Source organism: Phyllobacterium sp. T2-21 (assembly GCF_055378485.1).
The window spans coordinates 3,255,979-3,482,339 of record NZ_AP027912.1 but is presented as its reverse complement, the minus strand read 5'-3'; the positions used below and the strand labels follow the sequence as shown (position 1 = coordinate 3,482,339).

207 protein-coding genes, 2 tRNA genes, 1 pseudogene and 1 riboswitch are annotated in these 226,361 nt (G+C 59.2%); of the genes and pseudogenes, 110 read left to right on the top strand and 100 right to left on the bottom strand.

The genetic code is table 11. From position 1 onward, the window contains the following. The first annotated feature begins 115 nt into the window (after window positions 1-115). Genes ACZ5FP_RS17290 through ACZ5FP_RS17275 form a run of 4 tightly spaced genes read left to right on the top strand, consistent with a single transcriptional unit; the run spans window position 116 to window position 2,066 of the window. On the top strand, window positions 116-670 hold the full coding sequence (locus ACZ5FP_RS17290; protein ID WP_346307689.1) for a hypothetical protein: 555 nt from the start codon (window positions 116-118) through the stop codon (window positions 668-670). 10 nt (window positions 671-680) lie between these two features. Next, window positions 681-1,277, top strand: a complete 597-nt coding sequence (locus ACZ5FP_RS17285; RefSeq protein ID WP_426137181.1) for a hypothetical protein — start codon at window positions 681-683, stop codon at window positions 1,275-1,277. Beyond that, the gene (locus ACZ5FP_RS17280) at window positions 1,274-1,513 is read left to right on the top strand and encodes a hypothetical protein (protein WP_426137180.1); all 240 of its coding nucleotides are present in this window, start codon (window positions 1,274-1,276) and stop codon (window positions 1,511-1,513) included. Before ACZ5FP_RS17285 ends, ACZ5FP_RS17280 begins: the two co-directional genes overlap by 4 nt. A 28-nt stretch (window positions 1,514-1,541) precedes the next feature. Then, complete coding sequence (locus tag ACZ5FP_RS17275) at window positions 1,542-2,066, top strand: HK97 family phage prohead protease (protein ID WP_426137179.1); 525 nt, start codon at window positions 1,542-1,544, stop codon at window positions 2,064-2,066. Between the two features lie 131 nt (window positions 2,067-2,197). On the opposite strand, the gene ACZ5FP_RS17270 is transcribed toward ACZ5FP_RS17275, so the two are convergent. After that, entirely contained in the window at window positions 2,198-3,001 is an 804-nt protein-coding gene (locus ACZ5FP_RS17270; RefSeq protein WP_464661389.1) for a hypothetical protein, read from the bottom strand. 117 nt (window positions 3,002-3,118) lie between these two features. Here ACZ5FP_RS17270 and ACZ5FP_RS17265 point away from each other — a divergent pair, with 117 nt between their 5' ends. From ACZ5FP_RS17265 to ACZ5FP_RS17250, 4 genes are all read left to right on the top strand, one after another. Continuing rightward, complete coding sequence (locus ACZ5FP_RS17265) at window positions 3,119-5,695, top strand: hypothetical protein (protein ID WP_464661388.1); 2,577 nt, start codon at window positions 3,119-3,121, stop codon at window positions 5,693-5,695. A 201-nt stretch (window positions 5,696-5,896) separates the two neighbouring features. Then, window positions 5,897-7,777, top strand: a complete 1,881-nt coding sequence (locus ACZ5FP_RS17260) for an AAA family ATPase (RefSeq protein WP_229489975.1) — start codon at window positions 5,897-5,899, stop codon at window positions 7,775-7,777. A gap of 320 nt (window positions 7,778-8,097) precedes the next feature. Continuing rightward, window positions 8,098-8,388, top strand: a complete 291-nt coding sequence (locus ACZ5FP_RS17255; RefSeq protein ID WP_229489976.1) for a pyocin activator PrtN family protein — start codon at window positions 8,098-8,100, stop codon at window positions 8,386-8,388. 9 nt (window positions 8,389-8,397) lie between these two features. After that, window positions 8,398-10,695, top strand: coding sequence for a hypothetical protein (locus tag ACZ5FP_RS17250; RefSeq protein WP_464661387.1), 2,298 nt, complete (start codon window positions 8,398-8,400; stop codon window positions 10,693-10,695). 335 nt (window positions 10,696-11,030) lie between these two features. Here ACZ5FP_RS17250 and ACZ5FP_RS17245 read toward each other — a convergent pair whose 3' ends face one another. Continuing rightward, a complete protein-coding gene (locus ACZ5FP_RS17245; protein WP_426137177.1) occupies window positions 11,031-11,258 on the bottom strand; it encodes a helix-turn-helix domain-containing protein in 228 nt (75 codons plus the stop codon). 115 nt (window positions 11,259-11,373) lie between these two features. Here ACZ5FP_RS17245 and ACZ5FP_RS17240 point away from each other — a divergent pair, with 115 nt between their 5' ends. Further along, window positions 11,374-11,817 carry a hypothetical protein gene (locus ACZ5FP_RS17240; protein WP_229489978.1) on the top strand — a complete coding sequence of 148 codons (444 nt, stop codon included), beginning with the start codon at window positions 11,374-11,376 and terminating at the stop codon, window positions 11,815-11,817. 163 nt (window positions 11,818-11,980) lie between these two features. Here the strand turns inward: ACZ5FP_RS17240 and ACZ5FP_RS17235 are convergent, their stop codons facing one another. Further along, window positions 11,981-12,244 (bottom strand): hypothetical protein, encoded by a 264-nt coding sequence (locus ACZ5FP_RS17235; protein ID WP_464661386.1) that lies wholly within the window; start codon window positions 12,242-12,244, stop codon window positions 11,981-11,983. 32 nt (window positions 12,245-12,276) lie between these two features. Here ACZ5FP_RS17235 and ACZ5FP_RS17230 point away from each other — a divergent pair, with 32 nt between their 5' ends. Next, window positions 12,277-12,834 carry a hypothetical protein gene (locus ACZ5FP_RS17230; protein ID WP_229489979.1) on the top strand — a complete coding sequence of 186 codons (558 nt, stop codon included), beginning with the start codon at window positions 12,277-12,279 and terminating at the stop codon, window positions 12,832-12,834. After that, window positions 12,831-14,432 carry a recombinase family protein gene (locus ACZ5FP_RS17225; RefSeq protein ID WP_464663336.1) on the top strand — a complete coding sequence of 534 codons (1,602 nt, stop codon included), beginning with the start codon at window positions 12,831-12,833 and terminating at the stop codon, window positions 14,430-14,432. The genes ACZ5FP_RS17230 and ACZ5FP_RS17225 overlap by 4 nt, the downstream gene beginning before the upstream one ends. Here ACZ5FP_RS17225 and ACZ5FP_RS17220 read toward each other — a convergent pair. Next, a tRNA-Met gene (locus ACZ5FP_RS17220) sits at window positions 14,389-14,465 on the bottom strand. The two genes, ACZ5FP_RS17225 and ACZ5FP_RS17220, sit on opposite strands and share 44 nt — an antisense overlap. Window positions 14,466-14,652: 187 nt before the next feature. Here ACZ5FP_RS17220 and ACZ5FP_RS17215 point away from each other — a divergent pair. Continuing rightward, a complete protein-coding gene (locus ACZ5FP_RS17215; protein WP_223613445.1) occupies window positions 14,653-15,615 on the top strand; it encodes a Gfo/Idh/MocA family protein in 963 nt (320 codons plus the stop codon). Window positions 15,616-15,787: 172 nt separating this feature from the next. Then, the gene (locus tag ACZ5FP_RS17210; RefSeq protein ID WP_403183988.1) at window positions 15,788-16,915 is read left to right on the top strand and encodes a DegT/DnrJ/EryC1/StrS family aminotransferase; all 1,128 of its coding nucleotides are present in this window, start codon (window positions 15,788-15,790) and stop codon (window positions 16,913-16,915) included. A 39-nt stretch (window positions 16,916-16,954) separates the two neighbouring features. Here ACZ5FP_RS17210 and mnmA read toward each other — a convergent pair whose 3' ends face one another. After that, window positions 16,955-18,145 (bottom strand): tRNA 2-thiouridine(34) synthase MnmA, encoded by a 1,191-nt coding sequence (gene mnmA / locus ACZ5FP_RS17205; protein WP_464661385.1) that lies wholly within the window; start codon window positions 18,143-18,145, stop codon window positions 16,955-16,957. 304 nt (window positions 18,146-18,449) lie between these two features. Here mnmA and sciP point away from each other — a divergent pair, with 304 nt between their 5' ends. Together sciP and ACZ5FP_RS17195 are read left to right on the top strand one after the other, a co-directional pair. Beyond that, window positions 18,450-18,725 carry a CtrA inhibitor SciP gene (gene sciP / locus ACZ5FP_RS17200; protein WP_091878079.1) on the top strand — a complete coding sequence of 92 codons (276 nt, stop codon included), beginning with the start codon at window positions 18,450-18,452 and terminating at the stop codon, window positions 18,723-18,725. Between the two features lie 150 nt (window positions 18,726-18,875). After that, a complete protein-coding gene (locus tag ACZ5FP_RS17195) occupies window positions 18,876-19,172 on the top strand; it encodes an N-acetyltransferase (RefSeq protein WP_229489984.1) in 297 nt (98 codons plus the stop codon). A gap of 24 nt (window positions 19,173-19,196) precedes the next feature. Here ACZ5FP_RS17195 and ACZ5FP_RS17190 read toward each other — a convergent pair whose 3' ends face one another. After that, entirely contained in the window at window positions 19,197-19,583 is a 387-nt protein-coding gene (locus tag ACZ5FP_RS17190) for a flagellar export protein FliJ (RefSeq protein ID WP_105731965.1), read from the bottom strand. Window positions 19,584-20,037: 454 nt separating this feature from the next. On the opposite strand from ACZ5FP_RS17190, the gene ctrA reads away from it, so the two are divergent. Then, entirely contained in the window at window positions 20,038-20,739 is a 702-nt protein-coding gene (ctrA, locus tag ACZ5FP_RS17185; protein ID WP_223612517.1) for a response regulator transcription factor CtrA, read from the top strand. Window positions 20,740-20,815: 76 nt separating this feature from the next. Here ctrA and ACZ5FP_RS17180 read toward each other — a convergent pair whose 3' ends face one another. The 3 genes from ACZ5FP_RS17180 to ACZ5FP_RS17170 form a co-directional block, all read right to left on the bottom strand. Further along, a complete protein-coding gene (locus ACZ5FP_RS17180; protein ID WP_464661384.1) occupies window positions 20,816-21,394 on the bottom strand; it encodes a tyrosine phosphatase family protein in 579 nt (192 codons plus the stop codon). Between the two features lie 121 nt (window positions 21,395-21,515). Next, window positions 21,516-21,878 (bottom strand): VOC family protein, encoded by a 363-nt coding sequence (locus ACZ5FP_RS17175; protein WP_464661383.1) that lies wholly within the window; start codon window positions 21,876-21,878, stop codon window positions 21,516-21,518. A 75-nt stretch (window positions 21,879-21,953) separates the two neighbouring features. Then, complete coding sequence (locus tag ACZ5FP_RS17170; protein ID WP_464661382.1) at window positions 21,954-22,919, bottom strand: quinone oxidoreductase family protein; 966 nt, start codon at window positions 22,917-22,919, stop codon at window positions 21,954-21,956. A 91-nt stretch (window positions 22,920-23,010) separates the two neighbouring features. Between ACZ5FP_RS17170 and ACZ5FP_RS17165 the strand changes: the two genes are divergently transcribed. Further along, a complete protein-coding gene (locus ACZ5FP_RS17165) occupies window positions 23,011-23,877 on the top strand; it encodes a LysR family transcriptional regulator (RefSeq protein WP_464661381.1) in 867 nt (288 codons plus the stop codon). A gap of 10 nt (window positions 23,878-23,887) precedes the next feature. Here ACZ5FP_RS17165 and ACZ5FP_RS17160 read toward each other — a convergent pair whose 3' ends face one another. Continuing rightward, window positions 23,888-24,241: a response regulator gene (locus ACZ5FP_RS17160; RefSeq protein WP_226904627.1), complete on the bottom strand. Its 354-nt coding sequence runs from the start codon at window positions 24,239-24,241 to the stop codon at window positions 23,888-23,890. Window positions 24,242-24,358: 117 nt separating this feature from the next. Beyond that, window positions 24,359-24,988, bottom strand: a complete 630-nt coding sequence (chpT, locus tag ACZ5FP_RS17155; protein WP_223612525.1) for a histidine phosphotransferase ChpT — start codon at window positions 24,986-24,988, stop codon at window positions 24,359-24,361. A 345-nt stretch (window positions 24,989-25,333) separates the two neighbouring features. Between chpT and ACZ5FP_RS17150 the strand changes: the two genes are divergently transcribed. Together ACZ5FP_RS17150 and ACZ5FP_RS17145 are read left to right on the top strand one after the other, a co-directional pair. After that, window positions 25,334-25,894: a DUF1134 domain-containing protein gene (locus tag ACZ5FP_RS17150; protein ID WP_223613446.1), complete on the top strand. Its 561-nt coding sequence runs from the start codon at window positions 25,334-25,336 to the stop codon at window positions 25,892-25,894. A gap of 144 nt (window positions 25,895-26,038) precedes the next feature. Further along, complete coding sequence (locus tag ACZ5FP_RS17145; protein WP_464661380.1) at window positions 26,039-27,100, top strand: hypothetical protein; 1,062 nt, start codon at window positions 26,039-26,041, stop codon at window positions 27,098-27,100. On the opposite strand, the gene ACZ5FP_RS17140 is transcribed toward ACZ5FP_RS17145, so the two are convergent. The 3 genes from ACZ5FP_RS17140 to ACZ5FP_RS17130 all read right to left on the bottom strand — a co-directional run bounded on the left by ACZ5FP_RS17140 (window position 27,071) and on the right by ACZ5FP_RS17130 (window position 28,973). Next, window positions 27,071-27,907, bottom strand: a complete 837-nt coding sequence (locus ACZ5FP_RS17140) for a TrmH family RNA methyltransferase (protein WP_464661379.1) — start codon at window positions 27,905-27,907, stop codon at window positions 27,071-27,073. The two genes, ACZ5FP_RS17145 and ACZ5FP_RS17140, sit on opposite strands and share 30 nt — an antisense overlap. A 4-nt stretch (window positions 27,908-27,911) precedes the next feature. Next, window positions 27,912-28,691 carry a HugZ family pyridoxamine 5'-phosphate oxidase gene (locus tag ACZ5FP_RS17135; protein ID WP_464661378.1) on the bottom strand — a complete coding sequence of 260 codons (780 nt, stop codon included), beginning with the start codon at window positions 28,689-28,691 and terminating at the stop codon, window positions 27,912-27,914. 90 nt (window positions 28,692-28,781) lie between these two features. Beyond that, window positions 28,782-28,973, bottom strand: a complete 192-nt coding sequence (locus tag ACZ5FP_RS17130) for a hypothetical protein (RefSeq protein ID WP_223612529.1) — start codon at window positions 28,971-28,973, stop codon at window positions 28,782-28,784. Between the two features lie 239 nt (window positions 28,974-29,212). Between ACZ5FP_RS17130 and ACZ5FP_RS17125 the strand changes: the two genes are divergently transcribed. Beyond that, on the top strand, window positions 29,213-30,163 hold the full coding sequence (locus tag ACZ5FP_RS17125; RefSeq protein ID WP_464661377.1) for a cell wall hydrolase: 951 nt from the start codon (window positions 29,213-29,215) through the stop codon (window positions 30,161-30,163). A 54-nt stretch (window positions 30,164-30,217) separates the two neighbouring features. Here the strand turns inward: ACZ5FP_RS17125 and ACZ5FP_RS17120 are convergent, their stop codons facing one another. From ACZ5FP_RS17120 to ACZ5FP_RS17100, 5 genes are all read right to left on the bottom strand, one after another. Continuing rightward, window positions 30,218-30,607, bottom strand: a complete 390-nt coding sequence (locus ACZ5FP_RS17120; protein WP_464661376.1) for a DUF930 domain-containing protein — start codon at window positions 30,605-30,607, stop codon at window positions 30,218-30,220. A 108-nt stretch (window positions 30,608-30,715) separates the two neighbouring features. Next, window positions 30,716-31,399 (bottom strand): hypothetical protein, encoded by a 684-nt coding sequence (locus ACZ5FP_RS17115; protein ID WP_464661375.1) that lies wholly within the window; start codon window positions 31,397-31,399, stop codon window positions 30,716-30,718. Between the two features lie 54 nt (window positions 31,400-31,453). Beyond that, complete coding sequence (locus tag ACZ5FP_RS17110) at window positions 31,454-32,044, bottom strand: protein-S-isoprenylcysteine O-methyltransferase (RefSeq protein WP_464661374.1); 591 nt, start codon at window positions 32,042-32,044, stop codon at window positions 31,454-31,456. Continuing rightward, window positions 32,041-33,234: a hypothetical protein gene (locus ACZ5FP_RS17105; protein WP_464661373.1), complete on the bottom strand. Its 1,194-nt coding sequence runs from the start codon at window positions 33,232-33,234 to the stop codon at window positions 32,041-32,043. The genes ACZ5FP_RS17110 and ACZ5FP_RS17105 overlap by 4 nt, the downstream gene beginning before the upstream one ends. A gap of 178 nt (window positions 33,235-33,412) precedes the next feature. Beyond that, window positions 33,413-34,174 carry a 3-hydroxyacyl-CoA dehydrogenase gene (locus ACZ5FP_RS17100; RefSeq protein ID WP_464661372.1) on the bottom strand — a complete coding sequence of 254 codons (762 nt, stop codon included), beginning with the start codon at window positions 34,172-34,174 and terminating at the stop codon, window positions 33,413-33,415. A 333-nt stretch (window positions 34,175-34,507) separates the two neighbouring features. Between ACZ5FP_RS17100 and ACZ5FP_RS17095 the strand changes: the two genes are divergently transcribed. The 6 genes from ACZ5FP_RS17095 to ACZ5FP_RS17070 all read left to right on the top strand — a co-directional run bounded on the left by ACZ5FP_RS17095 (window position 34,508) and on the right by ACZ5FP_RS17070 (window position 40,135). Further along, window positions 34,508-36,112, top strand: a complete 1,605-nt coding sequence (locus tag ACZ5FP_RS17095) for an ABC transporter substrate-binding protein (RefSeq protein ID WP_346307486.1) — start codon at window positions 34,508-34,510, stop codon at window positions 36,110-36,112. Window positions 36,113-36,164: 52 nt separating this feature from the next. Then, window positions 36,165-37,172, top strand: coding sequence for an ABC transporter permease subunit (locus ACZ5FP_RS17090; protein WP_403183956.1), 1,008 nt, complete (start codon window positions 36,165-36,167; stop codon window positions 37,170-37,172). 63 nt (window positions 37,173-37,235) lie between these two features. Continuing rightward, a complete protein-coding gene (locus ACZ5FP_RS17085) occupies window positions 37,236-38,096 on the top strand; it encodes an ABC transporter permease subunit (RefSeq protein ID WP_346307484.1) in 861 nt (286 codons plus the stop codon). A 4-nt stretch (window positions 38,097-38,100) separates the two neighbouring features. Further along, a complete protein-coding gene (locus ACZ5FP_RS17080; RefSeq protein ID WP_288192664.1) occupies window positions 38,101-38,955 on the top strand; it encodes an ABC transporter ATP-binding protein in 855 nt (284 codons plus the stop codon). Further along, complete coding sequence (locus tag ACZ5FP_RS17075; protein ID WP_223612539.1) at window positions 38,952-39,785, top strand: ABC transporter ATP-binding protein; 834 nt, start codon at window positions 38,952-38,954, stop codon at window positions 39,783-39,785. The genes ACZ5FP_RS17080 and ACZ5FP_RS17075 overlap by 4 nt, the downstream gene beginning before the upstream one ends. Before the next feature lie 83 nt (window positions 39,786-39,868). Next, window positions 39,869-40,135: a hypothetical protein gene (locus tag ACZ5FP_RS17070; RefSeq protein ID WP_288192665.1), complete on the top strand. Its 267-nt coding sequence runs from the start codon at window positions 39,869-39,871 to the stop codon at window positions 40,133-40,135. Between the two features lie 13 nt (window positions 40,136-40,148). Here the strand turns inward: ACZ5FP_RS17070 and ACZ5FP_RS17065 are convergent, their stop codons facing one another. From ACZ5FP_RS17065 to ACZ5FP_RS17045, 5 genes are all read right to left on the bottom strand, one after another. Then, window positions 40,149-40,499 (bottom strand): HVO_A0114 family putative DNA-binding protein, encoded by a 351-nt coding sequence (locus tag ACZ5FP_RS17065; RefSeq protein ID WP_464661371.1) that lies wholly within the window; start codon window positions 40,497-40,499, stop codon window positions 40,149-40,151. After that, a complete protein-coding gene (locus ACZ5FP_RS17060; protein ID WP_464661370.1) occupies window positions 40,480-40,779 on the bottom strand; it encodes a toxin-antitoxin system TumE family protein in 300 nt (99 codons plus the stop codon). The genes ACZ5FP_RS17065 and ACZ5FP_RS17060 overlap by 20 nt, the downstream gene beginning before the upstream one ends. 79 nt (window positions 40,780-40,858) lie before the next feature. Beyond that, window positions 40,859-41,902, bottom strand: a complete 1,044-nt coding sequence (gene choV / locus ACZ5FP_RS17055; RefSeq protein ID WP_346307482.1) for a choline ABC transporter ATP-binding protein — start codon at window positions 41,900-41,902, stop codon at window positions 40,859-40,861. Next, window positions 41,899-42,741 (bottom strand): choline ABC transporter permease subunit, encoded by an 843-nt coding sequence (choW, locus tag ACZ5FP_RS17050; protein WP_105731991.1) that lies wholly within the window; start codon window positions 42,739-42,741, stop codon window positions 41,899-41,901. The genes choV and choW overlap by 4 nt, the downstream gene beginning before the upstream one ends. Before the next feature lie 79 nt (window positions 42,742-42,820). Beyond that, the gene (locus ACZ5FP_RS17045; RefSeq protein ID WP_464661369.1) at window positions 42,821-43,762 is read right to left on the bottom strand and encodes a choline ABC transporter substrate-binding protein; all 942 of its coding nucleotides are present in this window, start codon (window positions 43,760-43,762) and stop codon (window positions 42,821-42,823) included. 190 nt (window positions 43,763-43,952) lie between these two features. On the opposite strand from ACZ5FP_RS17045, the gene ACZ5FP_RS17040 reads away from it, so the two are divergent. The 5 genes from ACZ5FP_RS17040 (at window position 43,953) to ACZ5FP_RS17020 (ending at window position 50,112) form a co-directional block, all read left to right on the top strand. Beyond that, window positions 43,953-44,543, top strand: coding sequence for a thymidine kinase (locus ACZ5FP_RS17040; protein ID WP_223612543.1), 591 nt, complete (start codon window positions 43,953-43,955; stop codon window positions 44,541-44,543). A gap of 123 nt (window positions 44,544-44,666) precedes the next feature. After that, complete coding sequence (locus tag ACZ5FP_RS17035) at window positions 44,667-45,755, top strand: hypothetical protein (protein ID WP_223612544.1); 1,089 nt, start codon at window positions 44,667-44,669, stop codon at window positions 45,753-45,755. After that, the gene (locus ACZ5FP_RS17030; protein ID WP_464661368.1) at window positions 45,755-46,906 is read left to right on the top strand and encodes a hypothetical protein; all 1,152 of its coding nucleotides are present in this window, start codon (window positions 45,755-45,757) and stop codon (window positions 46,904-46,906) included. Before ACZ5FP_RS17035 ends, ACZ5FP_RS17030 begins: the two co-directional genes overlap by 1 nt. 12 nt (window positions 46,907-46,918) lie before the next feature. Next, window positions 46,919-48,829, top strand: a complete 1,911-nt coding sequence (locus tag ACZ5FP_RS17025) for an AAA family ATPase (RefSeq protein ID WP_464661367.1) — start codon at window positions 46,919-46,921, stop codon at window positions 48,827-48,829. Continuing rightward, window positions 48,829-50,112: a DUF6638 family protein gene (locus ACZ5FP_RS17020; RefSeq protein ID WP_464661366.1), complete on the top strand. Its 1,284-nt coding sequence runs from the start codon at window positions 48,829-48,831 to the stop codon at window positions 50,110-50,112. Before ACZ5FP_RS17025 ends, ACZ5FP_RS17020 begins: the two co-directional genes overlap by 1 nt. Window positions 50,113-50,173: 61 nt before the next feature. Here the strand turns inward: ACZ5FP_RS17020 and ACZ5FP_RS17015 are convergent, their stop codons facing one another. After that, window positions 50,174-50,668, bottom strand: a complete 495-nt coding sequence (locus ACZ5FP_RS17015; RefSeq protein ID WP_464661365.1) for a hypothetical protein — start codon at window positions 50,666-50,668, stop codon at window positions 50,174-50,176. Window positions 50,669-51,044: 376 nt separating this feature from the next. Continuing rightward, window positions 51,045-51,794: a M12 family metallopeptidase gene (locus ACZ5FP_RS17010; protein ID WP_464661364.1), complete on the bottom strand. Its 750-nt coding sequence runs from the start codon at window positions 51,792-51,794 to the stop codon at window positions 51,045-51,047. 253 nt (window positions 51,795-52,047) lie between these two features. On the opposite strand from ACZ5FP_RS17010, the gene ACZ5FP_RS17005 reads away from it, so the two are divergent. Both ACZ5FP_RS17005 and ACZ5FP_RS17000 read left to right on the top strand, forming a co-directional pair. Next, window positions 52,048-53,172 carry a DUF2333 family protein gene (locus ACZ5FP_RS17005; RefSeq protein ID WP_426137175.1) on the top strand — a complete coding sequence of 375 codons (1,125 nt, stop codon included), beginning with the start codon at window positions 52,048-52,050 and terminating at the stop codon, window positions 53,170-53,172. 398 nt (window positions 53,173-53,570) lie between these two features. Next, window positions 53,571-53,657, top strand: a pseudogene (locus ACZ5FP_RS17000) (DUF2333 family protein); the annotation flags it as partial. Window positions 53,658-53,997: 340 nt separating this feature from the next. Here ACZ5FP_RS17000 and ACZ5FP_RS16995 read toward each other — a convergent pair. Next, window positions 53,998-54,459, bottom strand: coding sequence for an Lrp/AsnC ligand binding domain-containing protein (locus ACZ5FP_RS16995; protein ID WP_105731999.1), 462 nt, complete (start codon window positions 54,457-54,459; stop codon window positions 53,998-54,000). Window positions 54,460-54,569: 110 nt separating this feature from the next. Between ACZ5FP_RS16995 and putA the strand changes: the two genes are divergently transcribed. The 9 genes from putA (at window position 54,570) to ACZ5FP_RS16950 (ending at window position 69,011) form a co-directional block, all read left to right on the top strand. Further along, window positions 54,570-57,662, top strand: coding sequence for a bifunctional proline dehydrogenase/L-glutamate gamma-semialdehyde dehydrogenase PutA (putA, locus tag ACZ5FP_RS16990; protein WP_464661363.1), 3,093 nt, complete (start codon window positions 54,570-54,572; stop codon window positions 57,660-57,662). A 143-nt stretch (window positions 57,663-57,805) separates the two neighbouring features. After that, window positions 57,806-59,485 (top strand): formate--tetrahydrofolate ligase, encoded by a 1,680-nt coding sequence (locus ACZ5FP_RS16985; RefSeq protein WP_346307475.1) that lies wholly within the window; start codon window positions 57,806-57,808, stop codon window positions 59,483-59,485. Between the two features lie 236 nt (window positions 59,486-59,721). Then, a complete protein-coding gene (locus tag ACZ5FP_RS16980) occupies window positions 59,722-61,905 on the top strand; it encodes an anthranilate synthase (RefSeq protein ID WP_464663332.1) in 2,184 nt (727 codons plus the stop codon). Then, complete coding sequence (locus ACZ5FP_RS16975; protein WP_464661362.1) at window positions 61,905-62,813, top strand: cation diffusion facilitator family transporter; 909 nt, start codon at window positions 61,905-61,907, stop codon at window positions 62,811-62,813. The genes ACZ5FP_RS16980 and ACZ5FP_RS16975 overlap by 1 nt, the downstream gene beginning before the upstream one ends. Window positions 62,814-62,995: 182 nt before the next feature. Continuing rightward, window positions 62,996-64,228: an ATP-binding protein gene (locus tag ACZ5FP_RS16970; RefSeq protein ID WP_464661361.1), complete on the top strand. Its 1,233-nt coding sequence runs from the start codon at window positions 62,996-62,998 to the stop codon at window positions 64,226-64,228. 304 nt (window positions 64,229-64,532) lie between these two features. Next, window positions 64,533-65,477: an alpha/beta hydrolase gene (locus ACZ5FP_RS16965; RefSeq protein WP_464661360.1), complete on the top strand. Its 945-nt coding sequence runs from the start codon at window positions 64,533-64,535 to the stop codon at window positions 65,475-65,477. A gap of 304 nt (window positions 65,478-65,781) precedes the next feature. Continuing rightward, the gene (gene leuA / locus ACZ5FP_RS16960) at window positions 65,782-67,482 is read left to right on the top strand and encodes a 2-isopropylmalate synthase (RefSeq protein WP_464661359.1); all 1,701 of its coding nucleotides are present in this window, start codon (window positions 65,782-65,784) and stop codon (window positions 67,480-67,482) included. A 56-nt stretch (window positions 67,483-67,538) separates the two neighbouring features. Beyond that, window positions 67,539-68,303 (top strand): alpha/beta fold hydrolase, encoded by a 765-nt coding sequence (locus ACZ5FP_RS16955; RefSeq protein ID WP_464661358.1) that lies wholly within the window; start codon window positions 67,539-67,541, stop codon window positions 68,301-68,303. 75 nt (window positions 68,304-68,378) lie between these two features. Continuing rightward, on the top strand, window positions 68,379-69,011 hold the full coding sequence (locus tag ACZ5FP_RS16950) for a hypothetical protein (protein WP_464661357.1): 633 nt from the start codon (window positions 68,379-68,381) through the stop codon (window positions 69,009-69,011). A gap of 3 nt (window positions 69,012-69,014) precedes the next feature. Here the strand turns inward: ACZ5FP_RS16950 and ACZ5FP_RS16945 are convergent, their stop codons facing one another. Next, window positions 69,015-69,938 (bottom strand): metallophosphoesterase family protein, encoded by a 924-nt coding sequence (locus ACZ5FP_RS16945; protein ID WP_464661356.1) that lies wholly within the window; start codon window positions 69,936-69,938, stop codon window positions 69,015-69,017. 357 nt (window positions 69,939-70,295) lie between these two features. Here ACZ5FP_RS16945 and ACZ5FP_RS16940 point away from each other — a divergent pair, with 357 nt between their 5' ends. Beyond that, window positions 70,296-70,766, top strand: coding sequence for an NUDIX domain-containing protein (locus tag ACZ5FP_RS16940; RefSeq protein ID WP_464661355.1), 471 nt, complete (start codon window positions 70,296-70,298; stop codon window positions 70,764-70,766). Window positions 70,767-70,768: 2 nt separating this feature from the next. Here the strand turns inward: ACZ5FP_RS16940 and ACZ5FP_RS16935 are convergent, their stop codons facing one another. Continuing rightward, window positions 70,769-71,746 (bottom strand): glutathione S-transferase family protein, encoded by a 978-nt coding sequence (locus ACZ5FP_RS16935; RefSeq protein WP_464661354.1) that lies wholly within the window; start codon window positions 71,744-71,746, stop codon window positions 70,769-70,771. Window positions 71,747-72,320: 574 nt separating this feature from the next. Between ACZ5FP_RS16935 and ACZ5FP_RS16930 the strand changes: the two genes are divergently transcribed. Then, window positions 72,321-72,833 (top strand): GNAT family N-acetyltransferase, encoded by a 513-nt coding sequence (locus tag ACZ5FP_RS16930; protein WP_223612559.1) that lies wholly within the window; start codon window positions 72,321-72,323, stop codon window positions 72,831-72,833. Between the two features lie 8 nt (window positions 72,834-72,841). Here the strand turns inward: ACZ5FP_RS16930 and ACZ5FP_RS16925 are convergent, their stop codons facing one another. From ACZ5FP_RS16925 to ACZ5FP_RS16910, 4 genes are read right to left on the bottom strand one after another with little or no spacing between them, the layout of a single operon-like run. After that, complete coding sequence (locus tag ACZ5FP_RS16925) at window positions 72,842-74,923, bottom strand: hypothetical protein (RefSeq protein WP_464661353.1); 2,082 nt, start codon at window positions 74,921-74,923, stop codon at window positions 72,842-72,844. 1 nt (window position 74,924) lies between these two features. After that, the gene (locus tag ACZ5FP_RS16920; protein WP_464663331.1) at window positions 74,925-77,756 is read right to left on the bottom strand and encodes a DUF4159 domain-containing protein; all 2,832 of its coding nucleotides are present in this window, start codon (window positions 77,754-77,756) and stop codon (window positions 74,925-74,927) included. Next, window positions 77,756-78,670: a DUF58 domain-containing protein gene (locus ACZ5FP_RS16915; RefSeq protein ID WP_464661352.1), complete on the bottom strand. Its 915-nt coding sequence runs from the start codon at window positions 78,668-78,670 to the stop codon at window positions 77,756-77,758. Before ACZ5FP_RS16915 ends, ACZ5FP_RS16920 begins: the two co-directional genes overlap by 1 nt. Further along, entirely contained in the window at window positions 78,670-79,677 is a 1,008-nt protein-coding gene (locus ACZ5FP_RS16910; protein ID WP_464661351.1) for an AAA family ATPase, read from the bottom strand. The genes ACZ5FP_RS16915 and ACZ5FP_RS16910 overlap by 1 nt, the downstream gene beginning before the upstream one ends. Before the next feature lie 134 nt (window positions 79,678-79,811). Here ACZ5FP_RS16910 and ACZ5FP_RS16905 point away from each other — a divergent pair, with 134 nt between their 5' ends. Genes ACZ5FP_RS16905 through ACZ5FP_RS16895 form a run of 3 tightly spaced genes read left to right on the top strand, consistent with a single transcriptional unit; the run spans window position 79,812 to window position 82,329 of the window. Further along, a complete protein-coding gene (locus ACZ5FP_RS16905) occupies window positions 79,812-80,420 on the top strand; it encodes a DUF1285 domain-containing protein (protein ID WP_464661350.1) in 609 nt (202 codons plus the stop codon). Further along, window positions 80,417-81,058, top strand: coding sequence for a CoA pyrophosphatase (locus ACZ5FP_RS16900; protein WP_403183904.1), 642 nt, complete (start codon window positions 80,417-80,419; stop codon window positions 81,056-81,058). The genes ACZ5FP_RS16905 and ACZ5FP_RS16900 overlap by 4 nt, the downstream gene beginning before the upstream one ends. 2 nt (window positions 81,059-81,060) lie before the next feature. Then, window positions 81,061-82,329, top strand: coding sequence for a CCA tRNA nucleotidyltransferase (locus ACZ5FP_RS16895; RefSeq protein WP_464663329.1), 1,269 nt, complete (start codon window positions 81,061-81,063; stop codon window positions 82,327-82,329). Here ACZ5FP_RS16895 and ACZ5FP_RS16890 read toward each other — a convergent pair. Both ACZ5FP_RS16890 and hemF read right to left on the bottom strand, forming a co-directional pair. After that, window positions 82,326-82,508 carry a DUF1059 domain-containing protein gene (locus ACZ5FP_RS16890; RefSeq protein WP_105732019.1) on the bottom strand — a complete coding sequence of 61 codons (183 nt, stop codon included), beginning with the start codon at window positions 82,506-82,508 and terminating at the stop codon, window positions 82,326-82,328. The genes ACZ5FP_RS16895 and ACZ5FP_RS16890 overlap by 4 nt on opposite strands. 124 nt (window positions 82,509-82,632) lie before the next feature. Next, the gene (hemF, locus tag ACZ5FP_RS16885) at window positions 82,633-83,547 is read right to left on the bottom strand and encodes an oxygen-dependent coproporphyrinogen oxidase (protein WP_223612566.1); all 915 of its coding nucleotides are present in this window, start codon (window positions 83,545-83,547) and stop codon (window positions 82,633-82,635) included. 147 nt (window positions 83,548-83,694) lie between these two features. On the opposite strand from hemF, the gene ACZ5FP_RS16880 reads away from it, so the two are divergent. Both ACZ5FP_RS16880 and ACZ5FP_RS16875 read left to right on the top strand, forming a co-directional pair. After that, window positions 83,695-83,967 carry a hypothetical protein gene (locus tag ACZ5FP_RS16880; RefSeq protein ID WP_223612567.1) on the top strand — a complete coding sequence of 91 codons (273 nt, stop codon included), beginning with the start codon at window positions 83,695-83,697 and terminating at the stop codon, window positions 83,965-83,967. Between the two features lie 238 nt (window positions 83,968-84,205). Further along, window positions 84,206-85,309 carry an ABC transporter substrate-binding protein gene (locus ACZ5FP_RS16875; RefSeq protein ID WP_288192683.1) on the top strand — a complete coding sequence of 368 codons (1,104 nt, stop codon included), beginning with the start codon at window positions 84,206-84,208 and terminating at the stop codon, window positions 85,307-85,309. A 49-nt stretch (window positions 85,310-85,358) separates the two neighbouring features. Here ACZ5FP_RS16875 and ACZ5FP_RS16870 read toward each other — a convergent pair whose 3' ends face one another. Further along, window positions 85,359-85,832, bottom strand: a complete 474-nt coding sequence (locus ACZ5FP_RS16870) for a tRNA (cytidine(34)-2'-O)-methyltransferase (RefSeq protein ID WP_346306284.1) — start codon at window positions 85,830-85,832, stop codon at window positions 85,359-85,361. A gap of 410 nt (window positions 85,833-86,242) precedes the next feature. Between ACZ5FP_RS16870 and ACZ5FP_RS16865 the strand changes: the two genes are divergently transcribed. From ACZ5FP_RS16865 to ACZ5FP_RS16840, 6 genes are all read left to right on the top strand, one after another. Continuing rightward, a complete protein-coding gene (locus tag ACZ5FP_RS16865; protein ID WP_464661349.1) occupies window positions 86,243-88,093 on the top strand; it encodes an ABC transporter ATP-binding protein in 1,851 nt (616 codons plus the stop codon). A 179-nt stretch (window positions 88,094-88,272) separates the two neighbouring features. Beyond that, a complete protein-coding gene (locus ACZ5FP_RS16860) occupies window positions 88,273-90,123 on the top strand; it encodes an ABC transporter ATP-binding protein (protein ID WP_464661348.1) in 1,851 nt (616 codons plus the stop codon). 235 nt (window positions 90,124-90,358) lie between these two features. After that, the gene (gene petA / locus ACZ5FP_RS16855) at window positions 90,359-90,922 is read left to right on the top strand and encodes a ubiquinol-cytochrome c reductase iron-sulfur subunit (protein ID WP_105732026.1); all 564 of its coding nucleotides are present in this window, start codon (window positions 90,359-90,361) and stop codon (window positions 90,920-90,922) included. A 21-nt stretch (window positions 90,923-90,943) separates the two neighbouring features. Then, entirely contained in the window at window positions 90,944-92,242 is a 1,299-nt protein-coding gene (locus ACZ5FP_RS16850) for a cytochrome b (protein ID WP_346306282.1), read from the top strand. 20 nt (window positions 92,243-92,262) lie between these two features. Further along, on the top strand, window positions 92,263-93,132 hold the full coding sequence (locus ACZ5FP_RS16845; protein ID WP_105732028.1) for a cytochrome c1: 870 nt from the start codon (window positions 92,263-92,265) through the stop codon (window positions 93,130-93,132). A gap of 112 nt (window positions 93,133-93,244) precedes the next feature. After that, entirely contained in the window at window positions 93,245-93,790 is a 546-nt protein-coding gene (locus ACZ5FP_RS16840; RefSeq protein ID WP_464661347.1) for an adenine phosphoribosyltransferase, read from the top strand. 20 nt (window positions 93,791-93,810) lie between these two features. Here the strand turns inward: ACZ5FP_RS16840 and ACZ5FP_RS16835 are convergent, their stop codons facing one another. From ACZ5FP_RS16835 to ACZ5FP_RS16815, 5 genes are all read right to left on the bottom strand, one after another. Beyond that, entirely contained in the window at window positions 93,811-94,281 is a 471-nt protein-coding gene (locus ACZ5FP_RS16835) for a MaoC family dehydratase (protein WP_464661346.1), read from the bottom strand. Further along, complete coding sequence (locus ACZ5FP_RS16830; RefSeq protein ID WP_464661345.1) at window positions 94,278-94,748, bottom strand: MaoC family dehydratase; 471 nt, start codon at window positions 94,746-94,748, stop codon at window positions 94,278-94,280. Before ACZ5FP_RS16830 ends, ACZ5FP_RS16835 begins: the two co-directional genes overlap by 4 nt. Before the next feature lie 210 nt (window positions 94,749-94,958). Next, window positions 94,959-96,062, bottom strand: coding sequence for a redox-regulated ATPase YchF (ychF, locus tag ACZ5FP_RS16825; protein ID WP_288192688.1), 1,104 nt, complete (start codon window positions 96,060-96,062; stop codon window positions 94,959-94,961). 12 nt (window positions 96,063-96,074) lie between these two features. Next, the gene (gene pth, locus ACZ5FP_RS16820) at window positions 96,075-96,788 is read right to left on the bottom strand and encodes an aminoacyl-tRNA hydrolase (protein ID WP_464661344.1); all 714 of its coding nucleotides are present in this window, start codon (window positions 96,786-96,788) and stop codon (window positions 96,075-96,077) included. Between the two features lie 26 nt (window positions 96,789-96,814). Beyond that, on the bottom strand, window positions 96,815-97,453 hold the full coding sequence (locus ACZ5FP_RS16815) for a 50S ribosomal protein L25/general stress protein Ctc (protein WP_223612577.1): 639 nt from the start codon (window positions 97,451-97,453) through the stop codon (window positions 96,815-96,817). Between the two features lie 272 nt (window positions 97,454-97,725). On the opposite strand from ACZ5FP_RS16815, the gene chrA reads away from it, so the two are divergent. Continuing rightward, window positions 97,726-99,033: a chromate efflux transporter gene (gene chrA, locus ACZ5FP_RS16810; protein WP_464661343.1), complete on the top strand. Its 1,308-nt coding sequence runs from the start codon at window positions 97,726-97,728 to the stop codon at window positions 99,031-99,033. On the opposite strand, the gene ACZ5FP_RS16805 is transcribed toward chrA, so the two are convergent. From ACZ5FP_RS16805 to lgt, 6 genes are all read right to left on the bottom strand, one after another. After that, the gene (locus tag ACZ5FP_RS16805) at window positions 99,030-99,962 is read right to left on the bottom strand and encodes a ribose-phosphate pyrophosphokinase (RefSeq protein WP_223612579.1); all 933 of its coding nucleotides are present in this window, start codon (window positions 99,960-99,962) and stop codon (window positions 99,030-99,032) included. The genes chrA and ACZ5FP_RS16805 overlap by 4 nt on opposite strands. Before the next feature lie 133 nt (window positions 99,963-100,095). After that, the gene (locus tag ACZ5FP_RS16800) at window positions 100,096-100,755 is read right to left on the bottom strand and encodes a hypothetical protein (protein WP_464661342.1); all 660 of its coding nucleotides are present in this window, start codon (window positions 100,753-100,755) and stop codon (window positions 100,096-100,098) included. A 66-nt stretch (window positions 100,756-100,821) separates the two neighbouring features. Continuing rightward, window positions 100,822-101,973, bottom strand: coding sequence for a M24 family metallopeptidase (locus ACZ5FP_RS16795; protein ID WP_464663327.1), 1,152 nt, complete (start codon window positions 101,971-101,973; stop codon window positions 100,822-100,824). Next, entirely contained in the window at window positions 101,973-102,770 is a 798-nt protein-coding gene (pgeF, locus tag ACZ5FP_RS16790; protein WP_464661341.1) for a peptidoglycan editing factor PgeF, read from the bottom strand. The genes ACZ5FP_RS16795 and pgeF overlap by 1 nt, the downstream gene beginning before the upstream one ends. 66 nt (window positions 102,771-102,836) lie before the next feature. Then, window positions 102,837-103,919, bottom strand: a complete 1,083-nt coding sequence (locus tag ACZ5FP_RS16785) for a class I SAM-dependent methyltransferase (protein ID WP_464661340.1) — start codon at window positions 103,917-103,919, stop codon at window positions 102,837-102,839. Continuing rightward, window positions 103,916-104,767, bottom strand: a complete 852-nt coding sequence (lgt, locus tag ACZ5FP_RS16780) for a prolipoprotein diacylglyceryl transferase (RefSeq protein ID WP_464661339.1) — start codon at window positions 104,765-104,767, stop codon at window positions 103,916-103,918. The genes ACZ5FP_RS16785 and lgt overlap by 4 nt, the downstream gene beginning before the upstream one ends. 162 nt (window positions 104,768-104,929) lie before the next feature. Between lgt and ACZ5FP_RS16775 the strand changes: the two genes are divergently transcribed. The 3 genes from ACZ5FP_RS16775 to ACZ5FP_RS16765 all read left to right on the top strand — a co-directional run bounded on the left by ACZ5FP_RS16775 (window position 104,930) and on the right by ACZ5FP_RS16765 (window position 106,611). Further along, entirely contained in the window at window positions 104,930-105,253 is a 324-nt protein-coding gene (locus ACZ5FP_RS16775) for an accessory factor UbiK family protein (protein ID WP_346304959.1), read from the top strand. Between the two features lie 487 nt (window positions 105,254-105,740). Further along, entirely contained in the window at window positions 105,741-106,241 is a 501-nt protein-coding gene (locus ACZ5FP_RS16770; RefSeq protein ID WP_091877999.1) for a type III secretion system chaperone family protein, read from the top strand. 34 nt (window positions 106,242-106,275) lie between these two features. Further along, window positions 106,276-106,611 (top strand): tRNA-binding protein, encoded by a 336-nt coding sequence (locus ACZ5FP_RS16765; RefSeq protein WP_223612586.1) that lies wholly within the window; start codon window positions 106,276-106,278, stop codon window positions 106,609-106,611. 72 nt (window positions 106,612-106,683) lie between these two features. Here the strand turns inward: ACZ5FP_RS16765 and ACZ5FP_RS16760 are convergent, their stop codons facing one another. The 3 genes from ACZ5FP_RS16760 to ACZ5FP_RS16750 form a co-directional block, all read right to left on the bottom strand. Beyond that, entirely contained in the window at window positions 106,684-108,255 is a 1,572-nt protein-coding gene (locus tag ACZ5FP_RS16760) for a GMC family oxidoreductase (protein ID WP_464661338.1), read from the bottom strand. Window positions 108,256-108,303: 48 nt separating this feature from the next. Further along, on the bottom strand, window positions 108,304-108,879 hold the full coding sequence (locus ACZ5FP_RS16755) for a gluconate 2-dehydrogenase subunit 3 family protein (RefSeq protein ID WP_223612588.1): 576 nt from the start codon (window positions 108,877-108,879) through the stop codon (window positions 108,304-108,306). A gap of 87 nt (window positions 108,880-108,966) precedes the next feature. Further along, window positions 108,967-109,362: a VOC family protein gene (locus tag ACZ5FP_RS16750; RefSeq protein ID WP_464661337.1), complete on the bottom strand. Its 396-nt coding sequence runs from the start codon at window positions 109,360-109,362 to the stop codon at window positions 108,967-108,969. Between the two features lie 230 nt (window positions 109,363-109,592). Between ACZ5FP_RS16750 and ACZ5FP_RS16745 the strand changes: the two genes are divergently transcribed. Next, window positions 109,593-109,904, top strand: a complete 312-nt coding sequence (locus tag ACZ5FP_RS16745) for a ribbon-helix-helix domain-containing protein (protein ID WP_223612590.1) — start codon at window positions 109,593-109,595, stop codon at window positions 109,902-109,904. A gap of 3 nt (window positions 109,905-109,907) precedes the next feature. Here the strand turns inward: ACZ5FP_RS16745 and ACZ5FP_RS16740 are convergent, their stop codons facing one another. From ACZ5FP_RS16740 to ACZ5FP_RS16730, 3 genes are all read right to left on the bottom strand, one after another. Continuing rightward, window positions 109,908-111,203, bottom strand: coding sequence for a sensor histidine kinase (locus ACZ5FP_RS16740; protein WP_374042724.1), 1,296 nt, complete (start codon window positions 111,201-111,203; stop codon window positions 109,908-109,910). Between the two features lie 175 nt (window positions 111,204-111,378). After that, the gene (locus ACZ5FP_RS16735; RefSeq protein ID WP_223612591.1) at window positions 111,379-112,089 is read right to left on the bottom strand and encodes a response regulator; all 711 of its coding nucleotides are present in this window, start codon (window positions 112,087-112,089) and stop codon (window positions 111,379-111,381) included. A gap of 62 nt (window positions 112,090-112,151) precedes the next feature. Next, the gene (locus ACZ5FP_RS16730) at window positions 112,152-112,655 is read right to left on the bottom strand and encodes a MarR family winged helix-turn-helix transcriptional regulator (protein WP_403183865.1); all 504 of its coding nucleotides are present in this window, start codon (window positions 112,653-112,655) and stop codon (window positions 112,152-112,154) included. A gap of 362 nt (window positions 112,656-113,017) precedes the next feature. Between ACZ5FP_RS16730 and ACZ5FP_RS16725 the strand changes: the two genes are divergently transcribed. The 3 genes from ACZ5FP_RS16725 to ACZ5FP_RS16715 all read left to right on the top strand — a co-directional run bounded on the left by ACZ5FP_RS16725 (window position 113,018) and on the right by ACZ5FP_RS16715 (window position 115,150). After that, a complete protein-coding gene (locus ACZ5FP_RS16725) occupies window positions 113,018-113,908 on the top strand; it encodes a branched-chain amino acid aminotransferase (protein WP_464661336.1) in 891 nt (296 codons plus the stop codon). 178 nt (window positions 113,909-114,086) lie between these two features. Then, the gene (locus tag ACZ5FP_RS16720; RefSeq protein WP_346304952.1) at window positions 114,087-114,398 is read left to right on the top strand and encodes a hypothetical protein; all 312 of its coding nucleotides are present in this window, start codon (window positions 114,087-114,089) and stop codon (window positions 114,396-114,398) included. 107 nt (window positions 114,399-114,505) lie between these two features. After that, window positions 114,506-115,150: an MBL fold metallo-hydrolase gene (locus ACZ5FP_RS16715; protein ID WP_403183863.1), complete on the top strand. Its 645-nt coding sequence runs from the start codon at window positions 114,506-114,508 to the stop codon at window positions 115,148-115,150. A 55-nt stretch (window positions 115,151-115,205) separates the two neighbouring features. On the opposite strand, the gene ACZ5FP_RS16710 is transcribed toward ACZ5FP_RS16715, so the two are convergent. The 4 genes from ACZ5FP_RS16710 to ACZ5FP_RS16695 form a co-directional block, all read right to left on the bottom strand. After that, window positions 115,206-115,622 (bottom strand): BA14K family protein, encoded by a 417-nt coding sequence (locus ACZ5FP_RS16710; RefSeq protein WP_464661335.1) that lies wholly within the window; start codon window positions 115,620-115,622, stop codon window positions 115,206-115,208. Between the two features lie 365 nt (window positions 115,623-115,987). Next, the gene (locus ACZ5FP_RS16705) at window positions 115,988-116,203 is read right to left on the bottom strand and encodes a cold-shock protein (protein ID WP_105732051.1); all 216 of its coding nucleotides are present in this window, start codon (window positions 116,201-116,203) and stop codon (window positions 115,988-115,990) included. Between the two features lie 428 nt (window positions 116,204-116,631). Then, a complete protein-coding gene (locus ACZ5FP_RS16700) occupies window positions 116,632-117,459 on the bottom strand; it encodes a transglycosylase SLT domain-containing protein (protein ID WP_464663324.1) in 828 nt (275 codons plus the stop codon). Between the two features lie 124 nt (window positions 117,460-117,583). After that, window positions 117,584-118,483 (bottom strand): lipid kinase, encoded by a 900-nt coding sequence (locus ACZ5FP_RS16695; RefSeq protein WP_464661334.1) that lies wholly within the window; start codon window positions 118,481-118,483, stop codon window positions 117,584-117,586. Window positions 118,484-118,632: 149 nt separating this feature from the next. On the opposite strand from ACZ5FP_RS16695, the gene ACZ5FP_RS16690 reads away from it, so the two are divergent. Further along, entirely contained in the window at window positions 118,633-119,331 is a 699-nt protein-coding gene (locus ACZ5FP_RS16690) for an HAD family hydrolase (protein WP_464661333.1), read from the top strand. Here ACZ5FP_RS16690 and ACZ5FP_RS16685 read toward each other — a convergent pair whose 3' ends face one another. Together ACZ5FP_RS16685 and ACZ5FP_RS16680 are read right to left on the bottom strand one after the other, a co-directional pair. Continuing rightward, entirely contained in the window at window positions 119,332-120,849 is a 1,518-nt protein-coding gene (locus ACZ5FP_RS16685; RefSeq protein ID WP_464661332.1) for a helicase HerA domain-containing protein, read from the bottom strand. Window positions 120,850-120,921: 72 nt separating this feature from the next. Next, a complete protein-coding gene (locus tag ACZ5FP_RS16680) occupies window positions 120,922-121,986 on the bottom strand; it encodes a Rossmann-fold NAD(P)-binding domain-containing protein (protein WP_464661331.1) in 1,065 nt (354 codons plus the stop codon). A gap of 107 nt (window positions 121,987-122,093) precedes the next feature. Between ACZ5FP_RS16680 and ACZ5FP_RS16675 the strand changes: the two genes are divergently transcribed. Further along, window positions 122,094-122,681: a TetR/AcrR family transcriptional regulator gene (locus ACZ5FP_RS16675; RefSeq protein ID WP_464661330.1), complete on the top strand. Its 588-nt coding sequence runs from the start codon at window positions 122,094-122,096 to the stop codon at window positions 122,679-122,681. Between the two features lie 175 nt (window positions 122,682-122,856). Here ACZ5FP_RS16675 and ACZ5FP_RS16670 read toward each other — a convergent pair whose 3' ends face one another. Further along, entirely contained in the window at window positions 122,857-123,747 is an 891-nt protein-coding gene (locus ACZ5FP_RS16670) for an alpha/beta fold hydrolase (RefSeq protein ID WP_464661329.1), read from the bottom strand. 121 nt (window positions 123,748-123,868) lie between these two features. Here ACZ5FP_RS16670 and ACZ5FP_RS16665 point away from each other — a divergent pair, with 121 nt between their 5' ends. Beyond that, window positions 123,869-124,423: a CGNR zinc finger domain-containing protein gene (locus ACZ5FP_RS16665; protein ID WP_464661328.1), complete on the top strand. Its 555-nt coding sequence runs from the start codon at window positions 123,869-123,871 to the stop codon at window positions 124,421-124,423. 3 nt (window positions 124,424-124,426) lie between these two features. On the opposite strand, the gene metE is transcribed toward ACZ5FP_RS16665, so the two are convergent. Both metE and ACZ5FP_RS16655 read right to left on the bottom strand, forming a co-directional pair. After that, a complete protein-coding gene (gene metE / locus ACZ5FP_RS16660; RefSeq protein WP_464661327.1) occupies window positions 124,427-126,736 on the bottom strand; it encodes a 5-methyltetrahydropteroyltriglutamate--homocysteine S-methyltransferase in 2,310 nt (769 codons plus the stop codon). Window positions 126,737-126,841: 105 nt separating this feature from the next. After that, window positions 126,842-127,058: riboswitch (cobalamin riboswitch) on the bottom strand. A gap of 62 nt (window positions 127,059-127,120) precedes the next feature. Continuing rightward, window positions 127,121-128,425, bottom strand: a complete 1,305-nt coding sequence (locus ACZ5FP_RS16655; protein WP_464661326.1) for an MFS transporter — start codon at window positions 128,423-128,425, stop codon at window positions 127,121-127,123. 109 nt (window positions 128,426-128,534) lie between these two features. Between ACZ5FP_RS16655 and ACZ5FP_RS16650 the strand changes: the two genes are divergently transcribed. Further along, on the top strand, window positions 128,535-129,113 hold the full coding sequence (locus tag ACZ5FP_RS16650) for a TetR/AcrR family transcriptional regulator (protein ID WP_464661325.1): 579 nt from the start codon (window positions 128,535-128,537) through the stop codon (window positions 129,111-129,113). A gap of 192 nt (window positions 129,114-129,305) precedes the next feature. On the opposite strand, the gene uvrB is transcribed toward ACZ5FP_RS16650, so the two are convergent. The 4 genes from uvrB to ACZ5FP_RS16630 all read right to left on the bottom strand — a co-directional run bounded on the left by uvrB (window position 129,306) and on the right by ACZ5FP_RS16630 (window position 135,157). Then, window positions 129,306-132,128 (bottom strand): excinuclease ABC subunit UvrB, encoded by a 2,823-nt coding sequence (gene uvrB / locus ACZ5FP_RS16645; RefSeq protein WP_464661324.1) that lies wholly within the window; start codon window positions 132,126-132,128, stop codon window positions 129,306-129,308. Between the two features lie 124 nt (window positions 132,129-132,252). Further along, on the bottom strand, window positions 132,253-132,510 hold the full coding sequence (locus tag ACZ5FP_RS16640; RefSeq protein ID WP_223612606.1) for a SemiSWEET family sugar transporter: 258 nt from the start codon (window positions 132,508-132,510) through the stop codon (window positions 132,253-132,255). Between the two features lie 139 nt (window positions 132,511-132,649). Continuing rightward, the gene (locus tag ACZ5FP_RS16635; RefSeq protein ID WP_464661323.1) at window positions 132,650-133,819 is read right to left on the bottom strand and encodes an alpha/beta hydrolase; all 1,170 of its coding nucleotides are present in this window, start codon (window positions 133,817-133,819) and stop codon (window positions 132,650-132,652) included. Window positions 133,820-133,960: 141 nt separating this feature from the next. Beyond that, window positions 133,961-135,157 (bottom strand): mandelate racemase/muconate lactonizing enzyme family protein, encoded by a 1,197-nt coding sequence (locus ACZ5FP_RS16630; RefSeq protein ID WP_464661322.1) that lies wholly within the window; start codon window positions 135,155-135,157, stop codon window positions 133,961-133,963. A gap of 226 nt (window positions 135,158-135,383) precedes the next feature. On the opposite strand from ACZ5FP_RS16630, the gene ACZ5FP_RS16625 reads away from it, so the two are divergent. After that, complete coding sequence (locus ACZ5FP_RS16625; RefSeq protein ID WP_105733051.1) at window positions 135,384-135,728, top strand: acyl-CoA thioesterase; 345 nt, start codon at window positions 135,384-135,386, stop codon at window positions 135,726-135,728. 10 nt (window positions 135,729-135,738) lie between these two features. Here the strand turns inward: ACZ5FP_RS16625 and ACZ5FP_RS16620 are convergent, their stop codons facing one another. Next, the gene (locus ACZ5FP_RS16620) at window positions 135,739-136,155 is read right to left on the bottom strand and encodes a VOC family protein (RefSeq protein WP_464661321.1); all 417 of its coding nucleotides are present in this window, start codon (window positions 136,153-136,155) and stop codon (window positions 135,739-135,741) included. A 198-nt stretch (window positions 136,156-136,353) separates the two neighbouring features. Here ACZ5FP_RS16620 and ACZ5FP_RS16615 point away from each other — a divergent pair, with 198 nt between their 5' ends. Continuing rightward, window positions 136,354-137,538, top strand: coding sequence for a low temperature requirement protein A (locus ACZ5FP_RS16615; RefSeq protein ID WP_464661320.1), 1,185 nt, complete (start codon window positions 136,354-136,356; stop codon window positions 137,536-137,538). A gap of 6 nt (window positions 137,539-137,544) precedes the next feature. On the opposite strand, the gene ACZ5FP_RS16610 is transcribed toward ACZ5FP_RS16615, so the two are convergent. Next, a complete protein-coding gene (locus ACZ5FP_RS16610) occupies window positions 137,545-138,522 on the bottom strand; it encodes an extensin-like domain-containing protein (protein WP_464661319.1) in 978 nt (325 codons plus the stop codon). Window positions 138,523-138,642: 120 nt separating this feature from the next. Next, window positions 138,643-139,530, bottom strand: coding sequence for a DMT family transporter (locus tag ACZ5FP_RS16605; protein WP_464661318.1), 888 nt, complete (start codon window positions 139,528-139,530; stop codon window positions 138,643-138,645). Between the two features lie 288 nt (window positions 139,531-139,818). On the opposite strand from ACZ5FP_RS16605, the gene greA reads away from it, so the two are divergent. The 3 genes from greA to ACZ5FP_RS16590 are packed head-to-tail and all read left to right on the top strand — an operon-like array spanning window position 139,819 to window position 142,089. Beyond that, on the top strand, window positions 139,819-140,292 hold the full coding sequence (greA, locus tag ACZ5FP_RS16600) for a transcription elongation factor GreA (protein ID WP_112526015.1): 474 nt from the start codon (window positions 139,819-139,821) through the stop codon (window positions 140,290-140,292). Further along, window positions 140,264-141,364, top strand: a complete 1,101-nt coding sequence (locus ACZ5FP_RS16595) for a glycosyltransferase family 4 protein (RefSeq protein WP_464661317.1) — start codon at window positions 140,264-140,266, stop codon at window positions 141,362-141,364. The genes greA and ACZ5FP_RS16595 overlap by 29 nt, the downstream gene beginning before the upstream one ends. Further along, the gene (locus tag ACZ5FP_RS16590) at window positions 141,361-142,089 is read left to right on the top strand and encodes a glycosyltransferase family 25 protein (RefSeq protein WP_464661316.1); all 729 of its coding nucleotides are present in this window, start codon (window positions 141,361-141,363) and stop codon (window positions 142,087-142,089) included. Before ACZ5FP_RS16595 ends, ACZ5FP_RS16590 begins: the two co-directional genes overlap by 4 nt. Here ACZ5FP_RS16590 and ACZ5FP_RS16585 read toward each other — a convergent pair. Beyond that, window positions 142,086-142,556, bottom strand: coding sequence for an Lrp/AsnC family transcriptional regulator (locus tag ACZ5FP_RS16585; protein WP_223612615.1), 471 nt, complete (start codon window positions 142,554-142,556; stop codon window positions 142,086-142,088). The genes ACZ5FP_RS16590 and ACZ5FP_RS16585 overlap by 4 nt on opposite strands. Before the next feature lie 113 nt (window positions 142,557-142,669). Further along, entirely contained in the window at window positions 142,670-144,070 is a 1,401-nt protein-coding gene (locus ACZ5FP_RS16580; RefSeq protein WP_464661315.1) for a TrkH family potassium uptake protein, read from the bottom strand. Window positions 144,071-144,347: 277 nt separating this feature from the next. Between ACZ5FP_RS16580 and trxB the strand changes: the two genes are divergently transcribed. Continuing rightward, window positions 144,348-145,322: a thioredoxin-disulfide reductase gene (gene trxB / locus ACZ5FP_RS16575; protein ID WP_464661314.1), complete on the top strand. Its 975-nt coding sequence runs from the start codon at window positions 144,348-144,350 to the stop codon at window positions 145,320-145,322. Between the two features lie 60 nt (window positions 145,323-145,382). Then, the gene (locus ACZ5FP_RS16570) at window positions 145,383-146,279 is read left to right on the top strand and encodes a LysR family transcriptional regulator (protein WP_105732078.1); all 897 of its coding nucleotides are present in this window, start codon (window positions 145,383-145,385) and stop codon (window positions 146,277-146,279) included. A 338-nt stretch (window positions 146,280-146,617) separates the two neighbouring features. On the opposite strand, the gene msrP is transcribed toward ACZ5FP_RS16570, so the two are convergent. Together msrP and ACZ5FP_RS16560 are read right to left on the bottom strand one after the other, a co-directional pair. After that, window positions 146,618-147,598, bottom strand: a complete 981-nt coding sequence (msrP, locus tag ACZ5FP_RS16565; RefSeq protein ID WP_464661313.1) for a protein-methionine-sulfoxide reductase catalytic subunit MsrP — start codon at window positions 147,596-147,598, stop codon at window positions 146,618-146,620. 140 nt (window positions 147,599-147,738) lie between these two features. Continuing rightward, a complete protein-coding gene (locus ACZ5FP_RS16560; protein WP_288193566.1) occupies window positions 147,739-148,941 on the bottom strand; it encodes a pyridoxal phosphate-dependent aminotransferase in 1,203 nt (400 codons plus the stop codon). A 237-nt stretch (window positions 148,942-149,178) separates the two neighbouring features. Here ACZ5FP_RS16560 and ACZ5FP_RS16555 point away from each other — a divergent pair, with 237 nt between their 5' ends. Next, the gene (locus ACZ5FP_RS16555) at window positions 149,179-149,805 is read left to right on the top strand and encodes a glutathione S-transferase family protein (protein ID WP_288193565.1); all 627 of its coding nucleotides are present in this window, start codon (window positions 149,179-149,181) and stop codon (window positions 149,803-149,805) included. Here the strand turns inward: ACZ5FP_RS16555 and ACZ5FP_RS16550 are convergent. After that, window positions 149,794-150,720: a LysR family transcriptional regulator gene (locus ACZ5FP_RS16550; protein ID WP_464661312.1), complete on the bottom strand. Its 927-nt coding sequence runs from the start codon at window positions 150,718-150,720 to the stop codon at window positions 149,794-149,796. The two genes, ACZ5FP_RS16555 and ACZ5FP_RS16550, sit on opposite strands and share 12 nt — an antisense overlap. A gap of 123 nt (window positions 150,721-150,843) precedes the next feature. Here ACZ5FP_RS16550 and ACZ5FP_RS16545 point away from each other — a divergent pair, with 123 nt between their 5' ends. Then, complete coding sequence (locus tag ACZ5FP_RS16545) at window positions 150,844-151,875, top strand: zinc-dependent alcohol dehydrogenase family protein (RefSeq protein WP_464663322.1); 1,032 nt, start codon at window positions 150,844-150,846, stop codon at window positions 151,873-151,875. Window positions 151,876-152,088: 213 nt separating this feature from the next. Further along, window positions 152,089-153,510 carry an amidohydrolase gene (locus ACZ5FP_RS16540; protein WP_464661311.1) on the top strand — a complete coding sequence of 474 codons (1,422 nt, stop codon included), beginning with the start codon at window positions 152,089-152,091 and terminating at the stop codon, window positions 153,508-153,510. 89 nt (window positions 153,511-153,599) lie between these two features. On the opposite strand, the gene ACZ5FP_RS16535 is transcribed toward ACZ5FP_RS16540, so the two are convergent. Next, the gene (locus tag ACZ5FP_RS16535) at window positions 153,600-153,812 is read right to left on the bottom strand and encodes a cold-shock protein (protein ID WP_027233379.1); all 213 of its coding nucleotides are present in this window, start codon (window positions 153,810-153,812) and stop codon (window positions 153,600-153,602) included. 333 nt (window positions 153,813-154,145) lie between these two features. Here ACZ5FP_RS16535 and ACZ5FP_RS16530 point away from each other — a divergent pair, with 333 nt between their 5' ends. Beyond that, window positions 154,146-155,930: an ABC transporter ATP-binding protein/permease gene (locus ACZ5FP_RS16530; RefSeq protein WP_464661310.1), complete on the top strand. Its 1,785-nt coding sequence runs from the start codon at window positions 154,146-154,148 to the stop codon at window positions 155,928-155,930. A 188-nt stretch (window positions 155,931-156,118) separates the two neighbouring features. Here the strand turns inward: ACZ5FP_RS16530 and ACZ5FP_RS16525 are convergent, their stop codons facing one another. After that, window positions 156,119-156,994, bottom strand: a complete 876-nt coding sequence (locus ACZ5FP_RS16525; protein WP_464661309.1) for an NAD(P)H-binding protein — start codon at window positions 156,992-156,994, stop codon at window positions 156,119-156,121. Window positions 156,995-157,212: 218 nt separating this feature from the next. On the opposite strand from ACZ5FP_RS16525, the gene ACZ5FP_RS16520 reads away from it, so the two are divergent. Next, on the top strand, window positions 157,213-157,560 hold the full coding sequence (locus ACZ5FP_RS16520; protein ID WP_223612626.1) for an ArsR/SmtB family transcription factor: 348 nt from the start codon (window positions 157,213-157,215) through the stop codon (window positions 157,558-157,560). A gap of 45 nt (window positions 157,561-157,605) precedes the next feature. On the opposite strand, the gene carB is transcribed toward ACZ5FP_RS16520, so the two are convergent. Continuing rightward, complete coding sequence (gene carB, locus ACZ5FP_RS16515; RefSeq protein WP_464661308.1) at window positions 157,606-161,088, bottom strand: carbamoyl-phosphate synthase large subunit; 3,483 nt, start codon at window positions 161,086-161,088, stop codon at window positions 157,606-157,608. Window positions 161,089-161,457: 369 nt separating this feature from the next. Between carB and ypfJ the strand changes: the two genes are divergently transcribed. Further along, a complete protein-coding gene (ypfJ, locus tag ACZ5FP_RS16510; protein ID WP_403183775.1) occupies window positions 161,458-162,402 on the top strand; it encodes a KPN_02809 family neutral zinc metallopeptidase in 945 nt (314 codons plus the stop codon). Between the two features lie 182 nt (window positions 162,403-162,584). Here the strand turns inward: ypfJ and ACZ5FP_RS16505 are convergent, their stop codons facing one another. Continuing rightward, window positions 162,585-163,307, bottom strand: a complete 723-nt coding sequence (locus ACZ5FP_RS16505) for an aspartate/glutamate racemase family protein (protein WP_464661307.1) — start codon at window positions 163,305-163,307, stop codon at window positions 162,585-162,587. Between the two features lie 146 nt (window positions 163,308-163,453). Here ACZ5FP_RS16505 and ACZ5FP_RS16500 point away from each other — a divergent pair, with 146 nt between their 5' ends. Next, the gene (locus tag ACZ5FP_RS16500; protein WP_464661306.1) at window positions 163,454-163,918 is read left to right on the top strand and encodes an Lrp/AsnC family transcriptional regulator; all 465 of its coding nucleotides are present in this window, start codon (window positions 163,454-163,456) and stop codon (window positions 163,916-163,918) included. Between the two features lie 160 nt (window positions 163,919-164,078). Further along, window positions 164,079-165,350: a TCR/Tet family MFS transporter gene (locus tag ACZ5FP_RS16495; protein ID WP_464661305.1), complete on the top strand. Its 1,272-nt coding sequence runs from the start codon at window positions 164,079-164,081 to the stop codon at window positions 165,348-165,350. Here ACZ5FP_RS16495 and ACZ5FP_RS16490 read toward each other — a convergent pair. Together ACZ5FP_RS16490 and ACZ5FP_RS16485 are read right to left on the bottom strand one after the other, a co-directional pair. Beyond that, window positions 165,345-165,899 (bottom strand): TetR/AcrR family transcriptional regulator, encoded by a 555-nt coding sequence (locus tag ACZ5FP_RS16490; RefSeq protein ID WP_464661304.1) that lies wholly within the window; start codon window positions 165,897-165,899, stop codon window positions 165,345-165,347. The two genes, ACZ5FP_RS16495 and ACZ5FP_RS16490, sit on opposite strands and share 6 nt — an antisense overlap. 2 nt (window positions 165,900-165,901) lie before the next feature. Beyond that, a complete protein-coding gene (locus ACZ5FP_RS16485) occupies window positions 165,902-166,375 on the bottom strand; it encodes a nuclear transport factor 2 family protein (protein WP_464661303.1) in 474 nt (157 codons plus the stop codon). Window positions 166,376-166,533: 158 nt separating this feature from the next. On the opposite strand from ACZ5FP_RS16485, the gene ACZ5FP_RS16480 reads away from it, so the two are divergent. Then, window positions 166,534-167,454 carry an aldo/keto reductase gene (locus ACZ5FP_RS16480; protein WP_464661302.1) on the top strand — a complete coding sequence of 307 codons (921 nt, stop codon included), beginning with the start codon at window positions 166,534-166,536 and terminating at the stop codon, window positions 167,452-167,454. Window positions 167,455-167,620: 166 nt separating this feature from the next. Here the strand turns inward: ACZ5FP_RS16480 and carA are convergent, their stop codons facing one another. Beyond that, window positions 167,621-168,859 carry a glutamine-hydrolyzing carbamoyl-phosphate synthase small subunit gene (gene carA, locus ACZ5FP_RS16475; RefSeq protein WP_464661301.1) on the bottom strand — a complete coding sequence of 413 codons (1,239 nt, stop codon included), beginning with the start codon at window positions 168,857-168,859 and terminating at the stop codon, window positions 167,621-167,623. A 283-nt stretch (window positions 168,860-169,142) separates the two neighbouring features. On the opposite strand from carA, the gene ACZ5FP_RS16470 reads away from it, so the two are divergent. After that, window positions 169,143-169,592, top strand: a complete 450-nt coding sequence (locus tag ACZ5FP_RS16470; RefSeq protein ID WP_223612634.1) for a GatB/YqeY domain-containing protein — start codon at window positions 169,143-169,145, stop codon at window positions 169,590-169,592. A 581-nt stretch (window positions 169,593-170,173) separates the two neighbouring features. Here the strand turns inward: ACZ5FP_RS16470 and ACZ5FP_RS16465 are convergent. Continuing rightward, on the bottom strand, window positions 170,174-171,844 hold the full coding sequence (locus tag ACZ5FP_RS16465; RefSeq protein ID WP_288193545.1) for a Na/Pi cotransporter family protein: 1,671 nt from the start codon (window positions 171,842-171,844) through the stop codon (window positions 170,174-170,176). 383 nt (window positions 171,845-172,227) lie between these two features. Here ACZ5FP_RS16465 and dnaG point away from each other — a divergent pair, with 383 nt between their 5' ends. Both dnaG and rpoD read left to right on the top strand, forming a co-directional pair. Further along, window positions 172,228-174,198, top strand: a complete 1,971-nt coding sequence (gene dnaG / locus ACZ5FP_RS16460) for a DNA primase (protein ID WP_464661300.1) — start codon at window positions 172,228-172,230, stop codon at window positions 174,196-174,198. Window positions 174,199-174,503: 305 nt separating this feature from the next. Beyond that, window positions 174,504-176,528, top strand: coding sequence for an RNA polymerase sigma factor RpoD (rpoD, locus tag ACZ5FP_RS16455; protein WP_105732097.1), 2,025 nt, complete (start codon window positions 174,504-174,506; stop codon window positions 176,526-176,528). A 459-nt stretch (window positions 176,529-176,987) separates the two neighbouring features. On the opposite strand, the gene ACZ5FP_RS16450 is transcribed toward rpoD, so the two are convergent. Both ACZ5FP_RS16450 and ACZ5FP_RS16445 read right to left on the bottom strand, forming a co-directional pair. Continuing rightward, a complete protein-coding gene (locus ACZ5FP_RS16450) occupies window positions 176,988-177,512 on the bottom strand; it encodes a TIGR00645 family protein (RefSeq protein WP_403177294.1) in 525 nt (174 codons plus the stop codon). 130 nt (window positions 177,513-177,642) lie between these two features. Further along, window positions 177,643-179,967, bottom strand: a complete 2,325-nt coding sequence (locus tag ACZ5FP_RS16445) for an OmpA family protein (RefSeq protein WP_464661299.1) — start codon at window positions 179,965-179,967, stop codon at window positions 177,643-177,645. Between the two features lie 263 nt (window positions 179,968-180,230). Between ACZ5FP_RS16445 and ACZ5FP_RS16440 the strand changes: the two genes are divergently transcribed. From ACZ5FP_RS16440 to ACZ5FP_RS16430, 3 genes are all read left to right on the top strand, one after another. Then, window positions 180,231-180,695, top strand: a complete 465-nt coding sequence (locus ACZ5FP_RS16440) for a YcgN family cysteine cluster protein (protein ID WP_464661298.1) — start codon at window positions 180,231-180,233, stop codon at window positions 180,693-180,695. Window positions 180,696-180,812: 117 nt separating this feature from the next. Next, window positions 180,813-181,166 carry an antifreeze protein gene (locus ACZ5FP_RS16435; RefSeq protein WP_464661297.1) on the top strand — a complete coding sequence of 118 codons (354 nt, stop codon included), beginning with the start codon at window positions 180,813-180,815 and terminating at the stop codon, window positions 181,164-181,166. A 111-nt stretch (window positions 181,167-181,277) separates the two neighbouring features. After that, window positions 181,278-182,009 carry an SIMPL domain-containing protein gene (locus ACZ5FP_RS16430; protein WP_404928101.1) on the top strand — a complete coding sequence of 244 codons (732 nt, stop codon included), beginning with the start codon at window positions 181,278-181,280 and terminating at the stop codon, window positions 182,007-182,009. 70 nt (window positions 182,010-182,079) lie between these two features. Here ACZ5FP_RS16430 and ACZ5FP_RS16425 read toward each other — a convergent pair whose 3' ends face one another. Beyond that, window positions 182,080-182,751: an HAD family hydrolase gene (locus tag ACZ5FP_RS16425; protein ID WP_464661296.1), complete on the bottom strand. Its 672-nt coding sequence runs from the start codon at window positions 182,749-182,751 to the stop codon at window positions 182,080-182,082. A gap of 176 nt (window positions 182,752-182,927) precedes the next feature. On the opposite strand from ACZ5FP_RS16425, the gene ACZ5FP_RS16420 reads away from it, so the two are divergent. From ACZ5FP_RS16420 to ACZ5FP_RS16405, 4 genes are read left to right on the top strand one after another with little or no spacing between them, the layout of a single operon-like run. Next, window positions 182,928-184,247, top strand: coding sequence for an NAD(P)H-dependent oxidoreductase (locus ACZ5FP_RS16420; RefSeq protein ID WP_464661295.1), 1,320 nt, complete (start codon window positions 182,928-182,930; stop codon window positions 184,245-184,247). Between the two features lie 46 nt (window positions 184,248-184,293). Next, entirely contained in the window at window positions 184,294-185,319 is a 1,026-nt protein-coding gene (gene pdhA, locus ACZ5FP_RS16415; protein WP_223612645.1) for a pyruvate dehydrogenase (acetyl-transferring) E1 component subunit alpha, read from the top strand. Between the two features lie 12 nt (window positions 185,320-185,331). Beyond that, a complete protein-coding gene (locus ACZ5FP_RS16410; protein WP_463012060.1) occupies window positions 185,332-186,330 on the top strand; it encodes an alpha-ketoacid dehydrogenase subunit beta in 999 nt (332 codons plus the stop codon). 3 nt (window positions 186,331-186,333) lie between these two features. Next, on the top strand, window positions 186,334-187,668 hold the full coding sequence (locus ACZ5FP_RS16405; RefSeq protein WP_464661294.1) for an acetoin dehydrogenase dihydrolipoyllysine-residue acetyltransferase subunit: 1,335 nt from the start codon (window positions 186,334-186,336) through the stop codon (window positions 187,666-187,668). Here the strand turns inward: ACZ5FP_RS16405 and ACZ5FP_RS16400 are convergent. Then, window positions 187,649-188,299 carry a hypothetical protein gene (locus ACZ5FP_RS16400; RefSeq protein WP_288194650.1) on the bottom strand — a complete coding sequence of 217 codons (651 nt, stop codon included), beginning with the start codon at window positions 188,297-188,299 and terminating at the stop codon, window positions 187,649-187,651. The two genes, ACZ5FP_RS16405 and ACZ5FP_RS16400, sit on opposite strands and share 20 nt — an antisense overlap. 171 nt (window positions 188,300-188,470) lie before the next feature. Between ACZ5FP_RS16400 and ACZ5FP_RS16395 the strand changes: the two genes are divergently transcribed. From ACZ5FP_RS16395 to ptsP, 5 genes are read left to right on the top strand one after another with little or no spacing between them, the layout of a single operon-like run. Next, on the top strand, window positions 188,471-188,905 hold the full coding sequence (locus ACZ5FP_RS16395; protein WP_223612649.1) for a transcriptional regulator GutM: 435 nt from the start codon (window positions 188,471-188,473) through the stop codon (window positions 188,903-188,905). Between the two features lie 55 nt (window positions 188,906-188,960). Beyond that, window positions 188,961-189,719, top strand: a complete 759-nt coding sequence (gene srlA, locus ACZ5FP_RS16390; RefSeq protein WP_223612650.1) for a PTS glucitol/sorbitol transporter subunit IIC — start codon at window positions 188,961-188,963, stop codon at window positions 189,717-189,719. A gap of 22 nt (window positions 189,720-189,741) precedes the next feature. Then, window positions 189,742-190,758 (top strand): PTS glucitol/sorbitol transporter subunit IIB, encoded by a 1,017-nt coding sequence (srlE, locus tag ACZ5FP_RS16385; RefSeq protein ID WP_223612651.1) that lies wholly within the window; start codon window positions 189,742-189,744, stop codon window positions 190,756-190,758. Window positions 190,759-190,787: 29 nt separating this feature from the next. Further along, window positions 190,788-191,165: a PTS glucitol/sorbitol transporter subunit IIA gene (locus ACZ5FP_RS16380; protein WP_464661293.1), complete on the top strand. Its 378-nt coding sequence runs from the start codon at window positions 190,788-190,790 to the stop codon at window positions 191,163-191,165. Between the two features lie 51 nt (window positions 191,166-191,216). After that, window positions 191,217-193,187 (top strand): phosphoenolpyruvate--protein phosphotransferase, encoded by a 1,971-nt coding sequence (ptsP, locus tag ACZ5FP_RS16375; RefSeq protein WP_464661292.1) that lies wholly within the window; start codon window positions 191,217-191,219, stop codon window positions 193,185-193,187. Here the strand turns inward: ptsP and ACZ5FP_RS16370 are convergent. Continuing rightward, window positions 193,184-193,945: a hypothetical protein gene (locus tag ACZ5FP_RS16370; protein ID WP_464661291.1), complete on the bottom strand. Its 762-nt coding sequence runs from the start codon at window positions 193,943-193,945 to the stop codon at window positions 193,184-193,186. The genes ptsP and ACZ5FP_RS16370 overlap by 4 nt on opposite strands. 158 nt (window positions 193,946-194,103) lie before the next feature. Here ACZ5FP_RS16370 and ACZ5FP_RS16365 point away from each other — a divergent pair, with 158 nt between their 5' ends. From ACZ5FP_RS16365 to ACZ5FP_RS16350, 4 genes are all read left to right on the top strand, one after another. Continuing rightward, on the top strand, window positions 194,104-195,132 hold the full coding sequence (locus tag ACZ5FP_RS16365; RefSeq protein WP_464661290.1) for a sugar-binding transcriptional regulator: 1,029 nt from the start codon (window positions 194,104-194,106) through the stop codon (window positions 195,130-195,132). 182 nt (window positions 195,133-195,314) lie between these two features. Then, window positions 195,315-195,391: transfer RNA gene (locus ACZ5FP_RS16360), tRNA-Ile, on the top strand. A gap of 65 nt (window positions 195,392-195,456) precedes the next feature. Next, entirely contained in the window at window positions 195,457-197,094 is a 1,638-nt protein-coding gene (locus ACZ5FP_RS16355) for a tyrosine-type recombinase/integrase (RefSeq protein WP_464661289.1), read from the top strand. A 268-nt stretch (window positions 197,095-197,362) separates the two neighbouring features. Further along, entirely contained in the window at window positions 197,363-198,154 is a 792-nt protein-coding gene (locus ACZ5FP_RS16350; RefSeq protein ID WP_464661288.1) for a hypothetical protein, read from the top strand. Between the two features lie 1,372 nt (window positions 198,155-199,526). Here the strand turns inward: ACZ5FP_RS16350 and ACZ5FP_RS16345 are convergent. Next, a complete protein-coding gene (locus tag ACZ5FP_RS16345; protein WP_464661287.1) occupies window positions 199,527-200,105 on the bottom strand; it encodes a recombinase family protein in 579 nt (192 codons plus the stop codon). A 343-nt stretch (window positions 200,106-200,448) separates the two neighbouring features. After that, window positions 200,449-202,761 (bottom strand): hypothetical protein, encoded by a 2,313-nt coding sequence (locus ACZ5FP_RS16340; RefSeq protein ID WP_464661286.1) that lies wholly within the window; start codon window positions 202,759-202,761, stop codon window positions 200,449-200,451. A 1,480-nt stretch (window positions 202,762-204,241) separates the two neighbouring features. On the opposite strand from ACZ5FP_RS16340, the gene ACZ5FP_RS16335 reads away from it, so the two are divergent. Then, entirely contained in the window at window positions 204,242-208,078 is a 3,837-nt protein-coding gene (locus ACZ5FP_RS16335) for a hypothetical protein (RefSeq protein WP_464661285.1), read from the top strand. A 415-nt stretch (window positions 208,079-208,493) separates the two neighbouring features. After that, complete coding sequence (locus tag ACZ5FP_RS16330; RefSeq protein WP_464661284.1) at window positions 208,494-208,631, top strand: hypothetical protein; 138 nt, start codon at window positions 208,494-208,496, stop codon at window positions 208,629-208,631. Between the two features lie 83 nt (window positions 208,632-208,714). On the opposite strand, the gene ACZ5FP_RS16325 is transcribed toward ACZ5FP_RS16330, so the two are convergent. Then, window positions 208,715-208,957 carry a DUF4287 domain-containing protein gene (locus tag ACZ5FP_RS16325; protein ID WP_464661283.1) on the bottom strand — a complete coding sequence of 81 codons (243 nt, stop codon included), beginning with the start codon at window positions 208,955-208,957 and terminating at the stop codon, window positions 208,715-208,717. A gap of 232 nt (window positions 208,958-209,189) precedes the next feature. Between ACZ5FP_RS16325 and ACZ5FP_RS16320 the strand changes: the two genes are divergently transcribed. After that, the gene (locus ACZ5FP_RS16320) at window positions 209,190-209,831 is read left to right on the top strand and encodes a class I SAM-dependent methyltransferase (RefSeq protein WP_464661282.1); all 642 of its coding nucleotides are present in this window, start codon (window positions 209,190-209,192) and stop codon (window positions 209,829-209,831) included. Window positions 209,832-210,030: 199 nt separating this feature from the next. Here the strand turns inward: ACZ5FP_RS16320 and ACZ5FP_RS16315 are convergent, their stop codons facing one another. Together ACZ5FP_RS16315 and ACZ5FP_RS16310 are read right to left on the bottom strand one after the other, a co-directional pair. Next, entirely contained in the window at window positions 210,031-211,164 is a 1,134-nt protein-coding gene (locus ACZ5FP_RS16315) for a porin (protein ID WP_464661281.1), read from the bottom strand. Window positions 211,165-211,565: 401 nt separating this feature from the next. Beyond that, window positions 211,566-211,778 carry a hypothetical protein gene (locus ACZ5FP_RS16310; protein WP_464661280.1) on the bottom strand — a complete coding sequence of 71 codons (213 nt, stop codon included), beginning with the start codon at window positions 211,776-211,778 and terminating at the stop codon, window positions 211,566-211,568. A gap of 92 nt (window positions 211,779-211,870) precedes the next feature. Here ACZ5FP_RS16310 and ACZ5FP_RS16305 point away from each other — a divergent pair, with 92 nt between their 5' ends. Continuing rightward, a complete protein-coding gene (locus tag ACZ5FP_RS16305; RefSeq protein WP_464661279.1) occupies window positions 211,871-212,434 on the top strand; it encodes a TetR/AcrR family transcriptional regulator in 564 nt (187 codons plus the stop codon). A 16-nt stretch (window positions 212,435-212,450) separates the two neighbouring features. Here the strand turns inward: ACZ5FP_RS16305 and ACZ5FP_RS16300 are convergent, their stop codons facing one another. After that, window positions 212,451-213,206, bottom strand: a complete 756-nt coding sequence (locus ACZ5FP_RS16300; protein WP_464661278.1) for a DeoR/GlpR family DNA-binding transcription regulator — start codon at window positions 213,204-213,206, stop codon at window positions 212,451-212,453. 88 nt (window positions 213,207-213,294) lie between these two features. Here ACZ5FP_RS16300 and ACZ5FP_RS16295 point away from each other — a divergent pair, with 88 nt between their 5' ends. Together ACZ5FP_RS16295 and ACZ5FP_RS16290 are read left to right on the top strand one after the other, a co-directional pair. Then, a complete protein-coding gene (locus tag ACZ5FP_RS16295; protein WP_464661277.1) occupies window positions 213,295-213,879 on the top strand; it encodes an NUDIX domain-containing protein in 585 nt (194 codons plus the stop codon). Window positions 213,880-213,905: 26 nt separating this feature from the next. After that, window positions 213,906-214,280: a DUF4406 domain-containing protein gene (locus ACZ5FP_RS16290; protein ID WP_223612663.1), complete on the top strand. Its 375-nt coding sequence runs from the start codon at window positions 213,906-213,908 to the stop codon at window positions 214,278-214,280. 3 nt (window positions 214,281-214,283) lie between these two features. Here the strand turns inward: ACZ5FP_RS16290 and ACZ5FP_RS16285 are convergent, their stop codons facing one another. The 6 genes from ACZ5FP_RS16285 to ACZ5FP_RS16260 all read right to left on the bottom strand — a co-directional run bounded on the left by ACZ5FP_RS16285 (window position 214,284) and on the right by ACZ5FP_RS16260 (window position 223,090). Further along, window positions 214,284-215,504, bottom strand: a complete 1,221-nt coding sequence (locus tag ACZ5FP_RS16285; protein WP_464661276.1) for an MFS transporter — start codon at window positions 215,502-215,504, stop codon at window positions 214,284-214,286. Between the two features lie 45 nt (window positions 215,505-215,549). Continuing rightward, window positions 215,550-216,167, bottom strand: coding sequence for a TetR/AcrR family transcriptional regulator (locus tag ACZ5FP_RS16280; RefSeq protein ID WP_464661275.1), 618 nt, complete (start codon window positions 216,165-216,167; stop codon window positions 215,550-215,552). A 64-nt stretch (window positions 216,168-216,231) separates the two neighbouring features. Beyond that, window positions 216,232-217,536 carry a c-type cytochrome gene (locus ACZ5FP_RS16275; protein WP_464661274.1) on the bottom strand — a complete coding sequence of 435 codons (1,305 nt, stop codon included), beginning with the start codon at window positions 217,534-217,536 and terminating at the stop codon, window positions 216,232-216,234. 11 nt (window positions 217,537-217,547) lie between these two features. Beyond that, window positions 217,548-219,845 carry a xanthine dehydrogenase family protein molybdopterin-binding subunit gene (locus ACZ5FP_RS16270; protein WP_464661273.1) on the bottom strand — a complete coding sequence of 766 codons (2,298 nt, stop codon included), beginning with the start codon at window positions 219,843-219,845 and terminating at the stop codon, window positions 217,548-217,550. A 19-nt stretch (window positions 219,846-219,864) separates the two neighbouring features. Next, a complete protein-coding gene (locus ACZ5FP_RS16265) occupies window positions 219,865-220,317 on the bottom strand; it encodes a (2Fe-2S)-binding protein (protein WP_223612668.1) in 453 nt (150 codons plus the stop codon). A gap of 595 nt (window positions 220,318-220,912) precedes the next feature. Continuing rightward, on the bottom strand, window positions 220,913-223,090 hold the full coding sequence (locus tag ACZ5FP_RS16260; RefSeq protein ID WP_464661272.1) for a sensor histidine kinase: 2,178 nt from the start codon (window positions 223,088-223,090) through the stop codon (window positions 220,913-220,915). A gap of 170 nt (window positions 223,091-223,260) precedes the next feature. On the opposite strand from ACZ5FP_RS16260, the gene ACZ5FP_RS16255 reads away from it, so the two are divergent. Both ACZ5FP_RS16255 and ACZ5FP_RS16250 read left to right on the top strand, forming a co-directional pair. After that, a complete protein-coding gene (locus ACZ5FP_RS16255; RefSeq protein ID WP_464661271.1) occupies window positions 223,261-223,767 on the top strand; it encodes a peptide deformylase in 507 nt (168 codons plus the stop codon). Between the two features lie 210 nt (window positions 223,768-223,977). Beyond that, a complete protein-coding gene (locus tag ACZ5FP_RS16250) occupies window positions 223,978-225,312 on the top strand; it encodes a sensor domain-containing diguanylate cyclase (protein WP_464661270.1) in 1,335 nt (444 codons plus the stop codon). A gap of 7 nt (window positions 225,313-225,319) precedes the next feature. Here the strand turns inward: ACZ5FP_RS16250 and ACZ5FP_RS16245 are convergent, their stop codons facing one another. Next, entirely contained in the window at window positions 225,320-226,333 is a 1,014-nt protein-coding gene (locus tag ACZ5FP_RS16245) for a LacI family DNA-binding transcriptional regulator (protein ID WP_464661269.1), read from the bottom strand. Window positions 226,334-226,361: the final 28 nt, after the last annotated feature.

Genomic DNA, 226,361 nt, shown 5'->3' with positions numbered 1-226,361 from the left:
CGTAATTCATTCGGGCTGCGGCGCCTCGAAAGCATCAGCATCCACGCTGCCAATAGGGTGCTGATGCGCCTTTTTTCACACTGAAACATTACCGATAAACGAAAGGAGCCACGCAATGGCAACTGCACGTCAAGCTACTGAGTACATCGCCGATGCGCTGCGCATTCCCATCGGCATCGTCACGGATTGCCAAGAGGTCGTTCGCGCCGCTGGTCTGATTCCAGCAACACCCGGCATCCCGGCACAGATCGAAACCAAGCATATCGCAACAATCCTGCTTTCCGCATTGCTCGGCAACCAGTGGGCAGACGGCCACGCCGAACGTGTTGCCGATTATTGCTCCATGCGCCCGATCGCGGGCAGCGCCACATTTGGCCAGACATTGGCCGCGTATATCGACAATCCGCACGATCTCTTCGAAATCAGGATCGACGCGCACGTCCCTGGCGCGACGATGACATATCGCCAGACAAACGGCGGAATGGCCGTTACCTCGTTCGTCATCGACACCCCGCAGCCAAGACCAGCCTTTGGTCGGGAGGTCATCATCGGACCTGAGCCGCTTATTAGTCTGGCCGCAGCAATCGAAACCGCACCGGCAGTCAAGGCTGGCCGCCCGCGCGAGCGGGACCGCTATCGCCGCACAGAACGTGCCGTCCTCTATAATTGAAAGGAACACAATGTCTCTACTAAGCAAAAACAAACCCACACCATCCACGCCCCGCGTCCGCAGTCTCGCTGAGGCTGATCAGACCTACGCCGCAGCGTTGGCGTTGGTGCACACTCTGCAGGACAAAATGGCAGTCCTATACAGTGAAGAAACCGATCTTCTATATCGCATTGGCAACGAGAAGCAGGACGGACAGAAGGCGCAATCGGCCAAGGTCGCAGCCCTGCTTGGCGAGGAGCCGGACGATCTGCCCGTATCTGGACCGCGTGCGCGTTTGACGGAAATCATGGTTGAGCGCCGCGATCTAACAACTGCTATCGATATCGCGCAATCCCGCGTCCAAAAGGCACGACACGCAGCCTCAGTAATCATTTGCGAGGAAGTCCGCAGCGAATACACAGCCCGCGTCCAAGCTATGGCTGAAGCCATTAAGGCCTTCATAGGTGCGCACGCCGGATTGGCAGCGCTGACCAACGATCTCGAATCTCACGACGTGGCATGGGTAGGCCATCTCCGCCCGCTCGGCGCGGACCGCATCGTTAGCCGTGCTGAAGGGTGGCTTGCCGAGGCAAGGGAGTATGGATTCATCGAAAAGGATAAAAAATGACCATCCGCACGGTACCAACCGCAGCCCGCGGCATCGAGCATGCTACGAAAGGCGCCAAGCCCGAAGGCCTGCGCCGCGTCACCGTTAAAACCGCAACCGGCAGTCGCAGTGAGTTGTTGCCATCCGATCCGCAAGAGGTTGCTCGCATCCTCACCGCGCGTAGGGCAAAGAAAACACCTGCGCAACGAGCTATCGATGACATGGTTGCCAACATGAGGCGGCGCGGCATTGTCTGACGAAGGGCTTTCCGTAACAGGAAGGCGGATGGTGGGCTATGCTCTGAAATGGGGCCAGCCTGCCTGGGTGACGGTTGATGGCAAGGTCGTTGAGGAACGGTTCGCAAAGGGAGCGTTTCTATCGTCTATTGCAGGCGGCAAAGTCCGGCTATGCGTTGATCACTGTTGGGATGACATCGTTGCCCGGCAAGACGACGGTTCCCTTCACTTGGTTGAAGACAGCGTCGGTCTGCGCATCACCGCCACTGCCAATCACACTGATGCTGGCGATGTTGCAATGGAAGCAGTGCGCACGCGGTATCGTGCTGGGTTATCCGTGTCGTTTAATCGCCCGTTGGTTGAATGGCAGAATGGTGAAGATGGCAGGGTTCGAATGATCACCTCAGCGCGCTTGTTAGAGGTGTCTGTGTGCCGCAATCCGGCATATCGGTCCAGCGAAATTCATGCAGGCAAGATGCGGATTGAACGGTTCACGGCAAGCCTGCCTGATCCACGGCTTGAGAGGTTGGAAGCTGCCGAGGCTGCAATGGCAAAGTACAGGTCGGCACCCTGACATCATTGTCACCAACCGCCCTGGCAGACGGGTGGCCGACCTAGGGAGGGGTACCCAAAAGGTTGGCGCGACCGATTCCCTAGGACCTGTGCCCCCGCTTTTCACGCGCATCCACAATTCAGAATATGACCCTAGTCAACGAGTTTTGAGGAGTCTCCTTGAGATCGTCGATTGATTAACTGCCTCAAACCCTGGAATTGTTCGCCAAGTAACAACATCCCAACCATTGCGCTCTCAACGTCTTGCCAACTAATGTCAATTGGAATGGACGATGTTTCGCGACGAGCATAATCAAATATTGATTCAGCGCGTTTATGTATGACCATCGCATTGAGCATGTACTCTTCCACGTTCGCACGAAGTTCGCTTCGCCGACTATGGGGGGATCCTTCAATGCTGGAGAACATGGATCGTACCCGAGCCTCACAGACTTGAATATTTGATAACAAGCGGGCAAAGATTTCGACCTCTACTGACGTTGAGAATTCTATTGTTTCCTTAAGTGAAGATATCACATCGTATGGGAAGTCGGGTAGAGAGGGCACTATCGCGTCAGGCTTAAGTCGCTGCCCGTTGTACTGCTGATGGAGCATTCTCAACGAACCAATTAGTTCTCTTTCGTAGCCTGTAATGGATGATAACGTTAGTGGTAGAACGGCTCTCGCTGCTTCTTTCTTGCTTGATATACGTCGCCTCTCCAGATCTTCGGTTTGGTGGATTTGCTTCCGTATTGCGGAAACACCCCACCACGCTCCAGCAAGTGCCAGTAGAGCGCCTATTAGAGTCTGAAAGTCATAGATAAAGCTCCCAATGGCTTTGATAATATACGGGTACTTAGTACTCCAAGCCCCAAGCATGATCAAAAAAACACAACCAATAAGTACGAGAGGCACAACTCGATGCCTCATATCTAATTCCGTTGCCATAGGTGCCACTGCCCTCTCCATCTCGCCCGCCATCTCGTAGCAGGCCTTGAGACAAGTCGCCAAGCCCTCACACCTCACCTTTTCGCCCGCCTTTGAGCGGGTTTTTTCATATCAACGGAGGCCAAAATGGCCAACAACAACAACGATGATCTAATTATCGGTGTAAGCACCGACACTTCCACAATTAGTCGCGCACTCAACAAACTCGTAAGCGATGTCGGTGTGTCGGCGGCTCAAATCCAGAGCCGATTTGAAAGTGTAGGTAAGGGCGTCGACAAGTCGATGACCACGGCCCTGCAGAACCAAATCAACGGTATCGTTGGTGTCGGCGTCAAGGCCACCAAAGAGTGGTCTGGCGCCTTGGCTGATCAAGGCAAGCAATTCGATGACTTGCGCGCCAAGATCAATCCTGTCTTTTCTACCATCAGCAATTACAAGGCTGCCATCGCTGAGATTAAGACAGCCAACGCCCTCGGCGCAGTTTCTGCCGATGAAATGGCGGCTGCGATGAGTCGTGAACGTCAGGCCGCGTTGGCCAGCATTGCGGCGATCAAGGGGCGCAATTCCGCTGGTGGACACGGCTCCAGCCAACTGGGTCCAACGCAGATGATGGCCCTGCAGCACTCCGTGCGCAGTATCACGGAACAGTTAGCGCTCGGTATTTCGCCGGTACAGGCGCTTACAGGACAGTTGAGCCATTTGTCATATGTTGCTAGCGGGCCTGGCGGGGCGATGGGCGCCGTTCGGGCTGTTGGCGATATGGCCATGGGTATCGTCACAAAGTTTCCGTTGGCAACTGCTGCCGTAGCGGCTGGTGGCGCTGCATTTCTGGCCTATAAGCTGATGGCCGCGAAGGAGCTTCCAACCGTCGATGAGGTGCTCAAAAGGCATGGCGAGTATATCAAAGAACTAAAAGACTACTATGACGGCGCTAAATCCAGCGCCGAAAAATATGGCGCCACGGCATCCATCGTTTTAGACGCAATCACACGCAGGCAGGCAGAAGAGGCCAAAAAGGTCGCGGAGCAGAGTAACCGTGAATTCTTCGGAAAAGTCGCATTGTCGGGCTTCATCACCGGCTCTGACGATTTCGTTGTCGACAAGAAATTCAAAGCGGCTGAGCCGGCGATTCTGAAATTCAGGGAGCAGTTGGCGAAAGGTAAGGGCGACTTTGACGCTTTCAACGAAGCAATACAGAGTTCAGCGCTTAGTCAAAAGCTTAAGGGTGAGCTTCTAGAGGGTGCGCAGGGACTCCGCGAACTGAATGCCGCAGCCAATATTCAACCACCGAATGATTATCAAAAGGCTCTGGCCGATTTAAGCTCGACTGCCAACGGACTGAAGAATAGTGAGGCAAAGACTGCTCTTCAGGATATGATTGAAAAGTTCAAGAATGGCGAAGTATCGGCAAAAGACTTGATCCATGAGATTGACCTTTTGTCCGGGAAGTCTCTCGACCTGTCGAGCATGACCAGTGAGCTTGATAAGCTCATCAAAAAAGCGGAAGACGCCAAATTCTCTATTGGCACAATTTACGGCATGCCGTCGTCTTCCGTCGCCGATATTGCTGCAGGCCTTCGGGGGCCAAATGTTGCCGGTCTTACGGGCGATCGCGTTGGCAAGCCAAGTACAAAAGATGCGCTCGACCAAGCTCAGGCATTGTTTAAGACGCGCTTCAACTTTGAGCAAAGGTTTGGTGGTCCAGAGCTTCAGAAACTCGAGTCTTCCAACAAATCGCTCAATCACGTCGACAAGCCGAAGGTCGACAAGGACGCCAACGCCGAGCGCGACAATCTAAAGCGCGGGCAAGATCGTATCGACCGCATGAACGAAGAGATCAAGACAATTGGTCTCAACGGTACTGCACAGGATACGCTGCGATTTAAGTTGGATCTTCTGCAAAAGGCGACTGACAAGGGCCGCAAGCTCACGCCTGAATATCGCGCTGAAATCGATAAGCTGACAGAGTCGTACGGAAAGGCCGCGGAGAAGGTAGCTGGACTAAAACTGCAGCAGGATTTGACGTTTGAACGCGAACAGATGTTCAGGTCGCCCACAGAGCAGCGCGTCTATTCTCAGCTTAAGAGTGCCGGGCTGGACCCGAATTCCCCACAGGGTGAGCTGAATGCGAGCCTCATTCGTATGAACGAGTCGCTCGCCCAAAGCAGAGACCTGGCTTTGGATTTCGCAAGCGGATTCGTTTCTGATCTTCGCAACGGCGTGAAGGCCACCGAGGCACTTGGCAATGCACTGGGCCGGCTTGGCGACAAGCTCATCGATATGGCTCTGAATCAGGCAATCAACAGCTTGTTCAGCAATATCGCAGGCGCCACTGGCGGCGGCTCGTCAGGTGGTAGCATTCTAGGCGGCATCGGTAAGATTTTAGGCTTTGCTGATGGCACGGACAATGCGCCTGGTGGTCTTTCATGGGTCGGTGAGCGTGGCCCGGAATTGATGAACGTCCCGAAAGGCGCACAAATCATTCCCAACCACAAGCTACGTGGCCCGAGCATGCCCAGTCTTTCTTATGGCGGTGGTGGAAGTTCGCCCGTTTCAGTGACTTACGCACCGACCATTGATGCCCGCGGCGCCGACGTTGGCGCGGTTGCACGGATTGAACAAGCCATGGCGCGTGACCGTGCCGAATTGCCTGCGCACATCGTGACCACCGTGAGGAAAGCGCAGAAGTCGCGGGTGTTGTAGCTATGTTAAAATCCTGCCCACCTTTTATATTTGAGTATGAGGTGGGCAGAGTTTTCTCTAATTTGGGATTGCGATGCGATATTGTCACGAGTTAAGTGGCACAATTATGCGGCAATGCCATTACCTAAGGAGATAAATACTTGCACGCTCGTTGCCTTAAAGAATAACGTGGGAGAATAATATTTACGGGCGGAGAGAAAAGTGCCGAGAATTAAAAAGTTTGCGATCAAGAATTTTAAAGGCATTGAATCTGCTGAGTTTGATTTTCACAACCGTATAGAAAACAAGATTCTTACATTCATCGGGTTAAATGAAAGTGGGAAAACAACGGTGCTAGAAGCACTCTCACACTTCATCACATCCGATCGTACCAACAATCAACTTTTTGATGGACCGTATGCGCAACAGCACATTGCAAGTTTAATTCCCATCCACGAGAGCGCAGCATTCAACGGAAAAGTATCTATCTCATCAACTGTTGAATTAACAGAAAAAGATAAGGACGATATTGTTTCTATTTTTTCCGACGAAAAGCTTTCTCTTGATCGGAAAAGCATTCCCGACATGATGACAGCGGAACGTGCTTACTTGTTCAAAGATAGCACGTACAAAGAGTTTATGAATTACTGGAACGGTTTTGAACCAATAATTCTTCACGGGAAAAGCAAAAAACCTAAAAATTATGTACGACCGGATAAGGGTTCGTCCGAAAAAGATCTATGGATTGCCTCTGTAAATTCGATCAAGAATAAGCTTCCGAACATGGCATATTTTCCGACATTCTTGGTGGATTTGCCTCAAAAGATATACCTGTCCGAACATGAAAATGAAAAGCCGGTAAACCGATATTACCGATCAGTGTTGCAGGACGTTCTTGATTCTATCGATGGCGGCCTCAATCTCGAAACCCATGTTGTTAAGAGAATTTCTGATTTCAAAGCGCGAGACGCTACGCCTTCTTGGTTTCCCAAGTTTTTCGAAGACACTGACAAGCGCAGCGTTGAAGCAGTTTTTCATAAACTGTCTGCCGCCATTACAAAAGAAGTACTCGGCAACTGGCAACGGGTGTTCAATCGCCCAGTTTCCGCAAAACAGATTAAGGTTGATTGGAATATCGATCCTGGTTTCAATGACCTGCCGTATGCGACATTTAGCGTATCGGACGGAGAGTCTTTGTATCAAATTAATCAGCGATCATTGGGCTTTCGCTGGTTCTTTTCGTTCTTGCTTTTTACTAGATTCAAGTCAAGCGGAGGTAAAGTAACGTTATTTCTTTTTGACGAACCTGCTGCCAATTTGCATGCGAGGGCTCAGGCACAACTTTTGGAAAGTTTTGAAAGGATAGCCAAAGACGGAAATATAGTCTTCTACTCGACACACAGTCACCATATGATTGAGCCCAAATGGCTCTCAGGTGCATATATAGTGGAGAATGAGTCAGTCGACTATGATTCTGACGATTTTGCTACATCGTTTTCTTCGACACCAACGAATATTAAGGTGACGTCTTACCGCGATTTTGTAAGCCAACAACCGGACCGTGTATCCTATTTTCAACCAGTTTTGGAAAGACTTCAGTACCAAGAGCCAGCTCTTGTTGGTTCTGGGCCTCAAGTCTTCGTTGAAGGGATAAGCGATTTCAACGCATTCGAGTATGTATTGAGGCAGATGAAGAGACCAGGGGGTATGCGAATAGTCCCAGGCTTCGGTGCCGGATCATTGGGACCCGCAATTTCTCGCGCTCTGTCAGAGGGTCGCCAATTTCGCATACTTTTAGACGATGATGTTGCCGGGAAGAGGGCAAGAGAAAAGTACATAGCAGACTGGATATTATCCGACGGTATAGCATTAACACTTGCGGATATGGACAGCAGTCTCGCTGGTAAAAAATTAGAAGACCTCATTGCAGAGGAGACGAAGGAAAAAGTTCGCCAACGGTTTGATGGTAAATCTGGTAAAAAACAGCTGAATTTTTATCTGGCAGAAATTCTCGCGACGTCGGAGATAGACGGCATCGACCCTAAAACCGTGGCCAATATCTCCAACCTATTGTTGAAATTGAAAGATGGGATGGCAAAGTAGCTATTCCTCATTTGCTTCCAGTAGGAACCATCACACCCTCACACTTCAGTTGATCGCTGTCGGCCAGATATCGCTTGCGATTGCCGTGGCGCATGTCCTTATGCCGAGGGCAGGCGCCATTTGTCTTATGGGATTTACAAAGACCACATGCCGCAATCCGCGGGCGCTTCCGTTTGAAGTTCACGACCATCTCCGCAATCAAGCGGTGCGCCCTCATGGCGCCCGCACGTGTGGAGGTGATTTGAAATGGTGTTCATGGATGGACTTTACAGTTGGTGTCCCAGTTTGGGAAGGTGGTTGCCAATACACTAGGAGCTTTGATGAAACACCCCAACGCCGACAACGCAAAGCTAAATACTAGCTTCCTCTTGCTTGCTCAATACGGCCCAATGACAATCATTCCAGTGGAAATCTTATGTCGAGACTTCTTCACCCATTTAACCGTTGAGAAGTTCCTGAGAAAGGTCAGCCTTGGCGAAATTGTCCTGCCTCTTCTGCGGCTAGAATCCAGCCAACGAAGTGCGAGAGGTGTTCACTTACAAGATTTCGCAGATTACCTGGATGCTCGGCGTGCAGAGGCGTTGAGGGAGTACAAGCAACTGCACGGATAGGTGTCTTATATGCGTCGTATCATAGTTCGCAAAATTTCAGATTTTTGCAAAATCCGAGTTTCGGCATATTTCCCACCAAATGACGTTCAATCGCTTCAACAGTTTCTTAGCGAGAGCTATCTGGAAGCGCGATATCCGCCAAGGTTGGGGCACGGTTTCAACTGGTATCTCATTGGTAAGGCGTGCGACATCGATCCAGAAGGATTGATTCAAGCGTCAAAGGATATCAGCGCAATCTTTGAACTAGTTGTTCGTGAGATCAAGAAGCTACCGACGAAGCCTACCACGTCTAATAAAAGGCAGACGCTGGATGGCTCGGCAGCCGTGCCGATCGTCGTCAGCACAAAAAGAATTCGAATAAAGCCTCAGCATATTGTTCAGGAGGATCCTCTCGATCAGCTTTTCCCCGCCCGAATCAAACCGGGTACAAAGCCCAAATCAGTGGTCGAATTTCCGGAAGCTCTATGGGCTACGTGGGAAGATCCTGAAACATTTCATGGCGCCCTAAGGCTCCATATGGACAGACATGGCGACACGACTTGGTCATTGACCAGAGCCATAATTAAACCAAGTGAAAAATTTGACCGAAAAACTTTTTGGAGCTGGATGGCTGCTACCCGAGCGCCCAGAAATATAGAAAGCTTTGAGGTCCTTGAGCGTATCGAGCGTCGATATCAATTGCCTGCAGGCTATTTCAAAGCGAAGCTACCGCATAAATCACGTGCTGCTTATGGATTTAAGCCCGTAGAGATAGCAGATTCCGAACGTCGCCGTTTGGCATGGCATTTGCCCGATGATTTTGAATCGCGTCCTATAAATGAACAGGAAAAAATACTGGCTTGGGTTAGGGGGGTCATCGTAAGTGGCGCCACTGACTACAGGCGTTTTCAAGCTATCGCTATGAAGCAGCGATACGCAATTAGCTTTCGAAATCCCATAGATAGAGAGCGTCTTATTCTGGGCAAGGATGCAGACCCAGAGCTCGATGGAGCAAGCGTTGAAGCGCCTATCCATCTTAGGAATCAGATGAATGATCTGTTGCGATTCAAGACAGCCACATTAGTTGCGTATGGATACCAGCGAAATGGTATTTGGGGTGAGGAGACGGCATCTCAAAAAGTTGAACATCTTGGATTATTGTTTGGAGCGCTGGTCGCAAGCGAGAGTGGCCCCGTCCGTGGTCTAGGCGTTGCACATGCCAAATTAACTTTTGGCTTGCTTGCATTTCCCTCAGTCTGGGACTGGTATCTCCGATGGAGAGAGCAGCGAAGAGGATTCTACACGTCTTGGGAAATCGACATGTTACGGTTGGCGATTGCTCTGACACGCCCCGAAACAGGGTGGCTCCGTCAAACACCGTCTTTGGCGAAAACTCTTTCGGCTATTGATGGCCTGATAAGTGCAACTGACATAGAGAGTGCATCTAGCAATTGGCACTCAGTTTGCGATGCTTGCCACAAACACTGTTTAACCAGGGCAAAAGAAATACAGAAGGTAGCGCGCGTACATCGTGATGCATTTGAACCAATTTTACCAATCCTAGAGTCTGACAGTCCCGTCGCCGAATATCGAAAGATTACAGATGAGATAGTTAGATTGATGCCAGACGAGAAGCGGTATCCCAAATCTGCCGCCGAGTCTGTTCGCTCAATATTGATGTTACGGCTTGGCCTCCATCTGGGCCTCCGTCAAAAAAACCTGAGGCAACTGTTGTTGTGTCGGCGGCACGAATTACCTCGCAGCGAACGCCAGCTTGTCGAATTAAAGCGGGGAGAATTGCGCTGGAACAATAAGGAAATGGGCTGGGAGGTCTTCATTCCCGCAATTGCATTCAAGAATGCTGACTCGTCATATTTCGCGAACAAACCGTTTAGGCTCATATTGCCAAATCTTGCTGGGCTTTATGAATGCCTAGAACAATACATTGAACGCCATCGCGCATGTCTCTTATCCGAAGCGGCGGATCCAGGTACACTGTTCATCAAGACGGTCAAGTCTAGTTCTGAAGATGCTTCCTACGATAGAACCACTTTCTACGAAGCATGGCGTCTCATCATCCAGCGGTACGGCATTTACAACCCATTCACGAAACGTGGCGCCATCAAGGGTCTGTTGCCACACGGCCCCCACAATGTGCGCGATGTGCTCGCGACGCACATTCTTAAAAAGACCGGATCATACGAACAGGCCAGCTATGCTATCCAGGACACCCCAGACACCGTAGCCAAACATTATGGGCGATTCTTGCCTTTCGACAAGGCGGCGCTTGCCGCCAAAGTACTGAACGAAGTTTGGGAAGCGGGGTGACTAACGTCCCACCGATCCATTCGAGGCGACGCGATCCAGGACTGGCCAAAGCCGAGTAATGAGCGTGGTATAATGCGTCGCGCATTTTTTCTCGTCCCATGTTGACCGATAATTCCAGTGTTGTCCGTATGTATACAGGCTCCCGCATGCTAATCTCACTGGATGCTCTTCTGGCAATTTTTCCACAAGTTCAATCATAAAGACGAGCCAACTGTCGTATTGCTCTCCTCCCATCTGCAACTCGTTGGGCACCTGCAAAGTGCTATTGTGAATCACTTCCAACACTTGATCGATGGAAATATCTCCCGTCCGGTACGCTACACCAAATCGTCTCATCATCGATCCCTCAGCCTCACACCAGGACCATTGCCGTTCGGATCGATAAACAACACGCCTGCATCGACGAGGGCGCGTTCGATTGCCGCGAGATTATTCGCAATAGGTATCCGTCGAGAAGCTTCAAAATCTCGAATCGTTGACGCAGAGACGCCGGCCTCCTTCGCTAATTCAGGTTGCGTCCATTCCAACATTGCTCGTGCAGCTCGACATTGAGCAGGGTTCATCGCGCTATCCTCAATAAAAAACACCAACATCAATAAATAATGTTGACTTTGCACCAAGGTTGGTGTTTTTTACTGATATAGAAGTTTATTGCTGAACGCAACGAGGAGCCGCACTATGTATCTTGAAGAGTTTGCAGACAGACCCCGGATTTCATCTCGCATGCCAATTGCCGGCGTTGACTATGCGCACGGCACGCCTCTCGATTCTTTCATCCTTCCAGACACGCAGATCTCCTGGCAGGATTTCCACGAACTTGCTCGCGACACCATCAAGAATGCGAAGAGCCAGCAAGAACTCAAACTGGCTATCATGCTCAGTAATGCGATTGCCAACCGGATGGGCAATCCATGGGCTGGCGATACGAGCAGAATCCGCCGGCAAGCACAGGCTCGCATGGCGCTGCTGGAGCGCACCAAGAGCAAACATCGGGATGTGATTGTGGCGATGCTGCGCGCCGGATACGAGATCAACGTTATCGCTGATGTGACCGGCCTTCACGCGTCTTCTATACGCCGCTGGCGCCGGCAGGTGGCAGCGTACAACAGCAGGTTCCACTAATCACGACCATCAACGCAGTCACCACCTGCGCGAGGAGAACCACAACCGCCGCAACCTCCCCAGTGCGGCGAACCCGAGGAGCCCGGAATGAGACCATCGAAAAGAAGATAAGACGCGGGTGGCCACCCATCGACGCGGGTAAGTTTCAGCTTGCCCGCGTTTTTTATTGAAAACGGTCCGAAAAACTTTTGTTGGGGCCGTTTGCACAATTTTGCGTTTGGATCGAGATAATTCCGACCAGCAACCATAACCAGAAGGAAGGTGAGTCAAAGATGATATTGATTAAAGCCAAACCGCCTTTGCTAGCATCAGAGCCGCTCTTGAGCATGATCCGCACGATGGCCCGCCGACAGGCCCGCATCGACGCGCGCGCACCGGAGGCCGCAAACGATAATAGGCGAATGGCACCATGACTATGTGTTTCCATGCGACGTACGACATTCTCTTGGAAACACTTATATGAGCCGCGGACCCGGAAAAATCGAAAGGGCGGTTGAGAAAGTGTTTCTGGAGAATCCAGACAGCTCATTCACTGTGGAGGATTTAGCTGACCGCGTATTCTTCGGCGCAAATCGGATAGAGAAAAAGCACCGAGTGTCGCTGATCCGAGCCACGCGGAAGGTCTGCGCTCGATTGGATTGGGACTACTTTTTGGCGGGAAGCAGGGGCGGCACGATCGTCTATTTCAACCCATACGATGTAATCTCTTATGGATCGGCTCAAATTAAGAGCGGCGATTGCTTCAATCATTACCGCTCAAAGGATAATCGCATACCTGACCATTGGCGCACAACGGATGATGATGTTCGTAAGATGCTACAGCCGGGAGGCCGCAAACACGACTATGTAGCCGAGGGAGGGACATGGTGGAAGTTTGTAAAAATGAATGTCATTGTGCGGGACAAGGATTCATCTCCCGAAGCCAAAAAAATCTTTGAGGGCCACAACCGGTTCCGCGTGAGGTATGGCGCAAAGCCCTGGAATCTGCCTGAGCATTTTAACGAGGTCACAATATGAAGCGTGCTGCCATCTATGCGCGGTTCTCTACTGACCTTCAGAACGATAAATCAGTAGATGACCAGATCATGCTATGCTCGGAATACGCGGTGCGTATCGGGTGCAGCTTAGTTGCGTGTTACTCAGACAAAGCGCGCTCTGGCGCCTCGATGTTCGGTCGTCCCGGATTGGCTGATTTAATGGAATCCGCTCATGAGGGTGGTTTTGACGTTTTGATATCAGAGGCACCTGATCGCATCAGCCGCGATATGGAAGATCTAGCAGGCATACACAAGAAACTGAATTTCCGTGGCATTGAGATAAATTGCGTCAACGGCGGCAGGCAGGATTCTCTTCAGATCGGCATGCACAGCATTGTTGGCCAAATGCAGCGCGAGGAGGGGGCTCGCAAAGTAAAGCGTGGCCTCATGGGCGTCATTGACGATAAACGCAACGCAGGTGGCAAGGCGTACGGATATAGCCCTATCCTGGGGGAGGCTGGCGAGCTAAGCATTGTTCCTGCTGAGGCTGAAACGGTACTTCGGATATTTAAAGCTTACGCTGCTGGTCAAAGTCCGCGCGATATCGCGGGTACGTTGAACAACGATGGCATTCCTGCGCCACGCGGTCCGCGCTGGTCCGCTCCTACGATCAATGGCAATGGCAAGCGTGGTAATGGCATTCTACGCAATCCTATTTATTCGGGCCGCATCATCTGGAATCGTGTGCGCATGGTGAAAGACCCCGCGACCGGCAAGCGGGTATCACGGCCAAACGATCCCTCCGAGTTTCGATATGCCGATGTGCCGCACCTTCGAATTATCGACCAGACGCTTTTTGATGCTGTGCAGGCACGCAAGGAAGCTGTCGGCGGGGTGCATGCTAACCATGCACCAAGGAACAAGCGCGTACTTAGCGGGCTGCTGAAATGCGGTGGATGTGGAGGCGGTCTGGTTATGATTGGCCATGACAGGAGCGGCCCGCGTATTCAGTGCAGCACATACCGGGAGTCTCGTTCCTGCAGCAATTCCGCGCGATACTATATCGAGAAGGTGGAAACCCATGTGATCGATGCGTTACGGCTCCAATTCGCAGATCCGATAATCATCGCGGAATACGTCAAAGCCTATCGTGATGAGCGCCGGCGAATAGAGTCGGAGGCTCGCAGAAGTCGCGGTACAACCTCGCAGAAGTTGGCAGAGACGCAATCCAAACTAGACAGATTGATTGGTAAGATAGCTGCCGATCTAATATCCGATGATGAAGCCAAGCCGCTACTTGCCTCATTGAGGGCGGAGAAAGATAGGCTTAACGCCGATCTGGCAACTGCCGGTGAAGACACCAATGTCATTGAGCTTCATCCGCAGGCCGTAGAGCGCTTTCGGGAGAACATAGAGAATCTGGCCTCCATCCTTTCACAGGGGGATGTTGCGCCCGATAGTGAGCTCATAGGTTCGTTCCGTGAGCTGGTTGCAGAAGTAATCGTCATGCCTCGCCACAAAGGTGACGAATACGTAGTTCAAATAAAGGGGTATCTATCCAGTCTTCTGGGAGCCGGCTTGTCGGCTGTGACAATGGTAGCGAAGGAGGGATTCGAACCCCCGACACAAGGATTATGATTCCTCTGCTCTAACCTACTGAGCTACTTCGCCCCATATGTCATGCGACCCGTGAACGGCTAGCCTGCAAGTGAGGACCGGGGGACGCGCTGTCAATTGACAGGGACGGGGCGGATATATGTGGGGAGCAACGGCCTGTCAAGCAATCTTCTCCGTATCGAAGACTTGTGTTCGTTTCTTCCTGCGGATAATGGATGCCGATATGAAAAAGGCTGAAAAGATGGCTCCACGGATTGCAGTGCTGGGTTGCGGCTATTGGGGCAGCAATCATATCCGGACATTGAAGAGTCTCGGGGCGCTGTTTGCAGTCTCCGACCAGAACACCGATCGCGCCGCCGGCTTCGCCGCGGAGCAGAATGTTCTGCACATTGAAGTCGACGATCTTTTCACCCATCCGGAGGTCGATGCCATCGTCATGGCCCTGCCGCCGCAATTTCATGCGGCTGCGGCGATTCGCGCCGTCACCAATGGCAAGGATGTCCTCGTCGAAAAGCCGATTGCCCTGACCGTTCCCGATGCGGAAGCCGCCGTGAAGGCTGCGCGCGACAACGGGCGCATCTTCATGGTCGGACACGTCCTGCGTTTTCATCCGGCATTCGAACGGCTTCTGGAGCTGATCAAGGCGGGCGATCTCGGCGATGTGCGCTATATCCATTCGCATCGGCTCGGTCTTGGAAAATTCCACACGGAAAACGATGCCCTCTGGGATCTGGCACCGCATGACCTGTCGATGATCCTGGCCATCACCGGCACCGAACCTTTGGAAGTGCGCGGCGAGGGCGCGGCGGTGCTCGATCACCTCAGCGATTTCGCCCACCTGCACATGCGCTTTCCCAACAATATTCGCGGGCACCTTTTTGCCTCGCGTCTTAATCCCTATCGCGAGCGCCGGCTTACGGTCGTCGGCACCAAGGCCATGGCCGTCTTCGACGACATGGAGCAGTGGGACAAGAAGCTTGCCGTCTACAAGCATTCGATCTGGCAGGATAACGGCCAGTGGGCGTCGACGACGGAAGAGCCGACCTATGTCAAGATTGCGCAGGGCATGCCGCTGACCCGGGAATGCCAGAATTTCATCGACAGCATCAACACGCGCAGCGAGCCGGTCACCGACGGCGAGGAAGCGATTCGCGTCCTGCGGATTCTGACCGCCGGCACGGTTGCGCACGACAAGGCGAGCTGATCCGTTCGGCGGCCCCAAAAGTGCTGCAAGATTGCGCTCGGTGTAAAGCGTTGTTACAAGACCGGACAAACTTTGAACGACAACGTCTGGCAGACCTCCCACGGCCCTTCTAAAGAGTTGTCTTGACCGTTTTCCGCGACGGATTCGCGGAACAATTGATATTGGAGCAATGATGCAGTTCATCGATCTCGGCGCACAGCGTGAACGGATTAGCAGCAAGCTTGATGCGGCAATCGCCAAAGTGGTGCGTGAAGGCAAATATATTCTCGGACCGGAAGTTGCCGAGTTCGAAAAGCGTCTTGGCGCATATCTCGGTGTCGAGCATGTGGTTGCCTGTGCCAACGGTACGGATGCCCTGCAGATTCCGCTGATGGCACGCGGCATCGGCCCGGGTGATGCGGTGTTCTGCCCGAGCTTTACCTTCGCCGCCACCGCTGAAGTCGTGGCGCTTGTCGGAGCGGAGCCGGTTTTCATCGATGTCGACGCCGATACCTACAACATCAATGTCGAGCAGCTGGAAGCGGCGATCAAGGCCGTCCTGGCGGAAGGCCGGTTGCAGCCAAAGGCGATCATCCCGGTCGATCTGTTCGGCCTCGCCGCCAATTACACCTCGGTATCGGCAATTGCCGACAAATACGGCCTGTTCGTCATCGAAGATGCGGCGCAGTCGATCGGCGGCAAGCGCGACAATGCGATGTGCGGTGCGTTCGGCCATGTCGGCGCGACCAGTTTCTACCCGGCAAAACCTCTGGGCTGCTATGGCGACGGCGGTGCCATGTTCACCAATGACGCGGCGCTGGCCGACCTGTTGCGCTCCATCCTGTTCCACGGCAAGGGCGAGACGCAGTATGACAATGTGCGCGTCGGCATGAATTCGCGCCTCGATACGATCCAGGCGGCAGTCCTTATTGAAAAGCTCGCCATTCTCGAAGACGAGATGGAAGCGCGCCAGATCGTGGCCAAGCGCTATGCCAACGGCCTCAAGGACGTGGTCAAGGTCGCCCTTATGCCGGAAGGCTCACGCTCGGCCTGGGCGCAATATGCCATCGAGACTGAGAACCGCGACGCGCTCAAGGCGCATCTGCAGGCCAACGGCATTCCTTCGGTGATCTATTATGTCAAGCCGCTGCATCTGCAGGAAGCCTATGCGCACTATATGCGCGCGCCGGGCGGCCTCGCCGTGTCGGAAACGCTGCCGAAGAACATCCTGTGCCTGCCGATGCATGCCTATTTGAGTGAGGCTGATCAGGACCGCATCATTGGAACCATTCGCGAGTTCAAGACCAAAAGCGCTGCCTAAGCGCTTTTGGGGCCACATCGCTGACAGAGGTTCGTGCGATCAGGCGACGGCCTGGCCCTGTTGTGCCAGGCGCTTGAGCATGGCTTCCGCCTGCGGAGCCCGTTCGGAGCGGCCGATGAAGCCGCCGCCATAGACACGGGCGGTGTTGCTGTCATCGGAATAGAGGACGCAGGCCTGACCGGGGGCGATGCCGCTTTCGCCATCGACCAGCTCGACCCACGTCTCGCCGTCGCGGTGGTGCAGGACAGCCGGGCGCGGCGGACGGGTCGAACGGACCTTGGCATAAACTTCAACGCCGCCTTCCGGAATGCTCTCGAGCGTATCATCCCCGAGCCAGTTGACGTTGCGCAGGAAAACCTTGCGGGTTTCCAGCGCTTCGCGCGGGCCGACGACCACACGTGCATTGGCTGCGTCGAGATGGACAACGTAGAGCGGGTCGCCCGTCGCCACGCCGATGCCGCGGCGCTGGCCGATGGTGTAGTGCACGATGCCTTCATGGCGGCCAAGCACGCGTCCGTCGATGTGGACGATGTCGCCTGGATTGGCAGCCTCGGGCTTCAGCTTGGAAATAATGTCGGAATACTTGCCCTGCGGAACAAAGCAGATGTCCTGGCTGTCCTGCTTGTTGGCAACGGACAGGCCGAGTTCTTCGGCAATGGCGCGGGTTTCCGGCTTGGTCAGTGATCCCAGCGGGAAGCGCAGGTAGTCGATCTGTTCCTGCGTGGTTGCAAACAGGAAATAGCTCTGGTCCTTGTCCGTATCGACCGGGCGGTAGAGCGCGCGGTGCGCGCCATTGGCATGGCTGCGGATATAATGTCCGGTGGCGAGCGCATCGGCGCCGAGATCCCTGGCGGTCTGCAGGAGATCGGCAAACTTCACCGTCTGGTTGCAGGATACGCAAGGGATAGGCGTTTCGCCGCTGACATAGCTGTTGGCAAAGGGATCGATCACGGCCTCGCGGAAGCGCGCTTCGTAGTCCAGCACATAATGCGGAATGCCAAGGCGTTCGGAGACGCGGCGCGCATCTTCGATATCCTGGCCGGCGCAGCAGGAGCCCGTGCGGTGGGTCGATGCACCGTGATCATAGAGCTGCAAGGTAACGCCGACGACATCATAACCCTGACGTTTGAGAATGCCCGCCACAACAGAAGAATCCACGCCGCCAGACATGGCGACGACGATACGTGTGTCTTCCGGCTTGCCCGGCAGATCGAGATTATTCAGTGTCATAAGCGGATCCGGTTCTTGCAGCGACATAACGGCGCAGGGATATTCAAGGCCCCTATATAGGTCAATTGACTCGATCTTGCCAACAGGAAGTGTCAGGCGGCGTATTTTTCTCACGCAAAGGTGAGCGATGCGCCGCCGTGGCCACGGCCGATAATACCGGTCAAAGCCGGCAAAATGGTCATTTTCAACAATCTCCTGGAATTTGCAGAAGTTACCAGAGAATGACTCGCTGTTTAGGCAATTATTAAAGCCCTGCCTGTAATGTCGGCTGCGATAGGTCTTGAAGTTTAGTGTAGAGAGTACAATGACCGATCTTGTTCGACCGAGAGTAAAATATGTAATCGGCCCGGATGGCAGCCCGCTGACCATCGCCGATCTTCCGCCCGCCAATACGCGGCGTTGGGTTATTCGCCGCAAGGCTGAGGTGGTTGCCGCTGTGCGCGGTGGTCTTCTTAGTCTTGAGGAGGCTTGCCATCGCTATACATTGACGGTGGAAGAGTTCCTGTCCTGGCAGTCCTCGATCTCCGATCATGGCCTGGCTGGACTAAGAACAACCCGGATACAGCAATATCGTCATTAGATGATGTCGCCTTTGAGTTTGGCTGAGGCTGGTCGTTGAGACCAGCCTTTTCCTTTTCATGGGGATCAGAATGGTCGTCGCTGTCATATTGTTCCGCTGAGCCACAAAACCTGATCTAAGAGATCATGGATGACGGCAAGGAGACGTTGAATGGCAGACGATATCAAAATTACCAAGGAAGAAACCGCAAAGGGCGGACGCTATGTGACCGTCGTCTCGGGGCACGAGGCGGAGATGACGTTTTCCCGGGTGAATCCCGAACTGATCATCGTTGATCACACGGGTGTGCCGGATGCGCTGCGCGGCCAGGGCGTGGGGCAGGCGCTGGCGCTGCATGCGGTGGAAGATGCGAGGGCGGGGGGATGGAAAATCATTCCCCTATGCCCGTTCATGCGCGCCCAATCCCTGCGGCACAAGGATTGGGCCGATGTGGTGCGGCAGAGCTGAAACAGACCCGGCTGCCGTCCCCGGTCAGCCGATCATGGCGCGTTTGTCGGCGACCGGCATGTCGTCGATATCGCGGACCTTGCCGTCGCGCTGTTCCAGCGCCTCGGCTTTCGCCAGTTCGGCTTCTGATTCGGCCAGTGCCGCCTCGGCATCGTCCTTCTGAGCCTTCAGATCACGGATCGAATCAAACAGATTGTCGCGACGCTGGCGCGCAGCCTTGGCGAATGTCGGGTAGGCAAAATGCGACGTGTCGGTAATGCCCGCCTTCTTTTCCTCGGACATAATCTGCGCGTCCAACTCAGCAGCCATGCGTTCGAATTCACCCATCATGAGATCAAGCTGGCCGAGCTGGCGGCGCTTTTCCTTGACCTGAAACAGTTTCAATCGAACCAAACCTTCATGCGACTTCATACTCACTACCCCCACAAAGCCGGTACGCAGACCCTTCAACAGGAGTCATCCGGCTGGCGTTTCACCCGAATCACTTCGGGAAAATGAAACAAAAACTTAAAGGTTGCCGCGTCTGGTAACCTTTCCTTTACGTTCAGCATTAATCATACGCCTTAAGACTTAAAGCTCGGTAAATCGAAGTCGGCCGTGTCCGGCTAAAAATTTATTGAGTCGAATGAATCGCTTAGGCGCAGAACCTGAAGCTTTGGCTGATGGTTTTTAGCCGGGTGACTCACCTTATGAATCAATGCGGTGCCTGTGATTTTTAACTTATGAGTCAAAGACACTTGCAAAGCGGAATTAGATTTTGTTAACCATTCGGTGGCAATCTTAACGTTATGGAAACGGCTTGTTTCGCGACCTGACTTCGGGATTGCACGGCAACCCATTTCAGCGGCGGGAAAAGGGGAATGATATGCGGGTTCTTTTAATCGAAGACGATAGTGCGACGGCCCAGAGCATCGAGTTGATGCTCAAGTCGGAAAGCTTCAATGTTTATACGACGGATCTGGGCGAAGAGGGTGTCGATCTCGGCAAACTCTACGACTACGATATCATCCTCCTCGACCTCAACCTGCCGGATATGTCCGGTTATGAAGTCCTGAGGACCCTGCGTCTGTCCAAGGTCAAGACGCCCATCCTCATCCTCTCCGGCATGGCCGGCATCGAGGACAAGGTGCGCGGCCTCGGTTTCGGCGCCGACGACTACATGACCAAGCCTTTCCACAAGGACGAACTGGTTGCCCGCATCCACGCGATCGTTCGCCGCTCGAAGGGCCATGCCCAGTCGGTCATCACCACGGGCGACCTGATCGTGAACCTCGATGCCAAGACGGTTGAAGTCACCGGCCAGCGCGTTCACCTCACCGGCAAGGAATACCAGATGCTGGAGCTGCTTTCGCTCCGCAAGGGGACGACGCTCACCAAGGAAATGTTCCTCAACCACCTCTATGGCGGTATGGATGAGCCTGAACTGAAGATCATCGACGTTTTCATCTGCAAGCTGCGCAAGAAGCTCGACAGTGCTTCCGGTGGTATCAACTACATCGAGACCGTCTGGGGCCGCGGCTACGTGCTGCGTGAGCCGGATGCGTCGGACATGCGCGAAATCGCCTGAGCCTTCGTCTCGGGTCATTCAAGCAAAAGGCTCCGTCACTGACGGAGCCTTTTGCTTTTTGCATGTTTGATGCGGGTCAAACGGCCATGTCCAGCTCGCGGCTGCGGCCGATGCGCGTCATCCATTCGAGATAATTCGGCTCGCGCTTGATCTGCCAGCCATAGTGGCGGCGCAGTTCATCGACCAGCTTGCCGTTCCGGCCCAGGAGATCATCCGCATACTGGATCATCAGGGAATTCGGCCAGGCCTGCGGGCGTATCTGGCGCAGGCGCTCGAACAGCCGGGCCTCGGATTCATCGGGATAGGTCTGGGCGAGGAGGGAGAGCATGGCTGCCGTCGAGCGGGATATGCCCATGTGGCAATGGATCAGCAGGTGGCCTTCGGCGCCATCCGCCTTTGATTCAGCCAGCGCCTTGCCGAAGTTCAGGATTTCCGCAACGTGTTGCGGCTGCGGCAGGATCTTGCCTTCATCGGCGTCGATGATGTCGTGAAAGTTCAGTGTCGTGCGGTGATGGCTGCCATAGGCCTGGAATGCCTCGAGTTCCGGCCAGTTCGGGTCGAGAATGGACAGGACATGGGTGACGGTGCGTCCGCTCTGGGCGGGCAGTTCGTCAATGCCGCAGATGGTCAGCGTGGAGATGGACAAAGGTTTCATGGGGAATCGGTAATCCTGATGCTTGTGTGGCGCCAACCGCATTGTGGAAGCGTTCCGCGGCGATGGCAAAGATTATCCGAGGTTTTCCGGCATATTTACGACGCGGACTGGCAGGGTCAATTCATCTGGGCTGCATCAGTTCGATGCGGTTGCCGAAGGGATCGTGGACGAAGCGCCGGTCGTATTTTTCCAGTGGCTTGTCTTCGGTAATGGCATAGCCTGCCGCTTCCAATGCGTGGACCAGCGCAGCAAGATTGTCCGTCAACAGAGCGGGATGCGCTTTTTTCGCGGGAGAAAAGTTCTGCTCGACGCCAAGATGAAGGCGGACGCTGCCGGTTTCAAACCAGCATCCGCCGCGCCCGGCGAGCGATGCGGGCTTGGGCACTTCGGGGATGCCGAGAAGGCCATCATAGAATTCGCGTGCCGCCTGTTCTTCGCCCGCGGGCATGGCCAGCTGGATGTGTTCAATTCCGGTTATCGCCATCGTCTTCTGCCTTCGGGCTGCTTGCTCTTGAGATAACAACCTAGCGAGCACGCGGCGGAGCGGCAACAGGCACGGTCAGGTGGTCAGAATGACACTGCCCGTTGTTTTGCCCGCTTCCAGATCCGCCTGTGCCCTGGCTGCATCGCGCAGGGCATATTCCGCACCTATCGGGCTGCTCAAGCCGTCCTGCAGGGCGGCGATGAGGGCTTCTGACCCGCGCTGGTAGAACACCGGATCGTTGACGGCAGCAATGACGCTTGGGCGCATGACCGCGATGTTGCCCAGGTCTTCGAGCCGGACCGGCGGCACCGGGCCTGCCGGCTGGCCGATGGAGCCCAGGATGCCGAAGGGCCGGATTGTCTTCAACGTTTCCATGAAGATCGATCCGCCGATACCGTCGACGGCGAGGTGGACACCCTTGTTGCCGGAGATGCGGCGGACGTCACTGGTCCAGTCCTCTGATTTGTACAGCAGCACCTCATCGGCGCCCGCCGCCTTTGCGGCTGCTATTTTGCCTTCCGACCCGACTGTGCCGATGACATTGGCTCCCAAACGCTTCGCCCAGCGCGAGACCAGCTGGCCAACGCCGCCTGCCGCCGCGTGAACCAGCACCCATTCGCCCGGCCTGACAGAGCGAACCTCGTGCAGAAGCATATAGGCCGTCAGGCCGCGCAACAATGTGCTTGCGGCGACGCGATCCGAAACCGCATCCGGCAGCTTGATCAGGCGTGATTGCGGGATCAGCCGCATTTCAGCGTAGCCGCCGAGCGGCATGCCGGCATAGGCAACCCGGTCACCGGGTTGGAGATGGGTGACGTTTTCCCCGATGGCGTCGACAATGCCCGCCCCCTCGAGGCCAAGCACGGCGGGTAGGCTTGGCGTTGAATAGAGACCGCTGCGGAAATAGATATCGACAAAATTGACGCCGATAACCGTTTGCCGGATGCGCACCTCATCCCGCCCCGGATCGCCAACACCGACGTCTCTTGCCCGCAATACTTCTGGGCCGCCGGGGCCGGTCATTTCGATCGTCAGTGCCATGATGTTCTCCTTTGGAATGAGGCATTCGAACACATCATGGGATGTGAGAAAATTCTGTGTTTTGTCTCCATACATGTGCAATAATTCACCAATGATCGATTGGCAGGATTTGCACTACTTTTCCGTTCTGACCCGGACAGGGTCGCTGTCCGCCGCCGCCCGCGCGCTTGGCGTTGACCATGCGACGATCGGGCGGCGCGTCGCATCGCTCGAACAGGCGCTTGCGCTGCGTCTTGTCGACCGCTTGCCGCGCCGTTCGCCTTTGACGGCGGAGGGAAAGGCGCTTGCCGAACTTGTCGAAGACATGGCGCGGCTGACACAATCCATTGAACGGCGTGCCCGAGGCTTGTCACTCTCGCCGGTCACAACGGTACGCATCAGCGCACCGCCGGCGGTTGCGGCAAGGCTGATTGCACCGCGCGTGGTCGAGTTTCACCGCGAACACCCGGACATCACCCTGGCACTTGCGGGGGCGACGCAGAACGCCGCGCTTGATCGCAGCGAGGCCGATCTTGCCGTCCGCATGGCGCGGCCTGTGGAGAAGGATCTGCTCATCCGGCGGATCGGGGCCATGCGCTTCGGGCTCTATGCCACGCGCGAGCAGGCTGCCCAGCCGCCGGAAGCGCTGGCGTTCATCGCCTATGACGCAACGCTGGATCACGTGGCCCAGCAGGTCTGGCTGCGCTCGATCCTCGCGGGGCGCCCGATCATCTTTCAGGCCAGCGACCTCTTCGGCCAGCAGGAAGCGGCGCGCGCCGGTCTGGGGGCGGCTGTCCTTCCCTGCTTCATGGGGGACAATGATGCGATGCTGGTCAAACTGCCGGTCAAGGAGCTGCCACCAATCCGCGATCTCTGGCTGACGGCCTATCCGGATATCGGCCGCTCGCCCGTCATGCGGACGGTGATGACCTTCCTCGCCGATATCATCGGCAGGGAGTGTCCGGTCAGAATACCATGACTATTGGATTTTACCCGACGGACGTCGACGGCAGGATTTCCGAGATGGACTCCCGGTTGAAGGGTTTCAGCAGATAACCATATGCCCCGGCCCGTTTGGCCCGCATGATCTTGGTCACGTCGATTTCGGCAAGGCAGAGGTAAATCCGGCTTTCCTTGCCGCCGGGCAGGGCGCGAATCTGGCTGATGATGTCGACGGACGGCATATCCGGCAGTGCGCAGTCCAGAATGATGATGTCTGGCATTTCAACGCTGCAGGCCGAAACCGTCTGAAAGCCCGTGTCGGCTGTGGTCACGACAACGCTGTCGCTTGCGAGCAGACGCGTCGCAACTTTCCTGACCACCGGCGCTCCATCAACGACCATACAACGTAACACGTGCCAACTCCCCCCGGAATCACTGCGACATTGCAGCTGCTTCAACGGAGAGTATCAGGCCGATTGTGAAGAAATGGCCAAAGCGGATGGTAAATTTTTACCGCCTCAGACCGCCGAGAACACGATCTCTTCCGGTGTGGCGTGGATGGAGATCGTCATTCCGGCCTCCTGCGCCAGCAGCAGCGTGTAGTAAGGCTGCACCGCATGGGCGTCGATCGGCTCTTCCGGCGTCTTGCCGCTGTGCAGTTCAAGGAATTTCGGCGGAACCCGCAGCATCGGGCCGCGCGATGTCAGAACGAAGCGCGGTTCGGTTTCCGGCGTCTCCAAGGCAACATTCAGCGTGCCGCCGCGCGGCAGGGCCGCATTGGCGATCAGCACGAGATTGAGCAGCAGCTTGACCTTGTTCTTGGGCAGCAGGACGCGATTGCCGGTCCAGGTGAACTCGGCTTTCTCGCCCTTCATATATTCGTTGGCCACGTTCTGGGCATCGCCGGTATCGATCTGGACGCCGGCTGACCCGGCGGCACCGAAGGCAATGCGCGCAAACTGCAGACGGGCCGAGGCGCTGCGCGCGCTCGATTTGATGAGGTTCATCGCATCTTCGTCAGCGCCGCCTTCTTCCAGAAGTTCCAGCCCGTTGTTGATCGCGCCCACCGGCGAAATGATGTCGTGGCAGATGCGGCTGCTCAGGAGGGCTCCGAGGTCCGTTGCCGAGAGAATTACGGGCAATGTCATGAGAGAAACTCCTAAGGATTTGGCTGACGGTTGGAATCTGCGTATTGGGGTTATGCCGAATCAGATGTTCATGCCGAATCACTCTGATGGCTGCTGCATTTGGATACATAGCTCGGTCCGGATCGGCAAGAACGACGTCAACGATACCGGTAGATGCTGAATTCCTTATCTTTTTCCCGTCCCCGGCAAGCCATTGAAATGCCAAGATCGATTCATAAACTTTTATACAAGGTTTAGACCTTTAAATGGTGCTTCAATTACAAGGCGAACACAAGATTCGCATCTGGCGTCGGACAAAGAAGCGAACAGCCAAAAGGAATTATGATGGCGTCTCTATTCTTGTCTATGAACCGTTTTTTTCTCCTGATCCTGACAATGGTGTCACTGGTTGTCGCACAGCCGCATGCGGCCAATGCAGCGCAGGACCAGTTCTCCATGGACGAGATCGTCAATTCGGGGCAGAGATTCTTCGGATCGACGTCCGGTGGTTTGGCATCGGCGGTCGAGAAGATTTTCCAGAGCTACGGTCTGCCGAACGGCTATATCCTGGGTGAAGAGGGATCGGGCGCCATCATCGGGGGCCTCACCTATGGCGAGGGCACGCTTTATACAAAAAATGCCGGGGATCACAAAAGTTTCTGGCAGGGTCCATCGATCGGATGGGACTTCGGCGGCCAGGGTTCCCGTGTCATGATGCTCGTCTATAATCTCGATGATATACAAAATCTCTATGGCCGCTTTGTCGGCGTCGCAGGTTCAGCCTATCTCTTCGCAGGTGTCGGCTTCAATGTGCTCAAACGCAATCAGGTCTTGCTGGTCCCGATACGCACCGGCGTTGGCGCGCGGCTCGGCGTGAATGTCGGTTATCTCAAGATCACCCAGTCTCCGACCTGGAACCCGTTTTGATCTTTCTCCTTTGCTGACGTTTGGGCAAGACGCGGAAGCCGTTCCGCGTCTTTGCCATTTGATGCCGGACCGGCATTGTGCCAGATTTGAAGCAGAGGACGTTCCGCTCTATCCTCTGCGCGATCTTCCAACAGGACCCTTATCGTGATCCAGACCGCACTTTATCTCGCCCTCGGATTTTTGAGTGCCGTCCTGCTGGTGCTGATCTTCGCGCCTCCGGTCTGGCGCCGCGCCATGCTGCTGACACGCAGGCGCGTCGAAGCGGAAACACCGCTGACGCTCAACGAAATCCAGGCGCAGCGCGACGGTCTGCGGGCAGAGCACGCCGTGAGTGAGCGCAAGCTGGAAATGACCCTTGCGGGCATCAAGGAGAAATCGGCGCAGCAACTGCTGACGTTCAGCGAGAAGGAGCGGCAGGTCCGCCTGCTCTCGGCCGATCTCGCCGCACGGGATGCAACCATCGCTGAATTGCAGGCATCCCTTGCGCAACGCGACCAGGCACTGGAAAAATCGGCGGGGGAACTTGGCGGTACCGTGCAAACCCTCGAGCAGCGTTCGGCAGAGCTTGAACTTCTGCATCGCCGCCTGAACAGCACGGAGACGAAAGCCGACAGCCTGCAGATCGATGTGGCGGCACAGACCACCCGTATCGAGAACCTTTCGGACGAGCTGAAGGACGCACGCCGGGCCAAGCGGGACAGCGAAGAACAGAAACACAAGCTGGAAACCGAGCTCAAGGCATTGCAGCATTCGCTCGAACAGGAAACAAAGCGCGGCAATAGCGCGGAAACACGGGCAAGCGAACTGGTGACGAAATTATCGGACAACGAGGCCAAGCTTTTGCGGCGGGAAAAGGAAGTCGAGCGCCTCAACGAGCGGCTGCGCAGCATCATCGCCGAGGGCCGCAAGCAGGGCGTTGCTGCTGACCAAGCGCCGCGCGGCAAGCAGGCGCTTGTGCAGGCGGAGGAAAGCAAACGGTTGCGCGAGGAGATGAATGCGCTGGCGTCCCAGGTGGTCGCCATGGTTGCCCGGCTCGAAGGGCCGTCCTCCCAGGTGAACAAGCTCCTGGCAACCGCGGGCGGTGACGTATCGGCGGCCTATGACGAGAACGGCGAGGCAATCGTCAGCCTGGCTGATCGCATCCGCGCGCTGCAAAAGGCAGCTTCTCCGGTGGAATCAAATACCGGAGAACCGGCTAAACCGTGACAGCGCTATGCCTGAGGCCGTGGCCACGTTCAGGCTGTCAAATGTTTCGGACATCGGGATTCTGATCGTCTTCAGCGTCTGCATCAGGGCTTTCGGCAGGCCCTCGCCCTCGGTTCCCAGCAGCAGCGCCGTGCGCGATCCCGGTTGTGCGGCATAGAGACTTTCCGTGCCGGATGGGCTGAGCGCGTAAATGTCGAATCTGGCCCGCTGCAATTTGGCGACGAGATCGTCGATCGAGCCCTCCCGCGCGAACGGAACCTTCAGCGCGGCACCCACCGAGACGCGGATCGCCTTGCGGTAGAGCGGATCGCAGCTGGTTTCGTCCATCAGGATGCAATCGGCTTCGAATGCCGCGGCATTGCGAAAGATCGATCCCATATTGTCATGGTTGGATATGCCGCACAGCACCACGGCAAGCGAGGCGGCCGGCAGGGCATCGATCAGCCGGTCGGCTGAACGGGGGGCGCTACGCCGGCCGACGGCAAGTATGCCGCGATGCATGGGAAAACCGGCAATCGCATCCATGACGGCGCGCGATACGCAATAGACCGGCACGTCGTCCGGGCAGAGGGCTATCTGCTGCGCGAGGCCGGCAAGCCGGTTTTCCAGGACCAGAAGCGACTCGACCGCGAACGCCGCATTGGCAAGCAGCACGTTGAGCACAACCTTGCCCTCGGCAATGAAACGGCCTTCCCGCCCAACCAGATCGCGCTCGCGGACGTTGCGATAGGGGCCGAGCCGCCCGTCGTCGGCGTCATCGATGCGCGTGATGCGGTGTTCCAGCCAGGCTTCATCCTGTCGCGGCATCGTGTCAGACCGTTTCGCCTGCGGAGGCCAGGCCTGTCCGCGCTTCACCGGCCATGCGCACCAGGCTCATATGCATGTCCCTGGCCGAGGTCAGCGGTGCCGGAAACCAGATGCGCTGGACATCGTCGCCATCGGCGATATCGAAACCATCGGCGTCAATTCCGGTCATGCGCCAGTTGCCTGCGGGAGCTTTGGCAAAGAAGCGGGCGTAGAGCGATATGGCGTTGGCATGATCGGCGTTCATGTGCTCGACCGCGGATTTTTCCGCCGCCGCCAGCTCGGCGTTGGCGGGATTGCTGGTGAGCAAATCCTCGGCGGTCAAGTGATAAGCCTTGCCGAAGCCGCCATTGAGGCTGGCACCCGTGGGCTCCAGCCGGAAGAAACGGAAATCACCCAATCCGGCATAGAGCTTTGCCTTGGGCTGGTGCGAGAGGTAGCGCCATTCAATACGGGCGTGTTCCGCCGCGTCGCGGGCAATTTCCCTTGCCAGGGCAAACACGGTCAGGCGCGGATGGGCAAGAGGATCGCCCTTGCCGGTCTCGCCGGCAAGCAGGGAGCAGCGCGGATCGGCGAGCAGGGCGGGGGTGTGGGCGGAGAGGGCGGAGACCAGAATGACCGGCGTTCCATCATGGTCGGTGGAGAGGCCGACGCGGGTGGCGATCGGACCGCCTGTCGCGGGATCGAGCGTCGCGATGACGGCATGGCGCGCCTTGCGAATCAATGTCTGCGCCAGCCTGACGGCTTCGGCATCGGTCTCGCGCAGTACCTCTTTCTTCTGGGTCACAGCTCATCCCTCGCATTGCTGGTCTCGTGGTGCTGGGCGAGAGATAAGGACTTGGCGGGTGCCCGGCAAGCCATTTTCACGGGGGAGGAACTAAGCGGCGATGGACCGGTTATCGTTGAGGCCTACATCGTTCATGCAATCGGCAAGCAGGTCGAGATCGACCGGTCCGATCGTGCACAGCACGGGCGCAAACTCCTCGGCCGGTACCTCAAGCGCCATCAACTCGACGAGCGCTTCCATCAGTGCTTCACGCGTGTCATACCTTGCGGAATAGTGGGGCATGATTCTGTCTTTCGAGCCGGATCAGTTGCGTAAACCTTACTTCAAATACGGTAAACAAATTCTTAATTTTGCCATTTTTAGAAATTTTTTGCTTCTTTTGTGAATAAAATAACGTCATGATTTCAAACAGATGGTAGATTGTGATCACCCATTAGCTATATCTGCCATTGTTTGGCCCCAAATGACCTCAATCTGTGGGCAACTTCACCAGCAGGAAAAACAGCGATGAGAATTGCTTCGTGATCGGCGCAAGGAAGTGGAAAACCCCCTCGATTGTGGGTGTCATTGCCGCCATTGGCCTCGTCAGTGGGTGTACCACACAGAATGCCCAGCATGCCGGTAAGGTGAAGGCAAATCTGACAAGCAGCAACACGACCGTCTCCAAGACGTCGACCTATGCCTATACGCCGAAGGACAAGGAATGCCTGGAACGGGCAATGTTCTTCGAGTCCAACCGCTCGAGCAAGGATGGCCTGCTCGCGGTGGGTACCGTGGTGATGAACCGTCTCGATTCCGGTAAATATGCCAATACGATTTGCGGCGTGGTGGGCGAGAAGGGGCAGTTTGCTCCCGGCGTTCTTTCGCGGCCCATGCAGTCGGCGGCGCTTCCGGACGTACAGCAGGCGGCGGATGCCGTGCTCAAGGGCCAGCGCCATCCCAAGGTCAAGGAAGCGATGTTCTTCCACACGGCCGGTCTGCGTTTCCCCTATCGCAACATGCACTATACGGTTGTTGCCGGTGGTAACGCTTTCTACGAGAAGCGCGACAGGTACAATTCGCCGGATCTGGGCAACAAGGTTGCCAGTGTTGCCATTGCGAATGCCTATATCGCCAGCATGAAAAATACCAACCCGGCGTCGGTCAACAACATCATGGTTGCCAGCGCGCAGCCGACGATGACAACCGCGACATCCGGGCGTGTGACCAACCAGCCTTTCGCCGTGGCGCAGGCACAGCCAGCGCATGCGGCGGCTCCGCAGCAGCTTGCTTTTGCCAATGTCGCCGTGCCGGTTGATCCGCCCGCACCGGCCATGGTTTTCACGGCGCCCGCACAGGCACCGGCAAAGACGGCAGCCATCCCGCAGAATGCGGAGCAGGCGGTGCTTGCTTTTGAAGCGCCGAAGAGCAAGTCCGTCGATGCCATCGGGCAGATGCTGCTCGCGCAGGACCGTCCGGGCTTCACAAACTAGACAGGCATGGAATTTGGCTCCGGCGTCGCCCAGGCGGCGCCGGTCCCGATTCGTCTACGGCACGAGATAGTGCTGTGCCCACTCGCTGTGGGGAACCATCTGTCCAATCGCATATTGAAACGTCAGCACGGTCATGTGATCGGGCGAGGTCGTGCACGTATAGGAGAGGTGGTACCATTCACCCTTGCTGCGGAAGGCTGCACCGGTGGACTGGATCTTGTCGCCGGTCACCAGGGGCTCCTTGAAGGCATAGGCGACGAGTTCGTCGGGCACCAGCTTGACCGGATCGTGGTGGATACGCTCCATGGCTTCGAGATCGCAGCGCTGTTCCAGCCGGGTCTCGGGACTCAATCCTTCCAGCTCTTCGGCCTCGGTTGAATCCATGGCTCTGGCTGAGCCCATAATGGCTGCCGTCGCCAAAAGCATGGCCAGAACTGATTTCATCGATGCCGGGCTCTCCGAAAATGGGCAGAAGGACAATGGTCCGTGTCCGGATGCATGGCCGGTTCCGACCCTAATGTCTCCCGGATTGGGACCAAATTATGAAAGACTCTACGTCCGCTTCCGGGCGGCGGGCTTCTTGTCGCCATTGGCTTCGATATAGGCATAGATATAGGCAAATGACGGCAGGGCGGTGTTGGACGGCTCGACAAGACCGGCCACGCTGCCCAGCGAGGCGGCATAATTGTTGCAGTTGTAACCGAACATCGTCCACTTCGGCGGGTTGGCCAGATTGGTGCGTACCTTGCCGAGAAGGCTCTGATACTGCGCTTCCGTCAGTGAAACGCGATAGGCCGCGCCCGTGGCGAAATGGCAGTCGGCATAACTGGGCTTCAGTTCCGCGGGCATCGGAATGAGGGCGCCGCCATAAAGGCCCAGCAGGCTGCCCTTGGGAAAGAGGCCGTTATACTGGCGCGTGACGGGATTGCCATTGGCATCGAGCCTGCCGAAAACCACATACATGTGGCCGCTTGGAATGCCGGGCGACAGGCGCTGGCGGAATTCGATATAGGCCGGATCACCGGGCCTGGTCCGGTTGGCGGTCAGCTTCACCGCTGATCCGCTGACGCTGCCATGGGCGGCGCAGGTCAGTTCCGGCATCTCCGCCGCATAGGCCGATGGGGTAACGGACACGCTGGCTGGCAGGGTCGACTGGCAGGCCGCGAGGGAGAGGGCAAAGGCCGGCGCGAGGAACATCTTGAACGAGGTTGATGCGTTTGAAACGGTGTTCAGCAAGATAATTCTCTTTTCAATCCTGTGATGGCTTTGCCGCGGAAAACGGCACAGCTTTCAATAGACCAATGGCAATACGCGCCATGTTCTGGCGCGATATTGGCGATACTCTTCCCCGAAGGCCTCTTCCATCATCTGTTCCTCCGCCCCAATTCTGGAGAAGAACAGGAAACCGAACCCCGCCAGACCCGATAGACCGGCGATATAATTGGGCAAAAGCAAGGCCTGGGTCAATGCCATGAGCCAGAAGGCCGTGTACATGGGATGCCGCAGGCGTTTGTAGATGCCCGTGGTAATAAGTTTGTGATCCTGCTTCAGTTGCAGGGAGACCGACCACATCTGCCCCAAGGCCTTGTGCGTGAGCCGGAACAGCAGCAGCGCGGCAATGCCGGTCAGGATACCAAGGGTGAAAAGGACGGGGCTTGGCGTATAGGATGCGAATCCCGGCTGGCCGGTGGCGGCATAGACGGCCGGAATGATGCCAAGACCGGCCAGCGATATGGCAAGCCGCAGCGTGTCGGCGCCCTTGCGGCGGTCGACGGTCAGTTTCGCGCGGCGCGCGCGCCTGTCGAACGGGCGGCGCAAGAGATACCAGGCGACGATAAGAACGACCCACAGGGCCTTTCCGGCAACGGCAAGTGACATCATATGGTGGCAGTTTCGGCTATTTTCATGGGTGAGGAGGACTGGGCAGCGCATTCGCATGGCAGCCCGCCGCGTGCGGCGACATCGGCAAAGCTTTCCGGTCCGCAGAGTATCGCGTGCCAGGAATAGGCCGAGCGCTTTTCGACGCCATAGACAAATTGCCGGTGCACGCGGAAGAAATTCCGCCGAATGGACTTGTAGGTTTCATCGCATAACTGGCTGCGGAAGCGGACCTTGACCAGAACGGGCGATTCCGCGTTCGCGATGTTCAGATCACGGACGGGATTGGATTTGTAGAAATTCATCGGGTCTGTCAGCGATTGCGCGTCGACCCAGATGGCGCGGCTGCGCGCGACGGTTTCAACGCTTGCCCGCAGGGCTTTGGCGGCCGGATGCAATGCCAGTTTGAGCAGGCTTGAACCCACGGTAAGCAGGCCATAGCGCCGGGAATCATTCTGCTGCAGGGCAGCATCGAGAATATGCAGGGCGCAGATCGCACCCATGCTGTGGGCGGCAACGACAACCTCGGTCGCTGGTGCCGCCTGACTGATCCGGGCTGCGGCATCGCTGATGACCTGATGCAGTTTTGCCGTGATGTCGGGGCGGCGGTTGCGTGCCATGTCACGCGCGAATGTCCAGTCATCCATGATCAGCAGGAAGTGCATCTTTTGTGCCGCCACGACCAGCAGAACCAGGGCCGTCGCCAGGCCGACGGCAACGGCAACCGCCGCCTGCTGCGTCAACCCCAGGGCAATGCGACCGGTGCCGTAGGACAGCGCCACAATGGCACCCATGATGACGAGCGGATAAAGGAAGAAAAGCGCATAGCGCCAACTTGTCGACAGGAAGCGAAAGAACGTGCCGCTGACAATGAAATCGATCAATGCGGCGATGCCGCTGAGAACGCGAATGGCAGGGTTGCGCGCGGCGTAGAAATGGTTGATGTCACCGAGGCCGTAGAGGACAAAATCAGTTCTTGCGGACCAGTTCGCACCGGCGGTTGCAAGCGTGAACTCTCCCACGCTGACGCCGCCTTCCGCGGACGATACCTTCAACGCGCCGTCCTCCTGCAACGACATGTCATAAACAGGCGCTGTCTTGGCTGCCTCCCGCAGGAAGCGCCGATGATGGGCCTCGACCGGCATATGTTCAAAGCCTGGCAAGAGAACGACCAGGCGATTGATAACGGACATCTGCCACCTTTCCAGGTTCCGATTGCGACGGTGTCAGCGCTCTCAACTCAATCGAGCCAAGAAGGAATTTAGATGACCGACGTTAACAGAACGTCGTCAAAGGCAAAGAGTTGCAATGGTTGGTACCATGGCAGCTTTTTGGCGTATTCGCCTTCAACCTGAACCTGTCCAATCGCTGTTATTTAGGGGCCATGCGTATCGCGCCGTCAAGGCGAATCGTTTCACCGTTCAGCATGGGGTTGTCGATGATATGCAGGGCCAGGGCCGCATATTCCTCGGGTTTGCCGAGGCGGGAAGGGAAGGGAATGGAGGCTGCCAGCGAATCCTGGACCTCCTGCGGCATGGCCAAAAGCATGGGCGTGCCGAATATGCCGGGTGCAATGGCCATGACCCTGATGCCGAAACGCGCCAGTTCGCGGGCAGCGGGCAATGTCAGGCCGGCGATGCCTGCCTTCGAGGAAGCATAGGCCGCCTGGCCGATCTGGCCATCGAAGGCGGCAACCGAGGCGGTTGAAATGATCACGCCGCGCTCACCCGTATCCAGCGGCTCGAGCTTGGCGGCCGCGTCGCTGACCAGCCGCAGCATATTGAACGAACCGATGAGATTGACCTCGATGACCCGGCGGTACAATTCCAGATCATGCGGACCGTCGCGGCCGACAATCCGCCCGGCATTGGCAATGCCTGCGCAGTTTACCAGAATCCGTGCGGTGCCAAGCTTGTTTGCGACATGGGCAACGGCACGCTGGGCATCGTCCGCACTGGATACGTTGCAGGCCACGGCCAGGCCGCCAATGTCATCGGCGACTTTTTGCGCTGCATCAATATTGATGTCGAAAAGGGCAACTTTAGCGCCTTTCTCTGCCAGCGCGCGCGCTGTCGCGGCACCCAGACCCGATCCGCCACCCGTAACAATCGCTGTTTGGCCCTGAACGTTCACAATGCATCTCCTCACTGATTTTCATGCGTTCTGGCACGAGTTTGGGTCCTGATCCAGTCGTTATTTATGATCGGAGCTGGGGGGAAACATGTTCTGGCCGGGATTGTGCAGATATAAAAACGCTGCTTCGCAAAAGTCCCATGCGTCACATTTAGTGAATTTCGCTATTTTTGTGACTTTGTTAAAAAATTTCCCCAGAATCTTCGTTTCTTCATGAGATGGCAGGTTGACTGCGAATAAATCTGCTTGCATTGCGACATTGCAAAGGCTTCCATGCAATCTCGGTTGCGGGCATGGGGGCCGGCAACACAAAAAACCTCTGAAGGTGGAAAAATGAAGACCTACAAGAAACTCCTTGCGGCGACAGCGCTTGCAATGTTGACGGGTGGGCTGATGGCAGGTGGAGCCTCGGCTAAATCTCTCGTGTACTGCTCTGAAGCTGCTCCCGGCGGTTTCGACCCTGCACTTTATACCGGCGGTGAAACGCTTGATGCGACTGGCCAGGCTGTTTTCAATCCATTGGTTGAATTCACGCCCGGTACATCGACGGTTCGCCCGGCGCTCGCAGAAAGCTGGAAGATCTCGGATGACGGCCTTGAATACACGTTCAAGATCCGCAAGGGCGTCAAGTTCCAGACCACGAGCTATTTCACACCAAGCCGTGAGCTGAATGCCGACGACGTGGTTTTCTCCTTCGAACGTCAGAAGGAAGGCAGCAAGTGGGCCAAATATGTCGAAGGCGCGACCTACGAATATTTTGAAAGCATGGACTTCCCCAAGCTGATCAAGGAAGTCAAGAAAGTGGACGATCTGACAGTCAAGATCGTGCTGAACAAGCCAAGCGCCCCGATGCTCGCAGGCCTTGCGATGGACTTCTCGTCGATCGTTTCGAAGGAATATGCCGACAAGCTCATGGCTGACGGCACACCGCAGAAATTCAACGAACAGCCGGTCGGTACCGGTCCTTTCCAGTTCGTTGACTATCAGCTCAACACGGCGATCCGCTACCAAGCCAACCCGACCTATTGGAAGGGCAAGGTCAACGTCGACAACCTGATCTTCGCGGTTACACCTGATGCGGCCGTTCGCGTGCAGAAGCTGAAGGCCGGCGAATGCAACCTGACGATCTATCCGGATCCGGCCGATGTTGATGGCCTGAAGGCCGACAAGAACCTGACCGTTATCCAGGAAAGCGGCCTGAACGTTGCTTATCTGGGTTACAACACCACCCAGGCACCTTTCGACAAGCCGGAAGTGCGCAAGGCGCTCAACATGGCCATCGACAAGAAGGCAATCGTTGATGCCGTCTACCTCGGCCAGGCCAAGCCGGCGATCAACCCGATCCCGCCGACAATGTGGTCCTACAACAAGTCGATCAAGGATGACGAATACAATCCTGAAGCGGCAAAGAAGGCCTTGGAAAAGGCTGGCGTGAAGGATCTTTCCATGAAGATCTGGGCGATGCCGGTTGTGCGTCCCTACATGCCGAACGGCCGCCGTACGGCTGAACTGCTGCAGTCCGACTTTGCCAAGGTCGGCGTAAAGGTCGAGATCGTCAGCTATGACTGGCAGGAATACCTGAAGCGCGCTTCCGATCCGAAGCATGACGGTGCGGTCATTCTCGGCTGGACCGGTGACAATGGCGATCCGGACAACTTCCTTGCCGTGCTGCTGTCGTGCCAGGCCGTCGGTCAGGCCAACCGTACCGCATGGTGCAACAAGGAGTTCACTGCACTGATCGACAAGGCTGCTGTGACTGCCGATCAGGCCGAACGCACCAAGCTGTATGAAGAAGCCCAGGTTATCTTCAAGCGCGAAGCTCCATGGGGCACGCTTGCTCACTCGCTCGTAACGACAGCCATGACCAAGAACGTGACCGGCTATGTAGCCAGCCCGTTCGGCGTTCATAACTTCGCTTACGTCGACGTCACCGAGTAATTTACTCCTCGCGGTACCGGCTTCGGCCGGTACCGCCTTTTATTGGGTTACCATGTTCCGATACATCGCTTCACGAGTGCTGCTGCTGATTCCGACCTTTATCGGCATCAGCTTTGTGGCTTTTATGTTCATCCGCCTGCTGCCTGGCGATCCTGTCATTGCGCTCGCAGGCGAGCGCGGCATGACGCCGGAGCGTCACCAGATGCTGCTTGAGCAGTTTGGCTTCAACAGACCGATCTGGGAGCAGTATTTTTCGTTCCTGTGGAATATTTTCCATGGAGATTTCGGCACGTCGATCGCCAGCAAACGCGCGGTCCTTGCCGATTTCCTGACCCTGTTCCCGGCGACGCTTGAGCTCAGCATCTGTGCGATGCTGTTTGCTGTCATCATTGGCATTCCCGCCGGTATTTTCGCCGCCGTCAAGCGCGGTTCGATCTTCGATCAGTTGAGTATGGGGATCGCATTGGTTGGCTATTCCATGCCGATTTTCTGGTGGGGCATCCTGCTGATCATCCTGTTCGCCGGTATTCTGCACTGGACGCCGGTGTCGGGCCGCATGGATCTGATCTATTTCTTCAAGTCCACAACCGGCTTCATGCTGATTGACAGTCTCATTTCGGGGCCGAAGGGTGCGTTCAAATCCGCATTCTCGCATCTGATCCTGCCGACGATCGTGCTTGGAACCATCCCGCTCGCGGTCATCGCCCGCCAGACACGTTCCGCGATGCTGGAAGTGCTGGGCGAGGATTATGTGCGCACGGCACGGGCCAAGGGTCTCGCGCCGAAGCGGGTCATCGGCATCCATGCCCTGCGCAATGCCATGATCCCCGTCATCACGACGATCGGCCTGCAGATGGGCCTGCTGATGGCCGGCGCCATCCTGACGGAGACGATCTTCTCCTGGCCAGGCATCGGCAAGTGGATGATCGACGCCATCGCGAAACGCGATTACGTCGTCGTTCAAGGCGGCCTGATGCTGGTCGCGCTGATCGTCATGACCGTCAATTTGATTGTCGATCTGCTCTATGCGGTCGTCAACCCGCGTATCCGCGTAAAGTGAGGAACTGTGACTAACGAAGTTTCCCCTCCCGCACCGCTTGCTGCCGCCCCGAAAGAGGGCCGCATGGGCAGGTTTGCAGAATTCTGGTTCTATTTCAGCGTCAACAAAGGCGCTGTCATAGGGCTTGCCACCCTGATTTTTCTGGTCCTCGTTGCCATTCTCGGACCGTTCATTGCGCCGCATGCGCCCTATGAGCAATATCGCGAAGCACTGCTGACGCCACCGGCCTGGCAGGAGGGCGGCAATCCGTCATTCCTCCTGGGAACCGATGCTGTTGGCCGCGATCTGCTGTCCCGCCTGATCTATGGCGCGCGCTTCTCGCTGTTCATCGGTTTGATTGTCGTGGCCATTTCCATGGTCACCGGCGTCATCCTCGGTGTTCTCGCCGGCTATTTCCGCGGCTGGGTCGATGCGCTGATCATGCGCATCATGGATATCATTCTTGCCTTTCCGCCACTGTTGCTGGCGCTGGTGCTCGTTGCCATCCTGGGACCGGGCCTGTTCAACGCGATGATCGCCATTGCGCTGGTTCTGCAGCCGCACTTTGCGCGTCTGACGCGCGCGGCGGTGATGAGTGAAAAGAACCGCGAATATGTGATTGCCGCCAAGCTTGCCGGTGCGGGCCACATACGGTTGATGTTCAAGACGATTCTGCCGAACTGTCTGGCGCCGCTGATCGTGCAGGGCACGCTGTCCTTCTCGAATGCCATCCTTGAAGCGGCGGCTCTGGGCTTCCTCGGCATGGGTGCGCAGCCGCCCACACCGGAATGGGGCACCATGCTGGCAGAGGCACGCGAATTCATCCTGCGCGCCTGGTGGGTGGTCACATTCCCCGGTCTTGCCATCCTGATCACCGTGCTTGCGATCAATCTCGTTGGCGACGGTCTGCGCGATGCCCTCGATCCCAAACTGAAGAGGAGCTGAGATCATGGCGCTGCTTGAAATCAAGAATCTCTCAGTTGGATTCGACACGAGCTCGGGTCAGTTCATGGCCGTGCAGGGGATCGACCTGCACGTCGATGCCCGCGAAGTGCTGGCCATTGTCGGCGAGTCCGGCTCCGGCAAGTCGGTTGCCATGCTTGCTGTCATGGGGCTGCTGCCGAACACGGCTACTGTCACGGCGGACAAGATGGTCTTCAACGGCCACGACATGCTGACGATGACGACCAAACAGCGGCGGCAGATCGTCGGCCGCGATGTGGCGATGATCTTTCAGGAACCCATGGCAAGCCTCAATCCGTGCTTCACAGTTGGCTTCCAGCTGGAAGAAGTTCTGCGTTTCCATATGAAAATGGATGCCAGGACCCGGCGCACGCGGGCGATCGAACTGCTGAAGCAGGTCGGTATTCCGACGCCAGAGGAACGGCTGAACTCGTTCCCGCACCAGATGTCCGGCGGTCAGTGCCAGCGCGTCATGATTGCCATCGCCATCGCCTGCAATCCGAAGCTGCTGATTGCCGACGAACCGACGACGGCGCTCGACGTGACCATCCAGAAGCAGATTCTCGATCTGCTGGTCAGCCTGCAGGCCAAGCATGGCATGGGGCTGATCATGATCACCCATGACATGGGCGTTGTCGCGGAAACGGCCGACCGGGTGATCGTCCAGTACAAGGGCCGCAAGATGGAGGAAGCCGACGTGCTGTCTCTGTTTGAAACACCCAAGAGCCCCTATACGCGCGCCCTTCTTTCCGCCTTGCCGGAAAACGCGACGGGTGACCGTCTGTCCACGGTCGCAGACTTCATGAAGAACGAAGCCGCCAACGCAGGAGCAGCAACATGAGCGAGATCGTTCTTGAAGGGCGCAACATTGTCCGCGATTACCACGTCAGCGGCGGCCTGTTCGGCAAGCCGAAGACGGTGCGCGCGGTCAAGGGTGTCAGCTTCACGCTGGAAAAGGGCAAGACCCTTGCCATCGTCGGGGAAAGCGGCTGCGGAAAGTCGACGCTCGGCCGCATCCTGACCCTGATTGATCCGCAGTCGGAGGGAGAACTGCTGATCGATGGCAAGCCCATCAACATTGCCAAGGACAGGGTAACGCCGGAAATGCGCCGCAAGGTGCAGATCATTTTCCAGAACCCCTATGGCTCGCTCAACCCGCGCCAGAAGATCGGCGAGGTTCTGGGCGAACCGCTGCTGCTCAACACCAACAAGACGGCGGCGGAGCGGCGGGAACTCGCCATGCAGATGCTGGTGAAAGTCGGCCTGGGTCCGGAGCATTACAACCGCTATCCGCACATGTTCTCCGGCGGCCAGCGCCAGCGTATCGCCATTGCCCGTGCATTGATGCTGAGCCCGAGCCTGCTTGTGCTCGATGAGCCGGTCTCCGCGCTTGACCTTTCGGTGCAGGCGCAGGTGCTCAACCTGCTGGCTGATCTTCAGGACGAATTCAACCTGACCTATGTGTTCATCAGCCATGACCTCTCGGTCGTGCGCTACATCGCCGACGAGGTGATGGTGATGTATTACGGTGAAGTGGTTGAGTACGGCACGCGCGACGAGGTGTTTTCGAACCCGCAGCACAGCTATACCAAGACGCTGTTTGCGGCGACGCCGAAATCCGATGTCGCCAGCATCCGCGCCCGTCTGGAGAAGAAAAAAGCCGCCGCTTGATTTTAGCGCGCGGTTCGTCCGTTAATGGCGCAGATGCTGTGCGTGCCGAACCACGCACAGCAGCAATGGCAGGGAGAAATGCTATGAGCGGACGTCAGCCGATTGCAACTGCCCCGAAGGACGGCAGCAAGGTCCAGGTTTTCTGGAAAGACGAGGACGGGCAGGAAAACGAATCCCTGGCGCAGTACCGGTCGCTGGACCGCCTGAAGGCGACCGGCGGCCAGTGGGATGAAACCGATGCGGGCTGGTGGATCTTCACCGATTCAAACACGCAGAAGAAAGTCACGCCGCATGCATGGCAACCGGCCGGCAAAAGCGGCGATGACGATGAGGACGGCGACGACAAGTAGACTTGTCGAAGCTTCAAGCTGCCGCTGAAATCTCGAAATCGACGTGGATTTTGTCGTAAGGGAAGATCACCTTGCCATTTCCGGTCTTGGTGATGACCCCAGCGTTCAGAAGCAGCGTCACATCAGCATGAACGCCCTTGAAATCGCGCTCAACCCGGCGCGCGATTTCGCGGATGCTCAAAGGGCCTGCTCCAGCCATCACCTTTACAATCTCCAATCGCTTCGGTGACAGAATTTTGTGCATGACCTCCCAGGTGACAAAACTGAACTGGGGTGTCGTCTCGGCCTCACCTGTTTTCCAGGCGATCTCAACGTCATCGAGGACGGACGCCAGCGTCTGAACCTTAAAGGTGATTGTTTTCATGGAGCCATCTTTCGACATCGTCTTTAAAATCCGCCAGAAGCGCTTCTATCGTCGAAAACGCGTAGGGAAGTTCCGTTTCTCCAATATGCCTGTGATTGCCTTCACCGGCCTCGTTGTCATACCGTAGCACGCAGATATTATTGGCAACCAAAGCGAAACGGTATTTGTAGCGGTGTGTGCTGCCTCTCAGAGGCTTTGGTACGAGCCAGACAACAAGGTCGGCAAATATGCCTTGATGAATGAAGACTCGCCGCGAGACGAGACTTTTCGCTCGTTCCATAAGTGTACCATCATCAAAAATCGATGTAAATCACACCATCGACAGGATGCATTTCATCGAATTCTAGTGATGTTTACACCTAATTTCTCTGATGCTTTAGTAGCCCCCGCACGATGTCGTCGGCGGAGATCATGCCGAGAATGGCGCCGTTCTCGACAATGCCGACATCGCCGCCATTTTTCGACACCGCCTGCATGATCTGACGCACGGGGGTGGCCAGACGTGCCGTTGCGGCGAAGGGGCGGTTGGCGGGCCGGCTGCGGTCCAGCGGCACCATGATGTCGCCGGCGGTCAGCACACCCAGCGGATTCATGTTGGCGACGAAGTCGGCGACATAGTCATCGGCCGGGTTGAGCAGGATGTCCTGCGCCGTGCCGCACTGAATGATGCGGCCGCCTTCCATGATGGCGATGCGGTTGCCGATCTTCATCGCTTCGTCGAGATCGTGGCTGACGAAAACGATGGTCTTCTTCAGCCGTTCCTGCAGGCTGAGCAGTTCATCCTGCAGACGGGTGCGAATGAGCGGATCGAGCGCCGAAAACGGCTCGTCCATCAGCAGGATCGGTGCGCCGGTGGCGAAGGCGCGGGCAAGACCGACACGCTGCTGCATGCCGCCGGAAAGCTCGCTGACCTTGCGCTTGGCCCAGTCCTTGAGATTGACCAGCGCCAATTGCTGTTCCACGGCTTCGGCGCGCTCTTCCTTGGATACGCCCGACAGTTCGAGGCCGAAGCCGACATTTTCCTCGACCGTGCGCCAGGGCAAAAGGCCGAACTGCTGGAAAACCATGGAGACGAGATGCTTGCGCAGATCGCGCAGCGTATTCTTGTCCGCTTTGCCGACATCGACGGATCGGCCGCCGTGATGCACGACGACGGACCCGCGCGAAATCGGGTTGAGGCGGTTGATGGCGCGCAGAAGCGTGGATTTGCCTGAGCCGGACAGGCCCATGAGCACCAGGATTTCGCCTTCGGCAATGGTGATCGAGCAATTGTGGACGCCGAGCACATGGCCGGTTTCCGCCTGGATGTCCGACCGGCTCTTGCCCTGGTCGGCAAGCGCCAATGCGCTGTCCGTCTTCTTGCCGAAAATGATGCAGACGTTTTCGAGGGTGATCGCGGTCATTCACCAGGCTCCTTGCCGGGACGGAAGATACGGTCAAGCACGATGGCGACGACCACGATGACAAGCCCGGCTTCGAAACCCAGCGCCGTGTTGACGGAATTGAGCGCACGAACAACCGGAACGCCGAGCCCGTCGGCACCGACCAGGGCGGCAATGACCACCATGGACAGGGACAGCATGATGGTCTGGGTCAGGCCCGCCAGAATTTGCGGCATGGCGTAGGGCAGCTCGATTTTCCACAGAAGCTGGCGCGACGACGCGCCGAAGGCTTCGCCCGCCTCGACCAGATGCTGCGGGGTGGAGGACACGCCGAGATGCGTCAGCCGGATCGGGGCAGGGAGAACGAAGATCGCCGTTGCGATCAGGCCGGGAACCATGCCGATACCGAAGAACACGATGGCCGGGATGAGATAGACGAAGGTCGGCAATGTCTGCATCAGATCGAGGACAGGCCGGATCGCCGCGTAGAACCGGGGGCGATGGGCTGCGATGATGCCGACGGGGACACCGATGCCCATGCACAGGATGCAGGAGGAGAGCACCAGCGTCAGCGTCTCCATTGTTTCCTTCCAGTAGCCCTGATTGAGGATGAACAGGAAGCCGAACAGGGTGAGCAGGGTCACGGCAATCGAGCGGCGGAGTGCATAGGCAACCGCGGAAAAGATGGCGACCATGATCAGCGGGTGCGGGTATTTCAGGACGAACATGAGGCCGTCGATGAACGACTGCATGACGAAGGCGAGCCCATCGAAAAACCCGGCGAAATTGTTCGTGAGCCAGTCGACGACGGCCTTTGCCGTCTTGCCTACCGGAATCTTGTCTTGTGTCAGCCAGTCCAAGCGAAAATTCCTCTGTCGGTTGCAGTATCAGGCGAAAGAATCGCCCGGTGCGTGCACCGGGCGACAATATCGGCAGGCCTTAAAGACCGAGCGACTTCTTGACGGCTGGCAGACCGTCCTTGCCATCAACCGTCGTCACGCCGGCAAGCCAGGTGTCGAGAATGGCAGGATTGGCCTTCAGCCATTCGGAGGCTGCCTTCGGGCCGTCTTCACCATCGTCGAGAATCTTGCCCATGATCTCATTCTCCATTTTCAGGTCGAACTTGAGATTGGCCAGAAGTTTGCCAACATTCGGGCATTCGGTCGTATAGCCGGCGCGAACATTGGTATGAACGGTTGCACCGCCGAAGTCGGGGCCGAAGAAATCATCGCCGCCGGAAAGGTACTGAATCTTGAAGTTGGTGTTCATCGGATGCGGCGCCCAGCCGAGGAAGACGATGGGCCCTTTGGTCTTTGTCTGCTTGGCAACCTGCGCCAGCATTCCCTGCTCGGATGATTCGGCAACCTCGAAGCCCTTCAGGCCGAAGGCGTTCTTGGCGATCATGTCGAGGATCAGGCGGTTGCCGTCATTGCCCGGCTCGATACCATAGATCTTGCCGCCGAGATCGTCCTTGAACGTGATGATATCCTTGAAGTCTTTCAGGCCCTTGTCATAGAGGTACTGCGGCACGGCCAGTGTATATTTTGCGCCGGTGAGGTTCACGCCGAGATCTTCAACCGTCTTGTTGTCGAGATAGGGCTTGAGGTCGGCGGCCATGCTGGGTGTCCAGTTGCCGAGGAATACGTCGATGTCCTTCTTGCCAAGGGACGCATAGGTCACGGGAACCGACAGGACCTTCGTATCGGTGGAATAACCCAGTCCCTTGAGCACGGCGCTGGCCGCTGCCGTGGTCGAGGTAATGTCGGTCCAGCCGACATCGGCGAATCGAACGGCCTTGCAACTCGCGGGTTCCGCGGCGAAGGCGGTGCCGGCGGTCAGCGTGAGAGCCAGTGAAATGGTCAGTTTGGTCAACATTTTCATCGATTGTTCTCCCTCTCCGGTTTTCTACCGGCTGTTAAGGGCATGAACCAAGCACCAATTTCGCAGGGGTTCAAGCATAGCCGCGCATAAATCCGGTCAATTCGCGACAGTTGTTGATATTCCGGCAAAAGTTGCACCCTCTGCACGGGAGAGGCTTCAAGCCTGGCCTCAACTCTGATTAAACGCCCTTATGGCAAAACTCTATTTCAGCTACTCCACGATGAACGCCGGCAAGTCCACCATGCTGCTGCAGGCATCCTACAATTACCAGGAACGCGGCATGCGGACGATGATGTTCACGGCTGCGCATTATGCGGAAAACGGCGTCGGCGTCATATCTTCACGCCTCGGCGTGACGGCGGCCGCCGAGCTTTACCGTGACGAGGACAATCTTTTCGACCGGATTGCATCGGCGCATGGCGCGAATGCACTAAGCTGTGTTTTCGTGGATGAGGCGCAGTTCCTCACCCGGGACCAGGTCTGGCAACTGGCACGCGTTGCCGACCGGCTGCATCTGCCCGTGATGTGTTTCGGGCTTCGCACGGACTTTCAGGGCAAGCTCTTTCCCGGTTCGGCCGAATTGCTGGCTATCGCCGATACGCTGCGGGAGATCAGGACCATCTGTCATTGCGGCTCGAAGGCGACCATGGTGGTCCGGCACGATTCGACGGGCAAGGCGATCACTGAAGGAGACCAGGTATCCATCGAAAAATCCGTGTATGTCTCGCTTTGCCGCAAGCATTGGGAAGAAGAAACCGGGCGGATTGTTTCGGACCAATAGAGCTTGTTCCGGCCTAATACAGCCTGTCATTTTTCTATAGGCTTTTTTTCGTTAAATGCCGTGTCTATATTCGAACGGCAGATATATTTATGATTTTATCTTGGGCATCTAGGGGAGACACCAATGGCGAGCTTGCAGAGCTTTGATACCGAGATCGAAAAGACCCGGAACATGGTCAATGAGATGCGGACGAAAATTGACCAGTCCAGCGTCGTTCTCGACAAGTTCGCCAAGGCGGATGCTGCGATCGGAAATCCTGACTTCGATATCGAAAATGCCCGCATCGACGATGTCCTGCGTCAGCAGAAAGTCATGGAAGGCAATATTGCCGACCTGATCATCGGTCTGGAAGACGCGACCAATGTGTTCGGTTCCGAATTTGAAAGCATGAAAAGCTATTCCGGCTGGGAAAAGCTGGTCGGCGTTTTCTCCAAGGACAAGATGCAGCGCCTGCGGACGGATCGCGTGCGCAACATGTCTCTGGCCGGCAATCTGCAGGAACTGCTGTCGAAGTCCGACCGGATCGTTGGCATTCTCAAAGAGCAGAAGACCATCCTCGATGCGCGCTACAAGACGTCGGAAGCCAGCCTTTCCAACGTGATCGAGCGTCGCAAGACGGCAGTGGCGACACTCGAAGCCACGCAGAAGCGCATCGAAGAGCTGAACCCGCTGCTGCTCGACATTGAAAACCGGATTGCCGCCTCCACCGATCAGGGCACCCGTGCCACGCTGGAAGGCGACCGCTCGAAACTGGCGACGGAATACAATGAGCGCCAGGCGAAGGAGCAGGAGCTCCTGGCGGAAAGCCAGACGCTGGAACGCTATACCTCGATGTTCCAGACATTCGTCGATTCGCTCAACAACCAGATCGCTGCGCAGAGCACGCTGATCAACAAGCTGTCGATCGATACGGAACAGCGCATCGTTCTCTACAAGGCGCTGGAAGATTCCTTGAAGACGGCGGCCCAGCAGGACGTGGCCCACAAGATCAATACCCTTGGCAGCCGGGTCGATACGGCGGCGGAAGAGACGATGGCCGGTGTCGGGGCCGCGGCGCAGAAACACATTGGCGACCTGCTCGAGATGCACGAGAAGAACATGGTCAGTACCCAGGATATCCAGCGCCGCAAGAAGCTCGCCGACGATGCATTCTCGCGCCGTTTCTCGGAAGTCCTGAAGAAACACAATTCCGCTGACTACGTGCAGAATTAATGGCCGGGAATGCTGATCTGACCGCCGCCGAACGCTATTTCGGTGCGATCCGTGCTGCACTGGACGGGCTGGATATCTTTCTCAACAACCAGCAGTCGCCGCTCTACAAGCACGATCTGGTTGCGCAGACCGTATCGGAATATCTGCGGCGGCTGGAAGCCTCCTTCGAATGCTGGCGCAACCGGATCGGTTTCACCGACCGGTTCCAGATTTCGCGTGCCGAAAGCGGCTTTCCGGTTTTCCAGAATGTGCTGGAACTGGAAAACGACAAGCGGGACACCAGGGCCCGGCTGGCAGCCATTCCGCCAGCGGCCGCGCTGCGCAATGAAATGGCCGATTTCATCCTGCGGCACCGCGCATTTCCGCGCGATCTGCAGAAATCGATGGCGGAGCGGATTTATCTGGAAAGGGTCGAGCAGGGAGAGGTTTTCTCGCCTTTCATCCTGCCGGTGACCATCCGCGTTTCGGTCAATCCGAAGACCATGCGTCCGCTCTACGTGGTGCACTGGGGCGCCTTTGACGGCGCTTCCAACCTGCCGCTGATCTATATGGCGATCATCGAGGATTCGTCGCAAGGCCTCGTGGAAACCCTTGTGGGCAAGGATGGCAAGCTTAATCCCGGCGTGCGGATACCGCTGCCCGTCGGCGGCCTGCTCAATCCGGAGCTGGCACGGCGCTTTGACGATTTCGCTGCCAAGAATTCGGCCTATTCGCTGTCGCCGATCACGATTGCGACAAGCCTCGACACGGATTTTCCGGAACTCCACCCCAAGCAGTTGCGGCGCGTGGTTCTCGGGCCGTTCTACACGACGGGTATCACCGAACATAACCAGAAGGTTGCCGATGTCCTGGAACGCGTGCGCAAGCCGGAAGATGCCTGGCTTCTGACATGGACCATGCAGGAGGTTTTCTCCAAGGCGGAACGGCCGGGCAAGCGCGGGCTCTGGTCTTCGGAGCCGTCGCGCGAGGAGTTCTACATCAATACGGATGATCTGGAGGCGGCCCGGCAAGGCGTCAGCAGCTACGAACAGCATGCGCTGGTGCCGCACGAGGCCTATCAGGCGCTCTATGCTTCGGGTGAGGCCAGCCGCATTTTCAGCGGGTTCAAAACCCATATCCTGTCCAACGGCCAGGTCATCAGCGACATTTAGGGGAGCACGATCATGGATGTCGGTTTGACCACCATCGACGAGAAGGACATCGCCAAGCATCTGCCGGTGGCGCAGGCCATGGTGACGCGTTTTGTCGTGCTGGAATCGGGCGATGCGAAATCCGGGACCGAGCTTGCCGGTACCGGGCGGCGGTTCGTCTCGACAGTTTCGACCGGCGGTCTGCGCTCAACGCGTGAAGTGGACCTGACCAGGACGATCCAGGCCGTGCGTCCCGATGACCAGATGCTGTCCATTGCCCAGCACACCCTGTTGTTCCGGGTGCGCCGTGGCGTGGCAGTGGCATTGGCCGTTGCCGATGTTTTTGGCCGCCAGAGCGATCTGGAGAACCTTCTGGCGCGCAACGCCTCGGCGCCTCTGCAGGGGGAGGATGCCAGCCATTTCAAGAAGCTTTTGTCCGCCGCCGCCTATGTCTCGGCTTTTGCGCTCGCTGCCTACCTCTCGCAGCTGATCGAAGCGGATAGCCAGGCCGCCAATGACGTGACGGTTCCGGAATTCAATTTCGATACGGCGCAGGATGCACTGAAATCGATCGTCGGCGGTCTGGACAGGGCCATTGCCGGTGCTGCCGATGAACAGACCATGCTGGCGCGGGCGAAAGCCTATGCTGCTGCGGCCATTGAAGGCCTGCTGCAGCGCAAGGGGCGTTTTGACGGGCTTGGCAGCTTTGAAGACACGCATCTGCGTCTTGATAGCGACGATTTCACGCTTGACGGCTTCGATGTGGCGCCGGGCAAGAAACGCACGCCCTTGGTGATGACCTTCAAAAAGCCTGGTGAAGTCATCGGCAATCACATTGCCAAATATCAGGCGCTGAAGCTGTCAAAGATGCTGATGGCCTATGATTTCGACCGGCAGCTCAACCCGTTTGTTGAACTTGGCGGCTTTCTGTTCACATTCATCGGCGACGGCGCGCCGGGGACGGGGAAGACGACGCTGATCCAGATGATTGCCGGTCTCGTCAACGATTACTGCCAGGTGGCGGGCTATGCCTTCCATTACGAGAATTTCGGCGTCGACCAGATTTCCTCCTATCAGGGAAAATCCGGACAGAACTGCCGGCAATTCGTCAACAACGTGCTCAATCCGCGCGTGATCGGCTTCGGCACCATCGATGATATCGATCAGGTTGCCGCGCGGCGTTCCGATGACCGGGCGTCTGCCGGCCAGCAGGAAATCACCGGCGTGCTGATGGAAGCGTTTGCGGGCGCATCCACCGTGGTGCGCGGCAACTGCGCGTTCGGCATGTTCTCCAACTATCCGGAGAATGTCGACGATGCGCTGCGCCAGCGCGCCGGAGCGCGCTGGCTGGTGGACGGGCCGCAGACCCGCAACGATTACATCGATATCTTTGCGCTGCTCGCCGGCAAGAACCACAGGATTCCGCTCGGCGAACACAAGCTGTTCGAAGACCAGCAGATCGAACGCGCCGTGGATGCCGCCTATGAACAATTGTCGAAGCCGCAGGAAGACGGGCTGAAAGCGGTGTATGAGCGCTTCATTTCCGAGAACGGCGAGCCGGAAACGCTTGCCGATATCGGTACCTATCTGCACATGATCAAGGAACGCGAGCCGCGTTTCACCGGCCGCGCCATCAAGAACGTGACGGATGCGATCAAGATGCGCGCCATGGACATCGAACTGCCGGATGCATGGTTCGAAAAACCCGAGACCTTCATGCACAAGCCCTATGATGAGAAAAAGGCGATGGTGGAGGAACTGCGCAAGCCCTTCACCATGGAGATGGTGCTGCAGGAAACCAACCGGTATGCGGATTCGGAATTCCGCTATGCCGACAAGTCGGACGATGCCGCCGTGGAAAAGATCGTCCGTGATGCGCGCCTGCGCGAACGGGCGATCCGGGAAGTGGAAGCCCTGAAAGCGCGGGGGCAGTGGGACGCCTGATGGACCTTCTCTACGAAAACGAACTGATCTACGGGCGTTTGCTGACGATCGACCAGCCGCATCTGATCGAACGCTATAACCGGGCACTGACGGCTTTTGGCTTCAAGGCAACCGAACTCACGCGGTTCAATATTGACCGGACGGGATTCTCGCCGGAAATCGCCGCTGAGCTGAAGGACCCGTCCTATCTCGATCCCAATGGCGTCAACCGCCGCTTCATCATTCTGACGCCGGATCAGGCGACGCTGCCGGTGGTTCACACGCAGTTCTCCAACACGTCTCAGCTGATGTACGAGTTCTTCAGCAGCAATGCGCGGGCGATCAACGCGCTGACCATCAAGGATGTGATCTTCGGCGAGATCGAGGACAGTGTTTCCATCGTCAACGACATCGAGGATCTGCTGTCGATCAATCAGGTCGAGTTCCGCGTCCTTTCCGCTGAAAACGTCATGGGGCAGGCGGCGGAACTGCGTCTGCTGGTGGACCGGCTGCAGAACGAGCCGAACACCTGGCGCGACGACGATCTCATCAACCGGATGGTCGAACTTGCCAAGGTCACCGGCGATATCCGCGAGAATTCACTGGTGCCCGACAAGGTGGTGTTCCGCCACAGCGCCTTCTGGACCAGTCATTTCGGCGGCATCTATATCTTTGTCGATGACAATACGACAACGGTCATCGGCGATCCCGCCGCTCCCGGTTTCCGGCGCTCGCGCCCCTGGCAGGTCAATTACATCTCGATCAAGGACGCCGATCAGGTGTTCCAGTTTCTTGCCGCGACGGGGCGTATCGAGTTGCCGCGCGGCTCGTGGATCGAGCAGTCGGGCTATCTGGAAAACCGCGGCGAGATGATCATCCGCCATCTCATCCGGACGCTTGAACCGGAACGCAATCTGAGCGGTATCGATCGCATCTGGCTGCAGACCTGGATTCACGCCAATGCCAGTCTGATCAATCATGACGGGACGTGGCCGTTCCTGAACGCCGTGAAACGTGAAATTGCCCAGACAGGGCAGATCAACCTCTCCGAGATCGACCCGACGCGCCGTTTTCTGGTGGTGCGGGCGCTCCCAAGCCATTCCGATGCGTGGCTGGTCAATCAGCTGATCAGTGATTTTGTCCCGTGGGATTTCCTGTCGCGGTACATCTTCAACAAGCAGGGCTTCTACGCCGATTACGGCCGCTGGAACCCCGCCTTTCAGGAACACGTTGTCGATATACTCAAAACAACCTATTTGAAGGACAAGGAAGGGCTGCGGAAGCGGTTGTATGGGTTGGGGTAGGGAGCGCCAGGACGCTACTGGTCATGAATTGGTTGATGCATTGTCACTTGATCAATAAACATCAGTAGTACGTCTCTATGTAGCCTACATTCTCTCTACGTCCTGCAGGCGCAGCACAAGTGCCTGCTCCAATTACTCTTATTCTTATTTTTGCATTTGCTGCGACAAGCACTGTTGCAAGATAAGCTTTCCCGGAATCTGTACCTACATCGAACTCGAATTGGTTGGTGTATTTATCGCAAACTGGCTTATCCACGTGCGTATCGACAGTGATGACGACGGCAGTATTTACGACAGCGATTCCGTGAACCAACCCCTCTCCCGTGCCAGCGGGTGCCGGAAATGTTGAAGCTGCAAGCGTCGAAACAACCGCGCAATTAACAATTATATTCCTCAAATATCTCATTGGTATTCTCCAAAACTTGTAAGGAAAAAATGATGGCCTTAAGTTTAAAACAAATATGGGAGAGACAAGGAAGGGCTGCGCAGGCGGTTGTATGGTCTTGAGGTGAACGGTTAATCTACTCCTTGTTGCAAGTGTAATCTGAATAAACAATTAAAAATCTATTACGAACCATAAGGCAGTCTCTCGATCGCCCCACACTCTGCAAGTAGAATCTCCAGTAACTGTAATGCGTTTCTTACTATTAGCAGCGATGAGCAATAGGGCGTATTTGTTTTTTCCTTCTTGGGTAGTACTATCAAAGGCAAAATCCCTGCTGAACGCACCAGACCCGCAGGGAGGGGCATCGTTATGGGTGTCTACAGTAAATATTATGATACCGTTGATAAAAGCGTAAACGTTGTGAACCAGCCCTGAACCTGATCCCGCGTGCGCAGAGATGGGTAGTATGGATAGTATTGAAATAGTGATATACCTTAGGGCTCCCATTAATATTCTCCTTTTTATATTATGAACCAATCGAGAAGATCTAATTCAGCAATAGATATATGCTTGGCCCAATGTCGGTATTGGCGTTCGGCTCTTCATAAAAGCGCTGCACCATTTCGATATCTGTTGCGCTGAGCCTGCCATCGCCGATCCATTTCGGATTGCAGTAATTCATCACAGAAACCAAATCCCACGCGCCAACCAGCAGATCGCCATTGGTACCTTGCGCTCCTTGGTCGTGGTCGCACGCGCCTGGTGGGGTATCCGGTCTGTTTTGTTCGTGGGCGAACCCGAGGGCATGTCCGAATTCATGGACGGCGATTTTTCTGATGCAGTCAGCCTTTGTCCTCTGACAACCAGGGCTCCATTGTGTGAACTCGAAATTCAGTTGAATGCCGGGATTTAAATTTTTCAATCGGGTCCCCAAGCCGTAAGTTGCCGGACCCTCTTCGTTGACAATGATTGTAATTCCACCGTTTGGGACCTCACCCACGCATCGATCCCATCCGGTGAAGCGGATCGACGAGGCAGCCTCCCATGTGTCAGCCACCGCTTGTCTTACGATGTCCCGCTGCACTGCATATTGATTAAATGTTTGGGGCTGCATATTCCAGCAAGTCGGTATGGGAGCTATCGGCCATAGAACCGCGGTGAGGGGATATCCTTTTTCCTGGTTGGGGCTGCGAGCGCTCACCAGTGAAAAAGTCCAGCCACTATCCCCGTTAGCGCCGCTTGCGATCAGCAGGTTGCAGGCAGCGAAGGCTGCGATAAAAAGATGGAAACGAGACATGCGGACTCCATTCGATCTTTCGCAAATGATGCTCATGAAGAGGTCAACCGGATGCGGCCGTCAATATTACTTTGGTAGGGGATCTCTTGCCTCATCCCCTACCAATATGCAGGGGGAATTAGTGCTGGATATTTGAGATCGAAGCCTTGCCTATCAGGAACACGTTGTCGATATACTCAAAACAACCTATTTGAAGGACAAGGAAGGGTTGCGCAGGCGGCTCTACGGTCTCACCTCCTAGCAAGGATGCACAATGCTCGATCCCGTCATCAACTTCTTCAGCCGGATTTTCTATCTGATCGGACGTGGCATCGGCTATGCGGTCGGTATCATCCTGTGGCCGTTCCTGTGGGCAGGGCGCTGGTACACCCAGCGCGGCTGGATCCTGAAGACAGTCGTGGGTGCGATACTCATTCTCTGGGTCGGGCTTTACGGATATTTCTTCTGGGTCACGCAGGTCTGGACGAATTTCAATCCGGACTACGTCGCCGTCTATAATTTCGACAAGCGTGATGTAGCCGCCGGCGAACCGGTTGCTGCGCAAGCCGTCGGAACGGCACCCAAGAGCTGCGCCCGTTCGGCCATTGTCGAAGTTACGGCTGACCTCACCGATTTCAACGTGAACCAGAATGCTTGGATTTCCTCCATGCTGCTGTTCAAGCTCGGCTTCTTCGGCATGTCGTGGGACGATACGCCTTTCCTCGACAACAAGGCGGCGTTCCAGCGCGGCATCAACTCAGCCGTACGCCGTACGGCAGTCGAGCTTGTCGACACGCTTGGCCGTATCCGCGGCACATCGCAGATCGACAATGATCTGCAGAAGGCCCGCGGCAATCTGCAGTTCACCGAGGATGCATGGTATTTTGGCCTGAACCCCTTTGGCCCCAAGACGCCGACCCCGAGCTATTACCGTTCGGCGGTCAAAGACCTCAGGACTTTCAATTCGAAGTTGGAAGCCTGCAATGCCGTATTCGATGCGCGTGCCGACAATCTCATGCAGTTCATCGACCGTATTGCCAATGATATCGGCTCCACCTCCGCCATCCTGAAGGATCGCTCGGAGAAGAACAATTATGGCTGGTTCGATACCCGTGCGGATGACCGGTTCTGGTTCGCCTATGGCCAGCTCTACGCCTATTACGGCCTGATGAATGCGGCAAAGGTCGACTTCAAGCAGGTCGTGCAGCAGAAGAATCTGGCACCCCTGTGGGATGGCATGGATGGACAGCTCCGTTCGGCACTCAACATAACGCCATGGATCATCGCCAATGGCAGCGAGGGCGGTTGGTTGTTGCCCAACCATCTGACAACCATGGGTTTTTATATCCTGCGCGTGCGCTCCAACCTGATCGATATCAAGCAGGTTCTGCAGCAATAAGTGGACTTGGGCGGGTAAAATGCTATATTTAGCCTTGGAGTGAGGGCGAGCTTTCGCCCACCCTCTTTCCTGGTTACATGAAACGGATCCGGATGGTCAATTGCCAGTGACGCCGGATCCTTTTCATTTCCAGGGTGATGCTGAAGGGTTTAAACCACATCGCTCCACCTCCAAGTTTGAGAGCATGGCTGATGCCGCAGCCGGAGCAGCCCATCTCCTCCGATACACCGCTGGCCCGGTGCTGTTGCTTTTGCCCTCAACACGTCCATTGATGATGAAGTGCGACCGGTTCGGCAACGAACGGGGAGTTGTGTCGCGATAGGTACCCGGTTGCAGGTCGATCAAACCGGCAGGTATGCGGTTTCCTTGACTTTTTTGGCAACGAGGGCGGATGGTTGTTGCCCAACCATCTGACAACCATGGGTTTTTATATCCTGCGCGTGCGTTCCAACCTGATCGATATCAAGCAGGTGCTGCAGCAATAAGTGGACTTGGGCGGGTAAAATGCTATATTTGACCTTGGAGTGAGGGCGAGCTTTCGCCCACCCTCTTTCCTGGTTACATGAAACGGATCCGGATGGTCACCTGCCAGTGAGTCCGGATCCTTTTCATTTCCAGGGTGATGCTGAAGGGTTTAAACCACATCGTATCACCTCCAAGTTTGAGAGCATGGCTGATGCCGCAGCCGGAGCAGCCCATCTCCTCCGATACACCGCTGGCCCGGTGCTGTTGCTTTGCCCTCAACATGTCCATTGATGATGAAGTGCGACCGGTTCGGCAACGAACGGGGAGTTGTGTCGCAATAGGTATCCGGTTGCAGGTCGATCAAACCGGCAGGTGTGTGGTTTCCTTGACTTCCTCCATGACGGCATAGGTATGCGTTTCGCGCACGCCCGGCAGCGACAGCAGGGCATCGGAGAGAAAGCGGCGGTAGTGCTCCATGTCCGCGACACGCGCCTTGATCAGGTAATCGAAACCGCCGGCGACCATGTGGCATTCCATCACGTCGGGGTTGCGCCGTGTCGCAGCCGCAAAAGTGGCAAAAACATCCGGGGTAGTGCGGTCCAGCTTGATTTCCACGAAGACCAGCATTGCGCGGTCGAGCTTTTTCGGCGACAGTCTGGCGGTGTAGCCAAGGATATAGCCGTCCCTTGTCAGACGCTTGACCCGTTCCGTGGTCGCCGTTTGCGAGAGGCTGATACGCTCGGATAACTCGGTGTTGGAGAGCCGCCCGTCCTTCTGCAGCTCGCGCAAGATGCGCCGGTCAAGGCTGTCCAGGTTTTTCATCTCTAAAATACCCCATATTTTTAGTTTTTTGCGCTGCTTTGTGAGCGTTCATTGGTGAGAAGAACCAAGTGGAATAGATTATATGGGAAAAATCAATAAGGGGAAGCCTGATGACCAGACCATTGCCGTCTTCAAACGATTTTACTGCGCCATATGCTGTCGATGATCAGCAACTGGTGGCATCTTTGCTGAAAACCATCGCCCTGCCGGAAGACGTCAACCGCCGTATCGATGCACGTGCCAGCAAATACATCGCCACGATTCGCAAGGAAGCGAGTGGCATCGGCGGTGTCGAGGATTTCCTGCGCGAGTATGGCTTGTCCACCCGTGAAGGGCTGGCGCTGATGGTTCTCGCCGAAGCCCTGCTGCGCGTGCCGGATGCGGCAACGCAGGACAAGCTGATCGAGGACAAGCTGAAGCAGGGCAAGTGGTCGGAGCACGAGCCGAGCGGCGATACGTGGTTTGTATCGGCATCGGCCTGGGCGCTTGGCCTTTCCGCCAAGGTGATCAAGCCGGGCGAGACGCCGGAAGGGGTGATTTCCTCGCTGGTCAAGCGTATCGGCCTTCCCACGGTCCGCACCGCCACCAAGCAGGCCATGCGTTATCTCGGCCACCATTTCGTTCTCGGCGAAACCATCAAGGATGCTCTGAAGCGCGCTGCCTCGAATGAAGCCAAGGGTTATCGCCATTCCTTCGATATGCTGGGTGAGGGCGCCCGCACGCGCAAGGACGCGCGCGGCTATTTCAAATCCTATTCCGATGCCATCGACGCGATCGGCCGGGCCACGGGCAACAAGAAGCTGCCGGATCGCATGGGCATTTCCGTCAAGCTCTCCGCCCTGCATCCGCGTTATCTCGCCACGCATCATGATCAGGTCATGGCCGAACTGGTGCCGGACCTCTTGGCATTGGCGCAGAAGGCCAAGTCCTACGATCTCAATTTTACCGTCGATGCCGAAGAAGCCGACCGGCTTGAGCTGTCGCTGGATGTGATCGACCGCGTCTTTGCCGATCCGTCACTGGACGGCTGGGACGGATTCGGCCTCGCCATTCAGGCCTATCAGAAGCGGGCGCTTGAGGTGATCGACCACATCGACCGGCTGGCTGCGCGCCACAACCGCAAGATGATGGTGCGGCTGGTCAAGGGAGCCTATTGGGATACGGAAGTGAAGCGGACGCAGGAGCGCGGTCTGCCCGATTACCCGGTGTTCACCCGCAAGCCTGCAACCGATGCGTCCTACATGGCTTGCGCCAAGCGCATGCTTGACGCCCGGCCCCGCATATTCCCGCAGTTTGCTACCCACAATGCGCTGACGGTCGCCATGATCCTGGAAATGGCCGGCGGCGACAAGACCGGTTTTGAGTTCCAGCGGCTGCATGGCATGGGTGAAAGCCTCTACAAGCAGATCACGGAAAAGGACGAGAAAATCGCCTGCCGCATCTATGCGCCGGTTGGCGGCTATCGCGATCTCCTGGCCTATCTGGTTCGCCGCCTGCTCGAAAACGGCGCCAACTCGTCTTTCGTGTCGGTGGTCGGTGACAGCAATGTACCGATAGCGGACCTGCTGGTACGCCCGGCGGAAAAGCTCAATGACGGCAAAGGCTATCGTCACCCGCATATCCCGCTGCCTGCCAAAATCTATGGCAAGCGTACCAATTCGGCCGGCGTGGAACTGGGTGACCGCAAGGAACTGGCCGCCCTTTTGAGCGGGATCGCCAAGGCATCCCGCACGGTCAACGCTGTTCCGCTGATCGACGGCGTGAAAGCTGCGGGCAAGGCCCAGAATGTGATTTCGCCGGTCAATGGCGCGACCGTCGGAACGGTTGTGTTTGCGACGGCGGACGAAGCGGCAAAGGCCGTCGGCATTGCCAAAAGGGCTTTCGTCTCGTGGTCGCGTGTTCCGGTGGAAACCCGCGCCAAGGCCCTGGAAAAGGCGGGTGACCTTCTGGAGAACAATCGTGATCTGCTGATGGACCTTCTCTCCCGTGAAGCGGGCAAGACGCTCGATGATGGTATTGCCGAAATTCGCGAGGCGGTGGATTTCTGCCGCTACTACGCTGCCGAGGCGCGCCGTCAGTTTGCAACCGACAAGGCCATGCCCGGCCCGACAGGCGAAGACAACAAGCTGCGTCATCGCGGTCGCGGTGCCTTCGTCTGCATCAGCCCGTGGAATTTCCCGCTGGCGATTTTCCTGGGTCAGGTCACGGCGGCCCTTGCTGCGGGGAACACCGTGGTGGCGAAGCCGGCGGAACAGACGCCGCTGATCGCCTATGAAGCCATCCGGCTTCTCCACGAAGCGGGCGTGCCGAAAGATGCCGTGCTTTATGTCCCGGGTGACGGCTCGGTCGGTGCGGCGTTGACATCCCATGCGGATATTGCCGGCGTTGCCTTTACCGGCTCGACCGACACGGCCTGGGCCATCAACCGCACGCTGGCGGTGAAGAAAGGCCCGATTGTTCCGCTGATCGCCGAAACAGGCGGCCTCAACGGGATGATCGTCGATGCCACCGCCTTGTCGGAACAGGTTGCCGACGATGTTGTCATGTCCGCCTTCCGTTCTGCTGGCCAGCGCTGTTCTGCGTTGCGAATCCTCTACCTGCAGGAGGATATCGCCGATAACATGCTCGAGATGATCGAAGGCGCGGCACGTGAGTTGACGCTTGGCGATCCCTCGCTGGCCTCCACCGATATCGGCCCGATCATCGATCAGACGCAGCGCGACATGCTCGCAGCCCACATTGCCGCGATGCGCAAGAGCCAGAAGGTTCGCTATGCCGGTACTGCACCGGACGAAGGCCTGTTCTTTGCGCCGCATATCGTTGAACTCAATCATGCGGAAGCGTTGGAGAAGGAGGTGTTCGGGCCGGTTCTGCACGTGGTGCGCTGGAAAGCCAAGGATCTGGACAAGGTGCTCGACCAGATCGCCTCGACCGGTTACGGCCTGACCTTCGGTCTGCACACGCGCATTGAGGCGACGGTCGCCAAAGTCATCGACCGGCTCGACATCGGCAATGTCTATGTCAACCGCAACACGATCGGCGCGGTTGTCGGGACGCAGCCCTTCGGCGGTTCGGGTCTTTCCGGCACAGGTCCCAAGGCGGGCGGTCCGTCGTACCTGACGCGGTTTGCGCTGGAACAGGTGGTCTCGGTCAACACGGCTGCGGCCGGGGGCAATGCCAGCCTCATCGCCATGGGCGAATAAGCGGGAAAACGGCTGAAATCAGATGCGCGATTGGGGATAGTGGGGCACTCACTATCCCCAATTCGCTTCTACGATGCTATTTGGCGTATTCAGAATGGTAACCGATAAATAGGGCGCAACCCTAAAATGGGGAGGATATGCCGATGGCTGTCGTGAAGTCCGATATTGAGATCGCCCGCGCTGCAACCAAGAAACCGGTTTTCGAGATAGGTGCAAAGATTGGCATTGCGCCGGAACACCTCGTTCCCTACGGGCACGACAAGGCAAAACTCTCGGCGGAATTCATCCGCTCGAAGCGCGGTGCTCCGGATGGCAAGCTGATCCTCGTGACGGCGGTCAGCCCGACACCGGCCGGTGAAGGCAAGACGACGACGACCGTCGGTCTCGGCGATGGTCTCAACCGCATCGGCAAGAGCGCGATTGTCTGCATCCGCGAGGCGTCGCTTGGACCCTGCTTCGGTGTGAAAGGCGGCGCTGCCGGCGGCGGCTATGCGCAGGTCATCCCGATGGAAGACATCAACCTGCATTTCACCGGCGATTTTCACGCCATCACCGCGGCGCACAATCTGCTGGCAGCCCTGATCGACAATCACGTCTATTGGGGCAATGAACTCAATCTCGACACGCGCCGCGTAACCTGGCGGCGGGTCATGGACATGAACGACCGCGCGCTGCGCGACATCGCGTCTTCCCTGGGCGGCGTGGCCAACGGCTTTCCGCGTGAATCGGGTTTTGACATCACGGTTGCGTCGGAAGTCATGGCCATTCTCTGCCTTGCAACCGATCTCGAAGATCTCGAGCGGCGGCTGGGCGATATCATCATCGGCTATCGTTTCGACAAGACCGCCGTCTATGCCCGGGACCTCAAGGCCGACAAGGCGATGGCCGTCCTCCTGAAGGATGCCATGCAGCCCAATCTGGTGCAGACGCTGGAAAACAATCCGGCCTTTGTGCATGGCGGCCCCTTCGCCAATATTGCCCACGGCTGCAACTCCGTCGTTGCCACCACGACCGCGCTCAAGCTTGCGGATTACGTGGTGACGGAAGCCGGTTTCGGTGCCGATCTCGGCGCAGAGAAATTCTTCAACATCAAATGCCGCAAGGCGGGATTGAAACCGGCCGCCGCCGTCATCGTTGCCACGGTCCGCGCCATGAAGATGCATGGCGGCGTTGCCAGGGACGATCTCGGTCTTGAGAATGTTGCTGCGGTGAAGGCGGGCTGTGCCAATCTTGGCCGCCACATGGAAAATGTGCGGCAGTTCGGTGTGCCTGTTGTCGTGGCGATCAATCATTTCAGCGCCGATACGGATGCCGAGATCGAAACCGTGAAGAACTTCGTCGCGGCCCATGGCGCGCAAGCCATCCTGTGCAAACACTGGGCGCTGGGATCGGCCGGGATCGAAGAGCTGGCGCACAAGGTGGTGTCTCTCGCCGAGAGCGGTTCGGCCCAGTTCTCGCCGCTCTACGAGGATGAGCTCTCCCTGTTCGACAAGATCGAGACGGTGGTCAAGCGCATCTATCGCGGTGCGGAGGCGGATGCCGATGCCAGCGTGCGGGAGCAGTTGCGGCAATGGGAGGCCGCCGGATACGGCCATCTTCCTGTCTGTATGGCCAAGACGCAATATTCGTTCTCGACGGATTCGCACCTGCGCGGCGCACCGGTCAATCACGTGGTGCATGTGCGGGAGGTGCGCCTTTCGGCTGGCGCCGGTTTCGTCGTCGCGATCTGCGGTGAGATCATGACCATGCCGGGTCTGCCGAAATCGCCTTCGGCCGAACGCATTCATCTCAACGGGCAAGGTTTGATCGAAGGGCTGTTCTGAGCGATTTTCAGGCCGGCGATTTTTGCTGTTGCAAGCGCCGCCGCGTAACGCTAACAATCACCGCCATGAACACGTGCGTTATTATGTCAAATGGCTGGTGGTGGGCTCGCTGATCGCGGCCACGCAGCCTTTTGCACGCATGTAAAGGGATCAGGGCCGCAACGGGTTTTCCGGGCGGCCTTTTTGTTTGACCGCCAGAAGCCCGCAAAGCCAAATGCAACGGAGTGGAAATGATGATGCATAGAATTGAGGGCGACGTGGAAATTTTCGACACGGCAGGCGGTGTTACCATCTCCCGGTCACGCATTGCGACTGCCTATGCCAGCGCCATCGACAGCTATGTCGACGGGCTGGATGAACGGCGCGGGGCAGTTTTCTCGTCCAACTATGAATATCCCGGCCGCTACACGCGCTGGGATACGGCCATTATCGATCCTCCGGTTGTCATCACCTCCAACGGCCGGCATATGACGATCGAGGCGCTGAACAAGCGCGGTGAAATCCTGTTGCGCCCGATCCACAAGGCGGTTTCGGCCCTTGCCGAAGTGTCGATTTCTGCCGCAGGCGCAACGAAGCTCGATCTTGAAATCGCCCTGCCGAGCCGTCCGTTCACCGAAGAAGAACGCTCGCGCATTCCTTCGGTTTTCACGGTGTTGCGCGGCATCGTCGCCCTGTTCTTCAGCGAGGAGGATGCCAATCTCGGCCTGTATGGCGCGTTCGGCTATGATCTCGCGTTCCAGTTCGATCCGATCCAGTACAAGCTGAAGCGGCCGGACGACCAGCGCGACATCGTGCTCTATCTGCCGGATGAAATTCTGGTTGTCGATCACCACGCCGCCAAGGCATGGCTCGACCGTTATGAATACGCGTTCGAGGGCGCTTCCACGGAAGGCCTGTCGCGCGAAACCGAAGCCAGGGCATTCAAGCCGACGAGCACGATTCCGGGTCGCGGCGACCACAATCCCGGCGACTATGCGGAACTCGTCAAGAAAGCCAAGGAAAGCTTCAAGCGCGGCGATCTCTTCGAAGTGGTGCCGGGCCAGACATTCTACGAGCGCTGCGAGACCAAGCCTTCGGTCATTTCGCGCCGTCTGAAAGCCATCAACCCGTCGCCCTATTCCTTCTACATCAATCTGGGCGACAATGAATATCTCGTCGGCGCTTCGCCGGAGATGTTCGTGCGCGTCGTTGGCCGCCGTATCGAGACCTGCCCGATTTCGGGAACGATCAAGCGTGGCGAAGACGCGATTGCCGATGCCGAGCAGATCATCAAGCTGCTCAATTCCAAGAAGGATGAGTCCGAACTCACCATGTGCTCGGACGTGGACCGCAATGACAAGAGCCGGGTGTGCGAGCCGGGTTCCGTGCGCGTCATCGGCCGCCGCCAGATCGAAATGTATTCCCGGCTTATTCACACCGTGGACCATATCGAGGGCCGTCTGCGCGAGGATATGGACGCCTTTGACGGTTTCCTGTCGCACGCGTGGGCTGTGACGGTGACGGGAGCGCCAAAGCTCTGGGCCATGCGCTTCATCGAAGAAAACGAGCGCAGCCCGCGCGCCTGGTACGGCGGTGCCATTGGCATGGTCAATTTCAATGGCGACATGAACACCGGCCTGACCCTGCGCACCATCCGCATCAAGGATGGTATCGCGCAGGTGCGGGCGGGAGCGACACTGCTGTTCGATTCCATTCCGGAAGAGGAAGAGGCGGAAACCGAACTCAAGGCTTCCGCGATGATTGCGGCGGTGCGCGAGGCGCACAAGAGCAATATCCCTGTGGAAGAACGCGCCGTTGCGCGGGTCGGCGAGGGGCTGTCGATCCTGCTTGTCGACCACGAGGATTCGTTCGTCCACACGCTCGCCAACTATTTCCGGCAGACGGGCGCCACCGTGACCACTGTTCGCACGCCGGTACCCGATGAAATCTTCGACCGGTTGAAACCTGATCTGGTGGTGCTTTCGCCGGGGCCGGGCACGCCGGAGGATTTCGATTGCAAGGCAACGATCAAGAACGCACGCAAGCGCGACCTGCCGATCTTCGGTGTCTGCCTCGGCCTGCAGGCACTGGCGGAAGCCTATGGCGGCACGCTGCGGCAGCTGCACGTTCCGATGCACGGAAAACCGTCACGTATCCGGATTACAAAGCAGGGCAGGATTTTTTCGGGCCTGCCGAAGGAGGTCACGGTTGGCCGCTATCACTCGATCTTTGCCGATCCGGTGCGGCTGCCGGATGAGTTCATCGTGACGGCGGAGACGGAAGACGGGGTCATCATGGCGTTCGAACACAAGAGCGAACCGATTGCGGCGGTGCAATTCCATCCGGAATCGATTATGACCCTCGGGCATAATGCGGGCATGCGCATGATTGAAAACATCGTGGCGCACCTGCCGCGCAAGGCCAAGGAGCGAGCTGCCTGATGGAAGGTGAAAACGTCGTCCAGCGACTGGCATTCTGGTCGATTTTCGTCGGCATGGGCGTGCTGGCACTGAAATATGCCGCCTATCACGTCACCGGTTCGGTTGCGCTCTACTCCGACGCACTGGAATCGATCGTGAATGTCGTGGCGGCGCTTGCCGCCTGGTGGGCGATCCGTGTCAGCCACAAGCCCGCCGACCAGAATCACCCGTTCGGGCACCACAAGGCCGAGTATTTTTCGGCGGTGCTCGAGGGCGTGCTGATCGTCGTGGCGGCGCTCTTAATCCTGCGGGAAGTCTGGTCCGCCTGGGAGATGCCCAAGGTCATGGAGGAACCATGGCTGGGTCTGGCGATCAATGGCGGTGCCTCGCTTGTGAACGCCCTGTGGGCCACGCTGCTGATCAGCCGTGCCCGCCGGCACAAATCACCAGCCTTGCTGGCGGACGGCAAGCACATTATGACCGATGTGGTGACCTCCATCGGTGTGTTCATCGGTCTCGTCGGTGCCGTGATTACCGGCTGGACGTTCCTCGATCCGCTGCTTGCGGTGATCGTTGCGCTCAACATTCTCTGGCAAGGCTGGGGTGTGATCGGGTCGTCCGTACAAGGTCTGATGGATGTGGGTGTTCCCTCCGATGAAACCATGCGCATCCGCGACATCATCTCGGCCAATGCCGGCGGTGCGCTGGAGGTGCATGACCTGAAGACGCGCGTCGCCGGGCGGGTGACGTTCATCGAGTTTCATCTGGTCGTTCATGCCAGCATGAGCGTCGGCGACGCGCATGTCATCTGCGACCGCATGGAAAATGCGCTGATGCAGCAGATTCCCGATTCGAGTGTCGTCATTCATGTCGAACCGGAAGAAGAGGCCAAGCTGCCGATCGGCACAGCTGCCGTTCCCTTTGCCTGAGCGACCCAACCTTGTGGGCGAAGCGGGCAAGGCTCCTGGTTGGGGCGGCAATCTGGTGTTTTAAATCCCTTTTTGCGCCACTTCTATTCCCATTCTGTGCTGGGTGAAATCCTGTTTTGTGTATTGTGAAATCCCGTTTTGTATCTTAGGGTCAATTTGCAGGTCGTTCAAGCAGTTGGAAAATGTATCCGAGATTTTCTGCACAAGATGTAAAATCTGCTCTGACGGACAGTCGAGTGGTGCTGATTGCAGGACCGCGTCAGGCGGGAAAATCGACCTTGGCAAAGTCTGTGTCCGACACCTCGAGGAGCTATTTTACGCTCGACGACGCAACGATACTGAATGCTGCCAAAGCTGATCCCAAAGGTTTCATAAGAGGCCTGGATCGCGTGACGATTGACGAGATTCAACGAGCGCCTGGTTTATTGCTCGCTATCAAGGAAAGTGTTGATGACGATCCGCGCCCGGGACGCTTCTTGCTGACCGGTTCGGCCAACATCATGACGCTGCCAACAGTCGCCGATTCCCTCGCGGGACGGATGGAAGGGATTACATTGATGCCGCTGGCGCGGGGCGAAATAAGCGGGCAGAAGCCAACTTTCCTTGAACTGGCTTTTCAAGGCCAGGTGGCGCCGGTTAAGGGAATATCTGTTTCGGGCCCGGAATTAATCGAGATTGTGCTGGCGGGTGGTTATCCCGAAGCAATTGCACGCTCCACGCCAGAGCGACGCACCAAATGGTATCTCGATTATATAAACGCTATCATTCAGCGGGACGTGCGCGACATCGCTGATATCACCCGTATTGGTGACATGCCGCGGCTGATCCGTCTCTTTGCAAACTATTCGGCAAAACTCATCAATTTCAGCGAAATCGGTGCCGCTCTGGCGATGGATCGCAAGACCGTCCAACGCTATCTCGATATTTTCACGGCCTTGTATATCACTCGCACAGTGGAACCATGGCATAACAATCAGATATCGCGGCTGACCAAGTCGCCAAAACTTCACTTTCTTGATAGTGGGCTGCTTGCGTCCGTACTCGGCGTCACAATGGATGGAATCAGGTCAGATCGGAATGTGTTTGGCCACTTGCTGGAAAGCTTTGTTTTTGGCGAGCTTCTTAAACAGGTCGGATGGATGCAGGCGCGAGGAATATCTATTCATCATTTCAGAACGACAACCAGGACCCAGGAAGAGGTTGATTTTGTTCTTGAAGACAATCGGGGCGGGATAGTGGGGATTGAAGTCAAAGCATCTGCTACCGTGCTATCTGAGGATTTTCGTGGAATGCGTAAGCTTTCAGAGGTAACGAAAGGCCGGTTCGTCGCGGGCATACTCATCTATGATGGCGATAAGGTCGTTCCATTCGGTTCCAACATGTTTGCCGTGCCGGTCTCGCATCTCTGGAACTGATGGATATGGTTTGGAGAACTACAAAAACCGGTGCACGGCAGCAACATTTGTCACGCAATGTTTCGAGCTGTCATGATTTTGTTACAATTATATTGACATAGCAGAGCCGCTGAATGACACCATCATCAAGCAAAGCAATTTCTCCATCAATGATGCAGCGCCGGGGGCGTCAGTCAGGGGACACAGGATTTGGCGGCAAGCATCCATTCTCCAGGGAATCGAGCGCCGAAAACGCAGGCAGCGCCGGGCGGACAACCGCGGCTGTTTACAAAATTAGTTAACCTTCAACTGTCAGGATTAACTTATGGGTAAACCGACCCTCTACGCACTTCTCACCGGACTTTCATTGATGGCTGCGGCCTATCCCGCCAGCGCACGGATCATCATCGACTGTGAGAAGCCGGCGGCAGCGAAGGTGGCGGCCCCGGCGAACCCGGTTGATCCGCTTGCGGTTACCGGTAAAACTAACACGGCCGCCTGCGGGCAGAAGCTGCAGGCAGTGGTGCCCGCGCCAGAGAAGGCGCAGCCCATCAATATCGTTGCAACAGGCGGTGCAGGCATGTTGAAAAAGGCAGTGAAGGGCGAGATTCTTCCACAGGGCGAGAACGCGCTGCGGGACGATCTTGCGTTCAAATACCGGCTCTACCGGCCGGATGAGCCCAATGGCGATGCGATGGTTCTCCTGCACGGTTCGGGCCAGGACGAAACCAGCCTTGTTTCCCTCGCCACCAAGATCGCGCCGCATGCGCTTCTGCTCGCCGTTCGCGGCCGGATCATGCAGGATGGCACCAGCCGGTGGTACCGCCGCCTGACGGCGGTCAGCTTCGACCAGAAGGACATTCACGTCGAGGCCAAGGCCTTCGCCGGTTTCCTGAAGCAGGCGACGGAGAAGTACAAGATCGATCTCAACCGCACGACATTCCTCGGCTATTCGAACGGCGCCAACCTGGTTGGCGCGGTGATGATGCTCTATCCGGACATGGTCAAGCAGGCGGTGCTGCTGCGCTCCATGCCGGTGCTGACGGAAAATACCGATGCCAATCTCGCGGGTGCACGGGTCCTGACGGTTTCCGGCGTTGCCGACCAGACCTACGCGCCGTTCGCGCCGGCGCTTGCGACCCTGCTGCGTTCGCACGGGGCAACGGTCGAGGCGAAGTCGATCAAATCCGATCATGGCCTCGGCAATGACGACGTGCGGGTTGTCAGCGAGTGGCTTTCGGGAACGAGCGCTGAGTTGAAGAAGAACTGAGTTCCCTGCGAACACCTCTTGCATCCGGCCGGACAGTCGTTTAATTGTCTGGCCCATGGAAACGCGCCAGACACATTTGTCGTCTTTTGCCAAATCCGCTTTTGCGGGTTTGACCAGCCGCGCCTATCTCCTTCCGCTTCTTCTCGACCTTATCGGCGATCGCCGGGCTCGTTGAGAGGAGCGTCCGGCGGTCGAAAGTGCCGCCAGGCTTTTTGCTCCTTACCCCTTTACAAGACCATTCCAACGCTTGAAAAAGTGCCGCACGAGCGCCAGAGATGCGCAGACGGCCGGAAACGAGAAGCAAATGACCGATATGACCGCTCCCCGCACCATGGGTATGCCCGATGCCCGCAAGAAATATGAACCGTATCCGCTGGTTGATCTGAAGGACCGCCAATGGCCGTCCAAGCGCATCGAAAAGGCACCGATCTGGTGTTCCGTCGATTTGCGCGATGGCAACCAGGCATTGATCGACCCGATGGGCCACGACCGCAAGGTGCGGATGTTCGCCCTGTTGCTCGACATGGGTTTCAAGGAAATCGAGATCGGCTTTCCCTCGGCATCGCAGACGGATTTCGACTTTGCCCGCTGGTGTGTCGAGGAGGGCAATATTTCCGATGATGTATCCCTGCAGGTCCTGGTGCAGTGCCGTCCCGAATTGATCACCCGTACCTTTGAATCGCTGCAGGGCGCGACCAAGCCGATCATCCATTTCTACAACTCGACCAGCGAATTGCAGCGCCGGGTTGTGTTCAACAAGGATGTCGGCGGCATCAAAACCATTGCCACCGATGCGGCCAAGATGATCACCGACATGGCGGCAAAGGCCGGCGGCGGCTTCCGCTTCGAATATTCGCCGGAAAGCTTTACCGGAACGGAGCTCGACGTGGCGCTGGAGATCTGCAATGCGGTCACGGAAATCGTCAAGCCGACCCCTGACAATAAGCTGATCATCAATCTGCCGTCGACGGTCGAGATGTCGACGCCGAATGTCTATGCGGACCGCATCGAGTGGATGTGCCGCCAGCTCGACAACCGTGAAAACCTGATCATTTCATTGCATCCGCACAACGACCGCGGAACGGGCATCGCCACGACGGAACTCGGCCTGATGGCCGGTGCCGACCGCGTGGAAGGCACCCTGTTCGGCAATGGCGAGCGGACGGGCAATGTCGACATCGTCACCCTGGCGCTGAACATGTTCACGCAGGGCGTCGATCCGGAAATCGACTGCTCCGATATCAACCGGATGAAGGAAGTCTACGAATATTCCAATCAGCTGGTGATTCCGGAACGTCACCCCTATGTGGGCGAGTTGGTCTATACGGCGTTCTCCGGCTCGCATCAGGACGCCATCAACAAGGGCATGAAGGCGATCAAGCAGGCCAACAAGACCCTGTGGGAAGTGCCTTATCTGCCCATCGATCCGCAGGACGTTGGCCGCAGCTACGAGGCGATCATCCGCATCAATTCCCAGTCCGGCAAGGGCGGCATCGCCTATATTCTTCAGGCTGACTACGGTTTGAATCTGCCGCGCGGCATGCAGGTGGAGTTCCGCGAGGACATCCAGCAGATCACCGATGAAGAGGGCAAGGAAATGCCGTCCAAGCGGATCTATGAACGGTTCATCGAGCTTTATGTCGATCAGCCGGATGCCCGCCTGAAATTCGTGGATCACCACACCTATCCCGATACGGAGCACAAGGGCATGCGCATCCTCTCGGCCGAGATCACCGATCGCGGTGAGACAAAGCGGATCGAGGGAAGGGGGACGGGCCCGGTCGACGGCTTCATCGATGCCCTGTCGCACTATCTCGGTTTCAAGCTCTCGGTCGTCAATTATTCCGAACATTCACTCCAGCACGGTTCCGACGCGGCGGCTATCAGCTACATGGAAATCGAGCATCCGAACGGCAAGATTTTCGGTGCCGGCATCAACAAGAGCATTGTTGCCGCCTCGCTTGAGGGCATTGTCTCGGCGGCCAACCGCATCATCGGCAAATAAGCCGGATACCTCAAAAAGGCCGCTGCGAAGCGGCCTTTTTCTGTTGGGAGCGTTTCATGCACCAGTTGCACGCAATCGAGATGGGTGAGGGGAAGGGAACACCCGTCGTCTTCCTGCATGGGTTTGGCGGAACCGCCGCCGGCTGGCATGCCGTGCAAACGACGATTTCCGCTGATCATCCGACCCTTGCATTCGATCTGCCCGGCCATGGCGCGTCGCTGGATTACCCCGATGCGGTGACCGCCCGCCATTTTGCGCAGGCGGTTGTTGAGGACCTCAACAGACGCGATATTCCAAGGCTTCATCTGGTCGGCCACTCCATGGGCGGTGCAACCGCCGCGCTGGTTGCCGCCTTTGCCGCTGAAAAAGTGGCCTCGCTGACTTTGCTGGCCCCGGGCGGCTTCGGTCCCGATATCAATGGCCGGTTGCTTCGGCATTATGCGGCGGCCCGAACACATGGCGCGCTTCAGCTGGCGTTGGAGGGCATGTTCGGCTGGCGCAATCCTGTTCCCGAAGAGATGATCCGGCGCGACGTGGACCTGCGCCGCAAGCCGGGACAGATCGAACGGCTCGATGCCATTCTCGCGCGCATGATGAAAGACGGTTTGCAGGGGACTATTCCAAGAGATTTCCTGCAGGCTTTCGCCATGCCGGTCACCGTCGCATGGGGGCGGCTGGACAATGTCTTGCCGGTGTATCAATCGGAAGAGCTGCCGCCGCGTTTCTCAATACATCGTTTTGACGGGGCCGGACATATGCTGGTCGAGGAGATTCCGGACGAGGTCATTCGTCTCATTTCGACAACTGTGCGCACAGGCTGAATTCGGACAAGTTTGTGATGCAACGACGGACGCATATTGTTAATGATGCCTTAACCCCACTTGCCGGAAACGCCTATGAGTGAGATGCACGACAAGATCAGCCCGATGGATGCCAGGCGCAGGCTCGGCGACGCCATTCGCGGTGCGCAGGTGGCAGCGGCGGACCGCGGCGATGTCGTCATCGACATGAAGGAAGCGGATCTCGCCCGGATCGAAATCCTGGCGCAGGATCTGCAGCCGGTTTTCGATGAAGTTCCTGCCGATGACGAGCAGTGGGATTTTGCCATTTCCACCGGCTTGCAGCCGCGCCTGTGGATCGATGCCACCGCGCATGTGATGATGGGCCGGGACAGGCGCACCTATCGCTTTGTCAGGGATACAAGGCTTGGGCGGAGCGTTCTGGCAGAGTCGCCCGAGGTGAAGCCGATCTCCGACGCGGTCACCACCTACATTGCAGAGCGGATCGTCGAACGGCAGCGCATGATGGAGGGCGAACGGGTCAGCCTGCGCTCCGCGGCTGTTGCTGCGCCATCCGGCCCGGCCGAGCCCACCCCGCAATCGGCGGCGGTACCGGCGGTCCCGCTTCGGCAGCACCGCTCGATAGCGAATGATTTCGTCAATGCGGTCATCTGGCTGCTGATCGGTGCTTTCGCCGGTGCTGGCGCACTGCTCGCCTTTTTCTGGGACCGGCTTTCACCCTATTTCTGACGCTCAGGCGGGCGCGGAAACAGCGCCGACGTGAAGCTCGTGCTCGGCTATCGTCCCGATGGTCATGGCGGCGTCGACGATGCCGCGCTCCATCATGCAGCATGACCAGCCGGACGCCGTCTTCGCGATGGCAAAGATGTTGAAACGGGCCGCCGGCTTGTGGCCGCCGAAGCTTTGGCTGGCGGAAGGCACGCAAACAACGGGTATCTTCCAGCCAGGGCCGTCGATTGCGTAGCGTGTCGCCAGATGCGTATGGCCATGCAGCACAAGTTCCGCGCCGTGCCGCCGCACGGTCCGCTGGAACAGGCCGATGCCAAGCAGGCGCTTGTGCGACGGCGCTGCGCCGCGCACCGGCGGGTGATGGATCATGATCACCCGGAACAGGCCGCGCTCGCCGGTTTCATCGAGAATTTCGCCGAGGCGGCGTGCCTGCCGGTCGCGCAGATCGCCGGTCGCCATGAACGGTGCGGTGGCGCGGGCCGATGACACCCCGATCAGGGCGACATCGCCGCGAACCCGCAGGTAAGGGAATTCAACCGGGCGGTGTTCGGCTGCCTCGCGGTCGCCCAGCATCCATGGTGCCCAGTAGCGCCGGGTTTTTTTCAAAGCGCCAGGCACATAGGCATCGTGATTACCGGGGACAACGGATACGTCATGCGGATTGCCCAGGGTTTTCAGCCAGCGTTCGGCGGTCTCCAGTTCCTCATCCAGCGCCAGGTTGACGAGATCACCCGTCACCGCCAGATGGTCCGGCGCCTGCGCCTTCAGATCGGCAACCAGGGTATCGAGCGTACCGCCGGTCATCGAGCCCTTGCGGTTGGACCGCCAGTTGATATAGCCGGTGATGCGTTTTGACACGAGCTCGCGCAGGCTCGGCGCGGGCAGGGGCGACAGGTGAATGTCGGAGATATGTGCAAGACGGAACATTATTTCAGCTTTAAGAGAGTGTAGCGTAGGAATCCAGTGTTAGAACCTTTGTATCGTTACTGGGTTCCCATTTAGAGCCTTTCCTGTTTAAATAGAACCAGTTCTGTTTCCGGGATGGCGAGACAATCCACGCGGAAGGTAGCGAGGCCGATGTTGACCCATCGGACGAAGCTGCCTGACAAAGTGGGTGTCCGCCAGCCGGAAACCCGAAGGGCCGGGTGAATTTGGCCCAATGCCATCGGGCTTCGGCTTCGCCCGATGGAAAGGCATCGGTCTCGCCAAATCCCTCGCCCTTGAACCAAATTCCCTCCGGCAGAACGATTCTATTTAAGCAGGAAAGGCTCTAGGACCGGTGAAATGGCTGACAAAAGCGTGAAATGGCGGCATCGCCTGTTTCACACCTATTTTCTCCTGCGGCGCCCGATGACGTTGGGCGCGCGTGGCGTGATCCTCGACGAAGCGGCGCGGTCGGTTTTTCTCATCAGGCATACCTATGTGCCCGGCTGGCAGTTTCCCGGCGGCGGCGTGGAAACCGGCCATACGATCGAGCACACGCTGGCGAAAGAGTTGATTGAAGAAGGCAATATCGAATTGACGGCCAGGCCGCAGCTTTTTGCCATCTATCACAATGCGCATGCCTCAAAGCGCGACCACGTTGCGCTCTATGTCTGCCGTTCGTTCCGGCAGACCGCACCGCGCCTGCCGGACCGTGAAATCGCCGAGGCCGGATTTTTCCGGCTCGATGCCCTGCCGGAAGGCACCACCGCCGCGACGCGGCGGCGGCTTGCCGAAATTCTCGACGGTGCCGAGATATCGCTCACCTGGTGAGTTCAGAACCGGTCGCGGTCATGGGGCGCGGCAAAATCCAGCTGCGGCCCCTTGGGGATGATGCCCGTCGGGTTGATGGTTTTGTGGCTGCCGTAATAATGCGCCTTGATGTGCAGCATGTTCACGGTCCCGGCCACATCAGGCACCTGATAGAGATCGCGGGTATAGTTGGACAGGTTCGGATAGTCGGCAATGCGCTGCCGGTTGCATTTGAAATGCCCGACATAAACCGGATCGAAGCGCAGCAGGGTGGTGAACAGCCGCCAGTCCGCCTCGGTAACCCGATTGCCCGCGAGATAGCGCTGCCTGCCGAGCCGCTCTTCCAGCTGGTCGAGCGTGGCAAACAGCTGGTCGAACGCTTCCCCGTAGGCTTCCTGCGTGGTGGCAAAGCCTGCGCGGTACACGCCATTGTTGATATTGGGATAGACCAGCGCATTGACGGCGTCGATCTCGCCACGCAGGGCTTCGGGGTAGAAATCCTGTGAGGCATCGCCAAAAGCATCGAACGCCGTGTTGAGCATGCGGATGATTTCGGAGGACTCGTTCGAAACAATGGTATTCTGCTGCTTGTCCCACAGAACAGGCACGGTCACGCGGCCGGAATAGGACGGGTCGGCGCGCGTGTAGATTTCGTGAAGCCGTTTCGAACCGAACAGATGATCCGGTGTGGCTCCATCCACGGCATGGAAGGTCCAGCCTTCGGCGCCCATGAAGTGATCGACCACCGATACGGAAATGACATCCTCGAGCTTCTTCAATGCGCGAAAGATCAGCGTGCGGTGCGCCCAGGGGCAGGCATAGGAAACATAGAGGTGATAGCGCCCGGCCTCGGCCTTGAAGCCGCTCTTGCCGGAAGGGCCGGCAGAGCCATCCGCTGTCACCCAGTTGCGGAACTGCGACTCCGAACGGATGAAGCGCCCGCCGCTGTCCTTGGTGTCATACCACTGGTCGTGCCACTTGCCGTCAATCAGAAGACCCATTTCATACTCCTTGGCTCGCAAACCTGCGTGCAACGGTAACTGCGTTTATTGCCGATTGCCTATACCTAGGGTCAGGACCCATTAATATGATCGAAATGGCGCCTGAAACGGCAAGAAGATGCGAGGAGAGATGCGAAGGGCGGGGTCTTCCCCCGGCCGAGCAGCTCGACACTGCAGCTTGCAGCCGTTTCGGCGTCCGTAGGATACGGTCCATTTGCCCGTCTACATCGTCGCAAAGGACTTGAGAATGGATAAACATTCCCATCGCCTTCGCTCCTTGTATCCAAACAAATGGCCGCGTACCATTTCGACCAGATTAATGGGTCCTGACCCTAGACACAAATGCCGTCCAAACCACCCCGTTCCAGGTGAACAGAGTGTCACTTTTTGCCATGGGCGCACGAAAATTGGTTTACGGCGGGCGGCTGAGATGCTACGCGGAAAAAAAGGAGACATTTTGTGACAGGATTCCTCTTCATCCGACGATGAAACCCGAACCGGCGCTTGAACAGCGCGGCGGACTTTCCTGTGTTGGCCAAAGGCCATTGTCTACTCCTTTATGAAGATACCCAGCATGCTGACCCATGTCGTGACCTACGCGCCGGAAGAACCGGTGCATGACGCTGCCATCGAAGACATCAACAAGGAAGCATTCGGCCCTGGCCGTTTCACCCGTGCCGCTTATCGCATCCGCGAAGGCGGTCCGCATGACCGCACCCTGTCCTTTGTCGCGCTGAACGGCGAGCATGTCGTGGGGTCGGTGCGGTTGACGCCCATCCTGATCGGCAAGACACCGGCGATGCTGCTCGGTCCGCTGGCGGTCCGGCCCGCCTGGAAAAAGCAGGGCATTGGCGCGGCGCTCATGCGCATGTCCATGGAAGCTGCCCGGCTTGCCGGACACAAGCTGGTCATTCTGGTGGGCGACGAGCCCTATTATGCGCCATTCGGTTTCCGCCCCATTGTCGGGCATCAGATCGAGATGCCCGCGCCGGTCGAACCATCGCGGTTCCTTGCCTGCGAACTCACGCCGCGCGCCCTGAAAGACGTGCAGGGCCGGGTGCGGCATGCGGGGATTGACGGTCAGTAGGCCGGTATTCACCGGCCTTCGCGGTACCACATGCTGCCAAGGACAAGGATCATTGCGGCAAGGCCGAGGAAGCCGGAGAACAGCGGCAGGCGGTTGACGCTTTTCAGCACCGTTTCACTGGTTGGGCGCAAACCGATCCAGTTGTCACCGCTGGCACTGGCAAAGCTGCGCGAGGCGACGATGCTGGGCACTTCAATCGATGTCTGGTCTGCGGTTGCCCGCAGGCGGCGGGCACCGCCGCCGGTTTCGCGGGCGAAGCCGTCGAGCTTGGCTGTCGTCGATATGTAATCGGCAAACTCCGGCGCATCGACCGGCCCGACATGGGCCAGCGTCGTCAGATCGCCATTGGCAACCTGAAACAGGCCGATTTCCGTTGTCGGCACCGAGGCGGTGAACACGCCGGGTTCGGTCTCGGTGAGCGGGATGTCCTGTTTCTTGCCGGATGGCGTGATGATGCTGGCCTGCTGGGCGGTCTTCTTCATCGTCTGGCGGCGGATTTCGAGATTGCGGCCACTGCCCGTTGCGGTCAGAGCTTCCTCTTCCAGTTCAGGTTCCTTCATCAGCCAATGGGCAATCCGGCGGTAGAGCGCGGCATGCGGGCCGCCGCCTTCAAAGCCGCGCGCCCACAGCCAGCCCTGATCGGACAGGAACATGCCGACCCGGCCTTCGCCGATACGGTTGAGCACGAGCAACGGCTTGTCGCCGGCATTCATCACGACCGTGCCATCCGGCTTGTTGACATCGATGACACGGAACCAGCGGCTCCACTGCGGCGGTTCCTGCGTGCTGCCTTCAAGGCCACGTGTCACGGGATGGCGTTTGCCGTCGTCGCTCAGACGTGGGTAGAAAGCTTTCTCGGTGACATCGCCTGTCGGCGTTGCCGGCAGGATGGTCAGGAGCGGCGTGTTGGCGATGGAGACATTGCCCGCATATTCGGGGCCGGCGGCAATCAGCAACGCGCCGCCCTTCTGCACATAGTCGTTGATGTAGTCGTAATAGAGCAGCGGCAGCACGTCCCGATGCTGATAGCGATCAAAGATGATGAGATCGAACTGGTCGATCTTCTCAACGAACAGTTCCCGCGTCGGGAAGGCGATCAGCGACAGTTCATTGATCGGCGTGCTGTCCTGTTTTTCCGGCGGGCGCAGAATGGTGAAGTGGACGAGATCCACCGAAGCATCGGATTTCAGCAGGTTGCGCCATGTGCGCTCGCCATTGTGCGGCTCGCCGGAAACCAGCAGTACCTTCAGGTTCTCGCGGATGCCATCGACCATGGCGACGGCGCGGTTGTTGATTTCGGTCAGCTCGTTGGGAACGGCATCGACTGCCAGCTCGACAATATTGACGCCGGCGCGCGGCAGCGTCACCTCAAGCCGCATTTCCTGGCCGATGATGGCATCCTGCGACAACACCTCGTTGCCGTTTACCCGCACGGTGACGCGCGCCCGGCCGCCCTGGGGCTCACCGGCGGCCGTGACCTTGTAGGTCATCTGCTGCGGTTTGCCGGTGATGCCGAAGCGCGGTGCCCGGACAAACTGGATGCGCCGGTCGATCTCGCCCGGACGGCCGGTGATCAGGCCATGGATCGGTGCGTTGAAACCAAGCGCCGCAACATTGTTCGGGATATCGTGGATCTGCCCGTCGGTGATCATGATGGCGCCGCCGATGCGCGAGGGCGGAACATCGCGGAATGCGCCGTTCATGGCCTGGAACAGCCGCGTGGCAGTGGCATCGTCGGTTTCGCTGGCGCGGTTGGTCTCGACGGTCCGCACCTCGAACTGCGGCAGGCGCGCCAGCGCGGCCTGGACCTGCTTGAGCGCCTCGGTCGTATCGGTGGTACGGTCGCCGATATCCTGGCTTTGGCTGCGGTCGGCGATCAGGGCGACGACGCTTTTGAGCGGCTCGCGTTCCTCGTTGATGACAACGGGATTGAACAGCGCCATGGCGAGCGCGGCCACGGCCAGCAGGCGGATCACGCTGCCGCGCTGCCGCAGGTACAGGCCTGCCAGTGCAAGCGCCAGCAAAGGCAGGAGCAGCAATGCCAGAAGTGGGGTCGAGAGCAGGGGCTGGAAATCGAGGGAGAGATACATGTCAGTTCGCCAGCCGCTTCAGGAGATCGGGCACGTGCACCTGATCGGATTTGTAGTTGCCGGTCAGCATGTACATGACGATGTTGATGCCCGCGCGATAGGCGAGAACCCGCTGATCCGGATCATTGGGGATGGTCGGAAGCAGGGGAGCGCCGCTGGCGTTGACGGCCCAGGCGCCCGCGAGATCATTGCCGGTTATCATGATGGGCGAAACGCCGTCGCCGACCCGCACCGGGCGGTCCTTGTTGGCTTCGGGTGCCTGCGAAGCCTGCACCCACAGCTGGCTGCCGCGGAACCGGCCGGGAAAATCCTGCAGGATATAGAAGGCCTTGGTCAGCACATGGTCATTGGGCACCGGTTCCAGCGCCGGTATGTTCATGCCGGAAAGAATGTCGCGCAGGCGTGCATTGGCCGGTGTCGAGCTGTTGTCGAAGCTGATAGCGGCGGCATCCTGATCGCGCGTGTCGAACAGAACGGTTCCGCCCTGCTGCATATAGGCGTCGATCTTGGCAATCGCGGCCTGCGACGGCATTTTGGCCGCCGGGTCGACGGGCCAGTAGATCAGCGGAAAGAAGGCGAGCTCATCGGTTTCGGGGTTGACGCCTATGGGCTCGCCGGGCTCCAGCGCCGTGCTGTCGGCAAGTGCCCTGGAAAGCCCGAAAAGGCCCGCCTTGCTGATGTCGTCAACGGCACGATCCCCGGTGATGATATAGGCGAGGTGCGTGGCATTGACCGCGTCCAGGATCGTCTGGTCGCCCGGTTTGCTGTCGTTCTGCTGGGCATGGGCCGGAGAGGGACCGAATGCCAGGATGGCGGGAATGATGAGGATCGCCAGGGAGGCGGCTGCGGCCGTCTTGAAGCGGCGGCGCAAATGCCCGCCAAGCCAGAGAATGGCAAGCGCGTCGAGCGCCAGCAGCAGGGCGGCGAGCCCGAAGAGCGGGCCGCGCAGCGGCACCGATTCATCGACGGCATAGCGTGCCGTGGTTACGGGAATGGCAAGCTCGGGGCGTACCAGAGGCTTGATGCCGCTGTCCGGCTTGAAGAGGTTGAGGGCACTCATGGAATCCTCGACGCCGTAAAAGCCGGGCGGATTGTCAAAGCTCACGGTGCCGGTTTCGCCCGGCTTGAGGATAAGCGGCTTGGCATCCGCACCCGGAGGGGTCAAAGCCCCCTCGGCGTTCAACGTCAGATAGGGCGGAAAGGCGCGGGAAGCCCCGGCGCCATTGTCCTGCGGCGACGGTCCGGTGTTGCGCGACAAGGTGACGATGCGGTGCAGCATGTCGACAAAACTGCCGCTGATCGGCAGGTTCGACCATGTGGCTTCGGGCGTGACGTGGAAGAGGACGAGCTGCCCGCGCCCGCGGGTCTCGCCCGTCACCAGCGGTGTGCCGTCGGCAAGATTGGCCCAGCTCTTCTCGAAGAGGTCGATGGCGGGCTCTGCCAGAACCTGGCGGTTGACGGTGACATCGTGCGGCGTCGGCAGCCCGGCAAACGGACCCGTATCCGGGAACGCGGCAACCGGCTGGGATTCCTTCCACGACAGGGCACCGCCCAAAGAACGTTCGCCCTTGCGCAGGTTGACCGGCAGAAGCGGGTCGTGCTCGCTGTTGCCCGCAAGGCGTGGCCCGGCAAAGCGGATCAGTGTCCCGCCCTTGGCAACCCAGTCCACCATGGCCTGTTCGGTCTCGCCGGGCAGTTTGCCGATATCGGCCATGATGATGACGGACGGCTTCTGCTCCAGAAGTTCGGGAATGGCTTTGATCAGCTCCGCATTGCGTGGCCGCAGGAGATCGGCGAAGGGCTCAAGCGCGCGTGAAATGTAGTAGAGCGGCGACAGCAGGGGCTGCGACAGATCCGCTTCGGAACCGGACAGCAGGGCGACGCGCCGCCGCTTGTTGTTGTCGTCGACAAGGAACGTGGCGCCCGCGTGCGGGGCGTTGTCGATGCGCAGGCTGTGAAAGTCGTTGCGCAGTTCGTAGGGCGCCGCGATGACGGCTTCGCCGGTCGCTTCATTGGCCCGGAAAACCAGTCCGGTTTCGGCGATGCGGCGGCCTTTTTCATCATAGGCGCCGATGGTGATGCCGCCCGAGGCACGGCTGTCATCGGAACGCACGGCGTGGACGGTGAGCCCGTTCGCATTGTTCTCCACCTGCCGGATGGCAGAAAGGGCCGCGATCGACGGCTGATACCAGATCACCGAGGCGATCCCGCTCCCCTCCATGGATTTGATGGCCGTCGCCGCCTGCGGGGTGTCGACACCGTCGTTGAGGTAGGCGACGCGCACGCCTTTGACATTGGCAAGGACGGCCTTCAACCGGTCGAAGGCAGCGCTGCGGTTGACGGGAATCGGCCGGACATTCAGCGCACGCAGCCGCTCAAGCGCGGTTGCGGCATCGAACGGACCGACATCGGCATTCAGTTTCTCGGCCGTACCCAGAATATAGATCAGCGCGCCGGAGGCATTGGCATCGGCGATGAGCCGTTCTGCCGTTTCCTTGCGCGCGGTCCATTCCTCATTGGAGGACCAGCCATTGTCGAGCACGATGGCGACCGGCTCCTTGCCGCTCAAAGTCTCGGCGCGCGGATTCCATACGGGTTCGGCGAGCGCCAGAATGACGAGCGCTGCCAGCACAAGCCGCAGCAGCGTCAGCCACCACGGGCTGCGGTCCGGCGTTTCCTCCTTCTTGAGGATCTGGGCCAGAATTTTCAGCGGCGGGAAGGATTCCCGGACCGGCCGCGGCGGTGTCGCCCGCAGCAGCCACCAGATGACGGGCAGGGCCAGAAGTCCCAGCAGAATTGCCGGTGCGCCGAGGGCAAGGGGAAAGGCACCCATCATAGGCCCGTCCTCTGATACCCGGCGTCGGCGGTCATGTTCAGGTGCACGGAAACCAGCGCTTCGGAGGCAAGGCGGTCGGTGCGGTTGGCGGTGTAGCTCCAGCCGATCCGGCGGCAATAGGCGCTGAGTGTTTCCCTGCGGGCAAGGAACAGGCGCTTGTATTCCTCGGCATAGTCCTGCGCCCGGCCGACGGTCAGCATCGCGCCGGATTCCGGATCGACGAATTCCGTGCGCCGCTTGTAGGGGAAATCCGCTTCGGCCGGATCGTAGATTTCAACCAGATGCGCGCGGGCGCCGCGCTGGGCAATCTGCTCAAGCAGGGCAAGCGTCTCGCTGACCGGTTCGAGAAAATCGCTGACCAGCACCACATCGGAAAAGCGCCGGACCTTGCTGAAATCCGGCTGCTTCGGCAGATCGGCCACATGCGACAGCGCAACCGCCAATCGCTCCGCGCCATTGGCGGCGGAGGTCGGATCGGTCACGTCCGGGAAGGCGATGCGCTCGCCGCTGCGCGACAAAAGTTCGGCCAATGCGAGGATGAGTACGAGCGCGCGCGATTCCTTCGATACCTGCGCCATATCCGATTTGTAGAGCATGGAGGCAGAGGAATCGGCCCACAGCCAGACCGTATGGGCGGCTTCCCATTCCTGATCCCTGACATAGGTGCGGTCATCGCGCGCCGAACGGCGCCAGTCGATGCGCGCGATGGCTTCGCCGTCGGTGTAGGGCCGGAACTGCCAGAACGTCTCGCCGACGCCGCTCTTGCGGCGGCCATGCCAGCCGGTATTCGTGGTGTTGGCAATGCGGCGGGCTTCGACCAGAAGATCGGGCAACAGCGCGGCGCGCTGGCGTGCACGCGCCAGCGCCTCACGTGTCGCGGTCTTCTGGACCTGCGCGCCGATGGCTGCCATCAGAGTGCGGCCTTGGTCAGATTGGCGATGACCTCGCGCACGTTCATGCCGTCGGCGCGGGCGGCGAAGGTCAGTGCCATGCGGTGCTGCAGAACGGGCTCGGCCAGCGCCCGGACATCGTCAATCGACGGCGCGAGACGCCCGTCATAGAGCGCGCGGGCGCGGGCGCACAGCATCAGCGCCTGGCTCGCACGGGGGCCGGGACCCCAGGCGATGAATCTTTGCGCGATATCGTTGTCCGCACCGGGGCGGGCCGAACGCACGAGCTTGAGGATGGCTTCGACAACGCCTTCCGCCACGGGAATCCGGCGGATCAGCTGCTGCATTTCGCGCAGGCGCTCGGCAGTGATGGTCTTGGCCGCTCGGGCTTCGGAGGTGCCCGTGGTTTCGAGAAGGACGCGGCGCTCCGCGTCGAGTTCCGGATAAAGGATATCGATCTGCATGAGAAAGCGGTCAAGCTGTGCCTCGGGCAGGGGATAGGTGCCTTCCTGCTCCAGCGGATTTTGTGTCGCCAGCACGTGGAACGGCGACGGCAGGTCGTGCCGTTCACCGGCAACGGTCACATGATATTCCTGCATCGACTGCAGCAGGGCCGACTGGGTGCGCGGCGAGGCGCGGTTGATTTCGTCGGCCATCAGCAGCTGCGCGAAGATCGGGCCTTTGACATAGCGGAACGAGCGCTTGCCATGGTCATCCTGTTCCATGACTTCCGAGCCGATAATATCCGATGGCATGAGGTCGGGCGTGAACTGCACGCGGCGCTCGTCGAGGCCGAGCACGGTACCGAGGGTTTCGACCAGCTTGGTCTTGGCAAGGCCGGGAACGCCGACGAGAAGGGCATGGCCGCCGGCAAGCAGCGCGACGAGCGTGCGCTCGATCACGCTTTCCTGGCCGAAGATGACAGTGCCGACGGCAGCGCGTACCCTGGAGATATCGGCCAGAGCCTTTTCGGCCTCTGCTATCATGGCCTTCGGATCGGACGGTTCCCCGGTTTTGATGATTGTCATGGTTTACCTCGTCTCTGGCCTGCGGAGCTGGTTTATGGTCAGCTTCTCACTTAAATGAGTCTAGATCACTATGACATGCAGACAAGCGGTTTAACGGTGACTATTTCGTGACGAATGAACAAAAAGGTCTTGGTATGGCACAGTCAGAGGGCACGTTGCGCGATGCGGCAGGGCTTGAAGCGCTGATTTCGCGCGCCGCGGCGCAAGGCAAGGGCCTGCCGCCGGTGGAAAAGTGGAACCCCGACTTCTGCGGCGATCTCGACATGGAGATCAAGGCTGATGGCACCTGGTTCTACATGGGAACACCCATCGGCCGCGCACCGCTGGTCCGGCTGTTCTCCACGGTCCTGCGCCGGGATGCCGATGGCAAGACCTATCTGGTCACGCCCGTCGAGAAAGTCGGTATCCGCGTCGAGGATGCGCCCTTCCTTGGCGTCGAGCTCAATGTATCCGGCGAGGGCGCCGATCAGGTCATGACCTTCCGCACCAATGTGGGTGATATCGTCGAGGCAAATGCCGCCAATCCCTTGCGCTTTGTCATCGATCCGGCCAATGGCGGGCTTAAGCCCTACGTGCTGGTGCGCGGACGGCTGGAAGCGCTGCTGGCCCGCCCGGTCATGTACGAACTGGTCGGCCATGGCGAAGATATCGTCGTCGGCGGCAAATCCATGTTTGCCGTGCGTTCCGGCGGTACGGTCTTTCCGATCATGCCGTCGGGCGAGCTGGAAGAGCAAAGCCTATGAACCAGACAGTATTGAGGGATGACGGCTTTTCCGCCCGGGCCTTTGCGCAGCGCGTCGCGGCGAAGGGCCATGAGACGCTGAGCGTCGATCATGGCGACCACCTGCTCAATCCCGACCTCGATGCCCTGATCGCGGCGACCAAACTGCGCGAGGCGGCGGTGCTGATCCCCATCGTCGATCATGGAGATGAAGCGGGCGTCATTCTCACCCTGCGCAATGCCAACATGCGCAAGCATTCGGGCCAGGTGGCGTTTCCCGGCGGCGCCATCGATCCGGAAGACGATTTCCAGCCGGAAAAGGCGGCGCTGCGGGAAGCGCATGAGGAGATCGGCCTGGAAGGGCGGCATGTCGAGCTGCTCGGCCGTCTGCCGCGCTATCTCACCACGACGGGCTATTCCATCACCCCGGTGCTCGGGCTCGTTCATCCGCCATTCGACCTGACGCCCAATCCGGATGAGGTGGCCGATGTGTTCGAAGTGCCATTGTCCTTTCTGATGAATCCTGCCAACCACCGCAGGGAAAGCCGGATATGGCAGGACAAGGAACGTTTCTATTATACGATGCCGTTCGGCGACCGCTTCATCTGGGGCGTTACGGCGGGCATCATCCGCACACTTTATGAAAGGCTCTATTCTTGAGCATGACAGTATCGATTGCCGGCAAGGCCCCATGGCTGAAGAACGAGGCTTTGCAAAGGCTGCTCGCCGCCCTTTCCGCCGATGGCGAGGGCGCGCGCATCGTCGGCGGCGCGGTGCGCAATGCGCTTCTCGGGCAAGAGGTGTCCGATCTCGATATCGCAACCACCTGTGTGCCGGATGAAACGATTCACCGGGCGCAGGCGGCGGGGTTCAAGACCGTGCCGACCGGTATCAGCCATGGCACGGTGACCGTTGTCGCCGACAAGCGGCCGTTCGAGGTGACCACGCTGCGCGCCGATGTCGAGACCGACGGGCGCCATGCAGCCGTTGCCTTCGGCCGCGATTGGCAGGTGGATGCGGACCGGCGCGATTTCACCATCAACGCGCTCTACGTCGAAGCGGATGGCACGATCGTCGATCTGGTCGGCGGTCTTGCCGATATTGAAAGCCGGACCCTGCGCTTCATCGGCGATGCTGAACAGCGCATCCGCGAGGATTACCTGCGCATCCTGCGCTTCTTCCGGTTTTTTGCCTGGTATGGCCATGGCCGTCCCGAGAGCGAAGGTTTGAAGGCCTGTGCCCGCCTGAAGGACGGGCTGGCACAGCTGTCGGCGGAGCGTATCTGGTCGGAGCTGAAGAAGATGCTGGCGGCGCCGGATCCTTCGCGCGCCCTGCTGTGGATGCGTCAGGCGGGCGTGCTGACGGCGGTTCTGCCGGAGAGCGAGAAATGGGGCATCGATGCGATCCATGGTCTCGTCAAAACGGAAAAGGAACTTGGCTGGCCGGCTGATCCGCTGCTGCGCCTTGCCAGCATGATCCCGCCCGATGCGGCGCGCATCCATGCCATGGCGGTGCGCCTGAAGCTTTCCAATCAGGAGCGCGAGCGGCTGGAAGCCTGGGCTGGTGCCGTCCTGCCCAATGCCGAAATTTCCGAGGCGGGTTTTGCCAAGCGGCTGTATCGCAGCGACCGGCAGGGCATGATGGACCGCCTGCGCCTTGCGCTGGTTTCAGCGCGCATGGAGGCGCTCAACGACAATGCCGCCATGATGCGTGCCGGTTATCTGTCAAAACTGCTGGAATTTGCCGGGCGATACGAGAAGCCCAAATTCCCCGTTTCCGGCGGCGACCTCATCGCTGCCGGTCTGGAAAAGGGCCCCGATGTGGGCAAGCTGCAACGCGCGCTCGAGGATGCCTGGATTGACTCGGGCTTTACGCTGGACCGTGATGCGCTGCTTGCCAGAATTCCCGACCTGACAGGAAAGCCCGTCTAGGCAGCCTTGCCCTTTTCAGGCTGGATATTGGCCTTGATCGTTTCGAGCATGGCTTCGCGGATGGCCGTTTCGCCGTGGGTTTCGCGAAGGTGCTCGGTGGCGCGGCGGATGATCTCGGCTTCGGTGTCGTGACGGGTATGCCACTGGCAACCGGGAACGATGCAATGAAGTTCTTTCATGGCCTTTTCTCCCTGTTGTGGGCCCGGTGTGACACGAGCCCTCTCCATCGAGATACGGCTTCAGATACCGTACCGGCAGCACCATAACGCATGAAAGCCGGTATTGATCCCTGAAAAAATCACATCACGGCCATTTGACCGTTGGCGGCATGGACGAAAGGATCGAATCCACGTTGCCGCCGGTCTTCAGGCCGAAGATCGTGCCGCGGTCGTAGAGCAGGTTGAATTCAACGTAGCGTCCGCGCCGGACCAGCTGTTCCTGCCGGTCTTCGGAACTCCAGTCCCGGTTGAAATTCTGCCGGACGAGATAGGGGTAGACCACCGAAAAGGCCCGGCCGACGTCGCGGGTGAAGGCAAAGTCGGCATCCCAGCCGCCATTTTCGTCAGAAGAATGCAGCCAGTCATAGAAAATGCCGCCCGTGCCGCGCGGCTCCTTGCGGTGCGGCAGATAAAAATACTCGTCGCACCAGTCCTTGAATTTCTCGTGGCTGGCAACCGCCGCATGCTTGTCACAGACGAATTTCATCGCCTTGTGGAAGGCGGCGGTATCCGGGTCTTCCTGTGTCCGCTTGCGGTCGAGAACGGGTGTCAGGTCAGCGCCGCCGCCGAACCACTGGCGGGTGGTGACAACCATGCGCGTGTTCATGTGCACCGCCGGGACGAACGGGTTCTGCGGATGGGCAATCAGCGAAATGCCCGATGCCCAGAAGCGCGGATCTTCATCCGCACCGGGTATCTGCTTGCGGAATTCCTGGGAAAATTCGCCATGGACGGTGGAGGTGTGAACCCCGACCTTCTCGAAGACCCGGCCATGCATGATGGACATGATCCCGCCGCCGCCATTGCCTTCGTCGCGCTGCCATGGCGTCTGCACAAAACGGCCCGCCGGCCGGTCGGAGAGTGGCCCTTCCAGATCATCCTCGAGCTGCTCGAAACTGGCGCAGATCTTGTCGCGCAATTCGGCAAACCACGCGGTGGCGGCTGTCTTCTTGTCTTCAAGTGCTTCGGGCAGGATGGCGGGAATATCCGGGCGGTCCATATTAGCGATTCCTTCTTGCTGTGTACTTTATCACATCCGGGGCGCGGCAAAGGAAGGTGGTGTTTGGGCTATCCCAAAAAAATGACTCGTTTTCAGGGCGGGGTTTGATCTACTCTCTGCCGTACAGGGTTCAGGAAGGGATGCAAAATGGTCTCCAAAGTACCCAGGACACACTTTCCCAAGCCGCCGCTCGACGGCTTGCGCAAGCAGCTGAAGGAAAGCCGGGGCGAAGCCCCCCGGCAGCGTGGTGCATTCATCCGCGAGAGCTTCCGCCTGCCGCGTCTTGCCGCCCGGGAGAAGGCGAAGGAGTGGTTCGACCAATACCCGAAAGCGGCCTACTGGACCGAAATCGAAAGCTGGTACGAACGGCCTGGCGACATCATCGAATTCACCATGCGCCGTTTGCCCAATGCCGACTAAAATCGGCTGAAAAGACCGATGCGTGTGCGGAAATCTCGAATTTCCAGGAAAAACCGGCGTGAATTGTCAACAACCGAACACTTTTCTTCATAAATGGCATCAAATTATTTCAATGATGGATTCAGGATTGTCATGAATCGTGGCTGACAGCCTGCCATAAAGACAGTAGAACTTTTTGCAGCGCCGGAGAATCTTCCGGCCGCGCAATCCGCGCAATAAAAAATTCAAGGAGGACACTATGCGCTTATCGTTGATCTCTGGCGTGGCGTTGACGGCTGTCATGGCGATGACTTCATTCGCCCGTGCTGACATCGTCATCGGCAACATCGCGCCTGTAACCGGCCCTGTGGCTGCCTATGGCATGCAGGTGAAGAACGGTGTTGCTGCGGCTGCGGAAGCCATCAATGCCGAAGGCGGCATCAAGGGCGAGAAGATCGTCATCAAGCTTTTCGATGACGCCGGCGAGCCGAAGCAGGGTGTGTCGGTTGCCAACCAGGTGGTCGGCGAAGGCATCAAGTTCGTGGTCGGTCCGGTCACATCAGGCGTTTCGATGCCGGTTTCCGACGTGCTGGCTGAAAACGGCATCCTGATGATCACCCCGACCTCCACCACGCCGGATCTGACGACGCGTGGCCTGGACACCGTGTTCCGCACCTGCGGCCGCGATGACCAGCAGGCCGAAGTCGCTGCCCAGTACATTCTCAAGCACTACAAGGACAAGCGCGTCGCGGTTGTCTATGACAAGAACACCTATGGCACGGGTCTGGCCAACAATCTGAAGGCAACGCTCAACAAGGGCGGCGTCAAGGAAGTTGTCGATCAGGGCATCAATGCCGGTGAAAAGGACTACAGCGCGCTCATTACCCGCCTGAAGTCGGAAAAAGCCGACGTGATCTATTTCGGCGGTTACCATCCGGAAGGCGGCCTGATTGCCCGCCAGCTGGCTGATCAGGGCATCAAGGCTCAGATCATCGGTGCCGAAGGCCTGTCGAACACGGAATATTGGGCCATTGGCGGCGCTGCCGCTGCCGGTACGCTGTTCACCAACAGTGCCGATCCGACAAAGAACCCGTCCGCTGCAAAGATCATGGAAGCTTTGAAGGCCAAGAACATTCCGGCTGAAGCCTTCACGCTCAATGCCTATGCGGCGCTGCAGGTCATCAAGGCCGGCATTGAAAAGGCTGGCTCCGCCGATCCGGCAGCGGTTGCTGCGGCACTGCATTCCGGCGCACCCGTTTCAACCGTCGTCGGCGACCTGACCTATGCAAAGACCGGCGATCTGACGACGCCGACCTTCGTTCTCTACAAGTGGGAAGACGGCAAGGCAGCTGAAGTCAAGTAAGCTTCCTGTCAGATGAATGAGGACGCCGGTCAGAAATGGCCGGCGTTTTTCATGCGGGCAGCGAGAACTGCCGCAAGGCTTCACCGGTGGCGATGGCCGCGGACAGCGCCAGATTGAGCGACCGCGCCCCCGGCACCATCGGGATGATCAATCTGGCATCGGCCGACTGGTGCACCTCATCCGGCACGCCGGCCGATTCGCGTCCAAGCAGCAGGATGTCGCCCTGCCGAAAGGTGAATTGCGTGTAGGGCACGGCCGCCTTGGTGGAAAACAGCAGCAGGCGGCGCTGTTCGCCCTGGCGCCAGTTCTGGAAGTGCTGCCAGTCGGCATGGCGCGTGAGCGCGGCCTGTTCGAGGTAATCCATACCGGCGCGTTTGAGCGACCGGTCGGATACATCAAAGCCCGCGGGCTCGATGAGATCGACCCCGATCCCGAAACAGGCGGCCATGCGCAGGATCGTGCCAGTATTGCCCGGAATATCCGGCTGGTAGAGCGCGATGCGCAGGTCGGGTTTGTTTTCAATCACAACCGGTGGGCTCCGTTGGCAATATTTCGCTCAGGCGCATGTATTTCCTGAGAATAGGCTCTCGCTTTTTCCGTTCATAATAGGTATAGGGTTTCGACCGCAACGCTAACTTTGCCAACACAAACTTTGGAGGTGTCGATGACTGAATTTTTCCGACTTCTTCCAAACCGGATGGCTTCTCCCGATGAAGCCGTGCCCGGTGTCGTTGGCGGTCTTGTGTCTGTTCTTTCCGCGTAGTTTTCTTCCCTGACACAAGTCGCAATCGTCCCATGGTTGGCGTTTGCATGTTTGTCTTTCTCTGTTTCCATCATGCTCCGGCAACCCAAGCGCAGTAACCGCCACGCTGCGTCGGAATCATTTTCGTCTCGCATGTCATGCCGAGACCGTCGCCCGAAAGAGGTTTGATAATGTTTCGCTGGTTTGAAAAAAGGCTTGACGCGTTTCCATCCGCCGAGCCCAGTGAGCCACCCAAGACACTGGTTGCATTCTGTTTGCACTACACGCGCGGCGTCTGGCCATGGCTCGCCGTCATGGCGGTATGCACGGCGTCGATCGCCGTCCTTGAAGTGTCGATGTATGCCTTCATGGGCAATGTCGTCGACTGGCTGTCCAACCAGTCCCGTGAAACCTTCATTGCGCAGGAAGGCTGGAAGCTCGCCTTGCTTGCCGGTGTCGTGCTGATCGTCATGCCCGGCATCGTGCTGCTCGACTCGCTGGTCATTCACCAGACCCTGCTGAGCAACTACCCCATGCGCATCCGCTGGATGGTGCATCGCTATGTCGTCCGTCAGTCCATGACGTTCTTCCAGGACGAGTTTGCCGGGCGGATTTCCACCAAGCTGATGCAGACATCGCTCGCCGTGCGCGAGGCGGTGATGAAGCTGCTCGACGTCCTGAACTATGTGATCGTCTATTTCAGCGGCACGCTCATCATCGCCGCCGCTGCCGATCTGCGTCTCATGGTGCCGTTCCTGATGTGGCTGGCCGCCTATGTCGGGCTGATGTGGTATTTCATCCCGAAGCTGCAGGTGGCGTCCAAGGCGCAGGCGGATTCGCGCTCGTCGATGACGGGCCGTATCGTCGACAGCTACACGAACATCGCCACGGTCAAGCTCTTCTCCCATTCCAAGCGGGAAGAGAACTATGCCCGCGAGGGAATGGAGGAGTTCCTGTCCACCGCCTATACGCAGATGCGCATGGTGACGGGATTCCATGTCACGCTCTATGCGATGAACTGCCTCCTGCTTTTCTCGGTAAGCAGCATTGCGATCTGGCTGTGGCTCGGTTCGGCCATTTCCGTTGGCGCCGTGGCAGTGGGTATCGGCCTTGTGCTGCGTCTCAACGGCATGTCGCAGTGGATCATGTGGGAAATGTCGGCGCTGTTCGAGAATATCGGAACGGTGGAAGACGGCATTACCTCCATCTCGCTGCCGCGCCTTGTCACGGATGTTCCCAATGCGCCGGAACTGGCTGTCAGCGCCGGTGCGATCCGCTTCGAGGCTATCGGTTTCCACTACGGCAAGGGTGCGGGCGTCATCGACAGGCTGTCCCTCGACATCCGTCCCGGCGAAAAGATCGGGCTGGTCGGACGGTCGGGTGCGGGCAAGTCGACGCTCGTCAACCTGCTCCTGCGGTTCTACGATCTGGAGAGCGGCCGTATCACCATCGATGGCCAGGATATCGCCAAGGTGAAGCAGGACTCGCTGCGCGAGCATATCGGCATGATCACGCAGGATACCTCGCTGCTGCACCGCTCCATCCGCGACAACGTGCTGTATGGCAGGCCCGATGCTTCGGAAGAGCTGATGCGCCAGGCCGTGCAGAATGCGCAGGCGGAGGCGTTCATCGAGGCGGCGTCCGATCCCAAGGGACGGCGCGGGTTCGATGCGCATGTGGGCGAGCGGGGCGTCAAGCTCTCGGGCGGCCAGCGCCAGCGTATCGCCATTGCCCGGGTCATGCTCAAGGACGCGCCGATTCTCATCATGGACGAGGCGACCTCCGCGCTTGATTCGGAAGTGGAAGCGGCCATCCAGGACAATCTTTACCGGCTGATGCAGGGAAAGACGGTCATTGCCATCGCGCACCGCCTGTCCACCATTGCGGCGCTTGACCGTCTCGTGGTGATGGACAAGGGCCGGATCGTGGAAAGCGGCAGCCATGAGGAATTGATTGCCGCCGATGGCATCTACGCCAACCTCTGGGCCCGGCAGTCCGGTGGCTTCCTCGGGCTGGATGACGAGCAGGAAGCGGCGGAATAGCTGCCTTCAACAGTCCTGCTGCACCAATGCTTCCCGGTTCCGCCGGGGAGCATTTTTCTTTGCCGGGAAATATCTGAATGAACTTTAATTTGACCGGCGAGGGGACTCGCTCAAGAGTATTCTTTCAGTCGCGCGCTGCACGTCTGACCCTGAAAGGCTCCTGATCCGATGTGCACCGCATGAGAAATATCTTCCGTCTGTTCGAAAGCTGGATCGATCCTTACGCCGCACCGCCGGCGGATCATGTCCCGTCGCGGCCGTTCCCGTTCATCTGGTTCTATGTCCGGCAGGCCAAGGCCGCGTTCTTCGCGGTGCTGGTACTGGGCGGGCTCGTCGCGCTGACGGAAGCGGGCCTGTTCTGGTTTCTCGGCGGGCTCGTCGATATTCTGGCATCGGTCAACCCGGCAAAGGGCTGGCAAGGCCTGATGCAGGATCACGGCACGCCGCTCGTTCTGATGCTGGCGGGTGTCCTGATCGCCCGGACGATCATCCTGACGTTGTCGGCGCTGGTGGAGGAGCAGACCGTCGTGCCGGGTTTCTTCAATCTGGTGCGCTGGCAGGCGCATCTGCACACCTATCGCCAGAGCCTCGCCTTCTTCCAGAACGACTTTTCCGGCCGCATCGTCACCAAGGTCTGGGCGACCGGGCAGGCGGTCGGCGATTTCATGATGACGCTTCTGCAGGCCATCTGGATCTGCATCGTCTACAGCGTCACCACCATCGCGCTGATCGGCGACCTAGACTGGCGGCTGGCGACGATCGTCATCGTCTGGCTCGCTGCGTTCAGCCTGATCGCCCGCTATTTCCTGCCGCGCGTGCGCCGGGCCGCGGCGGAAACAGCCGAAGCAAGCTCCGTCGTCACCGGGCGGCTGGTCGATGGTTACAGCAATATCCAGACGCTCAAGCTGTTCGGCAGTGCGGAACGCGACGACGCCTATATGCGGCAGGGCATGCAGCGCTGGCTCGATGCCATCATTCCGCTGACGCGCGGCCTGAGCGGCATCCGCATTGCGCTCGGCGCAACCAGCGGTGTGATGATCTGCGCCGTGGCGATTGTTTCCATCGATCTGTGGTTGAAGTCGGAAATATCGCCCGGTGCCATCGCCTTCACCCTCGGCCTTGTCCTGCGGTTGAGCATGCTTTTGGGGCGGACCATGGCCAACCTCAACGGTCTCCTGCGCAATTACGGTACCATCCAGAATTCGATGGAACTGCTGGCGCGGCCGGTCACCGTTGTCGACAAACCCGGTGCGGCACAGCTTGCGGTACCCGCAGGCGCCATCCGTTTCGACAATGTGCAGTTTCACTATGACCGCTCGAAGCCGGTCTTCGACAATCTGTCGCTGAACATTCTTCCCGGCGAAAAGGTCGGGCTTGTCGGACGTTCCGGTGCGGGCAAGTCCACCCTGGTCAACCTGCTCCTGCGCTTCTACGACGTGCAGGCCGGGCGCATTCTGATCGACGGGCAGGATATTGCGGAGGTAACGCAGGACTCGCTGCGCGCGCATATCGGCATGGTAACGCAAGACACCTCGCTGCTGCATCGCTCCGTGCGCGACAACATCCTGTATGGCCGTCCCGAGGCATCCGATGAACTGATGCAGCAGGCCGTGGAGAATGCGCAGGCCGACACCTTCATTGCCGCCTTGACCGATCCCAAGGGCAGGCGGGGCTTCGATGCCCATGTGGGCGAGCGCGGCGTCAAGCTGTCCGGCGGCCAGCGGCAGCGCATCGCCATCGCGCGGGTCATGCTGAAGGACGCACCGATTCTCATTCTCGACGAGGCGACATCCGCACTCGATTCGGAAGTGGAAGCGGCGATACAGGACAATCTCTACCGGCTGATGCGCGGCAAAACCGTCATCGCCATCGCGCACCGCCTGTCGACCATCGCTGCGCTCGACCGGCTTGTGGTCATGGATGGCGGACGCATTGTCGAGAGCGGCAGCCACGACGCGCTGATCGCCGCCAATGGGCTCTACGCCGGACTTTGGGCGCGCCAATCCGGCGGCTTTATCGGGCGCCTGTAAGGCCGCTGCGAAAATGCAAACAGATTCATGGCCAAAGAGTGGAAAAGGTGTGGCGACTTATCCCTGCGACATCCTGCCCTTGTGGCTCTGTCAGGCTGGACAAGCTCATGCGACATGCTTAGAAACCACGCAATATGCTGGGGAATCCGCGAGGCTCATTCTATGGGCCAGTCGTGTATTGTGGTGACAAAGTGGACTCTCCTGCTGCGTTGTTATTCGGAAAGGAACAGGCCCCGTGAGCGCACACGATACGACCGAGCCGACACGGCGTGACTTCCTCTATATTGCGACAGGTATGGCCGGTGTGGTCGGAGCGGGAGCCTTTGCATGGCCCTTCATCGACCAGATGAGACCGGACGCATCCACGCTGGCAGTCTCGTCCATCGAAGTTGATGTTTCAGCGCTGACACCGGGCATGTCCCTGACGGTCAAGTGGCGCGGTAAACCCGTTTTCATTCGCAATCGTACGCCGAAGGAAATCGAGGATGCCAAAAACGTCCAGCTGAGCCAGCTCAAGGATCCGATTGCGCGCAACGCCAATCTGCCGAGCGATGCCCAGGCGACCGATGCGGATCGCGGTGCAGGCAAAGGCAAGGAAAACTGGCTGGTCATGATCGGCGTGTGCACCCATCTGGGTTGCATTCCGCTCGGGCAGCAGGGTGATTTCGGCGGCTGGTTCTGCCCATGCCACGGCTCGCAATACGATACTGCCGGGCGCATCCGTTCCGGTCCCGCACCGGAAAACCTGCCCGTCCCGCCACTTTCATTCATTTCCGACACCGTCATCAAGATCGGCTAAGGTTCCAGGGGGAGACACGACATGAGCGGTGGACATTCATCCTATACGCCGAACACAGGTATCGAAAAATGGGTCGATGCGCGACTTCCGTTGCCGCGTCTGATCTATGATTCATTCGTTGCCTATCCTGTTCCGCGCAATCTCAACTACGCCTATGCCTTCGGTGGCATTCTGGCGATCATGCTGGTGGCGCAGATCATCACCGGTGTCGTTCTGGCCATGCATTATGCGGCTGAGACGGGACTGGCATTCAACTCCGTTGAAAAGATCATGCGCGACGTGAATTCGGGCTGGCTGCTGCGCTACCTGCATTCCAACGGCGCATCGATGTTCTTCCTTGCGGTCTGGGTGCATATTTTCCGCGGGCTCTACTACGGTTCCTACAAGGCGCCGCGCGAGCTGTTGTGGATCCTCGGCGTGATCATCCTTCTCCTGATGATGGCGACCGCCTTCATGGGCTACGTCCTGCCCTGGGGCCAGATGTCCTTCTGGGGTGCAACCGTCATCACCGGCTTCTTCACGGCGTTTCCGATCATCGGCGACCCGATCCAGCAGCTGCTGCTCGGCGGTTTTGCCGTGGATAATCCGACCCTCAACCGCTTCTTCTCGCTGCATTACCTGCTGCCCTTCATGATTGCCGGTGTTGTTATCCTGCACGTCTGGGCTCTGCACGTGACCGGCCAGACCAACCCGACCGGTATTGAAGTCAAGTCGAAGACGGACACGGTGGCGTTCACACCCTATGCAACCATCAAGGATGCATTTGCGCTGTCGCTCTTCCTGATCCTCTTTGCCTACTTCGTCTTCTACATGCCGAACTACATGGGCCATCCGGACAACTACATTCCGGCTGACTCGCTGAAGACGCCAGCTCACATCGTTCCTGAATGGTACTTCCTGCCGTTCTACGCGATGCTGCGCGCCATCACCTTCAACATCGGACCGATCAACTCGAAGCTCGGCGGCGTTCTGACCATGTTCGGCTCGATCGCGATCCTGTTCATCGTGCCATGGCTCGATACATCGAAGGTGCGTTCGGCCGTCTATCGTCCCTGGTACAAGCTGTTCTTCTGGATTTTCGTTGCCAATGCCATCATGCTCGGCTGGCTCGGTTCGCGTCCTGCCGAAGGCATCTACACGATCCTTTCGCAGCTCGGCACAGCCTTCTACTTCGGCTTCTTCATCATCATCATGCCGTTGCTCGGCCTGATCGAAACGCCGCGCCGCATTCCAAACTCGATTACCGAAGCTGTGCTTGCCAAGACCAAGAGCGGCGGTCAGCCCGCGGGTGTTGCGGCGGCTCCGGAAACTAAAGGCTGAGAAACGTGAAGGACTCTCCGATGAAAAAAATCCTCCTCGGTCTCGCAGCTGCCGGTCTCGGGACCATGCTGGCTTTCGGCGGCGGTGCGTTTGCGGAAGAAGCAGCCCACAATGCTGCTGAGCCGACGCACTTCCCGATCAAGCATCCGGAACAGATGAAGTGGTCCTTCGCCGGCCCCTTCGGCACCTATGACAAGCAGCAGCTTCAGCGCGGTCTGAAGATCTACAAGGAAGTCTGCTCCGCCTGCCATTCGATGAAGCTGGTAGCTTTCCGTTCGCTTTCGGAACTCGGTTACAGCGAAGCGCAGGTCAAGGCATTCGCCGCGGAATATGAAGTGAAGGACGGCCCCAATGCGGAAGGTGAGATGTTCACCCGCAAGGCTATTCCGGCTGATCATTTCCCGGCGCCGTTCGCCAATGAACAGGCAGCGGCTGCCGCCAACAATGGTGCCGCTCCGCCCGACTTCTCGCTGATCGCCAAGGCCCGTGCCGTCGAGCGCGGCTTCCCGCAGTTCCTGATCGACATCTTCTGGGGACAGTATCAGGAAGGCGGACCGGACTATATTCACGCGCTGCTGACCGGCTTCGGCGAAACACCGCCGGAAGGCATGAAGATCCCCGAGGGCACGCACTACAACCCTTACTTCATCGCCGCCAAGTCATTGGCCATGGCCCAGCCGTTGCAGGATGGCCAGGTGACCTATGATGACGGTTCGCCGCAGACACTGGCGCAGTATTCTAAGGACGTATCGGCATTCCTGATGTGGGCCGCTGAACCGCACCTGGAAGACCGCAAGAAGACCGGCTTCCGCGTCATGATCTTCCTTGTTCTGTTTGCGGGTCTCCTCTACGTCGCCAAGCGCCGTATCTGGGCCGACATCGAACATTGATCGGCTCTGACTATATCTGATCCGGAAAGGGCGCCTTGCGCCCTTTTCTTTTGCGGTGGTGGTCTATTAAACTGCACCGCTGTGCGCCTTGCAGGCACAAAGGAGTGACGACATGGATTCAACGCTGAAGCAGACGCTGGTGAATGCCATTCGGAATATCCCCGATTATCCCAAACCCGGCGTCATGTTTCGTGACATCACGACCCTGCTTGGCGATGCACGCGCCTTTCGCCGGGCCGTCGATGAACTGGTCCATCCCTATGCGGGCGGCAAGGTCGACAAGGTTGCCGGTGTGGAAGCGCGCGGCTTCATCATCGGCGGCGCCATGGCGCACCAGCTGTCCTCCGGTTTCGTGCCGATCCGCAAGAAGGGCAAGCTGCCGCATGACACGGTGCGCATTGCCTACAGTCTGGAATATGGCGTCGATGAAATGGAGATGCACCGGGATGCCATCGTGCCGGGCGAGAAGGTCATTCTCGTCGATGACCTGATCGCAACGGGTGGCACGGCCGAAGCTGCGGTGAAACTGTTGCAGCAGATGGGCGCCGATATTGTCAGCGCCTGCTTCATCATCGATCTGCCTGATCTGGGCGGGCGCAGGAAGCTCGAAGCGCTCGGCGTCAACGTGCGCACGCTCGTTGCCTATGAAGGCCACTGAGGGCCTTCTGCGGCCCTGTACTAGGCCAATCCAATCAACGCGGCGCTGTTGAACTCCAGGACCTTCTGCTCGTCCTGGTTATAGGCCGCGGACGACATCTGCATCATCGCCCAGCCGGGGCGGGATTTCAGCGCGCGAAAACCGTTCAGCGTCCGGGTGAAGCGGATCGTGTCCCCGGCATAAACAGGCTTCAGCCATTTCAGGTTTTCAAAGCCGGGCGAGGGGCCGAATTGCGGCGGCGTTTCGCCCCGCTCCATGGCCGCCTTGATCTGGCGTTTCATGTCCTCGACATTCAGCCGCATCCAAATGGCCGTCGTATGCCAGCCGGAGGCGCACAGTGCCCCGAAATTGCTGTGTTTGGCCGCTTCCGGATCGACGTGGAAACGCTGCGGATCGTACTTCCTGGCAAAGGTTACGATCTCTTCCGCGGTGAATGTGTGCGTGCCGAGATCGCGTTCGATCCCGATAAGGGCGGTGAGGGCTGCGCTCATGCTGCGGCGGGCTCCCGCAATGTGAACATGCCCGTGTTCTGCAGTTCGCAGACCACTTCGCCATGCTGGTTGGAGATGGCGTGGTGCAGCACGATGAAGCCGAGGTCCGGCTTGGATTTGGATACGCGCCGTTCGATGACCGTGCTCTTGCCGGTCAGCGTGTCCCCGGCAAGAACCGGCTTTTTCCACTTGGCGTAGTCGATGCCCGGCGCACCCTGCGATGTGGAATCGAGGAGATAGGCATCGCACATCATGCGCATAAACATGGAAACCGTGTGCCAGCCGGAGGCGGCAAGGCCGCCAAGGATGCTGGCTTTTCCGGCAGCCTCGTCCAGATGGAAGGGCTGGGGATCGAACTGGGTGGCGAAATCGATGATTTCACCGGCTTCGACGGATTTCGCGGGGAGCAGCCATTCGCTGCCGACCGTGAAATCCTCATAGGCATATCGGGGGGTGTAGTCGCTCATGCCGCCATAATAGGCATGAGCGCTTTTGGTTCAAGAGGCCGATTGCATCTGCATCGTGCGTGGTTCGACAAGCTCACCATGAGGGATGTGGTTTGGCTGCAAACTCATGGGAGGCATTGCAGGATACAGCTCCCTGCAATCCTCACCCTCCCGCATGGTGAGCTTGTCGAACCACGCACCACAGTGGTGTCAGACTAACGAGTCTCGATTCTAGGTATTGAAACGGAACAGCATGATATCGCCGTCCTGCACCACATATTCCTTGCCTTCGTCGCGCGCCTTGCCGGCTTCCTTGGCGGCGACTTCGCCGCCGAGGGTGACATAGTCATTGTAGGCGATGGTCTGCGCGCGGATGAAGCCGCGCTCAAAATCCGTGTGGATGACGCCGGCGGCCTGTGGTGCCTTGGAACCGCGTTCAACGGTCCAGGCGCGGGCTTCCTTCGGTCCGACGGTGAAATAGGTGATCAGGTGCAGCAGCTTGTAGCCGGCGCGGATCAGGCGATCGAGACCGGGCTCGTCCAGGTTCATCGCGTCCAGATATTCCTTGGCCTCTTCATCGGGCAACTGTGCAACCTCGGCTTCGATGGCAGCGGAGATCGTCACCGTCTCGGCGCCCTGGGCGGTTGCCATTTCCTCGACGGCTTCCGTGTGTTCATTGCCGGTTGCCGCATCGCTTTCGGCGACGTTGCAGACGTAGAGCACGGGCTTTGATGTCAGGAGATTGAGGCCCTGCAGAATGAGGAGGTCGTCAGGCGCAATGCCGTTCAGCATGAAGCGGACCGGCTTGCCGCCCTGCAGCAGGGAGAGCGCCTGCTCCATGACGGGAAGAACGGTGAGGGCTTCCTTGTCCTTGACGCTGGCGCGCTTGCGGAACTGCACGATGCGGCGCTCGAGACTGTCAAGGTCGGAAAGCATCAGTTCCGTCTCGACGGTTTCCGCGTCGGAGACGGGATCGATCCGGCCTTCGACGTGGGTGATGTCATCATCTTCAAAGCAGCGCAGCACGTGCACCACGGCGTCGACTTCGCGGATGTTGGCAAGGAACTGGTTGCCGAGGCCTTCACCCTTGGATGCGCCGCGCACGAGGCCGGCGATGTCGACAAAGCTGATACGGGTCGGAACGATGTTGGCCGATTTGCCGATCTTGGCGATGGCCTGCAGGCGCGGATCAGGCACGGCAACTTCGCCGGTGTTCGGCTCGATGGTGCAGAACGGATAGTTCGCAGCCTGCGCGGCAGCTGTCTTGGTCAAGGCGTTGAAAAGCGTCGATTTGCCAACATTGGGCAAGCCAACGATGCCGCATTTGAAACCCATAATCTGCGATCCTTATTCTTTCTTGCCGAAGAGCTTGTTCAGCATGTCGGCCATCGGGCCGGTTTTTGGAATGTTGACGTTCGGCTTGGCCGGACGTGCCTGCCGGATATGGCTTTGACCCGCCGGTTTTGCAACCGGATTCGGCTCGCTCCTGTGGCGGCTGCCGGTGGCGAGCGCCACGCGGTTCATGAACCCGGCATCGTCCTGCTTGACGAGCAAACCCGTATTGTCGGCGATTGCCCCGAGAATGGGTTCGACCCATTCCCCGTCCGCCTTGGAAAAATTGCCGAGGACATGGTGTGTCACCATCTCCTTGACGCCGGGATGACCGATCCCGACGCGAATGCGCCGGTAGTCCTTGCCGCAATGGGCATCGATGGACTTGATGCCGTTGTGCCCGCCCGAACCTCCGCCCGTCTTCACGCGCAGCTTGCCCGGCGGCAGATCCAGTTCGTCATAGATGACGACGAGATCGCCCAGCGCCAGCTTGTAGAAGCGCATGGCCTCGCCAACGGACTGGCCGGACAGATTCATGAACGTCTGGGGTTTGATCAGAATGACCTTTTCGCCGTCAATCGTGCCGTCGGCGATCAGGGCCTGGAACTTCTTGGTCCAGGGAGAAAAACGATGGCGACGGTGTATTTCATCCGCCGCCATGAAACCGATATTATGCCGGTTTGCAGCATATTGGGAGCCGGGATTGCCAAGACCTGCGATGAGCAGCACGGTGCCATAGCTCCCAATAGAGACGATTACTCGCCGTCTTTTTCTGCCGTTTCAGTGGTCTCGGCTGCTGCCTCAACGGTCTCGTCTTCTGCAGCGAGAACAGCCGGAGCGGCAATCGTGGCAATGGTGAAGTCACGATCGTGGATAACCGATGTTACGCCCTTCGGCAGTGTAACAGCGGAAATGTGGATCGAGTCTCCGATCTGCAGGCCGGTCAGATCGATTTCGATCGCATCCGGAATTGCATTTGCCGGGGCATGCAGTTCGACATCGTGACGAACGATGTTGAGAACGCCGCCGCGCTTGATGCCTGGGGACAGTTCTTCGTTGAGGAAGTGAACAGGGACGTTCACGTTCACAACCGACTTTGCCGACACACGCAGGAAGTCAACATGCACTGGCTTGTCGCTGACCGGATCGAGCTGGAAGTCCTTGGGAAGGACCTGAATGGTCTTGCCATCCAGCTGGATGTTCGCGATCGTCGTCTTGAAGCCGCCGCCGTGAATCTTGTAGTAGAGTGTCTTGTAGTCGAGGGTAATCGAGATTGGTGCCTGCTTGTCACCATAGATGACTGCTGGCACTTTACCGTTGCGGCGAATTTCCCGGGAGGACCCCTTACCAACCCGTTCGCGCGCCTCGGCCTTGAGCTCGTATGCTTCGCTCATGGCATTTCCTTTCGAGGTTCAAATCTGGAGTGTTTTCCGGGTTGTCTGCAAAGAAAGCCCAAAAAACATGAAGCGGTCGCATGGCCATCCGGAACCGGATGAAATGACCGCCCCATTCCGCGTTGCCTCCAAGGGTGTCTACGCGGATGGCGGCTCTATAACGGAAAGAGACGCCATGTGCAAGTTTGTTGCTTGACCGGTATGCCGGGAAAGTCTGTCATTCCACCGTCATGGGCGCTGTTTAGGGCGGGACAACGGAACAGGGACGGGCAATGGCCGGGACGATAGCGCTGGAACAGCAAAAAATCGAGGCGCGCGACGCGTTTTATACCTTCGGCAAGATCGGCCTTCTGTCCTTCGGCGGTCCGGCCGGACAGATCGCGATGATGCACCGCGTGCTGGTCGACGAAAAGCAGTGGATCAGTGAGGAACGCTTCCTGCATGCGCTGAATTTCTGCATGCTGCTGCCCGGTCCCGAAGCGATGCAGCTTGCCACCTATCTCGGCTGGCTGTTTCACGGTGTGAGGGGCGGTGTTGTCGCCGGGCTTCTGTTTATCTTGCCGGGCGCGTGCGTGATGCTGGCGCTGTCGGCGCTCTATGTCAGTTTCGGGCAGGTTCCCGTCGTCGAAGGGCTGCTGTTCGGTCTGAAAGCGGCCGTGCTGGCGATTGTGCTCGAGGCCCTGATCAAGGTCGGCAAGCGCGCTCTGACCGACTATCCCGCCTATGGCATCGCCATTTGCGCGTTTATCGCCATTGCCCTCATCAAGATGCCGTTCCCGCTGGTCATCCTGATCGCCGGGCTTTTCGGCTTTGCGCGCTATCGCCTGACCAACAGAGTGTCCCCGTCATTGCCGGACAGAACCATTGCCGAACCCGCGGCGCGCGGCGCTTTCCAGTCCGCCCTGGTGTGGACCATGCTCTGGCTGGGACCGCTTGCGCTCTTGCTGGCCGGGCTGGGGCAAAGCAATGTCTTTGCCGCCGAAGCAGCCTTCTTCTCCAAGATGGCCGTCGTCACCTTCGGCGGCGCCTATGCGGTACTGGCTTATGTGGCGCAGCAGGCGGTGGACTATTATGGCTGGCTCAAACCGGACGAAATGCTCACCGGGCTGGGGCTGGCTGAAACCACGCCCGGACCGCTCATCCTAGTGCTGGCCTTTGTCGGTTTCGTCGGCGGCGCGCGCCTGTCCGGCTTCGATCCGCTCACCGGCGGGCTGCTTGGCGGGCTGACGGCGCTGTGGTTCACCTTCGCACCATGTTTTCTCTGGATTTTTGCCGGTGCGCCGTTTGTCGAGCGGCTGCGCCATGTCGGCTGGCTGAAAGCCTCGCTGGCGGCGATCACCGCCGCCGTTGTCGGTGTCATCGCCAATCTTGCCGTATGGTTCGGCCTGCACGTGCTGTTTGGTGCGTTTCAGGAGAGGCTGGTTGGCCCGCTGCATCTGCCGGTGCTGGACCTCGCCGCCTTTGACTGGGCGGCGGCAGCCATAGCGTCGGGAGCGGCAGTCGCACTGATTGCGCTGCGCTTCAACATGCTTGTTGTGCTGGGACTGGCAGCGCTGGCCGGAATTGCGCTCCGGCTCTAGTCGAACAGGCTGGAAACCGATTCTTCCGAGGCTGTGCGCGAAACCGCTTCACCGATCAGATCGGAAATCGACAGGACGCGGATATTGTGCGCCGCTTCGATGGCCGGTGTCGGCTGGATGGAGTCGGTGATCACCAGTTCCTTCAGCTTCGAGCCGGCAATACGGGCGACCGCACCGCCGGAAAGCACGCCGTGGGTGATATAGGCGGTGACGCTGGTGGCACCCTTGGCAAGAAGTGCTTCGGCCGCGTTGCACAATGTGCCGCCGGAATCGACGATATCGTCGAACAGCAGGCAATCCTTGCCGGTGACTTCACCGATAACGTTCATGACTTCCGATTCACCGGGACGGTCGCGGCGCTTGTCGACGATGGCAAGCTGCGCGTCGATGCGCTTGGCCAGCGAACGGGCACGGACCACACCGCCGACGTCGGGCGAGACGACCATGACATTCGATGTGCCGTAATGGGCGCGGACATCGCGGGCGATGACCGGAACGGCATAGAGGTTGTCGGTCGGGATATCGAAGAAGCCCTGGATCTGGCCGGCGTGCAGATCGAGCGTCAGCACGCGGTTTGCACCGGCTTCGGTGATCAGATTGGCAACCAGCTTGGCGGAGATCGGGGTGCGCGGACCGGGCTTGCGGTCCTGGCGGGCATAGCCGAAATAGGGAAGGACTGCGGTGATGCGCTTTGCCGAGGACCGGCGGAAGGCATCGATCATGATGAGCAGTTCCATCAGGTGATCATTGGCCGGGAAGGAGGTCGACTGCATGACGAAGACATCTTCGCCGCGCACGTTTTCCTGGATCTCGACAAATATCTCCTCGTCGGCGAAGCGCCGGACGCTGGCCTTTCCAAGCGGTATATTGAGATATTTGGCGACAGATTCAGCGAGAACGCGATTGGAATTGCCCGCGAATAGTTTCATGCCCGTATTTTCCCCGGTGCCAACCAAGTGAAGGATATGCCGGGCCTTTTACTGTGCCTGACGCACATTGCAAGCGGGCAGGGCAGATTCATGCACAGTTCCTCGCTAATATCGCGTCAAACGCGTAAATATGTCACGTCTTGGCGCCGGATACCCATTTCAGATAGCCGTCGATTGCCTTGTCGGCGATTGATTCCATCACCTTCGGAGGCACGGTGCTCCAAGGGTCTGTTCCGTTGCCGGGGACGATTTCCTGTCCCTGGATACGGTGAAGCCGGGTTCCCGCAGGGTCGAGCACGTCCCAGACATAGATGATCGTCGTCTGGTTGCCGTCGGGCAGGGCGGAGAAGTAGCCCTTCATGATATGCGTGTTGTCGGTATCGGCGGCCGTACCCAGAACGATGCCCTTGGCCTTGGCCAGCGCCGAGAGCCGTTGTGACAAGGGTGTGGCGGCGGCAATCGGCGCGCCGACGATCGGGGCGAAACGCAATTTTGCCGTGCGGGACACACCCGGCTGCGCGGCGCCCGATGCAACGGCGGTGCCTGCGGGCGTGGCAGTTCCCGGTTGCGGCGTTGCTGCCGGTGTCCCCTGCGCCGTGGCCGTCGGCGTCGCGGTCGTCACCGTTGCCGGCGTTGTGCCCGGCGTGACCGTTCCCGGCGCTGCAGCTGTGCCTTGCGCTGCCGGAAGGTCTTTCTTTGTCACGCCCATCGGCGATTCGGCGCTGTTGCAGGCGCTGAGGCCAAGAGCCGCCAGCGCCGCACAGGTATAGGTCAGTGATTTGCGAGACATCATCTTTGGTCTAACCCCATCATGAGCCATAGTTGTGCCATCTCGAAAAAACGAAAGCTGACAAAAGTTTTATTTTACGATCAAGTCAAGAGGTTGGCGCGAAAGTGGCTCGGCAGCGCCATTGGTCGTGAGGTAGGTCCGTCCCAATGTCATGGCCGTACCGCTGTCGGAATCCATGATGATCATATGGGCAAAAAGCGTCATGTCGGGCTGTATCCGCTCCGGATTGCCGGCATAGAACATCGGCATATCCATCCATGAGGGTGTGAAGCGCGCGCCTTGCGAATAGCCACAGGCATTGAGCCGGTGCCGCGTCAGGTCATGGGCCTCCATCACCCGGGAATGCGCGTCAAAGACATCACCGAAAGTTGATGCCGGAGTCATCGCCTCTTCAACCGCCTCGAGCGCCTCGCGGGCCGCGTCATAGAGCTCCAGATGGCGTTTTGATGCCTTGCCGGTCAGCACGGTGCGCATCATTGCCGCGTGGTAATGGCGATAGACACCGGCCCATTCCAGCGTGAGCTGGTCGTTTTTCGTGAGCTTGCGCCGCCCGGCCTTGTACCGGCACAGCAGGGCATCTTCGCCCGAACCGATGATGAATTCGTTGGCCGGGTAATCGCCGCCGCCGGCAAAGATGGCGCCCTGCATGGCCGCGAGGATGTCGCCTTCGTCGGCACCGGCCTTGATAAGCTTCAACGCTGCATCCAGCGCCTCGTCGCCAAGTTCGGCCGCCTTGCGGCTATAGGCGATTTCAGCGGGGCTTTTCAGCACGCGCAGCCTGTCGACAAGACCGGATGCGTCGACGATCTGGCCAAAGGCGGCGAGTTGTTCATCGAGCTTGCGGCCATTGGCGGCGGTCAGGCCGTGGGTCTGGTATTCGACGCCGATGCGTTTGCCGAGCAGGTCGAGATCGTTGAGGAGTTCGCGCAAATCCGCTGCCGGATTGGCATTGTCGCGGTCGGCCCAGATCACGATGTTTTCGATGTTCGAGGTCTGGCGCGCCTGGCGCAAATCGGCCGAGCGGGTCATCAGCACCTGGCTGCCATCGGACTTGACGACGAGACACTGGAAGAAGCAGAAGCCGAACGTGTCATAGCCGGTCAGCCAGTACATGCTCTCCTGCGCGAAGAGCAGAATGGCATCCAGCTTCTGCTCGGCCATCACCATCATCAGGCGGTCGCGGCGTGCCGCAAATTCCTCGGGCTCGAAATGAAGGGCCATCATTGTTCCTCTAGAATGGTGATCGCCGAGATCTGGCGACCATAGTCCGGTTCCTTGCGATGGGTGGTGCGCCGGTAGGAGAAAAACTGGTCTTCCTCGGCATAGGTGCATTTCTCCAGTGCGGCGGCGTTCACCCCGGCATTGCGCAGCCGCATGGTGATGAAAGCCCAGAGATCGAACATCTTGTGGTTTTCTTTGGCGGAGACGCGGAAAAAACGGGTGTAGGACGGGTCGGTTCCGGTGAACTGATCATAGAATTCCGCGCCGACTTCGTAATTGTCGGGGCCGATCGTTGGTCCCAGCACCGCCTGGATGTTGTCGCGTTTCGCGCCGAGCGCAATCATCGCGTCGATGGTGTTCTCCAATACGCCGCCAAGGGCGCCGCGCCAGCCCGCATGGGCCGCGCCGATGACTTTCGCATCGCGGTCGGCAAATAGGATCGGGCCGCAATCGGCCGACAGCGCGCCGATGACAAGGCCGGGTGTCGCCGTCACCATGGCGTCGGCCTTGGGCCGCTCGCCGGTGAGCGGCGCCGTAACCGTGATGACATCCGGCGAATGCACCTGATGCACGGTGACGAGATGGGAGAGGTCGGCTCCCAGCGCGCTGGCCACGCGCCTGCGGTTTTCCCGGACATGGTCCTGATTGTCGTTGGAGCCGCTGCCGACGTTCAATCCGGCGTAGATACCTGTGGAAACGCCGCCGATACGGGTGAAGAACCCGTGAGCGATTCGATCTTTCTCGGGAGACCCCAGCAGGGAAGCGTGCAGCGCTACTGGTTTTTCAGACGTGATCATGCCGGATTGCTCTTTCTCAAGGCTGCGGATGGTGGTGGAGCATCGACGCGAAGTCAATTGCTTCCGTCATATGGATTCGAATGGAAACAAATGTGTGGCGGAGTCCGCGACGCAAAGCACCTTGAACAGCGTGCCCATCTGATCAGGGCCTGCCAGCCGCTCGACATCGGCGCGGATCTGCTCCTGGAACGCTGCCGGCTTGCCGCGGCCGAGGGCGCCGGCGCGGTCGAGCAAGCCCATGGCGATGAGAAAATCTCCCTGCGTCATGGCATTTGCCGTGCAGCCTTCAGAACGCGCGGCCTTTGCCAGCATGGCAAAATCCACATGGCTGGTCAGGTCGGCTTCACCCGGCGTGTCCAGCACGTCAACAGGCTTATGGCTGCGCAGCGCCTGCAGCGTATCGCCGAAACCCTGGTGCAGATGGCCATAATCGAAGAGCAGCGCCGCGCCGCGCGCGCGGCGCAGGCGTTCGGCGATATCCTGCATCAGCGCACTGCGTGCCGGGGCAATTTCGACAATGCTGCCATCGGGCGCCGTGCTGTGTCCGGCGGGCAAGAGCGCCGTATCGATCGATCCGCTTCCCGCCGCAAATGCCAGGTTGCCGCCGTCGTCGACGGTGACGATGCGGTCGACGAAACGCCCGCCCGATTTGACGTACTGGCGGACCGGAATGGCATCGAACAGCTCGTTGGCCAAGAGAACCAGCGGACCGGATGGCAAATCGCCGAACTGCGCATGCCACCGGATTTCAAGACCGGAGGTGGCGAGTGTCTCTTTCTGGATCTGCGCGAGGCGCGGGCTGATCTCGACCATGCGGATCTGTGCCGCCGCGATGAAATCCGGGGCAAGCTTTAACGCCGTCCGCAGCACGTCCTGCATCAGCGTGCCGCGTCCGGGGCCCATCTCGCACAGGATGAATGCGGCGGGCGATCCCATCGCCTGCCAGGCGCTGACACACCAGACGCCGGCAAGCTCGCCGAACATCTGGCTGACTTCCGGGGCGGTGATGAAATCACCCTCGCGGCCGAATGGTTCGCGCGTCGTGTAATAGCCAGCATCCGGATCGAACAGGCACATCGCCATGTAGTCGGCAACGCTGACCGGGCCTGTCAGCCCGATCTGCCGGATGATGCGTTGTTTCAGTGTCATCGTCCGGTGGAAACTTCCGGGTTGCGTGCGGTCAGCAGTGCCCACAGGCCGACGAGCACCATGGGAACGGACAGGATCATGCCCATCGTCAGCCAGCCGTTATAGAGGTAACCGAGCTGGGCATCCGGCTCGCGGAAGAACTCGACAAAGATGCGCGACAGGCCATAGCCGGTGATGAAGGCGCCGCCGATAAAGCGCGGGCTCTTCAGCTTGCGGCCGTAAAAGATCAGCAGCGCCAGGGTGGCGAACAGGACGATGCCTTCCAGCGCTGCCTCGTACAGCTGGCTCGGATGGCGGACGAACGGGCCTCCCGTCGGGAAGATCATGCCCCAGGGCACGTCGGTGATGCGGCCCCAGAGTTCGCCATTGATGAAATTGGCGACACGGACCAGCCCGAGGCCGACGGGAACGCCCGCGGCGATGGTGTCGATCATGCTGAATACCTTGATCTTGCGCGAGCGGGCAAACAGAATCATCGCCAGCGTGGTGCCGATCAATCCGCCATGGAAGGACATGCCGCCTTCCCACACCTTGAAGATGTCGAAGGGGTGGCTGATGTAGCGGGCCAGATCGTAGAACAGGATGTAGCCGATGCGTCCGCCCAGAACCACGCCGAGCGCGGCCCACAGGACGAAGTCATCGAGATCGTTGGGCTTCATCGGCGGCGTGTTGTTGGCCCACAGGCGCGGCTTGCTGATAAGTCTCTTGCCATACCACCAGGCGAAGAGAATGCCGACGACGTAGCCGAGGCCATACCAGTGAACGGAGAACGGCCCGATGGAAAAGATCACCGGATCGATATTGGGAAATGCGATCGCGGCCATCGTCGGGACAAGTATTTCGCTCACAATAGGCACTCCGTCATCACCAGGTTCATCGGCGCGGACCATGCGCGAGGGCAGGAACAGCGTCAAGCCGCCTGTCCGGTAACATTTGCGCAATTATGACCTTCGCTTGCAATCGCCTGCCGCGGCGATTATTTGATGGGGAAAGCAACAGAGGTATCTGCCATGACCAATGGATCAAACCGCGTTCTTGATGAACTGGCCAAGCTCGTGACCGACGCTGCCGGTGCAGCGCAGGGCGTCCGCCGCGAAGTCGAAACCGCTTTCCGTGGGCAGGCTGAACGGCTGCTCAACACCATGGATGTGGTGCAGCGCGAGGACTTCGAAGCGGTGCGCGAAATGGCCATCCGTGCCCGTGCCGAAAACACGGCGCTGCTCGCCCGTATCGAAGCGCTGGAAGCGCTCGTCGGCCACAAGGAAAAGCCTGCCGCCGATGCGGCCAAACCGGCAAAGGCAGCAGCGTCCGGCACGCGCGCCAAGAAGGACTGACCGTCAAAAGAATCGCATTTTTGCAGGCCCATTGCCCGTGTCCGGGCAGTGGGCCTTTTGCATTATTGACCGCTCCGGAATCACGGACACTCTCTGCGGGGCGCCCGGGCGCCGTTTCGCGGTGATTTATCCGGCATATTCGGTCTGTCCCCAAAATAAATCTTAAGAAATTATCAACAGGTGGAAATCGCCGAAAATCGTTTTCTTAGAGTCAGTTAAAGGCTGGTCGTGAATCATTTTCATAACATCTGTCCACACCCATTCGCGCCATTTGGCCAAAAGGGGACTGGCGCTCGGACTCAGCATCAATACACTGAAATTACAGCATGATTCGTTTCAATGGTCATGCAGCGGGTAACAAGTTCATATCCGTGGTCCGGCTGGTGCGTACTGCCTGCCGGTGAGTTTTCAAGCGTTAGGTGTCCTTTGGGTGGGTGCGCTGTGCTCCCGCAGCGTCAGATGAGATTCGATTGAGCAGGTAATGGCGATGAGCCTTCTGGAAATAGAGATTGCGCGTGATTTGCATCCGGTCGATGTGATTGAACATGTGGCCCATGCCAATGAATGGGCTTTCGAGCGCACCGGGGACGACGAGATTGCCATTACGGTCGAGGGCAACTGGACCGATTACCAGATTTCCTTCTCGTGGATGGAAGATTTCGAGGCGCTGCATCTGGCCTGCGCCTTTGATATCGCGGTCAGCGAACCGCGCGTCAATGAAGTGATGCGCTTGCTGTCGCTGATCAACGAACAGCTGCTGATGGGGCATTTCGATCTGTGGCGCCAGGAAGGTGCGGTGATGTACCGCCAGTCGCTGCTTCTGTCCGGCGGTGCGGAACCGACGAGCAAACAGGTGGAAGTGCTCCTGTCCAGTGCGCTGGATGCCTGCGAGACCTATTTCCAGGCATTCCAGTTTGTTGTCTGGTCGGGCTCGACAGCACGGGAATCGCTCGATAGCATTCTGTTCGAGACGGTCGGTTCTGCCTGACCTGCAGCATGGCGGTTTGTTTGAGTTGAATGTGATGACCATCAGTTTTGATGATTTTGAGAAAGTGGATATCCGCGTCGGCACGATCGTCGAGGCGGAAACCTTCCCGGAAGCGCGCAAGCCGGCCTTCAAGCTCAAGATCGATTTCGGCCCGGAAATCGGGGTGAAGAAGTCCTCCGCGCAGATCACCAAGCACCATACGCTGGATGAGCTGAAAGGCCGCCAGGTGATGGCGGTGGTCAACTTCCCGCCGCGCCAGATCGGCCCGTTCATGTCGGAAGTGCTGACACTGGGTTTTCCGGACGAGGAGGGCGGCGTTGTTCTGGCCGCCATCAGCAAGCCGGTGCCGAACGGCGGCAAGCTGTTTTAAATACGAGCTCTTGATGAGATTCATGGGCGCAAAAGTCGGCTTTTGCGCCCAGAGCTTTTTCAGTTCTTAAATCTAGATCGTCTTCGCCGCCATCTCCTTGGCGATGTAGTCCGCCTGCCGGATGGCAAGCGTGACAATCGTCAATGTCGGGTTTTCCGCCCCGCCCGAGGTGAACTGGCTGCCGTCGGAGACGAAGAGATTCTTGATGTCGTGGCTCTGGCCGAACTTGTTGACCACGCCATCCTTCGGCTTCTCGCTCATGCGGTTGGTGCCGAGATTATGGGTTGACGGGTAGGGCGGTGTCGGCAGGGTGCGGGTTGCGCCGACGGCCTTGTAGAGGGCCTGGCCCTGTTTGTAGGCATGGTTGCGCATCGCGGTGTCGTTGGGGTGGTCGCTGAAGTTCACATTGGCGATGGGCAGGCCGTACTGGTCCTTCTCCTCCTTGTGCAGGGTGATGCGGTTGTTCTCCTGCGGCATGTCCTCGCCGACGATCCACAGGCCGGCCATGTTGGCATATTCATCGAGCGCCGAGGTGAAGGAACGGCCCCAGCCGCCCGGATCGAGAAACGCCGCCATGAAGGGCAGGCCGAGCGACAGCGTCTCCATTTCATAGCCGCCGACAAAGCCGCGCGCCGGATCATGCCGTGCCTCGTCGCGGATGATACCGGCCATGGTGGTGCCGCGATACATGTGCACGGGCTTTTCGAAGATGCCATAGACCGAGCCGGTGGTGTGGCGCATGTAGTTGCGCCCGACCTGGCCGGAGGAGTTCGCCAGTCCATCCGGGAACATCGTCGAGGCGGAATTCAGCAGCAGGCGCGGGCTTTCGATCGAATTGCCGGCAACGGCAACGATGCGGGCCTTCTGCACATGCTGCTTGCCATCCTTGTCGACATAGAGCACGCCGGTCACCTTGCCGCTCTTGTCGTGCTCAATCTTCTGCACCATCGCATTGGGGCGCACTTCCAGCCTGCCGGTGGCTTCCCCCTTGGGGATTTCCGTATAGAGCGTCGACCATTTGGCGCCCCATTTGCATCCCTGGAAACAGAACCCTGTCTGCTGGCATGCCATGCGGTCATCCCGCTCGGCGGAGTTGATCGCCATGTTGCCGGTGTGGCATTCCTTGTAGCCGAGCTTGTCGGCTCCGGCCTTCAGCACCTTGAAGTTGTTGTTGCCCGGCAGGCCGGCAATGCCGTTGGTGCGGGTCACGCCCATCTTGTCCTCGGCCTTGGCGTAGTAGGGCTCGAGTTCCTTCAGGGTGAGAGGCCAGTCGAGCAAATTGGCGCCCTCAAGCTTGCCGTAATGGCTCAGGGTGCGGAACTCGTGCTCCTGCAAACGCAGCGAGGCACCGGCCCAATGGGTGGTGGTGCCGCCAACCGATTTGACGATCCACGCGGGAAGGTTGGGAAAATCCTTGGCGACCCGCCAGTCGCCGGATGTGCTGCGTTTGTCGACCCAGGCAAGCTGGCCGAAACTGTCCCATTCGTCATTGATGAAGTCTTCATATTCATGCCGGGCGCCGGCTTCGAGTATGACGACGTCGATGCCCTTCTGCGCGAGTTCGTTGCCAAGCGTACCGCCGCCGGCGCCGGAACCGATGATGACGACAACGTGGTCGTCCTTGAGATCATAAGGTGCAGCCATGGTTTCCTCCCGATAGGCTGAAGAACAATGTGCGATGGCCGAGACGGCTCAAAGCCACTCGATGTCGCTGAAGCCGCGGGCGATATAGCCGCCCTTCGAGTAGGATTCGCCTTCATAGCCAAAGAGCGGCCACAGCTCCTTCTGGTTGTAGAGCCCGGTGACAAGACCACCTCGAATTGTCTGGAAGAACGGCGTGTCCTCGATCTGGCGCAGCAGTTTCAACCGGTGCTCTTCCCAGTCGAGACCGAGATAGCCGCCTTTGCCGGCCCGCCTGTCGAGGTCGGCGATGCCGGTTTCTATCAGCTCCTTCTGCTTGGGATCGGACCCTGCCTTGGCGTCGTAGGGTTTGACGGCAATGGCGTAGAAGCGGTCCGGAATGTTGTCATGCGGGTAGATATCGCGCGCCAGCTGGATCAGCGTCGCCATGGTCTCGGGCTTGAGATTGGATGTCTCGAGGCCCCAGGCCTGCTGCGGATGGATGATGGAATTGCCGCTGATGACCAACAGAGCGCCGAGGCTGGCCATGCCGCCCCGTTTGAGCAGTTCACGCCGCGACAGGCCCGCCTGCGTGGCGGAGCCGGATTTGCCCGGCTCCGCGGCCTTGCGGTTGAATATCGTTACCATGGATTTCCTCCCTTGCTTGCTATCGGCGCTCTCCCCCGAGCGCGCCCTTGCTGGCTGATGGCGTCCTCCAACGCCGTTCAGCCGGTTTCAGACAAACCGGCCCTGTCGTTGCAGGACTTCAATCTTGTAGCCGTCCGGGTCTTCGACGAAAAAGAACCGGGCCAGCAGCGCGCCCTCACGCTTGAATTCGACAATGTCACGGATTTTGAAATCGAGACCTTTCAGCCTGACATGCTGGGCATCGAGATCAGCGACGCTGACCGCGAGATGGCCGTAGCCGTCACCGAGATTGTAGGGTTCGGTGCGGCCCTTGTTGATTGTCAGTTCGAGCTCGAATGCCGTTTCGCTGTTCCGCAGATAGACGAGCGTGAAACTGTCGAAATCCAGCCGGTCGGCGACTTCGAGGCCGAATGCCTGTTGATAGAATGATACGGACCTGTCCTCATCGAGCACGCGGATCATGGAATGGATGGCTTTTGCCAAAAAGACCTCCTTTGACGTTGCGCCCCGCGGCAAAACTTCGGTTGCAGTTGCAGGGCATGTCGGCGATTATGGACCCGGGAAAACAGAATGGGTGGCAATCGGCTACCACACCGCCGGAAGAGCGGAATAATTTTCGCCGGCAACCGATCCGGTGCGCAAAATTTCACCTGCCGGGATGAAGCGCATCAAGGGGATGGCCGAGGGCGAAGCAGAAAAGGGAGGTTCGTTGGATGTGTAAGGTATTTGCAGAACAGGATCCGGAAGGCTACCGGCAGATCAACCGTTCTGTGCGCATTGCCGGGCATTCCACCAGCATCCAGCTGGAAGTCACGTTCTGGAAGCTGCTGGACGAGATCGCCGTCAGCCAGAACATGACGACGCCGCGCTTCATCTCGACGCTTTACGATGAGGCCCTGCAGGCCAATGGTGAGATTCCGAATTTCGCCTCGATGCTGCGCACCACCTGTGCGCTGTATTTGCGCGGTGTCCAGGCAACCGCCGAAACCTCCTGCGTGACGCCGATCGGCAACCGGGCCGCCTGACGATCAGGCGGGAATACGCACGACGGCGCGCAGGCCGCCCATGGGGCTTTCGTCCAGGGTGATATCGCCGCCATGGCTGCGGGCAATGTCAAGCGCGATCGCAAGCCCGAGCCCGGTGCCGCTGGCATCCTGATTGCGCGCCTCATCCAGCCGGAAGAATGGCTTGAACACCTCGTCGCGCATCTCCTTGGGGATGCCGGAGCCGTCATCGTCGATGGTGATGCTCAGCCAGCCGTCGCGGTGATCGGCGGTGACGACGACATTCTTGGCATAGCGGAACGAGTTCGATACCAGGTTGGAGATCAGCCGCGAGAAGGCATTGGGCCGGACCTGAATCTCCGGTTCGCCGCGAATGCTGGACTTGAAGCCGCGCTCCAGCAGGGTGCCTTCCTCTTTCAGTTTGGTGAAGAGGCGTTCCAGGTTGAAGGTGCCGGTTTCTTCCTCCGCCTCGCTACGGGCAAAGGCGAGATAGCCTTCGAGCATGGACTGCATGTCCTCGATATCCTGCTCCATCGCTTCCGTATCGACCTTGTGGCCGACCAGCGCAAGCTGCAGCTTGAAGCGGGTGAGGATTGTCCGCAGGTCGTGGCTGACGCCGCTCAGCATGGTGGTGCGCTGCTCGATCTGGCGTTCGATGCGCTCGCGCATGACGATGAAGGCCGCGCCTGCCCGCCGGACTTCCTCCGCGCCGCGCGGCTTGAAATCGGGCGGTGTCGCCCGGCCCTTGCCGAAACTGTCAGCGGCCGCGGCCAGCTGCTGGATCGGCTTGATCTGGTTGCGCAGGAACAGGATGGCGATGGCCAGCAGCACCAGCGCCGAGCCGGACATCCAGACCAGGAGAATCAGCGTGTTCGAGGCATAGGCCTGGCTGCGGCGGGCAAAGACCCGCAGGACCTTGCCTTCCAGCTGGATGCGGATTTCGACGAGATCGGAATCGCCTATTGTGTCGATCCAGAACGGCCGGTTGATCTGCTTGGTGATCTCGGCGCTCAGTGGTTCGTCAAGAATGGAAAAGAACGGCTTCGGACCAGGTGCAGGCAAGGGGTCGGGCGGCAGGATGGAGATGTTGAGCGACAACCTCTCGCGCGCAATGCGGATGAGGTTTTCATAGCCGGGGTCCTGCGGATAGGTGTCCATCAGATCGATGATGCCGGAGATGTCGCGCACCACGGCCGTCGACAGGCGCTGGGTGACCGTCTGCCAGTAGCGCTCCATGAACACGAAGGCGATGACCGACTGCAGCAGCACCATGGGTGCGATGATGATGATCAGCGAGCGGGCATAGAGCCGTTTCGGCATCCACTGCGCCAGCCAGCGGGAAAACTTCCGCCAGGGGCCGAGCAGCGTGCTGCGGCGGCGGCGCCAATGCCGCTGCCTGACTGCCCATGCGCGTTTTGCACTGTCCGTTTGTGCCATATGATCGGTGCCCACTCGCGCATTGGTTATTGCGTCCTGATCCCGCGGATCGGGACGTTTATTCCACGCTCAATTTATAGCCGACGCCGCGCACCGTCTGCAACCAAACCGGATTGGCCGGGTCATTTTCTATCTTGCGGCGCAGCCGGTTGATCTGTACGTCGATCGTCCGTTCGCCGACATCGCCTTCCTGGCCGGTCAGCTCATGCCGGGGCACGGTTTCACCGGCGCGGGCCGCGAATATCGCCATGATATCCTGCTCGCGGTCAGTCAGCCGGATCAGTTCGCCCGAACGCTTCAACTCGCGCTTGGCGATGACGAAGGTATAGGGCCCGAAAACGATCTGCTCGATCTTCGCCTGCGATGCCGGGGCGCCGCGGCGCAGGATATTGTTGATGCGCAGGATCAGTTCGCGCGGATCGAAGGGTTTGGGCAGATAATCATCCGCACCGGCTTCGAGACCGCTGATGCGGCTGTCGGTTTCCGACAGGGCCGTGAGCATCAGGATGGGAACGCTCTTTTCCTGGCGCAGGGACTGGGTGAGGGCCACGCCGCTTTCACCCGGCATCATCACATCGAGGATCAGCAGATCGTAGTCAATGCCGGCAAGCTTGCGCCTGGCCTCGTCCGCATTGGCAGCCACCGTAATGCGAAAGCCGCTGCCGGTCAGATATTGCGACAGCAAGTTTCGAATCCGGGTGTCGTCGTCGACAATGAGCAGGTGCGGCGCATCGTCTGAAAGCGGAAGTTCTTCACTCACCAAAATCATTCCTTCTCTCTCCGGGCATTGGCGCCCGCCCTTGGTCCCCGGACGTCCCTATCCGGCATAAACTAACCTGCCTGTGGCAGACTGTCGATCTGTTGCCTTTGGCCCGGATTGACCATCGCTTTGAGGAAATGTTCGATCACGGCCCGGTCAGCCAGACCGATTTGCTCCAATGCACTGCCAATGCGGCGTGATTGCGGTGCGGCGAGCTCAAGCGCGAGTTCTCTGCCCTTCATGGTGGGATAGAGTTCGCGCTGCCGCCGGTCGCGCGGGCCGGGTATCTGCACGACATGGCCCGTGTCGATCAACTGCTTGAGAACACGGGCGAGACTCTGCTTGGTGATTTGCAGCACATCCAGCAGTTCCGCAACGGTCATGCCCGGCTTACGGTTGATGAAGTAGAGAACCCGGTGATGGGCGCGGCCGAAGGTCAGCTTTTCCAGAATCAGATCCGGGTCGGCGGTGAAGTCACGGTAGGCAAAGAAAAACAGCTCGATGAGGTCGAGTTCGCGCGCATCCGCCTTGGTCAGGGCTGTCTCAATATGCCGATCCGGTGTATAAGGTTTCATGCAGGGCTCCCGCTCTCATTCATGTGTCGCCGAATAATATGTCAGTCTTGTTGACTTAATTTTAGACTGCTGATAATTTTTGGCAAGCTGTTGGCCGCATTTTGAATGAAACGAAAAGCCAATAAGTGTTTCCGGGACATTTTTCCTCATCGAAACGCCTATTGCTGCCACGCATGGTCCCGAAAATCGGCACGATTTTCATCGGGGATCAGGCGTGAATTCGAAATGGACAGCGTCCTTTGCGCGTTCAAGAAGAACGCGCGGCGCTGTCGGGAGCCAAGGTTCACCAATTGTGAAACGGGAACAATTGGCGTCGTCTCAAACCCGTCAAACGATCAGGAATCAAACGCCTGGAGGAAAACATGGCATCCGTACCATTTGATCAGCTTGAAGGTTACATCTGGATGAATGGCGAATTCGTTCGCTGGGCAGATGCTAAGGTTCACGTGCTGACTCATGGCCTGCACTATGCAAGCTCGGTCTTTGAAGGTGAGCGCGCCTATGGCGGCGAAATCTTCAAGCTCAACGAACACACGGAGCGTCTGCACGAATCGGCGCGTATTCTTGGCTTCACCATTCCCTATTCGGTCGAAGAACTGAACGATGCCTGCCGCAAGCTTCTTGCCAAGCAGGGCTTTCAGGATGCCTATGTGCGCCCGATCGCCTGGCGCGGCAGCGAGTCGATGGGCGTTTCGGCCCAGAACAACAGGATCAACGTGGCCATCGCCATCTGGCAGTGGCCAAGCTATTTCGACCCGGCGCAGAAGCTCAAGGGGATCCGCCTGGATATGGCGGAATATCGCCGCCCGGATCCGAAGACGGCCCCGTCCAAGTCCAAGGCCGCCGGCCTGTACATGATCTGCACGATCTCCAAGCATGCTGCCGAAGCCAAGGGCTATGCGGACGCGCTGATGCTCGACTGGCGCGGCCAGGTGGCCGAAGCCACCGGCGCCAACGTGTTCTTCGTCAAGGACGGCGTCATTCACACGCCGAAGCCGGATTGCTTCCTCGACGGCATCACCCGACGCACGGTCATCGAGCTGGCCAAGCGCCGCGGCTATGAGGTTGTCGAACGGGCGATCATGCCGGAAGAACTGGAAGGTTTCGAACAGTGCTTCCTGACCGGGACGGCCGCGGAAGTGACGCCGGTTTCGGAGGTCGGGCCATACCGCTTCACCGTTGGCGAGATCGCGATCAACCTGATGAACGATTACGCCGCCGAAGTAACACCGAAGAAAGCAGCAGCGGAATAACTCGCGGTATCAGAGCGCAAATAAGGCGCGCTCAGCCCGATACTGCAAGCTTGCTAACGAAAACAACCGGTTGATACCTCTTTATTGAGGCATCAACCGGTTTGACATTGCCCAAAACTTAGTCAACATGCCAGTGTCAGGCATGAGTCTGGCGCGAAACGTTGACGGGGTGTCAATTATGGGTGCACTTCTTCCTCTCATCATCCAACTGATCTCAGGGGCTGTCGGCGGCAATATTGTCGGCGGTATTCTCAAGAACCTGACTCTTGGCCCGACTGGCAACACGATTGCCGGCGGCGTTGGTGGACTAGTGGGTGGCTACTTGACGCAATACCTTGGCGCCGGTGGTGCCCAGCTCGTGGCAAACGCAGCATCATCGTCGGGATTGGATCTCGGCTCAATCATCGGCAATGTTGCCGGTGGCGGTGTTGGCGGTCTTATCCTCACTGCAATCGTTGGTGCGATCAAGAACGCGCTGGCCAAATCCTGATCATCACAGGATGCAAGCGATTTTCAAGGGCGGTCCCATTGGCCGCCCTTTTTATTTGGGCTAAAGCCTGATGTACGAGATTTCCGAAAGCATAGGGTTGGAACAAAATGGGACAATTGCAGGCCGGTATCATCCCCGTGACGGCCTTTCAGCAGAACTGCACGATCCTCTTCGACAGCGATGACAAGCATGGCGTCCTGATCGATCCGGGCGGTGACAATGATCAGGTGCTCCATGCCATCCGCTCCAACGGCATCACCATCGACGCCATCTGGATCACCCATGGCCATATTGATCATGCGGCAGGGGCCATGGATATGAAGGAGGCGCTCGGCGTCGATATCATCGGTCCGCACGAGGCGGATAAATTCCTTCTGGATTCAATGGAGGAGAAGGCGGTCCAGTACGGCATCCAGGGCAGCGGCGTGCGCAACTGCACGCCGGACCGCTGGCTTGCGGATGGCGATACGGTGTCCTTCGGGTCGCATGTGTTCGAGGTGCTGCATTGTCCAGGCCATGCGCCGGGCCATGTGGTTTACTACAACCGGGCCGCCAAGTTCGCCCATGTCGGCGATGTCCTGTTCAACGGCTCGGTCGGCCGCACGGATTTGCCGGGTGGCGACCACGAGACCCTGATCAACTCGATCAAGAACAAGCTGTTTCCGCTTGGCGACGATATCGGCTTCATCTGCGGGCATGGCCCCGGCGGCCGTTTCGGCGAAGAGCGCCGCACCAATCCGTTCCTGACCTGACAAAAAGGCCGCCGGAGCGATCCGGCGGCCTTTTTTCAATCCGGCTGATCAGCGATCAGTTGGCGTTGCAGAAATATGCACGTCCGTCATAGCCGCGGAACGTACCGGTTTCTGGATTGAAGGAGCGGTAGCGGTCGGCGCAATAGCGATACCAGGCGCGTGACCACGGCTGGGCGCTGCCATAATAGACCGGGCGTACTTCGCGATAGACGCGAACCGGCGCGGCGCGATAGATGGGACGATCATCGTAGTCGCGATAGATCACGTCGGGTTCGCGCGGCTGGGCGAGCGCGCCGCCGATGAGCGCACCTGCGGCAAGGCCAATGGCGCCGGCTGCGAGTGCATCGCCGCCGCCGCGATGATGATGACGGCGCCAGCCCCAATCATCAGCCGATGCCGACGAAGCAAGCGGAACGGCGATCGTTGCAAAAGCTGCCGTCGCAAGAATGGCAATCTTCATACCTTTAAACATCTGTGCCTCCTTTGAAGCATCCTTGGCGGAACTTTTGGAACCGCCTGATCGTGTTGGGCTGGACTTTCAGTGGGGGCGCCAGCCGTGATGTGTGTTTTAAACGTTCCAGAATGAATGCAAGCTGAACGGAAAGCGGGCACTTTCGTTCCCTGCATCCCATGCGGGAAAGGCACATCGACATCATAATATCAGCAAATCCATGGCAAGGAACGTGCGAAGGGTGCCGAAACTGGATAATTGGGGGGATTTCCACGCAAAGCATCCACTTTGCGGACGCGCAGCCATCGCCGCGACCGGGGAGGTGGACTTTCAGGGAAAACCCCCGGGCGTGTCCGGGGGTCCCGAAGCGGCTTGCGCCGCCTGATTTATTCCGTAACCGTGATGTTGACGGCCTTGGGGCCCTTGCCACGACGGTCAGGCTCGGTATCGAAGGAAACCTTCTGATTGTCTGCGAGACCTGTGAGGCCGGATGCCTGAACGGCGGAGATATGGACAAAAATGTCCGCTGCGCCGTCATCCGGTTTGATAAAGCCAAAGCCTTTTTCACTGTTGAAGAATTTGACCGTACCGGTCTGTGCCATGCTCCGTTCCTTTTCCTTACTTACCGCGTTCCCCTCCGGGCTTGCGGGATTGGTAGTGCCGCCTTTTGTAAGATACATCCGGCGTAAATCATGCAGGCAGTTCTCGAATTCAGGAAAGGAGCCGATCATTGCCGGGATTTCCCCCGACCCGGTATTCTTGCGGTTCCGGCGCGCCGTTCTTCCAGTCTTCCAGTGTTCGCAGATGCCCGAACGCTTTGAGACTGCTAGAATAAGTGTTTTTTGGCAAGCAAAAGTTTTTCCATCGTTTAGGCGACTATATCGAACAGCTGTGCAGCCGACATACTTCGCCGCGCAAAATCGTTGCCTGCAACCCATGTATTAACCGCGCCGGCCACCGCAATTCGAGGTTGTACGTGGTAGTGATGCCGCATAAAACTGTCCAAATGGTCAAATTTTGGCTTCTAACCCTAGCGGTTGCGCAGAACAATACATGCGCCGCCCGCGCCATGCAGCTTGGCGCAGATGGTATTGGCCTCGCCGCGCGTATCGGCGCCGATGCGCACGGCATAGATGCCGCGCCGGCCCATCGGCGTGCGATAGCGGCTGATGACCGGCTCGTGCTGGTTCAGGATGGCCGGAAAGGCGCGGCGCAGCCGTTCCATCTGGTTCACAGCGGCCGAGCGGCGGAAGTTTCCGGCAATCTGGATGCCCCAGGGTTTCGGCTTGATCTGCGCCATGGAGATCGTCGCCGAGCGGACAACCGGCAATTGGCGGCAGGCGGCATCGAAGCCCAGTTTGACATTGAGCGGCGCGGCGCCGATCTCCGCGCCCGCCGCAAAGTCATCAGCCGGACGCCCCGTGATATCAAGCACATAGTCCTCGGTTTCGAGCGGCAGAAAGCCGCCGCTCGACAGCCATTTCGCCACGCGTGTCGGTCCGGCATTGTAGGCGGCCGCTGCCAGTCCCCAATTGCCGAAGGTGGCGCGCAGGTCCTTGAGCAGCGCCGCCGATGCCGGAAGCGCCTGGGCGAAATCGAAGGGATTGGCCAGCTGCCGCTCCCGGGCGGTGCCCGGCATGAACTGAGCGATGCCTTGCGCGCCGACCGGGCTTTCCGCCTGGTCGTCGAAGCGGCTTTCCTTCCAGATCAGGCGGGCAAAGAAGTCGCGCGGCACGCCGTGGCCGTCGGCCTGGGTGGCGATGGCGGCGCATATCTGGCTGACGGTCGGGGCGGGCGGCTGCGGCGGTGCCGGTACGGACGGGTTATCGGCCGCAAGCACGATCGATGCAGTCAGCATGGCGAGAGATGCACCCAGAGCGATCTTACAAAGCGCGTTCACCCAGCCCCCATTCGTCACGCATTCCACTGATGAGCATAAAGCACAGAGCAATTCCGGATGAAAGACTGGGATGGCTGCGCGTCTACATTTGGTGTGTTTGCGGCGCAAAGACCCGGATTGCCTTCTCCCGGATGCGGAAATGCGCCGGGGTCCAGGTGGTGAGGTCGCCGTCGGTGTTCACGGGGCGCGGTTTACTTGTCTTGATGGTGACTTGCGTGGTCTGGAAGGCCCGCACATCGTCCCAGCGGCCGTGGGTTCCCTTGCGCAGGCTGGGTAGGAGGCCGAGCAGCCGCCACCAGTGATCCACCTCCAGGCTGTAGAAATCCAGCCGTCCGTCGTCGGCGGTCGCGGTTTCCTCCACGGTCATGCCGCCGCCATAGTGGCGGCCATTGCCGACGGAAACCTGCATCGTCCGGATTGTTTCGACCGAGCCGTCATGCTCGACAGAGGCGGTGAACAGCCGGGAGCGGGCGAGGAGGCGGGCGGCAACAATGGCATAGCCGAGCTTGCCCCAGCGCTTCTTGGCCTTTTCCGTCAATTCCGCGGCCAGTTCGGCGCTGAAGCCGATGCTGGCGACATTGAAGAACAGGTTGCCGTTGACTTCGCCGAGATCAATGGGGCGCGGTTCGCTGGAAAGGATCAGTTCCGCCGCCTTGAGCGGGACGGGCGGCAGGCCGATCGTCCGGGCGAAATCATTGGCCGTGCCCAATGGCAGCACACCCAGTGGCAGGCCGGTCTCGACAAGACCGGCAGCGGCGGCGTTCAGAGTGCCGTCACCGCCGCCGATGATCACCAGATCGCAGGCATCCTGCATGCGCCTGATCACGCCGGAGATGGATTCGTCCTTGTCCGGTGCCGCATCGACAAGCGTCAGTCCACCGGTTTCCAATGCCTTGCGGATGGGATCGATCGGCTTCCGGCCGCTGCGCGCATTGGGGTTGACGATGAACAGGGCGCGTCGTCGCGGTTTGGTTTGGGTCAACAGGCTGGTGCTCCGGTTTGCAGTCCGCCGCAGGTGGGGTTTGATTTGTGGCGAAACAAGGCAATACCATGCCGCAGGCCGGTGGATTTTGCCGGTGGCTGGCGCTACACAGTTGGCACCACCATTGAGACATGTATGAGAGTTCGAGAATGTCCTCCCTCACTACCATCGGTTTTGACGCAGACGATACGCTCTGGGAAAACGAACAGTTCTTCCGGCTGTCGGAAAAGCATTTCGAGACGCTGCTTGCTCCCCACACGGATGTGCCTGACCTGTCGGACCGGCTTCTTGAGGTGGAGCGGCGCAATCTCGATCTCTATGGCTTCGGCATCAAGGGTTTCACCCTGTCGCTGGTCGAGACGGCGCTGGAGGTGACGGATGGCAAGATACCGTCATCGGTTCTCGGCGAAATCCTGGCGGTGGGGCGGGACATGCTGCGTCATCCCATCGAAACTCTGCCGCATGTGCAGGACACGCTGGAACAGCTGGCCGGGCGCTACCGGCTGGTCCTGATCACCAAGGGTGACCTCTTCGATCAGGAGCGCAAGCTGGCGCAATCGGGCCTTGGCGATTTTTTCGATGCGGTTGAGATCGTCAGCAGCAAGGACCGGGCCACCTATGAGCGGATTTTCAGCCGCCATGGCGATGGCCCGCAGCACAGCATGATGATCGGCAATTCGCTGAAATCGGATGTGGTTCCGGCCATTCAGGCCGGCGGCTGGGGCATCTATGTCCCGCATGCGCTCACCTGGGTGCTCGAACATGTGGATGCGCCGGTGGCGGAGCCGCGCTTCCGCCAGATCGACCATCTCGGCGATCTGGCTTCTTTGCTTGCCGATATCGGATAACTATTCGGCGGCGTGCTGCTCCTGCGCGCCGTCATCGGGACCGTTGGGATCGCCCGCCATTGTCTCGCAGCCGAGATCGGGGAAGGCGACGACGCGGTTTCCGGCAAAATCGGTGCGGACCACCACCAGTCCCTGTTCCTCGAAATAGGTCAGGAGCCGCCGGGCGCGCCGGGCGGAATGGGTGCCGTAGGCGCGGGCGAGCGTCGCGTCAGACGGGCAGGGATTGCCGGTGACTGCCGCCTGCGCAACAATGAAGAACACACCCTGCACATCGTCGGGCAGGCTCTTGGACAGTTCCAGCGCCTGCTGCCACGGCTCGCTTTGCGCTGTCTCGCCGTCAATACCGGCGCGGGCGACAGCCAGCTTGCGACGGAAGGCGGGCAGCGACAGCGCGTCGCCGGGGGCGCGGCGGATGCGGCAGCGCACCAGAAAATCCTGATAGAGCACCGCGTCGGTGCGGAAACCGGCATCCGGATCGCCCAGCATTTCCTGCATGACCGCATCGATGAGCGCGCTGCGTTCGGCTTCGTCGATTTCCGGGAACAGCGTCAGGGCGGGTGCTTCCGCTTCGGCCATTGCCTTGGCTTGGGTCAACTGTGCCAGGATGTCGGCCGTTGGGGTGGGTGGCGGCGGCGTGGGCGCGCGCCGCACGACCGGGCGCCGCTCCTCAGGCGCCGGCGTGAAGATCAGTTCATGCGCATCGTCGGCCTGCTGCGGCAGCGGGGTCAGCTTCGGGCTGGATGAGCGGGCGGAGGTTTCAACCGGGCCGATGGTGACGGGCAGCGGGCGGCGCGACAGCGCGGGGCCAAGGGCAACGAAGTGTCCGCGCGCCAGATCGCGGAACTGTTCGGCCTGCCGCCGCTCCATGCCGAGCAGGTCGGACGCGCGGGCCATGTCGATATCGAGGAAGGTGCGGCCCATCAGGAAGTTGGAGGCTTCGGCGGCAACGTTCTTGGCCAGCTTGGCCAGCCGCTGCGTGGCGATGACCCCGGCAAGTCCGCGTTTGCGGCCGCGGCACATCAGGTTGGTCATGGCCCCGAGCGACAGTTTGCGCGCTTCGTCGGAGACTTCGCCGGCAACCGCCGGGGCAAACAGCTGCGCCTCGTCGACCACGACAAGCATGGGATACCAGTAGTCGCGCTCGGCATCGAACAGGCCACCGAGAAACGCCGCGGCGCAGCGCATCTGCTGTTCGACATCAAGGCCTTCGAGATCGAGCACCACGGACACCCGGTGCTGGCGGATACGCGCGGCAATGCGGGTCAGTTCATTCTCGGTGCGGGCGCCGTCGACGACCACGTGGCCGTATTTGTCGGCAAGGGTGACGAAGTCGCCTTCCGGATCGATGACGCATTGCTGCACCCATTGGGCGCTCTGTTCGAGCAGGCGGCGCAGCAGATGGGATTTGCCCGAACCGGAATTGCCCTGCACCAACAGGCGCGTGGCCAGAAGCTCTTCCAGGTCGAGCATGGCTTTTGCGCCTGCGGGCGCCGCTCCCATGTCGATGTCGACCTTCATTGCTTCTCCAGACCGGTGGTGATTCCGCGCACGGTCAAACGCGCGCGGACCTCCTTAGCATTCCTTTTCCGCTCATGCGCGAGCGATATGCCGCTTCTCCCCGGAAACCCACAGATGGTTTTCCGCATCGGTGCGGCGGAACACCGCGCCGAACTCCCGCATCCGCGCCACCACATAATCCGGCTCCATCAGCCCGTCGGGGAAATACAGCCCCGGTGCCACCTTTTCCCCGCCGGAAAGACCGAGCAGGCGTTCCACCGCCAGGGCGACATGCAGGGCGGTGAGGGGCGCTTGGCCCTGCGGATGGACGATATCCAGGCGGGCTGTTGTCTGCTCGCCGGTGTTCAATTCGCCACTGATTTCAATGACGATCTCGGTGGAAAAGGGCTCGCCCCGGCGGCGGCTGGCCGATTCGCCATACGCCATATCGAAGCGGATGGAGTGCGCACCGGTGGCAACGCCGAGGCTGAGGACATCGAGGGGCGCGTAGGCACTTGCTTCGATCTCCTTCCCGTCAATATCCGTGAAACGGCGCGTGGCTTCCGCGCCCGTCACCCAGCGCCATTTGCCGTTCTTGAGCGCCAGCGGATTGAGGGCGGACTGGGTCAGCCGTTCGAAATCGGCAAAGGCGGCCGGCCCGCCCATGTCCTGCTCGTCCAGCACCACCGCAATGGTAATTTCGTCTATCCGGCGGAAGTCTCCGGCTGCCTGAAGCACGGGGAAGGTGGCCGACCCTGCCAGCCATGTACTGGCCATGAGAATCGCCGAACTGTTGGGTTTATGGATGTAATGCGCCATCTCGGGACCGACTTCGAACACCCCGCTGGAAACGCTGAGATAGGGCAGTCCGTGCGCCTGCGCGAATTTCAGGCTGTTGAGCGTCTCGTCTTTCACGAACAGCACGACGGCGCTGAAGGCCCTGCCGGCGGGCTGGCCGAGATCGGCCCGGTCAAGATCGACTGAAACGGCTTCGGCATTGCCGAGAGACTTGGCAACTGATTCCGCCTTGGCCAGATCGCGTCCGCCAATGGCAATCGGCAGATCCGGATGGAGCTTGCGCAGGGTTCGTGCCGCTTGCGAACCGACGATGCCGGATCCGCCGATGATGAGGACAGGGGCTGCAATGGTCGTGGACATGGGAATTCCCTTCATGTTACTATAAGTAAGTTACGTTTAGTAATATGTGGGCGCGCGATTGCAAGTCAAGGGGCGGGATTGCTATTCTGATGAAAAAGGGAATCCGCATGAGCAAGACCGCAGCCGCCAAGAAAATGCCGAGAGCCCAGCGGCGGGAGCAGCTCATGGAAACGGCGCTGGGGATCATCCGCACACAGGGAACCGATGCGCTGACCCTCGGCTATCTGGCGGAGCGCGCGGGGGTGAGCAAGCCGATTGCCTATGAGCATTTCGGCACACGCTCCGGCCTGCTGATCGCGCTGTACCAGCAATTGGACCAGCAGCAGGTCGATGATTTACTGGCGGCGCTGGAACAGGCACCGAAGCAGCTGGCGAGCGTCGCCCGGCTGATGAGCGAGGCCTACATGGCCTGCTACCGCTCCATAGGCCCGGAATGGCACGCCATCTCCGCCGCGCTCAAGGGCGATGAGGAGATGGAAACATTTCAGAAGGCGCTGATCGACGGCTATGTCGATCTCTACCGTGCCGCGCTGGCACCCTATTCGGCGCTTTCTGCGGGTGATCTGCGCCTGCGCTGTGTGGGCATCATCGGCGCTGCCGAGGCCATTTCACGGGAAATGACCTGCGGCTGCGTCGACGAGGCCACCGCATCCGCCGCCCTGGGATCGCTGATCCTGCAATGGGTGGCCAACTGATACCGGATTTGCATCGCGGTGTTGCGTGGTTCGCCCTTCGACAAGCTCAGGAAGCTCACCATGAGGGAGGTGGTTTGGTGCAAGGCAAATCACAATCGCTGCAGACTTATAACTCCCTGCAATCCTCAACATCCCTCATGGTGAGCTTGTCGAACCACGCACTACAGTTTTTGCTTTAGATACTTACCGTCCGCCCAAGAAACTCCCGCATCAGCACGGCGACTTCTTCGGCATGGTCTTCCAGAAGAAAATGCCCGCCGTCGAAAATATGCAGCTCAGCATTGGGCAGTTGTCCGGCATAGGCTCTGGCCCCGGCAAGCGCGAAGAACGGGTCATGCTTGCCCCAGGTGATCAGCATGGGCGGCTGGTGCTCGCGGAAATAGGCGTGAAAATGCGGGTACTGCTTGAGGTTTGACTGATAGTCATGGAGCAGGTCGAGCTGGGCCTCGGCAATGCCGGGACGGTCAAGGCCGTTCTGCGCGTGGGTCCAGGCATCGGGGCTGATGCGGGCCGGATCTTTCGCCCCGAACAGGTATTGGCCCCTTGTGTCCTCGATCGAGAGGTGACGGCGCATGGCGGCCTCCGTCTCCGCATTGCGGTCGGCCCACAGGCGGCGCGCGGCGGCAAAGCCGTCTGACAGGCCCTCTTCATGCGCTACGGCGTTCTGCACGACAATCGCCGTCACCCGTTCGGGGTGGCGGGAGGCGAGGCGGAAACCGACGGGGCCGCCGAAATCCTGCGCGTAAAGGGCGTAGCGCTTGAGGCCGAGCTTGCGGGTGAATGCGTCGATGATGTCGGCGAGATGGTCGAACGTATAGCGGAACGTCGTGTGGGACGGGGCGTCGCTATAGCCCGAGCCGGGATAATCCGGCGCGACAACGTGGTAGCGGTCGGCCAGCAACGGAATGAGATCGCGGAACATGTGCGACGAGGTGGGAAAGCCGTGCAGCAGGAGCAGCGTCGGCGCGTCCTTCGGCCCTGCTTCGCGGTAGAAAATCTTGAGACCGTCGATCTCCTCGGTCCGGTAGCTGATCACCGGACGTGCGTGTTCGTTCGATTGTGACATCGTTCCTGCTCCTGTTGGATGGGTGGTTTCACCGTCTAAATTGCATTTTGATGGTTACTCAAATAGAGTAACTTGTCAAATTGAATTTTGATGGTTACTTCTAAGAGCGAAAGGAGATGCGATGCCGTTCATTTTTCTGGGCAATGCCCTCTGGCTGGATTTCGTCAACACGCAGATCGTCGATGGCGCGCTCATCGATCTCATCGGCAATGACGGTGCGTTTCTGCAGTGGGCGAAGACGGCCGATCTTCAGGCTGACGAGGATGATGTGGCCACATTCGATGCGGCCCTGACCGAGGCGCAGGCGTTCCGTGCGCACTTGCGCGCGGCGGCCGACAGTCTCGCGGCCGGGACGGCGCTCAATCCTGCCTTTGTCGCCGATATCAACCGGCGCATGGCTGAGCATCCCGTCGCGACGGTTCTGGAGCATTCAGGCAGCGGGTGGGCGATCAGCGCAAAGCCTGTCACCAGCGGGCCGCAAAGCGTATTGGCTGCAATCGCCACTGACTTTGCCCGGTTTGTTTCCACCGAAGCGACGAATGTCCGTCACTGCAGCAATGAACGCTGCTGCATCGTGTTCTACGACACCAGCAAGAATCACACGCGCCGCTGGTGCAGCATGGAAACGTGCGGCAACCGGGCCAAAGCTGCCGGTCGCCGCGCGCGTGTTCACTGACGTCTATTGCTCGAGTCGTAGAAGCTTTGCGGCTTCGACCATGTTGACGAGGGCTGGCTTCACCTCTTCCCATTTGCGGGTTTTCAGGCCGCAATCGGGATTGACCCAAATCTGGTCGGGATCAAGATTCTTCCGGGCCTTGCGCAGCAGGCCAGCCATTTCATCCACCGGCGGGATGCGCGGCGAATGGATGTCATAGACACCCGGACCGATCTCGTTGGGATAATGGTAGGTCACGAACGCATCGAGCAGTTCCATTTTCGACCGCGATGTCTCGATGGAGATTACATCCGCATCCATGGCCGCAATGGAGTCGATGATGTCGTTGAACTCCGAATAGCACATATGCGTGTGGATTTGCGTTTCGTCCTGAACGCCTGAAGCGGACAGGCGGAAACACTCGGTAGCCCAGTCGAGATAAGCAGCCCAATCGGCCCGGCGGATGGGCAGGCCTTCGCGGATGGCCGGTTCGTCGATCTGGATGATGCGGATTCCGGCTTTTTCCAGATCGCTTACCTCATCGCGCAATGCCAGTCCGATCTGGCGGCAGACCTGATCGCGCGGAAGATCGTCGCGCACGAACGACCATTGCATCATGGTCACCGGCCCCGTCAGCATTCCCTTCATGGGCTTGTTCGTCAGCGACTGGGCGTAGGCTGCCCATTCGACCGTCATCGCCTGCGGGCGGCTGACATCGCCGAAAATGACCGGCGGGCGGACGCAGCGCGAGCCGTAGCTCTGCACCCAACCATGCCGGGTGAAGGCAAAGCCCGACAGTTGCTCGCCGAAATACTGCACCATGTCATTGCGCTCGAATTCCCCGTGCACCAGCACATCGATGCCGATTTCCTCCTGCCAGCGGATGGAATTTTCCGTTTCCTTGCGCAGCAGCGCCGCATAGGCATTGGCGGTCAGCGCCCCCTTGCCATGTTCCGCCCGCGCCTTGCGCACCCCTTCCGTCTGCGGAAAGGAACCGATGGTGGTGGTCGGAAAATCCGGCAGCCCCAGCGATTTCTGCTTTTCCCGGCGGGCGGGATAGGGGCTTTGACGCCGCGACAGTTCCGCCGTCACCGCCTGCAGGCGCCGCTTGACCGCCGCATCATGAATTTTGCTCGACGTCCTGCGGGTTTCCACTGCCGTCGCGGCCGCTGCCAGTTCATCCCGGACGCTGTCCCGGCCGGTGTTGATCGCCCTGCCAAGGATCGACAGTTCCTCAAGCTTCTGCGTGGCAAAGGCCAGCCAGCTTTTGAAGTCAGGGTCGATGTCCGTTTCAAGTTCGAGATCGACAGGCGTGTGCAGCAGCGAACAGGACGGGGCGAGAATCAGGTGATCTGTTCCCCGCTGGCTGATCACCGGTTCGATACGCCGCAGGATCGCCTCGAGATCGGCCCGCCAGACATTGCGGCCGTCGATGACGCCGAGCGACAGGACAAGTCCGGCAGGCGCTTGGGTTACGATCGTCTGGAGCTGCTGCGGTGCACGGCAGAGGTCGAGATGCACGCCGGCAACGGGCAGCCCGAGCGCCAGGTCGAGATTGTCGCCAAGCGCGCCGAAATAGGGCGTCAGCAACAGTTTCAGGCGGGGAAGGGCGCGCGCGAAGAATTCATATGCCACGCGGAATGCCGTCTGCGTGCTTTCATCGAGATCGAGCACCAGTGCGGGCTCGTCGATCTGCACCCATTCGGCGCCGTTGGCGGAAAGGCGGCGCAGAATTTCCGTATAGACCGGCAGGAGACCCGGAAGGAGTGATAGCGGGTCGAGCTGTGCGTCCTTGCTCTTGGCCAGTTTGAGGAATGTAACCGGCCCGAGAACCACCGGGCGCGTGTCAAAGCCCTGCTCCTTCGCTTCGCGGTATTCGTCGACCGGCTTGTTGGAACCGAGGGTGAATTCCTGCCCCTTTGTCAGTTCCGGCACCATGAAATGATAGTTGGTATCGAACCACTTCGTCATTTCCTGTGCCGCCACCCCGTGGTGGGTGCAGGCGCCGTGATCATGGCCGCCCTGGCTGCCGCGCGCCATGGCGAAATAGGTTTCGGGCGAAACCGGTCCGCCTTTCCATTCGTAGCTCTGGGGCACTGCGCCCAGCATGACACTGGTATCCAGCACGTGGTCATAGAGCGAGAAATCATTGCTGGGTATGTGGCCGAGGCCGAGCTTCTGCTGCAAGGCCCAGTTCTCCTCACGCAACCCGGCGGCGATATCCTGCAGGGTGACGATATGGGACTGGCCCGACCAGAATTTTTCTAGCGCGAATTTCAGTTCGCGCCGTTTGCCGATCCGCGGAAAACCCAGATTGCTTGTGGTGATAGACATAGTTCTTTACCCCGATGGTTGAGGGCAAAGGCCAGGCGCACGCGTGCAGGACATACGGGCGCCCAAGACGTCCGCTTGCAAGCGACACACCGGACACCCCGCCCGTGGACGTTATCTATCGAGGCAGGTCTCCTGGCTTGCGGGTCGGTGCTCTCGTCAGGCCTTCCCGATCCGTCCTGGGATCAGTGACACGAAATTGACGAGAACTCGCCGCTTACAGTTGCGGGGGCAGCTCCGGATTGGACCGCTGGCAGCGATCGCACCGTATTCCCTCTTAGCTCTGCGCCCGAAGGCGCAGAGAACCACGATGCGGGGTATGGTAGGCGCGTGCCCGTAGACTGTCAATAACACATAAAGACATATTTATATGGTTACATCCTAAGTTCAGTGGGCGATGGCGGGTTCGCCGACGCGGTCGTCCTTGCTGCTCTTGCGGATGGTCAGCGCCAGCAGCGCGGCGATCAGGCACAGGATGCCGGCGGTGAAGAAGGCCGGGAGGTAGCTCGCATATTCCGTACGGGCAAAACCGCCGCCATAGGCCGCCGATGCTGCGCCGAGCTGGTGACCGGCAAAGACCCAGCCGAACACCATGCCGGCCTTTTCCCGGCCGAAACGGTCCGTTGCCAGCTTGACCGTCGGCGGCACGGTGGCGATCCAGTCGAGGCCGTAGAACATGGCGAACAGCGACAGGCCGTAGATCGAAAAATTGCTGTAGGGCAGGAACAGCAGCGAAGCGCCGCGCAGGCCGTAATACCAGAACAGCAGCCAGCGATTGTCGACCCGGTCGGACAACCAGCCGGAGCCGATCGTGCCGAAGAAATCGAAGAAACCCATCATGGCAAGCACGCTGGCGGCGGTGACGGCCGCAAGCCCGTAATCACCGCAGAGCGCGACGAAGTGGGTCTGGATGAGGCCGTTGGTGCTGGCGCCGCAGATGTAGAAGGTGGCAAATAGCACCCAGAACGTGCTGGTGCGGGATATTTCCTTGAGGGTGGCCAGCGGCAGGATGATGAGCGACAGCAGGCCGCCGTTAATCGGTGCGGTCTTGGCCACGTCCTTCTCGCCATAGGCGGGTAGGCCGACATCGGACGGGCGGTCCCGCATCAGCAGGAAGACGGCGGCTGCTGCGACGGCGAGCAGGGCGCAGACCATCATGGTCGCCGCGCGCCAGCCGTAGTTTTCACTGATGGAGGCCATGAGCGGCATGAAAGCCAGCTGCCCGGTGGCCGAGCTTGCGGTCAGCATGCCCAGCACCAGCCCGCGCCGGTCGGTGAACCAGCGGGTGGCAACTGTCGCACCGAGCACCATGGCGGTCAGGCCGGTGCCGAAACCGATCACCACGCCCCACAGCAGGATGAGCTGCCAGATCTGCGTCATGCCGAGGGACAGGAAGGAGCCGCCGGCGATCAGCGCAAGCGCCACGCACACGACCTTCCGTACGCCGAAATAGTTCATGAACGCCGCGGCGAACGGGCCCATCAGCCCGAACAGCAACAGCCGGATGGAAAAGGCGGTGGCGATCTGTTCCGTCGTCCAGCCGAATTCCTTTTCCAGCGGCACGATGAGCACGCCGGGGGCGCCGACGGCCGCTGCCGTCACAAGCATGGTGAGGAAGGTGACGGATACGACGACCCAGCCATAGTGGACATTGCGCCGGGCGAGCGCGGCAGCGAGAGGCGATGAAATCATGTTCGTGTTCCCTGGAGGGTAATCGGCTTTTAGATGACGATCATCATATTGACTATTGATGACGGTCATCATATAAATTGTCAATGCAGTTTTTTTGAAGGAATGTTTCATGCGCGTCAGCAGGGACCAGGCAGCACAGAACCGCGCCCGCATCATCGAGATCGCCGGACAGCAGTTCCGCGAAAAGGGTTTTGACGGCATCGGCGTCGCCGATGTGATGAAAAGCGCGGGGCTCACCCATGGCGGTTTCTATGGTCATTTCAATTCGAAGGATGACCTGATCGCCGAGGCCTGCGCGGCGGCCATGGCTTTGTCGGTCCGGCGGTGGACTAGCCTGTCCGAGGCGTCGCCTGACGATGCGCTCGGCGCGATCACCCAATCCTATCTGGCGGGTGACGCCCATGGCGAGGGACAGATGAGCGGCTGCATGATGGCCGCATTGGCGCCGGATATCGCGCGGCGCGGCGGTCCCGTCCGTTCGCGCTTCACCGAGGGCACCAAGGCGCTTCTCGATATTCTCGTTAACGCCGTGACCGGCCGCAGCAAAGCCCGGCAGCGCGAAAAGGCCATTGCCATCATGGCGGGGCTGGTGGGCACCGTGGTGCTGGCGCGCGCCGTGGACGATCCTGATTTTGCCAAGGAGATCAAACGGGTCGGTGCGGAGGTGTTCGGCAGGGATGGGGAGTAACAAGAGCCATTGGCAATCCTATGGTGCGTGGTTCGACAAGCTCACCATGAGGGAGGTTAGGGATTGCAAGGAGTCATTTTCTGCAACGTTTGTGACTAACCTTGCACCAAACCGCTTCCCTCATGGTGAGCTTGTCGAACCACCCACCATGCACAATGACACCTGCGGCCAATCTGCAATGAATACGCCGTATTACCGCCCCGGACGTCCCGTTTTGCCCGGCCGGCGTTTCTTGCGCGCATCGTTTGCGTCCTCATAGGAGCCGATGCCGCTGCGCTCGCGGCGAATGATGGTATCGTCATTCCGGTTGGTAGCCCCGGGAAGCGCCGGTTTTTCCGGCACGGCGCCGCGCACGGGCTTTTCGGTCCGGCCGACAGTCATCTCGTCCAGCGTGTTCTTGCGGAATTGTCCACCGCCGAACGGCCGGGTGGAATCGCCGCCCATCTCATCGAGATGCGGCTTGCGGAACAGCGGCGAGTTCGGATCGCTGTTCTCGTCGGTGACCACGCGGTGCATGGCGCGGCCGGCATTGTGCCGGCCCTTGGTGCGGCCGCTGACCGGGCTTTCCAGTTCCACTTCGCGCGCCATCGGGTCGTCCGATATCGCCAGCTCCGTCTCGCGCAGCCGCTTGATTTCGTCGCGCAGCCGTGCCGCCACTTCGAAGTCGAGATCGTCGGCGGCTTCGCGCATCTGCTTTTCCAGATGTTCGAGGTGCGATTTGAGGTTGTTGCCCATCATCGCGCCGGACTCGGCAAAGCCGGAAATATCGGCCCGGACGTGATCGCGCTCGTACACGCTGTTGAGGATATCGCCGATGTTCTTCTTGATGCTGGCGGGCGTGATCCCGTTGGCCGTATTGTAGGCTTCCTGCTTTTCACGGCGGCGGCTGGTTTCCGCCATGGCCCGTTCCATCGAACCGGTCACGTGATCGGCATAAAGAACAACCTTGCCGTCGACGTTGCGGGCGGCGCGGCCGATGGTCTGGATCAGCGATGTTTCCGAGCGCAGGAATCCTTCCTTGTCCGCATCGAGAATGGCGACGAACCCGCATTCGGGAATGTCCAGGCCCTCGCGCAGCAGGTTGATGCCGACGAGCACGTCGAAGGCGCCGAGCCGCAGGTCACGCAGGATTTCGATGCGCTCGAGCGTATCGATGTCCGAGTGCATGTAACGCACGCGGATGCCCTGTTCGTGCAGATATTCCGTCAGATCTTCCGCCATGCGCTTGGTCAGCACCGTGACCAGCGTGCGGTAGCCCTTTGCCGATGTCTCGCGGATTTCGCCGAGAACGTCGTCGACCTGCGATTTGGCCGGACGCACCTCGACCGGCGGATCGATCAGGCCGGTCGGCCGGATGACCTGCTCGGCAAACACGCCGCCGGCTTCTTCCATTTCCCAATTGCTCGGGGTCGCCGAAACCGCAACGGTCTGCGGGCGCATGGCGTCCCATTCCTCGAAACGCAGCGGACGGTTGTCCATGCACGAGGGCAGGCGGAAGCCGTACTCGGCCAGCGTTGCCTTGCGCCTGAAGTCGCCCTTGTACATCGCGCCGATCTGCGGAACGGTCACATGGCTTTCGTCGATGAAAACAAGCGCATTGTCGGGGATATATTCGAACAGCGTGGGCGGCGGTTCGCCCGGCTTGCGGCCGGTGAGATAACGCGAATAGTTCTCGATGCCGGCGCAGGAACCGGTGGCCTCAAGCATTTCCAGGTCGAAGGTGCAGCGCTGCTCCAGCCGCTGCGCTTCGAGCAGGCGTCCGGCCTGGTTGAGTTCCACCAGCCGGTGCTTCAGCTCTTCCTTGATCGACTTGATCGCTTGGTTCAGCGTCGGGCGCGGCGTCACATAGTGCGAGTTCGCATAAATCTTCACCTGGCTGAGATCGCCGGTCTTCTGGCCCGTCAGCGGGTCGAATTCCGTGATCGTCTCGATCTCGTCGCCGAACATGGAAATGCGCCAGGCCCGATCCTCAAGGTGGGCCGGGAACAGTTCGATCGTGTCGCCGCGCACCCGGAACGAGCCGCGGGTGAAATCCATCTCGCGCCGCTTGTACTGCTGCGCCACCAGATCGGCGAGCAGCGCCCGCTGGTCCAGCCGGTCGCCGATCTTCATCTCGAAGGTCATGGCCGTATAGGTTTCGACCGATCCGATACCGTAGATGCAGGAGACGGAGGCGACGATGATCACGTCATCGCGTTCCAGGAGCGAACGGGTGGCCGAATGGCGCATCCGGTCGATCTGCTCGTTGATCGACGATTCCTTCTCGATGAACGTATCCGAGCGCGGCACATAGGCTTCCGGCTGGTAGTAATCGTAATAGGAAACGAAATACTCGACCGCATTGTTGGGGAAGAAGGATTTGAACTCGCCGTAGAGCTGCGCCGCCAGTGTTTTGTTGGGCGCGAGGATCAGCGCCGGGCGCTGGGTCTCCTCGATGACCTTGGCCATGGTGAAGGTCTTGCCCGACCCGGTGACACCCAAAAGCACCTGCGTCTTGTCATCGTCGGCAATGCCGGAGACGAGATCGCGGATGGCCGTCGGCTGGTCGCCGGAGGGCTGGAAATCCGTTTCCATGCGGATGGCGATGCCGCCTTCGGATTTCGAAGGGCGGGCGGGGCGGTGCGGCTGCCAGGCTGTGCCGTTCTTGAACAGCGGATTGCCGCTTTCGATCAGGGCGGAGAGCGCGGCAACGGTGGCGGTGGCGCCGCCTGCGGGCAGGTTGGCGGTGTCTTCCAGCGCGATATCCAGGCCGGCGACCGGGTTCAACCCGGCCGCGGCGCGCGTCTTCGGATCGCTCGATCCGCCGATGGAGGTGCCGCGCGAGGTCCTGGAACTGCTGGTTGGCTTGGCGGCTGCCTTCTTCGGCTTCGTCACCTTGGGCTGCGGCTTGGCCGTTTCCTCGGAAATCTGCTTGGCCCAATCGCTGATCGAGCCGGAGAGCGGTGTGCCTTCCAGTTCCGATTGCGGCGCTTCGCCGAAACCATCCGCGTTATATTTGTCAGGAGATTTAACCATGGGTTGAATATGGTGGGAGTCCGGCAAAATGGAAAGAGCCAAGTCCGCAAAAGTCAGCGGAAGCGGCAGGCTCCTGACATAAGGTTGTCAGGAGGATTGTCAGGGTGCGTCGTGTTTCGGGGTATCAGCCATAGCGCAGCTTGAGGCCGAGAATGGTCAGGATCAGCAGCAGCGTCGTGGCGTTTGCCGCGATGACCGGCCAGGAACTGATCATGATACCGTAGAACAGCCAGAGCAGCACGCCAAGTGCCAGCGAAGCATTGCTGATGAGCGAAATGCTGCCGGTTTCCCGGTGCCGAACGATCTTGATGATCTGCGGAACCCAGCACAGGGTGGTGATCAAGGCAGCAAGACTGCCAACGAGCTCGATATGGAGAGGCACGGACCGATCTTTCAGAAAAAGAGAGAATTGATATATGAGCGAATTCTTCAAAAAAATACAGCGGAATCATGACTTAACCAACAATCCGCGATAAAAATTTATGTCGCGGATTGTTGGTCTCGTGTCTCCTGCCGCCGGTCTATTGAACGGCGCCGAGAAGCCGGGCCGGAAGATAGATCACAAGCGACGCTGCGCCTGTTATGACGGAGGTGCCATCGGCGAGAACGGACTGCCCGGCGGGTGTCTCATCACCGGACAGCACTTTCTGCGACAATTGCCCGCTGCGCACCATGTTCATCAGCGTCGGCGAGCTTGCAAATACCCCATGCGACCCGCCGTCGAGGTCGGACGCATCGAGGACGACGATGCCGAGTTTCTGCAGCACGGCGATGCTGGAGCCGTCGCCGACGCGCGGGTGGCCGCCGGTAATCCGTCCTGACACGCTCAGGGCACTGTCGGCGCGGGAAACCAGCACCGTAAAGGGTTTTGGCAGTTCGCCGATATCCCGGACCTGTCCCTGGAACACGTCGATATCGATGTCCGGCGCCGCCAGCATGACGCCCGACAGGCGGCGGAACACGTCGCGATGGCCGGTCTGCGCCAGTTGGCTCAGGGCTTCCATGACCACGAACGAGCCCATGGAATGGCCGACCAGCAGGATTTTCGTCGCCTTGGTCGCCGCGGCCAGTTGCAGAAGTTCGGCAAGACCGTCGCGGCCATAGGTGGCGCTGTCGCGGTCATAGACGTAAAGGCCGAGCGAACCCGCCGACGGCCAGGAATAGTGGACGGAAACGGCGGGAAGGCCGTAATCATAGGCGAACTGCGCCTGCCGGAAGACGCTGTCGGCAAAATTGTTGTTGTAGCCATGGACGAAAACAAACAGCTCGCGCTGGTTGGCGGGACGTTTGGCCAGTTCCGCGTTGATCTTCTCGACGAAGACCTGCTTGCTGCCATAGGGCTGGAACGCCGTTGCGGCAAAATCCCGGGCCGGGTTGGGTTTGGTGCTGCTCTTCTCCACTTCGCCGCGCTTGTGGTTCGGCGGGATACCTACGTCGACGCGGGCAAAATTGAGGGTTGGGGAGCGCTTGGCCGAATAGGGCAGGGAGAGATTGTCCGACCGCTCGCGGCTGGTCGCGACGAAGATCGGAATGACGGCCTTGGGTCCGGTCTTGTCGTTCAGCACCGGCGCGGGCACCGCCGCATTGGCCTTGACGACGTGTTGGGACGTGAGACCCAGCACAGCACGGCCACCGCACCCTGTCAGCACAAGCATGACGAGCAGAAAGGCCGACAAGCGGGATACGGTCATGAACACACTCCGGACAGCACTCCGGAAGTTAGAACCAGTATTTCGGCCGCACTGCAACTTAAAAGCACTGCCCGGCGGGCGGCAGGCACGCCGAACTGCCGCCGGCGTGACAATTTTTCAACAACCGGGTACTGCGGCCGATCAGACGATCAGCGGGTCGCGGCCCATGTTCAGATGCAGCTCGTGGCCATCATAGGCATGAGCTTCGGCCACCGCTTCGTCGAGTTCGACGCCGAGGCCCGGCGCCGTCGGCGGGATGACATAGCCGTTTTCCCATTGAAGCGGCGTCTTGAGCAGCTCGGCATGGAACCCGCCAAAGGCCTGGATGCATTCGAGAATGAGGAAATTCGGGCTGCAGGTGGAAAGCTGGATATTGGCCGCGCCGACGATCGGTCCGCAATAGAGATGCGGGGCGATCTGCGCATGAAACGTTTCAGCCATGCCGGCGATCTTCTTGGCCTCCAGAATGCCGCCGACACGCCCCAGATCCATCTGCAGGATATTGGCGGCGCGGTTCACCAGCACCCGCTGAAACTCATATTTCGTGGTGAGACGTTCACCCGTCGCCACGGGGATCGTGGTGTGCTGCTGCACATAGGCCATATTCTCCGGCATATCTGGCGGGACCGGTTCTTCGAACCACAAGGGATCGTAGGGCTCGAGCCGTCTGGCCAGCCGCACGGCGCTGGTCGGTGTCATCTGGCCATGGGTGCCGAACAGGATATCCGCCTTGGAGCCGACAGCCTCGCGCACCAGACGCACAAATTTTTCGCCGAGATCGAGTTCTTCGAGCGAGAGCTGGCGCGGGTCGAAGGAGGTGTAGGGCGCAACGGGATCGAATTTCACGGCGGTGTAGCCCTGCGCCACATACTCCGCGGCGCGCTCCGCCGAGGCTTCGGCATTCCAGTAGATCGCCGAGGTCTCGCCCAGTTCGGGTTTGGGATAGAGATAGGTGTAGCTGCGCAGCCGCTCGTGCACCCGCCCGCCCAGCAATTCGTAGACGGGCTTGTCGGCTTCCTTGCCGATGATATCCCAGCAGGCCATTTCCAGCGCTGATACGGCGCCCATGATGGTCACGTCAGGACGCTGGGTGAAGCCGCCGGAATAGGCGCGGCGGAAAAACCGCTCGATGTGGTGCGGGTCCTGGCCGATCAGCCAGCGCTCGGCGACATCCTCGATCACGGTGCGCATGACCTGCGGGCTGACCGTCGAATTGTAGGCCTCGCCATAGCCGACGACACCGGAATCGGTGGTGAGCTTGACGAAGATGAACCACGTGCCTCCAAACGATGGCGGCGGGTTGCCGACGACGAAGGTTTTTACATCGGTGATTTTCATGGCCTGCTCCGGTGGTTCACTGTCCGCCCGACCCTAAGGGAGAGGGCGCGCATGTCAAAAACCGTGCAACGACCCCGCATGTCGGCTTTCTGACAGTTCTTGCACAGAAGGTCTTTCCATTGCCTCTATTGCACTGCATCATAAGCCCATATGCACATGCCTATGGAGACCGGACGTGAGTGAAGAAACCAAGCCGATCGGCGAACTGACCCTGCGCACGCTTGCCATGCCTGCGGATGCCAACGCGGCCGGCGATATTTTCGGCGGCTGGGTCATGGCACAGATGGACTTGTCCTGCGGTATCCGCGCGGCGGAACGGGCACGCGGCCGGGTGGTGACGGCGGCGGTGAAGGAAATGGCCTTCGCCAAGCCGGTCAAGATCGGCGATACGCTGTGCGTCTACACGCATATCGAACATGTCGGGCGCACCTCCATCACGCTGAAGGTGGAAGCATGGGCGCAACGCTATCTCTCCGACCTGATGGAGCGGGTCACCCATGCGGATTTCGTCATGGTGGCGCTTGATACATCGGGCAAGCCGACGCCGGTGCCGCCGGAAACCAAGGCCTGAGGTCCAGACCCTAGCCTCCGATCATATACTTGTCCCAGAAACCGGCCTGCGGTTCGATCTGCTCGACAATGTCGATCCACAGGCCCGACGGATCGTGAAAACCGAAACGGCGCTGGCCGAAAGGCTCGTCGGTCAGTGGATATTCCACCTGCAATCCGCTCGCGGTGACCTTTTCGAAAGCTGCCGCGGCGTCATCCACCTGCAGCTCAAAGCACATGCCCTTGCCGCCAAAGCTTTCCGGGCCGGGCGGCGCCGACGGGTGGTCCGGCGTCATGAAGGCGATGGAGGCCGTATGGTCCTCGCCCGCGAGCCAGCAAAACCATGTGCTGTCAAAACCGCTGGTGAAGCCGAGATGCCGTATCCAGAAATCGCGGCAAGCCTCTTTTTTCTCGGTGACGATGATCGGATAGCGGTCCGTGAAGCGCATGGTAGGCCTTTCCCAGGGGTGGTGATTTGCGGCATTAGAGGCAGTCGGCATGGCGATGACAAGGGTGTTTTGTCAGTAGTCTTCACACGCCCGCTTGCCGGATACGTGCACCATCCTGTGGTTAAGATCGCAAAAGGCTTGGATTGGCGGCATTAATCAGGCAGCGTTTTTTCAGGGTCTGATGTTGGAGGGCGATGCATGGCACTGTCTGGGGCAATCCGGAATTACGCGCGTATACGGGGCGGGAGCGACAGCGCGAAAGTCGATTTCGTCGAATTGTTCTTCGATCTCGTCTTCGTCTTTGCCGTCACCCAGATTTCGCACTTCCTGCTGCACGACCTCAGCCTCAAGGGGCTTGGCGAAAGCGCGCTGCTGCTCGCGGCGGTCTGGTGGGTGTGGGTCTACACGGCGTGGGTGACCAACTGGCTCGATCCGACGACGCCGCCGGTCCGGGTGATGCTGTTCGTGCTGATGCTGGCGGGGCTGGTGCTGTCAACGTCCATACCCACGGCCTTTGCCGGCCGCGGGCTGGTTTTTGCCCTGGCTTTCGTCACCATGCAGCTGGGCCGCTCGCTCTTCGTCATGTGGGCGATGCGCCACCACAACCGCTCCAACTACCTGAACTTCGTGCGCATCTCGATCTGGCTTGGCGTCTCCGCCGTGTTCTGGATCAGCGGCGGGCTGGCCGATCCGGAAAACCGGGTGTTTTTCTGGCTGGTTGCGCTGCTGATCGAGCTGGCGGGTCCGGCGTTGGGCTTCCGCACCCCCGGCCTTGGCGCCTCGACGACGGCGGACTGGGACGTGGACGGCGACCATATGGCCGAGCGCGCCGCATTGTTCATCATCATTGCGCTCGGCGAATCCATCCTTGTATCCGGCGCGACATTCGCCGAGCAGGAATGGACCTTCATTTCATTCTCGGCGTTTCTGACCACCTTCGTGGCTTCGGTGGCCATGTGGCTGATCTATTTCAATGTCGGGCAGCTGCGCGCGCACCACAAGATCGCCTCGACCGATGATCCCGGCCGCATCGCCCGCGTCGCCTATACCTATATCCATGTGCTGCTGGTGGCCGGCATCATCGTGGTGGCCGTTTCCGATGAACTGGTGCTGGCGCATCCGCTCGGTCATTCAGCGCCCTCGGTTCTCTGGACATCCATCGGCGGAACGGCGCTCTATCTCATCGGCAACCTGCTGTTCAAGGGCTATGTGGAGGGCAGGCCGCCGCTGTCGCATATGGCGGGACTGGTCCTGTGCGCCGTTCTGGCCTTTGCGGGCGGTGCGCTCTCGCCGCTCGTGCTCGGTGCTGCAACCAGCCTGATCCTGATCGTGGTGACGATCTGGGAATATGTCGGCCGGATCAGGGAACCCGGCCACCATTAGGACGCGCTAGCGGCAGGCGCGATGGCCGTTGCGCCGCTGCATCAGATCGAAGTGGAAATGGTCGCGGTGGAAAATATCGTAGCCGGGGCCGAGCACCGTGGTGAAGTAGTCGCAGGCATCGGAGCGGACATTGTTGAGCAGGCCGCGCTGCCGGAAGGCGAAGAACCCCGGCTTCTGCACCTTGATGTCGGTGCCGTTGTTCAGGGTGATCTTGGCGATGTCCAGCGCATTGCCCTTGGAATGTTCGGACATGTTGGCGCCCGGCCGGTTGCTCATGGTGCGGCAGGAATAGCTCGAGGCCTGATGAATGGTGTTGACGCCGGAGAGATAGCGCAGCCGCGTCGACGGCTGCAGGTCGCCCTTGACCCAGCGGGCAAAGGCCAGGGTCATCTGGCAGTTCAGCGTCGCACTTGGTTTCAGCCGGATCTGGCCGCTGGCGAAGCCGCTGACCGTCAGCGGGTTGTCGATACGGCACACGCCGCCATCATTGATCGGCGCGTGCTCCTGAAAGACGACGCCAAGCTGCTTGAGCTGGGTCCGGCAGGCGATCTCACCGGCGGGTATGGCGTAGCGGCTTTCGCTGCGCGCCATGGGGTCGCGCAGACCGCCGCCGGCATAGCCGTAATTCTGTTCGCGGCTGGTCAGCGCGTGGTTTTCTTCCGTCATCACGGGCTCTGCCGCCGCCAGGTTCTGTTCCTGCGCCACCGGCTGGTCGGCTTCATTGTTGGCAATGCGGTTTTCTTCACCGGCCAGGGAATTGTCAGCCATTGAATTGTCGGGGGCAGCTGTATCGGGTGTCATGTCCGCGGCGGGCGCCACCGCTATATAGTCGCCGGACTCCGCAGGGCTCGCGCCATGGCCGACATTGGCCTGCGGGCGGCGCACATCGCCCATGCCGCAGGCGCTGAGCGCGGTTGCCGTGCACAGGACAAAGATGGTCGCAAGGCGCCGCAAGGGCACGGCGGACGACAACGCAAAACTCATGTCACCACATCCTTTTCGCCTGAAACCAAGCGCAGACATGGATAAAATAAGACCAAAGTGTAAAGGAAAGGTCAGCGGCGGCGGTAATGCCTGTGACGGCAACAAGGCAGGAATTGCACCCTAGGCGGCATCCGTCCGGTTGCGCAGGGCCGGGACGATTTCAACCGTGATCATGGCGATGAAGATCAGCGCACAGCCGATCATGCCGTGGACCGTCATGCGCTCGCCGAGGAGGATGGCGCCGAAGAGTGCCGCGAACAGGGCTTCGGAGGAAAGCATGATGGCCGCCTGCGGCGCGCTGGTATAGCGCTGGCCGACCGCCTGCAGGGTGAAGGCAATGCCGCAGGAGAACACGCCGCCAAAGAGGATGGCCGGCCAGGACAGCATGACCGATGGCCAGTTGAACGGTTCCATGAATGCGGCGAGGGTAAAGCCGAACACGGCGCAGGTCAGGAACTGCACGAAGGAAAGCATGAAGGGCCGGCCGTTTTCATGCGCGAGACGGTTGATGAAGATGATCTGCAGCGCCCAGAAGACGGCGCACAGAATGGTCAGCCAGTCGCCGGTCGTCAGGTTGTTGAGCTGCCCGCCCGACAGGAGATAGATGCCGCCCAGCGCCGTCAGCGCACAGGGCCAGACGATCGGGCTCGGCCAGCTCCAGAACAGCATGACGCCGAGGATCGGCACCATCACCACATAGAGGCCGGTGAGAAAGCCGGAATTGGTGACCGTTGTCGTGGCAAGGCCCATCTGCTGCAGAACCGAGCCGACGGACAGGAACAGGCCGATGAAGATGAAGCTGCCGTAATCCCGGCGGGTGAGGCGGTGTTTCGCCAGCCGTGCTTCGCGCCATGCCAGCGGCGCAACGGTCAGGCTTGCCAGGGCAAAGCGCAGTCCGATGAACAGAAAGGCGCCGACATTGCCGACGGCACTCGCCTGCGCGACAAAACCGAGGCCCCAGATGGCGCCTGCGACAAGCAGCAACAGATTGGCACGGCCTTGCGTCATGATGAATCCACAGAATATCCGCGGTCATCCCTTGCCCGCAACCTGCTCTATCGATTGCCGTGATGGACTGCAAGAGCCCCGAAGGGAGCATTGCTCCCCGGCGGCACAGGGAAAACCGGCCGATCCGCGACATTTTCTACTTTCTTCGTGAAATCGCCGGAAAGAGTGCTATATTAAACGACGAATGACTGAACGGTTCCGAAGTCTTGAGCTTCGGTGACCGTTTTCTTTTTGTGTCGCGCGGCCCTGGCGGGGCGCATTTGACACTTGACTGCGAAAGGAGAGGGCATGGAAAAGGTCCCGATGACTCAAGGCGGATTTGACAAGCTCAAGGAAGAATTGCGCTGGCGCCAGCAGGAAGAGCGGCCCCGCATCATCCTGGCAATTTCGGAAGCGCGCGCCCATGGCGACCTCTCGGAAAATGCCGAGTATCATGCCGCCAAGGAAGCCCAGAGCCACAATGAAGGCCGCGTCAGCGAGCTTGAAGGCTATATCGGGCATGCCGAAATCATCGATATCTCGAAATTGTCCGGCGACAAGATCAAGTTTGGCGCCACCGTCCAGCTGATCGACGAAGATACGGAAGACAAGAAGATCTACCAGATCGTCGGCGATCAGGAAGCTGATCCGAAAGCCGGCCGCATTTCCATTTCCTCACCCATCGCCCGTGCCCTGATCGGCAAGAGCGAAGGCGACACGATCGAAGTCAATGCACCGGGCGGCGCCCGTTCGTATGAAATCGTCGGGTTCAAGTTCGCCTGATATCGTGCCGGAACCGGTAAGCAACGTCGAGGTGATCGCTCCGAATTTCAAGCGCAAGCTTTCCGGGGTCACCTCGACTATCGTGCAGCTCATTCCGCTGCAGCGGGCCAACGGCCTCAAAATCGTGGCCATGGGACCGGGTCTTCCCGACAACCTGCCGAAAATCGGGTGGCGTTCGCTGCCCGGTTTCTGGTTCAGGCCAAAGACCAGACCCTTCCGAATCTGGCATGCCCGCCGCAACAACGAGATGCTCGCGGGCATTCTGATGCGCCATGTCCTGCGCATGAAGCTGTCGCTGCTCTTTACCTCGGCAGCGCAGCGTGACCACAAGCCCTTCACCAAATGGCTGATCCGGCGGATGAACGCCGTGATTGCCACCAGCGCCAAATCCGGCAGCTATCTGCAGGTGCCGCACACCGTGATCATGCACGGGGTGGATACGGACACGTTCCATCCGCCGGCAACGCCCGAGGATGCCTTTGCTGCCTCCGGACTGCCGGGCACATATCTTGTCGGCTGTTCCGGGCGTATCCGCCATTCAAAGGGCACGGATCTTTTTGTCGATGCCATGATCAATCTCCTGCCGCGCTATCCCGAATGGACGGCCGTCATGACGGGCCGGACAACCGCCGAACACAAGGGGTTCGAGCAGGCGCTGCGCGAGAAGATTGCCACGGCGGGATTGCAGGATCGCCTGCTCTTTCTGGGCGAAGTGCCTGACGTGAAACTCTGGTACCGCCGCATGACCCTTTATGTCGCGCCGTCGCGCAATGAGGGTTTCGGCCTGACGCCGCTGGAAGCCATGGCCTCGCAAACCGCCGTTGTGACCAGCGATGCCGGTGCCTATGCGGAGATGGTCGAGCGCGCCACGGGCACCGTTGTTCCGGCGGGTGACCGGCCGGCACTGGAAGAGGCCATCGAACGCTATCTCGCCGATCCGGCAAAATGCGAGGAAGCCGGAAAGGCCGGGCTCGAACATGTGCGGGAAAATTTCCCGCTGCAGAACGAAGCGGCGAAAATCCTCACCGTCTACGAGCGCCTGTTCGCGGGCAGCATCCGGGCCGGATCATGAAGGTTGCCGCATTCATCATTCACCTCAAGCGTGCTGAAAAACGCGGCGCGCATGTCAGGGAATTGATGCAACGGCTGCCGGTCGCAGCGGAGATTATCGATGCCGTCGACGCGCAGCAGCTCAGCGAGGGTGAAATCACGGCGGTCTACAGCCGGACATCCCGGCATTTCCCGCCTTATCCCTTCCAGTTGCGCACCACCGAGATCGCCTGCTTTCTCTCGCATCGCAAGGCGTGGCAGGCGATTGTCGACGGCAATCTCGATGCGGGCCTGGTCATCGAGGACGATGTCGATATCGATCCGGGCTTTGCCGATCAGCTGAAACTGGCGATGGAGACTGTGCGGCCCGGCGATTACATCCGCTTTCCGCGCTGGACGCGCGGCGAAAAGGGCGGCGATATTGCCCGCCAGGGTGGTAACGCCGTCATGCAGCCCGCATTGCCCGGCCTCGGCATGCAGATGCAGCTGATCGGCCGCGATGCCGCGATTGCGCTGCTTGCAGCGACGAAGCGGTTCGACCGGCCGGTGGACACAACGCTGCAGATGCGCTGGCTGCACCCGGTGCGCATGCTGTCCGCCCGGCCCATCACCATTCGCGAGATCGATTTCAATCTCGGCGGCACGGTCGTCCAGGGCAAAAAGACTCTTTCGGACAAGCTGAAGCGCGAGGTGCTCCGGCCGTACTACCGTGTCTTGCTGTTCTTCTATTCGAAAATTCGCGGTTAGAGCACCATCAGCGGTTCGTTCTTGACCGCACGGATGGTCAGCGACGTGCGGACGGAATCGACATTCGGCGTCGATGTCAGGTCTTCGATGACGAAATTCTGGAAAATGCTGATGTCGCTCGCCACGCAATGCAGGAGGAAGTCGGATTCGCCCGAGACCATCCATGCGCGGCGCACGATGGTCCAGCTGTTGGTCTTTTCGGCAAAGCTCTTCAGGTCGGCGTCCGATTGCCGGTGCAGCCTGATCATGCAGAAGGCGACGATATCCTGGCCGAGGATCGAACCGTTCAGGATGGCCCTGTAGCCCTGGATGATGCCGCCTTCCTCGAGCTTGCGCACCCGGCGCAGGCAGGGCGGTGCCGATATGCCGACACGTTCGGCAAGCTCCACATTGGTGATGCGGCCATTGTCCTGAAGCTGTTTCAGGATTTTCCAGTCGATCTCGTCCAAGTCCGCCTTCAAAGGCATGGTCTGATTATATCCCTGTCAAAAAGGCGCTTACAGCGAGCACCATAGGCGATTCCTGCCGCTGTGTAATGCATTCGCATCCGGTTACAAACAGGTTCATAGCAGGAAAGCCTCTACCGGCTCCAGAAGCTGCGCGTAAACAGAATGACGACCGTGATGATTTCCAGCCGGCCCGCCAGCATGAGATAGCTCAGGAGCAGAAGCGAGGGGTCGCTGAGCGTCGAAAAGTTGCCGACCGGCCCGATCGTATCACCGAAACCCGGCCCGACATTGGAAAGCGCCGTCAGCGCCCCGGTGATCGACGTGCCGAGATCGTTGCCGAGGATCGTCAGCGCCGTGGCTCCAACGATCAGGGATGACATGTAGAGGAAGATGAAAAGCAGCGCGGATTGCGCGACCTGCGGGCTGATTTCCGCGCGGCCATAGCGCATTTTGATGACGGCATTCGGCATGATCAGCCGTGTCAGGCTGGCGGATGCCAGCTGCCAGAGGATGATCAGGCGATTGAGCTTGATGCCGCCCGACGTCGACCCGGCACAGCCGCCGATGAATGTCACGATGAAGAAAATGCCGAGGGCTTCCGGGCCCCAGCGCGTATAGTCTTCGGTTGCAAAACCTGTGGTTGAGATAATCGATACGAGGTTGAACGCTGCGGCAATCAGGGCATCGCCAAACCCGATGCCGGTTTCCAGCGTAAGCCCCACCGCCAGAAAAAAGCTGAGGCCGATGATGATGATGAAGAACAGGGTCACCTGCGGGTCGGCGAGCGAGGTCAGGCGCTGCGGCATGACGGCCTTGATGTAGAGCACGAAGGGCAGGGCGCCGAGCACCATGAAGATGGTGGCGATGACGAGAATGGCCCGGTTGTGGGCATAGAAGCCCAGGGATGAATCATGCGTGGAAAAGCCGGCGGTGGCGACGGTCGTCATGCCGTGATTGACCGCATCGAACATGCCCATGCCGGCGGCGAAGTAAGACAGGGTGCACAGCACCGTCAGGCTGACATAGGCGATGATGATGCCTGTGGCGATCTGGTGGATGCGCGGCAGGATTTTCTCCGACTTGTCGGAGGATTCCATGTGCAGGAGCTGGATGCCACCCACGCGCAGCGACGGCAGCAGCAACAGGCCGAGGCCGACGAAACCGAAACCGCCGAACCAGCACAGAAGCGAGCGCCAGAGCAGGATGCCGCGCGGCATGGCATCGAGCCCTGTCAGCACGGTGGCGCCCGTCGAGGTGATGCCGGACATGGATTCGAACAGCGCCTTGGCGAAACTGATCGGCAGCGTCGAGAAATAGAGGGGCAGGGACCCGAGCAGCGCCGCCGTGAGCCAGACGGAAACGATCAGGAGAAAGCCGAGGCGCGGGGTAAACCGGATATCGGGATTGTGGGTGGCGAGGGCGACAAGCCCGCAGAGCACACCGGTGAAAATCGCCGATTCCACGAAGGTGATCCAGTCCCGGTTGCCGATATGCAGATCAACAGCGGCGGGAATCAGCATGGCTGCCGCCATGACCAGACCAAATCGCGCGCAAATATTGATGATGGTGCGAAAAATGAGCGGACCTCAGAACGGGAAGAGAGACATGGGAATGTTTCATAACCGGTTCCGTCAGGCGCCACAATGCGCGCCAAACGGCAAAACACCGCGTACAAGCTGTGGCTAACCGGCCTATATCACGCGCAGACCTTGCAACGGAGGGGGCTGACCCACTACCTTATGGCATTGGAAATGATCATAAGTCTGCTCCCAACCCGTTCTGGCTGAACATCTGTTTATAGGTCTTGATATGTCACAGCGCCACGTGCCCGTCCTCATTATCGGTTCCGGTCCTGCCGGCTATACCGCAGCCATCTATGCGGCCCGCGCCAACCTGAAACCTGTGATCGTTGCCGGTCTGCAGCAGGGCGGCCAGCTGATGATCACCACGGATGTCGAGAACTATCCGGGCTATGCCGATCCGGTGCAGGGGCCATGGATGATGGACCAGATGCGCATTCAGGCCGAACATGTCGGCGCCGAGATCATTCACGATATCATCACTGAAGTGGACATTTCCGTCCGGCCGTTCCGCCTCGTCGGCGATGGCGGCACGCAGTACACCTGCGATGCGCTGATCATTGCGACGGGTGCGCAGGCGAAATGGCTTGGAATCCCGACCGAACAGGCCTTCATGGGCTTCGGCGTTTCCGCCTGTGCCACATGCGACGGTTTCTTCTACCGCAACAAGGACGTCGTCGTTGTCGGCGGCGGCAATACGGCCGTCGAGGAAGCGCTCTATCTTGCCAATCTGGCAAAGTCCGTCACGGTCGTGCATCGCCGCGATCATTTTCGTGCGGAAAAAATTCTGCAGGACCGCCTGTTTGCCCGCGAAAATGTCAAAGTCGTCTGGGACAACGTCATCGACGAAATCACGGGTACGGAGGCAAAGCCGCCTATGGCAGCATCGGTTTCCGGCGTGCGCCTGAAGAATGTCAAGACAGGCGAGACGACGGACCTTGCAACGCACGGTGTTTTTGTCGCCATCGGTCATGCGCCGGCAGTTGAACTGTTCAAGGGGAAACTCAAGCACAAGCCGAATGGCTATCTGTGGACCGCTGCGGATTCGACGGCGACCGATGTTCCCGGTGTTTTCGCCGCCGGCGATGTCACCGACGATATCTATCGTCAGGCCGTGACAGCGGCCGGAATGGGCTGCATGGCAGCCCTTGAGGCCGAACGCTGGCTGGCGGCACAGGAACCGGTGCGCCAGGCTGCCGAATAAGGGCGTTTGAGATAAGGCCGGTTGCGATATGCGGAACCGGAATGGGGGAGAGACTGCGCCATGTCGCTTGACTGGGACAAATTGCGAATATTTCATGCTGCGGCGGAGGCTGGGTCATTCACCCATGCCGCCGAGACGCTGCATCTGTCGCAATCGGCCATCTCCCGCCAGGTGAGCGCATTGGAGCAGGATGTTGGCGTTCCCCTGTTTCACCGGCATGCGCGCGGCCTGATCCTGACCGAGCAGGGCGAGGTGCTGTACCGCACGGCGCATGAAGTGCTGATGAAGCTGGAAAACGTCCGCTCGCGCCTCACCGAAAGCAAGGATCGCCCGTCGGGCAAGCTGCGCGTCACCACCACTGTCGGTCTCGGTTCCGGCTGGCTGATCGAGCGCGTGCAGGAATTCATCGAACTCTATCCGGAAGTGCAGCTGCAGCTGCTGCTCGACAACGAGGAGCTGGATCTGACGATGCGCCATGCGGATTGTGCGATCCGCCTGCGCCAGCCGCAGCAGCCTGACCTGATCCAGCGGCGGCTGTTCACGGTGCATATGCACGTCTACGCCTCGCCGGGCTACATCGCCAAATACGGCAAGATCGAAAACATCGATGAGATCGATTCCCATCGCATCGTCAGCTTCGGCGAGCCGGCACCGTCGTACCTCACCAACCTCAACTGGCTGGAAGGGATCGGCCGGTCCGACGGCAATCTGCGGCCTGCCGTTCTGCAGATCAACAACCTCCTGTCGATCAAGCGCGCCATCCAGAAGGGCGTCGGCCTTGGCGTGCTCCCCGATTACATGGTCGAGAAGGATTCGACCCTCGTGCGCCTGCTGCCGGAGATGGAGCTGCCATCCTTCGATACGTTCTTCTGCTATCCCGAGGGAATCAAGAACGCAGCGAAATTGCACGTGTTTCGGGATTTCCTTTTCTCGAAGGCGCGCACCTGGTCCTATTGACCGGTTGTTTTCGCATTTTTTCGAAAAAATTTTCTTTCGCGAGCGGGCCGGTTCGGAGCATGATCTTGCCGGATTGCACCGCAAACACGCGCTCTCATTTCAAAAATGCCGATAAATTGTCGGTATGCATTTGGTGCATGGGTGCATTGCACAATTGGGGGATTGCAAGAAACGGTTAAAGGGCCCATATCCACATCACTAGCCGATGCGTCTCCTCCTCCCATTGCGCATCCGCTAGTGTTCCCCTCTGGAGGTTTTGCCAGAAATGGCATCCTTCAAAACTTAAGGCCGGGCAATTGTCCGGCCTCTTTTCTTTTCTGGGGTATGTTTCCCAAAAATCAGCGATAGAGCGTTTCGTTTTCGAGCCCCGTGTAGAGGGACGCGACCTGATCGCCATAGCCATTGAACAACAGCGTCGGCACGGTTTCACCCGTGTGCAGCACGCGCTCCTGCGCCTGGCTCCAGCGCGGGTGCGCCACCGCCGGATTGACGTTGGCCCAGAAACCGTACTCGTTCGACGCCAGCTCCTCCCAGAAACTTACCGGCCGCTTGTCGGTGAAGGTGATCCTGCGGATCGACTTGATCGACTTGAACCCGTATTTCCACGGCAAAGCGAGGCGGATCGGCGCGCCGAACTGGTTGAGCAGAGGCTTGCCATAGGCGCCCGTCACCAGGAAGGCGAGCTCATTGGCCGCTTCCGCCATGGTGACGCCCTCCACATAGGGCCAGCTATAGAGAAAGCCGTTCTGGCCGCTGGCCATCGACGGATCGTTGAACGTCTCGAAGCGGATGTATGTGGCCGAGGCGAGCGGCTTTGCCATCTCAACCAGTCTGGCCAGCGAAAAGCCGGTCCATGGAATGGTCATCGACCATGCCTCGACACAGCGATGGCGATAGAGGCGCTCTTCCAGCGGGATTTTTGCCTCAAGATCGGCAAATTCGATGGTGAAAGGTTTGTCCACCATGCCATCGATGTCGATCGCCCAGGGGTTGGTGATGAGGCTCTGCGCTTCCGCATAAATCCCCTTGTCCGATCCGAATTCGTAGAAATTGTTGTATGTCGCGTTGATTTCTTCCGGTGTCAGGCTGCGGTCGAGCGTATAGGCGTCATTGCGTCTGGCCGGATAGAAAGCCGGGTTGCCGGCGGGTTTATGCTCCGCCGCGGCGCGCGCTGCCTTTGGCAGTGCCGTGAGCGCAGCGGTTGCCAGCGCACCAAGGCCCCAGGCCTGCAGGATCGACCGCCGGTTGAGGAATGCCGCCTCCGGGGTTGCCAGGGCTTCGGCTATCGCCCAGGCGGGCTTGCGGTGAATGGCGGCCATAACTGTTCTTTCATCTCTGCGGCGTTGCGGTGGAAATATGCCATTTCCGTGCAAGAACGATCAACACAAAGCCGTGAAGCCCTTGCCGCAAAGAAAAAGGGGCCGATGGGCCCCTTTTTGTCTTCAATCCGGTTGTGCGATCAGCGCAGGCTGGCGCAGAAGCGCTGGATGCGCTTGCCGGCTTCCTCAAGCTTGGCATCCGACGTCGCATAGGAAATGCGCAGGTTCGGTCCAAGGCCGAAGGCCGAGCCATGCACGGCGGCAACGGCTTCGCTCGACAGCAGTTCGCTGACAAAATCCTCGTCGGTTTCGATCACCTTGCCCGACGGCGCTGTCTTGCCGATGGCGGCTGCGCAGGACGGGTAGACGTAGAAGGCGCCTTCCGGCTTGGGGCACTGCAGCAGCGGCGCCTGGTTCAGCATGGAAACGATGAGATCGCGGCGGCCTTCGAATGCCTTCTTGAACACCGGCAGGTGTTCCTGCGTGCCGTCCAGTGCCTCGACGGCGGCCCATTGCGAAATCGCGCTGGTGCCGGATGTCTGCTGGCCCTGCACCATGTCCATGGCGTTGATCAGCGCCTGCGGTCCGGCGGCGTAGCCGATGCGCCAGCCGGTCATGGCATAGGCTTTCGATACGCCGTTCATGGTCAGCGTGCGGTCGTAGAGGCTCGGCTCGACTTGTGCCGGGGTGACGAACTTGAAGTCGCCATAGGTCAGGTGTTCGTACATGTCGTCGGTGAGAACCCAGACATGCGGATGACGGACGAGAACGTCGGTGATCTTCTTCAGCTCATCCCAGCTGTAGGCGGCGCCCGAAGGATTGGACGGCGAATTGAGAATGACCCACTTGGTCTTCGGCGTGATGGCGCGTTCCAGATCTTCCGGCTGCAGCTTGAATTCATGCTGCTGCGTGGCCGAGACGATAACCGGCGTGCCGCCGCACAGCGCCACCATTTCCGGGTAGCTCACCCAGTACGGTGCAACGCAGATGACTTCGTCGCCGGGGTTCAGCGTGGCGAGCAGCGCGTTGTAGATGACGTGCTTGCCGCCGGTGGAGACGATGGTCTGGCTCGGCTTGTATTCGAGTTCATTTTCGCGCTTGAACTTGCGGGTGATCGCCTCGCGCAACGGCACGATGCCGGAAACCGGGGTATACTTGGTTTCGCCGCGGCGGATGGCGGCAATGGCGGCTTCCTTGATGTTGTCGGGCGTATCAAAATCCGGTTCGCCAACGGAGAGCGAGATCACATCCCGGCCCTCGGCTTTCAGATCGCGTGCTTTCTGGGTGATCGCAATCGTTGCGGAAACCTTCACGCGGGAAAGGGCGTCGGCGAGGAATGCCATGGTATCGTTCTCCTGAAGCGGGTGTTTGACAAGGGGTAGCCGGTGTGCGGGTCTGCTATGTCGCAACAGGCGCGGAATCGCAAGCAAAAGCGTGCGCAAAAGGCTTCACATCGCGCTGTTTCTATGCAGGGTGTGACATGAAACATTCAAAGCATCACCGCCGTTCATGCGATGTTTCACGCAAACCGATGAGACCGGACACCAGCGGCGATATTCGCCCGCCACAGGAGACCAGCCATGCCGATACTTTACTCGCAGCTCAGCTCCGGAAATTGCTACAAGCCGCGCCTGCTGATGGCGAAGCTCGGCCTGCCGTTCGAACATGTGGCCATTTCATCGACGGACGGTTCGACGCGAAAACCGGAATTCACCGCCAAGAACCCCAATGGCAAGGTGCCGCTGCTGGAGCTTGACGATGGCAGGTTCCTGGCGGAGTCCAACGCCATCCTGCTCTATCTGGCCGAGGGAACCCGGTTCATCCCCGATGACGCCTATGCGCGCGGCCTGATGTATCAATGGCTGTTCTTCGAGCAGTATACGCACGAACCCAATATCGCGGTGCGCCGCGCCTTGCTTGTCTATCCCGAACGGGCGAAGGATGCGACGCCGGAACGGCTGGCGGCCACGCTGGAAGGCGGCAACAAGGCGCTGCTCGTCATGGAACAGCAGCTGCAGAAGACGCCCTATTTCGCCGGTGACGCCATCAGCATCGCCGACATCGCGCTCTATGCCTATACCCACGAGGCCAACCAGGGCGGCTATGATCTCTCGGCCTATCCGTCCGTGGCGAAATGGCTGAGCCGGGTTGCCGGTGACGAGGGCCACGTGCCGATCACCTGGTTGCCGGAGGCGTCAGGCGGCTGATTTGATTTCGCCGTCCGTGCCGGTCATGCCGGGCAGGCGGGAGGCCAGGGCATCGATGAGCACGCGCATGCGCGCCGGCATGAAGGGCGCCCGCGGCCAGACGGCATAGGTGTCGAAAACCAGCGGTTCGATGTCGGGCAGAACCCGGACAAGGCTGCCGCTGTGCACCCGTTCGCGAATGAGCCAGCAGGGCAGCCAGGCGAGCCCCATGCCCGCGACCGCCATATCGGCGGCGGTATCCAGATCATCGAGGATCAGCCGGGTGCGGGCCGGGGCTGCATAGGTACCGCCCTTGCCGTCAGGGAAAAGCCAGGGCCGGGTGTTGCCGTCGCGGCCATAGACGATGGAGTCGTGCTCGGCGATATCCCCGATGGTGCGCGGGGTTCCGCGTGCGGCGAGATAGGACGGCGCTGCACAGATGGTCATGCGCTGGCGTGCGATGCGGCGGGCGGTGAGGACGGCGCTGTCGGGCAGGACCGCGTTGCGGACGACGAGGTCATAGCCTTCCTCGATCAGGTCCACCGGCCGGTCGGTGAAAGACACGTCGAAGCGCAACGCCGCGTATTGGCGGGAGAGGTCGGCGATGACGGGCGCCACGCAGTAACGGCCGAATATCACGGGAACGCTGATGCGCAGGCGGCCAGCCGGTTGTTCCCTGTCGGAGGCCAGGGCACCTTCCGCCATGTCGAGTTCGGCCAGGATGCGCACGCAATGCGCGTAGAAGGCGTTGCCGTCGCTCGTCAGCGTGAACGCCCGCGTGGTGCGATGGCAGAGACGCACGCCAAGCCGCTCCTCCAGCCGGGCGACCGCCTTGCCGACGGCCGAGCGCGACAGGTGCAGTTTTTGCGCGGCGGCGGAAAAGCCGCCGGCATCCACCACCGTGACAAACTCCTGAATACCTGCAAGCCGGTCCATTCTTCGCTCCATTGTAGAATAGAACGATACAATAATGGGTGGAATGGGCGCAACTGCATCGTGCCGCGATCATATAAAACGCTGTTCTCTCCCCGGCTGGCGGGGCATGCGAGGACAGAGATGATGACGAAGACGATGAAACGCTGGACGCTGAATGGGGCCGGACGCGACAATCTCAAACTGGCCGAGGCCGAAGTGCCAACGCCCGGGCCCGGTGAAATTCTGGTCAAGGCCGTGGCGGCTTCCCTCAATTACCGCGACAAGCTGCTGGTCGATCTCGGCTTTGGATTGCCGGCGCCCCAGATGGAACCGCTCACGCCGCTGTCGGATCTGTCCGGCACGGTTTCGGCGGTCGGCGCCGGTGTGACGCGCTTTGCCGCGGGTGACCGCATCATCTCGACCTTCCTGCCCGACTGGATCGATGGCAATGGTCCCGGCACGGCGCGCGATCCCAATGGCCGCACCCTTGGCGGGCCGATGCAGGGGGTTCTGGCCGAATATGTCGTGCTGCACGAGGACTGGGCGGTTCGGGCGCCCGACACGCTGACCGGTCTCCAGTCCAGCACGCTGCCCTGCGCCGGCCTCACCGCATGGACCGCCCTGGTCGAACGCGGCAGGCTCAGGGCCGGGCAGACCGTGGTCGTCATCGGAACCGGCGGCGTGTCGATCTTCGGCATGCAGATTGCGCTGATGCACGGGGCGAATGTTATCGTTGTCTCCGGCGACGACAAGAAACTCGCCTGGGCCAGGGAACTCGGTGCCCATCATGGGATCAACCGCCAGAAGGAGGATTGGGTCGAAGCCGTCTACCGGCTGACCGGCGATCGCGGCGCCGACCACATCCTTGAGACGATCGGCGGCGCCCATCTCGACAAGTCCCTGCGCGCGGCGGCGGTCGGCGGACGCATTTCGCTGATCGGGGTGATCGACGGCTTTGAGATATCCGGCGGCTTTGGCCCGTTTGCCCGCAAGCGCGTGGTTGTCGAGGGCATTCAGGTCGGGCACCGGCGGGCATTGGAGGATCTGGTTGCCGCGTTCGAACTGTCGGGTGTTACCCCCGTCGTCGATGCCGTTTACTCCATGGCGGATTTTACCGACGCGCTCGATCATCTGGACCGCGGACCGTTCGGCAAGGTGGTCGTCGAGATCGGCTGAGGACGCCGAGATTCACAATCGGCGGGCTCGATCCGAGCGTGCCGATTGTGTGCGGTGAACATCCTGAACGAACGGTTGCAGGGGGAACGGTTTCATTCTGCCAATGGCCGGGCCCCGTTCTTGACAGCGCCGCGGGTTGGGGTACCATCGTGTTTTATTGCATTTGAAATGAATTTTTATTGCCTCTCATTTTCAGCACGAAGGTCGATTGCCATGAAATTGTTCACGCCCGCAAAGTCTTCTTCACCCCAGCGATTTGTAGCCGAAGCCATTGATGACGTGCTTGAGCGCCGTCAGTTCCTCAAGACCCTATGTGCCTGTTGCGGATTGTTCGCGCTGGGCGTCTCGCCACTTCACGCCGCATTGAACATTGAGCCCGCCCCGGCTCGAAAGATCCATGGCGTCTTCGATATGCAGGCGCATGACATCGAAGAGCGGATGATTGCCTGGCGGCGCGATATCCATGAAAATCCGGAACTGGGCAACCAGGAGGTCCGCACCTCGGCGCTCGTGGCGCAGCACCTGAAGGCGCTTGGCTATGACGTCCGGGAGAAGGTCGCCACCACCGGCATTGTTGCGGTTTTGAAAGGTGAGGCGGGGGCGGGTCCGGTCATTGCCCTGCGTGCCGATATGGACGCCCTGCCCGTCGAAGAAAAGACCGATGTGCCGTTTGCATCCAAGGCGCGGGCAATCTGGGATGGTGATGACGTGCCTGTCATGCATGCCTGCGGTCATGATTGCCACGTGGCCATTCTGATGGCCGCCGCTGAAATCCTCGCGCGGAACAAGGCACATCTCAAGGGAGCGGTGAAGCTGCTGTTCCAGCCTGCCGAAGAGAAACTGCCCAGGGGTGAGATCGGCGGCGCTCGAAAGATGCTGGAAGAGGGCGCCTTCGCTGATCCGAAACCCGATGTTGTGTTTGGCCTGCATGTGGGCAGCAATCTTGCTGCCGGAATGGTTGGTTATTGTTCCGGTCCTGTCTCTGCAGGGTCCGATGCTTTTCGGCTGACGGTAAAGGGCAAGCAGACGCATGCCGGGTCTCCCTGGAGTGGCGTTGATCCCATCGTCATCGCATCGGAAATCGTGTCGTCCATGCAGACGCTTGTCAGCCGTGAAACCGATGTCGTGCGCGAGCCGGCGGTTCTCAGCGTTGGCGTGTTCAAAGGCGGGACACGCTACAACATCATCCCTGCCAAGGTGGAGCTGGCAGGCACGCTGCGCACCTCGGTCGAGCGGCAACGCCAACATATGATGAAGCGCGTCACCGAACTGGCGACGCTGGTCGCCAAGGGAATGGGGGGTGAGGCAGAGGTTGTCTGGGAGGCGAACGGCTATCCGCCCGTCATCAACAACCCGGAACTGACAACCAGGATGGCCCCGACGCTTGCCCGTGTTGCCGGGATAGACAACACGAAGTTGATAGAGCGCGGCATGGGCGGCGAGGACTTCTCCTATTTCGCGCAGGCCGTTCCCGGCTTTTTCTTCAGGGTCGGGATCACGGGCAAGGGGCGGGACCCGCGGGAAGCGCCGGCCAACCACTCCGATCTCTTCCTGGTCGATGAAAGCGGCCTCATCGTCGGTTTGCGCGCCATGCTGCAACTGGTGGCTGACTACTCCGAAAGCGATATCGTCTGAGCCGGCCCGGAAATGCAAAAAGGCGGGATCAAAATCCCGCCTTTCCAAATTTGTATATTCGAAAACCTGTCGATTTTCGCGTGCGGCGATTAGCCGGCAACGCTGAGGTTGTCAGCGGACGACTTGCCCGAACGACGATCCTGTACGATTTCGTAGTTGACCTTCTGGCCGTCATTGAGGCCGCGCAGTCCTGCGCGCTCAACAGCGGAGATGTGTACGAATACGTCTGCACCGCCGGTGTCAGGCTGGATGAAACCATAGCCCTTAGTGCTGTTGAACCATTTCACTGTTCCCGTAGCCATGGGAAATTCCTTTCAGAGATATAAGACAGGCAACATACAGCTATGCTGCCCAGGGAATCGAACCTATGCAATGGAGTTCATCAGGAAGCGCAACGGGTTACGCAGGTCGCAAAGTCACTCGACCGATAAATCGATGCGGGATACATAAGACAGAATCGGAGCCGAAACAAGCGGGATTCAAATCGGCCACATGTGCCCGTCACGCGCGCGCTCTTGACCGGGCGGAATTCAGCCTTACTTCCCTTGGGTAAATCCGGCGCTTTATCCGGTGCAATCCAACCAACAATGATAAAGTGGAGAGGCCGAATCACGGTCGTCCACGGGGGCTAGCTCATGGCGGAAGACAAACAGAGCAAGACGTCCGCCATCGCCGTTGCCGGCGAAGTACAGGCGGGCCTGCTTTCTCAGCTCCGCGTTATCTTGCATGTCTACTGGATATCACCCGTCCGCAACCGGCTCGTCCTGCTGCTGCTCAGCATGTTTGCCATCATCATCATCACCTCCGCCGGCCAGGTTCGTCTGGTGCAATGGAACGGGCGCTTTCTCGATGCGCTTTCCCATCGCGATTTCACCGCGTTTCTCAACGAATTGCTGGTTTTTCTGGGCATCGCCATCTGCCTGTTGATTCTGGCCGTCGGGCAGACCTGGTTCAATCAGATGACCCGCATGAAACTGCGCGAAGGTCTGACCCGCGACCTCATCGGCGAGTGGCTGGTTCCCCGGCGGGCCTTCAAGCTGTCGAATTCCGGGCCGATCGGCGTCAATCCCGATCAGCGTCTGCACGAGGATGCACGCCATCTCGCCGAAATGTCGACCGACCTCGGTTTCGGCCTGTTGCAGGCCTCCATTTTGATGATGAGCTTCATCGGCGTGCTCTGGGGCCTGTCCAGCGGCTTCATCTTCAACGTCTACGGCCACAGCTTTTCCATTCCGGGCTACATGGTGTGGGCGGCCATCCTCTATGCCGGTTCCGCTTCGTCCATCAGCTGGTTTGTCGGGCGCAAGCTGATCAAGCTCAATGCAGACCGCTACCAGCGTGAATCCGACCTGCGCTTTTCGCTGATGCGCGTCAACGAGCATATCGATGCGATTGCGCTCTACCGGGGCGAACAGGATGAAAAGGTCCGGCTTGGCCTGGATGTGGATTCGCTGCTCGCCGCGATCCGCCAGCTGGTAACGGCCTGGACGCAGCTCGTATGGGTGACCTCCGGCTATGGCTGGTTCACGCAGGTCGCCCCCTATCTGGTGGCCGCGCCGGTGTATTTTGCCGGTAACCTGTCATTCGGCGGTCTGATCATCGCCGTTGGCGCCTTCAATCAGGTCCAGGCATCGCTCAAATGGTTCGTCGACAATTTCAGCGCCATTGCCGACTGGCGCGCCACGCTCTTGCGCGTGACGTCATTCCGGCAGGCGGTCCAGTCGATGGACACGCTGAACAGCGTCGAGCAGCGCATCAAGTTTTCCCAGTCGGAAGGCAACCAGCTTGTTTTCGATACGCTCAAGATCACAGCACCGCTGGCAACCGTGCGCCTGAAGGAGAAAAAGGCGGTCGTCAATGCGGGCGAACGGGTGCTGATCACCAGCGAACCCGGCATCGACAGGACGCTGCTTTTCCGTGCGATTGCCGGTCTGTGGCCATGGGGTGCCGGCAATATTGCCCTGCCGAAAGACACGGCGATCCTCTATATGCCGCGCTCGCCCTATTTTCCGCCGGGCAGCCTGCGGGAGGTCATGTCCTATCCGCTTGGGAAGGGGGCCTTTCCCGACAGCGAGCTCATTTCAGCGCTGCATGAGCTCGGTCTGGACCGTCTCAAGACCATGCTCGACTTCCGCTCGCGCTGGGACCGCGACCTGAGCGACGATGAGCAGCAATCCCTGGCCTTTGCCCGCCTGATGCTGCACAAGCCGGACTGGGTGGTTATCGACGAGGCGCTGGATGCCATGGAAGCGGGCGCGCATGACCGGGTGATGGCCGTGCTGCGCGACAAGCTCGCCAAGTCCACCGTGGTGCATATCGGGCGCGAGGACATGAGCAATCACGTCTTTTCCAAGGTGCTGCACTTTGTCAGCGATCCCAGTGGCCATGGCATGGAAGCGGAAGGGCTGAGCGGCGTCTAGGCGCTTTACCGCTGCGCGATTTATGGCGCGTGGTTCGACAAGCTCACCATGAGGGACGTGGGCGGGCTGCAGGGAGCACCGTTCCGCAACGTTTGTGATTGATCTTGCACCAAACCACCTTCCTCATGGTGAGCTTGTCGAACCACGCACCAGACACGCACCAAATAACATGCCGTCTTGCCATTCCCTCACATGAACAGCGGGGCATGCTCCTTGACCCAGTGGCTGAAGCGGCGGGGCGGGCGGCCGATGACCTGCTGGACGCTTCCGGTGACGGCACGCCCTTCCGGCGGCGGATTGCTGTTCCACGCCACCACATAGTCGATGACGTCTTCGCCAATGCCGAGTTCACGCATGGATTGCCGCGTGTGCTCCTCGCTCACCTCGACATAACGGATCGGCTTGCCCGTCACCGCGCTGATCGCCTTGATCTTGTCCGGTATGGTCAGGACTTCGCAGCCCGTCAGCTTGAGGGTCTTGCGGGCGTGGCCGCCATGGCTGAGAATCCGGGCGGCGACCGCTGCCACATCCGCCTCGTGGATGAGGGTTCTTGCCGTGCTGCCATAGGGCTCGCGCACGATATTGGCCGATTTGATGCTCTTGATCCAGCCAAGCGTGTTGGACATGAGGTCGACGGGCTGCAGGATGGTCCATTCCAGATCGCTTGCCCGGACGGCCTCCTCGACGCTTCCGGCCCGCCCGTCGCTGAGCACGCTGATGCGCTGCACGCCCTCCCAGCGCGCCAGCTGGACAATCTCGGCGCCGTTGTCGAGAGGGGTGTAATCGTCGCCGCCGATGGTGATGAGATGCATGCCGGCCACGCCGGCAAGCGCCCGTTCGAATGTTTCCGGCCGCGTCAGGTCGCCCTCGACCACCTCGACGCCGGCAGGCAGATTGGCGCGCTGCGCATCGCGGGTGAGCGCCCGCACGAGATAGCCGTTTTCCAGCAGTTCATTGACGACGTGCCGGCCGACATTGCCCGTCGCGCCTGTCACAAGAAACCGCTTTGCCTGAAACAGTCGGAGAAACTGTGCGTCTGTAAGTCGTTCGATATCGGTCAACATGCGTGCTCCTGAGTGGATGGATTCCGGGCGGAGTGAAGCTTATAAAACCTCAACTTAAGTTGAGGTCAATCGCGGATGCAGGTCATTTTGTCCAAGCTCCGGCGGGTCTGGTTTCCGCTCTTTGCTGCCGTTACCATCGGCGTGCCGAATCTTGACAAGGCCCGGGCTTTGCAGTATTAAACTATTTAGTTATTTAACCAATAGGTAATGTAAAAAATATGACGCCTGACCGTCTTAGTGGCATTCTGGCCGCGCTCGCCGATCCGACGCGGCGCGCCATTCTGGCGCGGCTAGCCGAAGGTGAAACCTCCGTCACCGAACTGGCGGCACCGTTCGATATGAGCATGCCTGCGGTTTCAAAGCATCTGAAGGTGCTGGAGCGGGCCGGGCTGATTGCCCGCGGCCGCGCGGCGCAGTGGCGCCCCTGCCGCCTGGAAGCCGGGCCGTTGCGCGAAGTGTCGGACTGGCTCGACCATTACCGGCGTTTCTGGGACGAGAGCCTCGACCGGCTCGAGGATTATCTGCAGGCGCTGCAGAAGGGCGATCCTGAGGGAACGCCCAACTGAGTGAGGAAAATCCGGTCACGGCATGGGCCGCGACCGGAGCAATTGTCAGAAATAGTCCTGCAGCGGGCGCACTTCGAGCGAGCCTGCCTTGAGCGCTGCAATGGCTTCGGCCACCGCATCGGCACCCGACAGGGTGGTGTAGTAGGGCACCTTCTGCATCAGCGTGGCGCGGCGCAGCGATTTTGAGTCCGAGATCGCCTTGGCGCTGTCGGTGGTGTTGAACACCAGCTGCACCTGCCGGTTGCGGATGGCGTCCTCGACATGCGGACGGCCTTCCTGGACCTTGTTGATCTTCTGTGCGGCAACGCCGTTCTCCGCGAGGAAACGCGCCGTGCCGCCAGTCGCCAGGACCTTGAAGCCAAGATCCGCCAGCCGCTTGACCGGCGCAAGAATGCGCTGCTTGTCCTCGTCGCGCACCGAGACGAACAGGGTACCGTCACGCGGCAGGTCGACACCGGCGCCGAGCTGCGCCTTGGCGAAAGCCAGCGCGTAGTCGTAGTCGAGGCCCATCACTTCGCCGGTCGAGCGCATTTCCGGTCCGAGCAGGATGTCGACGCCGGGAAAACGGGCGAAGGGGAAGACGGCTTCCTTGACGGCGATGTGCTTGCGCGCGGTGCCGGACGGCTTGCCGCCATAATTGGCCAGCGCCTCGTCCAGCGTTTCACCGGCCATGATGCGCGCGGCGATCTTGGCGATCGGCTTGCCGATGGTCTTGGCAACGAAGGGTACCGTGCGCGAGGCGCGCGGGTTGACTTCAAGCACATAGATCGTGCCGTCCTTGATGGCGTACTGCACGTTCATCAGGCCGACGACGTTGAGGGATTTTGCCAGCGCGGCGGTTTCTGCCTCGAGCTGGGCGACGATCTCAGCCGAAAGCGAATGCACCGGCAGCGAGCAGGCGCTGTCGCCCGAGTGAATGCCGGCTTCCTCGATATGTTCCATGATACCGGAAACCCAGGTGTTCTTGCCGTCGCACAGGCAATCCACATCGACTTCGATGGCTTCGCTGAGATAACGGTCGAACAGCAGCGGGTTCTTGCCGAGCAGGGTGTTGATCTGGCCGGTCTTGTCGTTCGGATATTTCTGCTTGATGTCTTCCGGCACGAGTTCGGGAACCGTGTCGAGCAGATAGCTCTGCAGGGCGCGCTCGTCATGGATGATCTGCATGGCGCGGCCGCCGAGAACATAGGACGGGCGCACCACCAAGGGGAAACCGAGTTCACCGGCAATGGTGCGGGCCTGTTCCACGGAATAGGCGATGCCGTTCTTCGGCTGGGTCAGGTCGAGCTTGATCAGCAGCTTCTGGAAGCGGTCGCGATCCTCAGCCAGATCGATGGCATCCGGCGAGGTGCCGAGGATCGGGATACCGGCTTTCTCCAGCGCATCGGCGAGCTTGAGCGGTGTCTGGCCGCCGAACTGGACGATGACGCCGTGCAGTGTGCCGGCGGTCTGTTCGGCGCGCAGGATTTCCAGCACGTCTTCGGCGGTCAGCGGTTCGAAGTACAACCGGTCCGAGGTGTCATAGTCTGTTGATACCGTCTCGGGGTTGCAGTTGATCATGATGGCTTCGTAGCCGGCATCGCGCAGGGCGAAGGCGGCATGGCAGCAGCAATAATCGAACTCGATGCCCTGGCCGATACGGTTGGGGCCGCCGCCGAGGATGACGACTTTCTTGCGGTCGGAAACCTGGGCTTCCGAGGCGAGGGCACCGGCGAAGGGCACTTCATAGGTCGAGTACATATAGGCGGTCGGCGAGGCGAACTCGGCCGCGCAGGTATCGATGCGCTTGAAAACGGGATGCACGTCAAGCTTCTTGCGCAGCTTGACCACCTCGTTGGGGTCGACCTTGGCCAGGCTGGCGAGACGGGCATCGGAGAAGCCCATGCCCTTCAGCATGCGCAGGTTCTGTGCGTCCTGCGGCAGGCCGTGCTCGCGCACGCGCTCTTCCGTAGCGATGATTTCCGCCATCTGCTGCAGGAACCACGGGTCGATCTTGCAGCCCTCGTGCACTTCCTCGACGGAAAGGCCGAGGCGCAGCGCCTGGGCCACCATGCGCAGGCGGTCCGGCGTCGGCGTGCCGATGGCGGCGCGGATGGCATTGTTGTCGCTGCCTTCACCAAGGCCGGGAATGGCGATTTCATCGAGACCGGTGAGACCGGTTTCAAGGCCGCGCAGGGCTTTCTGCAGCGATTCCTTGAAGGTGCGGCCGATGGCCATGACTTCGCCGACGGACTTCATCGCCGTTGTCAGCGTCGGTTCGGCGCCGGGGAATTTCTCGAAGGCAAAGCGCGGGATCTTGGTGACGACATAGTCGATGGACGGTTCGAACGAGGCCGGGGTGGCGCCGCCGGTGATGTCGTTTTCCAGTTCGTCCAGCGTGTAGCCGACGGCGAGCTTGGCCGCGATCTTGGCGATGGGAAAGCCGGTTGCCTTGGACGCCAGCGCCGAGGAGCGCGACACGCGCGGGTTCATTTCAATGACGATCAGGCGGCCGTTTTCCGGATTGACGGCGAACTGCACGTTCGAACCGCCGGTCTCGACGCCGATCTCGCGCAGCACCGCAATCGAGGCGTTGCGCATGATCTGGTATTCCTTGTCCGTCAGGGTCAAGGCCGGGGCAACGGTGATGGAGTCTCCGGTATGGACGCCCATCGGATCGATGTTCTCGATGGAGCAGATGATGATGCAGTTGTCCGCCTTGTCGCGGACGACCTCCATTTCATATTCCTTCCAGCCTAGAACCGATTCCTCGATCAGCACTTCGGTGGTCGGCGAGGCATCGAGACCGCTGCCGATGATTTCGTAGAATTCTGTGCGGTTATAGGCAATGCCGCCCCCGGTGCCGCCCATGGTGAAGGAGGGGCGGATGATGGCGGGCAGGCCGACATGGTCGAGCGCCGCACCGGCCATGCCGAGCGCGTGCGAGACGTAGCGCTGCTTGCGGTCGCCTTCGCCCAGCTGCCATTCGGTTTCCAGCTTGTCGAGCGCCGCATCAAGTTCGGCGCCGGAATATTTGGCCTTGACGATTTCGCGCTGCTCCTTGTGCAGGCGGCGGTCGAGGTTTTTCACGTCGGTCGCATTGGCCAGCATGGATTTGGGTGTTTCCAGGCCGATCTTGGCCATGGCCTCGCGGAACAGCGCGCGGTCCTCCGCCTTGTCGATGGCTTCGGCATTGGCGCCGATCATTTCGACATTGTAGCGTTCGAGCACGCCCATGCGGCGCAGCGACAGGGCGGTGTTCAGCGCGGTCTGCCCGCCCATGGTCGGCAGCAGGGCGTCCGGACGCTCCTTGGCGATGATCTTGGCGACGACCTCAGGGGTGATCGGCTCGATGTAGGTGGCATCGGCCAGTTCCGGATCGGTCATGATGGTGGCCGGATTGGAATTGACGAGGATGACGCGGTAGCCTTCCTCCTTCAGGGCCTTGCAGGCCTGCGTGCCGGAATAATCGAACTCACATGCCTGACCGATGATGATCGGTCCTGCGCCGATGATCAGAATAGATTTGATGTCGGTGCGTTTTGGCATGGCTTCTTCCTATCAACAGCGTGCTGCACAAAAAACCGCACGGACTTGACCGTACGGGCAGACACAAAATTCCTAATGCGAGGCTAAGGCTGCCTTATAGGCAAAGCGATCGGATTACGTAACCCCAAAAACGCGCAAATCCATGCTTTTTCGCCGCAGTTTCGGATGGAAAAGGAATGCGGCGACGCTTTGTGCTCATCCTGCTCCGAAACAACGGGCGGACTCTGCATTATTCGGTCATGAAAATTGATCGTGAACTGATTGCAGCCAACAGTTGAAAATAGCATCGTGCATGGAACAAATAAGGAGCTATACTGTTGATGTGCAACATATCAGCGGCATGGCCGAGGGTTCATCTGGAGGTGGGTAATGCGCTGGCAGGGCGGTAGGCAAAGTGACAATGTTGAGGACCGCCGCACCGATGGCGACGATGGCGGCACTCCCGGCGGCATGGGCAATGGCGGCGGCTTCCGCTTTCCCAGCGGCGGCGGCATACAGTCCGTGCGCGGCGGCGGCATATCCGGTATCCTTGTCCTTGCGGCCATTTTCCTGTTCCTGAAATTCTGCACCAATATCGATCCGATGCAGATTCTGGTGGATGGCGGCATGATGGATCAATCATCGCCGGGACAAAGCCAGAGCCAGTCGCCCGCCTCACGCCCGACGGCGCAGGCCAATGACCAGATGACGCAGTTCGTCAAGACCGTCCTGGCCGAGACCGAGGATGTCTGGACCGGCATCTTCCAGGCGGAGGGCAAGCAGTATCCGCCGCCCACCCTGGTGCTGTTCAGTGGACAGACCCGTTCGGCCTGCGGTTCCGCCAGCGCGGCGACAGGACCGTTCTATTGTCCGGGCGACCGCAAGGTCTATATCGATCTGAACTTCTACAACGAGCTGGACAAGAAGTTCGGCGCATCGGGCGACTTTGCCCAGGCCTATGTGCTTGCCCATGAAGTGGGCCACCACGTGCAGAACCTGATCGGTGTCCTGCCGAAGTTCAACCAGATGCGCCAGAACATGAGCGAGGCCGACGCCAATGCCATGTCCGTGCGGGTCGAATTGCAGGCGGATTGCTTTGCCGGTATCTGGGGGCATTTCACCCAGCAGAAGGGTATTCTGGAAGCGGGCGACCTGGAGGAAGCGCTGAATGCCGCCAAGCAGATCGGCGACGACACCTTGCAGCGCAAGATGCAGGGCTATGTGGTTCCCGAAAGCTTCAACCACGGCACGTCTGCCCAGCGCAGTTCGTGGTTCAAGCGCGGCTTCGACAGCGGCAAGCTCGATAGCTGCGATACGTTCAGCGGCGCGATCTGATAAGACGCTCGCGCTGCATGATGAGTGGTGCGTGGTTCGACAAGCTCACCATGAGGGAGGTTGAGAGTTGCAGGGAGCCTTATTCCGCGACGTTCGCGATTGGCATGCAGCTAACCCACCTCCCTCATGGTGAGCTTGTCGAACCACGCACCACGCACCTGCAAGCCTGAAATCACAAGAGGCTAAACGGCGGTCTGCTGATCCGTGAAATCCCGTCCCAGCGCCAGCGATACGGCGGCCTCGGAGTGGATCGTGGTCGAATCGAACATCGGCAGGGCGACATTGTCACCGGTGAGGGAGAGGCAGATTTCGGTGCAGCCGAGAATGACGCAGTCGGCTCCGGCTTCCCTGCCGCGTACGATGATCTTTTCCAGCGCCTGACGGGACTCTTCCTTCACGATGCCGCAGCAGAGTTCGTCGAAGATCACCGCGTGGACTTTTGCCCGGTCGATTTCATTGGGAACCATAACCTCGATGCCGAATGCATCGCGCATGTAGTCGGCGTAAAACCCGTGTTCCATGGTGTAGCGCGTCGCCAGTAGCAGCGGACGTTGCATGCCGGCGGCGGCAAGCACCCGGCCGGTTTCCTGCCGGATGTCGATCAGCGGAATGCTGACGGAACCTGCCACCTCGCTGGCAACGAGATGCATGGTGTTGGTGCAGATGAGAACGCAGTCGGCGCCGGCCGCTTCAAGCCGCCTGGCCGCGTCCGATAACAGTGCCGCGGCATCGTCCCAGCGGTTGCTTTTCTGCAGGGCGACGACTTCGGAGAAATCCAGCGATTGCAAGGCCACCTTGGCGGAGGCAAGGCCGCCCAGCCGGGCGCGGACGGCTTCGTTGATCTGCCGGTAATAGACGGCCGTGCTTTCCCAGCTCATACCGCCAATCAGCCCAATCGTGCGCATTCTCATTCTCCCTTTGAAGTCATTGCGGGAATGATAATTCAGATGCCGCGCGAACGGTTCGCAAAGTTTGCGGATTAAATCTGTCGTCACGCAAAAGATTGGCGTATATTCCGGCCGCAACGCCGAAATATTGCGCGGGAATGGATATGCTCGACCATCGTGACCGTAAAATCCTGGATTTGCTGCAAGCGGATTCGTCCATCGCCGTGTCGGATCTGGCCGACCGGGTCAGCCTGTCCGTCTCCGCCTGTTCCCGCCGCATCCAGCGTCTGGAGGAAGAGGGCTATATCGCCCGCCGCGTCGTTCTGCTCGACCGGCCGGTGATGGGGCTGCCGACGACGATGTTCGTCATTGTCCGCACCGCGCGCCATTCCGCCGACTGGCTGGAGCAGTTCCGCGCCGCGATCATCGATATCCCGGAAATCGTCGAAGTGCACCGGATGACCGGCACCTTCGACTATATCCTCAAGCTCGTTCTCCCGCGCGTCGAAGCCTATGACGGTATCTACAAGACGCTGGTGGAAAAGGTCGAGTTTTTCGACATATCCGCTTCGGTTTCGATGGAGACGCTGAAGGCAACCACCGCCCTGCCAACCCGTTATGCCAGGTAGGGATGTGGCAGCATATGTCAGGAGATATTGATTCCTGAGCATAATCGGCAAGCATTTTCTCAGATTTTCTGATCATGTTCACGTATTGTTTCACTCGTGGAAATCGATTATGAGCATTTTCCGGATCAATTTCGTTCCGGAACGCCAAAAGTGAGTTTCGATGATTGATCCTGTCCTTGCCAAGCGCGGGCTGACTCTTGTCTTTGTCATGCTCCTTATGGATGTCATCGGCATCGCGATCATCGTGCCGGTCATGCCGGCCTATCTCGAACAGCTGACGGGATCGGATGTCAGTCACGCGGCGATAGACGGCGGCTGGCTGCTGTTCGTCTACGCCGCGATGCAGTTCGTTTTTGCTCCACTGATCGGCAATCTGAGCGACCGTTTCGGCCGCCGTCCGGTGCTGCTTGCCTCGGTGTTCACCTTTGCCATCGACAATCTGATCTGCGCGCTCGCAACGAGTTTCGGCATGCTGTTCATCGGCCGCGTGCTGGCGGGCATCAGTGGCGCGAGCTTTTCCACCGCCTCCGCCTACATCGCCGATGTCAGCACCGACGAGAACCGCGCCAAGAATTTCGGCCTTCTCGGCATTGCCTTCGGCGTCGGCTTTATCCTCGGTCCGATCATCGGCGGCCTGCTCGGCGAGTTCGGTCCGCGCGTGCCGTTCTTCGGTGCGGCGCTGATCGCCTTCCTGAATTTTCTCGTGGCCTATTTCTTCCTGCCGGAAACGCTTGCAACGAAGAACCGCCGGACGTTCGACTGGAAGCGCGCCAATCCGCTCGGCGCTCTCAAACAGATGCGCGGCCACCGGGGAATCCTGTGGATCGGTCTCGTCTTCTTCATGCTCACCCTTGGCCACATGGCCTATCCCTCGGTGTGGTCGTTCGTCAGCGCCTATCGCTATGACTGGAACCAGCGGGACATCGGCCTGTCGCTCGGCGTGTTCGGCATGGGCGGCGCGCTGGTCATGGGTTTCATCCTGCCGCGCGTCGTCGCCCGCTTCGGCGAGTGGCGGACGGCGGTGATCGGGCTGGTTTTCACGGCGCTCGGTTTCTTCGGCTATGCCGCGGCGTGGCAGGGCTGGATGGTCTATGCGGTCATCGTCGCGACCTGCCTGGAAAGCCTGGCGGATCCAGCCATGCGCAGCATCGCCGCCGCCAAGGTTCCGCCGTCGGAGCAGGGCGAATTGCAGGGCGCGATGACCAGTCTGTTCAGCATCACCAATGTGATCGGTCCGCTGATTTTTACCCAGATTTTTGCGATGTTCACCGCGCCGGCGGCATCGGTGGCCTTCGGCGGCGCCCCCTATGTGCTCGGCGGGCTCTTCGTGGTGATCGCCGTCGCCGTCTTTGTCCTGCGGGTGGAAAAACCTGCTATTACCGCGCATGAGCCGCTGGAACAGGCGGCGCTGGTCTCAAGCGAAGCCTCATAACAAGCGTTTTTCGATCCGCTGCATGGCCCGTTCGAACACGGCAGGATCATCCAGCGCGCGGGCAAGAACCAGTGCGCCCTGAATGTTGGCCACCGCTTCTTCCGCGAGGTCGATTGCCTGATCAGGGGCGTGGCCGGTCTTCTGCAGGGCTATCGCAAGCGCATTCCGCCATTCTGCGAAGTAGTCGAGGATAGCGCCGGCAAAGCGATCCCGAACATTATCGAGGGCAAAAGCACCCACGACACAGATGCGGCATCCCGAATGAAAATAATCCGACACGGCCCGGCACATGGCACTGATGGCTGCGGCCGGATCGTCCGACTCGCGCAGAGGGTGATAGATCCGGTCTTCAAACCACGTATCGATATGGTGCAGGACCGCTGTTGCCATCTCTTCCTTGCCGCCGGGAAAGAAGTGGTAAAGGCTGCCGCGGCCGAGGCCGGTCTTGTCGCCGATGACTGCGAGGCTCGCCCCCTCAAAACCATATTCGCGAAAGATCTCGGCGAGAACGGGTACGATGTCGGCGCGCTCGGCGATGGTTTTGACCATGCTCAGAGGCCGAGTTCCGACAGGCCCGGATGGTCAGCCGGGCGGGAGGCGGCGCGGTCCCAGAAAAACTTCCGCTCGGACTCCGCGATCGGCAGATCATTGATACAGGCAAAGCGCGTGCGCATCAGGCCATTCTCGTCAAACTCCCAGTTTTCGTTGCCATAGGCCCGGAACCAGTTGCCGGAATCATCATGGTATTCATAGGCAAATCGCACGGCGATGCGGTTGCCGGTGAAGGCCCACAGCTCCTTGATCAGGCGATAATCGAGCTCGCGGTTCCATTTGCGCGTGAGAAATGCGGCGATGGCATCACGGCCCTGGATGAACTCTGCGCGGTTGCGCCAGTAACTGTCCACGCAATAGGCGAGCGCCACCCGTTCGGGATTGCGGCTGTTCCAGCCATCCTCGGCGGCCCTGACCTTCTGGATCGCAGTCTCGCGGGTGAAGGGAGGAAGTGGCGGGCGTTGTTCCGGCATGGTCATCTCCATGGATTGTACTGATTGGTAAAGTCTGTATCGATAGGTACAATCGCCGTGCATTGTTGTCAACGAGAATCGCAGATTCGCATGCGCACCTTTGACTGGCCGCCCCTTTGCGCTATGCAACGGGTCCACCCGCCGAAACGAGGTTTTCCATGTCCGCCCAAAACCGTATCCCGCTCAATTCCGAAGGTCTGTCGCTGTCCCGGCTGGTGCTGGGCGCGTGGCGGCTGCTCGATCAGGGCGCAAAGCCGTCCGCGGCCGAGGTGGCGCGCCTGATCGACGAGGCAATCGCGCTTGGCCTGACCAGTTTCGACCACGCCGATATCTACGGCAATTATGGTGTCGAGGCGGCTTTCGGCGCGGGCCTTGCCGGCCGGAGCGGCAAGCGCCAGTCCATCGAGCTGATCACCAAATGCGATATCATGCTGACATCGGACCAGCGCCCGGAGAACCGGGTGAAGCACTACGATACCAGCGCGGCGCATATCAAGGCGTCCGTCGACCGTTCGCTGCAGAACCTCAGGACCGATTATATCGACGTGCTGCTGCTGCACCGCCCCGATCCGCTGATGGAAGCGGATGACACGGCGGCGGGATTGCAGGATGTGGTGAAGGCAGGAAAGGTGCGCGCCGTGGGCGTGTCGAATTTCACGCCGCCGCAGATCGACCTGCTGGCATCGCGCCTGCCATTTCCTGTGGTAACGAACCAGATCGAAATGTCGGTCACCTCAACGGCGCCGCTCACCGATGGCAGCCTCGATCACGCCCAGCGCCTGCGCTACGCGCCGATGATCTGGTCACCGCTTGGCGGCGGCAGCCTGTTTACCGGCACGGGCGAGCAGGAGCAGCGCGTGCGCGCGGCGTTGCAGGCGGTGGGGGCTGAACTCGATGTCGATGATATCTCGGCGATTGCCATTGCCTGGCTGCTGCGTCATCCGGCGCGGCTGGTTCCCGTGCTCGGCAGTCTGAAGCGGGAGCGCCTGGCGAAAATGGTGGCGGCGCTCGATATCATGCTCGAGCGCCAGCAGTGGTTTGCCATCCTGAAAGCCAGTACCGGCCGGGATGTTGCTTAAGTTATAAGCTGCATTCCCGCTGTGCGTGGTTCGACAAGCTCACCATGAGGGAGGTGGGCTGATTTCAATGCAAATTGCAAAGGTTGCAGAATATACCCCCTGCAATCCTCGTCCTCCCTCATGGTGAGCTTGTCGAACCACGCACAGCGGGAATGCAATATTTATCTTAAGCGGCCTGATCGCGCTCGGGCAGGGGCGCAAGACCCTGACGGGCGCGGATCAGATTGGCGAAACGGCGGAACAGGTAGTGCGAGTCCTGCGGGCCGGGCGAGGCTTCCGGATGGTGCTGCACCGAGAAGATGGCCTTGCCGGTGACGCGCAGGCCGCAATTGCTGCCATCGAACAGCGAGACGTGGGTTTCTTCCACGCCGTCGGGCAGGGAATCCGCATCGACGGCAAAGCCGTGGTTCATCGAGACGATCTCGACCTTGCCGGTGGTGTCGTCGCGCACCGGATGATTGGCGCCATGGTGGCCCTGGTGCATCTTCTTGGTGTCGCCGCCGAGCGCCAGCGCCAGCATCTGGTGACCGAGGCAGATGCCGAACACGGGAATGTCGGTCTTGATCAGGTCCTGAATCGCCGGAACCGCATATTTGCCTGTGGCAGCGGGATCGCCGGGGCCGTTCGACAGGAAAATGCCGTCGGGCTTGTGGGCAAGCACGTCGTCTGCCGTCGCCGTGGCCGGAACGATGGTGACCTTGGCGCCAAGGCCGGCGATGAGGCGCAGGATGTTGCGCTTGATGCCGTAATCGATGGCAACCACGTGGAATTCCGGTGCGGCCTGCTGGTCGAAGCCTTCATTCCAGACCCATGGCTTCTCGGTCCAGACCGAGCTTTGGCCTGACGTGACGTCCTTGGCCAGATCGAGGTCGAGCAGGCCGTGCCAGGCGGCAGCGCGTTTGGTCAGGGCAGGAATGTCGAAATTGCCGGCGGGATCGTGGGCGATGACGCCATTGGGCATGCCCTTTTCGCGGATGAGAGCGGTGAGCGCACGGGTATCGACGCCGGCAAGCGCGATCACGCCGCGCGCCTTCAGCCAATCGTCGAGATGCTCGGCGGCGCGGTAGCTCGACGGCGCCGTGATGTCAGCCTTGAAGATGGCGCCGACGGCACCGGCGCGGTTGGCCGGGGTCAGGTCTTCAATGTCTTCCCGGTTGGTGCCGACATTGCCGATATGGGGGAAGGTGAAGGTGACGATCTGGCCGGCATAGGAAGGATCGGTGAGGATTTCCTCGTAGCCGGTCAGCGCGGTGTTGAAGCAGACTTCCGCCTCGCAGGCGCCGGTTGCGCCCAGTCCCTTGCCCTCGATCACCGTTCCATCGGCCAGAACCAGCACCGCTGTCGGCTTGAATTCTGTCCAGGCTGCGGTCTTTGCACCTGCGTCTGTCGTTATCGGGGCGGTCATGCGGCACTCCTGCGTGGGCTTGCGTCGTCGTTCTTCATTGGGCATTGAAAAATGCCGTTCGGTATTCCATATGACATGGCTGAACGCGGTGGTCGATTGACCTTACCACCGCTGCAACAACCCAAAATGTCTGGCTAGGTCACGGACCTTAGAGAAAACCGCGCTTCCGGTCAATTGCGACACGACAACTCTTCGTGGAAATCGGTGCCGAACCGGTCCGCCGCGATGATTGATTTCGTTCGGACCCGCCGGTAGGCTGCGCGGACAACAGGAGAGTAAAGCCATGCGCGATACCATCGCCGGGGCACTGACAACCGCCATCAAGGCACAGGACAAGCGCCGCGTTTCCACGCTGCGCCTGATCATGGCCGCCATTCAGGATCGGGATATTCTCAATCGCGGATCGGGCAAGGACCCGGTCACGGGCGACGAAATCAGCGCGATTCTGGCCAAGATGATCAAGCAGCGCGAGGAATCCGCCAAGCTGTACGAGGACGGCAACCGGCTTGAGCTTGCCGAGCAGGAGCGCAGCGAGATCGAGATCATCCGGGGCTTCCTGCCCAAGCAGCTGGGCGACGAGGATATCCGTCAGGCCTGCTCGCAGGTTATCGAGGAAATCGGCGCGGGTGGCCTGCGCGACATGGGCAAGTGCATGAATGCGCTGAAGGAAAAATACGCCGGCCAGATGGATTTCACCAAGGCCAGCGGCATCGTCAAGGAAATCCTGCAGTAAGCTGCTGACACGGCATGTGCGGCGGATGGGATGCGCCGGGCGCGGCATTGCCTTGCCACGCCCGCGATCGCATCTGGCCATTGCAAAAGAGGAAAGACGGGCGGTCCCTGGAACGCGGGTCTTGGGGTATGCGGTATGCGATGCTTGCGATCCTGGGGACCACCCGCCCCGGCGATTTCAGGCCTTGCCTGTTCTGCCTTGTTTCCTCATCGGAAACGCGCACAGCCTCAGCGCAACCTCCTCATCCTGCAGGTTTTCCCTGCGGGACGAAGTGCCGGTCCTTTCCTGACTTTCGAAGGTTTCCGGAAGCATTCCCGCCGGAAAGGACAGGGATGAGAATATCTCGGCTTGGGATGTGGTGGATAAGTTGGCGTGATTTTTGTTTGATGGGTGGATGGCAGAGCCATTGTGCGTGGTTCGACAAGCTCACCATGAGGGAGGTGGAGGGCTGCGGAGCGTTACATCCTGCAACGTTTGTGATTGGCATTGCAACCAAATCACTTCCCTCATGGTGAGCTTGTCGAACCACGCACCGTGCTTCTGTCATCTCTGCAAACCAACAGCGCCCTATCGCCAATAAATCAGTTGTTCAGCGCGCGCAGGCGGGTGGTGTTGAGCAGGCCCTGTTCCTCCAGCACCGGATAGGCCATGGCGGCAAGCAGCGAGTTGATCTGCTTGAGGTCGCGGATGGTGTCGAGGTGGATCGAGCTGGTCTCCAGGCTGCGCAGCGTCCCCTCGCGCAGGCGACTGAAGTGGCGCTGGCTGCTCTGCTTTTCCAGATCGCGCAGAAGATCCTTTTCCAGCACCAGCTGGTGCGCCATTTCGCTGTCGCGCGACACCAGAACGTTGAACGCCATGCGCGCATTGGTCAGAACCTTTGCGTGGAAGTTGCTGAGTTCCAGCCAGCCCTCATCGGTGAATTTCAGCTTGCGGTCCATCTTCTTCTGCACGAGCGCGAGCATGTTGCGCACGATGATGTCGCCGACCTGTTCGAGCTTGACGCAGGCGCCCAGCAGTTCCTGGGCGCGGCTGACTTCCTGCGGCGACAGGGCGCGCGTGGTCAGCTTGGCCAGGTAAAGCTTGATCGCGGCATGCTTGCGGTCGACCTTGTCATCGAGGCCCGACAATTCGTCGATGCGCGCCTGCTCGGGATTCTCGTAGAGCCCGATGATCCGCTGCAGCATGATTTCCACGGTTTCGCAGACGCGTACGGTCTCGCGGGTGGCATTGGCAAGGGCAAGGCTCGGTGCATCGAGCACGCTTTCATCCAGCGCACTGAGCTCGGCCTGTTCCAGTGACGGGGCCTGCGGCGCCGGGGCATTGAGCGCGACGATGGCCTTGGTGGCCTTCAGGACGAGGCCCGACAGCGGCACGCCGGCAAGCAGGATGATGATGTTGAAAAGGATATGTGCATGGATGATCTGGTCGGCCGGCGCCGCACCGAGGAAGGCCACCGACGGCTTGAAGGTGAGGTAGGCGATGAGGATGACAAGGGAACCGGCGCCGCGCATCAGCAGGTTGCCCATCGGCACGATCCGCGCCTGCGGCGCGGCATTGCGGGTCAGCAGCGGCGCGATGAAGGACGAGCCGAGATTGACGCCGAACACCATGACGACGCCGAGTTCCGGATCGATCAGCCCGCGCGAGGCAAAGGTGACCAGCAGCAGGATGGCCGCGATGCTGGAATGGAACAGCCAGGTCATCAGCGCCGCCAGCATGAAGGCGGTGACCGGGTCGGTGCTCAGATAGCTGACGATGACGGGCAGGAGGTCGCTGTTGCGCAGCGGCTCGGTGGCCTGGCCGGTCATCTCGAGCGACAGCACGAGAAGGCCGATGCCGACGAGAATGCGGCCGATCTGGCGCCAGTCGCCGCGCTCGGTCGACATGAAGATGACGGTGCCGGCGAGCAGGCACAGAGGCACCAGCAGGGTCAGGTCGAAACTCAGGATCAGCACGACGAGCGCCGAGCCGACCTCGGCGCCGCGCACTGCCATCAGCCCGGAAATGCCGCTGACAATGCCGGAACCGACGAAGGAGCCGACGAGCAGGCTGACGGCCGTCGAGCTTTGCAGGGCGATGGAAAGCATCGTACCCCAGAGGACGGCAAGGACGGGATTGTGCAGCACGCCGCGCAGGCTCTGGCGCATGCGCTCGCCATAGGCGCGCTCGACACCGGTGCGAACCATGCGCGTGGCCCACAAGAGAAGGGCCACCGCACCTGCGAGATGCAATAAAACTGTCGAACCGTTCACTTGAGCCAATCCTAACGAGGTGGAAAAATGCGGTATACAACCAGACCAATTCTAGTTGCCAATTATTAAGATAACATATCAATCCAAAAGGGGAAAAAATATGTTCCGGCTAAGAAAAATTATGTCGTTTTTGACAAAGTGTAACAGTTTTATGACAGTCTTTGGCCGTGCCGGTAATGATGAGCCGGCTTTTCAATATGCGATCTGATAATTAAATCAAAAAGATAGGATGAGCGGGGGATGACCGGCTTGCAGACCTTTCACCGCCCCCCGATATGATGCAATATGGAACCGGTTCTGCAGACAGCTGTTGAAACCGTGGAAAATGGAGGCATTCAGGGCGTGAGCCCCCGAATCGCCGGATGAAGTGAACGAAGAGCAGCATGCGATTTCCGCCATCCTTTCTCGATGAGATCAGGGAGCGTGTACCGATTTCCAGTGTGATCGGCACGCGGGTGTCGTTCGACCGGAAAAAAACCAACGCGCCGAAGGGTGATTTCTGGGCGTGCTGCCCGTTCCATGGCGAGAAATCGCCGAGTTTCCATTGCGAGGACCGCAAGGGCCGCTACCACTGCTTCGGCTGCGGGGTGACGGGCGATCATTTCAAGTTTCTCACCGAACTCGAGGGCCTGAGTTTTCCCGAGGCGGTGCAGCGCGTGGCTGATATGGCCGGTATTCCCATGCCGGCGCGCGATGCCGAGATGGAAATGCGCGAGGCCAAGCGCGCCACGCTTTATGACGTCATGGATATGGCGACGAAATTCTTCGAAGAGCAGCTGCAGTCGGCGGCAGGTGCCAAGGCGCGGGCCTATCTGCGCGATCGCGGCCTGTCGGCGGCGACTCAGCATGCCTACCGGCTGGGTTATTCGCCGGAGAGCCGCAATGCGCTGAAGGAGCATCTGGCGCTGAAAGGCGCGACACGCGAACAGATCGAAGCCTGCGGCCTCGTGGTCTATGGCGACGACAAGCCGGTGTCCTATGACCGCTTCCGCGACCGCATCATGTTCCCGATCGAGGATCTGCGCGGGCGGGTCATCGCTTTCGGCGGCCGGGCGCTGACGCCCAACGCCCCGGCCAAATATCTCAATTCCAACGAAACCGAGCTGTTTCACAAGGGCAAGGTGCTGTTCAACGCCCTGCGCGCCCGGCGGGCCGCGCAGCCGCAGGCGGGGCAGGCCGCCAAGGCGGTCATCGCGGTCGAAGGCTATATGGATGTGATTGCGCTGGCGCAGGCGGGCTTTGGCCAGGCGGTCGCGCCGCTCGGCACGGCGCTGACGGAAGATCAGCTCGATCTGCTCTGGCGCATGTCGCCGGAGCCGGTCCTGTGTTTCGATGGCGATCAGGCCGGGATCAAGGCGGCCTACCGCGCCATTGATCTCGCCATGCCGGCGCTGAAGCCGGGGCGGTCGCTGCGCTTTGCCGTGCTGCCGGAAGGCAAGGACCCGGACGACCTGGTCAAGGCATCGGGCCCGCAGGCGTTTCAGGCCGTGTTGGACGATGCCCGGCCACTCGCCGACATGCTGTGGACGCGCGAGACCAGCGGCGGGGTTTTCGACACGCCGGAGCGGCGCGCCGAACTGGAATCCCGGCTCAAGCAGATGACGGCGCTGATTGCCGACGAGAATGTGCGCCGCCATTATGCGCAGGATGTGCGCGACCGCATCCAGCAGTTCTTCGGCTCGAGTCAGCGCAGCAACAACAACCGGCGCGACGGCGACCAGCGCGGCAATGGCCAGAATGGCTATGGCAACCAGAACGGCTATGGACAGCGGGGCAGGGGCGCGGCCTCGGGGCGGCTCGCCGTTTCCGACAGTCTTGCCCGCTCGGTGCTGGTCAAGACCACCTCGGCAGCGCCGCCCCTGCGCGAGACCGCCATCCTGATGACCCTGTTCAACCATCCCCGGCTGATCGAAGAGGATTTCGAAACGGTGGTGCGGCTGGAATTCAGCCACCCGGACCTGAAGCGGTTTCATTCCGCCATGCTCAATGCCCTGGCCGAGCACCACGTGGTGGACGGGCTGGAAATGCGCAAGGCCATGGCCGAGGCCGGACACGGCACGCTGATCGAGGCGCTCGAGGCCCTCGTGCGGCGCGCCCGCATGTGGACGGCGACGGCGGAAGCGGCGGAAGAGGATGCGCTCGAAGCATTGCGGCAGGCCGTTCACTTGCATCAGCGCGCAAGCACACTACATAAAGAGCTGAAAGTAGCTGAAACCGCGTTGGCGACGGAAACGACCGACGAAAACCTCAACCGGCTGCTCGATATTCAGAACGACATCCGCAACGCCCAGGCGACGGAAGCACTGATCGAGGGCTTTGGAATCCCTTCCGGACGGTCCGGAAAGGGTTTTTGACGAAATTGATTCGCTTTTTTGCCGCGAATCAGTTGAGTCGGGGTTGACGTGGGTCAATAATGACGGAATCAGATTGCGCGGAATTGAAAATATTGGGTTGATGTTTGTAGGTTTGGCTGAAAAACCGGCAAATACGGCAAATATACAATGTGCTCGCCATCGGAATAACAAGGTTAATCCGGCATTAACGGGATTTCGGCTAGTCGATCATTTATTACCTTGACGCTGCAGGGGAACCGGTGCGCCACCGCACTCGTTAGTTCCCATGCATGAACAAAGCGAAACGTCGCTTGGAGACATAGAATATGGCAACGAAAGCAAAGGAAAACGAAGAAGTAGAAGTCGAGCGCGAAGGCGCGCCGGACGGACCGCTTCTCGACCTTTCCGATGACGCTGTCAAGAAGATGATCAAGCTCGCCAAAAAGCGCGGCTATGTGACGATGGACGAGCTCAATGCCGTTCTGCCGTCCGAAGAGGTCACTTCCGAACAGATCGAAGACACGATGGCCATGCTCAGTGACATGGGTATCAACGTTGTCGAAGACGACGAGCAGGATGCGGACGCCGAAGAAGCTGACAACAGCGACGACGAGAGCGATGCCCGCGAGCTTGCCGACGCAACCGGCACCGCCGTTGCACCGACCACGACCAAGAAAGAGCCGACCGACCGCACCGACGACCCCGTGCGCATGTATCTGCGCGAGATGGGCACTGTCGAGCTTCTGTCGCGCGAAGGCGAAATTGCCATCGCCAAGCGCATCGAGGCCGGGCGCGAGACGATGATTTCCGGGCTGTGCGAAAGCCCGCTGACCTTCCAGGCTATCATCATCTGGCGCGATGCCTTGAACGACTCGCAGATTCTGCTGCGCGAAATCATCGATCTTGAAACCACCTATGCAGGCCCCGAGGCCAAGCAGGCTCCGGTGATCGAGCGCGTCGAGGAAGAAAAGCCGGCCGCCGGCAATGACCGTTCGCGCAGCCGCCGCGACGACGACGACATCACCAATGTCGGCGGCGATACGCCCGTTGAAGATGATGACGACGAGGATGATGAAGCCAATCTGTCGCTCGCCGCGATGGAAGCCGAGCTGCGTCCGCAGGTCATGGAAACGCTCGACGTCATCGCCGACACCTACAAGAAGCTGCGCAAGCTGCAGGACCAGCAGGTGGAAAACCGCCTCGCTGCCTCCGGTTCGCTGTCGCCAAGCCAGGAACGCCGCTACAAGGAACTGAAGGATCAGCTGATCAAGGCGGTGAAGTCGCTGTCGCTGAACCAGAACCGTATCGAAGCGCTGGTTGCCCAGCTCTACGACATCAACAAGCGTCTGGTGCAGAACGAAGGCCGTCTGCTGCGTCTTGCCGAATCCTATGGCGTGCGCCGCGAGGACTTCCTCAAGGAATATCAGGGCAACGAGCTTGACCCGAACTGGCTGAAGGCCGTTTCCAACCTCACCACGCGCGGCTGGAAAGAGTTCACCAAGAACGAAAAAGACACGATCAAGAACCTGCGCACGGAAATCCAGAACATGGCGCAGGAAACTGCGATCTCGATTTCGGAATTCCGCCGCATCGTCAACCAGGTGCAGAAGGGCGAGCGCGAAGCGGCTCTTGCCAAGAAGGAAATGGTCGAGGCAAACCTGCGTCTCGTGATTTCCATCGCCAAGAAGTACACCAATCGCGGTCTGCAGTTCCTCGATCTCATTCAGGAAGGCAATATCGGCCTGATGAAGGCGGTCGACAAGTTTGAGTACCGCCGCGGCTACAAGTTCTCGACCTACGCGACATGGTGGATCCGTCAGGCGATCACCCGTTCGATCGCCGATCAGGCGCGCACCATCCGTATTCCGGTGCACATGATCGAAACGATCAACAAGATCGTCCGGACATCGCGCCAGATGCTGCATGAAATCGGCCGTGAACCGACGCCGGAAGAACTGGCGGAAAAGCTGGCCATGCCGCTGGAAAAAGTGCGCAAGGTGCTGAAGATCGCCAAAGAACCGATTTCGCTGGAAACGCCGGTTGGCGACGAAGAGGATTCACATCTCGGCGATTTCATCGAGGACAAGAATGCGCTCCTGCCGATCGATGCGGCCATCCAGGCCAATCTGCGCGACACGACGACCCGCGTTCTCGCGTCGCTGACCCCGCGCGAGGAACGCGTGCTGCGCATGCGCTTCGGCATCGGCATGAACACCGACCACACGCTGGAAGAAGTCGGCCAGCAGTTCTCGGTGACGCGCGAGCGTATCCGCCAGATCGAAGCCAAGGCGCTGCGCAAGCTCAAGCATCCGAGCCGCTCGCGCAAGCTGCGCAGCTTCCTCGACAGCTAAACCGCAGACAATACGTTGGAAATGCAGACGGGATGGGTGAAAACCCATCCCGTTTTGCTTGATCGGGTGAGTGGTACAATCAGCCAACAGTTGCATCGACATAGTGCGTGGTTCGACAAGCTCACCATGAGGGAGAGTGGTGCTGCAAGGCTAAAGGGAAACATTGCAGTCTGAACAGTCTCGCAGAATACGGCTCCCTGCAATCCTCCGTCTCCCTCATGGTGAGCTTGTCGAACCACGCACTATGTCGATGCAACTATTTGAAACTCAGGCAAAAAGCGGTGCAGGAGCCACCACTGTTACCCTCCTTCTTGGGGGGGGGCGTGCACTCATTGCGCATCACGTGCTGCGCCGTCCATCGCGCGTGACTTGGTGGCCTTTTCAATATGATCGAGCCTGTGATTTTATGCGGGCAGACAAGAAAAAGCCCGGAAAATCCGGGCTCTTTGTTTCATTCGTTCAGATGGACGGCTCGTTCGATTTCTTCGCACCTTTGTCCTTGGCCATGATCTTGTCGATATAGGCGAGGAACAGCGCGGAGAAGACGAAGGCGAGGTGGATCACCGTGAACCACGTCAGCTGTTCCGTCGTGTATTTCGTCAGGTTGAGGAACACCTGCAGAAGATGGATCGACGAGATGGCGACGATGGTCGATGCCACCTTGATCTTGAGCGAACCGGCATCGATCGTGCCGAGCCAGTGCACGTCATCGGCCTGGTCAAAGCGGCTGACGAAGTTTTCATAGCCGGAGATGATGACCATCACCACGAGGCTGGCGACCAGCGCCGCGTCGATCAATCCCAGCATTTTCAGGATCGTTTCGGTTTCGTCGAGGCTCGTCACCTTCATGACGAAATCGAGCAGCTTTCCGGCAAAGGAAAAGGCATAGATGGCAAGCGCAACGGCAAGCCCAAGGTAGAAAACAACAAGCAGCCAGCGCGACGCCAGGATGATGTTTTCGATGAATATTTCGATACGTTTCATAAACAGCAGGGTCCGATTGATCTCATGCATCAGATAGCGATGCGGACGGCGAACTCAAGCCAAAACCACCGGCCGTCACAAAAAACCCGGACCGAAGTCCGGGTTTTCGCATGACGGCCTGCGGATCAGGCTATTTGCTGGCCAGCGGCTGCACCAGCGGGGTGATGCGGCGGATGGCGACGCGGCGGTTCTGCTGTTCGGGACCGTCGGTCTTGATCTTCAGGTAGCGTTCGCCGTAGCCCTGCGTCGCCATGTTTTCCGGCGGGATGCCGAAGACATTGGTCAGCGCCTGGGCAACCGATTCCGCCCGCTTGTCCGACAGCACGAGGTTGGCCTGATCGGAACCGACGGCGTCCGTATGGCCTTCGATGAGGAAGGTTTCCGCCGGGTTCTTCTTCAGGATCTCGGCCATCGCCTTGGCAACGCTGTCGAGACGCGGGATCTGGTCCTCGGTGATATCGGCCGAACCGAACTTGAAGGTGATGGTGTCCAGATCGATGCGGCGGACCTTGTCGCGGATACGGGCCGAGCGCTTGACCTCGTCGACCGAGTAGATGCGTTCGACGCGTTCCACCGGCGGGCGGGAGAAGAAGTCATAGACGTCGGCTTCCGGCACCTGATCGGCATCGAGGATGTAGTCGGCAATCGGGATATCAAGCACCAGCGGCGGCAGGTCAAGGCCGGGATCGCGCCACTGATAGCGTTCCTCGCGGTCGTAATCCGGCGTGTAGCTCAGCAGAACCTCACGCCCGTCGGGCATGACGCGCGACCGCTGGATCACATCGCCATAGCGGTTGCGGATCGTGACGACCTGGACGCCATTGTCACGCACGATGGTTTCACGGGTGCGGTTGCGCGGCAGGTTCTCGTAATAGACATCCTGCGCATCGCGCGACATGCGCGGACGGTCGGAGCTTTCCACGAAGATGTTGTTGTTGACTTCGACGATCGTGCGGTTGTCGATCTGCTTGATCACCTGCACGTCGGCCGGACGTTCCTCGCGCGGCGCCTGCTTGATGCGAGTGCCTTCCTCAGTGCGGATGGGCTCGATCCTGACCGGGACAAGTGCCTTCTGCACGTCCGCATCATTCTTCGGCGGCGGTGCGGGCGGCGTGGCTGGGGCCTGAACGGCGGGCTGCTGGACAACCGGCGTTGCAGCGGCCGGCTTGCCGGCGGCCTGGCCGCCCGTGCCCTTGGCCGGCGGCGCGGGTTTCTGGCTGTCAAGCACCGGCGCGGCATTTTCCGGCAGCGGCGATGGTTCCTTCGGTGCAGGTTTTCCAGCCTCGACAGGGGTTGCGGGCTTTTCGCCTGCTGCGGGTTCGGTGACCGGCGCGGGTTTTTCTGCAGCGGGTTTTGCCGTGGCAGGCTGTTCGGCAGCCGGCTTCTGGGCTTCGACAGGTTTGGCCGGCTTTTCGCCCGCTGCGGGTTCGGTGACCGGCGCGGGTTTTTCAACGGCAGGTTTTGCCGTGGCAGGCTGTTCGGCAGCTGGCTTCTGGGCTTCGACGGGTTTGGCCGGTTTTTCGCCCGCTGCGGGTTCGGTGACCGGCGCGGGTTTTTCAGCGGCGGGCTTTGCCGCGGCAGGCTGTTCGGCAGCCGGCTTCTGGGCTTCGACGGGTTTGGCTGGCTTTTCGGCCGCTGCCGGTTCAGTGACCGGCGCCGGCTTTTCAACGGCGGGTTGTTCGGGTGCAGGCTTCTGCGGCTTGGGCTGTGCCGGTTTTTCGGCAGGCTGTTCGGCGGCCGGGGCTTCCTTGGCGGCCTTGTCGGCTGCCTTCTGGGCGGCGTCGGCCTTCTTGCGCGTCTCGTCTTCTGCAGCCTTCTTGGCCTGTTCAGTTTCTTGCGCAGCAGCCGCCTTGGCAGCCTGCGCGTCCGCAGCGGCCTTTTGCTTGGCCTCCGCTTCCACGGCTTTCTGCTGTTCGGCGGCTTTCTGTGCCTCGGCCTGGGTGGCGCGCTTGGCCTGTTCGGCTTCCTGGGCGGCGGCCTTTTCGGCGGCCTTGGCAGCCTGTGCCTCCTCAGCCGCTTTCTGCTTGGCCTGGGCTTCTACGGCCTTCTGCTGCTCGGCCGCCTTTTGCGCTTCTTCCTGGGCGGCACGCTTGGCCTCCTGGGCGCGTTCGGCTGCCTGCGCTTCGGCGGCGTGCGCTGCCTCGTCGGCGCGCTTCTTGGCCTGTTCTTCCGCCTGCTGCTGGGCGTGGGCGGCGGCGGCAGCCTCCTTTTCAGCGCGTTGCTTTGCCTCTTCGGCGCGGGCGGCGGCTTCGTGCTCCGCTGCCTTTTGCGCTTCTTCCTGCTGCTTCTTCGCCAGCTCTGCAGCCGGATCGGCTGCGGCCTGGGCCATCAGCAGCGGTGCTTCATTGGTGTTGGAGGAGATGTAGGGGCGAGGGAGAGGCGACTGTTCCGCCATCGCCGAGGGCGAGGAGAACAGGATTGCTGTCGAAGCAAAAAAGAGCGCTGTACGTTTCATTGTCATCCCTGTCTTGCGTTTCCTTCCTTGGAAACACGTCAAATGTTTGTGACCGGAGGTTGTGCCAGCTTTGTGGCAGCCGATTGTCCATCGCGGTCTTCTCACCAGATTCCTTGAGCCTCACACCGGTACATGTGTGATCCTGCCTGAATCCGATTACAGCAAGATTGCACGGGCGCGCCTGTATCCGATGTGAAGGCGCCGTTCATCTTGCGTTCATGCAAAACTCTGGACGCGGCGGTGCGGCCGATGTATTGCAACGCATGCCCAAAGAACCATTCTGGAAAACCAAGACGCTCGACGAGCTGAACCGCTCGGAGTGGGAGAGCCTGTGTGACGGCTGCGGCCGCTGCTGCCTGCACAAGCTCGAAGACGAAGACACGGAAGAAATCTATTTCACCACGGTGGCCTGCACCCTGCTCGATGCGGGGACCTGCCAGTGCTCGGACTATGTGCACCGCAAGAAGAAAGTTCCCGATTGCGTCTTCCTGACCCCGGAGATCGTGCGCGAGGTGGATTGGCTGCCCGATACCTGCGGCTATCGTCTGATCGACGAGGGAAAAGACCTGTACTGGTGGCATCCGCTGGTTTCGGGCAGCGCGGACACCGTGCACGAGGCGGGCATTTCGGTGCGCGGCAAGATCACCGCCTATGATCATGACCTGAAAACGGACGAAGATTATTTCGACCATATGATGATGGCGCCATCGTCTTCTTCGGAAAATTAATCCTACTGAACGGGAGATGAACGGCGCGTTGAAGCTTTGTTCAGGTGAATAGTGGAACAAACGATCACCTTCCGGACTTTCCCGTCCGGAGCAACAACCAACAAAGGAGAAACGCCCATGTCCCGCATGTCCATCAAGATGCTCGCTGTGACCGCCGCTCTCGGGCTCGGTTCGGTGCTCGGCGTGAGTGCCGCCTCGGCAGCGCCGGTGGCATCGTCCATGGCTGATGCCGCCGGTCCGGTGTCCAATGTCGTCAAGGTCGATCATCGCTACGGTCACCGCTATCATGGCGGCTATCGTCCCGTCCGCGCCTGCAGCGTCAACCAGGCCCTGAACAAGGCAAGCCGCATGGGTATCCGCAACCCGCGCGCGGTTGTGAACCGCAATGCGGTCCGCGTCACCGGCTGGCGCTATGGCCATCGCTCGGCGGTTGTCTTTGCCCGCGCACCGGGCTGCCCGATCATCCGCTGATTTCATCCGTACACGTAATGCACGCTTAGGGCGAAAGTTGTATCTTTCGCCCTATTGCGCCCATAATCGGCTGCGACGCAGCTGTGTCACTTCATCTTGGGGAGATCATCCATGACACCAAAATTTCTAGCCGTGGCTTTTGCCGCAACCGCAATGATGGCCGTTCCGTTCGCTGCCATGGCAGAGGAAGCTCCGCGCCCGCGCATTACGGTGACCGGGGAAGGCGAAGCCACTGCCGCGCCTGACATGGCTATCGTTTCACTCGTCGTGCTGCAGGAAAAGCCGACCGCACGGGAAGCTTTGACCGCCAACAACGAGACCATGGCCAAGGTTCTCGACGCGATGAAGAAGGCCGGAATCGCCGAGCGCGACCTGCAGACGTCGGGTTTCAATATCGATCCGCGCTATGTCTATCCGGATAACAAGCAGGGCCAGCCGCCGCAGGCACCGAAGATTGTCGGCTATGCCGTCTCCAATTCGCTGTCCGTGCGGGTGCGTGACCTGAAGAAGGTCGGCGAGATTCTCGATCAGTCCGTCACATTGGGCGTCAACCAGGGCGGCAACCTGACATTCACCAATGACAAGCCGGAGGCAATCGTCGAGGAAGCGCGCAAGAAGGCCGTGGCCAATGCCATTGCCAAGGCGAAAACCCTGACGGCGGCGGCCGGCGTTGAAGTCGGCAAGGTTATCGAGATCAGCGAACAGACGTTCCAGCCGCGCCCCTATGGCGGCGCACCGCGCGCCAAGATGATGGCGGCCGAAGCATCTGATTCGGTCCCGGTGGCTGCCGGCGAGAACAGCTACAATGTCACGGTCAATGTGACGTTCGAGCTGAAGAACTAGAATTGGTCTAAGACCAAGCGAAAAGGGTGCCGCAAGGCACCCTTTTTTGTTTGTGCGCGCACGCTGCTGATCAGTCGTTGGCGGCGCGCATCCAGTAGGAAATATCCTTCCACTCGGCGAAGACGGCGCTGGCGCCCTTGTCGAGCAGGGTCTGGGCGTGGGCCGTGTAGGTGTGGCCGCCGCCGGTATAGCCGATGGCCGTCATGCCTGCCGCCACGGCGCCTTCGACACCATAGGGCGAATCCTCGATGACAACGCAGGCCGCCGGTTCGTGGCCCATCTCCTTGGCTGCATGCAGGAACAGGTCCGGGGCGGGCTTGCCGCGCTTGACCATGGACGAGCTGTAGATCGCTTCGCCGAAATATCCGGCAAGGTCTGTGGTTTTCAGGCTGAAGTGAATGCGCTCCAGCGACGATGACGAGGCAACGCAGCGGGGCGTTTCCAAGTCCGCGAGCAGGGCGGCAATGCCGGCGGTCGGCTGCAGAAACTGGCTGAAGACCTGTTTTGTCTCGGGCCACAGCCCGGCTTCGCCCGCGTCGGACAGGTGAAAGCCGGTCAGCTCGCCGATTCGCCGGATGATATCGGCCTGCTTCATGCCGACGCACTGGGCAATGGTGCCTGCTGGCAGATCCATTCCATAGCTGGCATAGACGTTGTGATAGGCCAGTTCCGCCAGCGGCTCGCTGTCCACGAGCACGCCATCGCAATCAAAAACTATCAGACCGAACCTGTTTTGCGGCATTTCCATCTCTCTTCAAAGCCTGCGTTCCATGGGTCGACGCAGTAGTTACGGGATCATCGTTATCATCCTTATAATGCACATAGGTCTTGACTAAAATACAAATGTTCAATATTCGATTGGCAGGATGAGAACGGTTTCCGGCATCGCATCGGAAGTCTTTTGAGGAGCGTTTTGGTATGGCGAGCAATGTGGCATTGACGGGATTGGCGCGGGACATGCAGGCGCGGGCGGATGCGGGCCGTCCGATCCGCATCGGGCTGATCGGCTCGGGCGAGATGGGCACGGACATCGTCACGCGGGTGGCGCATATGCCCGGCGTCGAGATCGGCGCGATTTCCGAACTGAACCTGCCCAATGCACTGAAAGCCGTCGATATCGCCTATCAGGAGCCGGGCCATGCGCAGGAAGTGACCACCGCCTCGGCCCTGACCGCGGCGATGGAGGGCGGCCGGATCGCCGTCACCGACAATGCCGACCTCATCCTCGAAAATGACCTGATCGACGTGGTGATCGATGCGACGGGCGTTCCGGCGGTCGGGGCCGAGATCGGCCTCAGAGCCATGGAGCACGGCAAGCACCTCGTCATGATGAATGTCGAGGCGGATGTGACCATCGGGGCGTATCTGAAAAGCGAGGCGGACCGCCTCGGCGTCACCTATTCGCTGGGGGCGGGCGACGAGCCGTCCTCCTGCATGGAACTGATCGAGTTCGTCTCGGCCATGGGCCATCCGATCGTGGCCGCCGGCAAGGGCAAGAACAATCCGCTCAACATCGACGCCATTCCCGACGATTACGCGGAAGAGGCGGCACGGCGCCACATGAATGTGCGCATGCTGGTGGAATTCGTCGACGGCTCGAAGACCATGGTGGAAATGGCGGCGATCGCCAATGCGACGGGGCTGGTGCCCGACAAGGCGGGCATGCACGGCCCCGCCGCCACGCTGGACCAGCTCAACAAGACGCTGATCCCGCAAAGGGATGGCGGGCTGTTGTCGCGCGTCGGTGTGGTCGACTATTCCATCGGCAAGGGCGTGGCGCCGGGCGTGTTCGTGGTCGCCGACATGTCGCATCCGCGCATTTCGGAGCGGATGGAGGATCTGAAGATGGGCAAGGGCCCGTATTTCACCTTCCACCGGCCCTATCACCTGACCTCGCTGGAAGTGCCGCTGACCTGCGCGCGCGTCGTGCTCTACGGCAAGGCGGACATGGTGCCTTTGGCCAAGCCGGTGGCGGAAGTCTGCGCGGTGGCGAAGAAGGACCTGAAGGTCGGCGACACGCTCGATGCGATCGGCGAATACTGCTACCGCGCCTGGATCATGACGGCGCCGGAGGCACGCGCCGCCGGAGCCATTCCCTGCGGCCTGTTGCAGGGCGGCACGGTGACGGCGCCCATCGCCAAGGGTGCACTCATCACCAGCGCCAATGCCGCCCCCATCCCCGGCTCGAAGATCGTCGAGCTCAGACAGCGGCAGGACAAGCTCGTCTATGGCGCGTGACGTCCGGCAACCAGAATTCAGGGCAAACAGCTAAGGAGTGCCAAGCATGGCTCCCGCCACAAACGCCAAATTCAAGGACGATGGCAGCAATCTTCCTTTCGCGTTCCGGCACTATTCTCCGGAGCAGCTGAAGGAAGCCCTGCGCAAGATGTATCTCATCCGCCGCTTCGAAGAGGGCGCGGAAGAATCCTACACGCGCGGGCTCATCCACGGCACGATGCACCTGTCCATCGGGCAGGAAGCCAGCGCCGTTGGCATATCCATGCCGCTGCACGACAATGACATGATCACCTCGACTCATCGCGGTCACGGCCATTGCATCGCCAAGGGCGCGGAAGTGTCAAAAATGTTTGCCGAGTTCTTCGGCAAGGAAACCGGCTATTGCAAGGGCCGCGGCGGCTCCATGCACATCGCCGATGTGTCCAAGGGCAATCTCGGTGCGAACGGCATTGTCGGCGGCGGCATTCCGATTGCCGTGGGCGCCGCGCTTTCCGCCAAGAAGCAGAAGAACGGCAAGGTCGTCATTTCCTATTTCGGTGACGGCGCCAACAATGAAGGCGCCTTTCACGAGGCGCTGAATATTGCCGCGATCTGGAAACTGCCGGTGGTTTTCGTCTGCGAGAACAATGGCTACGGCATGTCCACCTCGACCAAGCGGTCGACGGCGGTGCCGAACGTGGCGGATCGCGCCGCCGGCTACAACATGCCGGGCGTGATCGTCGACGGCAACAACCTGTCGGATGTCGCCGAGGCTTCCAACGAGGCTGTCGAGCGGGCGCGGCGCGGCGAGGGCCCGACGCTGATCGAGTGCAAGACCTATCGCCATCGCGGCCATTCCAAGAGCGACCGCAACCGCTACCGCACCAAGGAAGAGATCGAGGACTGGATTGCCAACCGCGATCCCATCGACCTGTTCGAGACCCAGCTGAAGGAATTCGGCTTCGTCACCGATGGGGATATCGAAGCCATCCGCGCGGATGTGGAGAAGGAGATCGCCGAGGCGATCGAATTTGCCAGGAACAGCCCATCTCCCGATCTGAACAATCTCACGCGCGACGTGTATACGGACTGAAAGACTTTCCAGATGAATGAGACAATCCGCGAGCTGAGCTATTCGCAGGCTATCCAGGAAGCCATGGCGCTTGCCATGGAGGCCGATGACCGGGTGTTCCTGATGGGCGAGGATATCGGCGTCTATGGCGGCGCCTTCCAGGTCACGGGCGATCTCGTGCACCGCTTCGGCGAGGACCGGGTGATGGACACGCCGATTTCCGAGCTTGGCGGTGCGGGCGTTGCCGTCGGCGCGGCGCTGACCGGCATGCGGCCGATCTTCGAGTTCCAGTTCTCCGACTTTGCGGCGCTGGCCATGGAGCAGATCGTCAACCAGGCGGCCAAAATCCGCTACATGCTGGGCGGTGCCGTTTCGGTGCCGCTGGTCATGCGTTTTCCCGCCGGTTCCGGCACGGGCGCGGCGGCACAGCACAGCCAGAGCCTCGAAGCGTGGCTCGGCCACGTTCCCGGCCTGAAGGTCATCCAGCCGTCCACGCCCTACGATGCCAAGGGTATGCTGCTGGCGGCCATCGAAGATCCGGACCCGGTGATGATCTTCGAGCACAAGCTGCTCTACAAGATGAAGGGGCCGGTGCCCGAAGGCTATTACACCGTGCCGATCGGCAAGGCGGCTGTCGTGCGCGAGGGCACGGACCTGACCATCGTTGCTTCGGCCATCATGGTGCACAAGGCGCTGGAAGCGGCCAGGGAGCTGGAAAAGGAAGGGATCAACGTCGAAGTCGTCGACCTGAGAACCGTCCGGCCGATGGACAAGGACACGATCATTGCCAGCGTCAAGAAGACGTCGAAGCTGATGTGCGTCTATGAGGGTGTGAAAACCCTCGGTGTCGGCGCGGAAGTCAGCGCCATGATCGCCGAAAGCGAGGCCTTCGATTATCTCGACGCGCCGATTGTGCGGCTGGGCGGGGCGGAAACACCGATCCCCTATAATCCGGAGCTGGAAAAGGCCACCGTGCCGCAGGTGCCGGGCATTCTCGCCAGCGCCCGCGATCTCGTGAAAGGGGTGCGATAGCTCATGCCTACCGAAGTCATCCTGCCCAAGGTCGACATGGATATGGAGACCGGCCAGATCTCGCGCTGGTACGCCAAGGAAGGCGACAGCGTTTCCAGGGGCCAGCTGCTGTTCGAAATCGAGACCGACAAGGCCGCCATGGAAGTGGATGCACCGGCCTCCGGCATCCTGCGTGACGTCAAGGCCGCGGAAGGCGCCGTCGTGCCCGTTGGCCAGTGCGTCGCGTGGATTTATGCGGAAGGCGAAACCTATGCCGCGCCGGCAAGCCAGCCGGATGTCGTGGAGACCGCCATCCCCAGCGCGCCGCTGGATGCTGCCATTGCCTCGCCGGTTGCCGCGGTTGCGGAAACCCCGCCCGTTGCAGCGGCTGCCGTAGCGGATGGTGTCCGCGCGACGCCATTGGCGCGGCGGATCGCAAGGGAAAGCGGGATCGACCTCACGTCCGTTGCGGGCTCCGGTCCCAAGGGCCGGATTCAGCGCAGGGACGTCGAAGCCAATGTTCCGCAGGCGCGGCCGGCGGCGGCTCAACCGGCTGTTGCTGTTCCCGTGCAGGCCAGGACCGGTGACGCGCCGCTGCATGCGGTCTGGCTGCGGCAGGGCAATGATGCGGCGCTCGCGCCGCTGGTGCTGATCCACGGCTTCGGTTCCGATCTCAACAGCTGGCGGCCGATGCTGGCCGGCACAACACTGGATAGCCCGATCCTGGCCATTGATCTGCCGGGGCATGGCGAATCACCGCGCGACATTCCGGCTGACATTGATTCCATTGCCGCGCTGGTGGAGCGGACGATTGCCGCCCATCATGCGGGGCCGGTCGTGGTGGCGGCGCATTCCTTCGGCGCGGCGATAGCGGCCAAGGTCGCAGCGCGCGGCAACCTCGATATCCGCGCCCTGACGCTGATCGCGCCAGCCGGGCTCGGTCCTGAGATCAACGGGGCGTTCCTGCAGGGCTTCGTCCGCGCAAGGGCGGAAGCCAGTCTCGTCGCCTGGATGAAACTGCTGGTGCAGGACGAGAGCCTCCTCACCAAATCCTTCGTCAAGGCAACGCTTGCCCAGTCGCAGGACGAAGGGTTGCGCGCGGCGCAAACGCTGGTGGCCGACCGCTTCTTTGCCGATGGCACGCAGGTCTTCGATATCCGCAGAAACCTTGCCGGGTTGGCCATGCCGGTCCGGGTGATTGTCGGCGCGGCAGACCGGATAATTCCGGCAACCCATGCCGCAGGCCTGCCCGGCGAGATCGCCGTCCATGTCTTTGCCGGGACGGGGCACATGCCGCAGCTGGAGCAACGGGAAAAGGTCGTGCGGATCCTGCGGGAAATCAGCCGGTCGGCGGGGTAGTCGCGGTCAGGCGGCTGCCGCCCTTCGACGCGACGAGGGCGCGCTGGATGGCGCTGCGGGCGGATGCCAGGTTGGGCATGACCCAGTTTGGCTCCGCACCGAGGAACTTGTCGAGAAAGGCCACGGCGTAGCCCGGCATTTCCGTGACATTTTCCTTGTAGGACCACCAGGTCCGCAGGTCGTTGGCGCAGCTGGCGATTTGCGGCGCCGTGCCGAATTCCTGTTCGTAGATGGCGGCAATCGTGCCGACGCAGAAGTTGGTGTAGAGAAACCCTTCCGGCCAGAAGGCGATGATATCGGCCATTTCGGTCGCGTCGGCATTGGTCTGCGGCGTATGCCCCTGGACCTTGGCGGGCGCCTCGGTGATGAGTTCCTTCAGCACCAGACCGGCGGCGAAGATGATGAAGTCCTTGCGGTCGATGCGGGCGAAGGATTTCTGCTGCTCGACGGTTTCGATCCAGTTGAGGAAAGCGGCGGTCAGCTTCGTTTCGTCAATGACAAAGCGATAGCCATAATGCTCGGCAATCAGCGCGACATTCTTGCGAAAGGCCATGCGGAACCAGCGCAGCCGCCGCAGGCGGTGGCGCAGGTCGGGCGTATTCACCAGCTCATCGCGAAACAGAAAATCCATGCCGTATCTCTCTGATCAGTTCCATCAATGTCTTACGCTTCAATGCAGAGGAAGCCAAGTTTTCAATGATACAGGAAATCATACATATTGACATTGCAAAAAACAAATGTTCTATATTTTTCCGTTCCGGCATAGCATATGTTTATGACTGGACAATGGGAGGTTGAAGACATGGCGATGTGGCAATGGGGATTGCTTGCCCTTGGAGTTCTCTGGGCTTTGCAGTCGCTGGGCGTCTGGTACCAGATGCGCCATTATGGCGATGTGATGAAGGGTATTACGTCGAAATACAACGACGGATATGTCGGTGCAGGCAATGTGCGCGGACGTTTCGGCAAAGGCGTCATCGCTCTCGTGGTGGTGACGCCGGATCTCGTGGTGCAGCGCTTCCTGGTGATGCGCGGACGTTCGGTTTTCGCGAAGTTTGCGCGGCGGACCGAATTCGAGGGAATCACGCTGAACGCCCTGCGCGCCGATCCGCTCCTATCCGGCGTGGAAGACCCGGCCCTGGCCAAGGCGGCGGAGCGCGCCATCGAGCAGATCGATCGTGCGCGTGCCGAGCCGAAGCGGCCGGGCCTGGCAGGAATCAAGACAGTCAACGCATAGGGGCAAGCCCGGGGGTGGCCGTACCCAAGCAAATGGCCGATAAGGAGGAGGGAACATGTCAATTCTAACAATGTTGGCACAGCACGCCGACGTCACCATGCACCATCTGTCGGTGGCAGGGTCGATGGTCTCGGATGCTGCGCTGCACGGCAAACAGGCTATCCACCACGCGGGCAATGACCTCGTGGTTCTGGCGCAATCCAGCGGCGATATTTCCGTCGAGGAATTCAAGAACAAGCTGCAGAACGTGCAGAAGGAAGAGCAGCTCGGCTGGCTCACCAGCGCCGGTAAATATTTTATCGGTATTTTCCAGAAGGGCGGCGAAGTCTTTGCCGGTTTCGTCACCGGTATCATCCCGACGCTCGTCGTGCTGATGACCGCCTTCTACGCGCTGACCGAACTGGTCGGCGAAGAGCGTGTCCATGGCATCGCGCGCGGCGCGGGCCGTATTGCCCTGACCCGTTACACGGTGCTGCCATTGCTCTCCGTGTTCTTCCTGACCAATCCGATGGCCTATACGTTCGGCTCGTTCCTCGAGGAAAAGCACAAGCCGGCGTTTTATGACGCTGCCGTGTCCTATGTGCATCCGCCGCTCGGCCTGTTCCCGCATATCAATCCCGGCGAGTATTTCGTCTGGGGCGGCATTCTGGTGGCCCTGCTCGAACTGGAAAAGAAGGGTCTTGTTCCCGCCGGTTATCACATCCGGGTGGCGATCTGGTACGCCATTGTCGGTCTCGTGGTCATCCTCCTCAAAGGCATGCTGACCGAGCGCATCACCGCCATCATGGCGCGGCGCCAGGGCATCGAGCTTTAAGTCAGGGGTGGGGAGAAAAACAATGTCGAAGACCTATAAACCAGTCAAAATATCCAAGGGCTCCAACGGTTGGGGCGGCCCGCTGACCATCCAGCTGACACCGCAGCGCAACAAGGTTGTGTCCGTCACGGGCGGCGGGATTCATCCCGTGGCGCGCCGGATCGCCGAACTCACCGGCGGTGAAGCCGTCGATGGCTTCAAGTCGCCGCCGGTCGAAGGCGAAATGGGCGTTGTCGTCGTCGATTGCGGCGGTACCGCACGCTGCGGCGTCTATCCGCGCAAGCGCATTCCAACCGTCAATCTGACGCCTGTCGGCCAGTCCGGCCCGCTGGCCCAGTTCATCACCGAGGACATCTATGTCTCGGGCGTCAAGGAAGCCAATATCGAGCTTGCCGACGGATCGCAGGAAGCCACGGTGGCGGGGGCCGCTGCCACGCCGACACCGGCCGAAATGGCCGCTGCCATGTCCAGCCGCACGGATACGGCATCGGACAACGGCGAAGGCGGCCTGATTGGGCTGATCAGTTCGGTTGGCCGGGTCATGGGCCGCGTCGTCGGCATTTTCTTCAATGCCGGCCGCCGCACGATCGATCAGGTCATCCGCAACGTCCTGCCGTTCATGGCCTTCGTGACCATGCTCATCGGCTTCATCCTCTATACGGGGATCGGCGATGTGCTGGCCCAGCCGATGGGTCCGCTTGCCAACAACATCGTCGGCCTTCTGATCATCTCGGCCATTTGCGGCCTGCCGTTCCTGTCCCCCATCCTGGGACCGGGCGCGGTGATTGCCCAGGTCATCGGCGTGGCCATCATCGGTCCGCAGATCGCCAATGGCACGATTTCGCCGGCAATGGCCCTGCCTGCGCTGTTTGCCTACAACACGCAGGTTGGTTGTGATTTCGTGCCGGTCGGACTGGCGCTGGGTGAAGCCAAGCCCAAGACGATCGAGATCGGTGTCCCGGCGGTTCTGATCAGCCGCCAGATCATGGGTCCCGTCTCGGTGCTGATCGCCTGGGTTGTCAGCCTGATCGTATTCTAAACCCGATTAACAAGAAGAGGTTCGCCATCATGTCAGTTCTTTTGAAAACACGGGTAACAGCCGTGGGTCCCGAGGTGGCGGACCTCGCAGAGGGAGGCGTTGTCATCCTGTTTGCCGATGGCGCGCCGCCGGAACTTGCCGAGGTTTCGATCCTGCATCTGGTCGACGGCACGCCGTCGGAAGCAACGCCGCCGGTCGGTTCGGTGATCCGCATCGGCGATCTCTCCGCCAAGATAACCGGCATCGGCGACTATGCCTGGCAGAAAGTCCGGGACATCGGCCATGTTGTCATCACATTCAACGGGTCCGATCATGTTGACCGTCCCGGTGAAATCTGTGCATCGGAAGTGGATACCGGCGAACTGGTTTCAACCCTCAAGGTGGGTGCGACCATCACCATCGGATAGGGTTCAGGACTGACAGGCCGAAACAGAACGAAATACCAAAGAGAGTAAAGCATGGAACGCTCGACGATTGTGCGGGTGCATGACGGATTGCATGCGCGGCCAGCCACCCGGTTTGTCAAACTCGCCAAGAGTTTCGAATCGGATATCGAGCTGGTCAAGGATGACAGGTCGGTCAGCGCCAAGAGTTCAGTCAAACTCATGCTGCTTGGCGTCAAGGAAAACGAGGAAATCACCGTCCGCGCAACCGGTGCCGATGCCATCGAAGCCATCGAGGCGCTGATCGGCTACCTGGAAAACCCGCATGCGGGGATCGAAGATGACGGCGCGGTCCAGCCGCCGAAGCCGGATGCCGGGAAGCCCGCCGCGAACAGGCCTGCGCATGGTCCTGCCGCCGATGGTGCCCTGCGCGGTGTCGCTGCAAGCGAAGGCGTGGCCGTCGGCCCCGTCTACGGGTTTTTTCCCGCAGAGATCAAGCATGAGAACCGCCCGCTGGCAGCCAACGCCATCGCCGACGAGGTTTTGCGGCTGAAGCAGGCCATTGCCACCGTGCAGAAGCGCATGGACGCCTCGCTCTCGGAAGCCGGATTGGCGGACAGTGACCGCGGTATTGTCGCGGCGCTGAAGGATATCGCCAATGACGACGAACTGACCGGCGGGGCGATTGCCATTGTCGAAGGCGGTATTGACGCGGTTTCGGCGGTGATCGGCGCGACATCGAAGATTGCCTCCGATTTCGCCACCATGGACGATCCCTATCTCAACGCCCGCGCCGACGATGTGAATGCGGTCGGGCGGCAGATATGCCTGGCCCTTTTGGGGCAGGAAGACGTTAACCTTGATACCATCGCCGAGGGTTCAATCCTGGTTGCCGAGGATATCGGCGCCTGGGATCTTGCCCGCGCGCCGTTGAAGCGCATCGCCGGGGTGATCTGCGGCCATGGCGGTGCCACCTCGCATGTCGCCATCATCGCCCGTGCCCATGGCATTCCCGCCGTGCTTGGCCTTGGCCGCGCCGTGCTCGATTTGAAGGATGCCAGGACCGTTGCGCTCGACGGCGACAGCGGCGCGGTTTTCGCCGATCCGGATACGGCCGTTGCCGATCGTTTTCAGGCGGCCATTGCCAAGGCGGAAGCGGAAAAGCGCGCGCTGACCGCCTATAAGGACGTTACGCCCCGGCGCGCCGACGGCACGGTCATCGACATTGCCGCCAATATCGGTTCGCTCGAGGAAATCGATGCGGCGAAGGAAGCGGGCGCCATGGGCGTCGGCCTGTTCCGCACCGAACTCCTGTTCATGCGGCATATCCACCTGCCGTCGGAAGATCTGCAGGCGGAAACCTATTCCAGCCTCGCCAAGGCCTTTGCGCCGCACACGGTGATCGTGCGGACGCTCGACATCGGCGGCGACAAGCCGATCGCCGGGGTTGACTTTCCAGATGAGGAAAACCCGTTCCTCGGCTGGCGCGGCATCCGCATGTGCCTGGACCGGCCGGATATCTTCAAGCCGCAATTGCGGGCGCTGCTGCGCGCCGCCGTCCACGGCAACATCAAGGTGATGCTGCCGATGATCTCGGGTGTCGGCGAGGTGCAGGCAACGAAGGCGCTGATCGAGGAGTGCGCCGGGGAACTGGCGGCCGCTGGCATGCCATTTGCGCATTTCGATCTCGGTGTGATGATCGAGACACCGGCCGCCGTGCTGATTGCCCCGGCACTGGCCAGGGAAGTCGCGTTCTTTTCCATCGGCACCAACGACCTGACGCAGTACATCATGGCCGCCGACCGGCTCAACCCGACGGTGGCCAAGCTCAATGACGTAACTCATCCCGCCGTCATGGCCGCCATTGAACTGACGGCAAAGGCCGGGGTCGATGCGGGCATCATGGTCGGGATGTGCGGTGAAGCCGCCGGACGCCCGGACCTGATCCCGGCTTTCATCGCCATGGGGCTGACCGAGCTGAGCATGAGCCCGTCATCGATCCAGCGCGCCAAGAAGTGCGTTCTGGACGGCTCTAAAAACGCTTAAGGTAGGACCGGAATCAGGAAAGCGAAAAGACCGGACAGCTCATCCGTCCGGGTTTTGCCCTGCGTGGCCTCGATGAGGCTTGTGTGGCGGGCTTTCAGTGCCAGCAGCGCACTTTCCACCAGTTTTTCGTCGCCCGGCTCTTCATTGTCGCTGTAGCTGGCAAGGCCGATGGCAAGCGCAATGGCGGAGAAGCACAGGAACCGGGTCGCCATGTCCGGGCCGTTGTCACCAGGCATATGCGGCGGCAGCGGCTGGGCCTGGTGGCTGGACTGCAGTTCAAAGGTCAGGACCGCGCAGGCGTCCGATATCTCGGTCAAGCCGTTCGTGCGGGTTGCCGCCTTGATGCGGTCGGCATGCCGGCGAATCATGATCGCATGGACGGAGGCAAAGGTCGCCTCGTGAACCACCGGGTTTTCACTGCCGAGAACGGTAAAGATACGTTTCGCCAGATAATAGACATCGCGGCGGAACAAGGCTTCGCCCTTGGCGCTGTCGGCGGGAAAATAGGCATGCAGGCTGCGCGCCTCGATGGTGGCCGAATGGGCCTTCGGGTCCTGCGACACCAGCGAAATCGAGATTTTTTCGGCCACGGTCAGCGCCTTGTCGACGACGCGGGCGGCATGACCCAGCAAAGCTTCCGGACCTTCAGGGGCGGCCGTCCTGATCTTGTCGCTGCGGCTGGCCCGGATCATGTGCCGGACATCGCGCAACCGGTCCTTGAGGCCGACGACGATCTCGTTTGAAATATCCCTGATCATGTGGCAGACCTCGACTTGCAAAGTGGATAATGCTTTGTATCTGCTTTTGGTGACTTGCTAAACAATATTCTGCCGGAGTGTACTGTGCACGGCGTTGTTTTGTCAGCACACAAATCTGGCACCGGCAGGAAACGGATACGAGCAATAGGGGGTGTAAAGTGACCGATCGACGCAAGCGGGCGACTAGCGCGCCGAACACTCCGAAAAAGGCACCCCTGGATATCGGGCAGCCCGATACGAAAATCAGCCGCATGCGCATGCGCGCCGCCTGGATGTATTACATCGAGCAGATGACCCAGAACGAGATTGCCGAAGTGCTCGGCGTCGGCCGCGTGACCATCGTGCGCATGCTGGCCGAGGCGCGCGCCCGCAACGAGGTCAAGATCGGCATCCAGGGCTATCTGTCGGACCTGATTGCGCTGGAACGGCAGGTCGAACAGCGGTTCGGGCTGGAGAAGGTGATCATCGCCCCGTTGTCGCAGGCCGACAACGATCCGATACCGGCCATCAGTGCCGCCACCGGCGATTATCTCTCGGGCGTGGTGGCCAACGGCATGCGCATCGGCGTCGGCTGGGGGCGTACCCTGCTCAGCACGCTGTCCTATCTGGAAGCGCGCGCGCTTGACGATTTTACCGTGATTTCGCTGCTTGGCGGCATCAGCCAGCCGCGCCGCTTCAACCCGGCGGAATTCGCCTGGCAGTTCGCCCAGCTGTTTCAGGGCAACGGCTATCTCATTCCGGCCCCGGCGCTGGTGGACAGCGTCGAGACCCGAACGGCGCTGATCGAGCGCTGCGGCCTGAAGAGCGTGTTCGAGATGGCCGAGGATCTCGACCTCGTGCTGCTCAGCGTCGGCGCCATCGAAACGGCATCCAGCACGCCTTACCGCATCGGCTTCCTCAATGAGGAACACCAGTCATCCCTGGCCGAACGCGGCGCGGTCGGCGATATCCTGTTCCACTTCTACGACCAGCAGGGGCGCCTCGTCGATCACCCGATTCATGATCTCGTCATGTCGGTGGGCATCGAGACCCTGCAGAAGGTTCCGGTGCGCGTTTTGACATCCGGCGGCAAGGAAAAGATCAACGCCCTGCTTGGCGCGATGAAACTGATCCGCCCGACGGTTTTCATCACCGACGAGGAAAGCGCGCGCCAGCTGCTGGTGCTGGCCGGGCAGGAACAGCGCTGACCCGTCCGCGCCGTGCCGATGTGCCCGCGCAAGCGCATGAAAATCCACAGGAGTTGTGGATTTTCAGCCCGAAATTGCCCTATCGGGCGATGAGATCAAATCGGGCATTGCATTCGTGATTTTTCCCGCTATTGATCGCGGGGAAGACGGGCGGCAGCCATAGGGTTTGCCGCTTTCAGGTGGGGCCTGTAGCTCAATTGGTTAGAGCCGGCGGCTCATAACCGCTTGGTTGGGGGTTCGAGTCCCTCCGGGCCCACCATTCTTTTTAAAATCAAAGGCTTAGGAAGCGGAATTTCTTGGTGAGACATCCAAGGGAGACATCGCTTGTTCAATCCGGCCTATCTCGTGAAGTCACTACACGGTATCTTTTATTTGCGTTGGCCGATACCGAAGCAGCTACATCCGCAGAAAAAAGCTTCGACACTCAAACTTTCTCTACAGACCCGCGATCCACGAAAAGCATTGCGCTTGTCCCGTTCGTTGAGCCAGATAGGCGCAAGGTTGAATGAACACGGAATTGAATACAGAATGCGGTACGACGAACTACGGGCGTTGCTTACAAACCATTTTCGAGAGTTTCTAGACCAAGCTAAAACCGAGATGGACGCTACGGGCCCACTGAGTGAATTTGAACGACAGGTTCACCAGGCAAGCAAACGGATTGCCAAACAGGCGAGGAAAACAGATACGCCGCTGTCCTTCGTGAAATCAGACGACGACTTGCTAGCCCGCTTTATCGACAAGTACGCTCTTAAGATCGAGGAGGGCAGCCTCGAATACGGCTGGTTGGACCGGGAGTTAAAACATTCCTACCATGACTATCTGAAGGCGGTTCTGGCGTATGACAAGTCACTACAGAGCTACGACTTCGAAGATAAAGCGACACCTCTTATGGGTGAGCCTGCCAAGGTTGCGAAGCTAGCGGGAATGTCGATTGCCGAAGTCGCCGCTGCCTACACAAAGGAAAGGCAAGTCGGGAAAGCTTGGGCGGCAAAGACCACCATTGAAAAGGCTGACCATATTAGGCTCTTGGAAGAAATACTTGGAAGCGACACCGACGTTCGGAGGCTTACGGCGACAGAAGCAAAGCAGGTTAAGGACACATTGCTTACTTATCCACGCAATCGGGCCAAGAACCCGCTCACCCGAGGCAAGCCACTTGCTACGGTACTGGGCGTCCCGAACGTTGAGAGGATACAGGTTCCGACCATCAATAAGTACCTTCAGACATACAGCGATTTGTTCGGGTGGGCAAAACAGAACAATCACATGGATGCGAACCTGTTTTCTGGTCTGACAGTCCGTCAGGGAAAGAAGGACAAAGATAACGAACGTGACCCTTATTCAGATGACCAAATCAGATTGATCTTACGGACCGTTCTACACAACGAAACGGGATTGGTGACCAAAGATTACCAGAAGTGGGCTTCCCTCATCGGCATTTATACGGGTGCAAGACTTGGCGAAATCTCACAATTGCACTTAAAGGATATTCGCCAGCAGGATGGCATCTGGTGTTTCGACATGAATGACGAAGGCGACCGCAAAAGTCTGAAAACATCTGCTGCGCGCCGTTTGGTGCCAATCCACAGCCAGTTGATGCACTTCGGCCTGTTGGGGTACGTGCAGCAAATGCGGGACAAGCGAGCGGTAAAACTATTCCCGAGCTTTACCTATGACCCGAAAAATGGATGGGGTCGCCAGCAAGGCCGATGGTTCAATAATACCTTGCTCGTGAAACTCGGCATCAAGTCGAAGACCCGTGTTTTTCACAGCCTGAGACACACGATCAATACTCGCCTGCTGCAAGTTGGAGTGCAGGACCCCATGGTGAAAGCCATCCTTGGTCACGAGCAGGAAGGCATGACCCAGAAGCAGTATTTCAAGCAGGGTTACACACTCCAGCAGTTGGACGACGCCTTGCAGAAGCTTGATTACGGGTGGCCTGCCGAGGAAACTTGACAGGTGCATACGAACGCGAGAAACAGAGGCTGGAGCCGTACGTGCGGCTCCGGGGCGTAGTAACCCCTCAAGACTAGGACTGCGTGCCACTGAATTGGCACCACTCTTCGACCTATGGTCGGGGAGCCTGCGGCGTATGCAACAGGTTCTCCGAACTAAAGGCCGTAGGGCCGTGTCTTGCGGTTACTAACTCCCCGATCACCAGAGGATCGAAGGGCCATTTGCGGGGACGTACCGCGTCTACCGCCCTTCTGCAGGGGGCTGCATCTTGGAAATCGTCATCATTGGGCTGCTGGCGTTCGCAGGCTACAAATTCTTTCGCCATACCACTCGTACAGGCAAGGAAGCCGTGCGGGCCTACGTCTATCTGGAAACGCTCAAAAAGGGCGTCTCTCCGCACGAGGCCAATATCGTGACCGATGCGCTGTTGCGTGACATCGGCTCGGACATGGCAGTAAGCGCAATGAACATGTCCAAGCTGGAATACGTTACAGTCCATCAGGGCAAGCAACTTCCGATGATCGGTTATGCCTACCGGCAAGGACTGCGAACGACCATGCCCTTTTGGTACAGGAAGTTGGCCATTGCAGTGCCGGAAACATTGGAGATTGACGTTTCATACGGTCACCTTCGGCCCGAACTAGCGCCGGAAAGCCTTCAGCGGTTAACAAAAATGGTGGCAGACGAAGGCTACAAATCGTTCTGCCAGACTTTTTGCGACGAGGTCAATCGGCTTACCGGTGAACAACATTACAAGCAGCGCGAGGGAAGCGTTTTAGATGACGAAGACCTCTACCAGCTCTACAAGCAAGGTGACGATCCGTTGATTACAGCTGTAATCTACTGCCACGAAAACGACTTGAACAAAGAGTTCCATCCCACCTACGAAAGCTATCGTTCAGCCTTTGCGACCGAGTTGTTAAGGTTCGCGTCCAGCACCACCCAGTTGACCGACTGGTTGTCCAAGGTGGATAGCGCAAGGCTGCATACGAATTTCAAGGACGGTACCCATCCTCGTCTTGCCGCTTTCGGCTACTACGAGCTTGTCAGTCAGCACTAGCGATATGGCAAGCCAATAGTTTATCGCTATGGGCTTTGCCGCGCCTTCATTCATGCCGACATCAGCGTCATATTGCCTGCCGCATACCCCCCCCCCCCCCCATTTACTGCGACCGCGGTCCAAGCCACCTACGAGCGATGCCGGAGCGACATACGGGAACAATGGATCGTGGACGGTGCCACGCTTTGGAGCAATGGCGTCAAAGTCCGCGTTGTCGACGTCAACATGCCCCGGAAATCAGTCAGCCCCATTGTGCATGGCCGGGACGTGATGAAGACCGGTACGGACGCAAGTTACAAATGCTGCTCCGGAATGGTCGCTCTCTTGGTGACATTCTTGTAACTGAAGAATTGGCACGGACGTGGACCGGTCGCCGTCAGCCTCGGTGCTAAACAACCGGTACTCCATCATTCATACAGACCTCCAACACAGGCCTTCTACAAAGGAAGTGTACAGAATATCAAATCATATCAATATCTTATCAATTTTTTGCTGAGATAGAAATCCCCCATATTTAACCGCTGACTGGCGTTTGGTCGCTCAGGCGCTCATTGCCCATCCAATCCTGATTTTCTCGCCAGTGGCTTTCTGTGATCGAATGCGGACATGTTGCAAGTAAGTTCGGAGGGCATTTTAATAGTCCGGAAGACAAAGCATCCTAATTTGAATGGATATCGCCTTCATGTGGCCGGACAAATAGTCAGTTTGACAATCATATGGTGTCGCGTCTGTACGTAATCTGCATATGGCTCCTGCGTAACTGTATGGCATGTCTCCAAAACGGAACAGATACCGGAAACCGGCATACTAAACGTTGTTCGTTGTCTGATTTTGGTAATCGTATAAACAACCGCTAGGTTTCATGTATCTCTAATCATTGTACCGGATGCTGGTAAACCGCAGCCGAAGCCTTCCCATGAGATACGTATTGGTATCTGTAGCAATCCTCATTCAAATCCGCTTATTTGGAATGGTATGGAATACCGCATGCTGCTCGGTATGAAACAATCTGCATCATACTCTTTTATTAATCTGTACTAATATAATGGTTTCTATGATTTTTTATGGTATCTATTATTTATATTCCATATGTTTATATATTATATATGTATTACTATCTGTATCTAGTATCTGCATTATATTATCATATCTATATATAAATCGTATTCGTATACAGCATCAGTATTTAATACTGGTATTTACTATCTGTATCGTATTTTTGTATCGATATCGTTATGGTAGCTTGATTATTATCTTATAACAGATACGGCAGGGTTTCATATTTCCTAATACGGTCCGAAAGACCCAATCATCGGCTCAAAGGTACGCTGCTACGAATAGCACCCGGTTAGCTATCGGAACATATCCGTAACTATTCGGGTGGACGATCAGTTTTTCGGTCGAGAAGCTTTTGAACCGTAGCTTTAGAAAAGCCGATGGCTTCGGCAGTTTTGCGGATACTCACGCCCTCACTATGCAATTTAAGCACCTGCTGGCGCACTTCTTCGGTAACAAGACGCGGCCTACCGCCTGTACGGCCTTCCGCCCTTGCTCTTGCTATCCCTTCCATCTGTCGCTCTCGGCGTATCTCGGTCTCAAACTCGGCAATCAAAGCCAGTATACCCATGACAAGCTTGCCGGTCCGGGTGCCTGTATCAACGGCTGTATCGTCCAATACCTTAAAGGCAATGCCTTGCTTCTCCAATCCACTAACGATCTTATAGAGGTCTGCCGTCGAACGAGCCAAGCGGTCCAGCTTGGTAACAAGCAGGGTATCACCTTCCCGTAGGTAGTTCAGACATTCGGCTAGCGCCGGTCTGTCCCCGTCAAGGCCGGATCGTTTCTCCGTAAATACTTTCGTTGCCCCTGCCTGAGCCAATCGGTCTACCTGCCCCGCATGATCCTGTTGCCCGGTTGAAACTCGCGCATAGCCTACTACTGCACCCACCATCGTACTCCTACCTCTATGGATATGTGTACGCATAGTTACTGTACGCTATGTGTACAGTCAAGAGATGTGTGCTAAAAAGGTATACCTTTATGTACCCCCCCCCCCTTTGGAGGCCCTTATATCGCCAAGTGTCAGGAGGTCGAAAACGCGGCATACGATACTAGTTTCGAACCGATATCTATTAGCTCAGTAACTGCCGCTTGGCATGGGGGAAAGCTGCGTACTTTTGCGTTTGAATACCCCAGCGCAAAAATTTCTGGTTTTGGTGGGTCGAAACACCTGAAGCGTAGCACTAAATTGGATCCACCATTGACGGGTGGCAACTCCTAATGCGTACCACCCATTACAATTCGCCTTCCGGATCAAGCATTCGGATTTCGAATATGGGGCTATCGGCCCACTCAACTCGCTGTTGGAAGCGAAAAGCTAAGCTACCTTTCTGATCATCGTCTGCTTCAAATGAGGCTTCTACAAAATGCGGGAGCTGGTCGAGTTCAGAGTAGACAACTCGTTGCAATGCTTCTGATGAGAAGAGCCAAGCCACACCGGGATCAAAGTCTGCCGCGTAAACGTCAACTCCCTCGACAGTAGCGATGTAGCGTCCTTGCACCTTTCTTCCAGTACGCCGCTCTATACGAAGTCCCGAGTGGGCTTTGGGTTCACTGTAGCTGTACATGAACCTCCGGAAAGATCGGGCTTCAGCACCGATGGAGACAACCAACAAAGGGCTAGCCCCGGCCTTCGCAATGTAAGGCGCGGCCTTCCGCCAGAACGCCTCCTCCTCAAGCTTTTCCGCAATCTCTATTAGCACTCTTGGGCGCAATGTGAATTGTGCCCAAATACGATTGGCTGCTATAGAGCACACGCTGGAGCTCACAACTTCCGCAAGGTTCACACTCTCTTGGTCCATTGGAGGCGTGACAAATTGGCCTTTTCCAAAGCCGTCTAACCTGGCCGTGAAAACATTATCCTGACTAGTGCTCTGTTCGGTCTCAATTTTGAATTTCGAAAAGAAAGGTATCTCTGCTGGATTTTCCAACATCTTCTCTTCTACTTCATTTCGTAATTCATCAATTTTAGTTTGATCAATGGGCTTTGTGCTCAATCTCGTTAAGCGTACTCCGTTGATTAGATTTTCTATCGTTCCGAGGATATCGCGCAATCTAGCGCCCGCTTTCTGGACGTCTCTTTCTGGATCAAGGAGCCCAACTGCATTGTTGAGGGTGTCCGAGGGGCTTTCGAGAATGGACTTGTAAGTCTGTAGTTCGCGGATAATATCTCGCAGCGACCCATCTTCGTTCGGTAGTAAAGCTACCTTCTCGGCAAGATCAACGACACTTTGCTCTAGGTGGGGGTCTGATCGGTCAGGTAACCAAGCTGCCAGTATCGCTAGCATTGCTACCCTCAGATCGTCTCTCCCGTGTATTGTCGAGGGCGTAAATACCCTACCCGTCACGACGGTTCGCTCCGTCATGCTATCTAGTCTAGAGACCAGGCTGTCTAGGTCCGCGCCGTAAACACCCTGTTGAAAACGGTAGCCTGCCATCTCGATCCGCAATATATCCATAAGAAGACGGCGAAAGCTTAATTGGCGGTGCGCCGGACGGAGAGTACCTTCATCGAGAACCTGTCGTTCAAGGATGAGGTGAGCCGTTTTTGCGCCTAAGCTCGATTTCTGTTTCCCAGTAAGCGACCAGAAGAGCAACGTTGCAGCAGTCAAGTTTAATACATCATCATGAGCCTGATGAACTACACTAGTGAAGACTTCGTTCGGATCAGGGGCGGGATCGTAATCATAGCCCAAAGCGGCCGCTTTGATCTGCGCATCCGCCCAATCGAGCCTCATGATATCCGGCATAATGAGACGATGCCACCGCAGCTCGGCACGACGATCTAGTTTATAGCTGAGTATTTGGCGCCACCTTACGAGCGCATCACGGAAATAGTCCGTCCCTAGTGCGTCCTCGTTCCAGACCGCCGCCGCTAAGCAATAGGCCGTGTTTTGAAGATGCTGCCAAATTGCAGGCCAACTATCTCTGTAAGTTACCCAAATCGCCCCGTTATCGGCACCCGCCTTTTCTTCCCATCCAAATAGCCAGGGTATGTGTTGAAGCCAGCTTTCGTTGGCTCCGACCATTACTGGTAAGACCCTCGCATATGCTATCGCGTCTGACCCAACGAGACCTGAGTGCTGCGTTGACTTTACCATATTGGTGGTCTGCAACACCGTTCGTTGAGTAACCCAAGCTTCCAAACGATGCATCATCGCTGGGAAGAGATCATTGATTGCTGTGAGAGTGTTCTGTGATTGCTTCGGGTCTTCCCGACGCGGCAACAGTCTCGAGGGGACATGCGCTAGCGCACGTGCATAGTGGTCGCTATAAATTAATCGACCGACTGCGCGTTCGAACAGTCGTATATATTGCTTGTTCCATTCCTGATGTGGCGCGGTCCAAGCATCCCCAGCGATCTCGGCCAGATTAATAGGCGTTCCATCTGCAGTCTGCGATGCATTAAGGCCAAGCAGAAAACGATGATATCGCGTCAACTCCCTAAGTGCACCGTCGAAAGCTGCGGGCGCATCGCGATCAATCTGCAATCTAACCTTATCGGTCAGTTCCTCCATAATTTGCTCTGGACTGGGAAGATCAAACATCGTCTTTCACATTCCCAAATTTGAATGCCCTCCTCAAAACAAATCGCTCGATTGCGGTCAGTGGCACTCCGCCCCGCCTCACGCACCAGTTGAAATTGCCATGCTTCGGAGCATCTAACGTAGGCGCGAACCATAGAATGGGCGCTTGGTGCGCGGACCAGCCGTCGAAATCTGCCTCACGACTTGCATCTCTAGCGCAACGCTTCGTCCAGCGTAGGGCCACCCAGCGAACCCAGATCATTCGAACATCCCTTAAGGCCACTGTCTTCTTAAAATTGGCGCTAATCTCTACTGTATGCGGTTTCCCAAAGTCAAAACCAAATGAAACACTGGGCTTGGTATCGCTCACGTCTCTCCCAATTAACGAGGAGGACGCACTATTGTAGAGAAAGTGGCGTACGCGCTTGCACATATCTATCGGCATTACCACATTCGCCGTATATAATTCTCTCAAACGCTCGCGCCTGGACTGTTGCACGAACCCGAATGTCACACCAATAAAGTGAGCGAGAGCGGCGAGATTTATTAGCAACCAAGATAGATGCACACTCAGCAGCCCAAGCTTGAAAATAGGCAATCCATTGCCGTATCCGAGTGAATGAAGTATAAATTGACCAGGCCATAGTAATTGTACACAAAGAACACCGATTAGCGCCAGGCAACTCGCAACGAGTTCGAATGAAAATGCTTCGTGATAGTATACTTTTACGTCAGTTTCGGCGTTCTCTCGTTGGGCAATTAGTGTTACTAGAGCAAGAGCAAGAGAAAGTACCCCTAACGCGCCCACTTGTGCTCCGATGAGATAGCTTCCTACGTTGAGTAGCAGCGATCTCACATAGCTGGGAGGAGCAATAACGAGCCAAGGAGGCGGGCTACAGGAGGTCAACCAATCCACAACCTCGCGGATACGAGAGAAGATGTGAAGGTCAAACCACTCTGGTCTTGTACAAGTTACGTACGGAGCCGCAATGGCTTCGGCAGCCAAGAACAAAATTTCAGCACACAGGTAAAAGCCTATAAATCGCCAGAAGGTGCGGATCGAAAAGAAGCATCTTAGCACCCTCGTATAGGCGCTATACCTCGCTTTTCGAGCTACCGCATTTGTTCGCCGATGCGCAGCAATCTCTCTTCGAACAATCTTGTTTATGCTTCCAGTCCATCCGCCGCTTCTCCAATCAGTCATAGCTCTCTCTTCATGGAAAATGGCACTACACCAAGTTTCGGCCTGAGCCGTTGGCTGTGCGGCGAGGTGAATGCAGGTATTCGGATAAGCGACTATGCCGGTCCTTAACCCAGCATTGGGATATGATATAGATAAAATCGCTCACACCGGAAATACTGGGGGGAGAGTTATCCAGAACTAACGAAGTGGTGGAAAGGCGTGAATACGCAATAGACCAGGAAGCGAAACGCGATGCCTTCGTTTATAGATGTTTTCAATGAAGAACGGTTACATGATTGAGTAACTTAAGGCAGGGAAATGCCACATCCAATACTTACGGTCAAAACAGCAGACATCCAGTGCCTGAACGATGAACAGGCCCGTGAATTGGTAGCTCGCTTAGTTCGTGCCGAAGCGGAGAAGCTCGGCGCGATAAATCCTACGGTAACATGGGGTGGCGACCAAAGAGCCAAAGACGGGGGGATTGACGTACGAATAGGCGCTGCAGCTCTTGATGCAGTAAGCGTGTACTTGCCGAAGATGAATGTTGGCTATCAGGTGAAAGCGGAGAAGTTCCCGCCATCGAAGATACCCGACGAGATGATACCCAATGGAGAGCTCAGTGGCTCTATTGCTGACTTATTGCGAGCTACCGGGGCGTACATAATCGTCTCCAGCCGAGACAACGTGTCGGACACATCGTTGTCAGCTCGACAGGCCAAGATGGCTGAGTGCGTTGAGCATGCAGGATTGGGCGGGAGAGGCTTGGTTGATTTCTTGGATGCTCGGCGCCTTGCAGATTGGGCAGAACAATTCCCCTCCATCGTTGCATGGGTAAAGCATACTAACGGCAGGGCACTTGAGGGTTGGCAGCCATATGGACCATGGGCCTACCGAGAGAACGACGCAAACGCTGAGTACCTCATTGATGACAAGGTGAAGGTCTTCGCACCAGATGCCGACGAAGGCTGTGGAGTGCTTGAGGCGATCGATGCAATAAGGCACGATTTGCGTGCTGGGCGCATTGTGCGCTTGGTCGGGCTCTCGGGAGTTGGTAAGACACGGTTAGTTCAAGCTCTCTTCGATCCCCGTATTTCTACTAGCATGACCACCTTATCTCAGGACGAGGTAATCTATGCCGACCTATCAGATCACTTGGAGCCGCAGCCGACCTCTATGGCCGAGACATTGGTCGACAGTAGGGCCCCTACATGTCTTGTGATCGACAACTGTGGACAGGAGCTGCACAAGCGCTTGGCAGAGATAGTTGCGCGGGCATCGCCAAATATTTCATTGCTGACTGTGGAGTACGACATTCGGGATGATTTGCCTGAGGGGACAAGTTGCTATCGATTGGAGGGGTCCTCAGACACAGTCATCAAGGAACTACTCGCGCGTCGTTACGGACACCTTTCTAAGAATGATATTGATAGGGTTACGGAGTTTTCGGATGGCAACGCCCGTGTGGCATTTGCATTGGCAAGCGCGCCTGAGAGGAGCAATGAACTCGCCCAACTAACAGACGACGCCCTGTTCAGGAGATTATTCCACCAGAAGCAGGCCGAAAGCGACGAACTCCTCAGGTGTGCCGAAGCTGCTAGCCTTCTTTATTCATTCGATTGTGATGATATCAGTCAGACATCAGAACTAGCGCTACTTGCGTCGACAGTGGGTCTGTCTGTCACGGTTCTTTATCGTGGCGTTGCTGAGCTACAGCGGAGAGGACTGGTTCAGCAACGAGGGAAATGGCGAGCGGTACTACCTCACGCCATTGCAAATAAGCTAGCTGCTCGGGCTCTTGAGAGTAGTCCACCTTCCTTGGTGTTCGATGCGTTGCTGGACAAAGCCAGTGAGAGGATTGCGAAGTCATGCTCACGCAGGCTTGGTTATCTACACAATTCGCCCAATGCCCGGCGTGTTGTTACAGAGTTTCTGAAGCCAGGTGGGCGCTTTGAACGCATTGACGCCTTGGACGATGTCGGACGGCAGGTGCTTAAGAATGTTCTACCCGTTAATCCAAGCGCTGGTCTATCTGCTCTCATAAGGATGGTAGAACGCATCCCTACCTCGACATTAGAGGATCAGGCAGCATCTGATCTGGTCGGGATGGCAAAGTCGCTCGCGTACGATGCAGACATGTTTGATGACGGCCTCAGAGTAATGATGGCCTTTGCCGAGGGGGATGCCGTCCGCGAACGTAACAGTTCGTCGCACGAAGCGATTGTTTCACTTTTCAGCTGTCATTTGTCGGGAACACACGCCTCACCGGAAAAGCGGATAGCATCCGTTCGCGAGTTGCTGCAAAGCAACCAGCCATTGACGAGGAAACTGGGGCTGAATGCTCTGAGGCAGGCATTGGAGACAGGTCACTTCTCTAGTCAGTTTGAGGCAGACTTTGGTGCCCGTCGGCGTGACTACGGGTGGTCCCCGAAAAGCAGGGAAGACATAGTTCGATGGTACGGCGGGTTTACTAAGCTCGCCTTGGAGATTGCGCTAGAGGCGGACAATCTCGGCACCGAAGCGCGATATCTTTTGGGTAGAGCTGTGCGTGGCCTCTGCAATGATGCAGGTATAATCAGCGAAGTTGAGCATGCAGGAAGGGTACTTGCAGCCTCAGGTGGTTGGCCAGATGGTTGGATTGGTGTCCGGGAAACAATACATTGGGGAAAATCGTCATTTCCTTTGGAGATTTTGGAAAGGTTGAGCGCTGTCGAACGCCTTCTCGCGCCAACCGATCTGTTAGGAACGATCCGCAGTGTTGTTATTCCTCGTGAAGCGGCAACGCTTGTCCTAATTGACGGCGACGATGGTGATTATGTCGGTCACCACAATCAGATGCTGGAACGCGCCCGGAAGCTCGGCTGTTTAGCTGCGAATACCCCAACCGTATTATCACAGGTCTTGCCCGATCTCCTACGCGACCGCTCGAGCGAGACAAGTATGTCCTTTGGAAATGGTCTGGGCTCAACTCTCAAAGACCCTGCTGAAGTGATGTCTGAGGTAAAGGGCATCATTGCCAAAATGAACGCATCGGATGTTAGTCTGCTGGCGATCCGTGGATTTTTGCGGGGATGGCAGGAAATTGACCCTGTTAAGGTTGGTATTTTCCTCGATAATGCAGTGTCTGATCCAATCTGGGGGCAGTGGTTTCCAGAGTTACAATGGGTTATTGGCTTGGAAGGTGACGGCATTCAACGTATATTCAGAGCGTTGGGCGCTGGCATCGCGCCGATTTGGCGGTATCGGTTTTTGTCCGGGGGGCAAACGGTAGACATCCTCGATCCGGAAACCATAGAAGGTCTTGCTCGTTCTATATCAGATCAGCCAGACGGAGGTACCGTAGCAATAGACCTATTGGGGATGGTGGTACATTCGGCCCATGAAAGAGGCGAAAGCTTTGTACAAGACATCGCGGAGCGGATTAGAAGCTTTCTCGCTTGGGCTGATTTGTCCAACTGCAACATTAACGACACCATGGTCGATCATCACCTCGACAGGTTATTGAACTTCACGCTCATCAATGTCGTGCCCTCATCGGTCGACAACGATGTGCTGAACAATCTGCTGTCATGGGATCGCTCAGAGGGTCGGAGATATGCCTACAGATGGGGCAGGTATCTGCAACCCTTCTTTAAGCTCAGACCTAAATTGGTGTTGGACGCAATATACCAGTCTGATCCGGATGGCAGTTACAGAACAGCGCGTCGGTTGGCTTCACATTATGACTATGAACACAGTAGGCGTCCAATGGAAGCAATGCCTGTCGATGTGGCGCTGGAATGGTGCGGAGTATCACCTGGTGACCGCTACCTGTTTTTGGCACAGACCTGTTCTCTATATGCTTCTAAGAGTTCAGATGGCGAGCAGATCAACGAACGCCTATCTGAAATTGCGGCAGAGATATTCAAAGCGGCTCCAGATAAGAAACAGATACTGAAGGCTTACCTAAACCGGCTTATGCCTATGAGTTGGTCCGGCTCGCGGGCGGCAAAGTTGCAACGACGATTGGGTATCCTCGACGATCTTATCGCATGCGCAGATGTGGACGAGACACAAATGCTGAGCGAAGAGGGTTCGCGTATGCTTCAAATTGTAGCCGACTTGAAACAGCAAGAGGATGCAGAGGAGAGAACCGGGAACGAAACCTTTGAATAGGGGCTGGCCTTTGGGGTGACTGAGCTTTTCGAGCGATGATGGGTGGCTTCGCCGGGGCATCCGTCTGTGCCGACCTCCGCCGTTCTTTTGTTGCTCGCCCGGTAAACAATCTGACGCTGTATACCGTCTTGATCCTTCCCCCGTTCTGAGTTAGTGCAGAACATCAAAGTGGGACATCGTGTCCTATCTCTCTCCCTGAAACGCCCTGTTTCTAAGGCTTTTAAGCGATGGTGGACGCTCCCTCCGGGCCCACCATTCTTCCAAATCATGCAACAAAATCAATATATTCATGCCGCCGCGCTTCGATTGGCCTGGCGGTTGGCCATCACTCTTTGTTGCAGTCATGATTTTGGCCGGCATCGCTGCTATCATGGCTCGGGCCGGGCTTTGACGGCAACGAGGAGGCGCTGGCGGAATGGTGCAAATATTGGAAGAAAGCTGGATTCTGATTATTGTCATTCTGGCCGCCGTTCTGACGACGGGTCTGGTCTTGACGGTGAAGAAACTGGAACGCGACGATAAGCGCTGGCCGCGCAAAGGCCCGGATAAATAGGCAGCAATCGCCGCCCGGATCGCAAGAGCTTCTCTGCCCTTCGGGTGGAGGCGCTTCGATAGGCTGGCCGGGCGATGGCGCAATCAGCTTCCGGTCTGGGCCCGAAAATGTGCAACCAGGGCGTTGGCGTGCCCGTGCCCCATATTGTGCTGGGTTTTCAGGGCGGCGACCATCGCCATATGTTTCTGATCCGGCACGCCTGCCAAAACCGTCAACCAGTGGTCGATGGGTTTGCCATAGGTCTTTTCGATGGATGGAAAGTAGGAAGCGGGCCCTTTTACCGTGTTGTCTCCAGTCATCGCGTGATCTCCCTGTTCGCCTGTCATGGATATAGCCACAGGACGAACGGCATGGCCCCGTTCCGACACTGTTGCAAACTTTTTGTGCCATTCCGGCCGCGTTCAATCAATGGCGCGTGCCTTGAACAACGGCAAATGTGCGTTAGAACTGAAGCCGTCGGGAGAAACGCCGGCTATTGCGTTCGGATCAAATCCGGAATGGACTGAATTGAACCCGCTATCCACCCGTTCCCGCATGTGAAAGGCAGAAGAATCCGCCATGAGCACAGCCAGTGATGCCCGCTTCTGGGACCGGACGTCGCGCAAATATGCCAGGGGTGCGATTGCTGACCCGGCCGGCTATGCGCGCACGCTGGAGCAGACCCGCGCGCTGTTGGCACCGCACGGCCGGGTGCTCGAACTCGGCTGCGGAACGGGAACAACGGCGCTCCGGCTGGCGGGCGATGTGCAAAGCTATCTCGCCGTGGATATTTCCGCGGGCATGATCGCCATTGCCGGGGAGAAACAGACCGCAGGCCCCGCCATCCCGGCGCTTGCTTTCCGCACGGCGACCGCCGAGGATTTGGCGCCCGGCGTGGAAGAATTCGACGCGATCCTCGGATTCAACTATCTGCATCTGGTCCGCGACCTGCCCGGTACGCTGCGCCGCATCCATGCCCTGCTTGCAGCGGAGGGCCTGTTCATTTCCAAGACACCCTGCGTCGGTGAGATGAATCCGCTCATCCGGCTCGCCTTGTTGCCCGCAATGCGTGCATTGCGGCTGGCACCCTATGCGGGTGTGTTCCGCGCGGCGGAGCTGGCTGAGCTCATATCTGCCGCAGGCTTCGACATTCTCGCCGCCGAAAACCACGCAACGGGAGGCAATGACAACCGGCCCTATATCGTAGCGTGCAAGCGATGACGGCAATCAGCGATAAACGCCAAAAAACGGCGGGCTTGCGGCCCACCGTTCCAAGGTAATGACGTGACTGGAGATCTCATCATCGAGACCCGGACATGCAGTCCTTCTACATGGCCAGGTACAATTGATAAATGCTTTTTGGGCCGTGGCCGTATAACCCGGGGGCGAGCCCCCGGGGATCTCTCCAAATCGCAGCGGATTAGAAGTTGCGCTGGAAGCGGATCATGCCGCCGAACGCATCGTCGTTGCCGCCATTGGCGATCGAGGCAGCTTTACGCAGGCCATCGAACTTGGTGTACGTGACTTCCGGAGTGATCGTGAAGCCAGGAACCAGTTCGTAAGCAAGGTTCAAAGTACCCGAGTATGTGCCTTCGGATTCGTAAGCGAGCTGTGCGTTGACGGTTGCCTTGTCGGAAACCTTGGCGGACAGGCCACCCCAAACAGCCCAGTCACCGGTCCATGTACCGAACCAGTTCTGGTTCCTGCCGGAGTCATCAAAGTTCGACTGATAGCCGCCCATGACGAATGCCTTGACAGTGTCGGTGAACTTCACGTCCAAACGGAGCTTGCCAGCCCATTCTTCGATAACGGAGTCATAACCGACGACGCCCGAAATACCGCCCCAAGCCTGTTCGTACTTCGCACCGGCGAGAACATGCGGCATGTAATCGTCGATCTGGTAGGACCGGACGGTTCCTGCAATCGGAAGACCCGTTACAGGATCAATGGCGGCATAGCCGCCCGAACCCTGTTCAGCAGCGATGATCGCCGAGAAACCGTTGCCAGCTGTGAAAGTGTAGCTGACCTGGTTGGACTGACCGGACTGGTAGTTGATCACGTCGTCGTTCAGCACGTCGCCGGCATAACCGGTCCACGAACCGAAGACTTCATCCGTCGTACCGATGCGGAAGCCGCCGAGTTCGATATAGGCGTGAGGAATCGACGCGCCCTTGTTGACGCCGTTGTCGTAGTTGAACTGTGTTTCAATGTACGAACGCAGCGTGCCGAGTTCGGTTTCCGAACGGGCATCGAAACGCACGACAGCGCGCGAGCGCTTGAAATAGGTGCCATCGCCATTGGGATCGCTACCATTATTCACGTGACCGCCGGAGTACACGTCATCGCCGCCCTTGGCGTCGTAACGGACATAGCCGCCGATCTTCAGGCAGGTCTCGGTGCCTGGAATGTAGAAGAAGCCTTTGCCGTATGCATCGCAAACGCGAACATATTCGACAGCTTCCGGCTCGGCGACAACAACTGCGTCAGCAGCGCGGGCGCCGGATACTGCAACGAGAGCTGCAGCTGAGCCCAGTAGAATACTTCTGATAGTCATATTGGTCCCCCAAAAGGTCTTGATTGACCTATACTGCTTAGTGCAGTTTTACCGAGGACAGCAACTGCCAACTCCAAGTTGTATAACGGTTGGACTCGCGTCGTTGCAATTATGTCACAAATTTGACGTCAATTCATAGGTTGCAACATTAAACCATTGTAAAATAAATGGAAATAATTGGTTATATTTGGTGATTCCGTCAAAACTATCGCTTATCACCGATATATCTGACCGAATCACAATGTGTACGGTTTCATATTACAACTTATAATGGCGTATAAAACTAAGAATATACTTTGTCATGGTATTTTACCCGGTATAAATTCCGGAAATGCTTGAGGAGTGAGGCTTTGCGGTTTGGCTTGTGGCCTTTCCGGACAATTCTGGTTTCTTCTTGCTACTCAGTCCTCGCCGCACTGCCATCCCTGCAAGAGATCGAATGGTTCCAGGCCGTCCCAGCCTTGCGGCATCCTCGTCTCTGGCTTGCGCCCGCCAAGGCTGCGCAGGGCGGAATAACCGCTGAGATCAAGCAATCGTTGCCACAACCGGGGAGCAGGAGAAGGTGTGAAGGCCGCTTCGCACCCTGTCAAATGGCGTTCGTGCTGGTCAGACATCGGCATTCTCCGGATTGTGCCATACCTTCTATGGCAATCGCCATAGAACGTAGCACTAGACCGATCGCCATACAACATGCATAATACGGCCCATGCCACGTCCATCAGATGCAAAGACCCGCTTTATCGATACTGCCGTCGTCCTGTTCCAGGCGCACGGCTATCACGGTGTGGGATTGACCGCGATCATCGCCAAGGCAAAGGCTCCGAAGGGATCCTTCTATTTTCACTTTCCCGGCGGCAAGGAAGAACTGGCCGAGCACGCGGTGCGCAGTGCCGGCGGCTACATCATTCACGTTCTGAACAAGAGTTTTCGCGATGCGCCGACGTTCCGGGCCGGGGCGGAACTGATGATCGCGCGTCTCTACGATTCATTCGAGGCCTCCGGCTGGACCCTCGGCTGTCCCATCACAAGCGTGCTTCTGGATACCACGCCAAAATCCGAGCGGCTGTCGCTGGCGATCAAGGACGTCATGGAAGGCTGGATCAGCAGTTTCGCCGAACAGATCGCGCGGTTTCACCCTGACAAGGACGCGCGGGCATTCGCCATGAAAATTCTGGTGTCGCTGGAAGGTGCCTGGATATTGGCGCGGATGCTGCGCTCGCGCGAGCCGTTTGACCAGGTGATGAACGTCATTGCCTTGGACGAGGAATAGCGTCCGGTTGGCCGTTCTAGGCCACCGTCACGCTCACCCCGGCCGCACGATAGGCCGCCATGGTTTCGTCCCGTGTGCCGCGTTCGACGATCAATCCCTGAACGCCGTTCAGCGGCACCACCACGTAAGGCGATGCGGCGCCCAGTTTTTCGGAGGAGGCGAGAACGATGGTTTCCGCCGCATGGCGGGATAGTGCCCGCTTGATGACAGCTTCTTCGGAATCGCCTGTCGTCAGGCCGATTTCCGGGTGAATGCCGGTGACGCCCATGAAATAGATGTCGGCGCGGTATCGGGCGATGGATTCGATGGCCGATGCACCCACGGCGACGACAGAATGCTTGAACAGCCGCCCGCCGATCATCTCCACCGTCATGCCGGGATGCGCAACGAGCTCGACAGCGATGCTGGGGCTGTGGGTGACGATGGTTGCCTTGAGCCCCGGCGGCAAATGGCGGACGAGCTGCACGGCCGTCGTGCCGCCGTCGACAAACACCACCTGTCCGGGCCGGATCATGGCTGCCGCCGCGCGGCCGATGGCTTTCTTTCCATCGGTGGCAATGGCCTGGCGTCCCGAAAAGTCGGCAAGGGCAGGCGAGGCGGGCAGAGCGCCGCCATGCACCCGCTGCAGCAGTCCCTCCGCCGCCAGCTCGCGCAGATCCCGGCGGATCGTATCTTCCGACAGGTTGAGTTGCTCGCTCAGGGTCTTGGCGACGACCTGTCCTGTATCCTTCAGAACCGCGAGAATATGCGCCTTGCGCTGTTGCGTCAGCATGTGGTCCTCAAAATATTGCACGATATTTCTTGACTCTGCACGAAGTTGCACGTTTTATCAAGCCAATCCTATCCCATGGTGGTGCCCAATGACCAAGCTTGCCGACCGTGTCCGTGTCCGGACCGTGAAAATTCTTGCCGATGACTGGTTCGTGCTGAAAAAGACGACATTCGATTATCTGCGCCGCGACGGCACGTGGCAGACGCAGAACCGGGAAACCTATGATCGCGGCAATGGCGCGGTGATCCTGCTCTATGACAGGGCGCGGCGCACGGTCATCCTGACGCGCCAGTTCCGCTACCCCGCCTTCGTCAACGGCTGCAGCGAGCTGTTGATCGAGGCACCTGCCGGGCTGCTCGACAATATCTCGCCGGAGGAGCGCATCCGCAAGGAAGCGGAGGAGGAGACCGGCTATCGCGTGCAGCATGTGCGCAAAGTCTTCGAAGCCTTCATGAGTCCGGGGTCGGTGACCGAAAAGCTCTACTTCTTTGTCGGGGAATACGCTTCGTCGGACCAGGTTTCGGATGGCGGCGGCGAAGCAGCCGAGGGCGAGGATATCGATGTCCTCGAACTGCCCTTTGCCCAGGCACTGGCCATGATCGGCAGCGGCGCCATTCAGGACGGCAAGACAATCATGCTGCTGCAGCACGCCGCCCTGCACATTTTCGCTTGATCCTCACAACACATACGGAGAAGAACATGCTTATTCTGATCGCCGGGCCATACCGGTCCGGAACCAATGACGATGCCGGCAAGATGGCTGACAATCTCAAGCGGCTGGAGGAGGTGTCCTGGCCACTGTTTCAGGCCGGACATCTGCCGATGATCGGCGAATGGGTGGCCTTGCCCGTATGGCATGCGGCGGGCGGTAAGACGATCGGCGATGCGCTCTACGACCAGATATTCCATCCGGCGGCCGGGCGGCTGATCGCGCTGTGCGATGCGATCCTGCGCCTGCCCGGTGATTCAAAGGGGGCGGACAATGATGTCCGCCTTGCCAATGAGCGGGGTATCCCGGTCTATTACCGGCTGGAGGACGTGCCGGGCTGCGGGGCTTTGGCGGCCCCGCATTGAGTTTCATGTGGCGGGCACCAGCACGGCGCGCTTTTCCGTGGTGAAATAGAGAAGCGCCAGCACCGGAAGGGCAAAGCCGATCCAGGAGGTCAGCCACCAGCCGCCATGGGCAAAGGCCCAGCCGCCGACGGCCGAACCGATGGCGCCGCCGGCAAAGAATGTCGCCATGTAAAGCCCGTTCAGGCGGTTGCGGTATTCCGGTCCGAGCGAGAAGATCGCCCGCTGTCCCAGCACGAGATTGGTGGTGACGCCAAAGTCGAGCAGGATGGCGGCTGCCGTGAGCAGGCCGAGCGCCAGTGTCGAGCCATGCGGCGCCAGATGCGTCATCAGAAACGATGCCGATACCAGCAGCAGGGCAAAGATCGTTGCCGGGCGCGTCAGGCCGCGATCGGCCCAGCGTCCGGCAATGGGGGCCGCAATGGCGCCGGCAACCCCGGCGAGCGCAAACAGGGCAATGCCACCCTGCGACAGGCCGAATTCCGGTCCGGCCAGCAGCAGCGGTGTCGTGGTCCAGAACACACTGAAGGCTCCGAACATGCAGGCCTGATACAGCGCGCGGCGCTGCAGGATCGGCGTTGTCACCGCCAGACGGCCCATGGATGACAGCAAATGGCGGTAGGCGAGTTTCGAGGCGGGAACCCGCTTCGGCAGGGCCAATGCCAGCACGATCATCAGGACGATCATCGCGGCGGAGGAGAGGTAGAACACCACGTGCCACGAGGAAAACTGCGCGATGAAGCTGGAGGCGGGGCGCGCCAGCATGATGCCCAGCATCAGGCCGCTGACGACATTGCCGACAACCTTGCCGCGTGCGGCTTCCGGAGCCATGTGGGCGGCATAGGGGACGAGGATCTGTACGGCGACCGAGCCAAGCCCGATGAAGAGGGCGGCGGCGAGGAACGGCAGGGGATGGGTGACCAGTCCGGCAGCGAGCAGCGCGGCTGCACCGGCGAAAATGACGGTCAGGATCAGGCGGCGGTTTTCGAAGAGATCGCCCAGCGGCACGATCAGCAACAGGCCGAGGCCATAGCCAATCTGCGTCAGCGTGACGATGAGGCCGGCGGCTGCCGGCGACATGCCAAGTTCCGCGCTGATGGGCCCGGCCAGCGGCTGGCCGTAATAGAGATTGGCGGCAATCAGCCCGCAGGCTGTCGCCAGCAGCAGTGTCAGCCACGGGGAAATGGCCGGATGATCAGACGGGGTGTCTGAATGGGGGGACGACATGGGTAACTCCTTGGGAGGGAATTGAGCGTTTATTGATGGATGCGATCAGGTCAGGGTCTTCATGGCCACGGTCACGGCGGCCAGCATTTCTTCGCGTGTACGGCCGGTTTTTCCGACAACGCGCATGCCCTGCACCAAACAGAGCAGCAGCCGCGCCGTCGCCTTGCCATCGACATGGGCAGGCACCGAGCCGTCGTTCCGGCCCAGCTCGATCAGGTCCCGCAGCACGGCTTCATTGCTATCCATAGCAGCCGCGACTTTTTTCGCGACTTCCGGATCGAACGTTGCCAGCTCGCTGGCGCAACTGACGACAAGGCAGCCCAATTTCCCTGTCTGGCCATGCGAGACATCGGCATAAAGGGTCAAGGCGTCGCGGATGCGTTCATAGCCCGTCTTGTCCGTATCAATGACGGCGCGCAGCTTGCCGCTGCGCACGGTCCGGTACCGGTCAAAGGCGGCCAGAAACACGCCGCGCTTGTCCTTGAACGCCTTGTAGACGCTGCCTGAAGCCAATTGCATGGCGTCGGTCAGATTGCCGATCGAGGTGGCGTGGTAGCCGCGTTCGCTGAAGACGCGCAAAGCCTTATCGAGCGCTTCGTTCATATCGAATTCGCGGGGGCGGCCACGGCCGCGCATGGTGTCAGATGCGGTGGTTTCGGTCATGCCCTAATATAGGGAAAGATCATTCCCTAAATCAAGTGATATCTCGACCATCCTGCCCTACCGTCTATTGTGTGCGCGCCTTGGCCACATCCGCGGGCGTAATGGCTGATTGCTTGCCGCCGAAATGCCCCAGCACGTAGTTGCTGAGCGCCGCGATCTCGACATCCGAATAGGCATTGGCGAAGGCCGGCATGGACTGCCTTCCTTGCGGCGTGGTCATGTGGGCGCCTTTGAGGATGACCTGGATGAGATTGGTGCCATCGGGGTCGTTGACGGTCCGGCTGCCTTTCAGCGCGGCATAGGGCGTTTGCAGTCCTTCGCCGTTCCAGCCGTGACAGCTGGCGCAGGCGCCCTGGAAAAGCTTGAGACCAAGCCCGTCCTGCGTTGCCGCGTCCACAGCAGGGGCATAGGCGGTGGATGCCGTGAGCGCAGCGGGTTCCGCTTCGACCACAGCCTTGTCGGTGGACGTCTGCGGCGGCACCGATTTGACATAGGTGACGATGGCCTTGATGTCTTCCGGCGTCAGATGGCGCAGGCTGAAGTCGACGGCTTCCCCCATGCTGCCGGTGGCGGCGCCGCGCCCCTCCGCATGGCCTTTCGAGAGGTAGTCGAAGAGCTGCTGGTCGCTCCAGCCGCCGATGCCGGTGCGCTTGTCGGAGCTGATATTGTAGGCTTTCCAGCCCTGCAGTTCGGCCCCGGCGAATTTCCTGCCATTGTCGACGGCGTAGAACACGTTGCGCGGGGTGTGGCACTCGCCGCAATGGGCCATGGCTTCGACCAGATAGGCGCCGCGATTCCATTCAGCCGTCTGTGCCGGGTCAGGCTGCAGCGGGCCGCTCGGCACGAAAAGCAGGTTCCAGAAGCGCATGACATAGCGCTGGTTGAAGGGGAAACCCAGTTCGTTCTTCGGCGCGTCGGCCTTGATCGGCGGCAGGCTGAAGAGATAGGCCTTGATCGCCAGTGCATCTTCCGTCGTCATCTGGGCATAGGCGGCATAGGAAAAGGCGGGGTAGAGATTCTGCCCGTCCTTGTCGATGCCCTGATGCAGCGCGCGCACGAATTCCGCATCGCTCCAATTGCCGATGCCGGTATCCTTGTCCGCCGTGATGTTGGGCGAATAGATCGTGCCGAACGGCAGTTTGAAGGCGAGCCCTCCGGCGTAGGGCTTGCCGCCGGCGGTGGTGTGGCAGGCAACGCAGTCGGCCGCACGGGTGAGATATTCACCGCGATCGATCAGCGCCTGTCCTGTCGGCAGCTTCGCCTGTGCTTCAGAAACATCCGGCAAGGAGGCCGGCTTGAACAGGAAGATCGCGACGCCTGCCGCAATGACAACCACGGCGGCGAGCAGGAGGAGGCCGAGTCTTTTCATGATTCAGGGTCTCACAGCTTTTCGAGTTCGGTATCGGCCGGCTTTGCGCTCGCCAATGCTGCCGCCAGAGGGGCCGCGAGCGGAGGAATCATCGACACGCTTTTCTTGTCGGTGCCGTCTGTTTTCAACGCGTCGCGGTTGAAGGGAAGCGTGCGCAGGCGCTTGCCCGTGGCCGCGAAGATGGCATTGGCAAGGGCGGGCGCTGCCGAAACCGTTGCGGTCTCGCCGATACCGCCAGGGGATTCGCTGCTCTTGACGTGGTGGATTTCGATCTTCGGCGCTTCATTGTTGCGCAGGATGCGGTAGTCGTGGAAATTGCTCTGGTCGACGCGGCCATCGGTGAAGGTGATGCCGCTGTAGAGCGCGGCGGAAAGACCGAAGATCAGCCCGCCTTCGATCTGGGCTTCCACCGTGTTGGGGTTGATGGTGATGCCGCAATCGACGGCCACAACGGCGCGGTGCAGCGTGATTTCGCCCGCCGGAGAAACCGAGATTTCCAGCACCGCGGCCATGTAGCTGCCAAAGGCATCGTGCAGGGAGATGCCCCGGCCCATGCCGGCGGCAAGCGGCGTTCCCCAGCCGGATTTCTCGGCGACAAGTTCGAGAACGCCCGCCGCACGCGGCTGGTTCCTAGTCAGGGCGCGGCGGTATTCCACCGGGTCCTTGCCCGCCGCATGGGCGAGTTCATCCATGAAGCTTTCAACCACGAAGACATTGTGCGTGGGGCCGACCCCGCGCCACCAGGTGATGGGAACGGGCGGGTCCTCGCGCACCCAGTCGACCTGAATGACCGGCAGGTCGTAGGGCGGCTTGGCCGCGCCTTCGACCGCGTCATCGTCAAGCTTGTCCTCGGGCCAGCCGCCCGGGATGTAGTTTCCGAGCACCGAACCGCCGGCCACGTGGTCGACCCAGACGGTCGGCAATCCGTCGGCACCCAGCCCGGCGGCTATGCGGTCGTAATAGGCGGGGCGGTAAAGATCGTGCTGGATGTCCTCTTCCCGGGTCCAGATGATTTTGACGGGATAGCTCACCTGCCTGGCGATGGCGACAGCCTGCGCCACGGATTCCGCCACGAGACGCCGGCCAAAGCCGCCGCCGATGAGCTGATTGTGCAGGATGACTTTCTCCAGGGGAAAGCCGGTTACTTTTGCAGCAAGCCCTTGTGCGATAGCCGGGACCTGCGTGCCGACCCAGATTTCGCACTCATCGGGCCGCACATGCACGACACAGTTGATCGGCTCCATCGGGGCATGGGCGAGGAATGGCAGCTCGTAGGTCGCCTCGACCTTCGTGGCGGCGGCTTTCATCCTGCCGTCCACATCGCCTTCCTGGCGCGCCATGATCGGCTTCTTGCGCTCGGATGCGGCTTTCAGCGCCGCCATGATGTTGGCACTGGCAAGGTTGGCGTTCGCCCCTTCGACCCAGGTGATATCGAGGGCTTCCAGGCCCTTTTTCGCCGCCCAGAAATGATCGCCGATCACGGCAACGGCGTTGTCCAGCCGGACGACATCGCGCACGCCGGGAATGGCGCGCGCGGCCTTGTCGTCGACATCCCCGAGCTTGCCGCCGAGGACAGGGCAGGCCGCGACGGTTGCCACCTTCATGTCAGGCACGCGGATATCGATCCCGTATTTCACGGCGCCGTTGACCTTGCCCGGCGTGTCCAGCCTGCGGCTCGACTTGCCGATCAGCTGGAAATCCTTCTGGTCCTTCAGTTTTACCTCGGCCGGCACGGGTTGCCTGGCTGCCGCGTCGGCAAGCGCGCCATAGGCAAGCTGGCGTCCGGTTGGCTGGTGGGTCACCACGCCAAGCCTGGCTACGCATTCGCTCACGGGCACCGACCATTCCGCGGCGGCTGCGGCAACCAGCATCATCCGCGCGGTTGCGCCGGCCTTGCGCAGGGGTTCCCACGTGGCACGCATGGAGGTGGAGCCGCCGGTCGCCTGTCCGCCCAAGGCTGCCGTGGCGTAGAGCTTGTCGTTCGGCGGCGCATCGACGGCCTTCACCTGATCGAGGCTGACTTCCAGTTCCTCGGCAATCAGCGTCGCTTCGCCGGTATGGGTGCCCTGGCCCATTTCGATATTGGGAAGGATGAGGGTGATCAGCCCGTCCGTGCCGATGCGGATGAAGGCATCGGGCGCAAAGGCGGCGGTGACATCGCCGTCAACCGGCTGTGCGGTGCTCGCCGCAAGCACCGGTTTGATGCCTGCGCCGAACAATGCAAATCCCAGAAGCAGTCCGCCGCCCTGCAGGAAGGCGCGGCGCGAGGTGGCTGTTTTCGGGGAGGGGGAGGAGGATGGCTTGCTCATGCTGGCTATCTCCATTTCCTCAGGCCTTCGCGGCCTGTTTTATCGCCGCTCGTATCCGGGTATAGGTGCCGCACCGGCAGATATTGCCGGACATGGCCGCATCGATATCCCGGTCGCTGGGGTCAGGATTGCGATCGAGCAGGGCCGAGGCAGACATGATCTGCCCGGACTGGCAGTAGCCGCACTGGATGACCTCCAGATCAAGCCAGGCGTCCTGTATCTTCTTGCCCGCCGGCGTGGCGCCGATGGCCTCGATCGTCGTGACCTTGCGGGCGCCGACGGAGGCGACAGGCAGGACGCAGGAGCGCACGGGCCGCCCGTCCAGCTGCACGGTGCAGGCGCCGCACTGGGCAATGCCGCAGCCGAACTTGGTGCCGGTCAGGCCGATCACGTCACGCAGCACCCAGAGCAGAGGCATATCCTCCGGCACATCCACATTGCGCTCTTCGCCGTTTATATTCAGGGCTATCATTCGGCCGCTCCTCGGTTATCCGCATCCCGTGGGACAGGTGTCAAAGTCAACGCAGCATAGGCGATTGTTGGCACAGAAAAGCGGTGCTTACCAGAGGTAGTAACGGGAAGGTGATCGCACCGGCCGCAAGTGCGAAGTCACGGAGTGGAAGGGTGCGCCGGCAAAACAGCAAGCAAAGGCGATACGCTCGCTCGCGTATCGCCGGAGATTGATCTGCGATGTTTATCGGATGATCAGATTGCAAGGATAACCGCAGCCACCATCAGTGCGCCGAACAAAATGACCGAGCACGTCATCCAATTGGATAAATCGCCATTTTCCTTAACGTGTCGCATCGCCTGCCTCCTGTTGAGCGTAGCCGGATAATCCGGCGCGTTCTCAAGGATCACGAACACCCGCCGCTGACTCTGATGGCCAACGATCGTTTTTGCTCGGAGTGATTCATGTCCTGCTGCCGGAGCGTGCGGAACGGGTGTTCAGCCATCCGGATAACAGCAAGCCGACAATAGCACTTTTGGATGTGCCGCTCAATTTGTTGTCCGCCACAGAATCATCACATTTGATATCGGAGTCGTGAAATTGCGTTAACTTTTCGTTAAACGACCACTCTTGGAAAGACCATTCGGACAAGGGCACCGCGCCCCGCATGGAAACTGGCCGGTGCGTCGTGCATTTCCAGTTGCCCGCCGTGATCCTCGACAATCTTCTTGACGATGGCCAGGCCAAGTCCCGTTCCCTTTTCGCGGGTGGTCACGTAGGGCTCCAGCAGCTGGTGGCGGTTCTCAGCCGGCAGGCCCTTGCCGTTGTCCAGCACCTCGGCAACGATGGAAGGACCGGCTGCCATGGCCCGCACCAATATATGGCCTTCGCTGATGACGCCCGACTGCAGCACCGCATCGATGGATTCCGACGCGTTCTTGATGATGTTGCCGAATGCCTGCCCCAAAAGGCGGCTGTCGAAATTGCCGATCAGCGGTTCGTCGGCGAATTCGTGGGCAAACTTGATCTGGCTGTTGCTGATTTCGACAAGGAACGATGCATCGCGCAGCACATCGCGGATGTCGGTCGCCGCCAGTTGCGGCTTGGGCATGCGCGCAAATTCGGAAAACTCGTCCACCATGCGGCCGATATCCCCGACCTGCCGGATGATGGTCTCGGTGCACTGGTCGAAAACCTCGCGGTCCTCGGTGATCACCTTGCCATAGCGGCGGCGCAGCCGTTCGGCGGAAAGCTGAATGGGGGTCAGCGGATTCTTGATCTCGTGGGCGATGCGCCGGGCCACGTCAGCCCAGGCTGAGGAGCGGTGCGCGGCCACCAGATCGGTGATGTCGTCGACGGTCACCACGTAGGATGTGTTGTGCGTGTCCGCGTCTTCCCGGGTGATCTGGACGTTGAAGGAGCGGGCGACGCCGTTGCGGGTCATGGCGATCTGCTTGCGGCTCGAGGAGCGGCCGCTGTCACGCGCCGTGGTGAACACTTCGCCGAATTCCGGCAGGAGCTCCGTCAGGTTGCTGCCGATGGTGGAGACGTGATCACCCAGCAGCATGGTTTCCGCCGGCCGGTTGATGACGGCGATGTCGCCTTCCGTGTTGACGCTGATCACCCCGGCGGTCACCCCCGAAAGCACGGCTTCGGTAAAGCGCCGGCGCTCGTCGATCTGCTCCTTGGCGGAAATCAGGTCGGTGTGCTGGGTCTTCAGCTGCTGCACCATATTGTTGAAGGTGAGGGACAGCGACCCGATGTCGCCATCGGAACCGCGCACGGGAACCGAGACGTCGAAATCGCCGGTTGCCACTTCTTCCGCCGCGCCGATCAGCAGGCGGATCGGCTGGACGACGCGGTTGGCTACCGCGATGCCCGTCCAGACGGCGGTGAGCAGCAGCAGCAGCGTCAGTTCGATGTAAAGCAGCGCATAGGCGATCTGTGTGTTCTTGCGGTTGCTGGCCAGCGATTGGTACTCGCTGTTGTTGTCGGTCATGATCCGCATGTTGTTGAGGGCCGAGGGATCGATCGTGCGCACGGTGTAGAGATAGAGATCGGGCAGGGCCTGCGTCTTGATCACCGCGCCCACGAGATTGGTGGCGCCCGGCGGGATCAGCACCGGCCGGTCGCCGGCGGCGCCGCGCAGGGCCGACAGGGGCACCGGCGGCAAGGTATGGTCGTTGATGAGACTGGCGCTGACGACGGGCGTGCCGCTCGAATCGACCAGGGATGCGCCCAAAAGGTTGTTGCGGCCGGCATCATAGGTCAGCCAGTCGGAAAAGGCGCCGCGATCCAGGCTGAAAAGCATGCGCCGCTGGTCGAGTTCGATGACCATGGACAGGGTCGTGGTCAAAAGGTTCTGCGCATTGTCCTCGGTATAGGACTGCGCGGCCTTGATGGACATGTCGATGATCTTGTTGTTGTCGACGTTGATCCATGAGTTCAGCCGGTTGTCGAGGATGATCAGGGAAAAACAGGCCACGATGATCGACGGAATCGATGCGATCAGTGCAAAGATGAAGGCAATGTTGGTGTGCAGGTCATTGTGCTTTTCCTTGTTCTTGAACAGGAAGAGTTTGCGCACCGTGGCATAGGACAGATAGACCAGCAGCAGGATCGAAACGGTGTTGGCCGCGATGATGAGCTGGGTTATCTCTTTCGTCGGCGAGATGCTGGTGATGCCCATCATGACGATGAACGAGGCAATCGTCGTGGCCAAAGCCAGCAGCGTCATATACAGCGCGCCCTTGGGCAGAACCTGTTGCTTGATCTCGGTTTCGCTGGAGGACATGCATCAGCCTCGTTGGGTCAGTCCGTCGGATAACGAAGACCGCAGTATTCTCCTGTGGATTATCGGGCGGGGTGCCGCTTGTAAAGCAAGCTTGCATTCAGGCACCTGTTTGAGGCAACTGGAAGCCGGTGCGTTGCTGATCTGCCACGCGGCCCGGCTGGAGTATCGATATGACGATCCGCAGGATTCTGAAATTCCCCCATCCCGATCTGCGGGCGAGGGCAGACATTGTCACCGTATTCGATGACGGTTTGCAGCACCTCGTTGCCGATCTTCTCGACACGATGCGCGATGCGCCGGGCATCGGCATAACCGCGCCGCATATCGGTGTCCTCAAACGTGTCGTTGTCATCGAGCTTGCGGATGGCCAGGGCGTGCGGTCCTACATCAATCCGACGATCGAATGGTCATCGGATGTGCTGGTCAGGAACATGGAGGGCAGCGTGTCGATGCCCGGCATGAATGACGAGGTCGAACGCCCGGCGGCAATCCGCATCCGCTATCAGGATATATCCGGCACGGCGCAGACGCAGGAAGCGGACGGGCTGCTTGCGGTTTGCCTGCAGCACGAGATCGATCAGCTCGACGGCATTTTCTGGCTGTACCGGCTGTCGAGGCTCAAGCGCGACCGGTTGATCAAGCGGTTCGAGAAGCAGCAGCGCATCCAGATCGCTTAAGCCCAGTGCTTTATCGGCCTATCACTGGGTTGAACAGGTGAATGATAATTAACCTTAGATTGCAGTATTTAACTTGACGCTCCGGCTCTCCCGTCGCCAAAGTAGACATAATGCGGTGGGTGACTGCAGAGGAGCGAAGATTGCGTAATGCCATCGAGTAAGTCGCGAAACTCACCGTTCGACACCCAGAATGAGCGTGGTGGCGACCGCTTGCTCCAGATTGAAGCCGTCTATGACAAGGTCCCGGTCGGGCTTTGCTATCTCAATCGCGACGGCATCTTTGTCACGGTCAACGATCAGCTTTCCCGGATGCTTGACGTCAGCAGCGATCTTGCGGTTGGCCGGTCGGTGGAGGATGTGGTGCCCGACCATGCCGCCTTGCTGCGCGCCAGCCTGATCGCTGCCCTGAAGGAAAAGCCCATTCCCGATCACACGATGCAGCGGGGGGCGGAAACACTGATGATTTCCGCCGCTCCGGTGACCAATGATCTTGGGGAAGTGGCGGGAATTTCGGTGGCCTACACCAATATCACCACCATGACCAAGATTTCCGAGCGATTGGCCGAAATCGAGCAGCGCACGACCTATGCGCTCGAGAGTGCCGGGCAATGGATATGGGATATGAATATTGCGACGAACCGGGTCTGGCGTTCGCCGCAATACCGGACCCTGCTCGGGCTGGACCCGGCCAGCCCGGCGGCGGAGAACGTGGCCTGGGACATCGTGCATCCCGATGACAAGGCCCGCACGATCCAGGCATTCGAAGATGTTGTCAGCGGCCGGAAACCGCATTTCGAAGCGGTCTACCGGGTGCCGCGCGGCAATGGCGGTGAAGCGTGGATACTCAGCCGCGGCAAGATCGTCGAATATGGTCCCGACGGATCGCCGCTGCGGCTGCTGGCAACCAGCGTCGACATCAGCAGCCAGAAACAGATTGAAGAAGAGCTGTCCTCAACCGTGCGGTTGCGGACGGAGCTGGAGCAGAAACTGCTCGAAGCCAACCGGAAACTGAAAAAGCTGTCGGAAAGCGATCATCTGACCAGCCTGCCGAACCGGCGCAAATTCAGCCGCCTGCTCAAGCGGGAATATGAACGGGCGAGTGATCACGGGCAGCCGCTGGCCTTGCTGATGATCGATATCGACTACTTCAAGGCCTATAATGATGTGTATGGCCATCTGGCCGGGGACCGGTGCCTCGTGCAGGTGGGGCGTGTCCTCAGCAAGGTGATCGGGAAGGGCACCGGCGTTGTCGCGCGTTTCGGCGGCGAAGAGTTTGCGGCGCTACTGCCGGGCGCCAGCATCGATGAGGCGGCGGACATTGCCACGACCCTGCTGGAGGCCGTCGCCGGCCTGCATCTGGATCAAGAGGATGTTCCGGCTGGCCGGACATCGGTCAGTATCGGCATCAGCGCGCTGGCACAGTTGCCCGCCGCCACGCAGGACGGCGCCGATGCATTGGTGAACCTGGCAGACCGGGCTCTCTACGAAGCAAAGCGCGCCGGACGCGGCAGGGTGCGTGTCTGGGGCAGTTTTTCCACGGATTAGGCCGGTTCTATCGGCCCGGCGTGCGGATGGTTTTGCGCCAGACCATCGATGCGTGCAGGCTGACGGAGCGGTTGTCCAATCCGGACTCGTCGGCGTCATTGGTCAGCCACTCCACACTGGTTCTGACGATGTCCTCGACCGGCTGGGCAAATGTTGTCAGCGCGTAGGACGACCAGTCGGCCTGGGGGATGTCGTCGAAACCGGTGACGCAAAGCTCGTCCGGAATGCGCAGGCCGAAATCGTGGCGTGCGCTGTCCATCAGCCCGAACGCCATGAGATCGTTGACGCAGAACACCGCATCGGGCCGGGTCGGCTGGGTGAACAGCATCCGGGCAATGTGCTGCCCGCTCTCATAGACCGTGTTGCCATGGCGGATCACCGTCACCTCCAGCCCGAATTCGGCGGCGGCGGCAATGAAACCATGTTCGCGCGCCATCAGGCTTGGCGTGCCGACGGCCGAATTGGCAAAGGCCAGACGGCGGCAGCCGGCACGCAGGAAGGCATTGACGGCCGCCCGCGCGGCGCGCCTGTCATCGAGATTGATGCGGAACGGCCCTTCGATCTCGTCATCCCGGTTGATCAGGACAATGCGCTGCCCGCTGTCGAGGCAGAGTTTGGTGATCGCCTTGTCGGGGAGGCCGGAGAGCAGGATCGACGCATCCGCCCGGTAATTGAGCGTCTGCCGCAGGGCGGCATCGACGCTGCCGTCCGAACGGTCGGTGTTGATGATCATGCACACCTTGCCGGCCTTCTGCAGCGCATGGGACAGTTCCCGCACCAGCCGGGCGCGATAGGGCGTGTCCATTTCCGAGGCAACGAGACAGACGATGCCGCTTTCGCTGCGCATCAGGCCGCGGGCAAGCTGGTTGACGTGATAGCCGAGCGCATCCGCCGCTTCGATGACGCGCCGGCGCGTCTCGTCGGACACGCTGGCGCCGGGGGTGAACGTGCGTGAAACCGCCGAGCGCGACACACCGGCTCTTTTTGCAACGTCTTCGGCGCTGATGAATGACTTGTTCAACGAGATTTCCACCCGGGCAACATTCGGT

Bases quoted from the DNA above. Each gene is read 5' to 3' on its own strand.
- ACZ5FP_RS16945 (WP_464661356.1), bottom strand. From the start codon at position 69,938: ATGTTCCGTCTTGCACATATCTCCGACATTCACCTGTCGCCCCTGCCC.
- ACZ5FP_RS16925 (WP_464661353.1), bottom strand. From the start codon at position 74,923: ATGTATCTCTCCCTCGATTTCCAGCCCCTGCTCTCGACCCCACTTCTG.
- ACZ5FP_RS16330 (WP_464661284.1), top strand. From the start codon at position 208,494: ATGGTGCAAATATTGGAAGAAAGCTGGATTCTGATTATTGTCATTCTG.
- ACZ5FP_RS17110 (WP_464661374.1), bottom strand. From the start codon at position 32,044: ATGATGTCACTTGCCGTTGCCGGAAAGGCCCTGTGGGTCGTTCTTATC.
- ACZ5FP_RS17040 (WP_223612543.1), top strand. From the start codon at position 43,953: ATGGCAAAACTCTATTTCAGCTACTCCACGATGAACGCCGGCAAGTCC.
- ACZ5FP_RS17065 (WP_464661371.1), bottom strand. From the start codon at position 40,499: ATGAAAACAATCACCTTTAAGGTTCAGACGCTGGCGTCCGTCCTCGAT.
- ACZ5FP_RS16835 (WP_464661346.1), bottom strand. From the start codon at position 94,281: ATGAGCGCAGCCCTCACCGCCCTTATCGGGATCGAACGCGATCTCGGC.
- msrP (WP_464661313.1), bottom strand. From the start codon at position 147,598: ATGGCCGCCATTCACCGCAAGCCCGCCTGGGCGATAGCCGAAGCCCTG.
- putA (WP_464661363.1), top strand. From the start codon at position 54,570: ATGACCAGACCATTGCCGTCTTCAAACGATTTTACTGCGCCATATGCT.
- ACZ5FP_RS16470 (WP_223612634.1), top strand. From the start codon at position 169,143: ATGCGCGATACCATCGCCGGGGCACTGACAACCGCCATCAAGGCACAG.
- ACZ5FP_RS16265 (WP_223612668.1), bottom strand. From the start codon at position 220,317: ATGATAGCCCTGAATATAAACGGCGAAGAGCGCAATGTGGATGTGCCG.
- chrA (WP_464661343.1), top strand. From the start codon at position 97,726: ATGGCCGGGACGATAGCGCTGGAACAGCAAAAAATCGAGGCGCGCGAC.
- ACZ5FP_RS16300 (WP_464661278.1), bottom strand. From the start codon at position 213,206: ATGCTGACGCAACAGCGCAAGGCGCATATTCTCGCGGTTCTGAAGGAT.
- ACZ5FP_RS16370 (WP_464661291.1), bottom strand. From the start codon at position 193,945: ATGATCAGGGATATTTCAAACGAGATCGTCGTCGGCCTCAAGGACCGG.
- ACZ5FP_RS17120 (WP_464661376.1), bottom strand. From the start codon at position 30,607: ATGAAATCAGTTCTGGCCATGCTTTTGGCGACGGCAGCCATTATGGGC.
- ACZ5FP_RS17150 (WP_223613446.1), top strand. From the start codon at position 25,334: ATGAACCGTTTTTTTCTCCTGATCCTGACAATGGTGTCACTGGTTGTC.
- ACZ5FP_RS17165 (WP_464661381.1), top strand. From the start codon at position 23,011: ATGATCGATTGGCAGGATTTGCACTACTTTTCCGTTCTGACCCGGACA.
- ACZ5FP_RS16975 (WP_464661362.1), top strand. From the start codon at position 61,905: ATGGAAGGTGAAAACGTCGTCCAGCGACTGGCATTCTGGTCGATTTTC.
- ACZ5FP_RS16765 (WP_223612586.1), top strand. From the start codon at position 106,276: ATGACCATCAGTTTTGATGATTTTGAGAAAGTGGATATCCGCGTCGGC.
- ACZ5FP_RS17060 (WP_464661370.1), bottom strand. From the start codon at position 40,779: ATGGAACGAGCGAAAAGTCTCGTCTCGCGGCGAGTCTTCATTCATCAA.
- ACZ5FP_RS16620 (WP_464661321.1), bottom strand. From the start codon at position 136,155: ATGCGCTTCACGGACCGCTATCCGATCATCGTCACCGAGAAAAAAGAG.
- ACZ5FP_RS16955 (WP_464661358.1), top strand. From the start codon at position 67,539: ATGCACCAGTTGCACGCAATCGAGATGGGTGAGGGGAAGGGAACACCC.
- srlE (WP_223612651.1), top strand. From the start codon at position 189,742: ATGTCGAAGACCTATAAACCAGTCAAAATATCCAAGGGCTCCAACGGT.
- ACZ5FP_RS17070 (WP_288192665.1), top strand. From the start codon at position 39,869: ATGAGCGGACGTCAGCCGATTGCAACTGCCCCGAAGGACGGCAGCAAG.
- ACZ5FP_RS16735 (WP_223612591.1), bottom strand. From the start codon at position 112,089: ATGATTTTGGTGAGTGAAGAACTTCCGCTTTCAGACGATGCGCCGCAC.
- choV (WP_346307482.1), bottom strand. From the start codon at position 41,902: ATGACCGCGATCACCCTCGAAAACGTCTGCATCATTTTCGGCAAGAAG.
- ACZ5FP_RS16980 (WP_464663332.1), top strand. From the start codon at position 59,722: ATGCATAGAATTGAGGGCGACGTGGAAATTTTCGACACGGCAGGCGGT.
- ACZ5FP_RS16920 (WP_464663331.1), bottom strand. From the start codon at position 77,756: ATGGGTGCCTTTCCCCTTGCCCTCGGCGCACCGGCAATTCTGCTGGGA.
- ACZ5FP_RS16540 (WP_464661311.1), top strand. From the start codon at position 152,089: ATGAAATTGTTCACGCCCGCAAAGTCTTCTTCACCCCAGCGATTTGTA.
- ACZ5FP_RS16895 (WP_464663329.1), top strand. From the start codon at position 81,061: ATGACAGTATCGATTGCCGGCAAGGCCCCATGGCTGAAGAACGAGGCT.
- dnaG (WP_464661300.1), top strand. From the start codon at position 172,228: ATGCGATTTCCGCCATCCTTTCTCGATGAGATCAGGGAGCGTGTACCG.
- ACZ5FP_RS16690 (WP_464661333.1), top strand. From the start codon at position 118,633: ATGTCCTCCCTCACTACCATCGGTTTTGACGCAGACGATACGCTCTGG.
- ACZ5FP_RS16705 (WP_105732051.1), bottom strand. From the start codon at position 116,203: ATGGCACAGACCGGTACGGTCAAATTCTTCAACAGTGAAAAAGGCTTT.
- sciP (WP_091878079.1), top strand. From the start codon at position 18,450: ATGACCGATCTTGTTCGACCGAGAGTAAAATATGTAATCGGCCCGGAT.
- ACZ5FP_RS16745 (WP_223612590.1), top strand. From the start codon at position 109,593: ATGTGTAAGGTATTTGCAGAACAGGATCCGGAAGGCTACCGGCAGATC.
- leuA (WP_464661359.1), top strand. From the start codon at position 65,782: ATGACCGATATGACCGCTCCCCGCACCATGGGTATGCCCGATGCCCGC.
- ACZ5FP_RS16560 (WP_288193566.1), bottom strand. From the start codon at position 148,941: ATGGCATTCCTCGCCGACGCCCTTTCCCGCGTGAAGGTTTCCGCAACG.
- ACZ5FP_RS17240 (WP_229489978.1), top strand. From the start codon at position 11,374: ATGTATCTTGAAGAGTTTGCAGACAGACCCCGGATTTCATCTCGCATG.
- ACZ5FP_RS16535 (WP_027233379.1), bottom strand. From the start codon at position 153,812: ATGGCTACGGGAACAGTGAAATGGTTCAACAGCACTAAGGGCTATGGT.
- ACZ5FP_RS17210 (WP_403183988.1), top strand. From the start codon at position 15,788: ATGCAGTTCATCGATCTCGGCGCACAGCGTGAACGGATTAGCAGCAAG.
- ACZ5FP_RS17195 (WP_229489984.1), top strand. From the start codon at position 18,876: ATGGCAGACGATATCAAAATTACCAAGGAAGAAACCGCAAAGGGCGGA.
- ACZ5FP_RS16605 (WP_464661318.1), bottom strand. From the start codon at position 139,530: ATGACGCAAGGCCGTGCCAATCTGTTGCTGCTTGTCGCAGGCGCCATC.
- ACZ5FP_RS17250 (WP_464661387.1), top strand. From the start codon at position 8,398: ATGCGTCGTATCATAGTTCGCAAAATTTCAGATTTTTGCAAAATCCGA.
- ACZ5FP_RS16325 (WP_464661283.1), bottom strand. From the start codon at position 208,957: ATGACAGGCGAACAGGGAGATCACGCGATGACTGGAGACAACACGGTA.
- ACZ5FP_RS16495 (WP_464661305.1), top strand. From the start codon at position 164,079: ATGATTGATCCTGTCCTTGCCAAGCGCGGGCTGACTCTTGTCTTTGTC.
- ACZ5FP_RS16485 (WP_464661303.1), bottom strand. From the start codon at position 166,375: ATGCCGGAACAACGCCCGCCACTTCCTCCCTTCACCCGCGAGACTGCG.
- ACZ5FP_RS17130 (WP_223612529.1), bottom strand. From the start codon at position 28,973: ATGCCCCACTATTCCGCAAGGTATGACACGCGTGAAGCACTGATGGAA.
- ACZ5FP_RS16610 (WP_464661319.1), bottom strand. From the start codon at position 138,522: ATGAGTTTTGCGTTGTCGTCCGCCGTGCCCTTGCGGCGCCTTGCGACC.
- ychF (WP_288192688.1), bottom strand. From the start codon at position 96,062: ATGGGTTTCAAATGCGGCATCGTTGGCTTGCCCAATGTTGGCAAATCG.
- ACZ5FP_RS16950 (WP_464661357.1), top strand. From the start codon at position 68,379: ATGAGTGAGATGCACGACAAGATCAGCCCGATGGATGCCAGGCGCAGG.
- ACZ5FP_RS16550 (WP_464661312.1), bottom strand. From the start codon at position 150,720: ATGGACCGGCTTGCAGGTATTCAGGAGTTTGTCACGGTGGTGGATGCC.
- metE (WP_464661327.1), bottom strand. From the start codon at position 126,736: ATGTCTATCACCACAAGCAATCTGGGTTTTCCGCGGATCGGCAAACGG.
- ACZ5FP_RS16425 (WP_464661296.1), bottom strand. From the start codon at position 182,751: ATGCCGCAAAACAGGTTCGGTCTGATAGTTTTTGATTGCGATGGCGTG.
- ACZ5FP_RS17010 (WP_464661364.1), bottom strand. From the start codon at position 51,794: ATGTCTCGTTTCCATCTTTTTATCGCAGCCTTCGCTGCCTGCAACCTG.
- ACZ5FP_RS16445 (WP_464661299.1), bottom strand. From the start codon at position 179,967: ATGAAACGTACAGCGCTCTTTTTTGCTTCGACAGCAATCCTGTTCTCC.
- ACZ5FP_RS17215 (WP_223613445.1), top strand. From the start codon at position 14,653: ATGGCTCCACGGATTGCAGTGCTGGGTTGCGGCTATTGGGGCAGCAAT.
- ACZ5FP_RS16530 (WP_464661310.1), top strand. From the start codon at position 154,146: ATGGCGGAAGACAAACAGAGCAAGACGTCCGCCATCGCCGTTGCCGGC.
- ACZ5FP_RS16680 (WP_464661331.1), bottom strand. From the start codon at position 121,986: ATGTCCACGACCATTGCAGCCCCTGTCCTCATCATCGGCGGATCCGGC.
- ACZ5FP_RS16890 (WP_105732019.1), bottom strand. From the start codon at position 82,508: ATGAAAGAACTTCATTGCATCGTTCCCGGTTGCCAGTGGCATACCCGT.
- ACZ5FP_RS17025 (WP_464661367.1), top strand. From the start codon at position 46,919: ATGGATGTCGGTTTGACCACCATCGACGAGAAGGACATCGCCAAGCAT.
- ACZ5FP_RS16285 (WP_464661276.1), bottom strand. From the start codon at position 215,504: ATGTCGTCCCCCCATTCAGACACCCCGTCTGATCATCCGGCCATTTCC.
- ACZ5FP_RS16580 (WP_464661315.1), bottom strand. From the start codon at position 144,070: ATGGCGGCAGCCATGCTGATTCCCGCCGCTGTTGATCTGCATATCGGC.
- ACZ5FP_RS17080 (WP_288192664.1), top strand. From the start codon at position 38,101: ATGGCGCTGCTTGAAATCAAGAATCTCTCAGTTGGATTCGACACGAGC.
- ACZ5FP_RS17005 (WP_426137175.1), top strand. From the start codon at position 52,048: ATGCTCGATCCCGTCATCAACTTCTTCAGCCGGATTTTCTATCTGATC.
- ACZ5FP_RS16965 (WP_464661360.1), top strand. From the start codon at position 64,533: ATGGGTAAACCGACCCTCTACGCACTTCTCACCGGACTTTCATTGATG.
- ctrA (WP_223612517.1), top strand. From the start codon at position 20,038: ATGCGGGTTCTTTTAATCGAAGACGATAGTGCGACGGCCCAGAGCATC.
- ACZ5FP_RS16585 (WP_223612615.1), bottom strand. From the start codon at position 142,556: ATGCCTTTGAAGGCGGACTTGGACGAGATCGACTGGAAAATCCTGAAA.
- pdhA (WP_223612645.1), top strand. From the start codon at position 184,294: ATGGCTCCCGCCACAAACGCCAAATTCAAGGACGATGGCAGCAATCTT.
- ACZ5FP_RS16440 (WP_464661298.1), top strand. From the start codon at position 180,231: ATGCCCAAAGAACCATTCTGGAAAACCAAGACGCTCGACGAGCTGAAC.
- ACZ5FP_RS16380 (WP_464661293.1), top strand. From the start codon at position 190,788: ATGTCAGTTCTTTTGAAAACACGGGTAACAGCCGTGGGTCCCGAGGTG.
- ACZ5FP_RS17265 (WP_464661388.1), top strand. From the start codon at position 3,119: ATGGCCAACAACAACAACGATGATCTAATTATCGGTGTAAGCACCGAC.
- ACZ5FP_RS16320 (WP_464661282.1), top strand. From the start codon at position 209,190: ATGAGCACAGCCAGTGATGCCCGCTTCTGGGACCGGACGTCGCGCAAA.
- ACZ5FP_RS16785 (WP_464661340.1), bottom strand. From the start codon at position 103,919: ATGACACTGAAACAACGCATCATCCGGCAGATCGGGCTGACAGGCCCG.
- ACZ5FP_RS16525 (WP_464661309.1), bottom strand. From the start codon at position 156,994: ATGTTGACCGATATCGAACGACTTACAGACGCACAGTTTCTCCGACTG.
- ACZ5FP_RS16500 (WP_464661306.1), top strand. From the start codon at position 163,454: ATGCTCGACCATCGTGACCGTAAAATCCTGGATTTGCTGCAAGCGGAT.
- ACZ5FP_RS16290 (WP_223612663.1), top strand. From the start codon at position 213,906: ATGCTTATTCTGATCGCCGGGCCATACCGGTCCGGAACCAATGACGAT.
- ACZ5FP_RS16670 (WP_464661329.1), bottom strand. From the start codon at position 123,747: ATGTCACAATCGAACGAACACGCACGTCCGGTGATCAGCTACCGGACC.
- ACZ5FP_RS17175 (WP_464661383.1), bottom strand. From the start codon at position 21,878: ATGGCGATAACCGGAATTGAACACATCCAGCTGGCCATGCCCGCGGGC.
- ACZ5FP_RS17085 (WP_346307484.1), top strand. From the start codon at position 37,236: ATGGGCAGGTTTGCAGAATTCTGGTTCTATTTCAGCGTCAACAAAGGC.
- ACZ5FP_RS16505 (WP_464661307.1), bottom strand. From the start codon at position 163,307: ATGCGCACGATTGGGCTGATTGGCGGTATGAGCTGGGAAAGCACGGCC.
- ACZ5FP_RS17235 (WP_464661386.1), bottom strand. From the start codon at position 12,244: ATGGAAACACATAGTCATGGTGCCATTCGCCTATTATCGTTTGCGGCC.
- ACZ5FP_RS16615 (WP_464661320.1), top strand. From the start codon at position 136,354: ATGGCACTGTCTGGGGCAATCCGGAATTACGCGCGTATACGGGGCGGG.
- ACZ5FP_RS16875 (WP_288192683.1), top strand. From the start codon at position 84,206: ATGCGCTTATCGTTGATCTCTGGCGTGGCGTTGACGGCTGTCATGGCG.
- ACZ5FP_RS16675 (WP_464661330.1), top strand. From the start codon at position 122,094: ATGAGCAAGACCGCAGCCGCCAAGAAAATGCCGAGAGCCCAGCGGCGG.
- ACZ5FP_RS17255 (WP_229489976.1), top strand. From the start codon at position 8,098: ATGAAACACCCCAACGCCGACAACGCAAAGCTAAATACTAGCTTCCTC.
- ACZ5FP_RS17280 (WP_426137180.1), top strand. From the start codon at position 1,274: ATGACCATCCGCACGGTACCAACCGCAGCCCGCGGCATCGAGCATGCT.
- ACZ5FP_RS16715 (WP_403183863.1), top strand. From the start codon at position 114,506: ATGGGACAATTGCAGGCCGGTATCATCCCCGTGACGGCCTTTCAGCAG.
- ACZ5FP_RS16830 (WP_464661345.1), bottom strand. From the start codon at position 94,748: ATGAGCGACTACACCCCCCGATATGCCTATGAGGATTTCACGGTCGGC.
- mnmA (WP_464661385.1), bottom strand. From the start codon at position 18,145: ATGACACTGAATAATCTCGATCTGCCGGGCAAGCCGGAAGACACACGT.
- ACZ5FP_RS16450 (WP_403177294.1), bottom strand. From the start codon at position 177,512: ATGAAACGTATCGAAATATTCATCGAAAACATCATCCTGGCGTCGCGC.
- ACZ5FP_RS16730 (WP_403183865.1), bottom strand. From the start codon at position 112,655: ATGAAACCTTATACACCGGATCGGCATATTGAGACAGCCCTGACCAAG.
- ACZ5FP_RS16395 (WP_223612649.1), top strand. From the start codon at position 188,471: ATGGCGATGTGGCAATGGGGATTGCTTGCCCTTGGAGTTCTCTGGGCT.
- srlA (WP_223612650.1), top strand. From the start codon at position 188,961: ATGTCAATTCTAACAATGTTGGCACAGCACGCCGACGTCACCATGCAC.
- ACZ5FP_RS16740 (WP_374042724.1), bottom strand. From the start codon at position 111,203: ATGCCGAAACGGCTCTATGCCCGCTCGCTGATCATCATCATCGCACCC.
- ACZ5FP_RS17285 (WP_426137181.1), top strand. From the start codon at position 681: ATGTCTCTACTAAGCAAAAACAAACCCACACCATCCACGCCCCGCGTC.
- ACZ5FP_RS17030 (WP_464661368.1), top strand. From the start codon at position 45,755: ATGGCCGGGAATGCTGATCTGACCGCCGCCGAACGCTATTTCGGTGCG.
- ACZ5FP_RS16340 (WP_464661286.1), bottom strand. From the start codon at position 202,761: ATGTTTGATCTTCCCAGTCCAGAGCAAATTATGGAGGAACTGACCGAT.
- ACZ5FP_RS16710 (WP_464661335.1), bottom strand. From the start codon at position 115,622: ATGTTTAAAGGTATGAAGATTGCCATTCTTGCGACGGCAGCTTTTGCA.
- ACZ5FP_RS16430 (WP_404928101.1), top strand. From the start codon at position 181,278: ATGACACCAAAATTTCTAGCCGTGGCTTTTGCCGCAACCGCAATGATG.
- ACZ5FP_RS17180 (WP_464661384.1), bottom strand. From the start codon at position 21,394: ATGAAACCTTTGTCCATCTCCACGCTGACCATCTGCGGCATTGACGAA.
- ACZ5FP_RS16800 (WP_464661342.1), bottom strand. From the start codon at position 100,755: ATGATGTCTCGCAAATCACTGACCTATACCTGTGCGGCGCTGGCGGCT.
- ACZ5FP_RS17190 (WP_105731965.1), bottom strand. From the start codon at position 19,583: ATGAAGTCGCATGAAGGTTTGGTTCGATTGAAACTGTTTCAGGTCAAG.
- ACZ5FP_RS16755 (WP_223612588.1), bottom strand. From the start codon at position 108,879: ATGGTAACGATATTCAACCGCAAGGCCGCGGAGCCGGGCAAATCCGGC.
- ACZ5FP_RS17170 (WP_464661382.1), bottom strand. From the start codon at position 22,919: ATGGCACTGACGATCGAAATGACCGGCCCCGGCGGCCCAGAAGTATTG.
- carB (WP_464661308.1), bottom strand. From the start codon at position 161,088: ATGCCAAAACGCACCGACATCAAATCTATTCTGATCATCGGCGCAGGA.
- ACZ5FP_RS16590 (WP_464661316.1), top strand. From the start codon at position 141,361: ATGAAGGTTGCCGCATTCATCATTCACCTCAAGCGTGCTGAAAAACGC.
- ACZ5FP_RS16255 (WP_464661271.1), top strand. From the start codon at position 223,261: ATGACGATCCGCAGGATTCTGAAATTCCCCCATCCCGATCTGCGGGCG.
- hemF (WP_223612566.1), bottom strand. From the start codon at position 83,547: ATGGACCGCCCGGATATTCCCGCCATCCTGCCCGAAGCACTTGAAGAC.
- ACZ5FP_RS17045 (WP_464661369.1), bottom strand. From the start codon at position 43,762: ATGAAAATGTTGACCAAACTGACCATTTCACTGGCTCTCACGCTGACC.
- ACZ5FP_RS16405 (WP_464661294.1), top strand. From the start codon at position 186,334: ATGCCTACCGAAGTCATCCTGCCCAAGGTCGACATGGATATGGAGACC.
- ACZ5FP_RS16725 (WP_464661336.1), top strand. From the start codon at position 113,018: ATGGCATCCGTACCATTTGATCAGCTTGAAGGTTACATCTGGATGAAT.
- ACZ5FP_RS16480 (WP_464661302.1), top strand. From the start codon at position 166,534: ATGTCCGCCCAAAACCGTATCCCGCTCAATTCCGAAGGTCTGTCGCTG.
- ACZ5FP_RS16635 (WP_464661323.1), bottom strand. From the start codon at position 133,819: ATGACCGTATCCCGCTTGTCGGCCTTTCTGCTCGTCATGCTTGTGCTG.
- ACZ5FP_RS16400 (WP_288194650.1), bottom strand. From the start codon at position 188,299: ATGGATTTTCTGTTTCGCGATGAGCTGGTGAATACGCCCGACCTGCGC.
- ACZ5FP_RS16970 (WP_464661361.1), top strand. From the start codon at position 62,996: ATGTATCCGAGATTTTCTGCACAAGATGTAAAATCTGCTCTGACGGAC.
- uvrB (WP_464661324.1), bottom strand. From the start codon at position 132,128: ATGGTTAAATCTCCTGACAAATATAACGCGGATGGTTTCGGCGAAGCG.
- rpoD (WP_105732097.1), top strand. From the start codon at position 174,504: ATGGCAACGAAAGCAAAGGAAAACGAAGAAGTAGAAGTCGAGCGCGAA.
- ACZ5FP_RS17230 (WP_229489979.1), top strand. From the start codon at position 12,277: ATGAGCCGCGGACCCGGAAAAATCGAAAGGGCGGTTGAGAAAGTGTTT.
- ACZ5FP_RS16910 (WP_464661351.1), bottom strand. From the start codon at position 79,677: ATGACAATCATCAAAACCGGGGAACCGTCCGATCCGAAGGCCATGATA.
- ACZ5FP_RS16795 (WP_464663327.1), bottom strand. From the start codon at position 101,973: ATGGCCCTTCATTTCGAGCCCGAGGAATTTGCGGCACGCCGCGACCGC.
- ACZ5FP_RS17225 (WP_464663336.1), top strand. From the start codon at position 12,831: ATGAAGCGTGCTGCCATCTATGCGCGGTTCTCTACTGACCTTCAGAAC.
- greA (WP_112526015.1), top strand. From the start codon at position 139,819: ATGGAAAAGGTCCCGATGACTCAAGGCGGATTTGACAAGCTCAAGGAA.
- ACZ5FP_RS16555 (WP_288193565.1), top strand. From the start codon at position 149,179: ATGCCGATACTTTACTCGCAGCTCAGCTCCGGAAATTGCTACAAGCCG.
- ACZ5FP_RS16700 (WP_464663324.1), bottom strand. From the start codon at position 117,459: ATGCTGACTGCATCGATCGTGCTTGCGGCCGATAACCCGTCCGTACCG.
- ACZ5FP_RS16760 (WP_464661338.1), bottom strand. From the start codon at position 108,255: ATGGCTGCACCTTATGATCTCAAGGACGACCACGTTGTCGTCATCATC.
- ACZ5FP_RS16865 (WP_464661349.1), top strand. From the start codon at position 86,243: ATGTTTCGCTGGTTTGAAAAAAGGCTTGACGCGTTTCCATCCGCCGAG.
- ACZ5FP_RS16435 (WP_464661297.1), top strand. From the start codon at position 180,813: ATGTCCCGCATGTCCATCAAGATGCTCGCTGTGACCGCCGCTCTCGGG.
- ACZ5FP_RS16655 (WP_464661326.1), bottom strand. From the start codon at position 128,425: ATGATTTCATCGCCTCTCGCTGCCGCGCTCGCCCGGCGCAATGTCCAC.
- ACZ5FP_RS16270 (WP_464661273.1), bottom strand. From the start codon at position 219,845: ATGAGCAAGCCATCCTCCTCCCCCTCCCCGAAAACAGCCACCTCGCGC.
- ACZ5FP_RS16985 (WP_346307475.1), top strand. From the start codon at position 57,806: ATGGCTGTCGTGAAGTCCGATATTGAGATCGCCCGCGCTGCAACCAAG.
- ACZ5FP_RS16345 (WP_464661287.1), bottom strand. From the start codon at position 200,105: ATGGTGGGTGCAGTAGTAGGCTATGCGCGAGTTTCAACCGGGCAACAG.
- chpT (WP_223612525.1), bottom strand. From the start codon at position 24,988: ATGACATTGCCCGTAATTCTCTCGGCAACGGACCTCGGAGCCCTCCTG.
- ACZ5FP_RS16280 (WP_464661275.1), bottom strand. From the start codon at position 216,167: ATGACCGAAACCACCGCATCTGACACCATGCGCGGCCGTGGCCGCCCC.
- ACZ5FP_RS16295 (WP_464661277.1), top strand. From the start codon at position 213,295: ATGACCAAGCTTGCCGACCGTGTCCGTGTCCGGACCGTGAAAATTCTT.
- ACZ5FP_RS16940 (WP_464661355.1), top strand. From the start codon at position 70,296: ATGGCTGACAAAAGCGTGAAATGGCGGCATCGCCTGTTTCACACCTAT.
- ACZ5FP_RS17105 (WP_464661373.1), bottom strand. From the start codon at position 33,234: ATGTCCGTTATCAATCGCCTGGTCGTTCTCTTGCCAGGCTTTGAACAT.
- ptsP (WP_464661292.1), top strand. From the start codon at position 191,217: ATGGAACGCTCGACGATTGTGCGGGTGCATGACGGATTGCATGCGCGG.
- ACZ5FP_RS16845 (WP_105732028.1), top strand. From the start codon at position 92,263: ATGAAAAAAATCCTCCTCGGTCTCGCAGCTGCCGGTCTCGGGACCATG.
- ACZ5FP_RS16410 (WP_463012060.1), top strand. From the start codon at position 185,332: ATGAATGAGACAATCCGCGAGCTGAGCTATTCGCAGGCTATCCAGGAA.
- ACZ5FP_RS17020 (WP_464661366.1), top strand. From the start codon at position 48,829: ATGGACCTTCTCTACGAAAACGAACTGATCTACGGGCGTTTGCTGACG.
- ACZ5FP_RS16490 (WP_464661304.1), bottom strand. From the start codon at position 165,899: ATGGTCAAAACCATCGCCGAGCGCGCCGACATCGTACCCGTTCTCGCC.
- ACZ5FP_RS17075 (WP_223612539.1), top strand. From the start codon at position 38,952: ATGAGCGAGATCGTTCTTGAAGGGCGCAACATTGTCCGCGATTACCAC.
- ACZ5FP_RS16770 (WP_091877999.1), top strand. From the start codon at position 105,741: ATGAGCCTTCTGGAAATAGAGATTGCGCGTGATTTGCATCCGGTCGAT.
- ACZ5FP_RS16650 (WP_464661325.1), top strand. From the start codon at position 128,535: ATGCGCGTCAGCAGGGACCAGGCAGCACAGAACCGCGCCCGCATCATC.
- ACZ5FP_RS16775 (WP_346304959.1), top strand. From the start codon at position 104,930: ATGACCAATGGATCAAACCGCGTTCTTGATGAACTGGCCAAGCTCGTG.
- carA (WP_464661301.1), bottom strand. From the start codon at position 168,859: ATGACCGCCCCGATAACGACAGACGCAGGTGCAAAGACCGCAGCCTGG.
- ACZ5FP_RS16900 (WP_403183904.1), top strand. From the start codon at position 80,417: ATGAACCAGACAGTATTGAGGGATGACGGCTTTTCCGCCCGGGCCTTT.
- ACZ5FP_RS17160 (WP_226904627.1), bottom strand. From the start codon at position 24,241: ATGGTCGTTGATGGAGCGCCGGTGGTCAGGAAAGTTGCGACGCGTCTG.
- ACZ5FP_RS16815 (WP_223612577.1), bottom strand. From the start codon at position 97,453: ATGAGCGAAGCATACGAGCTCAAGGCCGAGGCGCGCGAACGGGTTGGT.
- ACZ5FP_RS16310 (WP_464661280.1), bottom strand. From the start codon at position 211,778: ATGTCTGACCAGCACGAACGCCATTTGACAGGGTGCGAAGCGGCCTTC.
- ACZ5FP_RS16625 (WP_105733051.1), top strand. From the start codon at position 135,384: ATGCCTGCGGATGCCAACGCGGCCGGCGATATTTTCGGCGGCTGGGTC.
- ACZ5FP_RS16570 (WP_105732078.1), top strand. From the start codon at position 145,383: ATGTCGCTTGACTGGGACAAATTGCGAATATTTCATGCTGCGGCGGAG.
- ACZ5FP_RS16805 (WP_223612579.1), bottom strand. From the start codon at position 99,962: ATGAAACTATTCGCGGGCAATTCCAATCGCGTTCTCGCTGAATCTGTC.
- ACZ5FP_RS17140 (WP_464661379.1), bottom strand. From the start codon at position 27,907: ATGCCGCGACAGGATGAAGCCTGGCTGGAACACCGCATCACGCGCATC.
- trxB (WP_464661314.1), top strand. From the start codon at position 144,348: ATGTCACAGCGCCACGTGCCCGTCCTCATTATCGGTTCCGGTCCTGCC.
- ACZ5FP_RS16275 (WP_464661274.1), bottom strand. From the start codon at position 217,536: ATGAAAAGACTCGGCCTCCTCCTGCTCGCCGCCGTGGTTGTCATTGCG.
- ACZ5FP_RS16630 (WP_464661322.1), bottom strand. From the start codon at position 135,157: ATGAAAATCACCGATGTAAAAACCTTCGTCGTCGGCAACCCGCCGCCA.
- ACZ5FP_RS16850 (WP_346306282.1), top strand. From the start codon at position 90,944: ATGAGCGGTGGACATTCATCCTATACGCCGAACACAGGTATCGAAAAA.
- ACZ5FP_RS16305 (WP_464661279.1), top strand. From the start codon at position 211,871: ATGCCACGTCCATCAGATGCAAAGACCCGCTTTATCGATACTGCCGTC.
- ACZ5FP_RS16720 (WP_346304952.1), top strand. From the start codon at position 114,087: ATGGGTGCACTTCTTCCTCTCATCATCCAACTGATCTCAGGGGCTGTC.
- ACZ5FP_RS17035 (WP_223612544.1), top strand. From the start codon at position 44,667: ATGGCGAGCTTGCAGAGCTTTGATACCGAGATCGAAAAGACCCGGAAC.
- ACZ5FP_RS16420 (WP_464661295.1), top strand. From the start codon at position 182,928: ATGGCGAGCAATGTGGCATTGACGGGATTGGCGCGGGACATGCAGGCG.
- ACZ5FP_RS17090 (WP_403183956.1), top strand. From the start codon at position 36,165: ATGTTCCGATACATCGCTTCACGAGTGCTGCTGCTGATTCCGACCTTT.
- ypfJ (WP_403183775.1), top strand. From the start codon at position 161,458: ATGCGCTGGCAGGGCGGTAGGCAAAGTGACAATGTTGAGGACCGCCGC.
- ACZ5FP_RS16840 (WP_464661347.1), top strand. From the start codon at position 93,245: ATGGATTCAACGCTGAAGCAGACGCTGGTGAATGCCATTCGGAATATC.
- ACZ5FP_RS16260 (WP_464661272.1), bottom strand. From the start codon at position 223,090: ATGTCCTCCAGCGAAACCGAGATCAAGCAACAGGTTCTGCCCAAGGGC.
- ACZ5FP_RS16595 (WP_464661317.1), top strand. From the start codon at position 140,264: ATGAAATCGTCGGGTTCAAGTTCGCCTGATATCGTGCCGGAACCGGTA.
- ACZ5FP_RS16545 (WP_464663322.1), top strand. From the start codon at position 150,844: ATGACGAAGACGATGAAACGCTGGACGCTGAATGGGGCCGGACGCGAC.
- ACZ5FP_RS17275 (WP_426137179.1), top strand. From the start codon at position 1,542: ATGGTGGGCTATGCTCTGAAATGGGGCCAGCCTGCCTGGGTGACGGTT.
- ACZ5FP_RS16335 (WP_464661285.1), top strand. From the start codon at position 204,242: ATGCCACATCCAATACTTACGGTCAAAACAGCAGACATCCAGTGCCTG.
- ACZ5FP_RS17290 (WP_346307689.1), top strand. From the start codon at position 116: ATGGCAACTGCACGTCAAGCTACTGAGTACATCGCCGATGCGCTGCGC.
- ACZ5FP_RS16315 (WP_464661281.1), bottom strand. From the start codon at position 211,164: ATGACTATCAGAAGTATTCTACTGGGCTCAGCTGCAGCTCTCGTTGCA.
- ACZ5FP_RS16880 (WP_223612567.1), top strand. From the start codon at position 83,695: ATGGTCTCCAAAGTACCCAGGACACACTTTCCCAAGCCGCCGCTCGAC.
- pgeF (WP_464661341.1), bottom strand. From the start codon at position 102,770: ATGATCACGTCTGAAAAACCAGTAGCGCTGCACGCTTCCCTGCTGGGG.
- ACZ5FP_RS16520 (WP_223612626.1), top strand. From the start codon at position 157,213: ATGACGCCTGACCGTCTTAGTGGCATTCTGGCCGCGCTCGCCGATCCG.
- ACZ5FP_RS16915 (WP_464661352.1), bottom strand. From the start codon at position 78,670: ATGGCAGCCATCGGCGCGCAGGTCCAGAAGACCGCGACACGTGAGGCG.
- ACZ5FP_RS16905 (WP_464661350.1), top strand. From the start codon at position 79,812: ATGGCACAGTCAGAGGGCACGTTGCGCGATGCGGCAGGGCTTGAAGCG.
- ACZ5FP_RS16995 (WP_105731999.1), bottom strand. From the start codon at position 54,459: ATGAAAAACCTGGACAGCCTTGACCGGCGCATCTTGCGCGAGCTGCAG.
- ACZ5FP_RS16930 (WP_223612559.1), top strand. From the start codon at position 72,321: ATGCTGACCCATGTCGTGACCTACGCGCCGGAAGAACCGGTGCATGAC.
- ACZ5FP_RS16665 (WP_464661328.1), top strand. From the start codon at position 123,869: ATGCCGTTCATTTTTCTGGGCAATGCCCTCTGGCTGGATTTCGTCAAC.
- ACZ5FP_RS17095 (WP_346307486.1), top strand. From the start codon at position 34,508: ATGAAGACCTACAAGAAACTCCTTGCGGCGACAGCGCTTGCAATGTTG.
- ACZ5FP_RS16935 (WP_464661354.1), bottom strand. From the start codon at position 71,746: ATGGGTCTTCTGATTGACGGCAAGTGGCACGACCAGTGGTATGACACC.
- ACZ5FP_RS16860 (WP_464661348.1), top strand. From the start codon at position 88,273: ATGAGAAATATCTTCCGTCTGTTCGAAAGCTGGATCGATCCTTACGCC.
- ACZ5FP_RS17245 (WP_426137177.1), bottom strand. From the start codon at position 11,258: ATGAACCCTGCTCAATGTCGAGCTGCACGAGCAATGTTGGAATGGACG.
- ACZ5FP_RS16685 (WP_464661332.1), bottom strand. From the start codon at position 120,849: ATGAAGGTCGACATCGACATGGGAGCGGCGCCCGCAGGCGCAAAAGCC.